This window comes from Azospirillum sp. HJ39, from assembly GCF_041507355.1.
Lineage (GTDB): Bacteria > Pseudomonadota > Alphaproteobacteria > Azospirillales > Azospirillaceae > Azospirillum > Azospirillum thiophilum.
Genome location: NZ_CP167909.1, coordinates 57,672 through 277,500, shown reverse-complemented (window position 1 = coordinate 277,500; position 219,829 = coordinate 57,672). Strand labels below are relative to the sequence as shown.

General features: G+C 68.4%; 196 protein-coding genes and 1 pseudogene (2 of these 197 only partly in view). 88 read left to right on the top strand and 109 right to left on the bottom strand.

The window, feature by feature from the left end; all coding sequences use genetic code 11:
• From ABMY26_RS08710 to ABMY26_RS08680, 7 genes are all read right to left on the bottom strand, one after another.
• A protein-coding gene (locus ABMY26_RS08710; protein WP_372395882.1) for a helix-turn-helix domain-containing protein crosses the window boundary here: on the bottom strand, positions 1-575 show its 5' portion. Its footprint begins 265 nt before the window's first position; only the first 575 of its 840 coding nucleotides appear in the window; it begins with the start codon at positions 573-575; its stop codon lies off the left edge, out of view.
• Between the two features lie 113 nt (positions 576-688).
• Complete coding sequence (locus tag ABMY26_RS08705) at positions 689-1,930, bottom strand: MFS transporter (protein WP_372395881.1); 1,242 nt, start codon at positions 1,928-1,930, stop codon at positions 689-691.
• A complete protein-coding gene (locus ABMY26_RS08700) occupies positions 1,930-4,101 on the bottom strand; it encodes a TonB-dependent receptor (RefSeq protein ID WP_372395880.1) in 2,172 nt (723 codons plus the stop codon). Before ABMY26_RS08700 ends, ABMY26_RS08705 begins: the two co-directional genes overlap by 1 nt.
• A gap of 39 nt (positions 4,102-4,140) precedes the next feature.
• The gene (locus tag ABMY26_RS08695) at positions 4,141-4,548 is read right to left on the bottom strand and encodes a hypothetical protein (RefSeq protein ID WP_372395879.1); all 408 of its coding nucleotides are present in this window, start codon (positions 4,546-4,548) and stop codon (positions 4,141-4,143) included.
• Between the two features lie 231 nt (positions 4,549-4,779).
• Positions 4,780-5,742: a helix-turn-helix transcriptional regulator gene (locus tag ABMY26_RS08690; protein WP_372395878.1), complete on the bottom strand. Its 963-nt coding sequence runs from the start codon at positions 5,740-5,742 to the stop codon at positions 4,780-4,782.
• 36 nt (positions 5,743-5,778) lie between these two features.
• On the bottom strand, positions 5,779-7,569 hold the full coding sequence (locus ABMY26_RS08685; protein WP_372395877.1) for an ABC transporter ATP-binding protein: 1,791 nt from the start codon (positions 7,567-7,569) through the stop codon (positions 5,779-5,781).
• Entirely contained in the window at positions 7,566-9,416 is a 1,851-nt protein-coding gene (locus ABMY26_RS08680) for an ABC transporter ATP-binding protein (protein ID WP_372395876.1), read from the bottom strand. The genes ABMY26_RS08685 and ABMY26_RS08680 overlap by 4 nt, the downstream gene beginning before the upstream one ends.
• 394 nt (positions 9,417-9,810) lie before the next feature.
• Between ABMY26_RS08680 and ABMY26_RS08675 the strand changes: the two genes are divergently transcribed.
• The 4 genes from ABMY26_RS08675 (at position 9,811) to ABMY26_RS08660 (ending at position 16,713) form a co-directional block, all read left to right on the top strand.
• On the top strand, positions 9,811-11,568 hold the full coding sequence (locus tag ABMY26_RS08675; RefSeq protein WP_372395875.1) for an ABC transporter ATP-binding protein: 1,758 nt from the start codon (positions 9,811-9,813) through the stop codon (positions 11,566-11,568).
• 4 nt (positions 11,569-11,572) lie between these two features.
• The gene (locus tag ABMY26_RS08670; protein ID WP_372395874.1) at positions 11,573-13,297 is read left to right on the top strand and encodes an ABC transporter ATP-binding protein; all 1,725 of its coding nucleotides are present in this window, start codon (positions 11,573-11,575) and stop codon (positions 13,295-13,297) included.
• 129 nt (positions 13,298-13,426) lie between these two features.
• The gene (locus ABMY26_RS08665) at positions 13,427-15,469 is read left to right on the top strand and encodes a TonB-dependent receptor (protein ID WP_372395873.1); all 2,043 of its coding nucleotides are present in this window, start codon (positions 13,427-13,429) and stop codon (positions 15,467-15,469) included.
• The gene (locus tag ABMY26_RS08660; protein WP_372395872.1) at positions 15,469-16,713 is read left to right on the top strand and encodes an MFS transporter; all 1,245 of its coding nucleotides are present in this window, start codon (positions 15,469-15,471) and stop codon (positions 16,711-16,713) included. The genes ABMY26_RS08665 and ABMY26_RS08660 overlap by 1 nt, the downstream gene beginning before the upstream one ends.
• On the opposite strand, the gene ABMY26_RS08655 is transcribed toward ABMY26_RS08660, so the two are convergent.
• A complete protein-coding gene (locus ABMY26_RS08655; RefSeq protein WP_372395871.1) occupies positions 16,677-17,699 on the bottom strand; it encodes a helix-turn-helix transcriptional regulator in 1,023 nt (340 codons plus the stop codon). The genes ABMY26_RS08660 and ABMY26_RS08655 overlap by 37 nt on opposite strands.
• Before the next feature lie 153 nt (positions 17,700-17,852).
• On the opposite strand from ABMY26_RS08655, the gene dmeF reads away from it, so the two are divergent.
• Complete coding sequence (gene dmeF / locus ABMY26_RS08650; protein WP_372395870.1) at positions 17,853-18,851, top strand: CDF family Co(II)/Ni(II) efflux transporter DmeF; 999 nt, start codon at positions 17,853-17,855, stop codon at positions 18,849-18,851.
• A 4-nt stretch (positions 18,852-18,855) separates the two neighbouring features.
• Here the strand turns inward: dmeF and ABMY26_RS08645 are convergent, their stop codons facing one another.
• The 10 genes and pseudogenes from ABMY26_RS08645 to hypA form a co-directional block, all read right to left on the bottom strand.
• A complete protein-coding gene (locus ABMY26_RS08645; RefSeq protein WP_372395869.1) occupies positions 18,856-19,860 on the bottom strand; it encodes a trans-aconitate 2-methyltransferase in 1,005 nt (334 codons plus the stop codon).
• Between the two features lie 5 nt (positions 19,861-19,865).
• Positions 19,866-21,971 (bottom strand): TonB-dependent receptor, encoded by a 2,106-nt coding sequence (locus ABMY26_RS08640; RefSeq protein WP_372395868.1) that lies wholly within the window; start codon positions 21,969-21,971, stop codon positions 19,866-19,868.
• A gap of 103 nt (positions 21,972-22,074) precedes the next feature.
• Complete coding sequence (locus tag ABMY26_RS08635) at positions 22,075-23,277, bottom strand: MFS transporter (RefSeq protein WP_372395867.1); 1,203 nt, start codon at positions 23,275-23,277, stop codon at positions 22,075-22,077.
• A gap of 121 nt (positions 23,278-23,398) precedes the next feature.
• A complete protein-coding gene (locus ABMY26_RS08630) occupies positions 23,399-24,367 on the bottom strand; it encodes a helix-turn-helix transcriptional regulator (protein WP_372395866.1) in 969 nt (322 codons plus the stop codon).
• A 478-nt stretch (positions 24,368-24,845) separates the two neighbouring features.
• Positions 24,846-25,145, bottom strand: a pseudogene (locus ABMY26_RS08625) (integrase core domain-containing protein); the annotation flags it as partial.
• Positions 25,146-25,298: 153 nt separating this feature from the next.
• Positions 25,299-25,982 carry a chemotaxis protein CheA gene (locus ABMY26_RS08620; protein WP_372395865.1) on the bottom strand — a complete coding sequence of 228 codons (684 nt, stop codon included), beginning with the start codon at positions 25,980-25,982 and terminating at the stop codon, positions 25,299-25,301.
• On the bottom strand, positions 25,900-26,919 hold the full coding sequence (locus ABMY26_RS08615; protein WP_372395954.1) for an Hpt domain-containing protein: 1,020 nt from the start codon (positions 26,917-26,919) through the stop codon (positions 25,900-25,902). The genes ABMY26_RS08620 and ABMY26_RS08615 overlap by 83 nt, the downstream gene beginning before the upstream one ends.
• A 67-nt stretch (positions 26,920-26,986) precedes the next feature.
• A complete protein-coding gene (locus ABMY26_RS08610; RefSeq protein ID WP_372395864.1) occupies positions 26,987-27,127 on the bottom strand; it encodes a hypothetical protein in 141 nt (46 codons plus the stop codon).
• A 50-nt stretch (positions 27,128-27,177) separates the two neighbouring features.
• A complete protein-coding gene (locus ABMY26_RS08605; RefSeq protein WP_372395863.1) occupies positions 27,178-27,459 on the bottom strand; it encodes a HypC/HybG/HupF family hydrogenase formation chaperone in 282 nt (93 codons plus the stop codon).
• 36 nt (positions 27,460-27,495) lie between these two features.
• Positions 27,496-27,837 carry a hydrogenase maturation nickel metallochaperone HypA gene (gene hypA / locus ABMY26_RS08600; RefSeq protein WP_372395862.1) on the bottom strand — a complete coding sequence of 114 codons (342 nt, stop codon included), beginning with the start codon at positions 27,835-27,837 and terminating at the stop codon, positions 27,496-27,498.
• Between the two features lie 432 nt (positions 27,838-28,269).
• On the opposite strand from hypA, the gene fdhD reads away from it, so the two are divergent.
• The gene (fdhD, locus tag ABMY26_RS08595) at positions 28,270-29,136 is read left to right on the top strand and encodes a formate dehydrogenase accessory sulfurtransferase FdhD (RefSeq protein WP_372395861.1); all 867 of its coding nucleotides are present in this window, start codon (positions 28,270-28,272) and stop codon (positions 29,134-29,136) included.
• Between the two features lie 75 nt (positions 29,137-29,211).
• Here fdhD and ABMY26_RS08590 read toward each other — a convergent pair whose 3' ends face one another.
• From ABMY26_RS08590 to ABMY26_RS08535, 12 genes are read right to left on the bottom strand one after another with little or no spacing between them, the layout of a single operon-like run.
• The gene (locus ABMY26_RS08590) at positions 29,212-30,120 is read right to left on the bottom strand and encodes a formate/nitrite transporter family protein (RefSeq protein WP_372395860.1); all 909 of its coding nucleotides are present in this window, start codon (positions 30,118-30,120) and stop codon (positions 29,212-29,214) included.
• A 53-nt stretch (positions 30,121-30,173) separates the two neighbouring features.
• The gene (gene hycI / locus ABMY26_RS08585; protein ID WP_372395859.1) at positions 30,174-30,632 is read right to left on the bottom strand and encodes a hydrogenase maturation peptidase HycI; all 459 of its coding nucleotides are present in this window, start codon (positions 30,630-30,632) and stop codon (positions 30,174-30,176) included.
• Complete coding sequence (locus ABMY26_RS08580; protein WP_372395858.1) at positions 30,629-31,096, bottom strand: formate hydrogenlyase maturation HycH family protein; 468 nt, start codon at positions 31,094-31,096, stop codon at positions 30,629-30,631. The genes hycI and ABMY26_RS08580 overlap by 4 nt, the downstream gene beginning before the upstream one ends.
• Complete coding sequence (locus ABMY26_RS08575; RefSeq protein ID WP_372395857.1) at positions 31,093-31,911, bottom strand: NADH-quinone oxidoreductase subunit B family protein; 819 nt, start codon at positions 31,909-31,911, stop codon at positions 31,093-31,095. Before ABMY26_RS08575 ends, ABMY26_RS08580 begins: the two co-directional genes overlap by 4 nt.
• Positions 31,908-32,480 (bottom strand): formate hydrogenlyase complex iron-sulfur subunit, encoded by a 573-nt coding sequence (locus ABMY26_RS08570; protein WP_372395856.1) that lies wholly within the window; start codon positions 32,478-32,480, stop codon positions 31,908-31,910. The genes ABMY26_RS08575 and ABMY26_RS08570 overlap by 4 nt, the downstream gene beginning before the upstream one ends.
• Positions 32,481-32,493: 13 nt before the next feature.
• Positions 32,494-34,209, bottom strand: a complete 1,716-nt coding sequence (locus ABMY26_RS08565) for an NADH-quinone oxidoreductase subunit C (RefSeq protein ID WP_372395855.1) — start codon at positions 34,207-34,209, stop codon at positions 32,494-32,496.
• A complete protein-coding gene (locus tag ABMY26_RS08560) occupies positions 34,206-35,843 on the bottom strand; it encodes a hydrogenase 4 subunit F (protein WP_372395854.1) in 1,638 nt (545 codons plus the stop codon). Before ABMY26_RS08560 ends, ABMY26_RS08565 begins: the two co-directional genes overlap by 4 nt.
• Before the next feature lie 5 nt (positions 35,844-35,848).
• A complete protein-coding gene (hyfE, locus tag ABMY26_RS08555; protein WP_045585798.1) occupies positions 35,849-36,502 on the bottom strand; it encodes a hydrogenase 4 membrane subunit in 654 nt (217 codons plus the stop codon).
• Positions 36,503-36,516: 14 nt separating this feature from the next.
• Positions 36,517-37,980, bottom strand: coding sequence for a hydrogenase 4 subunit D (locus ABMY26_RS08550; RefSeq protein ID WP_372395853.1), 1,464 nt, complete (start codon positions 37,978-37,980; stop codon positions 36,517-36,519).
• Between the two features lie 19 nt (positions 37,981-37,999).
• On the bottom strand, positions 38,000-38,938 hold the full coding sequence (locus ABMY26_RS08545; protein ID WP_372395852.1) for a respiratory chain complex I subunit 1 family protein: 939 nt from the start codon (positions 38,936-38,938) through the stop codon (positions 38,000-38,002).
• 12 nt (positions 38,939-38,950) lie between these two features.
• On the bottom strand, positions 38,951-40,993 hold the full coding sequence (gene hyfB, locus ABMY26_RS08540) for a hydrogenase 4 subunit B (RefSeq protein ID WP_372395851.1): 2,043 nt from the start codon (positions 40,991-40,993) through the stop codon (positions 38,951-38,953).
• Positions 40,990-41,583 carry a 4Fe-4S dicluster domain-containing protein gene (locus ABMY26_RS08535; protein WP_372395850.1) on the bottom strand — a complete coding sequence of 198 codons (594 nt, stop codon included), beginning with the start codon at positions 41,581-41,583 and terminating at the stop codon, positions 40,990-40,992. Before ABMY26_RS08535 ends, hyfB begins: the two co-directional genes overlap by 4 nt.
• A 580-nt stretch (positions 41,584-42,163) precedes the next feature.
• On the opposite strand from ABMY26_RS08535, the gene ABMY26_RS08530 reads away from it, so the two are divergent.
• The 6 genes from ABMY26_RS08530 (at position 42,164) to ABMY26_RS08505 (ending at position 47,893) form a co-directional block, all read left to right on the top strand.
• The gene (locus ABMY26_RS08530) at positions 42,164-42,706 is read left to right on the top strand and encodes a 4Fe-4S dicluster domain-containing protein (RefSeq protein WP_372395849.1); all 543 of its coding nucleotides are present in this window, start codon (positions 42,164-42,166) and stop codon (positions 42,704-42,706) included.
• Positions 42,707-42,783: 77 nt separating this feature from the next.
• On the top strand, positions 42,784-44,955 hold the full coding sequence (fdhF, locus tag ABMY26_RS08525; RefSeq protein ID WP_372395953.1) for a formate dehydrogenase subunit alpha: 2,172 nt from the start codon (positions 42,784-42,786) through the stop codon (positions 44,953-44,955).
• A 206-nt stretch (positions 44,956-45,161) separates the two neighbouring features.
• A complete protein-coding gene (locus ABMY26_RS08520; RefSeq protein ID WP_372395848.1) occupies positions 45,162-45,404 on the top strand; it encodes a hydrogenase maturation nickel metallochaperone HypA in 243 nt (80 codons plus the stop codon).
• 326 nt (positions 45,405-45,730) lie between these two features.
• Complete coding sequence (locus ABMY26_RS08515; protein WP_045585804.1) at positions 45,731-46,630, top strand: LysR family transcriptional regulator; 900 nt, start codon at positions 45,731-45,733, stop codon at positions 46,628-46,630.
• A gap of 165 nt (positions 46,631-46,795) precedes the next feature.
• Positions 46,796-47,215, top strand: coding sequence for a hypothetical protein (locus tag ABMY26_RS08510; protein ID WP_372395847.1), 420 nt, complete (start codon positions 46,796-46,798; stop codon positions 47,213-47,215).
• 123 nt (positions 47,216-47,338) lie between these two features.
• Entirely contained in the window at positions 47,339-47,893 is a 555-nt protein-coding gene (locus tag ABMY26_RS08505; protein WP_372395846.1) for an HD domain-containing protein, read from the top strand.
• A 64-nt stretch (positions 47,894-47,957) separates the two neighbouring features.
• On the opposite strand, the gene ABMY26_RS08500 is transcribed toward ABMY26_RS08505, so the two are convergent.
• Complete coding sequence (locus tag ABMY26_RS08500) at positions 47,958-48,161, bottom strand: hypothetical protein (RefSeq protein WP_372395845.1); 204 nt, start codon at positions 48,159-48,161, stop codon at positions 47,958-47,960.
• Between the two features lie 440 nt (positions 48,162-48,601).
• Here ABMY26_RS08500 and ABMY26_RS08495 point away from each other — a divergent pair, with 440 nt between their 5' ends.
• Both ABMY26_RS08495 and ABMY26_RS08490 read left to right on the top strand, forming a co-directional pair.
• The gene (locus ABMY26_RS08495; protein WP_372395844.1) at positions 48,602-49,462 is read left to right on the top strand and encodes a cell wall hydrolase; all 861 of its coding nucleotides are present in this window, start codon (positions 48,602-48,604) and stop codon (positions 49,460-49,462) included.
• A gap of 174 nt (positions 49,463-49,636) precedes the next feature.
• The gene (locus ABMY26_RS08490; protein WP_372395843.1) at positions 49,637-50,338 is read left to right on the top strand and encodes a CBS domain-containing protein; all 702 of its coding nucleotides are present in this window, start codon (positions 49,637-49,639) and stop codon (positions 50,336-50,338) included.
• A 113-nt stretch (positions 50,339-50,451) separates the two neighbouring features.
• Here ABMY26_RS08490 and ABMY26_RS08485 read toward each other — a convergent pair whose 3' ends face one another.
• A complete protein-coding gene (locus ABMY26_RS08485) occupies positions 50,452-51,216 on the bottom strand; it encodes an IclR family transcriptional regulator (RefSeq protein WP_372395842.1) in 765 nt (254 codons plus the stop codon).
• Between the two features lie 450 nt (positions 51,217-51,666).
• Between ABMY26_RS08485 and ABMY26_RS08480 the strand changes: the two genes are divergently transcribed.
• The 4 genes from ABMY26_RS08480 to ABMY26_RS08465 all read left to right on the top strand — a co-directional run bounded on the left by ABMY26_RS08480 (position 51,667) and on the right by ABMY26_RS08465 (position 56,475).
• Positions 51,667-52,890 carry an ABC transporter substrate-binding protein gene (locus tag ABMY26_RS08480; RefSeq protein WP_372395841.1) on the top strand — a complete coding sequence of 408 codons (1,224 nt, stop codon included), beginning with the start codon at positions 51,667-51,669 and terminating at the stop codon, positions 52,888-52,890.
• Positions 52,891-52,982: 92 nt separating this feature from the next.
• On the top strand, positions 52,983-54,515 hold the full coding sequence (locus ABMY26_RS08475) for an aldehyde dehydrogenase (RefSeq protein WP_372395840.1): 1,533 nt from the start codon (positions 52,983-52,985) through the stop codon (positions 54,513-54,515).
• Between the two features lie 31 nt (positions 54,516-54,546).
• A complete protein-coding gene (locus ABMY26_RS08470; RefSeq protein WP_372395839.1) occupies positions 54,547-55,317 on the top strand; it encodes an SDR family NAD(P)-dependent oxidoreductase in 771 nt (256 codons plus the stop codon).
• 33 nt (positions 55,318-55,350) lie between these two features.
• Entirely contained in the window at positions 55,351-56,475 is a 1,125-nt protein-coding gene (locus ABMY26_RS08465) for a CaiB/BaiF CoA transferase family protein (RefSeq protein ID WP_372395838.1), read from the top strand.
• 155 nt (positions 56,476-56,630) lie between these two features.
• Here the strand turns inward: ABMY26_RS08465 and ABMY26_RS08460 are convergent, their stop codons facing one another.
• The 6 genes from ABMY26_RS08460 to tauA all read right to left on the bottom strand — a co-directional run bounded on the left by ABMY26_RS08460 (position 56,631) and on the right by tauA (position 62,436).
• Positions 56,631-58,028, bottom strand: a complete 1,398-nt coding sequence (locus ABMY26_RS08460) for an aspartate aminotransferase family protein (protein ID WP_372395837.1) — start codon at positions 58,026-58,028, stop codon at positions 56,631-56,633.
• A 60-nt stretch (positions 58,029-58,088) separates the two neighbouring features.
• Positions 58,089-58,874 carry an SDR family NAD(P)-dependent oxidoreductase gene (locus ABMY26_RS08455; protein WP_372395836.1) on the bottom strand — a complete coding sequence of 262 codons (786 nt, stop codon included), beginning with the start codon at positions 58,872-58,874 and terminating at the stop codon, positions 58,089-58,091.
• A gap of 14 nt (positions 58,875-58,888) precedes the next feature.
• Positions 58,889-59,641: a TSUP family transporter gene (locus tag ABMY26_RS08450; protein WP_372395835.1), complete on the bottom strand. Its 753-nt coding sequence runs from the start codon at positions 59,639-59,641 to the stop codon at positions 58,889-58,891.
• A gap of 57 nt (positions 59,642-59,698) precedes the next feature.
• Positions 59,699-60,568, bottom strand: coding sequence for an ABC transporter permease subunit (locus tag ABMY26_RS08445; RefSeq protein WP_372395834.1), 870 nt, complete (start codon positions 60,566-60,568; stop codon positions 59,699-59,701).
• Positions 60,565-61,356, bottom strand: coding sequence for a taurine ABC transporter ATP-binding subunit (gene tauB / locus ABMY26_RS08440; protein WP_372395833.1), 792 nt, complete (start codon positions 61,354-61,356; stop codon positions 60,565-60,567). The genes ABMY26_RS08445 and tauB overlap by 4 nt, the downstream gene beginning before the upstream one ends.
• Before the next feature lie 72 nt (positions 61,357-61,428).
• Positions 61,429-62,436, bottom strand: a complete 1,008-nt coding sequence (gene tauA / locus ABMY26_RS08435) for a taurine ABC transporter substrate-binding protein (protein WP_372395832.1) — start codon at positions 62,434-62,436, stop codon at positions 61,429-61,431.
• Between the two features lie 289 nt (positions 62,437-62,725).
• Here tauA and ABMY26_RS08430 point away from each other — a divergent pair, with 289 nt between their 5' ends.
• Positions 62,726-64,198: a PLP-dependent aminotransferase family protein gene (locus ABMY26_RS08430; RefSeq protein WP_372395831.1), complete on the top strand. Its 1,473-nt coding sequence runs from the start codon at positions 62,726-62,728 to the stop codon at positions 64,196-64,198.
• Between the two features lie 36 nt (positions 64,199-64,234).
• Here ABMY26_RS08430 and ABMY26_RS08425 read toward each other — a convergent pair whose 3' ends face one another.
• Complete coding sequence (locus tag ABMY26_RS08425; RefSeq protein WP_372395830.1) at positions 64,235-65,128, bottom strand: DMT family transporter; 894 nt, start codon at positions 65,126-65,128, stop codon at positions 64,235-64,237.
• Between the two features lie 126 nt (positions 65,129-65,254).
• On the opposite strand from ABMY26_RS08425, the gene ABMY26_RS08420 reads away from it, so the two are divergent.
• Entirely contained in the window at positions 65,255-65,740 is a 486-nt protein-coding gene (locus ABMY26_RS08420) for an Lrp/AsnC family transcriptional regulator (RefSeq protein WP_372395829.1), read from the top strand.
• A gap of 28 nt (positions 65,741-65,768) precedes the next feature.
• Here ABMY26_RS08420 and ABMY26_RS08415 read toward each other — a convergent pair whose 3' ends face one another.
• The 9 genes from ABMY26_RS08415 to ABMY26_RS08375 form a co-directional block, all read right to left on the bottom strand.
• Positions 65,769-66,899 (bottom strand): hypothetical protein, encoded by a 1,131-nt coding sequence (locus ABMY26_RS08415; protein ID WP_372395828.1) that lies wholly within the window; start codon positions 66,897-66,899, stop codon positions 65,769-65,771.
• 90 nt (positions 66,900-66,989) lie between these two features.
• A complete protein-coding gene (mnhG, locus tag ABMY26_RS08410) occupies positions 66,990-67,340 on the bottom strand; it encodes a monovalent cation/H(+) antiporter subunit G (protein ID WP_045585821.1) in 351 nt (116 codons plus the stop codon).
• Positions 67,337-67,618 (bottom strand): K+/H+ antiporter subunit F, encoded by a 282-nt coding sequence (locus tag ABMY26_RS08405; protein ID WP_372395827.1) that lies wholly within the window; start codon positions 67,616-67,618, stop codon positions 67,337-67,339. The genes mnhG and ABMY26_RS08405 overlap by 4 nt, the downstream gene beginning before the upstream one ends.
• Entirely contained in the window at positions 67,615-68,103 is a 489-nt protein-coding gene (locus tag ABMY26_RS08400) for a Na+/H+ antiporter subunit E (RefSeq protein ID WP_372395826.1), read from the bottom strand. The genes ABMY26_RS08405 and ABMY26_RS08400 overlap by 4 nt, the downstream gene beginning before the upstream one ends.
• Entirely contained in the window at positions 68,100-69,713 is a 1,614-nt protein-coding gene (locus ABMY26_RS08395; RefSeq protein ID WP_372395825.1) for a monovalent cation/H+ antiporter subunit D, read from the bottom strand. The genes ABMY26_RS08400 and ABMY26_RS08395 overlap by 4 nt, the downstream gene beginning before the upstream one ends.
• Positions 69,710-70,054: a Na+/H+ antiporter subunit C gene (locus ABMY26_RS08390; protein WP_372395824.1), complete on the bottom strand. Its 345-nt coding sequence runs from the start codon at positions 70,052-70,054 to the stop codon at positions 69,710-69,712. The genes ABMY26_RS08395 and ABMY26_RS08390 overlap by 4 nt, the downstream gene beginning before the upstream one ends.
• Complete coding sequence (locus tag ABMY26_RS08385; protein WP_372395823.1) at positions 70,054-73,005, bottom strand: monovalent cation/H+ antiporter subunit A; 2,952 nt, start codon at positions 73,003-73,005, stop codon at positions 70,054-70,056. Before ABMY26_RS08385 ends, ABMY26_RS08390 begins: the two co-directional genes overlap by 1 nt.
• Positions 73,006-73,093: 88 nt before the next feature.
• Positions 73,094-73,576 (bottom strand): PTS sugar transporter subunit IIA, encoded by a 483-nt coding sequence (locus ABMY26_RS08380; protein WP_372395822.1) that lies wholly within the window; start codon positions 73,574-73,576, stop codon positions 73,094-73,096.
• Positions 73,577-73,690: 114 nt separating this feature from the next.
• A complete protein-coding gene (locus tag ABMY26_RS08375) occupies positions 73,691-74,572 on the bottom strand; it encodes a universal stress protein (protein WP_372395821.1) in 882 nt (293 codons plus the stop codon).
• A gap of 218 nt (positions 74,573-74,790) precedes the next feature.
• On the opposite strand from ABMY26_RS08375, the gene ABMY26_RS08370 reads away from it, so the two are divergent.
• The 3 genes from ABMY26_RS08370 to rpoH all read left to right on the top strand — a co-directional run bounded on the left by ABMY26_RS08370 (position 74,791) and on the right by rpoH (position 78,728).
• Positions 74,791-76,452 (top strand): ATP-binding protein, encoded by a 1,662-nt coding sequence (locus ABMY26_RS08370; protein WP_372395820.1) that lies wholly within the window; start codon positions 74,791-74,793, stop codon positions 76,450-76,452.
• Entirely contained in the window at positions 76,449-77,096 is a 648-nt protein-coding gene (locus tag ABMY26_RS08365) for a response regulator transcription factor (protein WP_372395819.1), read from the top strand. Before ABMY26_RS08370 ends, ABMY26_RS08365 begins: the two co-directional genes overlap by 4 nt.
• A gap of 771 nt (positions 77,097-77,867) precedes the next feature.
• Positions 77,868-78,728: an RNA polymerase sigma factor RpoH gene (rpoH, locus tag ABMY26_RS08360; RefSeq protein ID WP_372395952.1), complete on the top strand. Its 861-nt coding sequence runs from the start codon at positions 77,868-77,870 to the stop codon at positions 78,726-78,728.
• On the opposite strand, the gene ABMY26_RS08355 is transcribed toward rpoH, so the two are convergent.
• Both ABMY26_RS08355 and rocF read right to left on the bottom strand, forming a co-directional pair.
• Positions 78,715-79,776, bottom strand: coding sequence for an ornithine cyclodeaminase (locus tag ABMY26_RS08355; protein ID WP_372395818.1), 1,062 nt, complete (start codon positions 79,774-79,776; stop codon positions 78,715-78,717). The genes rpoH and ABMY26_RS08355 overlap by 14 nt on opposite strands.
• Before the next feature lie 15 nt (positions 79,777-79,791).
• Entirely contained in the window at positions 79,792-80,730 is a 939-nt protein-coding gene (gene rocF / locus ABMY26_RS08350; RefSeq protein ID WP_372395817.1) for an arginase, read from the bottom strand.
• A gap of 159 nt (positions 80,731-80,889) precedes the next feature.
• On the opposite strand from rocF, the gene ABMY26_RS08345 reads away from it, so the two are divergent.
• Positions 80,890-81,336 (top strand): Lrp/AsnC family transcriptional regulator, encoded by a 447-nt coding sequence (locus ABMY26_RS08345; protein ID WP_045585831.1) that lies wholly within the window; start codon positions 80,890-80,892, stop codon positions 81,334-81,336.
• Between the two features lie 98 nt (positions 81,337-81,434).
• Here ABMY26_RS08345 and ABMY26_RS08340 read toward each other — a convergent pair whose 3' ends face one another.
• Positions 81,435-82,955: a class I adenylate-forming enzyme family protein gene (locus ABMY26_RS08340; RefSeq protein WP_372395816.1), complete on the bottom strand. Its 1,521-nt coding sequence runs from the start codon at positions 82,953-82,955 to the stop codon at positions 81,435-81,437.
• Positions 82,952-84,118 (bottom strand): acyl-CoA dehydrogenase family protein, encoded by a 1,167-nt coding sequence (locus ABMY26_RS08335; RefSeq protein WP_372395815.1) that lies wholly within the window; start codon positions 84,116-84,118, stop codon positions 82,952-82,954. Before ABMY26_RS08335 ends, ABMY26_RS08340 begins: the two co-directional genes overlap by 4 nt.
• A gap of 181 nt (positions 84,119-84,299) precedes the next feature.
• Between ABMY26_RS08335 and ABMY26_RS08330 the strand changes: the two genes are divergently transcribed.
• From ABMY26_RS08330 to ABMY26_RS08280, 11 genes are all read left to right on the top strand, one after another.
• Entirely contained in the window at positions 84,300-85,121 is an 822-nt protein-coding gene (locus ABMY26_RS08330; RefSeq protein ID WP_372395814.1) for a phytanoyl-CoA dioxygenase family protein, read from the top strand.
• A gap of 5 nt (positions 85,122-85,126) precedes the next feature.
• Positions 85,127-86,248 (top strand): alcohol dehydrogenase catalytic domain-containing protein, encoded by a 1,122-nt coding sequence (locus ABMY26_RS08325; protein WP_372395813.1) that lies wholly within the window; start codon positions 85,127-85,129, stop codon positions 86,246-86,248.
• The gene (locus ABMY26_RS08320; RefSeq protein ID WP_372395812.1) at positions 86,241-87,062 is read left to right on the top strand and encodes an enoyl-CoA hydratase-related protein; all 822 of its coding nucleotides are present in this window, start codon (positions 86,241-86,243) and stop codon (positions 87,060-87,062) included. Before ABMY26_RS08325 ends, ABMY26_RS08320 begins: the two co-directional genes overlap by 8 nt.
• A 56-nt stretch (positions 87,063-87,118) precedes the next feature.
• The gene (locus ABMY26_RS08315; RefSeq protein WP_372395811.1) at positions 87,119-88,414 is read left to right on the top strand and encodes an ABC transporter substrate-binding protein; all 1,296 of its coding nucleotides are present in this window, start codon (positions 87,119-87,121) and stop codon (positions 88,412-88,414) included.
• 167 nt (positions 88,415-88,581) lie between these two features.
• Positions 88,582-89,331 carry a GntR family transcriptional regulator gene (locus ABMY26_RS08310; RefSeq protein WP_372395810.1) on the top strand — a complete coding sequence of 250 codons (750 nt, stop codon included), beginning with the start codon at positions 88,582-88,584 and terminating at the stop codon, positions 89,329-89,331.
• 15 nt (positions 89,332-89,346) lie between these two features.
• A complete protein-coding gene (locus ABMY26_RS08305; protein WP_372395809.1) occupies positions 89,347-90,237 on the top strand; it encodes a LysR family transcriptional regulator in 891 nt (296 codons plus the stop codon).
• A gap of 129 nt (positions 90,238-90,366) precedes the next feature.
• Positions 90,367-91,368, top strand: coding sequence for a 2-hydroxyacid dehydrogenase (locus tag ABMY26_RS08300; RefSeq protein WP_372395808.1), 1,002 nt, complete (start codon positions 90,367-90,369; stop codon positions 91,366-91,368).
• A complete protein-coding gene (locus ABMY26_RS08295) occupies positions 91,365-92,585 on the top strand; it encodes an enolase C-terminal domain-like protein (RefSeq protein WP_372395807.1) in 1,221 nt (406 codons plus the stop codon). The genes ABMY26_RS08300 and ABMY26_RS08295 overlap by 4 nt, the downstream gene beginning before the upstream one ends.
• 38 nt (positions 92,586-92,623) lie before the next feature.
• A complete protein-coding gene (locus ABMY26_RS08290; protein ID WP_045585839.1) occupies positions 92,624-93,712 on the top strand; it encodes a maleylacetate reductase in 1,089 nt (362 codons plus the stop codon).
• A 45-nt stretch (positions 93,713-93,757) separates the two neighbouring features.
• Positions 93,758-94,765 carry a TRAP transporter substrate-binding protein gene (locus ABMY26_RS08285; protein ID WP_372395806.1) on the top strand — a complete coding sequence of 336 codons (1,008 nt, stop codon included), beginning with the start codon at positions 93,758-93,760 and terminating at the stop codon, positions 94,763-94,765.
• An 8-nt stretch (positions 94,766-94,773) separates the two neighbouring features.
• Positions 94,774-96,636 (top strand): TRAP transporter large permease subunit, encoded by a 1,863-nt coding sequence (locus ABMY26_RS08280; protein ID WP_372395805.1) that lies wholly within the window; start codon positions 94,774-94,776, stop codon positions 96,634-96,636.
• Between the two features lie 73 nt (positions 96,637-96,709).
• Here ABMY26_RS08280 and ABMY26_RS08275 read toward each other — a convergent pair whose 3' ends face one another.
• Entirely contained in the window at positions 96,710-97,921 is a 1,212-nt protein-coding gene (locus tag ABMY26_RS08275) for an MFS transporter (protein WP_372395804.1), read from the bottom strand.
• Positions 97,922-98,049: 128 nt separating this feature from the next.
• Between ABMY26_RS08275 and ABMY26_RS08270 the strand changes: the two genes are divergently transcribed.
• Positions 98,050-98,826 (top strand): helix-turn-helix domain-containing protein, encoded by a 777-nt coding sequence (locus ABMY26_RS08270; protein WP_372395803.1) that lies wholly within the window; start codon positions 98,050-98,052, stop codon positions 98,824-98,826.
• 83 nt (positions 98,827-98,909) lie between these two features.
• Positions 98,910-99,884: an MBL fold metallo-hydrolase gene (locus ABMY26_RS08265; protein WP_372395802.1), complete on the top strand. Its 975-nt coding sequence runs from the start codon at positions 98,910-98,912 to the stop codon at positions 99,882-99,884.
• Positions 99,885-99,901: 17 nt separating this feature from the next.
• Here the strand turns inward: ABMY26_RS08265 and ABMY26_RS08260 are convergent, their stop codons facing one another.
• Complete coding sequence (locus tag ABMY26_RS08260; RefSeq protein WP_372395801.1) at positions 99,902-101,305, bottom strand: PLP-dependent aminotransferase family protein; 1,404 nt, start codon at positions 101,303-101,305, stop codon at positions 99,902-99,904.
• Between the two features lie 131 nt (positions 101,306-101,436).
• On the opposite strand from ABMY26_RS08260, the gene ABMY26_RS08255 reads away from it, so the two are divergent.
• Entirely contained in the window at positions 101,437-102,321 is an 885-nt protein-coding gene (locus ABMY26_RS08255) for a DMT family transporter (RefSeq protein WP_372395800.1), read from the top strand.
• 19 nt (positions 102,322-102,340) lie between these two features.
• On the opposite strand, the gene ABMY26_RS08250 is transcribed toward ABMY26_RS08255, so the two are convergent.
• Positions 102,341-103,561, bottom strand: a complete 1,221-nt coding sequence (locus tag ABMY26_RS08250) for an ATP-dependent RecD-like DNA helicase (protein ID WP_372395799.1) — start codon at positions 103,559-103,561, stop codon at positions 102,341-102,343.
• Positions 103,562-103,968: 407 nt separating this feature from the next.
• Here ABMY26_RS08250 and adhE point away from each other — a divergent pair, with 407 nt between their 5' ends.
• Positions 103,969-106,677 (top strand): bifunctional acetaldehyde-CoA/alcohol dehydrogenase, encoded by a 2,709-nt coding sequence (gene adhE / locus ABMY26_RS08245; RefSeq protein ID WP_372395798.1) that lies wholly within the window; start codon positions 103,969-103,971, stop codon positions 106,675-106,677.
• Between the two features lie 57 nt (positions 106,678-106,734).
• On the opposite strand, the gene ABMY26_RS08240 is transcribed toward adhE, so the two are convergent.
• The 4 genes from ABMY26_RS08240 to ABMY26_RS08225 all read right to left on the bottom strand — a co-directional run bounded on the left by ABMY26_RS08240 (position 106,735) and on the right by ABMY26_RS08225 (position 109,810).
• Positions 106,735-108,306, bottom strand: a complete 1,572-nt coding sequence (locus tag ABMY26_RS08240) for a GMC family oxidoreductase (protein ID WP_372395797.1) — start codon at positions 108,304-108,306, stop codon at positions 106,735-106,737.
• Between the two features lie 60 nt (positions 108,307-108,366).
• On the bottom strand, positions 108,367-108,921 hold the full coding sequence (locus tag ABMY26_RS08235; protein WP_372395796.1) for a twin-arginine translocation signal domain-containing protein: 555 nt from the start codon (positions 108,919-108,921) through the stop codon (positions 108,367-108,369).
• Positions 108,922-108,985: 64 nt separating this feature from the next.
• The gene (locus ABMY26_RS08230; RefSeq protein ID WP_372395795.1) at positions 108,986-109,381 is read right to left on the bottom strand and encodes a VOC family protein; all 396 of its coding nucleotides are present in this window, start codon (positions 109,379-109,381) and stop codon (positions 108,986-108,988) included.
• Positions 109,382-109,414: 33 nt separating this feature from the next.
• Complete coding sequence (locus ABMY26_RS08225; protein ID WP_372395794.1) at positions 109,415-109,810, bottom strand: cytochrome c family protein; 396 nt, start codon at positions 109,808-109,810, stop codon at positions 109,415-109,417.
• 465 nt (positions 109,811-110,275) lie between these two features.
• Between ABMY26_RS08225 and ABMY26_RS08220 the strand changes: the two genes are divergently transcribed.
• The 7 genes from ABMY26_RS08220 to ABMY26_RS08190 all read left to right on the top strand — a co-directional run bounded on the left by ABMY26_RS08220 (position 110,276) and on the right by ABMY26_RS08190 (position 119,266).
• Positions 110,276-111,940, top strand: a complete 1,665-nt coding sequence (locus ABMY26_RS08220) for an aromatic/alkene/methane monooxygenase hydroxylase/oxygenase subunit alpha (protein WP_372395793.1) — start codon at positions 110,276-110,278, stop codon at positions 111,938-111,940.
• Positions 111,941-112,030: 90 nt separating this feature from the next.
• Entirely contained in the window at positions 112,031-113,089 is a 1,059-nt protein-coding gene (locus tag ABMY26_RS08215) for an NADH:ubiquinone reductase (Na(+)-transporting) subunit F (RefSeq protein WP_372395792.1), read from the top strand.
• Positions 113,090-113,134: 45 nt separating this feature from the next.
• A complete protein-coding gene (locus ABMY26_RS08210) occupies positions 113,135-114,274 on the top strand; it encodes an aromatic/alkene monooxygenase hydroxylase subunit beta (protein WP_372395791.1) in 1,140 nt (379 codons plus the stop codon).
• Between the two features lie 48 nt (positions 114,275-114,322).
• On the top strand, positions 114,323-114,679 hold the full coding sequence (locus ABMY26_RS08205; protein WP_045585854.1) for an MmoB/DmpM family protein: 357 nt from the start codon (positions 114,323-114,325) through the stop codon (positions 114,677-114,679).
• Positions 114,680-114,765: 86 nt separating this feature from the next.
• Complete coding sequence (locus ABMY26_RS08200) at positions 114,766-116,418, top strand: molecular chaperone GroEL (protein ID WP_372395790.1); 1,653 nt, start codon at positions 114,766-114,768, stop codon at positions 116,416-116,418.
• A gap of 249 nt (positions 116,419-116,667) precedes the next feature.
• A complete protein-coding gene (locus tag ABMY26_RS08195; RefSeq protein WP_372395789.1) occupies positions 116,668-118,827 on the top strand; it encodes a sigma-54-dependent Fis family transcriptional regulator in 2,160 nt (719 codons plus the stop codon).
• A gap of 61 nt (positions 118,828-118,888) precedes the next feature.
• Positions 118,889-119,266, top strand: coding sequence for a ribbon-helix-helix domain-containing protein (locus ABMY26_RS08190; protein WP_372395788.1), 378 nt, complete (start codon positions 118,889-118,891; stop codon positions 119,264-119,266).
• Here the strand turns inward: ABMY26_RS08190 and ABMY26_RS08185 are convergent.
• From ABMY26_RS08185 to ABMY26_RS08160, 6 genes are read right to left on the bottom strand one after another with little or no spacing between them, the layout of a single operon-like run.
• Positions 119,223-119,984, bottom strand: coding sequence for a (5-formylfuran-3-yl)methyl phosphate synthase (locus tag ABMY26_RS08185; protein WP_372395787.1), 762 nt, complete (start codon positions 119,982-119,984; stop codon positions 119,223-119,225). The genes ABMY26_RS08190 and ABMY26_RS08185 overlap by 44 nt on opposite strands.
• Complete coding sequence (locus ABMY26_RS08180; protein WP_372395786.1) at positions 119,981-120,565, bottom strand: DUF447 domain-containing protein; 585 nt, start codon at positions 120,563-120,565, stop codon at positions 119,981-119,983. Before ABMY26_RS08180 ends, ABMY26_RS08185 begins: the two co-directional genes overlap by 4 nt.
• Positions 120,556-121,953 (bottom strand): DUF6513 domain-containing protein, encoded by a 1,398-nt coding sequence (locus ABMY26_RS08175; protein WP_372395785.1) that lies wholly within the window; start codon positions 121,951-121,953, stop codon positions 120,556-120,558. The genes ABMY26_RS08180 and ABMY26_RS08175 overlap by 10 nt, the downstream gene beginning before the upstream one ends.
• Complete coding sequence (locus ABMY26_RS08170) at positions 121,929-122,594, bottom strand: aspartate/glutamate/uridylate kinase (protein ID WP_372395784.1); 666 nt, start codon at positions 122,592-122,594, stop codon at positions 121,929-121,931. The genes ABMY26_RS08175 and ABMY26_RS08170 overlap by 25 nt, the downstream gene beginning before the upstream one ends.
• A complete protein-coding gene (locus ABMY26_RS08165; RefSeq protein WP_372395783.1) occupies positions 122,591-123,064 on the bottom strand; it encodes a dihydroneopterin aldolase in 474 nt (157 codons plus the stop codon). Before ABMY26_RS08165 ends, ABMY26_RS08170 begins: the two co-directional genes overlap by 4 nt.
• Before the next feature lie 50 nt (positions 123,065-123,114).
• The gene (locus ABMY26_RS08160) at positions 123,115-123,603 is read right to left on the bottom strand and encodes a DUF3280 domain-containing protein (RefSeq protein WP_372395782.1); all 489 of its coding nucleotides are present in this window, start codon (positions 123,601-123,603) and stop codon (positions 123,115-123,117) included.
• 99 nt (positions 123,604-123,702) lie between these two features.
• Between ABMY26_RS08160 and ABMY26_RS08155 the strand changes: the two genes are divergently transcribed.
• Positions 123,703-124,305 (top strand): hypothetical protein, encoded by a 603-nt coding sequence (locus ABMY26_RS08155; RefSeq protein WP_372395781.1) that lies wholly within the window; start codon positions 123,703-123,705, stop codon positions 124,303-124,305.
• 24 nt (positions 124,306-124,329) lie between these two features.
• Here the strand turns inward: ABMY26_RS08155 and ABMY26_RS08150 are convergent, their stop codons facing one another.
• From ABMY26_RS08150 to ABMY26_RS08130, 5 genes are all read right to left on the bottom strand, one after another.
• Positions 124,330-125,679, bottom strand: coding sequence for a quinoprotein dehydrogenase-associated putative ABC transporter substrate-binding protein (locus tag ABMY26_RS08150; RefSeq protein ID WP_372395780.1), 1,350 nt, complete (start codon positions 125,677-125,679; stop codon positions 124,330-124,332).
• Positions 125,676-126,218 (bottom strand): c-type cytochrome, encoded by a 543-nt coding sequence (locus tag ABMY26_RS08145; RefSeq protein WP_372395779.1) that lies wholly within the window; start codon positions 126,216-126,218, stop codon positions 125,676-125,678. The genes ABMY26_RS08150 and ABMY26_RS08145 overlap by 4 nt, the downstream gene beginning before the upstream one ends.
• Positions 126,219-126,313: 95 nt before the next feature.
• On the bottom strand, positions 126,314-128,146 hold the full coding sequence (locus ABMY26_RS08140) for a methanol/ethanol family PQQ-dependent dehydrogenase (protein ID WP_372395778.1): 1,833 nt from the start codon (positions 128,144-128,146) through the stop codon (positions 126,314-126,316).
• A 393-nt stretch (positions 128,147-128,539) separates the two neighbouring features.
• Positions 128,540-129,355, bottom strand: coding sequence for an ABC transporter permease (locus ABMY26_RS08135; protein ID WP_372395951.1), 816 nt, complete (start codon positions 129,353-129,355; stop codon positions 128,540-128,542).
• Positions 129,355-130,155, bottom strand: coding sequence for an ABC transporter ATP-binding protein (locus tag ABMY26_RS08130; RefSeq protein ID WP_372395777.1), 801 nt, complete (start codon positions 130,153-130,155; stop codon positions 129,355-129,357). Before ABMY26_RS08130 ends, ABMY26_RS08135 begins: the two co-directional genes overlap by 1 nt.
• A 217-nt stretch (positions 130,156-130,372) precedes the next feature.
• Between ABMY26_RS08130 and ABMY26_RS08125 the strand changes: the two genes are divergently transcribed.
• The 3 genes from ABMY26_RS08125 to ABMY26_RS08115 are packed head-to-tail and all read left to right on the top strand — an operon-like array spanning position 130,373 to position 133,262.
• Positions 130,373-131,491, top strand: coding sequence for an ATP-grasp domain-containing protein (locus ABMY26_RS08125; RefSeq protein WP_372395776.1), 1,119 nt, complete (start codon positions 130,373-130,375; stop codon positions 131,489-131,491).
• Positions 131,488-132,408, top strand: coding sequence for a RimK family alpha-L-glutamate ligase (locus ABMY26_RS08120; RefSeq protein WP_372395775.1), 921 nt, complete (start codon positions 131,488-131,490; stop codon positions 132,406-132,408). Before ABMY26_RS08125 ends, ABMY26_RS08120 begins: the two co-directional genes overlap by 4 nt.
• Positions 132,409-132,419: 11 nt before the next feature.
• On the top strand, positions 132,420-133,262 hold the full coding sequence (locus ABMY26_RS08115) for a RibD family protein (RefSeq protein WP_372395774.1): 843 nt from the start codon (positions 132,420-132,422) through the stop codon (positions 133,260-133,262).
• Between the two features lie 176 nt (positions 133,263-133,438).
• Here ABMY26_RS08115 and pqqA read toward each other — a convergent pair whose 3' ends face one another.
• From pqqA to ABMY26_RS08070, 9 genes are all read right to left on the bottom strand, one after another.
• Entirely contained in the window at positions 133,439-133,519 is an 81-nt protein-coding gene (pqqA, locus tag ABMY26_RS08110) for a pyrroloquinoline quinone precursor peptide PqqA (protein WP_372395950.1), read from the bottom strand.
• 432 nt (positions 133,520-133,951) lie between these two features.
• Entirely contained in the window at positions 133,952-134,479 is a 528-nt protein-coding gene (gene fae / locus ABMY26_RS08105; RefSeq protein ID WP_372395773.1) for a formaldehyde-activating enzyme, read from the bottom strand.
• A 338-nt stretch (positions 134,480-134,817) separates the two neighbouring features.
• Complete coding sequence (locus ABMY26_RS08100) at positions 134,818-135,195, bottom strand: hypothetical protein (RefSeq protein WP_372395772.1); 378 nt, start codon at positions 135,193-135,195, stop codon at positions 134,818-134,820.
• Between the two features lie 110 nt (positions 135,196-135,305).
• Positions 135,306-136,277: a PQQ-dependent catabolism-associated beta-propeller protein gene (locus tag ABMY26_RS08095; protein ID WP_372395771.1), complete on the bottom strand. Its 972-nt coding sequence runs from the start codon at positions 136,275-136,277 to the stop codon at positions 135,306-135,308.
• 20 nt (positions 136,278-136,297) lie between these two features.
• Positions 136,298-137,467 (bottom strand): ABC transporter substrate-binding protein, encoded by a 1,170-nt coding sequence (locus ABMY26_RS08090; RefSeq protein WP_372395770.1) that lies wholly within the window; start codon positions 137,465-137,467, stop codon positions 136,298-136,300.
• A 61-nt stretch (positions 137,468-137,528) separates the two neighbouring features.
• A complete protein-coding gene (locus ABMY26_RS08085) occupies positions 137,529-138,284 on the bottom strand; it encodes a formylmethanofuran dehydrogenase subunit C (protein WP_372395769.1) in 756 nt (251 codons plus the stop codon).
• A 10-nt stretch (positions 138,285-138,294) separates the two neighbouring features.
• Positions 138,295-139,221 carry a formylmethanofuran--tetrahydromethanopterin N-formyltransferase gene (gene fhcD / locus ABMY26_RS08080; protein ID WP_372395768.1) on the bottom strand — a complete coding sequence of 309 codons (927 nt, stop codon included), beginning with the start codon at positions 139,219-139,221 and terminating at the stop codon, positions 138,295-138,297.
• Entirely contained in the window at positions 139,221-140,897 is a 1,677-nt protein-coding gene (locus tag ABMY26_RS08075) for a formylmethanofuran dehydrogenase subunit A (protein ID WP_372395767.1), read from the bottom strand. Before ABMY26_RS08075 ends, fhcD begins: the two co-directional genes overlap by 1 nt.
• On the bottom strand, positions 140,891-142,180 hold the full coding sequence (locus ABMY26_RS08070) for a formylmethanofuran dehydrogenase (protein WP_372395766.1): 1,290 nt from the start codon (positions 142,178-142,180) through the stop codon (positions 140,891-140,893). The genes ABMY26_RS08075 and ABMY26_RS08070 overlap by 7 nt, the downstream gene beginning before the upstream one ends.
• A gap of 322 nt (positions 142,181-142,502) precedes the next feature.
• Between ABMY26_RS08070 and ABMY26_RS08065 the strand changes: the two genes are divergently transcribed.
• From ABMY26_RS08065 to ABMY26_RS08040, 6 genes are read left to right on the top strand one after another with little or no spacing between them, the layout of a single operon-like run.
• Complete coding sequence (locus tag ABMY26_RS08065) at positions 142,503-143,519, top strand: beta-ribofuranosylaminobenzene 5'-phosphate synthase family protein (protein WP_372395765.1); 1,017 nt, start codon at positions 142,503-142,505, stop codon at positions 143,517-143,519.
• A 28-nt stretch (positions 143,520-143,547) separates the two neighbouring features.
• Entirely contained in the window at positions 143,548-144,462 is a 915-nt protein-coding gene (locus tag ABMY26_RS08060; protein ID WP_372395764.1) for an NAD(P)-dependent methylenetetrahydromethanopterin dehydrogenase, read from the top strand.
• A gap of 2 nt (positions 144,463-144,464) precedes the next feature.
• Positions 144,465-145,427 carry a methenyltetrahydromethanopterin cyclohydrolase gene (gene mch / locus ABMY26_RS08055; protein WP_372395763.1) on the top strand — a complete coding sequence of 321 codons (963 nt, stop codon included), beginning with the start codon at positions 144,465-144,467 and terminating at the stop codon, positions 145,425-145,427.
• Between the two features lie 5 nt (positions 145,428-145,432).
• Complete coding sequence (locus ABMY26_RS08050) at positions 145,433-146,320, top strand: triphosphoribosyl-dephospho-CoA synthase (protein WP_372395762.1); 888 nt, start codon at positions 145,433-145,435, stop codon at positions 146,318-146,320.
• The gene (locus ABMY26_RS08045; protein ID WP_372395761.1) at positions 146,298-147,215 is read left to right on the top strand and encodes a quinoprotein relay system zinc metallohydrolase 2; all 918 of its coding nucleotides are present in this window, start codon (positions 146,298-146,300) and stop codon (positions 147,213-147,215) included. Before ABMY26_RS08050 ends, ABMY26_RS08045 begins: the two co-directional genes overlap by 23 nt.
• Positions 147,216-147,239: 24 nt before the next feature.
• On the top strand, positions 147,240-148,073 hold the full coding sequence (locus ABMY26_RS08040; protein ID WP_372395760.1) for a quinoprotein dehydrogenase-associated SoxYZ-like carrier: 834 nt from the start codon (positions 147,240-147,242) through the stop codon (positions 148,071-148,073).
• A gap of 18 nt (positions 148,074-148,091) precedes the next feature.
• Here ABMY26_RS08040 and ABMY26_RS08035 read toward each other — a convergent pair whose 3' ends face one another.
• Positions 148,092-148,451: a hypothetical protein gene (locus tag ABMY26_RS08035; RefSeq protein ID WP_372395759.1), complete on the bottom strand. Its 360-nt coding sequence runs from the start codon at positions 148,449-148,451 to the stop codon at positions 148,092-148,094.
• Positions 148,452-148,597: 146 nt separating this feature from the next.
• On the opposite strand from ABMY26_RS08035, the gene folP reads away from it, so the two are divergent.
• Positions 148,598-149,683: a dihydropteroate synthase gene (gene folP, locus ABMY26_RS08030; RefSeq protein ID WP_372395758.1), complete on the top strand. Its 1,086-nt coding sequence runs from the start codon at positions 148,598-148,600 to the stop codon at positions 149,681-149,683.
• A 53-nt stretch (positions 149,684-149,736) separates the two neighbouring features.
• On the opposite strand, the gene ABMY26_RS08025 is transcribed toward folP, so the two are convergent.
• From ABMY26_RS08025 to deoC, 9 genes are all read right to left on the bottom strand, one after another.
• Positions 149,737-149,931: a hypothetical protein gene (locus tag ABMY26_RS08025; protein ID WP_372395757.1), complete on the bottom strand. Its 195-nt coding sequence runs from the start codon at positions 149,929-149,931 to the stop codon at positions 149,737-149,739.
• A gap of 217 nt (positions 149,932-150,148) precedes the next feature.
• Positions 150,149-151,798 (bottom strand): FGGY-family carbohydrate kinase, encoded by a 1,650-nt coding sequence (locus ABMY26_RS08020; protein WP_372395756.1) that lies wholly within the window; start codon positions 151,796-151,798, stop codon positions 150,149-150,151.
• 24 nt (positions 151,799-151,822) lie between these two features.
• Positions 151,823-152,749, bottom strand: coding sequence for a ribokinase (gene rbsK, locus ABMY26_RS08015; RefSeq protein WP_372395755.1), 927 nt, complete (start codon positions 152,747-152,749; stop codon positions 151,823-151,825).
• A gap of 11 nt (positions 152,750-152,760) precedes the next feature.
• Complete coding sequence (locus tag ABMY26_RS08010) at positions 152,761-153,846, bottom strand: aldose 1-epimerase family protein (RefSeq protein ID WP_372395754.1); 1,086 nt, start codon at positions 153,844-153,846, stop codon at positions 152,761-152,763.
• Between the two features lie 24 nt (positions 153,847-153,870).
• Complete coding sequence (locus ABMY26_RS08005) at positions 153,871-154,863, bottom strand: ABC transporter permease (protein ID WP_372395753.1); 993 nt, start codon at positions 154,861-154,863, stop codon at positions 153,871-153,873.
• A gap of 11 nt (positions 154,864-154,874) precedes the next feature.
• Positions 154,875-155,852 carry an ABC transporter permease gene (locus tag ABMY26_RS08000; RefSeq protein ID WP_372395752.1) on the bottom strand — a complete coding sequence of 326 codons (978 nt, stop codon included), beginning with the start codon at positions 155,850-155,852 and terminating at the stop codon, positions 154,875-154,877.
• Between the two features lie 11 nt (positions 155,853-155,863).
• Complete coding sequence (locus ABMY26_RS07995) at positions 155,864-157,366, bottom strand: sugar ABC transporter ATP-binding protein (RefSeq protein ID WP_372395751.1); 1,503 nt, start codon at positions 157,364-157,366, stop codon at positions 155,864-155,866.
• Between the two features lie 90 nt (positions 157,367-157,456).
• Positions 157,457-158,503 (bottom strand): autoinducer 2 ABC transporter substrate-binding protein, encoded by a 1,047-nt coding sequence (locus ABMY26_RS07990; protein WP_372395750.1) that lies wholly within the window; start codon positions 158,501-158,503, stop codon positions 157,457-157,459.
• Positions 158,504-158,682: 179 nt separating this feature from the next.
• Positions 158,683-159,354 carry a deoxyribose-phosphate aldolase gene (gene deoC, locus ABMY26_RS07985; RefSeq protein ID WP_372395749.1) on the bottom strand — a complete coding sequence of 224 codons (672 nt, stop codon included), beginning with the start codon at positions 159,352-159,354 and terminating at the stop codon, positions 158,683-158,685.
• A 245-nt stretch (positions 159,355-159,599) separates the two neighbouring features.
• Here deoC and ABMY26_RS07980 point away from each other — a divergent pair, with 245 nt between their 5' ends.
• From ABMY26_RS07980 to ABMY26_RS07970, 3 genes are all read left to right on the top strand, one after another.
• Positions 159,600-160,367 (top strand): DeoR family transcriptional regulator, encoded by a 768-nt coding sequence (locus ABMY26_RS07980; RefSeq protein WP_372395748.1) that lies wholly within the window; start codon positions 159,600-159,602, stop codon positions 160,365-160,367.
• A 167-nt stretch (positions 160,368-160,534) separates the two neighbouring features.
• On the top strand, positions 160,535-161,338 hold the full coding sequence (locus tag ABMY26_RS07975; protein ID WP_372395747.1) for an enoyl-CoA hydratase/isomerase family protein: 804 nt from the start codon (positions 160,535-160,537) through the stop codon (positions 161,336-161,338).
• 33 nt (positions 161,339-161,371) lie between these two features.
• Entirely contained in the window at positions 161,372-162,553 is a 1,182-nt protein-coding gene (locus ABMY26_RS07970; RefSeq protein WP_372395746.1) for an acetyl-CoA C-acyltransferase family protein, read from the top strand.
• Positions 162,554-162,605: 52 nt separating this feature from the next.
• On the opposite strand, the gene mazG is transcribed toward ABMY26_RS07970, so the two are convergent.
• The 3 genes from mazG to ABMY26_RS07955 all read right to left on the bottom strand — a co-directional run bounded on the left by mazG (position 162,606) and on the right by ABMY26_RS07955 (position 166,694).
• Positions 162,606-163,391 (bottom strand): nucleoside triphosphate pyrophosphohydrolase, encoded by a 786-nt coding sequence (gene mazG, locus ABMY26_RS07965; protein WP_372395949.1) that lies wholly within the window; start codon positions 163,389-163,391, stop codon positions 162,606-162,608.
• Positions 163,288-163,695, bottom strand: a complete 408-nt coding sequence (locus ABMY26_RS07960) for a hypothetical protein (RefSeq protein ID WP_372395745.1) — start codon at positions 163,693-163,695, stop codon at positions 163,288-163,290. Before ABMY26_RS07960 ends, mazG begins: the two co-directional genes overlap by 104 nt.
• Positions 163,696-163,877: 182 nt before the next feature.
• Positions 163,878-166,694: a metallophosphoesterase gene (locus tag ABMY26_RS07955; RefSeq protein WP_372395744.1), complete on the bottom strand. Its 2,817-nt coding sequence runs from the start codon at positions 166,692-166,694 to the stop codon at positions 163,878-163,880.
• A gap of 149 nt (positions 166,695-166,843) precedes the next feature.
• Here ABMY26_RS07955 and ABMY26_RS07950 point away from each other — a divergent pair, with 149 nt between their 5' ends.
• The 3 genes from ABMY26_RS07950 (at position 166,844) to ABMY26_RS07940 (ending at position 176,417) form a co-directional block, all read left to right on the top strand.
• Positions 166,844-167,848, top strand: a complete 1,005-nt coding sequence (locus tag ABMY26_RS07950) for a sigma 54-interacting transcriptional regulator (RefSeq protein WP_372395743.1) — start codon at positions 166,844-166,846, stop codon at positions 167,846-167,848.
• A 161-nt stretch (positions 167,849-168,009) separates the two neighbouring features.
• Complete coding sequence (locus ABMY26_RS07945; RefSeq protein WP_372395742.1) at positions 168,010-171,756, top strand: hypothetical protein; 3,747 nt, start codon at positions 168,010-168,012, stop codon at positions 171,754-171,756.
• Positions 171,757-171,836: 80 nt separating this feature from the next.
• The gene (locus ABMY26_RS07940) at positions 171,837-176,417 is read left to right on the top strand and encodes a tubulin-like doman-containing protein (protein WP_372395741.1); all 4,581 of its coding nucleotides are present in this window, start codon (positions 171,837-171,839) and stop codon (positions 176,415-176,417) included.
• Here the strand turns inward: ABMY26_RS07940 and ABMY26_RS07935 are convergent.
• Both ABMY26_RS07935 and ABMY26_RS07930 read right to left on the bottom strand, forming a co-directional pair.
• Entirely contained in the window at positions 176,378-176,899 is a 522-nt protein-coding gene (locus ABMY26_RS07935) for a hypothetical protein (RefSeq protein ID WP_372395740.1), read from the bottom strand. The two genes, ABMY26_RS07940 and ABMY26_RS07935, sit on opposite strands and share 40 nt — an antisense overlap.
• Before the next feature lie 153 nt (positions 176,900-177,052).
• Positions 177,053-178,282 carry an MFS transporter gene (locus tag ABMY26_RS07930; RefSeq protein WP_372395739.1) on the bottom strand — a complete coding sequence of 410 codons (1,230 nt, stop codon included), beginning with the start codon at positions 178,280-178,282 and terminating at the stop codon, positions 177,053-177,055.
• A 98-nt stretch (positions 178,283-178,380) separates the two neighbouring features.
• Here ABMY26_RS07930 and ABMY26_RS07925 point away from each other — a divergent pair, with 98 nt between their 5' ends.
• The 17 genes from ABMY26_RS07925 to ABMY26_RS07845 all read left to right on the top strand — a co-directional run bounded on the left by ABMY26_RS07925 (position 178,381) and on the right by ABMY26_RS07845 (position 196,228).
• Complete coding sequence (locus ABMY26_RS07925) at positions 178,381-179,319, top strand: LysR family transcriptional regulator (RefSeq protein WP_372395738.1); 939 nt, start codon at positions 178,381-178,383, stop codon at positions 179,317-179,319.
• Positions 179,320-179,554: 235 nt separating this feature from the next.
• Positions 179,555-180,436 (top strand): formate/nitrite transporter family protein, encoded by an 882-nt coding sequence (locus tag ABMY26_RS07920; RefSeq protein WP_372395737.1) that lies wholly within the window; start codon positions 179,555-179,557, stop codon positions 180,434-180,436.
• 71 nt (positions 180,437-180,507) lie between these two features.
• Positions 180,508-181,785 (top strand): phosphopyruvate hydratase, encoded by a 1,278-nt coding sequence (eno, locus tag ABMY26_RS07915; RefSeq protein ID WP_372395736.1) that lies wholly within the window; start codon positions 180,508-180,510, stop codon positions 181,783-181,785.
• 456 nt (positions 181,786-182,241) lie between these two features.
• Positions 182,242-183,684 carry a bifunctional enoyl-CoA hydratase/phosphate acetyltransferase gene (locus ABMY26_RS07910; protein ID WP_372395735.1) on the top strand — a complete coding sequence of 481 codons (1,443 nt, stop codon included), beginning with the start codon at positions 182,242-182,244 and terminating at the stop codon, positions 183,682-183,684.
• An 11-nt stretch (positions 183,685-183,695) separates the two neighbouring features.
• The gene (locus tag ABMY26_RS07905; RefSeq protein ID WP_372395734.1) at positions 183,696-184,925 is read left to right on the top strand and encodes an acetate/propionate family kinase; all 1,230 of its coding nucleotides are present in this window, start codon (positions 183,696-183,698) and stop codon (positions 184,923-184,925) included.
• A gap of 64 nt (positions 184,926-184,989) precedes the next feature.
• Positions 184,990-185,946 carry a DMT family transporter gene (locus tag ABMY26_RS07900; RefSeq protein ID WP_372395733.1) on the top strand — a complete coding sequence of 319 codons (957 nt, stop codon included), beginning with the start codon at positions 184,990-184,992 and terminating at the stop codon, positions 185,944-185,946.
• 108 nt (positions 185,947-186,054) lie between these two features.
• On the top strand, positions 186,055-186,825 hold the full coding sequence (gene pgk, locus ABMY26_RS07895) for a phosphoglycerate kinase (RefSeq protein WP_372395732.1): 771 nt from the start codon (positions 186,055-186,057) through the stop codon (positions 186,823-186,825).
• A gap of 124 nt (positions 186,826-186,949) precedes the next feature.
• Positions 186,950-187,972 (top strand): type I glyceraldehyde-3-phosphate dehydrogenase, encoded by a 1,023-nt coding sequence (gene gap / locus ABMY26_RS07890; protein ID WP_372395731.1) that lies wholly within the window; start codon positions 186,950-186,952, stop codon positions 187,970-187,972.
• 51 nt (positions 187,973-188,023) lie between these two features.
• On the top strand, positions 188,024-188,269 hold the full coding sequence (locus ABMY26_RS07885; protein WP_372395730.1) for a hypothetical protein: 246 nt from the start codon (positions 188,024-188,026) through the stop codon (positions 188,267-188,269).
• 236 nt (positions 188,270-188,505) lie between these two features.
• Positions 188,506-188,883: a hypothetical protein gene (locus tag ABMY26_RS07880; RefSeq protein WP_372395729.1), complete on the top strand. Its 378-nt coding sequence runs from the start codon at positions 188,506-188,508 to the stop codon at positions 188,881-188,883.
• Between the two features lie 214 nt (positions 188,884-189,097).
• A complete protein-coding gene (locus tag ABMY26_RS07875) occupies positions 189,098-191,002 on the top strand; it encodes a bifunctional sugar phosphate isomerase/epimerase/4-hydroxyphenylpyruvate dioxygenase family protein (protein WP_372395728.1) in 1,905 nt (634 codons plus the stop codon).
• Positions 191,003-191,042: 40 nt separating this feature from the next.
• Complete coding sequence (gene aroQ, locus ABMY26_RS07870; RefSeq protein WP_372395727.1) at positions 191,043-191,492, top strand: type II 3-dehydroquinate dehydratase; 450 nt, start codon at positions 191,043-191,045, stop codon at positions 191,490-191,492.
• Complete coding sequence (locus ABMY26_RS07865) at positions 191,489-192,406, top strand: shikimate dehydrogenase (RefSeq protein WP_372395726.1); 918 nt, start codon at positions 191,489-191,491, stop codon at positions 192,404-192,406. The genes aroQ and ABMY26_RS07865 overlap by 4 nt, the downstream gene beginning before the upstream one ends.
• A 60-nt stretch (positions 192,407-192,466) precedes the next feature.
• Entirely contained in the window at positions 192,467-193,066 is a 600-nt protein-coding gene (locus ABMY26_RS07860) for a TRAP transporter small permease (RefSeq protein ID WP_372395725.1), read from the top strand.
• Positions 193,067-193,077: 11 nt separating this feature from the next.
• Positions 193,078-194,358: a TRAP transporter large permease subunit gene (locus tag ABMY26_RS07855; protein ID WP_372395724.1), complete on the top strand. Its 1,281-nt coding sequence runs from the start codon at positions 193,078-193,080 to the stop codon at positions 194,356-194,358.
• 51 nt (positions 194,359-194,409) lie between these two features.
• Positions 194,410-195,426, top strand: a complete 1,017-nt coding sequence (locus ABMY26_RS07850; RefSeq protein ID WP_372395723.1) for a TRAP transporter substrate-binding protein — start codon at positions 194,410-194,412, stop codon at positions 195,424-195,426.
• Positions 195,427-195,550: 124 nt separating this feature from the next.
• A complete protein-coding gene (locus tag ABMY26_RS07845; RefSeq protein ID WP_372395722.1) occupies positions 195,551-196,228 on the top strand; it encodes a TetR family transcriptional regulator in 678 nt (225 codons plus the stop codon).
• Between the two features lie 55 nt (positions 196,229-196,283).
• On the opposite strand, the gene ABMY26_RS07840 is transcribed toward ABMY26_RS07845, so the two are convergent.
• Positions 196,284-197,945, bottom strand: coding sequence for a caspase domain-containing protein (locus tag ABMY26_RS07840; RefSeq protein ID WP_372395948.1), 1,662 nt, complete (start codon positions 197,943-197,945; stop codon positions 196,284-196,286).
• Between the two features lie 114 nt (positions 197,946-198,059).
• Positions 198,060-198,989 carry a LysR family transcriptional regulator gene (locus ABMY26_RS07835; protein ID WP_372395721.1) on the bottom strand — a complete coding sequence of 310 codons (930 nt, stop codon included), beginning with the start codon at positions 198,987-198,989 and terminating at the stop codon, positions 198,060-198,062.
• A 107-nt stretch (positions 198,990-199,096) separates the two neighbouring features.
• Here ABMY26_RS07835 and ABMY26_RS07830 point away from each other — a divergent pair, with 107 nt between their 5' ends.
• A complete protein-coding gene (locus ABMY26_RS07830) occupies positions 199,097-199,927 on the top strand; it encodes an SDR family NAD(P)-dependent oxidoreductase (protein WP_372395720.1) in 831 nt (276 codons plus the stop codon).
• Here ABMY26_RS07830 and ABMY26_RS07825 read toward each other — a convergent pair.
• Positions 199,924-200,427: a hypothetical protein gene (locus ABMY26_RS07825; protein WP_372395719.1), complete on the bottom strand. Its 504-nt coding sequence runs from the start codon at positions 200,425-200,427 to the stop codon at positions 199,924-199,926. The two genes, ABMY26_RS07830 and ABMY26_RS07825, sit on opposite strands and share 4 nt — an antisense overlap.
• A complete protein-coding gene (locus ABMY26_RS07820; RefSeq protein WP_372395718.1) occupies positions 200,427-200,822 on the bottom strand; it encodes a DUF6152 family protein in 396 nt (131 codons plus the stop codon). Before ABMY26_RS07820 ends, ABMY26_RS07825 begins: the two co-directional genes overlap by 1 nt.
• Positions 200,823-200,933: 111 nt before the next feature.
• On the opposite strand from ABMY26_RS07820, the gene ABMY26_RS07815 reads away from it, so the two are divergent.
• Complete coding sequence (locus tag ABMY26_RS07815) at positions 200,934-201,506, top strand: histidine phosphatase family protein (protein ID WP_372395717.1); 573 nt, start codon at positions 200,934-200,936, stop codon at positions 201,504-201,506.
• Positions 201,507-201,515: 9 nt separating this feature from the next.
• Here ABMY26_RS07815 and hydA read toward each other — a convergent pair whose 3' ends face one another.
• From hydA to ABMY26_RS07785, 6 genes are all read right to left on the bottom strand, one after another.
• The gene (gene hydA / locus ABMY26_RS07810) at positions 201,516-202,952 is read right to left on the bottom strand and encodes a dihydropyrimidinase (protein WP_372395716.1); all 1,437 of its coding nucleotides are present in this window, start codon (positions 202,950-202,952) and stop codon (positions 201,516-201,518) included.
• A 23-nt stretch (positions 202,953-202,975) separates the two neighbouring features.
• Complete coding sequence (locus ABMY26_RS07805; protein WP_372395714.1) at positions 202,976-203,707, bottom strand: aspartate/glutamate racemase family protein; 732 nt, start codon at positions 203,705-203,707, stop codon at positions 202,976-202,978.
• Between the two features lie 49 nt (positions 203,708-203,756).
• The gene (locus tag ABMY26_RS07800) at positions 203,757-205,100 is read right to left on the bottom strand and encodes an amidohydrolase family protein (protein ID WP_372395713.1); all 1,344 of its coding nucleotides are present in this window, start codon (positions 205,098-205,100) and stop codon (positions 203,757-203,759) included.
• Complete coding sequence (locus tag ABMY26_RS07795) at positions 205,097-205,879, bottom strand: ABC transporter ATP-binding protein (RefSeq protein WP_372395712.1); 783 nt, start codon at positions 205,877-205,879, stop codon at positions 205,097-205,099. Before ABMY26_RS07795 ends, ABMY26_RS07800 begins: the two co-directional genes overlap by 4 nt.
• A gap of 4 nt (positions 205,880-205,883) precedes the next feature.
• Positions 205,884-206,690 carry an ABC transporter permease gene (locus tag ABMY26_RS07790; RefSeq protein ID WP_372395711.1) on the bottom strand — a complete coding sequence of 269 codons (807 nt, stop codon included), beginning with the start codon at positions 206,688-206,690 and terminating at the stop codon, positions 205,884-205,886.
• A 202-nt stretch (positions 206,691-206,892) separates the two neighbouring features.
• On the bottom strand, positions 206,893-207,933 hold the full coding sequence (locus ABMY26_RS07785; protein WP_372395710.1) for an ABC transporter substrate-binding protein: 1,041 nt from the start codon (positions 207,931-207,933) through the stop codon (positions 206,893-206,895).
• Between the two features lie 194 nt (positions 207,934-208,127).
• On the opposite strand from ABMY26_RS07785, the gene ABMY26_RS07780 reads away from it, so the two are divergent.
• On the top strand, positions 208,128-208,859 hold the full coding sequence (locus tag ABMY26_RS07780) for a GntR family transcriptional regulator (RefSeq protein WP_372395709.1): 732 nt from the start codon (positions 208,128-208,130) through the stop codon (positions 208,857-208,859).
• A gap of 435 nt (positions 208,860-209,294) precedes the next feature.
• Positions 209,295-210,821 (top strand): S41 family peptidase, encoded by a 1,527-nt coding sequence (locus ABMY26_RS07775; protein WP_372395708.1) that lies wholly within the window; start codon positions 209,295-209,297, stop codon positions 210,819-210,821.
• A gap of 5 nt (positions 210,822-210,826) precedes the next feature.
• On the opposite strand, the gene ABMY26_RS07770 is transcribed toward ABMY26_RS07775, so the two are convergent.
• The 5 genes from ABMY26_RS07770 to ABMY26_RS07750 all read right to left on the bottom strand — a co-directional run bounded on the left by ABMY26_RS07770 (position 210,827) and on the right by ABMY26_RS07750 (position 215,909).
• Positions 210,827-211,627 (bottom strand): ABC transporter permease, encoded by an 801-nt coding sequence (locus ABMY26_RS07770; protein ID WP_045585581.1) that lies wholly within the window; start codon positions 211,625-211,627, stop codon positions 210,827-210,829.
• Positions 211,624-212,514 carry an ABC transporter permease gene (locus tag ABMY26_RS07765; protein ID WP_372395707.1) on the bottom strand — a complete coding sequence of 297 codons (891 nt, stop codon included), beginning with the start codon at positions 212,512-212,514 and terminating at the stop codon, positions 211,624-211,626. Before ABMY26_RS07765 ends, ABMY26_RS07770 begins: the two co-directional genes overlap by 4 nt.
• 26 nt (positions 212,515-212,540) lie before the next feature.
• Positions 212,541-213,614 carry an ABC transporter ATP-binding protein gene (locus tag ABMY26_RS07760; protein WP_372395706.1) on the bottom strand — a complete coding sequence of 358 codons (1,074 nt, stop codon included), beginning with the start codon at positions 213,612-213,614 and terminating at the stop codon, positions 212,541-212,543.
• 71 nt (positions 213,615-213,685) lie between these two features.
• Positions 213,686-214,741 (bottom strand): ABC transporter substrate-binding protein, encoded by a 1,056-nt coding sequence (locus ABMY26_RS07755; RefSeq protein ID WP_372395705.1) that lies wholly within the window; start codon positions 214,739-214,741, stop codon positions 213,686-213,688.
• Positions 214,742-214,952: 211 nt separating this feature from the next.
• Positions 214,953-215,909, bottom strand: a complete 957-nt coding sequence (locus ABMY26_RS07750) for a LysR substrate-binding domain-containing protein (RefSeq protein ID WP_372395704.1) — start codon at positions 215,907-215,909, stop codon at positions 214,953-214,955.
• A gap of 360 nt (positions 215,910-216,269) precedes the next feature.
• Here ABMY26_RS07750 and ABMY26_RS07745 point away from each other — a divergent pair, with 360 nt between their 5' ends.
• The 4 genes in view from ABMY26_RS07745 to ABMY26_RS07730 are tightly spaced (at most 13 nt apart) and all read left to right on the top strand, a layout consistent with a single transcriptional unit that may run on beyond the window.
• Entirely contained in the window at positions 216,270-217,403 is a 1,134-nt protein-coding gene (locus ABMY26_RS07745; RefSeq protein WP_372395703.1) for an NAD(P)/FAD-dependent oxidoreductase, read from the top strand.
• The gene (locus ABMY26_RS07740) at positions 217,384-217,698 is read left to right on the top strand and encodes a (2Fe-2S)-binding protein (protein WP_372395702.1); all 315 of its coding nucleotides are present in this window, start codon (positions 217,384-217,386) and stop codon (positions 217,696-217,698) included. Before ABMY26_RS07745 ends, ABMY26_RS07740 begins: the two co-directional genes overlap by 20 nt.
• A complete protein-coding gene (locus ABMY26_RS07735; protein WP_372395701.1) occupies positions 217,695-219,146 on the top strand; it encodes an NAD(P)/FAD-dependent oxidoreductase in 1,452 nt (483 codons plus the stop codon). Before ABMY26_RS07740 ends, ABMY26_RS07735 begins: the two co-directional genes overlap by 4 nt.
• Positions 219,147-219,159: 13 nt before the next feature.
• On the top strand, positions 219,160-219,829 hold the 5' portion of the coding sequence (locus ABMY26_RS07730; RefSeq protein WP_372395700.1) for an NAD(P)/FAD-dependent oxidoreductase. The gene runs 500 nt beyond the window's last position; the window shows 670 of its 1,170 coding nt (coding positions 1-670); its start codon is at positions 219,160-219,162; its stop codon lies off the right edge, out of view.

The window sequence follows — 219,829 nt, the reverse complement described above, 5'->3', positions numbered from 1 at the left end:
AGTTCCCTCAGCACGGGAGGGCGGTCAAAGGAGGATTCCAGAATTCTCCGGGCAAGCCAAACCTGATGGTGATGAGGTTCCTGACTGGACCCTTGCAGGAACGGTTCGCACGATGAGGCTCTGAGCAATCCGAGCGCGGTCAGTTCCAACCCCTTGCCGGTCAAATAGTGATGCCGCGTCAAGCCGTCGAACGGACAGGCGAGAATCTGTGCGACGAGCCCCCGTAGACCGCTGTCGATGTCCTTGCACACCACGATGGACGTGGCGTCCGCGCCACCGCACGGGCGTGAGGCGTTATCACCGGGCATCGCCGCCGGCCCGATCTGGATCACGGCACAACGGGCTTCGATACCGGCACTGCACAGGTGATGCGTCATCGACAGGGACGGCGTATCGACGACGCACAGGGCCGCGGTGTTCAGGTCGAGTTCGGTCGCCCCATCGATCCGCCAGCAAAGCGGCCCATCCAGAACCTGGACGATGGTTCGCCAAGCGCCGACGCCGTGCAACGGCGTCGGTGGCGCAGCGCCCGTCAGGACGCCGGCGCTCAATTGAATGTCCGGGGCGAGCGGCATCGACCAGAACGACCCTGCGGCACCGTCTCGCTGCTGTGGCTCGGAAACGCGATGCCCGATGATGGGAAGAACGGACGTGGGGTGCGTCCCGCCACGGCGTCCTGACGCGTGCATCACGTTTCTCCTCCGGCCGTGGCCTGTTTCGCGATGACGGGCTGTCCGTGCTGAGCCGAACCGTCGCGCAGCCGGTGCAGGCACAGGGCGAACAGCGCGGCCAGAATGACGATGCCGCTCAGGAAGGGCAGGCTTCCGCCAAGCTGGTACAGGCTGGCGCCCACCAGCGGCCCCAGCATGAAGCCGCCGGCCTGCGCGGCGCCGATCAACCCTGCGGCGGCTCCCTGCTCGTGGTCCTCCATGGCAAGGGAAGCCGCGGCGGAAAGACCAGGCATGCACAGTCCCATGGCGCCGCCGATCCCCACCATTCCGAGAATGAAAAGGGGCAACCTGGACGACACGCACAGCGCGCACAGGCCGGCGATGCCCGCCGGCAGCCCGGCCAGCAGCAAGCGGCCGGGCCGCTCGACACGGAGGCGGGACAGCAGGAATTGAACGGCCACGGCGGTCAGGCCGCTGGCCAGGAGGCAGACGCCGACGCTGCGTCCCGTTTCCGACGGCGCCAGATGGAGGCGGTCCTGGACGACGAAGCCGAGGCTTTGCAGGACCATCGCCACGACCAGGAAATAGCCGAGCGCGATGCCGAGCCACAGGCGGAGGCGCGGGTCGTTCGGCTTCAGCATGGCCGCCGCTGCCGAGCGGTGCGGCGCGTGGCGCAGACCGCCGAGGACCGCGACGGCGGCCAGGGCTGCGGCTCCGGCCGCCGCGTAGAGCGGGAAGACCAGCCCCAGCCCGGCGAAGGCGGCGGCGAACAGCGGACCGGCGACCGTTCCCAGGCCATAGGCCGCCGACAGCCGGGCCAAGCCGGCGGTGCGCCGTTCGGGGGGCGTGATGTCGACGATGTGCGCCTGCGCGGCCGGCATGGCCGCCGCCACCGTCGTTCCGAAGCCGACGCGCACGGCCACCAGGGCCAGGAGGCTGGCCAACGGCGTCAGCGTGCCGGCCATCCCGAGATCGAGCACCCAGGCGAACAGCCCGGTGAACAGCGCGTAGCCGGTCAGGCCCAGCACGATCATGCCGCGCCGCCCCCGGCTGTCGCTGAGGCGCCCCCACACCGGACTGGCGGCGATGAAGGCGACACTGGACAGCGAGATGATCAGGCCGATCTGCCAGTCCGACAGGCCGATCGCGCGGCCGGCGGGGGGCAGGGTGGCGAACAGGATCGATTGGCCTGCGGAGACCAGCAGCATGCTGACCAGCAGGATGGCCTGGGGCAGGCGGGAGCGGGAGAGCGGTGCCATCAGAAGCGCACCCCCGCGCCGACGCCGATCACCCGCCCGCGTGCGGGCAGCACCGCGTCGACGTTCGGCCCCAGATGGTTGCCCTGCGTCGCGTATTTGCGGTCGAACAGGTTGTTGGCGAACAGGTAGAGGTCGGCGTTCTCCAGCTCGACGCCGACCCGCGCGTTGACCAGCTGGTAGCCTTTCAGGAGGGTCTGGCTGCCGACGTCGGCGTAACGGTGTCCCTGATGCTGCACCTCCAGCCGGCCCAGCGTGCCGAAGCGCGACGGCAACCCGATTGCGGCGCCGTCGCCCCGGTATTGCAGGGCGAGCGAGGCGTTCATCCGTGGCACGTTGGGCGTGGCGTTGCCGGAGGCGGCGCCGGTCGTAGCCGACAGCGAGGCCGCGACATTCTCCAGATCGGACACCGTGTAGCCGAAGCCGCCAAGCAGATCGAGGCCGGACGTCACGCGCAGGGCGCCCTCCGCTTCGAAACCGTAGCTGCGGACATCGACGTTGGCCGGCTGGAAGGTCGCCGTCCTCGGATTGTAGGCATAGAGCTGTTCGTTGCGCGCCTTGGTGAAGAAGCCGGCGAGAGTCAGGCGGGCCCGCCCGCCCAGGAATTCGTTCTTGCTGCCCAGCTCATAGGTCCAGTAGGTCGCCGACTTGTAGGGCGCGGTCGCTTGGCCGAAGGCGGCGTCGGTGGGGAAGCGCGGAAAGCCGCCGGCCTTGTAGCCGCGCGAAACGGTGGCGTAGATGTTGGAGGTGTCGGTGATGTCATAGGCGAGCGACGCCCGGCCGGTGACGTAATTGTAGGTCAGGTCGCCCGACTGGCGGAATCCCGCGACGGTGCCGGGAAAGCCGTTGCCGGTGAAGGTCGATGCGTATCGTTTCCAGTCGTGATTGAAGCGCAGGCCGCCGGTCGCCTTCAACCGCGCCATAACCGGCACCGTCACCTCGCCGAAGGCCGAGGCGCTGTTCGCGGTCAGATCGACGTCGCGCGTGCCGTTGGTCGAGGCGAAGAAGGCCGATTGGTTGGTGTAGCGCGTGTCGAGATGGCTGTGGGCGTAGTTCAGCCCGGCGACCCAGCTCACCATGCTGGAGGCGGCGGAATTGAGGCGGAATTCCTGGTTGAAGCTGGTCTCGGTCTCGGTCCAGTCACTGAAGTCGGTCTGCGGCTGGAAAAAGGCCACGGGCAGGCCGAACAGGGCGGAGAAGGCCTTGCCTTCATGGTCGTCGGTCAGCAGTTCATTGACCACCCGGTTGGCGCCGGTGGCGGAGGTGAGGGTTCCCCAGCCGAAATCATGGGCAACGGTCAGCGCCGCCCCGGCCGAGCGGCGGTCGACCTTGTTCACCGTCGATGCCTGCTCCGGGTAGTCGGCCTGCTGGCGCAGCACCCAGCCGACCGGGTTCTGCTTGTTGCTTTCCCCCGCCAGTCCCAGCGTGACCGTCGTCCGGTCGGAGGGCGTGAGGACGAGGGAGCCGCGTCCGGCGAAATTCCGATGGTCGCCGCGGTCGCTGCCGTAAAGGTTGGGGACATAGCCGTCGGCGCTCCATTGCTTGAGCGCGAGGCGCGCGGCCAGCCGGCCGGGAACCAGCGGCCCGGAGGCGACACCCTGGATCGAGCGCGTTCCATCGCCGCCGATCTCGCCGCGCAGCGAGAATTCCGGCTCCGTGCCGGGCTTGCGCGTGGTGATGTTGATGGCGCCGGCCGCGCTGTTGCGGCCGTAGAGCGTCCCCTGCGGGCCGCGCAGCACCTCCGCCCGGTCGATGTCCAGATAGATCAGGTCGGATCCGAAGAAGGGCTGCGGAATGCCGTCGACATAGGTGACGACGGAGCTGTCGTCCGGCCCGAGCGGCTGGGTGACCGGCCCGATGCCGCGGATCGTGTAATAGGTCGCCCGGCTGTCCCCGAGATCGTTCGACATCATGTTGGGGACGCTGCGGAACAGATCCTCGGAACTGTCGATGCGCGCGTCCTCCAGCGTCTGTCCGTCCACCACGGTGAGGGACAGGGGCACGTCGCGCGGATTTTCCTGACGCTTGCGGGCGGTCACCGAGATTTCCGGCAAGGCGATGGCGGCCGCTGCGGCCTCCTCGGCCCGCCCGGTGCCGGGCATGGCGCCGCAGGCCACGATGGTGGCGAGCAGGAGCGGGGTGGGGCGGTGCGCTTTCTTCTTCGGCGGACGCATGGAGGTATCCTGGCTGGAATGGAGGACGGAGGCTTGCGGTCAGGATCGGGGGGCGGTCCGCTCCAGGCGGCTGTGCGCCCACGCCATGGCCGTGTCGGTGTCGGGGATCACGGCCACGGGGTAGGGGTAGGCCGCCGCCGCTTTGGCGACCTGTCGAACGGCGTCGTCGTGGGCCGGGCCGGGTGGGATCACCATCGCCATGCCGCCGCACAGACGGGCCAGCCGGTCGCGGTCGCTCTTGAACCAGAGGGCGAAGGACCGTTCCGCCTCCCGCGGAAGGGCCGGCGACCCGCCTTCGCTGATGATGACGTACGGGCGTTCGCCATCCAGCAGACGGATCAGGCCGTCGATCAGTGCCTTCGCCTCCTCCGTGTCGAGCGGGCGGGCGGGCGGGCGCAGCCACACCAGCGGAAAGGACCGCGTGTCGAGAATCGGTGTCGTCGTCATGATCTTGATCCGGGGGAGCCGGCGGACCGGAATGGTCGGACCGGATTGGTCGGCGGCTTCAGTTGCGAACTATTATCAACTGAGGCCGACTATGAGGCGGAGCGGCTGCGATGGCAATCGACCAGGCTTATGCGCGCGGGCGGATTTCCTATGCGCAAAGCCGGTCGGCGTCCGGAGGAGTTCGCGTCAGGGTTCGGGCGCGCCAGGGGGCGTGGTGTGGCGGGTCGTCGGTCAGCGGCGGATGGTGCCGGGGGCGTGACCGAAGCGGCGGCGGAAGGCGGTGGTGAAGTTGCTGGGATGCCGGTATCCGACATAGGCGGCGGCCTGGGATACGCTCCATCCTCCTTCGATCAGGCTGCGTGCCCGGTCCAGCCGGATGTCGCGCAGCGTGTCGAAGACGGATCGGCCGAAGGCGGCACGGAACCGTTCCTTCAGCACCGTCACGCTGACGCCGGCATCGCAGGCCAGCTTGGCCAGCGTGTGATCGGCGTCGGGTTCGGCCAGCAGCCGGTCGCGCACCCGGACCATGCGGGCCAGATCCGCCGGGCGGAGCGGGGAGGCGGCGGCGGGTGTCGCGGCCATGGGGCGCAGGGCCTCGGTCATCAGTTCGAGCGTGACCATTTCCCGGTGCAGGCGGTCGAGCGCCGGGACCGGCGTCCGCCGGTCCATCGTGTGCAGCCGGGCCTTCAGCGCCGCCGACGGGATCCAATGGTGCAGCCGGGCCGGGCCGCCGCGCGGCGGCCGCATGTGCGCGACCTCGTTCTCCTCCAGCCAGTCCTGCCGGGCAAAGGCGGCGACGGTGGAGTAATGGACGCCGCGTGCCTGCTTGCCGGTGAACAGGAGGGGGCTGTCGATGTAGAGATTCAGCGCCGTGCCGGCTCGGGTGGCGATATCGCCGCAGCCTTCGACCCAGCCCTCCACCGGGCCGTCCAGCACCACGCTGACCAGCAGGCCGGGTTTCATCTCCGCTTCCGCCTCGAAATCATGGAGATGGATGATGTCGGAGCGGGTCAGGGTCAGGCCCGGCTGCAGCACGTCCACGCCGATCGACCCGGTCAGCAGGGCGCAGGAATTCCCGCTGCCGCGATCGAGGCCGGCCACCGACAGGCGGCGGTAGCGGTAGCCGAACCGCTCGGCCATCGCATGATGGTCGTCGGAGGAATAGTGGGTCGGCGTGCCGATGGTGTCGCTCATGAGCACAGCATAGGGGCCCAATTCTGCGACTGCAAATCATTCGCAAATTTCTGGCGCGGCGGACTCCGGTCCGGTCAGACGCCAGTCATGGGCGGCGCCCTGCACCGTCCAAAGCCGGCGGTAGAGCCCATCCGCCGCCAGCAAGGCCTCGTGGCTGCCCTGCTGGGCGATCCGTCCGCCGTCCAGCACAAGGATGTGGTCGACCTCCCGGACGGTCCACAGGCGGTGGGCGATCACGATCACCGTCCGGCCCCGGCACAGGGCGTTGATGGCCTGCTGGATCTGCGCCTCGTTGTCGAGGTCGAGGCTGGAGGTCGCCTCGTCCAGGATCAGCACCGGGGCGTCCTTCAACAGGGCGCGGGCGATGGCGATCCGCTGACGCTCCCCGCCGGACAGGGTGGCGCCGCCGTCCGACAGCCGCGTGGCGTAGCCACCGGGCAGGGCCCGGATGCGGTCGTGGATGCAGGCCGCGCGGGCCGCCGCCTCGACCTCGGCGTCGCCGGCGTCCGGCCGACCAAGACGGATGTTGTCGGCGACGGTCATGTCGAACAGGACCACCTCCTGGAGCACCATGCTGACCGTGCGGTTCAGCGTGTCGCCGTCCATGTCGCGCACATCGACGCCGCCGATGCGGACGCTGCCCCGCTCCACATCCCACAGCCGGGCGACCAGCCGGGCCAGCGTGCTCTTGCCCGATCCCGAGGGGCCGACCAGGGCCGTCACCGACCCGGCTGGAAGATGGACCCCGATGCCGTTCAGAGCCGGGGCGCCGTCCGGGATGTCGTCGTAGCGGAAGACGACGTCCTCCAGAGTCACCGAGGCGTCGATGGGGTGGCGGCCCGCCGCCGGTTCCGGCATGGCGGGCTCCCGTGCAAGCGCGCGGATCTCGGCCAGGACCGCGCGGGACAGCCGCAGCCCGGCCAGGAACACGCCCAGATCGGTCAGGGCCGCGCACAACCGGGCGGTGACCAGCAGGGCCAGCAGGAACGGCACGGCCTCCAGCCGCCCGGCGTCCCACAGCAGCCCGCCGGCCAGGGTGACGGACGCCAGCCCGAGTCCGACCATCAGGCCGTAGAGCGACAGGGCCGGCGCGGCTGCGGCCTCGGCGGCCCGCGAGTCCCGTTCCAGCGCGATCAGGTCGCGGTCCACGGCGGCGCGGCGCCGGCCGGCGCTGTCGAATCCGCGCAGGTCGCGGGCGCCCTGGGCCATCTCCACGACTCCCGTCACCGCCCGTTCCCTGGACGCCATCACCCGCGCCGCGGCCCGGTCCAGAATGGCATGACTCCACGGGATGGTGAGGGCGGCGAGCGGCAGCACCGCCAGCAGCAACAGCGCCAGCCGGCCGTCGATCCAGGCGAGCAGAAGCCACAGCAGCGCCGGCAGGGCGCTGTTGGTGACGACCAGCCCCCAGACATGGGTGATGATGTCCTGGTACTGGGAGAAGCGGCTGGTCAGCAGTTCGGCCAGGGCGGCGTCGCGATGGCGGAGCACGCGTCCGACCGGCAGCCGGGCCAGATGGTCGGCGACGTTCAGCCGGGCGTCCGCCACCAGACCGTAGCTGCCGGCGAAATTGTCGAGCAGGGCGTGGGCGCGCAGCCACACGCCGAGCGGCAGGGCCGCCGCGAGCAGGAGGGCGCCGAGCCAAGGGGATCGCCACGGCGCCGTTTCCCCGCCGTCCCCTCCGGCGGCCAGCGCCGGCAGGACGACGGCCAGCACCGCATAGGGCAGCGCATCCACCGCCGCCGCCAGGACGCCGGTCAGAAAGCCGCGGCGCAGCCGGGGCTCGGAGCGGCCGGCGAGATCGAAACCGAGGCGGGACAGGATCATGGCCGGACCTCCGTCGCTGCGGCGGCGTTGCCGCGCAGGCTCCAGCGCGCCGCGTCGTCCTGCGCCCGGCGCAGGGCGGCGTAGGTCGGCGACACGCGCAGCAGCGTGGCGTGCGATCCGCTGGCCTCGACACGGCCCCCGCACAGGACGACGATGCGGTCGGCCCGTTCGATGGTCGCGAGCCGGTGGGCGATGACCAGCACCGTGCGCCCACGCGCCAGCGTGGCCAGAGCGCGCTGGACCTCATGCTCGGTCTGCGGGTCGGCGTGGGCGGTCGCCTCGTCGAGGATCAGGATCGGGGCGTCCTTCAGGATGGCGCGGGCGATGGCGATGCGCTGGCGCTCGCCGCCGGACAGCCGGGCGCCACGGTCGCCGACCGGCGTGTCGTACCCCTGGGGAAGGGCGCGGATGAAGCCGTCGGCGCCGGCGGCCTTGGCGGCGGCCGTGACCTCCGCGTCGGTCGCGCCGGGGCGGGCGAGGCGGATGTTGTCGGCCAGACTGCCGTGGAACAGCACCGGATCCTGGAAGACGGTGGAGAGCCGTCCGGCGAGATCGGCCGGATCCATCCGCCGGATGTCGGCGCCGCCGATGGTGATCCGTCCCTCCGTGCAGTCCAGTGCCCGGCCCAGCAGGCGCGCCAGCGTGGTCTTTCCGGCGCCCGACGGGCCGACCAGCGCGGTGATGCGCCCCTCGGCCAGGGTGAGGGACGCACCGGCCAGCGCCACGGTGCCATCCGCGTGGGTGAAGCCGGCGGACTCGAAGCGCACCGTGTTGCCGTCCGGCCGTTCGGGAGTGTCGACGACGGGAAGACAGGGCTCGGCCAGGAGCGCGGCGATCCGGTCGAGACAGGCGGCGAGCTGTCGCAGGCCGTTGGCGGCGAGGACCACGCGCGTCAGCGGCAGCGTCAGCACCCCGCCGAGCGCCAGGAACAGCATCAGGTCGGCCAGCGTCAGCGAGCCCCCGGCGTGCAGCAGAAGGCCCGCCGGCAGGATGGCGGCGAGGTTGAAGGACAGGGCGAGGCCGAACAGGGCGTAGGGGTAGCGGGACCGGCGGGTGATCGACACGGCAAGGTCGCGGAGGTCGTGGACGGCCCGCCGCACGCCCTCCAGGCTGCGCGCCTGACGGTTGAAGGCTTTCAGCGTGGCGATCCCCTGCACATAGGCGAGCAGGCGCTCGTTGGCGGCGGCCTCGGTCCCGCTCCACCGCGTGAACAGTGCGGAGGAGCCGGCGGCCATGCGCGCCTGCGCCGCCACGGCGAGCGGCAGCAGAGCCAGCGACGCCAGGGCCATGCGCCAATCGAACCAGGCGAGCAGGCACCCGGCGACCAGCGGCAGCCCGAGCCCCGACACCAGATCGGGCAGCGTGTGGGCGAGCACGCCGTTGATCCGCCCGACATCGTCGATCAGCGTCTTCTTCAGCGCGCCGCCCTGCCCGTCGAGCCGGGCGAGCGGCATGCGGCCGATGTGATCGAGCAGCCGCTGGCGAAGCGTCCGTTCGACGCGAAAGGCGGCGGCGTGGCCGATGATGCCGCCGCCGGCCTGGGCGGCAAAGCGCAGCAGCGCTCCGGCCAGACCGGCCAGCGCCAGTTCTGGAATGCCGATCTGTTCTGCGCTTCCGGCGGTGGGGTCGATGAGGATCACCGCGATCCGCCAGATCACCAGATAGGGAACCAGTTCCAGCAGGGTTCCGGTCAGGGCCAGCGCCGCCGACAGGATGATCTGGCGGCGGACGGGACGCAGCGCGTCGAGCAGAACGGCCAGACCCGGACTTCCGCATCCGGAACCGTGGGGGTCGGGGCTGCGGGGCGCGGACCGGGATGGCTTGGGCGCGAGATCCGCCATGTCCATGGCTGCAGAACCTATCCAGTGACGGACAAACGCCGACGCCCTCACGCCACGGGGAGCGGGGTTCGACGGGTTGGGTGCGGTGGTTGTGGTGATCGATCGCGGAAAACTATCAGCCGGCGTTTCTGATGAGCAAGGCGACAGGCTTTCGATTCTGTCCGTATTTGTTTTGAAAATGGCGCTCGGCTCAGAAAGTCCCGATCGCGTCGGCGCCGGGCGGGATCGCGGCGGCGCGGTTCCGGAGCGGCCGCTATCACCACGCCATCCCGGCGGTCTTTGTCCGACCGCCGCATCGTGGACGAGGTGACGGATGGCGACGGGCCGGAATGCTGAGAAGAGGGGTGGCGGAACGGCGCACGGGCAAAACCGCCTGTTGCGCCTGGCGGATGGGCACGGGATGGCCCTGTCTGCCGCCTGCGGGCTGTCGGTGGCGGCGGCGCTGTGCGGGCTGGTGCCGTTCTGGGGAGTATACGAAATTCTCCAGGCGACGACGGATGGAGACAGCCCAGCCGATCCCCACGCGGTTCTCGGCTGGGCGGCGGCCGTCGCGGCGGCGCTGATCGGCCGGCATCTGTGCGCCGCCCTGTCCACCGGGCTGGCCCATCGCGTCGGTTTCGACATCCTGCACGCCGTCCGCGCGGCGCTGATCGCCAAGACGCAGCGCCTGCCGCTGGGCTTCTTCCTCGACCGGCCGGTGGGGCGGTTGAGCCATGTCTTCCAGGAGCAGGTCGAGATCCTGGAGCTGTTCTTCAGCCATCAGCTTCCCGACATGGTGGCGGCGCTGGCGGCGCCGCTGCTGTGCCTGACGGTGATGGCGCTGATCGACTGGCGGCTCGCCGTTGCGGCGCTGGGCATCCTGCCGCTGGCCTGGGCCGGCAACGCCTGGATGATGCGCGGCCACGGTCCCCGCATCGGCGCCTATTTCGGCCTGATCCGGACCATCAACGCCGAGGCGGTGCAGTTCATCCAGGGCATGGAGCTCGTGCGCTCCTTCACGGTCCGGGGCGGGGCCGGCAGCGGGTTGGGCGGGCGGCTGGTCGATGCCATCGAGGCGTTCCGCCGCTTCGCCCTGGAGTGGCAGACGCGCTGGCTGCCCGGCTGGTCGCTCTATGCGGTGGGGGCGGGGACGGCCCCGCTGTTCGTGGCGCCGCTCGGGCTGTGGCTGCATGGGCGGGGCGAGTTGGAGGCGCCGGCCTTCCTCGCGGCGCTGCTGCTGTCCGGCCTGCTCGGTCCTCCCCTGCAGAAGGTGACGATCTACGGCGAGCTGTACCAGAGGGTCCGCAAGGCGGAGGAGGCAATCGCCGCCATCCTCGACGCTCCCGAACCGCCGGTGTCGGTGACCGGTTCCGAGCCGGTGCGGGAGGGACGCGCCTTTGCCGTCGCGTTCGATGCCGTCAGCTTCGACCATGGCGGCAAGCCGGCGTTGAGGGAGGTGAGCTTCACCGCTCCGGCGGGCGGGATTACGGCGCTGGTCGGCCCGTCCGGCGCGGGCAAGAGCACGGCGGCGCACCTCGTCGGCCGTTTCTGGGACGTCGGGGAGGGCGCCATCCGCATCGGCGGCGCCGACATCCGGACGATCCCGCCCGAGCGGCTGAAGGCCATGGTCTCCTTCGTCTTCCAGGACAGCACCCTGTTCAACGGCAGCGTGCTCGACAATCTGCGCATGGGGAGGCCGGACGCCGACCGTGAGACGGTCGCCGCCGCCGCGCGGGCCGCGCGCTGCCACGATCTGATCGCGGCGCTGCCCGAGGGCTACGACACCCCGGTGGGGGAGGGCGGCGCGCGGTTCAGCGGCGGCGAGCGCCAGCGCATCGCCATCGCCCGCGCCATCCTGAAGGACGCGCCGATCCTGATCCTCGACGAGCCGACCGCCTTCGCCGACGCCGAGAACGAGGCGCTGATCCAGGAGGCACTGTCCGGCCTGATGGCCGGCCGCACGGCGATCGTCATCGCCCACAGGCTGGACAGCGTGCGCCATGCCGACCGCATCGTGGTGATGGAGGACGGCCGTGTCGCCGCCGCCGGCCGGCACGACGACCTGATGGCCGCCTGCCCGCTCTACCGCGACCTGACCGACCGGCAGGCCGAGGTTCTCCGCTGGCGCCTTCCCGGCACCCAGTCCGATGTCCGGTCCGGTTTCGAGCAGGAGGCGTGATCGCATGCTGATCGTGAAGCTTTTCCGGCTGGCCGTGCCGGAACGCGGCCTGCTGGCCGCCGCCGGCGCCGCCAAATTCGCCGAGATGCTGGCCGCCGCCGTGCCGCTGGGCGTGGTCTATTGGCTGGCGCGGGGCCTGCTGTCCGGTGGCGCCCTTCCATCGCCGGGCGTCGTCGCGCTGGTGCTGGCCGGCGCCTTCGCCGCGCAGGGGGTGCTGTTCTACGGTGCGACGCGGCTGGGGGCGGAGGCCGGGACGCGGCTGACCTGCCGGCTGCGGCTCGACCTCGCGCGGCAGCTGCGGCGTTTGCCGCTGGGCGAGGTCAAGCGGCGCGACAGCGGCGACCTGACCGCCCTGCTGATGCAGGACGTGACCACCATCGAGCAGGTTCCCTCGCTGATCTTCGGCCGCACCGTCGCCGGGCTGGCGATGACGGCGATCCTGCTGGCGGGCTGCGCCTGGGTGGACGCGCGGCTGGCCGGGTTGCTGGTGCTGGGAATTCCCGTCGCCGTCCTGGTCCAGCGCCGGTCGTCCCGCCGGCTGGCGCGCGAGGCGGCGCAGGGCGCGGCGTGGCGTGGCCGGATGGGCGGGGCCGTGCTGGAACTCCTCCAGGGGATGCGTGTCGTCAAGGGCTTCGACCCCGGCTTGCCGGTGGGACGGCTCGAACGGGCGACGGCGGGGCACCGCGATGCGGCGAAGGGGCTGACCGCCACCTATGTCCGCGCCTCGATGGGCTTCCCGGTGCTGCTCGACGCCGGGGCGCTGGCGGCCGGGGCCTGGGCGGTGCATGGGCTGCTGGGCGGCGGGCTCGACCCGGCGCAGTTCCTGCTGGTCTGGTTCGTCGCGCTCCGCGTCTTCGCCCCCGTTCACGAGTTCACCGAGTTCGCGGCCATGCTGGAGCTGATGGACGCGTCGCTGACCCGCATCCAGGCCGTCCTGACGGAACCCGTCCTGCCCGAACCCGCAAGCCCCCGGAGTCCCGAGCGGTTCGACATGGCCTTCGACCGCGTCGGCTTCCGGCAGGGCGGCGATGCCATCCTGACGGAGGTGTCCTTCGCCGTGCCGCAGGGCGGGGTGGTCGCGGTGGTCGGGCCGTCGGGCGCCGGGAAAAGCACGCTGCTGCGCCTGCTGACCCGCTCCTGGGACGTGACGGAGGGCGCCATCCGCATCGGCGGCGTCGATCTGCGCGACATGGACGAGGAGACGCGGGCCTCCTGCCTCGCCGTGGTGTCGCAGGAGGTGTTCCTGATCGCCGGCACGCTGCGCGAGAACATCCGGATCGGCCGCCCCGACGCGCCGGACGATGCGGTGACCGCCGCCGCCGAGGCGGCCCAGTGCCACGGCTTCATCACCGCCCTGCCGCAGGGCTACGACACGGTTCTGGGCGACCGTGGGCACACCCTGTCGGGCGGCGAGCGGCAGCGTGTCGCGCTCGCCCGCGCCATCCTGAAGGACGCGCCCATCGTCCTGCTGGACGAGGCGACGTCGGCGCTGGACCCGCGCAACGAGGCGCTGGCCCAGCGGGCGCTGGGCGCGCTGCTGCCCGGCAAGACGGTGCTGGTGGTGGCCCACCGCCTGCGCTCCGTCGCCGAGGCCGATTCCATCCTGGTGCTGGAGCGCGGCCGGATCGTCGAGCAGGGACCTCACGCCGCGCTGATCGGGCGGAACGGCGCCTATGCCCGGCTGTGGGCGCGTTATGAAAACATGCTGGGTTGGCGGGGCCTGCCGTGAGAGGCACATGCGAATGAATCGCAATTTGGTCCCGATCACGGTCTTCCCGGCCCCGTTCGCGTTAGCGCCGCCGCTCTCCCGCGCCTAGTCCTTGCGGCATCGAGCCGTCTTTCCGGAGTGCATATCGTCATGGCGACCCGTTCCTTCCTGCTGCGCGGCACGGCCGCCGCCGGCCTTCTGTTGTGGGCGCTGCCGGCCGCGGCCCAGACGGCCCCGGCGGGCGCGTCCGAACCGCTGCGCCTCGACTCCATATCGGTGACCGCGAACAAGCGGCCCCAGCGGCTGGCCGAGGTGGACGGCGCGGTCGCCGTCCGCACCGCCGAGGATCTGGAGCAGGCCCATGTCGCGAAGGTCGAGGATCTGGAGCGCGTGTTTCCCGGCCTGCTGATCCGCAGCCGGGGCAACGGCGCCTATGCCAATGTGACGGTGCGTGGCGTCTCGTCGCCCGACTATTACAACCCGGCGGTCCAGGTCTATGTCGACGGCGTGGCCCAGGACCAGGCCTATTTCACGCAGGAGCTGGTGGACGTCGAGCGGGTGGAGCTGTTGCGCGGCCCGCAGGGGACGATGTACGGCCGCGGCGCCCATGGCGGCGTGCTGAACATCGTCACCCGCAAGCCGGACGACCGGCCGGTCGCCGCCCTGTCCAGCACCCTGTCCAACCAGGATCGCACGGTGGAGGCCATCGCCGGTCTCGCCCTGGTGCCCGGCATGCTGTACGGCGATGTCGCCGTGCATCTGCGCGACCGGCTCGGCAGCATCGACGATACGGGCGGGCTGGGCTCCGACATCGACGACGGCACGACCTGGGTCGGGCGGGCGCGGCTGCGCTACGCGCCGGTCGGCGGACCGCTCGACGTGATGGCGACCGCCCAGCGCGAGCGGCTGCGCAGCCACGAGGAACTCTATGTCAAGGACTCCAGCCTGAAGGATCGCACCGTCAACAGCGTGACCGAGGGCGGGTTGCCGCTGCTCGACCGTACGGTGAACAGCTTCGGGCTGACCGGCAGCTATGATTTCGGCGGGGCGGTGCTGACCAGCGTGACCTCCCTCCAGAAGCGGACGATGACCCGCCGCATCTTCGGCAGCGACACGCCCGAGGATCAGCGGACGGTGTCCGAGGAGCTGCGTCTGGCCTGGGGCGGTTCCGGCCCGCTGTCCGGCGTGATCGGCGGCTTCGTTCAGGACACCGACTTCACGCGGCGCGAACCGGGCTATCCCGGCTACATGGGCGCCTCGGTCAACGACGTGGACAGCCGCTCCTACGCCGCCTTCGGCGAGATCACCTACAAGGTCACGCCGACGGTGGACGTCACCGGCGGCCTGCGCTGGTCGCGGGAGGAATCGTCGATCGACTACCGGCGCGGCGCGCCGGGCGGCTACGGCTTTTCCGCCGACGCCAGTTTCGGCAACGTCTCGCCCAAGCTGGCCTTCGGCTGGCAGGTGACGCCGGACCACCGGCTCTACGCGCTGGTCAGCCGGGGCTTCAAGCCGGGCGGCTTCAACCACACCGTTTCCAGCGTCGCCGACGCCGTGTCCTACAAATCCGAGACATCGATCAACATCGAGGCCGGCTGGCGCGGCGCCCTGCTGCCCGGCATCCTGGAAGGTGGCGCGGCGGTCTATTGGATCCGCTCCAACGACAAGCAGATCTATGTCGGGCCGGTCGGCATGCAGGTGCTGCGCAACGCCGGCGAGGCCGAGAGCAAGGGCATCGAGCTGGATCTGCGGGCCACGCCGCTGGACGGGCTGACGCTGGATGCCGGCGCGACCGTCGGCCGGTCGGAGTTCACCGATTCGCGCGATCCGCAGACGGGCGTCAGCTACGACGGCAAGCGGGTGCCCTACGCCCCCGACACCACGCTGCGGCTGTCGGCGCGCTACGTGATCCCGCAGACGGGAATTCCGGGCGAACTCAGCCTGCGCGGCGGCGGGCGCTATTATTCGCGCACCTATTTCGACGAGGCCAACAGCCTGCAACAGGCGGGCTACACGCTGTTCGACGCCTCGGTCGATCTGGCGCTCGACAACGGGATGTCGCTCAGCGTCTTCGGCGACAATCTGACGGACAAGGTCTACCGCACCTCCAGCTTCCGGTTCGGGGCCGGCGACGTGCGCAGCACGGTCGGGCAGGGGCGCATGATCGGCGTCAGCGGCCGGTACCGCTTCTGATGGGCGCCGCGCGGGTGCTGCTGACGGTCGCGGGGATCTACACGACCCAGAGCGCCATCGGCGGCATGAGCTTCCAGGCCCTGCCCGCCGTCCTGCGCAGCCATGGCGCCGGGCTGGAGCTGGTCGGTCTGGTGTCGCTGTTCATGCTGCCCTGGGCGTTGAAATTCCTGTGGGCGCCCGCCGTCGAGCGGTTTCGCCAACGGCCCGGCGGCGTCCGGCGGTCGCGGCCGATCATCCTGGCCGGGCAGGGGGTGGCGTTCGGGCTGCTCGTCCTGCTGGCGGCGCTGTCGCCGCGCGAGGCGCCGCTGGCCCTGTTCCTGCTGCTCGCCGCCGTCGCGGTGGTGGTGGCGACGGTGGACATCGCCTGCGACGGCTTCACGGTGGAGCGTCTGGCTCCCGCCACGCGCGGCTGGGGCGGCGCGGTGCAGGTGGGCGGCGGCTATGCCGGGATGATGCTGGGCGGCGGCCTGTTCCTGGTGCTGGTGGATCGGGCGGGCTGGACCTTGGCGGTGTGCGCCATGGTCGGGCTGCTGGTTCTGCTGACTCTGCCGGTCCTGCTGACGCCCGAGCCGCCGCTCGCCTCTCTCGGTGAAGACCGGAGCGAAAACCGGCACCGCCCGTCGCTGGCGGCGGCCTTCGCTCGGCCGGACGTGCGCTGGGGGCTGGTCGTCGTGCTGGTCTTCCAGCCGGGCTTGCGGATCGTGCAGGGGCTGATGGCGCCCTTCCTGATCGACCGGGGCTTCGACCTCGCCCTGCTGGGGATGCTGCACGGCGTCGCCGGCACGGCGGCCAGTCTGCTGGGGGCGCTGCTGGCCGGGCTGGCGGCGCGGCGTTGGGGCGCCGATGCGCTGTTGGGGCCGGCGGTGCTGGCCGAGGCGGCGGTCTTCCTCGCCCTGCTGGCGGCGGCGCTGGTGCCCGGCCTGCCCGTTGCGGCGTTGGTCGGGCTGCTGCTGGCGCTGGCCGCGGTGACCGGGGCGGCCTTCGTCGTCCTCTACACGGCGATGATGGGTTGGGCCTCGCTGCGGCAGGCCGGGGTGGATTTCACGCTGTTCCAATGCGCCGACGCGATGGTCGCGGCGTTGGCCGGCTATGGCGGGGCGCTGCTGGCGGGAACCCTGGGCTACAAGGCCGGCTTCGGCCTTGCCGCCGGGGCCGCCCTGGCGGCGGCGGCGCTGCTGCCGGCGCTGCGGGCGCGGATCGGCACCGTTCAGCCGGACGCCGCTCCGCCGGGCGTGGCGGTGTAGGCGCTGGGGGCGACGCCGTAATAGCGGCGGAACAGCTTGGCGAAGTGGCTGGGGTTGGCATAGCCGACCATCAGCGACACCTCGGTCACGCTGGCCGCCTGCCGCCCCAGCAGATCGCCCGCCCGCTTCATCCGCATGTCCTGGAGATACTGGTGGACCGACGCATCGTAGAGAGTCCGGAAACCGTGCTTCAGCTTCTTCTCGTTCACCCCGGCGACGCGGGCCAGTTCGGCGATGGTCCAGCCATGGGCGATGTCCTCGACCATCAGGTCGCGCGCCGCCTTCACCCGACGGCGGTCGAGCAGGCTCGGTTCGGGCGGACGGGGCGGGCGCCCCTGGGCGGTGGTCAGCCGGTCGAGCGCCAGGGCCAGCAGTTCCAGCGCCTTGCCCTCCACGAACAGCGCGTCGGCGCGTTCGGCCACCGTGCCCTGGAGCAGCCGCTCCGTCGCCAGGATCATCTCGCGCGGGGCGGGCGCGCAGCCCATCCACACCCCGTCGAGATCCTCCGCATACAGGTCCAGCGCACCGGCCATGGTGGAAGTGAAGGCACGGGGGTCGAGCATGCCGCACAGGACATCCCAGTCGATGCGCAGTTCCGCCATCGTCATGCGCTGGCCCGGCGGCAGATGGAACCGGCCCCAGGCGCTGCGGTTCGACAGGAACACGTAGAGATGGCCGTCGCGGTAGGGCATGACCGGCCCGTCCGGCGCCACCCCGGTGACGCCGCCGGCCTTCAGGAACACCGCGATGGACAGGCTGGCGTGGCCGTGGACGCTGCCCTCTACCGTGCTGGTGGTCGTGAAGTCGCAGGTGGTCACCGCCATGCCGTCGCGCACCAGCGTGCGCTTCATGTGCCCCTCGACGCCCGGCATCAGCGGTCCGGAATGGCGAACCACCGAACGCGGCTGGGCGGCGGTTGTCCAGCGCCGGCCGAGGCCCGCCGGACCGCGATCGACGACGATCTTCTGCATCAGGCCCGCTTTCATTCCCAACCTCCACTGCGACGCGCCACGCCTCCAGGCAGCGGGGCGGATGCAGCATAATGAGAATAATTATCATCCGCAATTCTGTTGCGGATCCATGACGCCGAAAGGCATTCTGGACCGATCCGGTCCTCATCGAGAAGGAAGCAGCCGCCGATGCACACGAAGACGATCGACGCCTGGACCCATGACCACGGCTTCGGCCAGGACCGTGTCCGGCCGGCGGAGTTCCGCACGCTGCTGGTGGTGGCGCTGACCGCCGTGACCATGGTTGCGGAGGTGACGGCGGGCATCGCCTTCGGATCCATCGCGCTGCTGACCGATGGCCTGCACATGGCCTCGCATGCGGCGGCGCTGGGCATTTCGCTGCTCGCCTACGTCTTTGCCCGCCGCCACGCCCGCAACCGGGCCTTCAGCTTCGGCACCGGCAAGGTGAACGCGCTGGCCGGTTTCGCCAGCGCGCTGCTGCTGGTCTTCGTCACCCTGCTGATGCTGTGGGAGAGCATGCACCGGCTGGTCGATCCGGTGGCGATCTCCTTCGACCAGGCGCTGGTGGTCACGCTGGTCGGTCTGGCCGTCAACATCGCGAGCGCGGCCATCCTGATACGCGGGCCGTCCGGCGACGACGCGGAGCATCACCAGCACGGCCATGATCACCGTCATGGCCACGGCCACGACCATGCGCACGGCCATGCGCACAGCCATGCGCATGAGGAGCACGACCACAATCTGCGGGGCGCCATCCTGCATGTGCTCGCCGACATCGCGACGTCGGTGCTGGCTGTGCTGGCGCTCCTCGGCGGCAAGCATCTCGGCGCGTCCTGGCTGGACCCGGCGATGGGCATCGTCGGTGCGGCGGTGATCGCCCGCTGGTCCTGGGGCCTGCTGCGCGACACCGGCCGGGTGCTGCTCGACCAGGAGGCACCTGCCGAGGTGCGCGAGGCGGTGCGCGGCGCCATCGAGGCGGACGGCGATTCCCGCATCGCCGACCTGCATGTCTGGTCGATCGGTCCGGGGCTGTTCACCACGGTGCTGTCGGTGGTCAGCCACGAACCGCACAGCCCGGAGCATTACAAGGCTCTGCTCCCCGCCGGGCTGGGGCTGGTCCATCCGGTCGTCGAGGTGCGGCGCTGTCCCGGCGAGGCGGGGTGCTGAACGCCTACCCCCGCCCGCAGTCCAGCCGGAACGGGCCGAAGGCGGTCGCGACGTCCCGGCTGTCCACACGGGCGAAGCCGGCCGCCGACAGCGCCGCCGCGATGGCGCCCCGATCGAAGGAACGGCCCTGCCCGCGCAGGGCCGCCGCCAGCCGCCCGACGACGTGGGTTTCCGGTTGGGTGCGCTCCGCCGTCAGCCCCTCGTGCAGGCTGACGAAGACGCCGCCCGGCGCCAGTGCCTGCCGGGCCTTGGCCAGCAGCGCCACGAGGTCGCGGGCGTAGTAGAGCGTCAGCGACGCCCAGATCACGTCGTACCCGCCGCCCCACTCCGTGTCGTTGAAGTCGCCCGCGATCACCGCGACGTGCCGGCCCGCCGCTCCGGCGGTGTCCAGCCGTCCGGCGATCCGGCTCGCCATCGGCGGCAGGTCGACCACCGTGGCGGTCATGTCCGGCCGCCGCTCCGCGACCGTCAGCGACAGCGTCTCCGATCCGGCGCCGACATCGAGGAACCGCTGGGCGGAGGGCCATTCCGGCAGGCTTTCCAGCACCGCCATCATGGCTGCCGCCCCCATGCCGCGATGGAAGGCGCGCAGGCTGAAGGCAGAGCGGTCCCAGAACTCCGGCGCGGTCATGTCGAGCGGCGCGTCGGCGGTCTCCCCGCGCAGCAATGCCGCCACGTCGCCGTGCCGCAGCCGGGGGAGGGTGGTCAGCAGGTCGCGCAGGGACCGCGGGCCGTCGGTGCGCAGATAGGGCGAGGCCTCGTCCGCGAGGCGGTAGCGGCCATCGGCCTTGACCAGCAGCTCCATGGCGGCCAGCGCGTCGAGGACGAAGCCGAGGCGTCCGGCGTCCAGCGCCAGATCGGCCGCCAGATCGGCTGCCGTCGCGGGCGTGGCCAGCCGGTCGAACAGGGCGAACTCCAGACCGGCCGCCACAAGCTGCCAGCGCAGCGGCGCCTGGATCAGGTCGAACAGCCGGGCGGGAACGCTGCTGTCGTCGGGGTGCGTCGTCATCGCCGTCACCACGCCGCCTTGACGCGCAGGCCGACCTCGCGCGCCGCGCCATCCTCCGCCAGCACGCCGAGCGGCGCCCGGACGGCGCGGGTGTAGACGTTCCGGTCGAACAGGTTGCTGCCCCACAGCGACAGCTCCACCGACGCGAAGCGGTAGCCGATCTCGGCGTCGGTCAGCACGAAGGCCGATTGCCGCACCGTGTTTTCCGAATCGAAATAATAGGGGCCGGAGCCGTTCACCCCCACCTGTCCGAACCACCCCCGCTCGCCTTCGTCATAGCGGATGCCCAGCGCATAGGTGGCGTGCGCCGCCATCGGCAGGCGGTTGCCCGACAGGTCGGTGGGCACCAGCGCGCCGTTGCGGTTGACGTTGACGGTGTAGGCGGTCGCCTTGGCCCGTTGCAGGCCGCCGCTTCCGAACAGGGTCCAACGCTCGCTCAGGCGTCCGTTCAGCGACAACTCGGCGCCCAGGTTTTCGGCCTCGGCGGCGTTGCTGACCTTCTGGGTGCCGCCGGGCACCAGATCGAGGATCTGCTTGTCGGTCGTGCGCGTGTGGAAGACCGAGAATTGCACGGAGCCGCGCCCGCCGGCGAAGCCGGCCTTCACCCCGGCCTCGGCGGTCCAGCTGTGTTCGGGCGCGTAGGTCAGCGTGTCGCGGCTGGTCGCCGTCCCGTAATTGTAGCCGCCCGGCAGATAGCCCCGCGCGTAGGAGGCGTAGAGCGTGGCGTCCGGCCCGGCCTCATAGGACAGGCTGACGCGCGGCAGCAGCGTGGTGTGGCTCAGATCCTGCTGGTAGCTCATGCGCCCGGCCGTGCTGGAGACGGTCTGGCGGCCGCTCTGGCCGATCCATTCGAGCCGTCCGCCCAGACCGAGCCGCAAGGCGTCGGTCAGGCCGACATCCGCCTGCCCGAAGCCGGCCAGCCCGGTCTGCTCGATGTCGGTCTTGCGCCGGACGCGCGGGGTGCCGATGCGAAAATCCAGCTCGGTCCATTCCCGGTAGGCGTAGAGTCCGGCCAGCCACCGCAGCCGCGCCTGCGGATCGGCGGAGGTCAGGCGGATTTCCTGCGACAGGGCGTCGTCGCGGTGGGCCGAGAGGGTCGGCAGGGTGGCGAGCGGTGCGCCGTCGAGATCCATCTGGAAATCGCGCGTGTAATGGGTCCAGCCGGTGACGCTGGTCAGGTCGAAGCCGTCGCCGCGACGGTCGACCCGCAGGGATTGCACCGCGCTGGTGGAATCGTCCCAGGAGGGGGTGTTGTAGTTGGTGGTGAAGCGGCCGGTGGCGTAGGGGCCGGAGAGGTAGCGCATCCGCGCCTTGCCCAGTTCGGCCCGTTCGACGACGCTCTTCAGGCGGATGTCGGTATCGTCGTCGGGCCGGGCTTCCAGGCCGCCCGACAGGGTCCAGCGGCCGGTTTCCGCGCCGTTCCTCGACCCGTCGTAGCGGTTCAGTCCGGCGCCCTTGGCGTCCTCCGCGCGGAAGGCCAGCGAACCGGCCAGCGTGTCGCCGGCGAGCGGACCCGACAGCCGCCCGGCCGCCGTGACGGCGGGGCGCCAGCCGTCGGGGCCGTCCTGGAAGCCGGTGGACAGGCTGGCCCAGCCCGATGGCGTCCAGGTCGGATCGGCGGAGGCGGCCTTGACGGCGCCGGCCTCGGTGTTGCGGCCGTAGAGGCTGCCTTGCGGCCCCTTCAGGATTTCCAGCATGGCGGGGTCGGGCAGCCGGGGCGCCTGGGCGGCACCGTGGGGCAGGGCGACGTCGTTCACGAAGAAACCCAGGGGATCCTGCAAGGCGGTGTTGGCGCTGGTCATGCCGCGCATGACGATCCGCGTCTGCACCGAAGACTGTTCGATCTGGACGTTCGGCGACCGCTTGGCGATGGCCGCCAGTCCGCCCGACAGCGGGCTGTCCAACGCCTCGGGCGTCAGGACCTCGACCGATCCGGGGATGCGCCGGACATCCTCCTTCCATTGCCGGGCCTCGACCGTCATCGGGGCCAGCTCCATGGCGGCGGCGTCCGGCGGGCCGTCGGCCAGCGCCGGTCCCGCCATCGCCAGAAGGAGCGGGGTCGAGGAAAGCAGCCGGGCGATCGGCGGTGTGGGGAACGGGCGGTGCGTCATTGGGGGCGGTTCTCCTCGCTGAAGTCCAGGGCGAGGCTAGGCGAAGCGCCGGGGGCGCGCGCCCAAACGCCGAACGCTCCCCATCATCGGGCGAACGCGGCGGTCAGCGCCGCCGGAACGCCAGGGCGCACACCACGCACAGGATCGCGGCGCCCGCCCAATAGGGCATGACCGGCGAGAGCTGGTGCAGCGACGCCCCCAGCAGCGGGCCGGCGGCCATGCCGACCCCCTGCCCGATGCCGTTGAGGCCGGCGGTCCGGGCCTGCATGTCCGGCGCCGTCCGCAGGCTCAGCGAGGCGAGATTTCCCGGCAGCAGCAGACCCAGCCCGCCACCCAGCCCGGCCATTGCCGCCATCAGCAGGGCGGGGGAGGGGGCCAGAGCCGCCGCCGGCATGGCGAGCGCCGCGACGACGGCCCCGACCCGCAGCAGGCGCGCGGGGGGCCAGCCCAGCCAGCGCACCGCCAGCCCCTGCGTCGCCACCATCACCGCCATGGTCACTGCCAGGATGGCGCCGCCGCGCTGCACCGAGTCCATCGGGGTCAGGCCGAAGGCGTCCTGGAGGCGCAGCGCCGTCACTTGCTGCAGCAGGCTGTAGGCGGCCAGCCCGCACAGCGTGATCGCCAGGAAGGGGCGGAGAACCGCCGGACGGAGCCACCCCGCCGCCGGGGCTGTCGCCGATGCGGCCGGCCGCACCGGCTCGCGGACACAGAGCCAGACCGCCGACGTTCCGGCGGCGATCAGCGCGGCGATGGCCAGCAGCGCGGTGCCGGGCTCCGTCCCTCCCATCCGCCAGGCGACGGCGCCGCCGAGGATGGCGCCCAGTCCGAAGGCGGCGCCCATCATCCCCATGCCGCCGGCCCGCTCGTCCGTGCTGGTCACGTCGGCGAGGAAGCCCTGGGCCGCAGGCATGATGCCGGCCGACAGGGCCGACTGGACCAGCCGGGCGGCCAGCAGCAGGGCGAAGGCCGCATCGGCCGACAGGCGTCCGTCGCCGTGCCCGGCCAGGATCGCGGCCATCGCCACGGGAAACAGGGCGGCGGCGGCGAGCCCGGTCAGCAGCACGCGGCGCCGGCCCCAGCGGTCGCAGACCTGCCCCCAGACCGGTCCGGCGACGACCAGCAGCAGGGCGGAAAGGCTGAGCAGCATACCGGTCCGCACATCCCCGAAGCCGATGCTCCGCCCGAGCGGGGGCAGGACGATCAGCAGGAAGGAATGGCCAGCGCCGTTCGCCAGCAGCCCGCCGAACAGGGCGGCCACGGCGGGTGTCTTCCGGTCGGTCGGCGTGGTGGTCATGGTGGTGGTCATGGCGGTTTCCGCGAGGTCGAGCGACAGCGACCGGAGACGCTACGCGCGAAACGCCGGTGGCGCCGTCATCGGCAGAACGGGACGGGACAGACGCCGAACGGCGGTGTCAGCGGTGTCGGTGTCAGCGGCGTTGGCGGAACTCGGCGGGGGTGCAGCCGTGGCGCTCGCGGAAGGCGGCGGCGAAATGGCTGGAGCTGCTGAAGCCGCAAAGAAAGGCGATCCCGGTGATGCTCTCGTCGCTGTTCTTCAGGCAATGTTCGGCGCGCTCCAGCCGCCGGTCGCGCAGCCAGGCGAAGACGGTCTGCCCGTAGACCTTGCGGAAGCAGCGGTTCAGCCGCGCGTGGCTCATGCCCGCCGCCTCGGCGAGACGCTCCAGCGAGGGCGGGTGGCACAGAGCGGACAGCAGCATGTCCGCCACCCGCGCCACCCCGCACCGCTCTGCGCGCCCCAGTGCGGCCCCTGGCGCGCCGTCCCCCATGGGGCCGGCGTCCACCAATGGCGCCAGCCAATGCGCCAGCAGCCCGAGCGCGGCGCTCTCCGCCATCAGCCGGTCGAGCGGCGACGCGAGGCCGTTGTTCAGCAGCAGGCGCAGCCGGTCGGCACCGGACTCCGAGCGCCCCAGCCGGACCGCGCGGGTTCCTCCCGGCATCCGGTTCAGGCCGGCACCGTCCAGCACCTCGCCGATGCGGTCCAGGTCGAACTTGACCGCCAGCATGCCGGCCAGTTCCTGCGCCGGCGTCAGCCGGGCGATGGGAGCGTCGTCAAGCCGGAACAGCCAGACATCCCCGGCGCGCACCGTGTGGCGCAACGCCGCGTCGCCGCAACCGAACAGGCTGGTGCCCGACAGGCCGAAGGCCAGCACCCCCACCGCCGCGCCATGGTCGATCCGCGACCGGTAGTCGCCGCCCAGGCGGCACTCGCTGCTGGTCAGGGTGATGCCCGGCCCGACCCGGCCGGTGCGGAAACGCACGGCCCCGTCGGCGCAGGGCAGCGCGTGATCGCGCCACCCGGACTCCGGTCCAGCGAGGCTCGCCAGCAGTCGCGGGCCGACCTGGAACACATCCGGCCCGGTCTTGCGGAGGATGTTCATGGCGGGTGGTCCTTTTGTCTTGGGAAGGAACGGACGGGCTGGAGTGCGCCATGGCATCCGTCGAAGAGGGTGAGGGGAGTGACGAAAAAATACCGGCCAGGGCAAAGGGCGCACCGTCACAGGCAGAAATGATAATAAGAATTATTATCATTAGATATCGATCGCTTCCAGCGTGGAGAGTGCTCCCATGCCTATTTCGCCGCCTATGTTCCGGCCCGCATCACAGTTGACGGCGCTGGCCGTCACCGCCTCCAGGCAGGGGACGACGACCTTCACCGGCCAGCGCGTCGGAGGTGGACGAACGCACGCTCGACGAGGAGGGCGGCTCCAGGGGCCGGGCGAGATCGCCCAGTGCCAGCCCAACGTCTATCTCACCGGGTTCGCCGGCAGTACGCCGCAGCTCACCATTCGCGGGCCGGGCTTTTCCGACAACGAGTCCGACAGTGTGAGCACCAGCGTCCTGGAGGACGGCGTGCTTGCCGATGGGTTCGAGGAGGCGTCGGTGTTTGAACCAGTCCACCCATTCCAGGGTGGCGAACTCGACAGCTTCCAGGGTGCGCCATGGTCCGCAGCGCCGGATCGCCTCGGTCTTGTAGAAACCGTTGATCGTCTCGGCCAAGGCGTTGTCGTAGCTGTCGCCGACGCTGCCCACGGAGGGTTCGACGCCGGCCTCGGTGAGGCGCTCGGTGTAGCGAATGGCAAGGTATTGCGACCCGCGGCCGGAATGGTGGATGAGGCCGGTGCCCTTAGCGGGCCGGCGGTCGTGGAGCGCCTGTTCCCTATTCAGCCGGCCACGGGGCAGAGGCACCCCAGCCGTTACACCGTTCTCCAAGGAATCGAGGGCGGCCGAAACGTCGGGCCCACCGACATGTCGACGCCGTGAAGGCCGTGGCACCGGCATCGGGTCTTTGATCCATCGCAACTGTAATGCTTAACGCCCGTCGCCCAGCAGCGCCGTACCCAGATAGCCCGGCATCCCGGCCAGCGGGCCATCCAGCGGCTTCACGATGACTTCCATCCCTTCACCGAAGGCTTCGATGGCGAGACCGACCGCCTGCTTGTCGATCCGCACCACCAGCACGGCGATCTCCTCCGCCTCGGCCTTTGGCGGCAAATCCAGCAAGCGGTCCAGATGCACCAGGGGAATGATGCGGTCGCGCAGCAGGAAGGCTTCCTTGTCCTTGATGGCCACCACGTCGGCCCGCGGGATACGGACCGTTTCGGCGATCTCGTCCATCGGAATGCCGAACTGCCGGCCCGATACCTCCAGCGTCATCACCCGCGTTACCGCCATGCTCAGCGGCAGATGCAGGCTGCCGGTGGTCCCGGTGCCTGGGATGCTGCTCAGTTCCACCCGCCCACCGGTCTTCTCGATGGCGGTGCGCACCGCGTCCATCCCAACCCCGCGCCCGCTGATATCCGTCACGGCGGCGGCGGTGGAGAAACCCGCTGCGAAGATCAGGTCCATCACCTCCCCGTCGCTCAGCCGCTGGGCGGTTTCGCGGTCCATCACCCCCTTCTCGACCGCCTTCTCACGCATCACGGCGGGATCGATGCCTCGCCCGTCGTCGGTGATGCGGATGATGACCTGATCGTTGTCCTGGCTGGCCCCCAATGTCAGCCGGGCGGTTTCCGGCTTGCCGGCGGCCGTACGGTCGGTCTCGATTCCACAGTGCCGCCGCGGCCGCGTCGCCGCCCGCCTCCTCTTCGGCCATGGTTCCGGCCGCCTCGGCCAAACCGGTCAGGTCGCCGCGTTCCAGCAGCAGCGCCAGCGGCTCGGCCAGCGCTGCCGCCGGACCGGCGGCCGGGGACAAGCCTGCCAGGGCCAGAGCCGCCGGCTCGACCTCCGTCACTTCGGACTGGCTGCCGACATAGCGCAGGAGATGCGCCACTTCCCCGAGGGGGGCGGTGGACAGGGCCTGGAAGGACAGCACGCAGGAAAAGGGGTCGTATTCGGCCAGCGGCGTCCAGCCGTCCGGGGGCACCGCCGCCAGATGAGCGCGTTCGGGCACCTGTGTCATCAGGGCCAGCGGGTCGTCACCCTTGAAAAAGCACTGGGACTCGGGACGGTAGGTGATGGCGAGGACCGGGGTTCCGCTCGCCGCCGCCCGTTCCACCGCCTCCATCAGCGCGTCTTCCGGCACGCCGGAGAGCCAGTGTGGCAGGGATTCCGTCCCCTCCACCGCGTCCTCCGGCCCGGAGGCCGGGGCGCGCTCCTCCGCCCTGTCCTCGGCGCCGCCGGTCAGCCAGGCGCGCAGCGCGGCGATGACCGGCTGCCCGCGTTCGACCGCGGTGCCCGGCAGCCTGCCGGTGTCCTCGATGTGGTCCAGCCACATCGATACGAGGTCCAGCGCCGCCAGGATCTGGTCCAGCATCGCGGGGTCCAGCGTCAGCTGCTGTTCGCGCAGGGCGACCAGCAGATCCTCGCCCGCGTGCAGCACGGCGGTCAGCGCCGGGATGTCGAAAAGACCCGACGATCCCTTCAGCGTGTGGACCGAGCGGAACACGGCGTTGAGACGCTGGCCGCTGCGGGGATCGCGCTCCAACCCCAGCAGGCCGTCGGTGGTCGCGGCGATCTGGTCGCGGGCTTCGACCAGAAACTGGGCGAGAAGGGGGGATTCATGGCTCGGTCGCTCCCGTCATGATGGCAGCGAACAGGCGCAGATCGTCCACGCTGATCGGCTTGACCAGATACAGGTTCACCCCCACCGCGCGGGCGGCGGCGATGTCCTTGTCCCGGTTCAGGGTGCTGGTCATCATCACCGGCAGGCAGGCGATCTCCTCCGTCGTGCGCAGGGTGCGGACGAAGGTCAGGCGAGCAGGGAGGCCTTCAGGTGCCCTCTGCCGCCCTCCGCCTCGTCGACCTCTCGAAGCAGGTCGAGAGTGACCCGTGCATCGGCCTCTTCGATGCGGGAGAGCGCGAAGCCGAGATGGACCAGGACCCAGTGTCCGATCCGCTCGGACAGTGCCTCTCCCGGATCGGCGATGCAGGAGAGATCGATTTCCCGCATTTCACCCAGGATCTCGGCGATGGCGAGCATCCGCCCGGCATCGGCGATGGCGACGATCCTTGCGGGGACTCCAAGGCACATGGCAGGGTTCCTTCACGGCGGTCATTATTGCGGCGGTCACGCCACTTCGAGTTCGACCAGCGTCAGATCGTCGCCACCGCGTGGGGCCAGGCGCAGGCCACCGCAGGCTGGGCAGGGGGCGATGCGGGTCGGCACCTCCCTTTCCCGCGCGCAATCCTCGCACCAGACCAGACCGGGCGGCTGATCGATGTCGACCGTCGCGCCCTCGGCCAGCGTGTCGCGCCGGACCACGTCGAAGGCGAACCGCAGGGCGTCCGGATCGACGCAGGCGAACCGTCCCACCGCCAACCGGATCCGAGTGACCCGATGGAAGGCATGGCGGCGCGATTCCTCCTCCAGCAAGTCCAGCAGCCGTTCGCACAGTGAAAGCTCATGCATCGTCCTTCTCCGCCGCGCAAGGCCAGAAGCCCGTTCCGGCGGAATGCCGGACCCGGTGGCCATTGTCGGGAGCAGGGGTGAATCGGTCGATTTTTCGGCAAGTCGATATGGCAAGGAATAGCACCGGAAATGAGGAATTGCAATTCACGAGTTGTTGAATTTCACGGAGCATCATATGCAATGACCTGAGCGATAAGAGATTTGTATGAGGCAATAACTTAAATTTATTCGGAATTTCCCCGATGAATATTCTAGGTGAGCCGGAATGTCGCATGTCGTTCCGTATCGGCGGCGTGCAGAATCCGGCCATGGGGGCCGGGCGATCCCGTCCGTCGGGACCGATGCTCCAGGCTTGGCGTTAAAGCGGTGCGCGGTGACGGACCGCTTGGCCGGCGCCCTTTCCTCCATCACAGCCAGGGTCACGGCCACATCATGGATCACGCAACCGCCTTTACGGCCCCGGCATCCCCGGCGCTTTCCCTGGCGCACCCGCTTTCCCACCGCGGCATGCGGCAGGTGCCGGCGACCGTCTGTACCGGATCGGGCATCGACCGCCGGGTGGAGACGATCGTCGACGAGTTGCCGGTCGGTCTGGTCTATGCCGGCGATCTCTTCGCGGTCATGCTGGCGACGCCGACCGACCTGGAGGATTTCGCAACCGGTTTTTCTCTCAGCGAGGGGATCGCAGGCACTCCCGACGAGCTCGCCATCACCGGCGTCGACGAACTGGCGGACGGTGTCCGCATCCGCATGGAACTGCCGGTGGAGCGGCTCGCCGCCCTGCTGCGCCGCAAGCGCAACCTGATGGGCGGATCGGGCTGCGGTCGCTGCGGCACCGACAGCTTCGCGGAGACCCTTCGGCCGCTCGATCCCGTGCGCTCGACCGCGCGCTTTGCGCCGGAATCGATCCGCCGCGCCATGGCGGCGCTGCCGTCGGGCCAGAGCCTGAACCGGCAGACCGGCGCCGTCCATGCCGCCGGTTTCGCCCGGCCGGACGGGGACCTGGTCGCCGTCCGCGAGGATGTCGGCCGCCACAACGCGCTCGACAAGCTGATCGGCGCGCTCGCCCGCGCCGGCATCGACCCGGCCGACGGCTTCGTCGTGGTGTCGAGCCGCTGTTCCTTCGAGATGGTTCACAAGACGGCTGCGGCCGGCATCCCGCTGATCGCCGCCATCTCGGCCCCGACTTCGCTGTGCGTGGGATTCGCCGCGACGGTGGGGGTAGGGGTCGTCGCCTATGTGCGCGAGGGCCGCTTCACCGTCTACGCCGTGCCGTCGCGGGTCCTGACGCCGGCTTGAAGCCTTGCCCCGGAATCCCGAAAATACCGGCGGGCCGGACAGTGCCGGCCCGCGGAGGTCATGCCGCCGTTCGCGTCAATGATTGGCTGCCGGCTGCCCCATCGCCGGCATCGCCTTGCGCGACGGCAGCGGGGTCAGGCCGCCCAGGCCCTTGCGGTAGATCAGCCAATAGATGCCGCCGACGAACACCGAGCCGCCGACGATGTTGCCCAGCGTGGCGAACAGCAGATTGTGCAGGATGCCGCCGGCCGTGATCATCGATACGTCCAGCCCGGCCGGCACATGCCCCGTCTCCTTCAGCACATAGGCCAGCGGCAGGAAATAGAGGTTGGCGATGCAGTGCTCGAAGCCGGCGGCCACGAAGGCCGCGACCGGCAGGGTCAGCGCCACGATCTTGTCGGTCACCGTGCGGCCGGCATAGGCAAGCCACACCGCCAGGCAGACCAGCAGGTTGCACAGGATGCCCTTGAAGAAGATGGTCACCGCGTCCGGTGCGATCTTGCCGATGGCGAGCTTCAGCACCGCGGCGCCGACGCCGCCGTTGTTCATCTCGGTGTGGTGCGACATGACGATCAGGAAGACGAGGCCTAGCGCGCCGACCGCGTTGCCGATCCAGATCGTCGCCCAGTTGCGCAACACCTGCGCCGTCGAGATCTGGCCGTTCGCCCGCGCCATCACGATCAGGCAGTTGCCGGTGAACAGCTCCGCCCCGCCGACCATGACGATGGCGAGGCCGAGCGAGAAGACCAGACCGCCCAGCACCCGCTGCACCGCGAAGCTGAGCGCCGGGTCGGCCAGCACGATGACGAAGAACATGCCGCCCAGCCCGATGCCGCCGCCGGCGACCACCGCCAGCATGAAGCTGGGCAGGAAGGGCATCGTCGCCTTCTTCACCCCCAGCTTTTCGACCTTGTCCTGGATCTCGGCCGGCGAATAGGCGTCCATGCCGAGTACCGGTGTGTCTTTCGATGCAGGATCCGCCATGGCGAATTCCTCCGCTTGTCTTGAGTTGTCCCCGAATGCATGAGAATGCTTGATCAGCCCACCGTCTCGTAAGCGTCGAAGCCCTCGCCGCGGACCAGCCGGTCGTGGACGGCCTCCACCGACAGGCGGACCGTGCTGGTGACCGGCGCGAAGAAGCTGGTGTCCTGCGGCTGGATGCCGAGGAACAGGATTTCCGGCACGGTTTCCCGCAGGCTGTCGATCAGGAAGTTCAGCGGGATGGCGTGGGTGGTCACCATGAACTGCTCTGCGACGCTGTCCTGCTCGATCAGGCGGACCTCGCCCGGCGCCAGTTCCATGTCGGCGGCGTCGACGATCAGCAAACGCTGCGGCGCCAGCGTCCGGATGTAATGGGTGTGGTTCTCCGGAACATCCTCGCCGTCCACCACCGTCCAGCCGGGCGCCGGCTGTTCGTCGAGCAACTGGGCCAGCAGCGGTCCGGCGCCGTCGTCGCCGCGCAGCACGTTTCCAACCGTGAATACGACATCGGTCATGTCAGTCGTCTCCCCATCAGATAGATCGCGGGTTCGCGCCGGATGGCGTCCAGGGCGCTGCGCAGGCGGTCGAGCCAGGCCGCCACGTCGGGCGGGGCGGTCGGCAGGACCGTCTCGATGGCCGCCATCAGCGGCCGGGCGTGGGTGATGTCCACGGTGATCTCACCGAAGCGCAGCAGGCCGGACAGCTTGCGGTGTGCCTCCTCGTCGCCCTTCAGCGTCTCCAGCACGCGGTCGAAGACCGCGGTGGTGCAGCGGAAGGCCGGCTTGAAGCAATCGAACACGCCGATGTGATGCCCGATGGCCAGCGAATAATAGACCACCTGCCTGGCGTCCTCCGGAATGTCCTCCTTCCGCTCCAGCATCTTGGCGTTCAGCTGGTAGAACACGACCTCGGGCGCGACGCCGCCGGCCTTGCGCAGGCCGGGGATGGAGCCGGGATCGGCATGTGCAAGGGTACTCATGCTGCATCCTCCCCGATGGGCCGTCCATGCACCGCCTGTTGGACGATGTCGGTCAGCCGGCCGACGATCTCGGCGCGGCGCGGGTCGCGTTCCCCGGCGATGGCGGAGAGCAGCCGCTCGGACAGGGTAAAGGAACCGGGCATGCGCGCCTGCCCCTCCAGCAGGGCCAGGAACTCCTCGACGATATCGCGGCCCTGGCGGTAGCCGGCCATGCGCCGGGCCTCGCGCTCCAACCGGACGCGCAGCGCATAGGGAACGTCCGGGTGGAGCAGGGCGGCGCACTCCCCCGCCGCCTCGACATGGGTCTCGGCCTTCAGCTTCTGGTCCAGCAGGCCGAGCGCCACGGCGAAGCCGTGGATGGTCGCGGCCGGTGTCGGCGGGCAGCCGGGGATGTAGACGTCCACCGGCACGATCTCGTCGGTGCCGCCCCAGACGCAATAGAGGTCGTGGAAGATGCCGCCGGTGCAGCCGCAGGCGCCGTAGGACACCACGATCTTCGGATCGGGCGCCGCCTCGAACGCCCGCAGCGCCGGCATCCGCATGGCGCGCGTCACCGCCCCGGTGAACAGCAGGATGTCGGCATGGCGGGGCGAGGCCACCACCTTGATGCCGAAGCGCTCCGCGTCGAACACCGGGGTGATGGACGAGAAGATCTCGATCTCGCAGCCGTTGCAGCCGCCGCAATCGACCCGGTAGACGTAGGCCGAGCGCTGGATGTTCTTCAGCAGCGCCGTCTTCATCGTGGCGATCTGCTCGGAGATGGAAACCTGCGGCAATTCGGCCGTCAGGCTGCCGGGGTTCACCGGGAGGTTCATGGCGTGGTCTCCAGCTCGCGGTCCAATTGGCGGTCCATCTGGCGATCGATTCCCATCAGGGCGATCTGGTGGACATCCTGTTTGCGCTTGCAGTCGGGGCAGGTGGAGACGGTCAGCCGCAGCCGGTCCGCCTCCTCGGCGTTGCGGGCCGACTGGCCCAGCAGCCGGGCGACATAGTCGACCTCCTTGGCCGGCGCGAAGCCCTTGCCGCAGCAGGCGCATTCGGCCAGCGTGAAGACGGCCTTGCGCGTCAGGTCGGCCTTGCTGCCCACCGCCAGCTCGAAATCGGGGGTGAGGCGGATGGCGCCGGTCGGGCAGGATTCCTCGCAGCGGCCGCAGAAGATGCAGCGACCGTAATTGATCGACCATGTCCGGGTGCCGGCCGCCGTGTCCGTCTCCATCCGGATGGCGTTCGGCGGGCAGGCGACGGTGCAGGCGGCACAGGCGATGCACGCCTCCGCCCGGTGTTCCGGCTTGCCGCGGAAGTCCTTGCAGACCTCCAGCGGGGCGAAGGGGTACTTGACCGTCGCCTCGCCGGTGCGGAAGATTTCCTTGAGTAGCTTGAGCATCGGTCGCCTCCCGTCACTTCAGCGGTGAATCCGTGCGTTCGCGGCAGTAGCGCTCCATCTCCTTGTAGGCGATGGTCTTCGAGCGCTTCTTGCGAACGTCGACCACGGTCACGCGGTCGGTGCAGGAATAGCAGGGGTCGATGCTGCCGACGATCAGCGGGGCATCCGACACCGTGTTGCCGCGCAGCATGTAGCGCAGCACCGGCCAGTTGTTGTAGGTCGAGGCGCGGCAGCGCCAGCGGTAGAGCTTCTGGTTGTCGCCGGTCATCGACCAGTGGATGTCCTCGCCGCGCGGCGCCTCGGTGAAGCCGAGCGCGAACTTGTGCGGGGTGTAGGTGAAGTCCTCGGTCAGCACCGGGCCGCCGGGCGCCTTGTCCAGCAGCTGCTCGATGATCCACAGGCTGTCGAAGAACTCGGCCACCCGCACCAGCGTGCGGGACAGCACGTCGCAGCCCTGCTCGACATGGACCGGCATGTCGAGCAGCTTGTAGCCGGCGAAGGCATGGTCGGCGCGGGTGTCGCGGCGGTGGCCGCTGCCGCGCACCACCGGCCCGACCGGGCTGTAGTCGCGGGCGATCTGCGGGTCGAGCCGGCCGACGCCCTTGACCCGGCCGCTGACGTTGGCGGTGGACAGCAGCACCTCGACCAGCCGGGTCACGTCGTCGCGCAGCTCGGCGACCAGCTCGCGGGTCTTCGCCTGCTGGTCGCCCAGGATGTCGCGGCGCACGCCGCCGATCAGGTTCAGCGCGTAGGTCTTGCGCGCGCCGGTCAGCAGCTCGGCCAGCGTCATCGCCTTCTCGCGCACGCGGAAGAACTGCATGAAGCCGGTGTCGAAGCCGATGAAATGGCAGACCAGCCCGAGGTTCAGCAGGTGGCTGTGCATCCGCTCGGTCTCCAGCAGGATGGAGCGGATGGCCTGCGCCCGCGGCGGCACCGTGATGCCCAGCGCGTTCTCTACCGAACTGGCATAGGCGACGCTGTGGGCGTAGCCGCAGATGCCGCAGACGCGGTCGGCCAGGAAGGTGACCTCGTTGTAGCCCATCCGCGTTTCGGCCACCTTCTCCATGCCGCGGTGGACGTAGAACATGCGGTAATCGGCGTCGATGATGTCCTCGCCATCGACGAACAGCCGGAAATGGCCGGGCTCGTCGGAGGTGATGTGCAGGGGCCCCAGCGGGACGACGCGCGTCTCCTGCTTGGCCTCGTTGATGAACTGGTAGGTCTCGTCGTCGGCGGTCGGTGCCGGCCGCAGCCGGTAGTCCATCGCATCCTTGCGCAGCGGGTACAGTTCGTCCGGCCAGTCGTCGGGCAGGACGAGGCGGCGCTCGTCGGGCAGGCCGACGGGGCGCAGGCCGAACATGTCGCGCACCTCGCGCTCGCCCCACACGCAGGCGGGAACCCGCGGCGTCACCGACGGGTATTCCAGCGTGTCGGCCGGCACCTCGCAGCGCACCACGACATGGCAGCGGGCGCCGGCCTCCATCGACAGCACATAATAGACGGCATAGGCGCCGTTCAGCGGCCGTTCGTCGTTGCCGACGATCACCGACAGCCAGCCGCCGTGACCGTAATAGAGGCTGGCGACCACGTCGGGCAGCGAGGAGGGCTTGACCGTGATGGTCACCTGGGCCCCGGTCTGCCAGGATTCGTCGAGGATCGCATGGGGCAGGCTGTCGCGCAGGGAGGCGATGTAGCCGATCCCGACCCGGTCCGGAGTGATGAGGTTCATTTCGAGATCTCCGTCTGCGCGAGGCTGCCGGCCAGGGCGGTGCCGGCCTTATGGGCGGTGTTTATGGTTTGCCAGGGCGCAGCCACCACCGGCCGGCTGTCGCCGTTCAGGACCACGGCGGTCGCCTGCTGGACGAGGTTGGACAGCGGTTGCGGCACGGCGAAGCCCAGGCTCAGCACCAGGATGGCCAGCACCGCCAGCGGCGCCAGCGCCCGCCAGCCGACATCGCCCTTGGCCATCGTCTCCGGGCTCTTGCCCAGCACGCTGTCGGCGACGATCTTCACCAGCCCGGCGATGGTGATGCACAGGAACAGGGCGCACAGCATCATCAGCCAGACATAGCCCTCGTTCAGCCCGGCCATGAACACCATGAACTCGCTGACGAAGATGTTGAAGGGCGGGAAGCCGGCCAGTGCCAGGGCGCAGCCCATCATCAGCAGGCCGGTCGCCGGCGCCACCCGCAGCACGCCCTTGACCGCCCGCAGGTCGCGGGTGCCGTACTTCATCAGCACGTTGCCGGCGCTGCAGAAGAACAGGGCCTTGGTGACGCTGTGGTTGATGGAGTGCAGCAGCGCCGCGGCGATGCCGAGCGGCCCGCCGATGCCGAGCGCCACGACGATCAGCCCGACATTCTCGATGCTCGAATAGGCCAGCTTGCGCTTCAGGTCCTGCTGCACGAAGAACAGCAGCGACGACACGCCGACCGACAGCACGCCCAGCCCCAGCAGCAGCATCTGCGGGAATTCGATGCCCACCGTGCCGACGGTGATCACGTAGAAGCGGATGACGATCAGCAGCGCGCATTTCAGCAGCACGCCCGACAGCAGCCCGGACACCGGGCTCGGTGCCTCGGAATGGGCGTCGGGCAGCCAGGCATGCATCGGGAAGATGCCGGCCTTGGTGCCGAAGCCGATCAGCGCGAAGATGAAGGCCAGCTTGACCAGCATCGGGTCCAGCTCGGCGGCATGGCCGACCAGCGCCGTCCACAGCACCGCCTGGTGCGGGTCGGCCAGCACGTCGGCGGCGTTGGAGAAGACCAGCACCGTGCCGTAGAGCCCGAAGGCGACGCCGACCGTGCAGATGACGACATATTTCCAGGCCGCTTCCAGCGAGGATTTCTGCCCGTACAGCCCGACCAGGAAGGCGGAGCCCAGCGTCGTCGCCTCGATCGCCGCCCACATCATGATGATGTTGTTGGCGGTGACGGCCAGCAGCATGGTGAACAGGAACAGGCTGAAGAAGCCGTAATAGACCCGCACCTTGCCGGCGTCGATCAGTCCGGCTTCCAGGTCGTGGCGGATGTAGCTGATCGAATAGAGCCCGGTCAGCAGCCCGACCACGCCGATCAGCATCATGAAGACGGCGCCCAGCGCGTCGACGAACAGCCAGTCGCCGAAGGCGCCCAGCGTGCTGCCCGCCATCACCCGCACCAGCGCCGCCATGCTCAGCAGGAAGACGTAGCCGATCGAACCAAGATGGATGCGCTCCAGCAGTTTCAGGCTGCCATGGTCGGACGCCATGGTCTCGGGCAGCGAGTCGCGGAACCAGGGCAGCGTCAGCAGGAACAGCGCGACGGCGAGCGGACCGAGCAGCAGCAGGGGGGGAAGTATGGACGGTGCGATTGAGGGTACCATGGCGGTCATCCCTTCAAGGTCGTGAGCTGGCGCGCGTCGAGCGTGTGCAGCGTGTCGAAGATGCGCGACCCCAGCACCGCCATCACCACCACCGCGAAGATCGCGTCGGTGGCGATGCCGATCTCGACCAGCTCGGGCGCGTTGGGGGCCAGCAGGGCGAGGGTCAGGTGCGACCCGTTCTCCATCAGGCAGTAGCCGAACACCTGCTTCAGGATGTTGCGCTGGGCGACGATGCAGCCCAGACCGACGAAGAACAGGGCGAGCGAGACGGCCAGCGCCGGCTTGATCGCGTCGGCCGCCGGCAGCGTCACCCGCGACACCACGCCGAAGCACAGGATGACCACGGCGGCGGCGGCGACGATGGACAACGCCGTCGGCATCACCGCGCCCGAGCCGATGGCCGGATCGTCCAGCTTGCGGAAGGTGCGGTACATGATGGCCGGGACCAGGATCACCTTGGTCAGCAGGGCGGTGAAGGACCAGAGATACAGCTCGCCCGATCCGGTGGCGCCGGCCAGTGCCACGAACAGCATCACCAGGATGAAGCTCTGCAGCGCGTAGAAGCGGGCCGAGTTGGCCGGCTTGGCGGCCAGCGTGACCAGCAGGGAGCTGACGATCAGCAGGCCGGACAGGCCGTTGACGATGAGAAATCCGTTCATGTGCGTGTCCTCCCTCAGCCGAGCCACGAGGCGGCGATGGAGCTGGAGACGATGGTCATCGCCACCAGCGCCACCAGCACGAACTTCATGCCGGCCGGCAGCGGCGCCGCCGCGGCCATGGTGGCCGACGGCTTGCCGGGCACCGAATGGCCGAGCCATTTCAGGAACCAGGCGAAGGAGCCGACCGATTCCGCCAGCGCGATCACCACCAGCAGCATCAGCGCCCAATGATGCGCCCCGACCTCGAAGCCGCCGGCGAAGATGGCGAACTTGCTGAAGAAGCCGTTGAAGGGCGGCACGCCGGTGATCGCCAGGGCGGCGCAGACGAAGGCGACGCCGAGCAGCGGCGACTTGGTGACGATGCCGCGCAGCGACGGCAGCAGGCGGGTGCCGGCGGTGTAGCTCAGCGCACCGGCGACCAGGAAGAACAGCGTCTTGGCGAAGGCATGGTTGAAGATGTGGGCGATGGCCCCCTTGAAGGCGAGGTCGGAGCCGAAGACCGACAGCGACAGCGCGAGCAGGATGTAGGCCAGCTGGGTGATGGTCGAATAGGCCAGCAGCCGTTTCAGGTCGACCTGCGGCAGATACATGAAGAAGCCGTAGACCAGCGTCAGCACCGCCATGATCGAGCCGACCCAGCCGACGATCTCCGGGGCGCCGCCGGCTGACATCAGCCCGCGGGCGAAGATGTAGACGCCGACCTTGACCATGGAGGCCGCGTGCAGGTAGGCGCTGACCGGGGTCGGTGCCTCCATGGCGTCGGGCAGCCACATGTGGAAGGGCAGCTGGGCCGACTTGCCCCAGGCGGCGACCAGGATCGCCAGCAGCACCGCCGCCTTCATCCCCGGCGCCAGGTCGGCGATGGCGGTCAGCACGAAGGTGCCGGTCGACAGGAACAGCAGCGCCGCCGCGACATAGAGGCCGAGCGAGGCGACATGGGTGACCAGCAGCGCCTTGGCCGCCGAGCGCAGCGCCTTGGGCGATTCGTAATAGCCGATCAGCGCCCAGGAGCAGGCGCCGGTCAGCTCGAAGAAGGCGAGCTGGCCGATGACGGTGGAGCTGAACACCAGCCCGGTCATCGCGCCGATGAACACCAGCAGGAAGGCGTAGTAGCGCCGCCGGCCGATGTCGGGATGCTCGCGGTTGCCGGCGTTCAGGTAGGCTGCGGAATAGATCGCGACCAGCAGGCCGATGGCGATCACCGCCAGCGCGATCAGCACGCTGACGCTGTCGACCACGAGGCCGAGGATCGAGACCGATCCCAGCGAGATCAGCTCGTAGGTGCCGCCGATCTTGCCGCCGCCGAGCAGTGACGCGGCAAGGATGCCGACCAGCGCGACGGTGGCCGCCGCGAAGCCCTGGCACAGCCATTTCGCCGATGCCCGCTCCGACGCCGCGATCAGCCCGGCGCCGGCGAAGGGGACCAGGATGGTCGCCAGCGCCAGGACACCGAGTGGTTCTGTGGGGAGTGTGATCATGATGCTGCCCCTCGCCGGCTCACAGGCCGACCAGATAGAAGACGAAGGCGAGCGAGGCGGCGCCGACCCCGATCCAGCTGTGCTGCGGGGTCAGGCAGAAGCGGACACGCGCGACGCTGTTCTCGACGATGCCGACGGCGACGAAGATCGCGGTCAGCTTGATGGCGAAGGCGACCAGCCCGAACAGCAGCCCGAAGAACGACATCTCGGGGGCGCTGCCGAAGGGCAGGAAGACGCCGATGAACCAGGCCACGACGACCGTCTGCTTCAGCGACATCGCCCATTTGATCAGGGCCAGCGACGGGCCGGAATATTCGGTCAGCGGGCCTTCCTGCAGTTCCTGCTCGGCTTCCGCCATGTCGTAGGGCAGCTTGCCCAGCTCGATGTAGATGGCGTAGGCGAAGGACAGGGCGGCGATGATCGTCGCGGTGACCGATTGCACATGGCCGTCGGCGATGGCGGTGCCGATGGCGCCGAGGTTGGTCGAGCCGGCCAGCAGCGCCGCGACGAACAGCGACAGCAGCATCACCGGCTCCACCAGCACGCCCATGGTCAGCTCGCGGCTGCCGCCGATGCCGGAGAAGGAGCTGCCGCTGTCGATGCCCGACAGCGAGAAGAAGAAGCGGGCGAGCGCGAACAGATAGATGACGGTGATCAGGTCGCCGATGGGGGCCACCGGCGTGAAGCGGGTCAGCATCGGGATGCCGGTGGCGATGACCAGCACCGTCGTCAGCATCACCGCCGGCATGATGCGGAAGGCGAAGCCGCTGTCCGGCGGGGTCAGGTCCTGCCGGGTCAGCAGCTTGGCAATGTCGCGGTAGTCCTGCAGCAGCCCCGGCCCGTGCCGGGTGTGCAGCTTGGCCCGGACCATGCGCGACAGGCCGGAGACGAGCGGAGCCGCCGCCAGCAGGAGCAGCGCCTGGAACAGCCCCACCATGAGGTGTGAGAAGGTGAGCATGGCGTCCTCCCGTCAGACGGCCAGCGCCAGCAGCGCGATCAGCGCCGCGACGATGTAGAGGCAGTAGATCCGGAAATCCCCCGCCTGGATGACCTGCAGCCGCTTGCCGCCGGCATCGACCGCGTCGGCGATGGGGCCGATCACGCTGCGGTCGGCGAAGGGCTCGGTCCGCCGCGCCAGCGTCACCACCCGCTCGAAGCCCAGCGCGATGCCGGTCCAGCGGCCGGAAATCGACCGGCGCATGGCATAGAGCGGGGCGAAGAACATGCGGATCGGCTGGGCGAAGCCGCCGGCCGAGGCCGGCATGTGATGGTCCGGCCGGTATCCCGCCGCCCAGGGGGCCGCGGTCCTGCGGTCGCCGCCACGCTTGGCCGCGAAGGCCGCCTTCAGCGCGATCGGCAGGAAGGCCATGGCGATCAGCAGGATGGCGATCAGCGGCGTCGACAGCGTCGCCTGCTGCGCGTCGCCCGGCAGCAGAGTCGTGCCGGTCGCCAGCACCACCGGCGCGTTGCCTGCGATGGCCGTGCCGATGGTGGCCGCGGCGATGCGGCCCATGACCGGCGCCACCAGCGGCGCCAGCAGGCCGAGCGCGACGCAGGCCACCGCCAGCACCGCCATGCCGGCGACCATCGCGGCCGGCGCCTCGCGCGCCTCCTCCGCATGGTGGCTGCGCGGCGCCCCGGCGAACATGATGCCATAGGCCTTGACGAAGCACATGACGGCGAGCGCGCCGGTCAGCGCCAGCATCACCGCGGCGATGGGGGTGGCGAACTTGACCAGCGGCGTGCCGTCCAGCGCCGCGGCGAACAGCGCCTGGTAGGTGTACCATTCCGACACGAAGCCGTTCAGCGGCGGGATCGCCGAGATGGCCAGCGCGCCGACCAGGAAGGACAGGGCGGTCCAGGGCATGGTACGGGCCAGCCCGCCCATCTCCTCCATGTCCTTGGTGTGGGTGCGGAAGATGACCGAGCCGGCGCCGAGGAACAGCAACCCCTTGAACACCGCATGGTTCAGCAGGTGGTACAGGCCGGCCATCAGCCCCAGCACCGCCAGCACCGGCTGGTGCAGCGCCATGCCGATCATGCCGGTGCCGACGCCCAGCAGGATGATCCCGATATTCTCGACCGAGTGGTAGGCCAGCAGCCGCTTGATGTCGTGCTCGGCGAGCGCATAGACCACGCCCAGCACCGAGGACACCGCGCCGAAGGCCAGCACCAGCAGGCCCCAGCCCAGCATCGACGGACCGGCGCTGGCGCCCAGCAGGTCGATGCCGACCTTGACGATGCCGAAGACGCCGATCTTGATCATCACGCCCGACATCAAGGCCGAGGCGTGCGACGGCGCCGCCGGATGGGCACGCGGCAGCCAGATGTGCAGCGGGATCATGCCGGCCTTGGCGCCGAAGCCGAGGAAGGCCAGCAGGAAGGCGACGCTGTCCAGTGGGGCCGGCAGCGGATGCGCGCGGAAGGCGGCGAAATCGAAGCTGCCGGCCTCGTTCGCCATCAGGAAGAAGGCGGCCATGATCAGCACCGAGCCGCCATGGGCGACCAGGAAATAGAGGAATCCGGCGCTGACCGCCTCGTCCTCCTGGTCGAAGATCACCAGGAAGTATGAGGCGAGCGACATCATCTCGAAGAAGATGAGGAACCAGAAGCCGTTGTCGGCCGCCACCACCAGCATCATCGAGGCGATGAAGGCGTTCATGAAGAAGCCCATCGCCCCGACGCCGCGCCCGGCATACTCGCGCACATAGGCGAAGCCGTAGATCCAGGCGACCAGCGACAGCAGCGAGATGACCGCGATCATCAGGCCGGCCAGCGGGTCGAGCCGCAGGACGAAATGGGCGAAGGGGTAGGGGCCGGCGGCCTCCAGCATGGCCGGCTGGTCCGCCGCGATGGCGGTCAGGCCGGAGCCGAGCCCGGCCAGCGCCGCGGCGATGCCGACACCGCTGCCGGCAAGACGGACATCCCCCTCCCGGGACTTCAGGAAGAGGCAGAGGATGGCGCCGCCGCAGGACAGCAGCAGCGACATGATGAGAAGGGAGAGTGGAATCATGGGGCCAGCCCCTCCAGCGAGGCGAGCGGCATTTCAAGGCTGACCGGTGCCGCGGCGGCCAGCGTGCGCTTGACGGCGGCGGCCTGTCCGGCCGCGGCGGCGTCGACCGCATAGAGGGCGGCGGTCGGGCACACGCGCACGCAGGCCGGCCCGTCGCCGGAGAAGGCGCAGAGATCGCATTTGACCGCGACGCTCTTGACGCCGATGTCCCAGGCCAGCAGCGGATCGAGCGCCGCCGAATGGGTCGGCGTGGCGGTGCCGGTGCCGGCGACCCCGGTGACGGCGGTGCCGCTCGGGGTGATGGCGCCGAACGGGCAGGCCAGCGCGCACATCTTGCAGCCGATGCAGGCCTGCTCGTCGAGCAGGATGCTGTCGGCGGCGTGGGTGATGGCATTGACCGGGCAGACCCGGGCACAGGGCGCGTCCTCGCACTGGTGGCAGAGGACGGGTCCGGTGTCGTCGGCGATCCGCATGACCGTCAGCCGGGGATGCGACTGCAGCCCCTGTTTCCTGTGTGCCTCGGTGCAGGCCGCCATGCAGGTGTTGCACCCGATGCACTTTCTCGGTTCCGCGATAACGAAGCGATTCATGTTCAGACCTCCGGCTTCCCGGGCGGGTGCGTCTAATCGGTCAAAGCAGGGCTGGTCGGTCAGGGTCTGTCCCGATAAAAAAACCTGATCGGCCAATAAGAAGTCAGTATTGACCCGCGCATTCCTCCAGCTCCGCCTGTCTTCACAGGCAGTTCGGCAGGATGAGAGTCATCTGTTGCGAATCATTGTCAGAATGGCGGCCTTAACCGGAAGCGCCATCGACTTGACTACGCTATTCTCTTGAATGACGTCATGTCAACTAGACACATAAAAAAAGTGGGTATAAGGTGCCCGCCATAAAACGAGGAAATCATGTGGCGCTTTGCTTTTGTCGCATGGATGGTGAGTACCGATAAGGAACGGATAATACTCGATAGGATCGGCTTATCGCCATCGATTACTTTTAAAGATCGGGCGATAAGCGATTTCAATCGGCCGTGAAGCCCCCGGTGCCCGGCATGGGAAGCCAATGAGGCAAACCGATGCGGCGAACCGGCGCGAAACGCCAGGGAACAGTGAAGCGACGCCGGGACGGACCCGTCACCCAACCCCGCTCCGGTTTCAACCAAGGACGACGGAAATGAACAGATTCGTCACTGCCAACCCGAGCAAGTGCATCGGTTGCCGCACATGCGAGATCGCCTGTGCGCTTGCCCATTCCGACAGCGCGGGCGTCGAGGGCCTGGCGCCCGAGACCTTCAAGCCGCGCATCCGCATGGTGAAGACCGCCAGCGTCAGCACCGCCGTGATGTGCCACCATTGCGAGGACGCGCCCTGCGTCAACGCCTGTCCCAACAACGCCATCGTCTACCGCCAGCACAGCGTGCAGGTGGAGCAGGAGCGCTGCCTGGGCTGCAAGAACTGCGTGCTGGCCTGCCCCTTCGGCGTCATGGACGTGGTGACGGTGCCGGCGGTGCGGCAGTTCGCCGGAATGACGCTCAGCCTGGGTGTCAAGGCGCAGGCCCACAAATGCGACCTGTGCGTCGGCCGCGACGCCGGTCCGGCCTGCGTCTCGGTCTGCCCGACCAACGCCCTCACCCTGATGGACCGGGCGTCGATGGACGAGACCCTGCGCCTGCGCCGCGAACGCGCGGCGATGGAAGCCGCCGAGGTCGCGGCCTGATCCCCCCGGCCGCGGCCGCGCTCCGGCCACGGCGTTCGAGCCAGAACAAGCATCGAGCCAGAGACATCGAGGTCATGATGGAAAAGCATATGGCGGTCTGCCCCTACTGCGGTACGGGCTGCAAACTCAATCTGCTGGTCGAGGGGGGGAAGGTCGTCGGTGCCGAACCCCTGAACGGCGTCACCAACGAAGGAGAGCTGTGCCTGAAGGGCTATTTCGGCTTCGACTTCATCAACGACACCAAGATCCTGACGCCGCGCCTGCGCAACCCGATGCTGCGCCGCAGCCGCGACGCCGCGTTCGAGGCGGTGTCGTGGGACGAGGCCATCAAGTACGCCGCGACGAAGCTGTCGGAGATCAAGGCCAAATACGGCCCCGACTCGATCATGACCACCGGCTCGTCGCGCGGAACCGGCAACGAGACCAACTATGTGATGCAGAAATTCACCCGCGCGGTCCTCGGCACCAACAATGTCGACAACTGTGCGCGCGTCTGCCACGGCCCGTCGGTCGCCGGTCTCCAGGTCACGCTCGGCAACGGCGCGATGAGCAACTCGATCCCGGAGATCGAGCACACCAACTGCGTCCTGGTCTTCGGCTACAACGTCGCCGACAGCCATCCGGTGATCGCCAAGCGCATCATCAAGGCCAAGGAGCGCGGCGCCAAGATCATCGTCTGCGACCCGCGCAAGATCGAGACGGCGCGGCTGGCCGACCTGTGGCTGCCGCTGAACAACGGCTCCAACATGGCGCTGGTCAATGCCTTCGCCAATGTCCTGATCAATGAGGGGCTCTACAACAAGGAGTATGTCGCCAACCACACGGAGGGCTTCGACGAATACAAGACGATCGTCGAGAAATACACCCCCGAATACGTCGAGTCGATCACGGGCCTCGCCGCCGCCGACATCCGCGAGGCGATGCGCATCTATGCCGCCGCCCCGTCGGCCACCATCCTGTGGGGCATGGGCGTTACCCAGTGGGGCCAGGGCGTCGACGTGGTGAAGGGGTTGTCGGGCCTCGCGCTGCTGACCGGCAATCTCGGCCGCCCGAATGTCGGCGTCGGTCCGGTGCGCGGCCAGAACAACGTCCAGGGCAGCTGCGACATGGGCGTGCTGCCGACCGAGTTTCCCGGCTACCAGAAGGTCACCGATCCGGAAATCAGGGCGAAGTTCGCCAAGGCCTGGGGGGTCGACTCGCTGCCCGGCGAGATCGGCTACCGCCTGACCGACGTGCCGCATCTGGCCGAGACCGGCAAGCTGAAGGCCATGTACGTCATGGGCGAGGATCCGGCCCAGACCGAACCGGACCTGACCCAGGTGCGCCGCGGCTTCGAGGCGATGGAGTTCGTCATCGTCCAGGACATCTTCATGACGAAGACGGCGATGTTCGCCGACCTGATCCTGCCGGCGACCTCCTGGGGCGAGCATGAGGGCGTGTTCAGCGCCGCCGACCGCAGTTTCCAGCGCTTCACCAAGGCGGTGGACGCCAAGGGCGACGTCAAGCACGACTGGGAGATCATCAGCCTGCTCGCCACCGCGATGGGCTACCCCATGCATTACAACAACACCAAGGAGATCTGGGACGAACTGCGCGGGCTGTGCCCGATCTTCTACGGCGTCACCTACGAGAAGATGGAGGGGCTGGGCGCCGTGCAGTGGCCCTGCCGCGAGCTCGACTCGGCCGGCTCCAAATATCTCTACGAGGGCAACGTCTTCCAGAGGCCGGGCGGCAAGGGCCTGCTGTTCGCCACCGAATGGCGTCCGCCGCAGGACCAGCTGACCGAGGAGTTCCCGCTGATCCTCTGCACCGTGCGCGAGGTCGGGCATTACTCCTGCCGTTCGATGACCGGCAACTGCGCCGCCCTGCAGACGCTGGCCGACGAACCCGGCTATGTCACCATCAACCCGAAGGACGCCAAGGCGTTGGGCATCCGCGACCAGGAGCTGGTCTGGGTCTCGTCGCGCCGCGGCAAGGTGATCAGCCGCGCCAGCGTCACCGACCGCACCAACAAGGGGGCCGTCTATATGACCTACCAGTGGTGGATCGGCGCCTGCAACGAGCTGACCATCCACGCCGTCGATCCCATCGCCAAGACGCCGGAATACAAGTACGCCGCCGTCCGGGTGGAGGCGATCGCCGACCAGGTCTGGGCCGAGAACCACGTCCAGCAGGAATACGCAAAGCTGAAGGGCGGCCTCAGCAACGCGGTGACCCGCGCGGCGAAGAAGGCTCCGGCCTACGCCTGATCCGGGAGCGATCGCATTTGCCTCCCTCTCCCGCCCCGGGAGAGGGAAGGGGTCCATGCGGAGCATGGGAAGGGTGAGGGGTGATCCAAGAAACCATACGGTCTGGGTTTCTCGTCTTGCCCCTCCCCCTCCCCACGCCTGCGGCGCGGGTCCCCTCCCTCTCCCGGGGCGGGAGAGGGCATGCTGCCGAAGGAGCCTGTTTCATCATGCATGAGATCGCCGTTTGCCAGTCCCTGCTCGAACAGGCGATGACGGCGCGCGACGCCCGGCCATTCGGCCGGGTGGTGCGCGTCAGCCTGTCGGTCGGCCGGCTCAGCCGGGTGGAGCCGGATGCGCTGCGCCATGCCTTCGACCTGCTCAGCCGCGACACCTTCCTGGAGGGGGCCGACCTGCGGATCGACCGCCCGCCGGGCGACGGCTGGCGCCTGATCGAGATGGAGGTCAAGTGACCGCCCCAATCCCGCATCCCGCGGCCCGCATCCGCATGGCGGCAATGCTTCGCAGTCCAACGATGCGTCGCTTTGCCGCTGCGCCGGCCAGCCGGTGACGGAAAATTGCTGATCCGAATCAATGACATTGACGAGGCTGGGATCGATAACTCCCCCCGCGCGGTCCCCCGGTTTCCGCGCCGGCCGCCCTTCCGTCCGGGACGGGCGACCGAAAGTCACATCCACCCGGCGGCATCCGGTCGTCATCATCGGCTGCTGGTCGGTACCCCGACGTGCGCTGTGTCATCGATGCGCAACGCGCCCGACATGGTGGGAGGAGCCCCGGCATGCAGGAAAAACTGGAATTTCTGATCGCGCTGGCCACGGAAAAGCATTTCGGCCGCGCGGCCCAGGTCTGCGGGGTGTCGCAACCGAACCTGTCGGCGGCGATCAAGCAGCTGGAAACGACCCTCGGCGTGCCGCTGGTCGACCGCGGGGCGCGCTTCATCGGCTTCACCGCCGAAGGGGAGCGGGTGCTGGACTGGGCGCGGCGGATCGTCGGCGACTACAAGGCGATGCGCGCCGACGTCGAGACGATGAAGCAGGGCCTGACCGGCACGCTGCGGCTGGTGGTGGTGCCGACGGCACTGCCCATGGTCCAGCGGCTGACCTCGACCGTCTGGTCGCTGCATCCCGGCATCAAGATCACCATCGCCTCGCACAGCTCGACCGAGATCCTGTCCCGGCTGGAGAATCTGGAGGCGGAGGCCGGGATCACCTATCTCGACAACGAACCGCTCGGCAATGTCGACGAGGTGCCGCTCTACCACGAGCGCTACCACCTGATCACCGCGGCGGACGGCCCGTTCGGCGCGCGCGACAGCGTCACCTGGGAGGAGGCGGCGACCCTGCCGCTCTGCCTGCTCAACGCCAACATGCAGAACAGGCGGATCATCGACCGGGCCTTTGCCGAGGCCGGGGTGCGCGCCGAGCCGATGCTGGAATCCAACTCCATCGTCGTGCTGACCAACCATCTGCGCACCGGCATGTGGTCGACGGTCATGCCGCGGATCATGGCGGATGCGCTGCAGCTTCCTCCCACCATCCGCGCCATTCCCATCGTTGCGCCGGAGCTGTCGACCCTGATCGGGCTGGTGGTCGCCCGGCGCTTTCCGCAGCCGCCCCTGACCGCGGCCCTGCTTGCCGACGCGCGTCGCCTTGCCCCGGAACTGGCCCAGGCAGCCTGATATCCGCCCGACGTCTGTTGGCATTGCGGCAGGGCTGCCCTGCCGAGTGGTCATACCACTTGACGAATTGTCGCGGACCCATGTTGCGGTGCAGCATGTTAAGAGAGGGCAAGGGAGACGCCTTGGGATCGTCCCGGACCGCCTCCCGCCAGGAGTGCTTTTTCCATGCATCGCGACAGTTCTTCCCACCGCTGGTCGGTGGCTCCGGCCCAGCGCGCCCTCGACCATGAACCGCTCGGTCCCGAAATCCATGCCGGCTTCGCCGCGGTGGTCGGCCGGCTGCGGGCCGAAGCGGAGGCGCTCGGCGCCCGCATGGCCGATGCCGGCACCATCGAGATCGTCGAGCGCGAGGGCGGGGCGCAGGTCCTCTATCGCCCGCACCACGGCGAGGGGCTGCATCGGCTCGTCGGCGATTTCGACCTGCATCTGACCCACGACGGCAAGGCGGCCATCCACATGCGCATCCGCGGCGTTGTGCCGCCGGCCGAGATCCTGGACTTCGGCCGGGCGACGGCGGACCATCTGCGTAGCCGGCTGCGCGCATTCGAGACCGATTGCCGCCGCCCCGACGCGCTGGCGGCCTGACCGGACCCGCTCGATCCGGGCGGTCGGGCCGAAGCAGCCGGGCTTGCGCTGACTGTAGCCGCCCAGGGCGGGTCATGGCGTCGGAGCCGGGAGCCCGCCCCGGCGGCACGGAGGAGAGAGCAGATGTCTGAAGACGATGGACTGATCACGGCGGCGCTGCGGCATGCCGCGGCCCTGCATGAAGGCACCTACCGCCCCGACCGGGCGCGCACCCCCTTCGTCTCGCATTTGTCGGAGACGGCGGAACTGGTCAGGCATGCCGGCGGGACGCCGGCCGAGGTGGCCGCCGCCTGGCTGCACGATGCGGTCGAGGACGGGCTGACCACCGTCGACGAACTGGCCGGACTGTTCGGCGAGGAGGTCGCCGGGCTGGTGGCGGCGGTGAGCGATGCGCCCGAGGATGTCGGCCGGGCGATCGGCGAGCGCAAGGCGCTCCAGGCGATACGCCTCGCGGCGGCACCGGACGGCGCCAAGCGCATCAAGCTGGCCGAACAGATCTCGATCCTGCAGGCGCTGGCGGTCGAACGCCCGCTGTCCTGGAGCGTCGAGCGCGCCGACGCCTATGTCGAGGGTTCCCGCCTCGTCGCCGCCGCATGCGCCGCGGCAAGCCCGCAGCTGGCGGAACGCTATGCGGCGGTGGCTGCGCTGGCCGGGGCGCCTGCCGGGGCGCCGGCCTGACCGCTGTCCCCTGTCCCGGCCAGCGGCACGGACCGGCTTGAGCCTGCCACGATAGGGTGGAGGCTCATCGCGGCGTCCATGGCAGCGTTCCGCCTTGCCAGAGCCAGACCAGGGCCGCCACCGCGCCGCCCAGGACGAGCACCAGCGCCAGCACGATTCCGACGGCGGTACGGCGGTCCTTCGCCGCGCGCAGTTCCGCCTCGCGCCGCTTCTTCAGGAGAAACTGCTGCTCGGGGCTGAGGAAGCGTCCGGCATTGGGATCGGACATGGCCGCGAAGCTCCCCCTGCGTCCCTTGGTTCCTGGCGTCGCACCCAGGCCGCGAAGCGGTGTCGTCAAACCGCCGGGCGCCGGCCGTGCCGTGCCGGCCGCATCCACGGCTGGGCCGCGGGCCCCCGTCGCCTGCCTGCCCTTGTTGCGTTTCCGCGGTATCTTGCGCCGTCTGCCCGCCATGTCGCTCCCTCGTCTTTCGCCGGGGCAGCATAGACGCGCGATGCGGGCTGCGCAGCCGATCACAAGACGATCTGCGGAAAAACATATGCGGAAAGTCATCGGGGCTTGCGCGGACCATCTGCGGTCCCATTCGAAACCCGGTTGGGTTGCTTCATCCGCATGCCGGCCTGCGCCATCGGAAAGATGGACAGGCGGGGGAACTCGGCGTCCGTCCTCCTGTCGAAGGAAGTCCCTTCCCCTCGGACGGAGTGACCGGGATGCGACTCCTTCTCCTTGTGCTGGCGCTTGCCGTCGTCACGGTCCCGGCCGCTGCGGGCGCGCAGGGGGCTGGTCCTGACCCTGGTCCGGGCATGGGCGCCACTCTCTGCCATCCCGGCGACGGCGGTTGCGCCGGCTTCGTCGGCGATGCGAAGCGCTCCCTGCCCAAGCGTGGCGGAGCACGCCAGCCGGTCGTCATCGGCGCCGCCGTCTTCATGCTGACCGCCTGGGAGGCCGAGCGCGAGCGCCGGTGCCTCGCCCTGGCCGGCTGGGCCGAGTCGCGCGGGGAGGGGGCCGATGCGATGGCCGCCGTCATGTGGGTGGTCGCCAACCGTGCCGCCTCGGCGGCGCAACCGTCGCTGCCCTGCCGCGTCGTCGTTGCTTCCGGCCAGTTCGAGCCCTTCGCGGCCGAACCCGTGGCGCCGAAGACGCGGCAGAAGCAGGCGAAGGCCGTGAAGGCGCGGGACAAGGTGCATGACAAGGCGCATGGGCCGCGGGACGACGCGGCCGGACGCCGTGCCGAGGCGCGCCGGCTGCTGGCCGACGTGCGCCGGCAGGCGGGCGTCATCCGGGCGGGCGGCATGCCATCCTGGCCGAAGCCTCGCCTTGCTCCCGACCGGGAGGCGCTGCGGGTCGCACGCGGCCTCGCCTGGAACCTGAACGACGACGAGATGCCGGACCCGACGGCGCGCGCCTCGCTGTTCTACAGCCCGTCGGCGCAGGCCCATCTCGGGAGGAAGAAGCCCGACTGGGCGGAGGCGCGGCTGCGCACGGCCTCCATCGGCGACCATGCCTTCTACCGCCACCCGCCGGCCAGGACGGTGGAGAGCGAGACGCAGGTGGCCCAGGCCGGCGACTGACCCGGCGACTGATATCGCGCGCCCAGGAAGTCCCGGCTTTGCGGGCACAAAGGAATTCCTGCCGGCATTTTCCACGATGCGAAAAGCCGGGCGCCGAATTGCTCCAGATCAATCGTCTTCATTTGCCGCTCTCCCAATATTCCAGCGGTGAACGACAACGAAGGGAGCGAAACCATGAAGGCTATCGATCTGATGACGCCGCGGGTCATCACCATCGGCGTCGACGAGACTGTGGCCGATGCGGCCAGGAAGATGCTGGAGAACCATATCAGCGGCATGCCGGTGGTGAACGCCGCGGGCGATGTGGTCGGCATCATCAGCGAGGGCGACCTGCTGCGCCGGGTCGAGCTGGGAACGCAGCGCCATCGCTCCTGGTGGCTCGGCATGATGTCCGGCGGCACCCTCCCGGCGGAGGATTTCATCAAGTCCCATGCCCGGAAGGTGGCGGACGTGATGACCAGCCATGTCACCAGCGTCGACGGGAACGCGTCGCCCGAGGAGGTGGTGCGCCTGATGGAGACGCACCGGATCAAGCGCGTGCCGGTGGTCGAGCGGGGCACCCTGGTCGGCATCATCAGCCGGGCGAACCTGCTGCGTGCGCTGGCCAGCGTCCTGCCGGAAACGACGGCGGCGGCGCCGGACGACCGGGCGCTGAAGGAGCGCGTGACTGCGGCGGTGAAGGAACTGGACTGGGAAGCGCGGTCGCACGACGCCATCGTCGTCCGCAACGGCGTGGTCCATCTCTGGGGCTTCGTCAGCAGCGGGTCCCAGCGTGACGCGGTGCGGGTCGCCGCCGAGGGTGTTCCCGGCGTGAAGGGGGTGGAAAACAACCTCCAGGTTGTCGACGCCGCCGAAAGCGGTGCCTGGGGTCTCTGATCCGGCGACCGCCTCAGTCCTGAATGATCCCTGAAACCGGCCGGCATGGCCGAACCGATCGTGGTTCGGCCATGCCGGCCGTCATTTTTGACGGCTCCGGGCGGCGGTGCCCGTCAGTCGCCCCGCACGGCCGGCACCGCCGGGGTCAGCGTGTCGTCGAAGCGGCGGATACCACGCCGGATGATGTCGGCCAGTTGCGGCCGGCGGCCGAGGCAGCGCGACACCGGACCGGCGACCACGATGGAAAGCCGGCGGGGGCCGACCGGCAACGGCAGCGACACGCCCGCCAGATCCGGCTGGAATTCGGCGTTGCTCTGGTGGTAGCCGCGCTCCGCCGCGCGGCGAAGCTCCGCTTCCAGCGCGTCGATGCTGGTGAGCGTCGTGTCCGAGAAGCGCTCGAACTGCATGCGGCGGTAGAGCGCCTGCCGTTCCTCCGCATCGTACTGGGCGAGGATGGCGCGGCCGACCGAACTGGCATAGAGCGGGATGCGGTCCCCGACCTGGGTGAAGTAGCGGATCGCGTGCTTGGACACCTCGACATGGATGAAGATCGCGTGGGCCCCCGCCGGAGCGGCGACCACGGTCGTCTCCCCGCTTTCCTCGGCGATCTCGGAGGCCAGGAGCAGGACCGCTTCCGGCAGCGGTTCCGCGTCGGCGACGGCCTGGGCCAGCGTCAGCCAGCGCGGCGTCGGATAATAGCCGCCACGGATGCGCGGTTCGTAGAGGAACCCCTTGTCGGCGAGCGTCCCGACCAGATTGAAGGTGCTCGACCGCGGCCAGCCGAGATCGTCGGAAATCTCGGCAAGCGTCGCCGGCCGTTTGCGCTGGGAAAAATACTCCAGCAGTTCCAAGACGTTGGCAGCCTGTTTGACGTGCATTCTATCCTGCGATGCCTGCGGATGTGGTCCGGTCGGGGCAACACGGCCCATGGCCGTTGAAAGGCCCGGAGCCGCTTTCTCGCCATCCCGATCCGCCGCATCCAAGATGAACCTCTGATTCCTATACGTGAATTGATCACTGCTTGCCATGGATTTCCAGCAGGCCGGCCGACGATGCCGGAACCCCCGTTTCCGGGCGGGGATGCTTGGCAGGGAACGGCCATAGCTGGCTGATTCCCGTAAATTTGATTGCTGCCGAAACACTCTGTCGGCCCACCAAGCAATCAGGCAAAATTCCTTTACAGGGATAAAAAATTCACATACAAGAATTTTATCGCCATCGGACAGCCTGAACCGCCGGCAGGAAGCGCCGGCCCCAACCGGCCAAAAGACCGGAAGCGTCCGAAGCCAACGAAGCGAATGGCAACAGCCGAAATGGGAGGAAAACCGATGTCGTCATCACGGCGCGGAGCCGCGCTGGCTCTCGCACTATCCGCATTCCTCGGTGCCGGTTCCTCGGCCGCCGCGCAGGTTCCCGTCAAGCTCGGCGTCCTCGCCGACATGTCCGGGATCTTCTCCGACATCGGCGGCAAGGGTGCGCTCGAAGCGACCCTGATGGCGGTGGAGGATTTCAGGAAGCTGCCGGGCAGCGACGCCCTCAAGATCGACGTCGTCTCGGCCGACGCGCAGAACAAGCCGGACATCTCCAGCGGCATCGCCCGCAAATGGTTCGATTCCGAAGGCGTCGACGTGCTGGTCGATCTGCCGACCAGCGCCATCTCGCTGGCGGTGGCGCCGCTGGTGAAGGAAAAGAACAAGGTCGCGCTGTTCACGGCCTCCGGCACCTCGGAGCTCACCGGCAAGGCCTGCACGCCCAATTCCGTGCATTGGACCTACGACACCTGGGCGCTCGCCCACGGCACCGCCGACGCCATCGCCAAGGCGGGCGGCAAGTCCTGGTTCTTCCTGACGGTCGATTTCGCGCTCGGCCATTCGCTGGAACGCGACGCCACCGCGGTCATTAACGCCGAAGGCGGCAAGGTCGTCGGCGCGGTCCGCCACCCGACCGACACCAAGGATTTCTCCTCCTACCTCCTGCAGGCGCAGGGGTCGGGCGCCAAGGTGGTCGCGCTCGCCAATGCGGGCGGCGACACCATCACCGCGATCAAGCAGGCCGCCGAGTTCGGTCTGGTCGACGGCGGCCAGTCGCTGGCGGGCATGCTGCTGTTCATTTCGGACATCCACTCGCTGGGCCTGCAGACCGCGCAGGGGCTCCAGCTCACCACCGGCTTCTACTGGGACCAGAACGAGCAGACCCGCGCCTTCGGCAAGCGCTTCGCCGAGCGCAACGGCGGCCGTTACCCGACCATGAACCAGGCCGGCGCCTATTCGGCCTCGCTGGCCTATCTGAAGGCGGTGGCCAAGGTGGGATCGCCCAAGGACGGGGCGGCGGTCGTCAAGGCGATGCGGGAGGCCGGCAGCTTCGACGATCCCCTGTTCGGCAAGACCTCCCTGCGCGAGGATGGCCGGGTCATCCACCCGATGATGCTGGTCCAGGTCAAGAAGCCGGCCGAGTCCAAGGGTCCGTACGACTATTACAAGATCCTGGCCACCATCCCGGCCGAGAATGCCTTCCGGCCGCTGAAGGGCAGCGAGTGCCCCCTGGTCAAGTGAGCCGGGGCCAGTGATCCGGAGATGACGCGAGCCCGGCCCGCTTCATCCATCCCAATCCCATTCATCGACATCACCATGAAGGAGGCGGAACCATGAGTTCCTCCGCCCACGGCACGGCTTTGCCGCAAGCCGGCACCCCCGCCGGCAGCATGGCCCGGTACGAGCGTCTCTTCATCGGCGGCGCCTGGGTCGCGCCGGAGGATGGCGGGCTGATGGAGAGCATCGACCCGTCCGTCGGCCGTCCCTGGGCCGTGGTCGCCTATGGCGGCAGGCGCGACATCGACAAGGCGGTCGCCGCCGCCCGCGATGCCCTCGACGGTCCCTGGGGCCGCATGCCGGGCCATGAGCGCGCCGCCCTGATGCGCCGTTTCGCCGATCTCTACAAGGAACGCGCGCGGACGCTCGCCACGCTGGAGACCCGCGATTCCGGCCGGGCGCTGCGCGAATCCCTGCTCGACGTCGGCGGCCATTCCAACGGCTACCATTGGTGGGCCTCGCTGGCCGACAAGGCATCCGGCCGCACCATCCCCTTCGACGACAGCGTGCATGCCTTCACCAGCCGCGTCCCGGTCGGGGTGGTGGGCGCCATCACGCCCTGGAACGTGCCGCTGATGGCCGCCGCCTGGAAGCTCGGCCCGGCGCTGGCCGCCGGCTGCACGGTGGTGCTGAAGCCGGCCGAACACACCCCGGTCACCTCGCTGGAACTGGGCCGGCTGTTCGAGGAGGCCGGCTTCCCGCCCGGCGTCGTCAACATCGTTCCCGGCTACGGCAAGGACGGGGCCGGCGAGTATCTCGTCGCCCATCCCGGCGTCGACAAGATCGCCTTCACCGGCGAGGGCGCCACCGCCAAGGCGATCCTGCGCACCGGCGCCGAGACGATGAAGCGCTTCACCTTCGAGCTTGGCGGCAAATCCCCGCACATCCTGTTCGCCGACGCCGACCTGGAGCAGGCGCTGAACGCCGCCACCAATTCGGCCTGGACTCTGTGCGGCCAGAGCTGCGCGCTGGGCTCCCGCGTGCTGGTGCAGCGGCCGGTCTATGACCGGGTGGTCGAGGAGTTCGCCCGGCGGGCGGCCCGGGTGCGGGTCGGGCAGCCGCTGGACGAGGCGACCCATATGGGGCCGCAGGCCCATGCCGAACAGCTCGCCAAGACCCTGTCCTACATCGACATCGGCCGCAACGAGGGTGCCGAGCTGGTGGCGGGCGGCAATCGCCTGGGCGGTGCGGGGCTCGACGGCGGCTATTTCGTCGAGCCGACCGTCTTCGCCGGGGTGTCGAATGCCATGCGCATCGCCCGCGAGGAGATCTTCGGCCCGGTGGCGGCGCTGATCCCCTTCGATGACGAGGAGGAGGCGGTGGCGATTGCCAACGACACCAGCTACGGCCTGACCGCCGGGCTGTGGACCGGCGACGTCGGCCGCGCCCACCGCGTGGCGAACCGCATCCGGGCCGGCATGGTGTGGGTGAACACCTACCGCTTCATCCGCTGGTCCACCCCCTATGGCGGCTTCAAGGCGAGCGGCTGGGGCCGGGAGAACGGGATCGAGGCGCTCGAGTCCTACCTGGAAACGCGGACCACGGTGATCAGCACCACCGGCCGCTTCGCCGACGCCTACGCCGTCTGATCCTCCATCGCCCGACAAGAGAGAACCGAACATGCGTCTTGCCAACAAGCTCGCCGTGGTGACGGCCGCCGCCTCCGGCATGGGCCGCGCCGGCGTGGAGCTGTTCCTGCGCGAAGGCGCGCGGGTCGCCGCCATCGACATCGATGCCGACGCGCTGGCCGCCCTCGCCGCCGAGATGCGGGCCAAGGGCCACGAGATCGAAACCGTCCAGGCCGACCTGTCCCGCGGCGACGAGGTCCGCCGCTCCATCGCCGAGGCGGTGGACCGGCTGGGCGGCGTCGACATCCTGTGGGCCCATGCCGGAACGCCCGGCCCGGCCGGGGTCGAGAATCTGGACATGGCGGCCTACGACCATGCGATCTCCCTCAACATCACCTCCGCCACCCTGGCCGCCGGCGAGATCATCGGCCACATGCGCAAGCGCGGCGGCGGCTCGGTCGTCTTCACCGCGTCGGTATCGGGCCTCGTCGGCTCGATGTTCAGCCCGGTCTATTCGGCGGCGAAATTCGCCGTGGTCGGGCTGACCAAGTCGCTGGCCCAGCGCTTCGCCGCCGACAATGTGCGGGTCAACGTGGTCTGTCCCGGCCTGGCCGACACGCCGATGAAGCTCGGCTTCACCGGCCGGTCGGGCGACCCGCGCGAGGCCGCCGCCAACCAGGAACGGATGCTCGCCGCCGTGCCGATGGGGCGGCTGTGCAAGGCGGAGGAAGCCGCCCATGCGGTGCTCTGGCTCGCGTCGGACGACGCCTCCTTCGTGACCGGCGTGGCGTTGCCGGTCGACGGCGGCTTCACCGCGCGCTGACGGCGACAATCGACGGGAAGAGGAAGGCGCAGCATGGCAGGGCCGCTCGACGGCATCACGGTGATCGACCTCAGCACCGTGATCGCCGGACCATATGCAAGCCAGATGCTGGGGGATTTCGGGGCGCGGGTCGTCAAGGTCGAGCCGCCGGCCGGCGACATCATGCGCGCGCCCGGACCCGCCCGGTCGCCGGGGATGGGGGCCGCCTTCCTCAACTGCAACCGCAACAAGGAAAGCCTCGTCCTTGACCTGAAGGACCAGCGGCAGCGCGGCGAACTCCTCGCCCTGCTCGACGGGGCGGACGTGCTGCTGCACAACATGCGGCCGGCCGCCATCGGGCGCCTCGGGCTCGATTACGAAACCGTCCGGGTGCGCAATCCGCGGCTGGTCCATTGCTCCATCGTCGGCTATGGGCAGGACGGCCCCTACCGCGACCGGCCGGCCTACGACGACGTCATCCAGGCGGAGGCGGGATGGGCCGAACTCGCCGCCAGGACGGGAGGCGAACCCGGCTACGCGCCGACCATCGTGGCCGACAAGGTCACCGGCCTGCATGCGGCGGCGGCGATCAATGCGGCGCTGCTGGCCCGCGCGGCATCGGGCGTCGGGCAGGCCGTCGAGGTTCCGATGTTCGAGGTGATGGTGTCCTTCCTGGCTGTGGAACATCTGGGCGGCCGGACCTTCCGTCCCCCGCTGGGGCCCAGCGGATACAACCGCGTCCTGGCGGAGCACCGGCGGCCCTACCGCACGAAGGACGGCCACGTCTGCGCCATGCCCTACACCGCCGCCCACTGGCGCGCCGTCTTCACGGCGGTCGGCCGGCAGGACTGGGCGTCCGACCCGGCGCTCGGGTCCGACGCCGCCCGTGCGGCGATGATCGGCACGCTCTACGAGCGGCTTGCGGACATCCTGCCGGCCGACAGCAGCGCCAACTGGCTGGCGCTGCTGCGCCGCCTCGACGTTCCCTGCGCGCCGGTCAATTCCATCGACGACCTGATGGAGGACGAACACCTGACGGCGGTGGGCTTCTTCCAGGCGATGCACCACCCGAGCGAGGGGGAGATCGTCGGCGTCCGCCCGCCGGTCGGCTTCTCGGGCACCCCCTGCGGCACGCCCACCCCCGCCCCGCGGCTGGGAACCCAACCTTCGGGGCGGTGACGGCCGGCGGGTGAAGCCGGACGGCGGCTCGACGGTAAGGGCCGCGACCGCGGCCCCGCAGGCACATGCCTGCGAAGGCAAGCGGCCGGACGGCCGCGCCCGCCGTTTGAGGGCGAGCATAAAGCCTGATCTGTCAGGCTTTATGCTCGATACTCTCAGTGGAAGACGCGGGTCAGCGCGCCGTCGATGGCCAGGACGATGCGGTCGATGTCGTCGGCGGTGGCGATCAGCGCCGGGCTGAGGCACAGCGTGTTGTTCAGCCCCGGCAGCGAGCGGTTGGTGGCGCCGATGATGACGCCGTTCGCCATGCAGTCGGCGACCACCGCCTGCACCAGCTTCTCGTCGGCCGCCTCCTTGCTGGCGCGGTCCTGCACCAGCTCCACGCCGCAGAACAGCCCCTTGCCGCGGACGTCGCCGACGGCGCGGTGACGCTCCGCCAGCTCCCACAGGCCGGAGAGCAGCCGCTCGCCCATCGCCCTGGTGTTGGCGAGCAGCCCCTCGTCCTCGATGATTCGGATGTTCTCCAGCCCGGCGGCCGGGCCGGCGGTGCAGCCGCCGAAGGTCGAGATGTCGCGGAAGAACGACATCGGGTCGGCCGGGTCGTCCTTGAACAGCTCGAAGATCCGCTCGGTCGTTGCGGTGCAGGAGATGGCGGCATAGCCCGACGCCACCCCCTTCGCCATGGTGACGAAGTCGGGCTGCACGCCGTAATGCTGGTAGCCGAACCACTCGCCGGTGCGCCCGACGCCGCAGACCACCTCGTCGATGTGCAGCAGCACCTCGTGGCGCCGGCAGATGTCCTGCACACGCTCCCAATAGCCCTTGGGCGGGGTGATGACGCCGCCGCCGGCGGTGATCGGCTCCAGGCACAGCGCGCCGACGCTGTCCGGCCCCTCGCGCAGGATGACCGCCTCGATCGCGTCGGCGGCCAGCTCGCCGTAATTCTCCACCGTGCCGTACTGGCTGCGGTATTCCAGGCAGTGCGGCACCTCGACGAAGCCGTCGGGGAAGGGGCCGAACTGGGCGCGGCGCTGCGCCTGCCCGGCCGCCGCCAGCGTGCCGAGCGTGGTGCCGTGATAATCGCGCTCGCGGTAGAGGATCTTGGACTTGGCGCCGCCATGGTGCCGGTGCGCGATCTGGCGCACCATCTTGAACACCTTCTCGTTCGCCTCGGATCCGGAGTTGGAATAATAGATGCGGCTCATCCCCGGCATCTTGGAGATCAGCTTCTCGGCGAAGCGGGCGCCGGCGACCGAACCGGCGGAGTTGGCGAAATAGTTCAGCTTGACCAGCTGGTCGCGCACCGCGTCGGCGATGCTGGTCCGGCCATAGCCGACATTGACCGTCCACACCCCGCCCGACACCGCGTCCAGATACTCCCGCCCGGCGGCGTCCCACACCCGCATCCCCTTGCCTTCGACGAAGATGCGGGGATCGCTGGTCTCGAAGCCCTTGTGCTGGGTCAGATGGTGCCAGACATGGGCGCGGTCGGCCTCGATGACGTGGCGGATGTCGTTGACGCGTGACAGGTCGTTCCGAAGGACGTCATCCATCGGTCATCTCCTCGGGTGGGGCCCGGGGCGGGGCCCCGGGTGGGAAGGGGGCCTGCCGCCTTAGGCAGGCGTTTCGCGGTGGATCCTGAACGGCGCCCAGGACTGGCTGACCGGCATGATCTCGACGCTGTTGATGTTGACGTGCGGCGGCAGCGACACCACCCAGCGCACCGTCTCGGCGATGTCCTCGGGCTGGAGCGGGTTGGCGCCGGCATAGAGCGCGTCATAGGCGGCCTTGTCGCCGCCGGTGCGCACCAGGGTGAATTCGCTTTCCGACAAACCCGGCTCGATCGAGGTCACGCGCACGCCCTGTGCCGAGAGGTCGCAGCGCAGCCCGAGCGAGAACTGCTGCACGAAGGCCTTGGTGCCGCCATAGACGTTGCCGCCCGGATAGGGCCAGTTGGAGGCGACCGAGGCGAGGTTGACGATCAGCCCGCGCTGCGCGATCAGCCGGTCCAGCAGAAGCCGGGTGATCGTCACCAGCCCGGTGACGTTGGTGTCGATCATCGCCCGCCACTGCTCCAGGTCGCAGTCCTGCGCCGGCCCGGTGCCCAGCGCCAGCCCGGCATTGTTGACCAGGACGGAGATGCCGCTGAACTTCTCCGGCAGCGAGGCCAGCGCGTCGCGCGTCGCCGCCTCGTCGCGGATGTCGAAGCAGAGCGGGTGGGCCACCGACGGCCCGCCCAGCGATTCGACCAGGGCGTCGAGCCGGTCGCGGCGCCGGCCGGTGGCGACGATGCGCCAGCCCTCCGCGGCCAGCCGCCGGGCGATGGCGTCGCCGAAGCCGGAGGTGGCGCCGGTGACGATAGCCGTCTTGGCGGCCGTCTTGGGGGCGATGTTCGACATGGTGTTCTCTTTCCTCACGACGGATTGAAGCTGCGGCCCAGCGTGTAGACGGTCTGGACGAGTCCCGCCACCGCGACGGCGACCAGGCCCCCGGACGCCAGCCGCCGCCAGCCGTCGAAGCTGAGCCGCGCGGCCAGCAGGCGGCCGGCAAGGAAGCCGGCGAGGGTGGGGGCCGTGAAGGCCGCCAAGAGGCCGACGACGCCGGGGTCGATGGCCCCGACCATAGCACGGCCGGCGAGGCTCAGCGCGTCGACCGCGCCGAAGAACACCGCCAGCGTGCCCTTGATGGTCCGCCGGTCGCGGCCGCCGGCCAGCAGCCATGCGGCGATCAGCGGCCCGCCGACGGCGAAGGCGGCCAGCAGGACGCCGACGACGAAGGCGATGCCCGCCCCGATGGCCCGGTGCCGCAGCCAGGGCGGCGGCTCCCGCACCAGGGCGACGCAGGCGGCGCCGAAGACCGTGACCGCGACCAGCACCCGCGAGGTGCCGTCGTCGAGGCTGGCGGCGACCACGCTGCCGCACAGCGCCCCGGCGAAGCCCATCGCCAGCAGGAGCCGCGCCACCGCCCAATCCACCGCCGCCTGTTCGCGGTCCAGCAGCAGGAAACAGGTCAGCAGCAGGTCGCTGACCAGGATGAAGGGGACACCGGCGGCGGGGGAGGGCAGGAACAGCAGCCCCAGCGCCGCGATCAGGGCGTAGCCGAACCCCGTCACCCCGCGGAAGGCCGCGGCGAGGAAGGTCACGCCCCCGAAGAGGAGCATCGACATGGCGGACATGACCTTCCTGGAGAAACCCTCAGACCTTGCCCTTCCAGGGCGACGATTTCAGACCTTGCCCTTCCAGGGCACCAGACGGCGTTCCAGCCAGCGCATGCCGAATTCGAACAGCGTGGCGAAGAAGCCGATCACGAAGATTCCCATCAGCACGATGTCGGTGCGCAGGAAGTTGGAGGCGTTCAGCACCATCTGGCCGATGCCGGTGGAGGCGGCGACCATCTCGGCGGCGACCAGCGTCGTCCAGCCCACCCCCATGCCGATGCGCAGGCCGACGAGGATGTCGGGCAGGGCCGCCGGCAGCACCACATGGACCACCACCTGCCAGCGGCTGGCGCCGAGCGCCCGGGCGGCGTTGACCTGATCGGCCGCCGCCGCCGACACGCCGGCCCGGGCGGCCAGCGCCACCGGTGCGAAGCAGGCGAAGAAGATCAGCAGCACCTTCGACGTCTCGCCGATGCCGAACCAGATGATGACCAGCGGCAGATAGGCCAGCGGCGGCAGCGGCCGGTAGAATTCGATGAAGGGATCGAGCGCTGCGCGCAGGCTGGTGCTGAGCCCCGTGGCGAGCCCGACCGGGATGCCGATCAGCGCGGCGAGCAGGAAGGCGCCGACGACGCGCAGCAGGCTCACGGCGATATGCTCGGTCAGCGGCGCGCCGTCGATCCGCCCGTCCACCGCGTCGAGGAAGGCCTGGAACACCGTGCCGATCTTGGGCAGGAACAGCGGCTTCACCACCCCTTGGCCGGTCAGCGCCGCCCACAGCGCCAGCGCCGCCAGGATGGCCGCGAGGCTGATCAGCGCCGGCTGCGACCGGAAGCCCTGCATGCGGCGGCGCAGCCGGCCGAGCGGCACCAGCCCGGTCGGAACCCCCGCGAGGCTGTCGGCCGTCTTGGCCCGTTCCGTGGCGGTCGGCTTCATGCGGCCTCTCCTGTAACGGCGTCGTTGCGGTCGTGGATGAAGCCCAGCACCCGTTCGCGCATGGCGATGAAGTCGGGGGAGGATTTGACCGACCGCGCATCCTGCCCGGCCAGGAAGCGCCGGCTGAAGTCCAGCGGGATTTCCTGGGCGATCCGGCCGGGGCGCGGGGTCATGATGATCAGCTTGGTGGCGAGGAAGATCGCCTCCTCGACCTCGTGGGTGATGAAGAAGGCCATCTTCCGCGTCTCGGCCCACACCCGCAGGATCAGCTCCTGGATCTGTTCGCGGGTGAAGGCGTCGAGCGCGCCCAGCGGTTCGTCCATCAGCAGCATGCGCGGGTCGGCGGCCAGCGCGCGGGCGATGCCGACGCGCTGCTGCATGCCGCCCGACAGCTCGTAGATCCTCTTGTCGGCGAAGGCGTCCAGCCCGACCAGCTCCAGCATGCTGCGGGCGCGCCGCGTCCGCTCGGCCTTGGCCATGCCCTGCATCTTCAGGCCGAAGGCGACATTGTCGGCCACGCTCAGCCAGGGCATCAGGGCGTGGCGCTGGAACACCACGCCGCGATCCGCCCCCGGCCCGGCGACCGGCTTGCCGTCGAGCAGGATGTCCCCGTCCGTCGGCGGCAGGAATCCGGCGATGCAGGACAGCAGGGTCGTCTTGCCGCAGCCCGACGCGCCGAGCGCCACCACGAATTCTCCCGGTTCGATGGTCAGGTTGACCCAGGAGAGGGCGACGGTGCCGCTTTCGCCGCCGCCATACTGGACGCTGACATTGCGGACTTCGAGCATGCCGGGCTTCCCGATGTGAGAGGATCCGAAGGGCGGGCCCGTCGGGGGGCCGCCCCCGTTGCTGGGCCGCCGTTACTTGGCCGCCGCCTTGACCACGTCGGCGGTCACGAACTGGCTGTAGTCGGGGGCCAGCTCGGTGACGCGGCCCTGGCTCTTCAGGAACTCGGCGGTCGATTTCAGCGCCTCGGCGGCACCGCCGCCCAGCCACTCCTTGGACGCCTGCTCCTCCAGCGTCGGGAAGCGGTAGGCCGCCAGCCCCTCCGGCACGTCGGCCGGGGCGGCGCCGGTCCATTTGGCGACGGCGGCCACCTGCGGCGACGCCGCGGTCCAGGAGGCGCCGGTCTTCGCGTAGTCGGCGTCGGCGGCGGCCAGCAGCTTGACGAAGCCGGTCATGAAGTCGGGGTTGGCGGCCATGAAGGACTTGGTCGCGACGATGCCGTCGAAGGTCGCCTTGCCCTTCTTGGCGAAATCGCCGGCGCTGGCGATGACGGTGCCGTTCTTCTTGGCGGCGGTCAGCACCGGCGCCCAGATGAAGGTCGCGTCGATGTCGCCGCGTTCCCAGGCGGCGGCGATCTCCGGCGGGCGCATGTTCAGCAGCTTGACGTCCTTGCCCGACAGCCCGGCCTCCTGCAGCGCGTACATCAGCTGGTAGTGCGAGGTCGAGACGAAGGGCACGGCGACCGTCTTGCCCTTCAGGTCGGCGATGGACTTGATGCCGCTGCCGTTGCGGACGACCAGCTGCTCGGCGTTGGCGATGTCGTCGAGGATCCAGAACAGCGAGATCGGCAGCCCCTGCGACGCGGCGGCGGCGATGGGGGAGGACCCGGCCTCGCCCACATCCACGTTGCCCGACGACATGGCGCGGATGACGTCGCCGCCGCCGCCGAACTTGACCCACTTCACCGTGTAGCCGGTCTTCTTCTCCAGCTCCCCGCTTTCCATCAGCACGCGGATGGGGGTCATCATGTCCTGATAGGCGAAGGTGACGGTCTTCTCCGCGGCCACGGCCGGGGCGGAGGCCCCGATCAGCGCGCCGAAAGCGATGAAAGCGGTGGCGAGCAAGCTCTTGCTGAAGGTCATGGCGGTGGGCTCCGTCGAGGCCGTTCGTTCCGATGCGGCCATTAGGACCCAGCGATCCCCCTGCCGAAAGGTCCAGATCCTCCCGCTTTGCGGAGCCGGCTGGTCCTGCGCCATTCCGGCGCCCAATCCGCTGCCATATCCTGCGCCATGTGCCGTCCGATTGGGCAAACGCCCGTCGGATGGACGCCGCAGCGGCGATGGCGGCCCGGATCCAGCCCTGCGCCGGCCGGCACCCTTCTTGCTTTCGCATACCCCGGCAGGAAGCCCATGATGAAGGACGGCTGGCACCATGCAGATCGACACCGCCTGGCGGCTCCTCTTCGGCGGCATGGAGCGCGACCACCAGGGGCTCAGCCTGCGGGTTCGCGGCATCATCGCCGAGGCCATCGAGACCGGCATGCTGGTCCCCGATACGCGGGTGCCGTCCAGCCGCAGCCTTTCCGAGGCGCTGGGCATCTCGCGCAACACCGTCAACGCGGCCTATCAGCTGCTGATCGACGACGGCTTCCTCGTCTCGCGCGAGCGCAGCGGCGTCTACGTGGCGTCGTCCCAGGACAGACCGGCGGAAAAGGCCAGGGACGGGAAGGCTTGCGGCTGGGCAGCGCGCTTCGCCATCCGCCCGTCGCTGATGCCGCAGATCACCAAGCCGCGCGACTGGATGGATTATCCCTATCCTTTCCTGTTCGGGCAGTTCGACCCCAGCCTGTTCCCGACCAACCCATGGCGGGAGAGCGTGAAGGCCGCCTCCAGCGTGCAGGAGATCACCCGCTGGGCGCGCGACATGATCGACGACGACGATCCCGACCTGCTGGAGCAGCTGCGCCACAAGGTCCTACCCCGGCGCGGCATCTTCGCCGGTCCGGGGGAGATCATCGTCACCATCGGCTCGCAGCATGCGCTGTCGATGCTGGTCCAGCTGCTGGTCGGGCGCGACACCCCGGTCGGCATCGAGAATCCGGGCTATCCCGACATGCGCCACATGGTCGGCATGGCGACCACGGACATGCGGGCGCTGACCTGCGACCGTCATGGCGTGGTGCCGGACGCGGTGTTCGCCGGCCGGCGGGTCGCCTTCGTCACGGTCGGCCACCAATGCCCGACCACCGCCGTCATGCCGATCGGCCGGCGGCGCGAGCTGCTGGAGGCCGCGTCCCGCCACGGCGTCGTGCTGGTCGAGGACGATTACGAATCAGACCTGTCGGTGGAGGGCGACGCCGACCTGCCCTGTCTGAAGAGCCTCGACCGGGCGGATTGCGTGATCTACACCGGCAGCTTCTCCAAGATCCTGGCGCCCGGCCTGCGCATCGGCTACGTCGTGGCGCCCAAGCCGGTGATCGACGAGCTGCGCGTCCTGCGTCGCCTGATGCTGCGCCACCCGCCGACCAACAACCAGCGCAGCCTCGCCACCTTCATCCAGCTGGGCCATTACCGCCAGCATCTGCGCCGCACCGCCACCGTCCTGCAGGAGCGGGCCGGGCTGATCGCCGACCTGCTGCCGGAGCTGCTGCCCGGCTGCCGGTTCCGCCGCGATTTCGGCGCCAAGAGCTTCTGGATCGAGGGGCCGCCCGGCCTCGACAGCCGCGAGCTCGTCCACGCCGCGCGTGCGCAGGGGGTGCTGGTCGAGGCCGGCGACATCTTCTTCCTCGACCCGGCCGAGGGGCAGCGCCACTTCCGTCTCGGCTTCACCTCGATCGCGACCCACCGGATCGAGCCGGGACTGCGGCGGCTTGCGGCGCTGGTGCAGGATGGCCGGGCCTGCTGAGGCGATGGTGGGAAGGTGCCGCCGCGGCCCGCCGCATCATGCCTTGCCGGCGCCGCCGGCCTTGCCCAGCGCGCTGCCTGCCGAGGCGCAGACGATGAGCCCGATGGCCGCCCACTGGACCCAGCCCAGCCGCTCGCCCAGCATGGCGAAGCCGATCAGCGCGGCGACGGCGGGCGAGGCGCTGACGGCGAGGCCGAACACATGGCCGGGCAGGCGGCGGAGCGCCACCATCTCCAGCGAATAGGGCAGCATGCTCGACAGGGCTGCGACCGCAAATCCGCTGAGCAGCACGCCGGTCGCCAGCAGCGCCCCGCCCGCATGCGCGACCCCCAGCGGGACCGTGAAGGTGGCGGCGACCAGCATGCCCCAGGCCACCGCCTGCCCGCCGGGCAGCGAGGAGGCGCGCTTCCCGAACACGATGTAGAGCGCCCAGCACAGCGCCGCCGCCCCGGCATACGCCACCCCCACCGGGTCGAGCGGCGCACCGGCGGCCTTCACCGGCAACAGCAGGGCCAGCCCGGCGGCGGCGCAGGCGATCCACAAAAAATCCTTCAGCCGGCGGGAGCCAAGCAGCGCCACCGCCAGCGGTCCCGTCACCTCGATGGCGATGGCGATCCCGATCGGAATCAGTTCCATTGCCCGGTAGATGGACAGGTTCATCGCCCCAAGCGTCGTGCCGTAGACCAGCAGGTTGCGCAGGTCCCCGCGTCCGGGCCGGTTGCGCCATGGCCGCCAGATCGCCGCCAGCATCAGGGCCGACAGGCCGACCCGCAGGGCCGTGACCCCCTCCGCCCCGATCAATGGGAACAGCGACTTCGCCGACGCCGCCCCGACATATTGCGACAACAGCGAGGCCAGCAGGAGCAGCAGCGGCAGCGCCGCGGACTCCGGCACGGCGGGGGAGGGGGGCTTGATGGATGTGTTCGCCACGCGCTGGCTCCGGCTTTGGGCCGTCCCGGCCCCTGGAAGCGTAGAGGCGCAAAGATAATGTGACCGGGCCGTGCGGAGCGCTTAAGTTTCGGTCATCCTTTGCACCATTCTTGCGTGAAAACGCCGATGCGATCAAGAACCGCTCCATCGCCGGACCAGCTCGACGACCAGGACCGCGCGATCCTGCGCCTCCTGCAGAAGGACAACGGCACGCCGCAGCGCGTCATCGGCGAGGCGGTCCATCTCTCCGCACCCGCCGTCCAGCGTCGCATCGCCAGGATGGAGGCGAACGGCGTCATCCGGCGGAACGTGGCGGTCATCGATCCGGTGGCCGTCGGCCAGGGCGTGACGGTGGTGGTGGAGGTCCAGACGGTCAACGACCGCTCCCCCGTCGTCGATGCGGCCAAGCGGATGTTCCGGGATGCGCCCGAAGTGCAGCAATGTTACTTCGTCACCGGCAGGGCCAGCTTCATCCTGATCCTGCTGGCGCCCGACATGGCGGGCTACGAGGCCCTGTCGCGCCGCCTGTTCGCCGACAACGAGCTGGTGAACAGCTTCCAGACGCTCGTCGTGCTCGATCCGGTGAAGGTCACGCTCGACGTCGACGTCTGACACCGGCGACCGGCGGCGGCGGGCGCCGTCATTCCCGCCAGTCGCCATACTCCCAATCCTCGGCGTCGGGATCGGCCGTGCCGAGAGGGGCGACCGTCGCCCCGGCATCGAGCGCGGCCGCCAGCCAGGGTTCGACGGCGACGACCGGCGACATGCGGCACCACCGGCGGCGGCGGGCATCCCACCGGCAGTGCCCCTGACGCTTCATCTCCTCGCGCAGCTCCCAGGACGGCGCCGCCGGGAAGCGGAGTTCCAGCCCGCGGTCGTTCTGCAGGATCTCCACCACCTCCCCGCCGGCCGTGACGTGGGTCAGGCCGTCCTCCAGCACCCGGCGGAGTGCCGAGGCACGCTCGTCGCGCACCCGCGCCTCGGCGTCCCGTTGCCGGCGTCGCTCGGCCATCGCCTTGGCGATCCAATCTGGCGGTTCTTCGAGCGTGCGGTAGCCGCTGCCGCCGCGGGGGCCGGGAGCCTCCTCGACGAGGCCGGCCTCGACAAGCTCGGCAAGCTGGCGTTTGAGGCGGTCCCGGTCGGTCCGGCCGCCGGGCGGGCGTTGCGCCGCGACGTCCGCCGCGGTGAACCGCTCGCCGGCCCCCCAGCTCTCGTAGAGGCCGGCGGCGAGCGCATGCAGGTCGGCGATGCGGTCCCGTTGGCCGGCCAGGCGCTCCCTGACGACCGGGTTGGGCGGCAGGTCGACCTGCCCGGCTAGCCCGCAGGTCTGGCACAGCCAGCCGCCGGGGGCGGACAGCGGGATCCGGGGGGAGCAGTTGCGGTGCCGGCAGTGGTCTTCGCTGCCCGGTTCCGGCAGGCCGCGCCCGCTGTCCAGCAGCAGGCGGATCGCGTCCGCGGGATGGTCGGCGACGGCCTTCAGCCGGTCGAGAAGATCGGCCGGCAGCCAGACCTCGGAGCCGCCGGACCCGTCGGGCACGGCGGGGCGGCCTTGCAGGGTGTGCCGGCGGGCCGGGGCGAGCATGCCGAGGATCCGTTCGGCGGTATAGGTTTCGTCGAAGCGGTCGGCGAGCGCGTCCGCCAGATCCGCCAGCGATGCCGACGGCGCCAGCGCGGCCTCGTCCCCGGCCGCGACGATGCGGCGGGCCTCCTCAAGGATCCCCTCGAGGGCGTCCCTGCTTTCCGCCTGTGCGTTCCGACGATTGCCCGCCATCTGCGTCCCGATGCCCGACCACCCCAGCGCACCGAACTGGTTGTGCCCGCGATGCTCTTCAAGCGGGGCCGGGGCCGTCAGTCGGAGTGGTCAGTCGGAGGGCGGCGGCGGCACCTCGTCGCTGCCCTCGGTGCGGTCGCGGTAGAGTGCGGCGCGCGCCAGCAGCATCAGGGTGATGGGTGTGGTGACGACCATCAGCGCGGTGATCAGCACCTCGTGCAGGATCGCCCGCGTCTCCAGGACCGAGAAGAACAGCATCGAGGCGAGCAGGACGCAGCCGATGCCCAGCGTCGAGCCAAGCGTCGGGGCGTGGACCCGCTGGTAGAAGCTGTCGAACCGCAGCAGCCCGACCGTCCCGATCAGGGTCAGCACCGCGCCGGTCAGCAGCAGCAGGGCGGTCAGGACCGCGGCCCACGCCGGGATTTCGGCCAGATGGGTCATTCGATCACCTCTCCACGCATGAGGAACTTCGCCAGCGCCGCCGTCGAGACGAAACCGAGCAATGCGATGATCAGCGCCGCCTCGAAATACAGCACGCTGCCGGTGCGGATGCCGAAGGTCAGCAGCAGCATGGTCGCCGTGACGTAGAGGGTGTCCAGCCCCAGCACCCGGTCCTGCGCGCGCGGGCCGCGCAGCACGCGCACCGCCGAGAAGGCCATGGCGAGCACCAGCAGGATCTGGGTCAGCAGGATCGTCCAGACCAGCAGCTTCACGATCATTCGAACAGCTCCATCAGCCGTTTTTCGTACCTGCCCTTGATGGTGTCGATCCACACCCGCTCGTCGACGAGGTCGAGGATGTGGAGAAGGATGGTGTTGCGGGTCCGGTCATGGGCGACCCACACCGTGCCGGGGGTGGCGGTGATGATGCAGGCCAGCGTCGCCAGCCCGTAGGGCGCCCTGAGGTCGAGCGGGATGCGCACGAAGCCGGAGACCCGCCCGCCCTGGCCCGGCCGCAGGATGATCCTGGTGACCGCGATGTTCGAGCGCACGATGTCGGCCAGAACCACCAGCAGCAGCGACACCGCCGCCTGCGGGCGCCGGAACCGGCCGCCCGGCAGGTCGAGCGTGCCCAGCGTCAACGCGGTGCCCAGCGACAGCACACCGCCCAGGATGACCGTGCCGGGCGCCACGCTCTCGTTCAGCAGCAGCCAGACGCCCAGCAGGGTCGCCGTCACCATCGGATAGGCCAGCCACCGCCTCATCGGACACCTCCCGCCGTTCCCGGCGCCCTGGACGTGGACAGAACGGCCCCGACATAGTCGCGCGGCGCATGCAGCGCATTCGCGGTGTCGGTCATGTAGCGCATCGCCGGTCCGGCCTGGATCGTGAGGGCGACGCCGAGGGCGAGCAGCAGCATGACCGGCGCGATCTCGGCCACCCGCACGCGCGGCACCTCGCCGGCCGGCGAGGCCCAGAAGGCGTCGATGCCGGCGCGCGTCATCGCCACGACCGTCGCCAGTCCGGACAGCACCAGCGCCGCCAGCAGCACCCAGGTGGTGACCGGGACGTCCTGTCCGGTCGCCAGCAGGGGGGACAGGATGGCGAATTTGCCGAGGAAGCCGGACAGCGGCGGCAGGCCCGCCAGCAGCAGCGCGCTGGCCATGAAGCCCATGCCGAGGATGGCCATCGTCGCCGGGATGGCGACGCCGACCTCGTCGTCTTCGGTGTCCTCGTCGTCGCCTTCGCCGAACGCCTCGCGCGTCACCGCCAGCACGTCGGCGCCGACGCCGCGGCCACGCTCCACCAGCTCGATCAGCAGGAAGAAGCCGGCGATCGCCAGGACCGAACTGGTCAGGTAGAACAGGGCGCCGCCGGTCACCGCCGCCTGTCCCGCCCCGACGGCGGCCAGCAGCGTGCCCGACGACACCAGGACGCTCGCCCCGGCCAGCCGCGGCAGGCTCTGCGTTGCCAGCACGGCGATGGAGCCGAAGCCGATGGTCAGCAGCCCGCCGACCAGCAGCAGGGTGCCGCCGAAGCCGGCCGACGCCCCGGCGGCATCGCCGAACACCAGCAGCCACAGCCGCAGCACGGCGTAGATGCCGACCTTGCTGAGGATCGAGACGATGGCGGCCGACGCGGCGCCGACGGTGGAATAGGTGTTGGGCAGCCAGAAGCCCAGCGGCCACATCCCCGCCTTGATCAGGAAGGCGAGGCCGAGGATCGCCGCCCCCGCCTCCAGCAGTGCCCGGTCCTCGGCGGCCACCCCGGCGACCCGCCCGGCCAGGTCGGCCATGTTGAGGGTGCCGGAGATGCCGTAGATCATGCTGACGCCGATCAGGAACAGCAGCGACGCCGACAGGTTGATGGCGATGTAGTGCAGCCCGGCGCGCACGCGGGCCAGCCCCGAGCCGTGCAGCGCCAGCCCGTAGGAGGCGGCCAGCATGATCTCGAAGAAGACGAACAGGTTGAACAGGTCGCCGGTCAGGAAGGCGCCGTTCAGCCCCATCAGCTGGAACTGGAACAGCGAATGGAAATGCGCCCCCGCCCCCTGCCAGCGCGGCAGCGCGAACAGCAGGGCCGCCACCCCCAGGATGCCGGTCAGCACCAGCATCAGCGCGGCGAAGCGGTCCAGCACCAGCACGATGCCGAAATTCGCCGGCCAGTCGCCCAGCCGGTAGACCCTGACCTCGGCCGGGCCGGCGTCGGCGACCGTCAGCGCCAGGATGGCGAGCCCGAGCAGAGCCACCGCCGACGCCATGCCGAGCGCCGCCTTCAGCGTGCGCCGCCGCTCGTCGATCAGCATCATCGCCGCGCCCGCCAGCAGCGGCAGGACGATGGGCGCGATCGTCAGATGGTCCATCCAGCCGCTCACCGCTGCTTCTCCTTGCCGTCGACATGGTCGGTCCCGGTCAGGCCGCGGGCTGCCAGCAGCAGAACGAGGAACAGCGCCGTGGTGGCGAAGCCGATGACGATGGCGGTCAGCACCAGCGCCTGCGGCACCGGGTCGGCATACATTGCAAGGTTGCCGGCCCGGCCGCCCTCCAGGATCGGCGCGGCGCCGGTCCGCAGTCCGCCGGTCGAGAAGATGAACAGGTTGACGGCATAGGACAGCAGCGAGAGGCCGACGATCACCTGGAAGGTGCGGGGCCGCAGCAGCAGCCAGACGCCGGATCCCGTCAGCACGCCGATCCCGAGCGAGAGAATCAGTTCCATCAATCGTCTCCTACGGCGGTCGGCACCGGATCGGGGATGGCCGGCATCTCGGCCGGACGGGGGGCGGCGGCGCGGTGACCGCGCACCGACTGGCGGGCCAGCGCGATCAGGATCAGGATGGTGGCGCCGACCACCAGCGCGAACACGCCGATGTCGAACAGGAGGGCGCTCGCCATCGGGAACTTGCCCAGCACCGGCAGCTCCGCATAGGCGAAATAGCTGGTCAGGAACGGGCGGCCGAAGAGCCAGGCGCCCAGCCCGGTGCCGGCGGCCAGCAGCAGCCCAATCCCCATCCAGCGCATCGGCAGCACGCGCAGCCGCGTCTCCACCCATTGGGTGCCGCCGAACATGTATTGCAGGATCATGGCGATCGCCACCGTCAGCCCGGCGGCGAAGCCGCCACCCGGCAGGTCGTGGCCGCGCAGCAGCAGGAACAGCGCCACCATCAGGATCACCGGGAACAGAAGCCGCGCGATCAGCGACGGGATGAACAGCCAGTCGGCCACGGTGTCGCCGTCCTTGCGGTTCGGCCGGGAGGCGTCGAAGGCGCTCTGGTCACGCTGCTGTTCGGTAACGTCGACGCTGTCGGTCGCCGGGCGGAAGCGGCGCAGCAGCGCATAGGCGGTCAGCGCCACCGCGGCCAGCACGGCGATCTCGCCCATCGTGTCGAAGCCGCGGAAATCCACCAGGATGACGTTGACGACGTTGGTGCCGCCGCCCTCGCTGTAGGCCAGCTCCAGGAAATGCTGGGCCAGCAGTTCGGGCGGAAAGCGCGTCATCACCCCGAAGGCCAGCCCGGCCATGCCGGCCCCGGCGGCGATCGAGATGCCGAGGTCGCGCAGGCGGCGGCCCAGCGTGACCGCCTCCGACCCGCGCGTGCCGGGGATGTCCAGCCGCTTGGGCAGCCAGCGCAGGCCCAGCAGCAGCAGGATGGTGGTGACGACCTCGACCAGCAGCTGGGTCAGCGCGAGGTCGGGCGCGGAGAACCAGACGAAGGTTACGCAGACGACCAGCCCGGTGGCGCCCAGCAGGATCAACGCCGCCAGCCGGTGGAACTTGGCCTGCCAGGCGGCGCCCAGCGCGCAGGCGGCGCCCAGCACCCAGACCATCGCCAGCACCGGATCGATGCCGGAGGGGACGAGGTTGCCCGGTCCCAGCCCGCGCAGCCACACCGCCCAGCCGGCCGCCAGCACCGCCGCGCACACCACCAGCCGCAGCTGCGGCTGCAGCCGGCGGGTGCCGAGCAGCCCCTCGGCCGTGCGGGCGAGGCGCCAGGACAGGAAGACCATGGTGCGCTCGAACATGCGGCGGCCTTCCAGGCTGCGGATCAGCGGCGGCCCCTCGATCCCCTTGACCAGATGGCGCTGGAGCAGCAGGTAGAGGGCGACCCCGGCGGCGAGCGCGGTCATGCTCATCACCAGCGGGCGGTTGACCCCGTGCCACACCGCGAGGCTGTATTCCGGCGGCGCCGTCCCCAGGGCGGCCCGCGCCGCCATGTCCAGGAAGGGGCCGACGGTGGCGGCCGGCAGGACGCCGATGATGATGCAGGCCAGCACCAGGATCTCGACCGGGAAGCGCATCCAGGCCGGCGGCTCGTGCGGCTTCTGCGGCAGGTCGACCGGGTCGGGCCCGAAGAAGGCGCCATGGATGAAGCGCAGCGAATAGGCGACGCTGAAGGCGCTCGCCACCGTCGCGGCGATCGGCAGGATGTCGAAGAAGACCGGTAGCGGCCCCTTGACCGACAGCGCCTCGGCGAAGAACATCTCCTTCGACAGGAAGCCGTTGAGCAGCGGCACGCCGGCCATCGCCGCCGCGGCGACCATGGCGAGTCTGGCGGTGAAGGGCATGAAGCGGTTCAGCCCAGACAGGCGCCGGATGTCGCGGGTCCCGGTCTCGTGGTCGATGATGCCGGCGGCCATGAACAGCGAGGCCTTGAAGGTCGCGTGGTTGATGATGTGGAAGATCGCCGCGACCATCGCCAGCTCGCTGTTCAGCCCGAGCAGCAGGGTGATCAGCCCCAGATGGCTGATGGTCGAATAGGCCAGCAACCCCTTCAGGTCGTGCTGGAAGATGGCGATGTAGGCGCCGAGCAGCAGCGTGGCGAGCCCGGCCGAGCCGACGATCCAGAACCACGCCTCGGTTCCCGCCAGCACCGGCCAGAGCCGCGCCATCAGGAAGACGCCGGCCTTCACCAGCGTCGCCGAATGCAGGTAGGCGGATACCGGGGTCGGCGCCGCCATCGCGTGCGGCAGCCAGAAATGGAACGGGAACTGCGCGCTCTTGGTCAGGGCGCCCAGCAGGATCAGCACCAGCGCCGGCAGGTAGAGCGGATGCGCCCGGATTTGGTCGCCCGCCGCCAGCACGATGTCGAGGTCGTAGCTGCCGGCGATGTGTCCCAGCACCAGCATGCCGGCGAACAGGCAGAGGCCGCCCGTCGCTGTGACGGTCAGGGCCATGCGGGCGCCGTCCCGCGCCGCCGCGGTGTGGTGCCAGTAGCCGATCAGCAGGAAGGAGAAGAGGCTGGTCAGCTCCCAGAAGAAGGCGAGCTGGATCAGGTTGCCGGAGAGCACCACCCCGGTCATCGACCCCATGAAGGCGAGCAGGAAGGCGAAGAAGCGCGGCACGGGATCTTCCGCCGCCATGTAATAGCGGGCATAGACCACCACCAGCGTTCCGACCCCCGACACCAGCCCGGCGAACAGCCAGGCGAAGCCGTCCATCCGCAACGCGAAATCCAGGCCCAGCGACGGCATCCAGGCGACGCTGTGGCGGACCACGCCGCCCGCCGCGACCGTCGGGTAGGCGGCCCAGACCATCGCCAGCCCGATGACGGCAATGCCGCCGGCCAGCCAGGCCGCCGCGTTGCGCGCATGCGTCGGCAACAACCCGGCGACGATCGCGCCGGCGAACGGGAGACCAACGGCTGTCAGGAGCAGGAGGGCGTCGGGCATGAAGTCCTACGGTTGATTTTCCAGGCCGGTTGATTTTCCAGGCCGAACTCCCGGTATCGTCGGGCGGGGCCGTCTTGGGGGGAGCCGTCTAGAGCGGGCCGTCGCACGGGCCGGTTTCGGACGCCATCGCCTTGAGCAGGATCTGGACCGCGTCCTCGGCCGTCTTGGCGGCGCGCAGCTTGCGGGGGGCCTGCGGGTCGCGCAGCGCCCTGCAGATCTCCGACATGGCGGACAGCAGCCCCTTGCGGTTCGATGCCGGCCACAGGGCCAGGAAGACGAGGTCGACCGGCTCGTCGTCGCGGGCGTCGAAATCGATGGGGCGCTGGAGCCTGGCGAACAGCACCAGCGGCGTGTCCATGTCCTGGAGCTCGGTGTGGGGAAGCGCCACGCCCTTGCCCAGCGCCGTTGAGCCGATCTGCTCGCGCGCCCGGAGGGCGTCCAGGATCTCCTGCCTGGACTGGCCGTTGCGGGCCGCCGCCTCCGACGCCAGCAGGTCGAGCAGGGTCGCCTTGTTGCCCGGGCCGGCGTCGAGGATGACGTCGGCCGCGGAGAAGTACTCAGAAATGGCCATGCCCGTCTCCATTGTGGCCAATGATCGATGCCGGCACCGGATACCGGCCACCGTCCCCGCCGTCCGGGGCGCCGGAGCGCTCACGATGGTACAGGAGGTTTCCGCCGGCCATGGCTACTTTCCTGGACAGCGGAACGGATCGAGTCCGGACGGTGTTCCGCCGATCAGCACGTCGCAGGGCAGGAGGTCGATCGCCTCCGACGCCGTGCTGCCCAGCAGGGCGCGGGAGAGGCCGCCGCGCCGGGCCGAGCCCATGGCGACCAGATCGTAACGCCCCTCGCGCGCCAGCCCGACGATCTGCCGGCCGGGCGGGCCGGCGCGCACGACCATCCCGACGGCCGGCTCGCCGATGACGGGGGGCGCACCGCCCGTCCCGGCGAGCAATTCGCCGAATTCCCCGGCGAAGTCCGCCGGGTCCAGCTCCGTCCCGTCCCGGACGGCGCTGGCCGGCACGTCGAGGACATGCAGGAGATGGATGTCGCCCTCCGGCACCAGCATCCGCACGCCGTCCAGCGACAGCCGCGAGCGGTCGGAGAAATCCACCGGCACCAGCGCGCGCAGATAGGGCTGCAGCGGCTTGTCGCGCACGATCAGCATCGGCGTGCCGTCGGCGACGGCGATGCGTTCGACGGTGGAGGACAGGAACAGGTCTGCCACCCGGTCGCGCTGGTGCAGCCCGACCACCAGCAGGTCGGGCCGCCACAGTCCGGCATAGCCGGCGACGCGATGCTCGACCGCCTCGCCGCGCACCGCGACGGCATGGGCGCGGATCCCGGCCCCGCCGGGCACGGCGAGGATGTGGCGGTGCAGCTCCGCCTCGACATGATGCAGCGGCAGGTGGCCGTAGGGGCCGCCCGCGGCGCCGGTCCTGTCGACGACATGCAGCGCCGTCAGTTCGGCCCCGAACCGGACGGCGAGCTGCACGGCGCGCTCCAGGGCGCGATCCGATTTCGGTTCGAGGTCGGTTGCCAGCAGAATGCGCCGCAGAGTTGCCATCGCCCCTTTCCCCTCCCCTTGTCTGCGTCCGGATCCGCCCGTCGGCGATCCCTGCCAATGATCTGAAGATGGGAGGCCTGCTGTCCATGCCGGGTAATACGGACCCTGAAAGCCGGGTGGGGAAGGCGGGAGCGGCGGTGCCATGGCCGATCCGTAGTAATACGGGGCTGCGTATTTCCCCTGATGCGCCCGGGGCCGGCCGGCGCTACGATCCATCCATGCCACAGACCGTCAGCCGCCGATGGATGTTCGTTCCGGCCTATCTCGCCGCGCATGTATCCCTCGACTGGATCAGCTTCATCCATACGGTCGCGCCGATCAACCTCACGCCGTGGAACCCGCCGGCCGGGCTGATGATGGGCTTGTCGGTCCTGCTCGGCCTCCGCGCGGTGCCGCTGGTCTGGCTTGGGCTGATCGTCGCCGACATCGTCGTCCGCGACCTGCCGGTCGCCCTGTGGACCACGGTCCTGGCGAACGGCGTCGTCGCCTGCGGCTACGGGCTGGCCGGCCACCTGCTGCGCCGGGGGCCGGTTCCGGGGCTCGATCCCGGCCTTGCCCGGCTGCGCGACATCGTCCTGCTGCTGGGCGGCGGCGCCGTCGCGGCCCTGGCCGTCGGGCTGGGCTATGTCGCCATCCACACCGCGGCCGGGCTGTTCGACTGGGCGCGCTTCCCCGAAATGCTGCTGCGCTATTGGACCGGCGAGATCATCGGCATCGCCGTCCTGACGCCGATGGTGCTGCTTGGCCGGAGGATGCCGGCGGTGCGCTGGTCCTGGACCGGCGCCGCCGAAATAGGGGCGCAGGGGGCGCTGATCGGCCTTGCGCTGTGGCTGGATTTCGGTCCGCTGGCCTCGGCCGAGTACGATTACTTCTATCTGCTCTTCCTGCCCGCCATCGGGATCGCCGTCCGGCACGGGCTGGCGGGGGCGGTGCTGGCCTCGGCCGCCACGCAGGCCGGCCTGATCGCCGCCATCCAGGCGGCCGGCGTCGACACGGCGCGCATGGCCCATTTCCAGCTCCTGATGCTGACGCTCGCCGTCACCATCCTGCTGCTGGGCGCCGTGGTCACCGAGCGCCGCCGGGTGGAGGCGTGGCTGCGGGTTCGGCAGTCCGACCTCGCCCATGCCTCCCGCCTGATCGAGGCGGGCGAGATGGCGGCGGCGCTGGCCCATGAGCTGAACCAGCCGCTGGCGGCGACGATGAGCTACGCCCGCGCCGCCCGCAAGATCGCGCGGATCGAGGATGCGTCACCGCGCCTGACGGAGATCCTCGACAAGACGGTCAGCCAGGCCGAGCGGGCCGACCGGGTCATCCGCAGCCTGCGCGACTTCGTGCGGAAGGGCGCGCGCGACCGGACGCCGCTGTCGGTCGCCACCCTGGTCGCCGACTGCCTGACGCTGGCTGGCCCGCTCGCCAGCCGCCATTCGGTCGAGATCGCCGCCGAGGTCGCTCCGGCGCTGCCCGCCATCGGCGGCGATGCGGTCCAGCTGCAGCAGGCGATCCTCAATCTGGTGCGCAACGCGGCCGAGGCGATGGCGGAGGCGATGGCCGATGCCGATCCGGCCGGGCGCCGCATCGTGGTCTTCGCCCGTCCAGCGCCCGAGCCCGGATTCGTCGCCATCGGCGTGCGCGACACCGGTCCCGGGCTGGCCGAGGTGGTCGAGCGGAACCTGTTCGCCCCCTTCGTCACCACCAAGCCGACCGGCATGGGGCTCGGGCTGTCCATCGTCCGCACCATCGTCGAGACCCACGGCGGCACCCTGTCCGTGCAGCGCGGGGGCGGTGGGGGAACGACATTCTGCTTCACCATTCCTGTGCATGGGATGCCAGAGCGTGGGATGCCCGGGCGTGGCACGGACGCCGAAGGAGGATCCGCATGATGACCGATACCCCCGCCGCGCCGGCAACTCCGGTCGTGCCGGTGGCCTTCGTGGTCGACGACGACGAGGCCGTCCGCGATGCCCTGGCCCTCCATCTGGAGCTTGCCGGGCTGGCGGTCCGCTGCTGCGGCTCGGCCGCCGAGTTCCTGGCGGCGGCGTCGCCCGAGCAGCCGGGCTGCGCCATCCTCGACATCCGCATGCCGGGCATGGACGGGCTCGACCTCCAGCAGGAGATGGTCCGGCGCGGCCTGACCTTGCCGGTGATCGTCATCACCGGCCATGGCGATGTCTCCGCCGCCGTGCGGGCCTTCCGGGCCGGGGCGGTTGATTTCCTGCAGAAGCCCTTCGACGAGGATCTGCTGATCGAACGGGTGCAGGAGGCCTTCGGCCGCGACCTCGCCGCCCGCCGCGCCGATGTCGAGACCGCCGAGATCCGCAGTCGCCTGACCCTGCTCAGCCCCCGCGAGCTGGAAGTGATGGATCTGGTCGCCCAGGGGCTTCCCAACAAGACCATCGCCCACCGGCTCGCCATCGGCATCCGCACGGTGGAGACCCACCGCGCCCGCGTCCTGGAGAAGATGGAAGCGCGCAACGCCCCGGAACTGGCGAGGATGCGGATGCTGCTGGGCGACCGTGGCGACTGATGCCAGAGCCGGAAAATTCTGACTCTCTGGAGAAGTGGACCGGCTCGCCACGCCGGAGCAGGACGGTTGACACCCTTGCTTGCCAGCGCCGATGCGACAGCGAGAAGGAGCACGCCCGTCCAGTGCGGTGGTTTCGCTCCGGTGCGGCCGCACGGATATCCCTTTATGTCGTGCCGGCCGACAGGAACGAAGCGGGGCGGGCTTGAAACGGCCGTCCCGGCATTCTATTTAAAACTTGCTTCGCGGTATCGAGGCCAAATTTGGAATCCTGAAATACGGTGCCAGGAAAATTCGCCTGGGCGCCCCTTTAATCCGTTGTGAAAATTCCCATATAGAGTCTGTTGCGCTGTTGGAAGCGCCGTCCACCTCCTCCAGGATGACATCTGCGCGTGTGAATTCCCTTTCGTTTCCGGCTCGGTTGCGCTGATTGGCGTTGCCCACCGGTTCCTCCCCGGTCCTGCGGCGTGTCGGCTGCCGCGACCTTTCCCCGGTCGTGGCGCCGCCCGCGGAGCCGGGGAGGATCCTCTTGCTTCCGATCCAGCACCCTCCCGCGGTGCACGCCTCCCGGCAGCGTCGAATGCCGGCCACGCATCGAACGACCGACCGAGCATCAACAGGCCCGATCCGGACAACGCCGAGGGGACATCTCCTGCGGCGCCGTTCCCGTCGGCTGGGAGAAACCGAGACACCATGCAGCGAAATGCTGAAACCCATACCGCTCAAATCCGCTCCACCGAACCCCGTTCCGCCGAACCCCGTTCCGCCGAACCGATGCAGCTCTACCTGCAGGATGCCCGCAAGTACCAGTACCTGACACCGGAACAGGAACTCGACCTTGCGGTCCGTTGGCATGAGCGGCAGGATCCGTCCGCACTCGACAAGCTGGTGGGCAGCCATCTCCGCCTCGTGGTCAAGCTGGCGCGCGGCTATCTCGGCTATGGTCTGCCGCTGTCGGATCTGGTGGCCGAGGGCAATGTCGGCGTGATGCAGGCGGCGCAGAAGTTCGACCCCGGCAGGGGATTCCGGTTCGCCACCTACGCCTCCTGGTGGGTGCGCGCGGCGATCCAGGAATATGTGCTGCACAACTGGTCGTTGGTGAAGATCGGCACCACCGCCGGGCAGAAGAAGCTGTTCTTCAGCCTGCGCCGCCTGAAGGCGCGGATGCAGGAGCTGGAGAGCGGCGACCTGTCGCCCGAGGCGGTGGAGGCCATCGCGACCGAACTGAACGTGTCGAAGGCCGAGGTGGTGGAGATGAACCGCCGCCTGGGCAACGACCGCTCGCTCAATGTCGGCCTGTCGGAAGACGGCGACGGCGAATGGCTGGACCTGCTTGCCGACGAGGGGCCGAACCAGGAAACCACGCTTGCCGATGCCGAGGAACGCCGGCGGCGCCAGCAATTCCTGAAGCTGGGGCTGGGCGTTCTGGACGACCGCGAGCGCCGAATCCTGGTCGCCCGCCGCCTGCGTGACGAACCGCTGACGCTCGAGGAGTTGAGCCAGCAGTTCCACGTCTCGCGCGAGCGGGTCCGCCAGCTGGAGGTCCGTGCCTTCGAAAAGCTCCAGAAGGCGGTCATCGCCAATGCCCGGACGGCACAGCTGCCGGCGCAGGGAAGCCTGGTCAGCCAGGGCTGAGGCTTCCCTCCCGTCCGGCACGCAGGATCATGCCGAACAGGTCGCGCGGTTCGTCGGGGTCTGCCAGCATGTCGAGATCCTGGTAGAGCCCGGTGCCGGCCAGCACGTCGCGGACATAGCGCAGGGCGGAGAAATCCTCGGTCGCGAAGCCGACGCTGTCGAACAGGGTGATTCTCCGGGCGTCTGCCCGGCCGGGTGCCGCACCGGTCATCACCTGCCACAGCTCGGTCACCGGGTGGTCGGCGGCCAACTGCTGGATCTCGCCTTCGATGCGGGTCTGCGGCGTGTATTCGACGAAGATGTCGGAGCGCAGCAGGATGTCGCGGTGCAGTTCCGTCTTGCCGGGGCAGTCGCCGCCGACGGCGTTGATGTGGATGCCGGCCCCGACCATGTTGTCGGTCAGGATGGTGGCATACTGCTTGTCGGCGGTCACCGTGGTGATGATGTGGGCCCCCTCCACCGCCTCCTCGGTCGAGCGGCAGGCGGCGATCTCGAAGCCCCGATCCCGGAGGTTGCGCACGCATTTCTGCGTGGCGGCGGGGTCGATGTCGTAGAGCCGGAGCCGGTCGACGCCCAGCAGGGCCTTGAAGGCGAGCGCCTGGAATTCGGCCTGGGCGCCGTTGCCGACGATCGCCATGCAGGAGGCGTCGCGCGGCGCCAGATGCTTCGCCGCGACGGCGGAGGTCGCGGCGGTTCGCAGAGCGGTCAGGATGGTCATCTCCGACATCAGCACGGGATAGCCGTTGGCGACGTCGGACAGCACGCCGAAGGCGGTGACGGTCTGGCGCCCCTCGCGCGTGTTCTTGGGGTGGCCGTTGACGTATTTGAAGCCATAGATGCGGCCGTCGCTGGTCGGCATCAGCTCGATCACGCCGTCGGCGCTGTGGGAGGCGACACGCGGGGTCTTGTCGAAGCTCTCCCAGCGGCGGAAATCCTCCTCGACATAGGCGGCCAGCTCCGACAGGAAGCGCTCCACGCCGATGCGCAGCACCAGCTTCATCATGTGGTCGACACTGACGAAGGGGACGAGGTTCAGGTTTGGGATCATGTGGGTGGCTCCGCTTCAGAAGCTGCGGGTGGGGTAGTCGAGGACGCGGCGGCCGAGCAGGCTGGCCAGCAGGTCCACCATCAGGATGGCGGTGCGCCCGCGCTCGTCCAGGAAGGGGTTCAGCTCGACCAGGTCGACGCTGCTGACCAGCCCGGTGTCGTGCAGCATCTCCATCACCAGATGGGCCTCCCGGAAGGTGGCGCCGCCGGGCACCGTCGTGCCGACGCCGGGGGCGATGCCGGGATCGAGGAAATCGACGTCCAGGCTGACATGGAGCAGGCCCTGCGCATCCTGGACCTTGCGCAGGAAGCCGCGCAGCAGCGGGGCGATGCCGTATTCGTCGATGGTCCGCATGTCGTGGATGGCGATGCCGGAGGATTCCAGCGCCAGCCGTTCGGCCGGATCGACGCTGCGGATGCCCATCATGCAGACGTTTTCCGGCTTGATGCGGCCGGCGGCGGGCGGGAAATAGCCGTCGAAGCCGCCGCGGCCGGTGGCATAGGCCATCGGCACGCCATGCAGGTTGCCGCTTTCCGAGCTGTCCAGGGTGTGGAAATCCGGGTGGGCGTCCAGCCACAGCACGAACAGCTCCCGTCCGCTCTTCTCCGCCCGCCGGGCGAGGCCGGTCAGCGTCCCGGCGGCGAGGCTGTGGTCGCCGCCCATGAAGACCGGCAGGGCGTCCGGCCCGGCGCTGGCCTCATAGGCCGCCGCCGCCAGGGCTGCGGTCCAGCCCGCCACCTCCGGCAGGAATTTCAGCGCGGCGTTGCCATGCGCCGGCGGCCGCAGCGCGACCGGCGCCACATTGCCGAGATCGGTGACGCCGTGGCCGAGTCCGGCGATCGCGCTCGCGATGTCGGCGGTGCGGAAGGCGCTCGGCCCCATCTCGCAGCCGCGCCGCCCGGCGCCGTCCTGCACCGGCACCCCGATCAGGCGGCACTGCTTCGGCTTCATCATACCCTGCCCCTTTCCTTGTCCCATGTCCGGGCTTTTCCGTCGCCCGCCCCGCAATCAGACCATGGAGCGGTGGCGGATCGGACAGGGCAAATTGACAGAACTGCCGCGATGGCTTAGCAAAATGGCTAGTTTGACTTAGCAGAACGGCAGGTGCCGGCCATGTCCACGCTCGACCCGCTCGACGAGAGGCTGATCACCCTGCTGCGCCATGACGGCCGCCGCAGCATTTCCGACCTCGCGCTGGAATTGGGGGTGTCGCGCGCCACGGTGCGGGCGCGGATGGAGCGGCTTGAGCGCGCCGGCATCATCATCGGCTACACCGTGATCCTGCGCGCCGATACGGTGGAGGCGCCCGTCCGCGGCATCATGCTGATCGATGTGGAAGGGCATGCGGCCGACCGGGTGGTGCGGGCGCTGAGCGGCTTTCCCGAGGTTCTGGAAATCCACACCACCAACGGCCGTTGGGATCTGATCGTGGAGCTGTCGGCGCCAAGCCTGCCCGACCTGGACGCGATCCTGCGGCGCATCCGCCTGATCCCCGGCATCACCGGCAGCGAGACGAACCTGCTGCTGAACACCCCGCGCAGCACCCGGGCGCGGTTGTGACCGGCGCAGACCGGCTTGGCGTCATGCGTGCCCTCGCCCGACGGAAGGAGGCCCGGCACCGCATCGAAACGCCGGGCCTGCGAGAAGGCCGGTAGGGATTACGCCTTTTCCGGCCTGAGATCGACGGTGGTCGGCAGCCGATCCGACAGGAGGTGACGCTGCACCTTCTGGGTCGCGGTCTTCGGTATCTCGGGGCGCGTTTCGACGAAACGGGGAATCATGAAGGCCGGAATGCGGCCTTGAAGGAAGCTCTCGACGTCCCGTGCCGCGAAACCGGGCCTTGGGACGACGACCGCCTTGATCTCCTCGCCCATGATGGCGTCCGGCACGCCGACCACGGCGCAGTCCTGGATGGCGGGATGCTTCAACAGGGCGAGTTCGATTTCCGCCGGGGCGATCATCTCGCCGCCCCGCCGGATCAGTTCCTTCATGCGGCCGTCGAAATGCAGGAATCCGTCCTCGTCGAAGGAGCCGCGGTCGCCGGTGTGCAGCCAGAGGTTCCGGGTCGCCGCGACGGTCGCCTCGGGCTTCCTCCAGTAGCCGTCGAACATCAGGCCGGGGCGGCCCGGCCGCACGACGATCTCGCCCTTCTTGCCGGGTGGGAGCGGGGTGTCGTCCCCGTCCACCACCCGCACCTCCATGTCGGGTCGCGGTGCGCCGACCGAACCGAAGCGCGAGGTGGCGGCGGTGTTCATCGTCACCCAGCCGCCGGTCTCGGTCATGCCGTACAGCTCGCGCACGGCGATGCCCAGCCGATCCTCGATCTCCCGCCAGACGCCCGGCGGGGCGCCGCCGCCGACCGCCCAGCGCAGGGCGTGGCCGCGGTCCGCTTCGGTCAGCCGCTTGGCCAGGATGCTCAGCACCGTGCCGACATAGGTGAAGCCGGTGGCACCGAAGCGGCGGGCATCGTCGAGCAGCCGCGAGGCCGAGAAGCGTGGCAGCAGGGCCAGCGTGGCCCCGGCGTGCAGGCAGGACATCACGCCGTACATCTGCGGGTTGGCGTGGAACAGCGGCAGGAAGACCAGGATGCGGTCGGCCTCGGTCAGTCCCAGCGCTTTCGTCATGTGTGCGCCGGCCAACTCGTAGCAGGCATTCGGAATGACCGCCCCCTTGGGCAGCCCCGTGGTTCCCGAGGTGTAGAGGATGGCGTTCGCGGTTCCGCCGGGCAGGGCCAGCCGCGGGCGCGGTGCGCGCTCCCCGCCGTCCGCCGTCTCGAAGCCCGCCGTCTCGAAGCCCACCCTCTCGAAGCTCTCGTCCATCGCGAGCTGCGGCGGGGTGGAGGCTGGCAGGCCCGCCCGGAACTCCTCCTCCAGGATCAGCAGCGAGGCGTCGCTCTGTTCCAGCAGATAGCGCAGGCCGTCGCCGACCAGGGCGGTGTTGAGCGGCACGGCGATGGCACCCAGCTCCGACAGGGCGAACCAGGCAACGAGGAAGCCGGGGCGGTTGCCGACCAGCATCGCTACCGTCTGCCCGGCGGTCACGCCCTGTCCGGCGAGCCGCTCGACCGCACACTCCACCAGGGCGGCCATGGTGCCGTAGGTGAAGGTCCGGTTACCGAACAGCAGGAAGGGGCGGTCGGGCGCAGCGGCGGCACGGGCATAGAGGGCGTCGGCGATCACCGGCCTGCCTCCCGGCCTTCGGCGATCCCTTCGGCCACATGGTGTTGCAGGCGTTTGGCGATGGTGTTCTTGAGGATCTCCGACGAGCCGCCGGCGATCTCGTAAGCCTTGGCATCGCGCAGGTAGCGCCCGAAGCGTGCCGATTCCATGACGCCGTAGGCGCCGCAGATCTGCACCGCGCGGGCGGCGGTTTCGGTGGCGACCCGGCTGGCCAGCAGCTTGGCCTCGCTGCCGAAGCGGGCGATGTCGGTATGGCTGTCGAGCGCCCGGGCGGCGGCGTAGGTCAGCAGCCGGGCGGCGTCGATTTCCGCCAGCATGTCGGCGAAGTACCATTGGATTCCCTGGAAATCCAGGATCCTCCGGTCGAAGGCGCTGCGCCCGGCGGCGAAGGACAGGGCGCCGTCGAAGGCGGCCCGCGCGATGCCCAGGCTGATGGCGGCGGCCATGGTGCGCGAATAGTCGAGCGTCGTCACCGCCTGCCGGACGCCCTTGCCCTCCACCCCGATCAGATGGTCGGCCGGCAGCGTCACGCGGTCCAGCACCAGATCGACATGCGGCCCGTTGCGCAGCCCGAAGGTCGCGGCGTTCGGCCCCTCCTCGGTCGAGACGCCGTCCATGCCGCGGCGCACGAAGAAGGCGGACACGCCGACCGGCGTCTCCGCCAGGATCACATAGGCTTCCGCCGCCGACCCGGAGGTGATGAAGGACTTGCGCCCGGTCAGGATCCAGGTGTCGCCGTCGCGCACCGCCTTGGTGTCGAGGCTGCGGATGTCGCTGCCGTGGTTGGCCTCGGTCAGGGCGTAGGAGGTGACGAGGCCGCGGCCGAACTCCGGCAGGACCGTGCGCTTCAGGCTGTCGGAGCCGAACAACCGGATGATGGTCTGGGCCTGGAGGATGGTGATCAGGCTGATGCCGACCGCGGCGCTGGCGTAGGACGCCTCCTCGAACAGGGCGGCGCAATGGGCGAAGCCCAGGCCGGCTCCGCCCTGGTCCGGCGACAGGGTCAGGCTGTTGTAGCCGTGGCTGGCCAGTGCCTTGATCGCCGCGACGGGATAGACGTCGTCGCGATCGATGGCGTCCGCCTGCGGTTCCACATGCTCGGCGACGATGCACCGCAGCGGTTCGAGAAATTCCGGTTCGACCAGATCGGTCCACAAAGCCATAGCCCCGTTTCCTCCCTTATCGACAGAGCCCGCGCCGGCTGTGCCGGGCTCGGACCGCATCTTTATCGTTCGTAATGCTGATCGTTGAGATTCTGATTGAACTCGTTCGCATGCGATAATATGGTACCGATATATCGGCTGTGCATCAACAATATCTTGAACTTGCTGCGAGGAGGAAGCCATGAGACTGACGGACGCCCAGATTGCCGAGTATGAGGAGCGCGGGTTCCTGGTGTTCCCCGGGCTGGTGTCGCATGAGGAGGTCGAGATTCTGCGCCGCGACCTGCAGCGGGTGGCGGGGTTCGAAGCCGAGGGCGTGATCCGCGAGAAGAGCGGCACGGTCCGTTCGGTGTTCCGCGTCCATGACGGGCGCAGCCCGACCGCTTCACCGCCCTTCCAGGCGCTGGCGGAGTTGCCCCGCGTGCTGGATCCGGCCCGTCAGGTGCTGGGCGACGAGCCGGTCTATGTCTACCACACCAAATGCAACCTGAAGGACGCGATCGACGGCGCCATCTGGCAATGGCACCAGGATTACGGCTATTGGAAGACCGACGGCGTCGCCCGCCCGGACATGACGACCTCGCTGCTGATGCTGGACGAGGCGACGGAGATCGGCGGCTGCCTTTATTTCATTCCCGGCAGCCACAAGCTGGGCCGTCTCGACCCGGAGATGGACGAGACGACGACCTCCTACAAGCTGTGGACGGTGCCCAAGCAGCAGGTCATCGACCTGATGACGCAATTCGGCGACCCGGTGGCGATCACCGGCAAGCCCGGAACCGTCGTGCTGTTCCACCCGAACCTCGTCCACGGTTCGGGCCACAACATGTCGCGCCATTCGCGCTGGCACATCTACACCGTCTACAACCAGGTTTCCAACCGGCCGCAGGGGGTTGAGAAGCCGCGCCCCGAATGGGTGGTCGCCCGCCGTTGCGAACCGCTGGACACCGGCAGCGACGACTCCATCCTGCGGCTGGGCGCCGCGGCGCAGGCGGCGGAGTAGGGGGGATGGCGGGAATGCCCTTCCGGGCGGCGGTGCTTCGCGAGATCGGAGCGCCGCTGTCCATCGAACCTTTGACCCTGGCTCCGCTCGAGCCGAACGACGTGCTGATCCGCATGCACGCCGCCGGCCTCTGCCACACCGACCGCGAGGCGATGACCGGCGCCTTCGCCGTCCCGGTGCCGGCGGTGCTCGGCCATGAGGGCGCAGGAGTGGTCGAGGCTGTCGGATCGGCGGTCCAGCGGGTGAAGCCCGGTCAGCGTGTCGTCTGCACCATCTACGCCGCCTGCGGCCAATGCTATTACTGCCGCCACGACCAGCCGATGCTGTGCGAGATGGTGGCGCCCAACCACCGGGCGGCCACGCTGTCGGCCGGGCGCAAGCTGCTGCGTGACGGCGACGGGCGGGAGGTCGGGCATTTCCTCAGCGTCTCCTCCTTCGCCGAATATGCGGTGGTGCCGGAGGCCGCGGCCATCCCGGTCCCGGACGAGATGCCGTTCGACCGGGCCTGCCTGCTGGGCTGCAGCGTCATCACCGGCGTCGGGGCGGCGCTTCGCGTGGCGAAGGTCGGGCTGGGCGACAGCGTCGTGGTGGTCGGCTGCGGGCCGGTCGGGCTGAATGTGGTGCAGGGCGCCCGGCTTGCCGGGGCCGGCGCGATCGTCGCCGTCGACCGCAGGCCGGACAAGCTGGAGCGTGCGAGCGCCTTCGGCTCCACTCACACCATGCTCGTGGAAAAAGGGGAGAGCGTGGCGGAGCAGGTCCGCGCCATCACCGGCGGGCGCGGTGCCGACCATGCCTTCGAGGCGGCCGGGGTCGTCGGCTCGTTGCAGGAAGCGGTGGATTGCACCCGGCCGGGCGGCAGCGTCACCATTCTCGGCAAGACCGATCCGAACCGGCTGGTCGAATTGCGCTTCGGCTCGATCTCCGGCGAGCGGCGCATCCTGCGCTCCAGCCTGGGCGGGGCCCGGGCGGCCGACGATTTCCCGGCCTATGCCCGCGCCTATCTGGATGGCCGGCTGTGCCTGGACGAACTGATCGACCGCCGGCTTCCGCTGGAGGACATCAACGATGCCTTCGAGGACGTGGAGCGCGGCGACGTGATCCGCGCCGTGGTGGTGATGCATGAGTGACGCGACCGAAACCGCCGGAACCGTCCGGCTGGAGCGCCGGGGTGCCGTCGCGCTGCTGACGCTCGACGCGCCGAAGACCCGCAACGCGGTGACCGACCCGCCGGTGCTCGCTGCGCTGATCGCCGCGCTGGAGGAGGTCGGGGCCGACCGCGGCATCCGGGTGCTGGTGGTGACCGGCGCCGGCAAGGCGTTCAGCGCCGGCGGCAACATCCACGACATCCGCAACCGGCGCGGCATGTTCGCCGGCCCGGCCGACCAGGTGCGCAATGCCTACCGCGACGGGGTGCAGCGCATTCCCCGGACCTTGGCAAATCTGGAAATTCCGGTGATCGCGGCGATCAACGGCCCGGCCTACGGCGCCGGCTGCGATCTGGCCTTCATGTGCGATCTGCGCATCGCCGGGGAGTCGGCGCGCATCAGCTCCAACTTCGTCAGGCTCGGGCTGATTTCGGGCGACGGCGGGCTGTGGTTCCTGTCGCGCGCCGCCGGCCCGGCGGTCGCCGCCGAACTGGCCTTCACCGGCCGGGCGGTGAGCGGCACCGAAGCGGCGGCGCTTGGCCTCGTCTCGCAGGTCGTTCCCGATGGGGAGTTGCTGCCCGCAGCCCTCGCCCTGGCCGGCGAGATCGCGGCCAACCCGCCGGAGGCGGTGCGGATGACCAAGCGCATGCTGCAGCAGGCCGGACGGGTCGACCTGTCCACCATGCTCGACATGGCGGCGGCCCTGCAGGGCATCTGCCATGTCGGGGAGGAATCCCGCGCCGCCATCGCGGCGGCCGCCGGGCCGGTGCCGCAACCGCCGGCATCGGAACAATAAGAACAACAAGCCGAAGGCAACACGCAAACCTGAAAAGAGAGAGGGAGGGACGATCCATGAAAAAGCCCGTGTCGAACCCCATCGCGCATGCGGTCCTGGCGGCGACGGCCGTTCTGGCGCTCTGCGCGTCCCCCTGGCCGGCCGCTTCGGCGGCGGCCCAGGGTGGCCAGCCTGCTCCTGCCGCTTCCCCCGCGTCCACCGGGCCGATCCGCATCGGCGTGCTGACCGACCTGTCCGGCTCGCTGGCCGACCTCAGCGGCCGCGGCAGCGTCGAGGCGGTCAAGATGGCGGTCGAGGATTTCGGTGCCTCGGTGCTCGGCCGTCCGGTCGAGGTGGTCGCCGCCGACCACCAGAACAAGGCCGACATCGGCTCGCAGATCGCCAACGACTGGTATGACAACAAGAATGTCGAGCTGATCATCGACCTGCCCAATTCGGCTGTGATGCTGGCGATCCAGGAGCTGGGCCGGCGCAAGAACAAGATCGTGATCGGCACCGCCGGGGGCTCGTCCGACTTCACCGGCAAGGCCTGCTCGCCGAACGGCATCCATTGGGTCTATGACACCTATGCGCTGGCCGCCGGAACCGGGCGGACCATGGTCAAGCAGGGCGGCGACAGCTGGTACTTCATCACGCTGGACTATTCCTTCGGCCTGTCGCTGGAGCGCGACACCGCCGCCTTCGTCACCGGGGCGGGGGGCAAGGTCCTGGGCTCCGCCCGCCATCCGCTGAACAGCGCCGACTTCTCGTCCTACCTGCTGCAGGCGCAGGCGAGCAAGGCGAAGGTCATCGGGCTGGCCAATGCCGGCGGCGACCTGATCAACACGGTCAAGCAGGCGGCCGAGTTCGGCATCACCCGGCAGGGCCAGAAGCTGGCCGGCCTGCTGATGTTCCTGTCCGACATCCATGCGCTGGGGCTGGAGACGGCGCAGGGTCTGGTGCTGACCGAATCCTTCTACTGGGACCAGAACGAGGCCACGCGGGCCTTCTCCAAGCGCTTCTTCGAGCGGACCGGGCGGATGCCGACGATGGTCCAGGCCGGCAACTACGGCGCCATCACCCACTACCTGAAGGCGGTCAAGGCCGCCGGGACGTCCGACACGGCGACGGTGATGAAGACGATGCGCGACACGCCGATCAACGACTTCATGACCAGGGACGGGCGCATCCGCGAGGATGGCCGGGTGCTGCGCGACATGTACCTGTTCGAGGTGAAGGCCCCGGCGGAGTCGAAGAGCCCCTGGGACTACTACAAGCAGCTCGGCGTGATCGCCGCGGCCGACGCCGCCCGCCCGCTGGCCGAAAGCGACTGCCCGCTGGTCCGCAGCAACGCCGCCGCCGCGAAGCCCTGAGACCGATCCTCCACCGTCAGTTCCCAAGTCTTGCATCCATGCCTTGCGTCCATGCCTTGCGTCCCGGGCGCGGGCGCGCTAAGCCAGCATCGGGACGTGAGACGCTCCGGCCAAAGGCCGGAGCGTGGCCGCAGCCAAGGGACGAGACAAGGGGCGAGGGCGGTGCCGTGACGGATCCGGGCAACCAGACTGAGATTGGGCCGGCCGAAACCGGGCCGGCCGAATTCGCGTCGATGGCCGACAAGGCCTATGCCGGGATCGAGGAGCTGATCGTGTCCGGCACCTTGCCGCCGCGCGGCTTCGTTTCCGAAAAGCAGCTCAGCGCCCAGCTCGGCATCGGCCGCACCCCGGTCCGCGAGGCGCTGAAGCGGCTGGAGCTGGATGGCATGGTCACCATCGTCCCCTCCCGCGGGATCATGGTGACCGAGGTGGACGTCAAGCTCCAGCTCTATGTCCTGGATGTCCGCCGTGAGCTGGAGCGGCTGATCGCCCGCCGCGCCGCCCGCTACGCCCTGCCGGCGGAGCGGGAGCGCTGCCGGGCGGTCGCCGCGGAGATGCTGGACGCCGCCAGGGCGGAGGACGGGATGCGCTTCATGCATCTCGACCAGGAGGTCAACCAGCTTCTCGACCAGTGCGCCCGCAATCCGGTGGCGACCCAGACGATCCGTCCGCTGCGGTCGCTGTCGCGGCGCTTCTGGTTCCAGAACTACCACGCCCATTCGGGCAGCCTGGAGGACGGCGCCCGGACCCACGCCGACCTGATGCTGGCGATCCACACGGGCGACGTGGAGGCGGCTGCGACCGCATCTGACCGGCTGATGGGCTATGTCGAGGCCTATGCGCGCGAGACCCTGCGCTACCCCTTCGGGGACGAGCTTTCCGGGAGCCGGCTTCCCGGAGGGCGGGCGGCACAGTAGCCGGTCTTCCGCGCCATGGATCGCCGCCGGCTCCAATTCTTCGTCGCGCTCTGCGAGGAGCTGCATTTCCACCGCGCCGCCGCGCGGTGCCACATCACGCAGCCTGCCCTCAGCCAGCAATTGCGGCAGTTGGAGGATGAGCTTCAGGTTCAGCTGATCCACCGCAACAAGCGGCGCGTGTCCCTGACGCGGGCGGGAGAGACCTTCCTGGCCGAGACCCGGAAGATTCTGCGGCAGATGGACCGGGCCTCGCAACTGGCGCGCCAGACGGACCGGGGCGAGATCGGGCAATTGTCGGTCGGCATGACGGCGCCGGCGCTCTACATCGTCTTTCCCGAGATCATGCACCGGTTCCGCACGGCGTTGCCCAATTTCGGCGTCAACGTCCATGTCATGACCACGGCGGAACAGGAAGAGGCGCTGCGGGCGGGAGCCATCGATGTCGGCATCTTCCATCCGCCGCTCGACGACCAGTCGCTGTCGTCGCACCCGATCGCGCGCATGCGGTTCAACGTCGTGCTGTCCGACCGCAATCCCCTGGCCGCCCTGCCGAGCCTGCGGCTGGAGGATCTGTCGAAACAGCGATTCATCATCTTCCCGCGGGTGATCGGGCCGCGGCTCTACGACGAGATCATCAGTTTGTGCCAGCAGGCCGGGTTCAGCCCGGAACTGATCCTCGAAGCCTCTCCGGCGCAATCGATCATCGCGCTGGCCGCCGCCGATTTCGGCATCGGCCTCATCGCCTCCGATCTCCAGCAGTTCGAGCGGCCGGGGGTGGTCTACCGCCAGTTGGAGGGGCCGGCCCCCTATCTGACGCTGGGGGTCGCCTATCAGAGCGACGATACCTCCCCCGCCATCCAGACTTTCCTGAACGTGGCGACCGCCGTCGGCGAGCAGGTTTCGTAAGTCTGCCGGTTCCCGGTTCTGGCCGGTGAAAACTTTTCCTTATCAAACGATCATTTTAAATCGTTGGACCTACTCAATTTGTTGGCCCTATCGTTCGTGCAACGGAGGACCCCGCCAATGAAAGTCTTCATGATTGGAGAAGCTGCCAATCACAAGGACAAGCTCGCCGCTTTCCTGACAACGTCCTGCGACATCGTTCCTCTTCCCCGCGAAGCCGCCCAATCGTCCGAGTTCGATTCCGCAATCTCCGCGGATGACGTGGTCGTGTCCTTGCGCTTCTCCCGGCGCGATGGCCCGGCCCCGGATTTTCGCCTTCTGCATGTGCCGGGGGCCGGGCTGGACGGGATCGACATGGCGTCCGTGCCGGCCGGGGCCGGCATCTGCAACGTCTTCGAGCATGAAATTCCCATCGCAGAGTTCGTCATGTCGGCGATGCTGAACTGGGTAATCCGTCCCGACGCGCTGCGCGCCTCGTTCGCCACCGATACATGGGCCGACGTCTACCGGTCACGGGTGCCCCATGGCGAGATTTGCGGCCTCACCCTCGGCCTGATCGGCTTCGGCCGCATCGGACGGACCATCGCCCGGCGGGCACGCGCCTTCGGCATGCGCATCGTCGCCGTCGACCAGTTCGCCGAGGACACCGACGGCCTGGCCGACGCCATCCTGCCGCCGGACCGGTTGCCCGAGATGCTCGCCGGGGCGGATTTCCTGGCGATCGCCTGTCCGCTGACCGACCGCACCCGCAACCTGATCGGGACCGCCGAACTCGCAGCCATGAAGCCGACCGGCGTGCTGGTGAACGTGTCGCGCGCGCCCATCGTCGACGAGGCGGCGCTGTACGACGCGCTGTCGCGCCGGACGATCGGCGGCGCGGTGCTCGACGTCTGGTACGGCTATCCGGCCGGGGCCGACGACCGGGTCGCGCCGTCGCGCTTCCGTTTCGAGGAACTGTCCAACGCGGTCTGCACGCCCCATTCGTCGGCCTGGACGACCCGGCTGCCCGAGCGCCGCTACGCCTTCATCGCCCGGAACATCGACCGGCTGGCCGCCGGCGAACCGCTGCTGAACCTGGTGCGGGAGCCCGTCCCGGCATCCCGCCCCGCCATCCAAGACACGAGCGTTCCATGATCCGAGACAACGAGGACCTCGCCCGCCGCAGCGCGGGCGTGCCGATCAAGATCACCGGCGTGAAGACCGTCGTGGTCAATGCCGAGATGCGCAACTGGATCTTCGTGAAGGTCCTGACCGACCAGCCCGGCCTCTATGGCTGGGGCGAGGCCAGCCTGAACTGGAAGACGCGGGCGGTCACCGGCGCGGTCGAGGATCTGGAGCCGACCGTGCTGGGCCGCGATCCGCGCGACATCGAGCAATGCGTCCGCGCGATGAACAAGTTCAGCTACTACAAGCTGGGCATGGTCGGCGCGACGGCGATCAGCGGCATCGAGCACGCGCTGTGGGACGTCTTCGGCAAGAGCGTCGGCCTGCCGGTGTGGCGCCTGCTGGGCGGCAAGGTGCGCGACCGCGTGCGCGTCTACACCCATCTCGGCCTCGGCGAGATGAAGTCGGTCTATGAGACCTTCGACATCGGTTCGCTGAAGGAGCGCGCCGCCGCGGTGACGGAGAAGGGCTACGACGCGCTCAAGGTGGTGTTCATCCCCTATGGCGCCCACAGCGCCCCGATCCCGGCCCAGCGCCATGTCGGCAAGATGATGCAGGCTCTGCGCGACACCGTGGGCGATGGGGTCGACATCATGATCGACTTCCACGGCCGTCCCGGTTCCATCGCCGCCGCCATGGGCTATATCCGCGAACTGGAGCCCTACCGGCCGATGTTCTGCGAGGAGCCGGTCCAGCCCGGCGACACCGAGGCGCTGCGCCGCATCGCCGAGCAGGCCGATTGCCCCATCGCGTCCGGCGAGCGGCTGGTCGGGCTGAAGGAGTTCCAGCCGGTCTTCGCGCAGAAGGCGGTCCACATCGCCCAGCCCGACCTGAACCACACCGGCGGCCTGCTGGAAGGCAAGCGGATCGCGGCGCTGGCCGAAGCCGAGCTGATCGGCATCGCCCCGCACAATCCCAACGGCCCGCTGGCCGGCGTCGCCGCCCTGCATTTCGACGTCTCGACGCCGAACTTCGTCATCCAGGAGGAGATGAGCGGCGCGGTGCCCTGGTACGACGACGTGGTCCAGACCCCGATCCGCCGCACCGGCAGCCATTGGGAGGTGCCCGACGCCCCCGGCTTCGGCATCGAGGTGAACGAGACGGAGGCGGCGAAGCACCCGTTCAAGCCGGAGGTGATGCACACGACCTCGGCCATCCTGGACGACGGCACCATCGTCGACTGGTAAGCGCCGCCTTCAAGCGATCCATCGGACGGATTTCCATCATGAGAGAATTCAGCACTCCCGGCGACGTGTTCAATGCGCTGCCGTCGCGGGTGGTCTTCGGGGCCGGCGCCGTCGACCGGATCGACGCGGAGGTGGAGCGGCTGGGCGCCGGACGCGCGCTCGTCGTGTCGACCCCCGGCCGCAGCGCCATGGGCGGGCGCGTCGCCGACCGTCTCGGCGGCCGCTGCATCGGCATCCTGCCGGAAGCCATTTCCCAGGTGCCGATCGAGTTGGCCATCCGCGGGCGGGCGAAGGCGCGGGAAATGGGCGCCGACTGCCTGGTCAGCGTCGGCGGCGGCGCCTCCATCGGGCTGGGCAAGGCCATCGCGCTGGAACTCGGGCTGCCGATCATCGCGGTGCCCACCACCTATTCCGGATCGGAGATGACCGGCTTCTGCGGCATCACCATCGACGGCGTGAAGCGGATGCACCAGAGCCTGCGCATGCTGGCCGGCACCGTCGTCTACGATCCGGCCCTGACGCTCGGGCTGCCGGTCGATGTCAGCATGGCCAGTGCCATGAACGCGCTCGCCCATTGCGTCGACGCCATCTACACTCCGACCATCAGCCCGGTGATCGTGCCGGCGGCGATGGAGGGCGCGCGGGCGATCATGGACGCGCTGCCGCGGGTGGCGGCCCGTCCGGACGATGCGGAGGCGCGCGCCGACCTGCTTTACGGCGCCCATCTTGCCGGCGCGGCTCTGGCCGGCGGCTTCGCCCTCCAGCATGGCGTCGCCCATGTGCTGGGCGGCACCTACGGGGTTTCGCACGGCCTGTCCCATGCGCTGGTGCTGCCCCATGTCGCCGCCTACAATGCGCCTTTCGCCCGCGGGGCGATGGACCGGCTGGCCGCCGCCATCGGCGTGGCGGATGTCGGTGCCGCCATCTTCGACGTGATGGAGACGGTCGGCCTCCCGACGCGCCTGACCGAGGTCGGCTTTTCCGCCGACCGGATCGAGGAGGCGGCCCGGATCACCGTCGAGACCGACAACGGCTACAACCCCGGCCCGGTGACCGAGGAGGCCGTGCGCGGCATTCTCGCCGCGGCGCTGGAAGGCCGTCGCCCGGATGTGCAGCAGGTCCGGTGAGGACGCCGAACCGGAACAGAGAAGACAAAAGGGGAGGAAACCAGGATGTTGATCAAGCGTAGACAGTTTCTGGCCGTCACCGCGGCGGGTGCATTGGCCGCACCCTTCATCTCCAAGGCGCACGCCGCGGAGTTCGCCTGGAAGTTCGGCCACGGCTTTCCGGCCACCCATCCGCTGCATGTCCGTGCCGTCGAGGCGGCCGAGCGCATCCGCAAGGAAACCGGCGGCAAGGTCGACATCGCCGTCTTCCCCAACAGCCAGCTCGGCGGCGACAGCGACCTGCTGGCGCAGGTCCGCTCCGGTGCCATCGAATTCTTCAGCACCGGCGGGCTGATCCTGTCCACCCTGGTTCCGGTGGCGTCGATCAACGGCATGGGCTTTGCCTTCAAGGACTACGACGCGGTCTGGAAGGCGATGGACGGCCCGGTCGGCTCCGTGGTGCGCAAGGGCTTCGACAAGGTCGGCCTGTTCGCCTTCGACCGCATCTGGGACAACGGCTTCCGCCAGATCACCACCAGCACCAAGCCGATCGCCGGGCCGGCCGATCTCGCCGCCTTCAAGATCCGCGTCCCGGTCAGCCCGGTCTATGTCTCGCTCTTCAAGGGGCTGGGCGCCTCGCCGACCAGCATCAACCTGGGCGAGGTCTATGCCGCGCTGCAGACCGGCGTGGTGGACGGGCAGGAGAATCCGCTGGTGGTGGCCGACACCGCCAAGTTCTACGAGGTGCAGAAATTCTGCTCCATCACCAACCATGTGTGGGATGGCTCCTGGATCGTCACCAACGGCCGCTCCTGGCGCGGGCTGCCCGACGATCTCCGCCAGATCGTCAGCCGCAACCTGAATGACGGCGCGCTGCAGCAGCGCCAGGACATCGCCGGCCTCAACGCCGCATTGCAGGAGTCGCTGTCGCAGAAGGGGCTGACCTTCAACAAGGTCGACCCGGCCCCCTTCCGGGAAATCCTGCGCAAGTCGGGCTTCTACGGCGAATGGAAGGCCAAATACGGTGAAGAGGCCTGGAGCGCGCTGGAAAGCTCGGTCGGGGCACTGACATGACGGCGGCGGTGGATCACAAATCCACCGCCGGCCCGTCCGACGGCGCCGGCTCCTGGCTGGCGCATGTCGACCGGCTTCTGGGATGGGTGTCGGAACTGCCTGTGGCGCTGCTGGTGGCGGCGGAGGTGGTGATTCTCTTCTCCGGGATCGTCGCCCGCTATGTGCTGCACACCCCGATCACCTGGTCGGACGAGCTGGCGTCGATCCTGTTCCTGTGGCTGGCGATGATGGGGGCGGTCGTCGCCTTCCGCCGCGGCGAGCATATGCGGATGACCGCCTTCGTCAGCTGGGCGTCGCCGCGCATGCAGGCGTTCCTCGACGTCTTCGCGGTGGCGGCGGCGCTGTGTTTCCTGCTGCTGGTCATCATGCCGGCCGGCGAATTCGCCTGGGAGGAGCTGGAGATCACAACGCCGGCGTTGGAGATTTCCAACATGTGGCGGGCGGCGGCCCTGCCGACCGGCCTCGGGCTGATGGTCGCGACCGCCCTGGTCCGGCTGGCTCGGGTGGGCGACCTCAAGCTGGTTGCGACGGCCCTGGCGGCGGTGGGCGCGGTCGTCGCTCTGTTCCTCCTTCTGCAGCCGGTTCTGGCCGATCTCGGCAAGCTCAACCTGCTGGTCTTCTTCGTGCTCGTGGTTGCCGGCGCCGTCTTCGCCGGCGTGCCGATCGCCTTCGCCTTCGGCCTGTCGAGCTTCGGCTATCTGGCATTGACCACGAGGGTGCCGCTGCTGGTGGTGGTCGGGCGGATGGACGAGGGGATGTCGCACCTGATCCTGCTGTCGGTGCCGCTGTTCGTCTTCCTCGGACTGCTGATCGAGATGACCGGCATGGCCCGCGCCATGGTCGCGGTGCTCGCCAACCTGCTGGGCCATGTGCGCGGCGGCCTGTCCTACGTCCTGGTCGGCGCCATGTATCTGGTGTCGGGCATCTCCGGCTCGAAGGCGGCGGACATGGCGGCGGTGGCGCCGGTGCTGTTTCCGGAGATGAAGGCGCGCGGCGCCAAGCCGGGCGACTTGGTGGCGTTGCTGGCGGCGACCGGCGCGCAGACGGAGACTATTCCGCCCAGCATCGTGCTGATCACCATCGGTTCGGTCACCGGCGTGTCGATCGCTGCCCTGTTCACCGGCGGGCTGCTGCCCGGCCTGCTGCTGGCGGTGATGCTGTGCATCGTCGTGCGCTACCGCTACCGCAACGAGAATTTGTCCGGGGTGCGGCGGCCGACCGGCCGCGAGTTGGGGCACAGCCTGGTGGTTGCGGTTCCGGCGTTGGCCTTGCCGTTCGTCATCCGCACCGCGGTGATCGAGGGCGTCGCCACGGCGACCGAGGTCTCGACCATCGGCATCGTCTATTCGGTTGCCGTCGGGTTGCTGGTCTATCGCCGCTTCGACTGGCGGCGGGTGGTTCCCATGCTGGTGGAGACGGCGGCGCTGTCGGGGGCGATCCTGTTCATCATCGGCACCGCGACCGCGATGGCCTGGTGCCTGACCCGGTCGGGTTTCTCGACCGATCTGGCGCAGTTCATGGCCGGTCTGCCGGGCGGCGCCTTCACCTTCATCGCCGTGTCCATCGTCGCCTTCATCGTCCTGGGCAGCGTGCTGGAGGGCATCCCCGCCATCGTGCTGTTCGGTCCGCTGCTGTTCCCCATCGCCCGCGAGATGGGCGTGCATGAGGTGCAATATGCGATGGTGGTGATCCTTGCCATGGGCATGGGCCTGTTCGCCCCGCCCTTCGGTGTCGGCTTCTACGTCGCCTCGGCCATCGGCCGGGTCAACCCGGACGAGGGCATGCGCCCGATCCTGGGCTATCTGGCGGCGTTGCTGGTCGGCCTGGCGCTGGTCGCGGCCATTCCCTGGATCTCGATCGGCTTCCTGTAGGAGCCGCCCGACGCAAGGAAGCCGGCCCCGGTGCGAACCGGGGCCGGCTTCTTCGCGTCGGCGTCGGGCTGCGTCACGCCGTCCGCAGCTTGCGGCGCTCCACGTCGGGCAGGAAGACGGTCAGCAGCCCGAGAAGCGGCAGGAACGAGCAGGCCGCATAGACGAAGCCGATGCCCTGCCAGTCTGCCAGAATGCCGAGCCCTGCCGCGCCGATCCCGGCCACGCCGAACGCCAGCCCGAAGAACAATCCCGACACCATGCCGACCCGGCCGGGAAGCAGTTCCTGCGCATAGACCACGATGGCCGGGAAGGCGGAGGCCAGCGCCAGCCCGATCACGGCGCTGAGAATGACCGTCGCCGTCAGGCCGACATAGGGCAGGGCTAGCGTGAAGGGCAAAATGCCGAGGATCGAAACCCAGATGACCGTCTTGCGGCCGATCCGGTCGCCGACCGGGCCGCCGATCACCGTTCCCGCTGCCACCGCCGCCAGGAAGACGAACAGGCAGAGCTGGGCATCCCCGGTGGACAGAGCGAAACGCTCCATCAGGTAGAAGGTGTAGTAGCTGGTGATGCTGGCCAGATAGACGTATTTGGAGACGATCAGGGCGATCAGGATGCCGACGGCCCGGGTGACCTGTCCGGCCGGCAGCCCGTCCTGCCTTGCGGTCGCGTGTCCGCTCCCCATGCGGGGTTTGACGTTCAGCCGCTGCCAGCTGCCCAGCCGGGCCAGCACGACCATGCCGGCGAGCGCGGTGATGGCGAACCAGCTGAGGCTGCCCTGGCCATGGGGCAGGATGATGAAGGCGGCCAGCAGCGGGCCGAGCGCGGAACCGAGGTTGCCGCCGACCTGGAACACGGACTGGGCCAGCCCATGGGCGCCGCCCGACGCCTGCCGCGCGATGCGCGACGCTTCCGGATGGAAGATGGACGAACCGAACCCCAGCAGCATTCCGCCGGCGAGCAGGGCCGGGAAGCCGGGCGCCCAGGCCAGGGTCAGAAGCCCGAGCAGGGTGGAGCCCATGCCGAAGACCAGCGAATAGGGCATCGGCTTGCGGTCGGTGAAAAGACCGACGAGCGGCTGCAGCAGCGATGCCGTCACCTGATAGGTGAAGGTGAGCAGGCCGAGCTGCGCGAAGCTGAGGCCGAACCCCTCCTTCAGGATCGGATAGATCGCCGGCAGCAGCGACTGGATCATGTCGTTGAGCAGATGGCAGGCGCTGATCGCGCCCAGGATGGAGAAAGCGGTCGTTCCGGTGCCCGGCCGGCTCAGGGTGGTCTCAGTCACGGGACTTGCCCTTTTGTATCCGTCGCGGGCACTTGGCCCGGCGGAGTTGCATCGAATGGACCGTAAGCCTACGGTCGTCGATGACGGCCCGCCACCGCGGTCAGGCCAGTTTCTTACGAGAATGGGCCATGGTCCTGAATCTCCGCATCGACGAGCTCGACTCCGTGCCGCGGCCGCTGATCGCCACCCGGCACGATTATCCGGACGGCGGCACCCTGCCGCTCCACCGCCACCGGCGGGGGCAGCTGATTTCCAGTGCCTGCGGCGTGCTGATCATGTCGACGCCGCAAGGGCGGTGGGTGGTGCCGCCCGATTTCGGCCTGTGGATCCCGCCCGGTGTCATGCATGAGGTGCGGATGATCGGGACGGTGACGACGCACAGCCTCTATCTGGAACCGGCATTTACGGACGGGATGCCGGATCGCTGCCAGGTGGTCGGCCTGTCCCCCTTCGTCCGCAGCCTGTTCTGCCGGGCGATGGAGGTTCCGGTGGACTATGATCCGGACAGCCATGGCGGTGCGGTGATGGCGCTGCTCCGGTACGAGATGCGGCATCTGCCGGCCCAGCCGCTGTCCGTTCCCTTCCCGACCAACCCGGCGCTGGCCGATCGGTGCAGACGCTTCCTGCGCGAGCCGGCGGTGCATGAGACGATCGAGCAATGGTGCGAGGGGCTGGGCGTCAGCCGGCGCGCCTTTACCCGGCTGTTCCGGCGCGAGACCGGGCTCAGTTTCCTCGAATGGCGCCAGCAGGCTTGCCTTGCCGCCGCCCTGCCGCGGCTGGTGGCCGGTGAGACCGTCACGACGGTCGCCATCGACCTCGGTTATGACAATCCGGCGGCCTTCACGGCGATGTTCAAGCGGGTGCTCGGCTCGTCGCCGCGGGCCTATTTCAAGGGTGGCGCCTGACCTCCGCTTTTGATGCGGCCACCGTTGATGTCGCCCTGGGGCAGCCCCATCTGGCACTGCACCAAACGGAAGGTTCGACAGGAATGCGCAATCCCTACTGGCAGGGTCCCCGGTCCCACAATTTCGATGGCGTGCGTTTCTTCAATCCCGGCGAACCGGAGACCGACCGTACGCTTGCCCAGGTCCTTCGATGGAAGTTCGCCCGGCAATCGGTCAAGTGGCCCGACAGGGTCGCGGTCGATCCGGTGGTGCCGGAACCCAGTGTCGAGGGGCTTCGCGTCACGGTGGTCGGGCATGCGACGGTCCTGATCCAGGCTGCGGGGCTCAACATCCTGACCGATCCGGTCTGGTCGACGCGCGCAAGCCCGTTGCGGTACGTCGGTCCGAAGCGGGTGACCGCGCCGGGAATCGAGTTCGACCATCTGCCGAGGATCGATGCGGTCCTTCTGTCGCACAACCACTACGACCATCTCGACCTGGATACCCTGCGGCGCCTCCATCACCGCGATGCGCCGCTGATCGTGACGCCGCTCGGCAACGACACGATCGTCCGGCGGCATCTGCGCGGGGCGAGGACCGTGGCGGGCGATTGGTGGGACAGCTTCGGGCTCGGGCAGGATGCGGAGGTCCATATCGTGCCCGCCGTCCATTGGTCGTCGCGGACGCTCCGCGACCGGCGGATGGCGCTGTGGGGCGGGTTCGTCCTGCGCACGCGCAGCGGGGTGCTATGCTTCACCGGCGACACCGGCTATGGCAGTGGAAGCGTCTTCAAGGCCATCCGGGACCGGCTGGGGCCCAGCGACCTCGCGCTCGTCCCCATCGGCGCCTATATGCCGCGCTGGTTCATGGCCGCGCAGCATTGCGATCCGGACGAGGCATTGCAGATCATGCTCGATCTCGACACGCGGAAGGCCGTCGGCATTCATTGGGGCACCTTCGACCTGACCGACGAGGGAAGGGAGGAGCCGCCCGAACGGCTTCGGGCCGCGCTGGCCCGGCATGGCATCGACCCGGGCCGGTTCGAGATCGGCTTTCCCGGTGCGGTCGTCAGCACCTGACCATCGCGAAGGCGGCCTCACTCGGCAGGATGGGAGGCCATCGCCTGCCGGAGGACCGTCACAATCCGTGGATCGTCCGATTGCGCGACGTTGAAGCGCAGGAAGGCCGCGGCGGTCTGCGAGACGCTGAACACGTTGCCGGGTGCCAGGACGACGTCCTGCTCGACGGCCTTGCGGGCAATCGCGGCGGAATCGAGGCCGTCGGGCAGCCGGCACCAGAGGTAGAAGCCGCCGCGCGGCATCAGCCAGGGCCGGATGCCGAGGGGCTCCAGTCGGGCCGCCGTTTCACGTCTTGCCCGGTCCAGGCGGCGGCGCAACTCGTCCATGTGCTTGCGGTAGCCGCCCTCCGCCAGAACGCCGGCGATCAGCTCCGCCGCGACCGGGCTCGGTCCGCCGAAGCTGGTCGCCACCTGGAGATCGAGCAGGCCTTCGATCCAATCCGCCCGTGCCGCGATGTAGCCGCAGCGGATCGAGGCGGACAGGGTCTTCGAGAAGCTGCCGATCCGGATGACGCGGTCGAGGCCGTCGAGCACGGCGAGACGCGGCGATGGCCCCGGCTCGAAATCGGCGAAGATGTCGTCCTCGACGATCGTCAGGTCATGGGCCGCAGCCGCGCGCAAAAGCCTGTGGGCGGTCTGCGGCGAGAGGCTGGCGCCGGTCGGGTTGTGGAGCGCCGAATTGGTGATGTAGAGGCGCGGCCGTTCCGTGGCCAGCGCCGTCTCGTAGGCCGCCATGTCGGGTCCGGAAGGCGTGTAGGGCACGCCGACGATCCGGACCCGATGCGCCCGGAGCAGCGCCTGGAAATTGAAGTAGCAGGGATCGTCGATCAGCACCGTGTCGCCGGGGCTCAGCAGGAAGCGGCAGACCAGATCGGTCGCCTGCGTTCCCGATCCGGTCAGCAACAGCTGTTCGGGCGATGCGTCGATGCCTTCCTCGGCGAACCGTCCGAGCAGGAGCCGGCGCAGGGCCGGCGAACCGCGCGTCCCGCCGTAATCGGTGAGCGTCGCATCCTCACCCCGCGCCAGCGTCCGGACGGCCCGGCGCAGCGGCGCGGTCGGCATCCAGTCCGCGGGCAGCCAGCCGCAGCCGGGCTTCAGGACCGCGGGATCGGCGTCGAGCGATTGCCGCGACACCCAGAAAGGATCGACGGCCCGGTCCTGCCGCTGTCCCGTCTGTGCCAGCGTCATCGGCGACGAGGCGGTGCCGGCGACATAGAAGCCGGAGCCGCGCCGGGCACGGATCAGCCCCTCGGCCGCGAGGCGGTCATAGGCCTCGACCACCGTGGACGGCGACACGCCCATCGTCGCGGCGAAGCTGCGGATCGACGGCAGCCGGTCGCCGGACGCCAGGGCGCGGTTCGACACCTTCATCCGGATGGCCGCCATCACCGCGCCCGTGCGCGTATCCCGTTCGTCCGACATTGGTTCACCGGAAATTGTATTGATTGTCGTAGGCATACAGTTCTGCAGAATTGTACTGTACTGTCTCTGTTTCCGCCAGCCATCGGTGCCTAGACTCGCTCTCCTGGAAACGAGGGCAACGGATCGGACGCATGGACGGGGCAGCGGGTGGATTGGGCAGGGGCTTCGGCAAGGGGCTGGGCAGCGGCCTGTTGGGGGTCATCATCTTCAGCGGCTCTCTGCCGGCGACGCGGGTCGCCGTCGGGGACTTTCCACCGCTGTTCCTGACCTCGGCCCGTGCCCTGATCGCGGCGCTTCTCGGGGCGGTCTTCCTCGCCGCGCTCCGTCAGGTGAAGCCGGCGCGCGCAGACCTCCGCTCGCTTGCGGTGGTCGCCGTTGGCGTCGTGGTCGGCTTTCCGCTGCTGACGGCGCTCGCACTCCGGCATGTCACCTCGGCCCACTCCCTCGTCTTCATCGGCCTGCTGCCGCTGTCGACCGCCCTCTTCGGCGTGCTGCGCGGCGGCGAACGGCCCAAGCCGGTGTTCTGGCTGTTCTCGGGCCTGGGTGCCGCGACAATCGCAGGCTTCGCCCTCCTCACCGGCGACGGAGGATCGCTCACCGGCGACCTGCTGATGGTGGCGGCGATCCTGCTGTGCGGGCTGGGATATGCGGAGGGGGCGACGCTTTCACGTCGGCTCGGCGGCTGGCAGGTCATCTCCTGGGCCCTGCTGCTGGCTCTGCCGGCCATGGCCGCCGTGGCGCTGGTGACCAGGCCGGACAGCTGGGCCGGGATCGGCGCTCCGGCCTGGCTCGGTCTCGCCTATGTGTCGATCTTCAGCATGCTGCTCGGCTTCGTCTTCTGGTATCGCGGGCTCGCGCTCGGCGGCATCGCCGGTGTCGGGCAATTGCAATTGCTTCAGCCCTTCTTCGGCCTGGCGCTGGCGGCCCTGCTGCTGCATGAGCCGGTCGCCTGGACGATGATCGCGGCGGCGGGGGTGGTCGTCCTCTGCGTCGCCGGAGCCAAGCGGTTCGCCTGAAAGCCCGCGCGGGGCCCGTTCAGCCGGTTGTGCCGCTTCCGGGCCGGAGACAATCGTCGAAGCCGGGAAGCTGCCACGGTCCGCCAAGATCGGCGTTGCGCAGGAGAAGCACCAGCTCGTCGCGCGACCGGGTGACGGCGGTGTAGAGCCAGCGCCATCTGTGTTCCCGGAACGCCGCCGAATCGTCGACGACGGTGACGGATGGGAACTCCGACCCCTGGGAGGCATGGCATGTGATCAGCCATGCCCAGTCATAGAGCTGGATATCCTTTCCCACCCGCGGTTGGGCCGTTCCCTCGGTGTAGTGGGCCTGGAACATCCAGGGATGCACGATCAGCTTGCTGCGCGGCCGGACTTCGTCCTCCATCTGCACGCCCAGCGACCACAGCCCGGCATCGCTGCCCCGGGCTTCGGTCGCCGGCCTCGTCAGCGAGCCGATCATCCCGTTGAAGAGCCCCTCGTCCTTCTGGTTGCGCCGGCAGATGACGCGTTCGCCGGCCTGGGGCATGACGGAGTCATGACCGAGCAGAGCGCGCATCCTCTTCGTATAGGTGGTGCGGACACGGTGCGTGCCGCAGATCGCCTGCGTCGAGGGCCGCATCACCAGGGCCTGCGTGCGGTGTTCCAGGGGGAGGACATGAACCTTGCCGACCGAGCCGAACCGGCGGGGCAACTGCTGGCGGCGCAACAGATGGGCGAGCCGGATGACCGGGCTTTCCCTGGCGGTGCGGTGAGGCTCGGTCAGGCGGAAATCGGGCTCCCCGGCGGTGAACAGGCCTTGACCGGACACCGGCGGCAACTGGTAGTCGTCGGCGATCACCAGGATCTTCTTGTCGGTCCGGAGAAGGTCGCGTGCCACGTCGTCACCCACCATCGACCCCTCGTCGCAGACGATGAGATCGGCGTCGGCCAGCGGCCCGTCATTCCGCCGGGCGAAATACAGGTCGCCGGTGTCGCCGTCCTTGCGCGGGGCGTAGAGAAGCGAGTGCAGCGTCGCCGCACCCTCGATGCCTTTCTGGCGCAACACCTGCGCAGCCTTTCCGGTCGGTGCGCCGATGGCGTAGTCCCTCAACCGCCGGCGCTCCTGCAGATGGTCGAGCACGAAGGCCGTGGTCTTGCTCTTCCCCGTTCCGGCCTCGCCGGCAAGCCAGAAGACCTGCGGGGCCTGGTCGTCCATATACCAGGCGTCGATCGCCTGGATGGCGCGATGCTGCTCGTCGGTCGGCGTATCGGAAGACATGGATCCAACTGGTATCGATTCATGGTTGGGGGCACCCTACTTTGGCAGCCTTTCTCCGGTCCATAGGCCGTGTGCCCGCTGGCTGCCAGATTCCGCGGTTCGGCGCCGGCGCCCCTTGGAAAAAATGTGGTTACGTTCCAACCAGATAAGGAACCACGCCGCATGTAGGAAAACTACATATCAGTTGTTCAGGCTTGGAATCTGGCATGTCTGAATGGCGGTGCTCTTCCCTGTGAGAAATCCGAAACCCTTGGTGCGTCGTCTGATCCAAATCAAATGTAAGGTCAAGTGGTATGACCAGCCTTGTCGTCCGACCGGGAAGTAGGTAGGTTTCCTACATACCGCAGGAGCCGCAATGGCGCGCCGCTGGCGCGTTGCATCGGGTTCCGGGCCAAGGCGCCGGCCATATGGCGACACCCGACGGGAGACGCCCGATCATGGTTACGACTGTCAATACCCTTGCCGACCTGAACGCCCTGATCGGCCGCGTGAAGGCGGCGCAGCGGCTCTTCGCCGAATTTCCGCAGGAGAAGGTCGATCTGATCTTCCGCAGCGCCGCGCTGGCCGCCGCGAATGCCCGCATCCCGCTCGCCAAGATGGCGGTGGAGGAGACCGGCATGGGCGTGATGGAAGACAAGGTCATCAAGAACCATTTCGCTGCCGAGTACATCTACAACAAGTACAAGGACGAGAAGACCTGCGGGGTGCTGTCGGAGGACCGCGACGCCGGCATCATGACTATCGCCGAGCCGGTCGGGCTGATCTGCGGCATCGTTCCCACCACCAACCCGACCTCCACCGCCATCTTCAAGGCGCTGATCGCGCTGAAGACCCGCAACGGCCTCGTCATTTCCCCCCATCCCCGCGCCCGCAAATCGACCTGCGAGGCGGCCCGACTGGTGCTGGCCGCCGCGGTCGAGGCCGGTGCGCCCGACGACATCATCGGCTGGATCGATACGCCGTCGCTGGAGCTGTCCAACGCGGTGATGCACCATCCCGACATCAACCTGATCCTGGCCACCGGCGGACCGGGCATGGTCAAGGCGGCCTATTCGTCGGGCAAGCCGGCCATCGGCGTCGGCGCCGGCAACACGCCGGCGGTGATCGACGAGCATGCCGACATCAAGCGCGCCGTCGCCTCCATCCTGATGTCCAAGACCTTCGACAACGGCGTGGTCTGTGCGTCCGAACAGTCGGCGGTGGTGGTCGACGCCGTCTATGACGCGGTGCGCGACCGTTTCGCCCACCATGGCGGCTACATCCTCTCGGCCAGTGAGGCGGAGGCGGTGCGCAAGGTGCTGCTGGTCGACGGCCATCTGAACGCCGACATCGTCGGCCAGCCCGCCCACGCCATCGCCGCGCTCGCCGGCCTCAGCGTTCCGGCATCGACCAAGGTGCTGATCGCCGAGGTCACCGACATCGACGAGGCGGAAGCCTTCGCCCATGAAAAGCTGTCGCCCACCCTGGCGCTCTACCGCGCCAAGGACTTCATGGAGGCCTGCGACAAGGCGGCGGCGCTGGTGGCGCTGGGCGGCATCGGCCACACTTCGGCGCTCTACACCGACCAGGACCAGCAGGGCGAGCGCATCCGCCATTTCGGCGACAAGATGAAGACCGCCCGCATCCTGATCAACACGCCGTCCTCGCATGGCGGCATCGGCGACCTCTACAATTTCCGGCTGGCGCCGTCGCTGACGCTGGGCTGCGGGTCGTGGGGCGGCAACTCGATCTCCGAGAATGTCGGGCCGCAGCATCTGATCAACAAGAAGACGGTGGCCAAGCGGGCGGAAAACATGCTGTGGCATAAACTTCCCAAGTCGATCTACTTCCGCCGCGGCTGCCTGCCCTTCGCCTTGGAGGAGTTGCGCGGCAAGAAGCGCTGCCTGATCGTCACCGACCGTTTCCTGTTCGAGAACGGTTATGTCAACGACAGCGTGCGCATGCTGAAGTCGCTGGGGCTGGAGGTCGAAACCTTCTTCGAGGTCAGTGCCGATCCGACGCTGGCGGTGGTGCGCAAGGGCGTGGCCTTGGCGAACGCCTTCCAGCCCGACGTCATCCTGGCGCTGGGCGGCGGCTCGCCGATGGATGCGGCCAAGATCATCTGGGTGATGTACGAGGCGCCCGAGGTGGCGTTCGAGGATCTGGCCCTGCGCTTCATGGACATCCGCAAGCGCATCTACACCTTCCCCAAGCTGGGGGTGAAGGCGCAACTGGTGGCGGTGCCGACCACGTCCGGCACGGGATCGGAGGTGACGCCCTTCGCGGTGGTCACCGACGAGCGCACCGGCACCAAATACCCGATCGCCGACTATGAGCTGACGCCGACGATGGCGATCGTCGACGCCAATCTGGTGATGGACATGCCCAAGGGGCTGACGGCGGCCGGCGGCATCGACGCGGTGACCCATGCGCTGGAGGCCTATGTCTCGGTCGTCGCCAACGAGTATTCGGACGGCCAGGCCCTGCAAGCGCTGAAGCTGCTGAAGGAGCATCTGCCGTCCGCCTACCGCAACGGCGCCCGCGATCCCAAGGCGCGCGAACTGGTGCACAATGCCGCGACGCTGGCCGGCATCGCCTTCGCCAACGCCTTCCTCGGGGTCTGCCATTCGATGGCACACAAGCTGGGGGCTGAGTTCCACCTGCCGCACGGCATCGCCAACGCGCTGCTGATCGCCAACGTGATCCGCTACAACGCGGCGGACATCCCGACCAAGCAGACGGCGTTCAGCCAGTATGACCGGCCGAAGGGGGTGGCGCGCTACGCCGAGATCGCCCGCCATCTGGAGCTGGGGGGCAGCCGCGACCATGAGCGGGTCGAGAAGCTGATCGGCTGGGTCGAGGAGATGAAGCGGGCGCTGGAGATTCCCGCATCGATCCAGGCGGCCGGCGTGCCGGAAGCGGCCTTCCTCGCCAGGGTCGACGCGATTGCCGAGGCCGCCTTCGACGATCAATGCACCGGCGCCAACCCGCGCTACCCGCTGGTCGCCGAGATCAGGCAACTGCTGCTCGACAGCTATTACGGGCGCGCCTATGTCGAGCCGTCGGGCCAGGCCCAGGCCCAGAACCCGGGCGTGACGAAGCCGGCCCCGCGCAAGGAACCGGCGCTCGCCAAATGACCCGACATGGAGAGGGGGCCGGTCATCCCGGTCCCCCTCTCCGCTGTCTTGCCCCGCTCAGATTTCCCGCCGGCTCATCTGCTCCGCGATGTGGTCGGCCTGGCGGATCGCCAGTGCGACGATGGTCAGGGTCGGGTTCTCCGACGCTCCGCTGGTGAACTGGCTGCCGTCGGACACGAACAGGTTCTTGATGTCGTGCGCCTGCCCCCATTTGTTGACGACGCCGTCCCGCGCATTGGCGCTCATGCGGTTGGTGCCGAGATTGTGGGTGGAGGGGTAGGGCGGCGTGTGGATGGTCCTGACCGCACCCACCGCGTCGTAGACGGCCGACCCGCGGCCATAGGCGTGCGTGCGCATGGCGATGTCGTTGGGATGATCGTCGAAATTTACGTTCGGAATGGGCAGGCCGAACTTGTCCTTTTCGGTGGCGTGCAGCGTGATCCGGTTGGTTTCGCGCGGCATGTCCTCCCCCACCAGCCACATGCCGGCGATATGGTCGTAGGCGTCGAGCGCCGAGCTGAAATCGCGGCCCCAGGCGCCGGGATCGAGGAAGGCGGCCATGAAGGGCACGCCGAGGGACAGCGTCTCCATCTCGTAGCCGCCGACGAAGCCGCGCGTCGGGTCGAAACGGGATTCGTCCTTGATGATTCCGGCCATGGTGGTGCCCCGGTACATGTGCACCGGCCGGTCGAACACTCCATAGACCGAGCCGGTCATGTGCCGCATGTAGTTGCGCCCGACCTGGCCGGACGAGTTCGCCAGCCCGTCCGGGAACATGGTGGATGCCGAGTTCAGCAGCAGGCGCGGGCTTTCGATGGAATTGCCGGCGACCGCGACGATGCGGGCCTTCTGCCGCTGCATGGCGCCGGTGCCGTCGGCATAGAGCACCGCGCTGACCCGGCCCTTGGCGTCATGCTCGATTTTCAGCACCTGGGAGTTCGGCCGGACCTCCAGGTTGCCGGTCGCCTCGCCCTTGGGGATCTCGGTGTAGAGGGTGGACCATTTCGCACCCGACTTGCAGCCCTGGAAACAGAAGCCGATCTGCTGGCAGGGGCCGCGGCCGTCGCGCGGCTTGCTGTTGATCGACATGTTGCCGGTGTGGAACTCGGAATAGCCCAGCTTCTTGGCGCCGGCCGCCAGCACCTTGTAATTGTTGTTGCCGGGCAGGCGCGGGATGCCGTTGGTGCCGGTCGTTCCCATCTTGGATTCGGCCTTGGCGTAATAGGGCTCCATCTCCGCCAGGGTCACAGGCCAGTCGAGCAGGTTGGCCCCCTCCACCGCGCCGTAGGTGGTGCGTGCCTTGAACTCGTGCTCCTGGAAGCGGAGCGAGGCGCCGGCCCAATGGACGGTGGAGCCGCCCACCGCCTTGACGATCCATGCCGGCAGGTTGGGGAAATCCTTCGCCACCCGCCAGCCGCCCGACGTGGTGCGCTTGTCGAGCCATGAGATCTGCGAGAAGCTCTTCCACTCGTCATTCACGAAGTCCTGGATCTCATGGCGTCCACCGGCCTCCAGGCAGACGACCTTGATGCCTTTCTGTGCCAACTCGTTCGCCAGCGTGCCGCCGCCGGCACCCGACCCGATCACCACCACCACGCCGTCGTCGTCCAGTCCGAATTTCGCAGCCATTCCTCGGTCCTCCCCTAGGGGCGTTCATTGCGCGTTCATTGAGGCAGATCGACGGGCCGCTCAGGCGTCCTTGATCCAGTCGAGATCGTCGAAGCCGCGGTGGATGTAGCCGCCATACTCGGCCGACGCGCCTTCGTAGCCGAGCTTCGCCCATACCTCCGGCTGGTTGTAGAGGGCGACCACCATGTCGCCGCGCACCTTGCGGAAGAACGGGGTGGCTTCGATGGATTTCAGCACCGCGACGCGGTCCGCCTCGGCCGGAATCGCGGCGTAAGGGGTTTTGCGGAGCTTGCGGGCGGCGGCGTCGAGTTCGGTGGCGCCCTGGTTCAACTGACCTGCCAGGGTTGCGTCCTTGGCCGCCGCCTGGTCCATGGAGGCCAGCGCCTTTTCGTAATAGGCGTCGCCGAGACGGTCGTGCGGATAGAGGTCGCGCACCATGACGAGCAGGGTCTTGGCCGCGTCGGGCTTGATGACGCTCAGTGCCTCGGCCCAGGCCGGGGGCGCCGCCATCGAGACCATGCCGCCCGAAACCGCGCCCGCCGCGGCAACCGACGCCGCGGAGCTTTTCAGGAAATTCCGTCTGTTGATCCGTGTCCGTTTGTCGAGAACGCGCATGATCGACGTCTCCTTCCCATGGTTTGTGGTTCTTGATGCCGTGTAGGCGGTCAGCGTTGGGGGGTCAGCGGTAGCGGCCGTGGCGCTGCAGGACCTCGGTCTTGTAACCGTCCGGATCCGTGACGAAGAAGAAGCGGGCCAGCAGCGCGCCGCCGGGCGCGAACTCCTTCACCGGTGTCACCGGAAAGCCCAGTGCCGAGAGCCGGGTGTGTTCGCGGTCGAGATCGTCCACCGCCACCGCCATGTGCCCGTAGCCGTCGCCGTGCGTGTAGGGGGCGGCTCGGTCATGGTTGACGGTCAGCTCGAGTTCGACGTCATTCTCGGCGTTGCGCAGGTAGATCAAGGTGAAGCCGTCGAAGGCCAGCCGGTCGGCCGGTTCCAGCCCGAAGGCCTTTGCATAGAAGTCCAGCGACCGCTGTTCGTCGAGGACGCGCACCATCATGTGGATGATCTTGGCCATGGTGATTCCTGCGATTGCGTTGACGGGGCGGCGTCACCGGGTGGCGCTGCTTTCCAGGAAATCGACGATGCTCCGGCGGACGCTGTCGTCGTCCTGGCGGTAGTTCATGTAGCTGCCGGGAACGAACGCGTTGGAGTTCGCCAGCCAACGCTCCAGATGGCCGGCATCCCAGGCGAATCCGGCCCCACGCAGCGCGTCCGAGTACTCGAAGCCGTCCGCCGTTCCGGCCTTGCGGCCGATGACCCCGTACAGTGGCGGGCCGGCGCGCGGCCCATCGTCCTTCTTCACCGAATGGCAGGTGCCGCATTGCTGCCGGAACAGCGTTTCGCCTTCCGCGGCCGCGGATTTCCGGGTGAGGGGCGAGAACGGTATCGACAAAAGGAGCAGCAGCATCGCCAGGCGGCGCGGCGACAGTCTCGCATGCCTCATCTTTTCAAATTCCTTCCGAAGCCTGTGTCGGCGCCTCCGCATCTCATCCGCAGACCGGCCGGGACGGCGCCGTCGAAAGGAAAAAGCAAGCGTCATGCCATCATTCGGGCCGAGGGCTGCGGTCATGATGGATGGCCCGTTTCACTGCACCGCACCGGCACCGGCCGTCTCGACTGTCTCGTTTCGAGACATCGTCCCGCGACATATCGTCCCATATCGAGACAGTAAGAGACGCAAACAATTTGCGAAATCCGAATGGCCGGCACCGCTTGGCGGATTGGCATGGACATTGCTTTACAGGATGGACGATGTGGCCGCCCCGGTTCGGCGGACGCAAGCGGACTGAAGTCGGCGGCTTTTAAAAGCGGCACTGCGCCGTCGGCGCCATTTCCGCCGATCCCGCCGACAAGACCCTTCAGGCCCGGTCACCGGATCAACTTCATCAAAATCATGGGGAGAGACGACATGCCGGATGGATTGACGCTGAACAAGATCACCAGCCAGAAAGGCATCGGCATCACGGAGGCGGCACGGCGTGTCGCCGATCTCGGCTGGACGCCGTCCTACGTCAAGGAGGCGATGGCCTTTCCGACCGACTACAAGATTTCCAAGGCACCGCGCGACCCGATGAAGCAGGTCTTGCGCTCCTACTTCCCGATGCAGGAGGAGAAGGACAACCGGGTCTACGGTGCGCTGGACGCAGCGCTGCGCGGGGACATGTTCCGCAATGTCGAGCCGCGCTGGATCGAATGGATGAAGCTGTTCCTGGCGATCATCCCCTTCCCGGAGATCTCGGCCGCGCGGTCGATGGCGACGCTGGGGCAACTGGCGCCCGGCGACGACCTGCGCACCGGCTTCACCATGCAGATGATCGACGAGTTCCGGCACTCGACGATCCAGATGAACCTCAAGAAATGGTACATGGAGAACTATATCGACCCGGCCGGGTTCGACATCACCGAGAAGGCGTTCGGCAAATGCTACGCCACCACCATCGGCCGGCAGTTCGGCGAGGCCTTCCTGACCGGTGACGCCATCACCGCGTCGAACATCTACCTGCAGGTCGTGGCCGAGACCGCCTTCACCAACACGCTGTTCGTCGCCATGCCGTCGGAGGCGGCGCGCAACGGCGACTATGCCCTGCCGACCGTCTTCCTGTCGGTGCAGAGCGACGAATCCCGCCACATCGGCAACGGCCATTCCATGCTGATGTCGGTGCTGAAGGAGCCCGACAACCATCTGCTGCTGGAACGCGACATCCGCTATTCCTTCTGGCAGAACCACATGATCGTCGATGCCGCCATCGGCACGATCATCGAATACGGCACCAAGCACCGCGACAAGAACAAGGAATCCTACGCCGAGCTGTGGCACCGCTGGATCTTCGAGGATTACTACCGCACCTACATGCTGCCGCTGGAGAAGTACGGCATCAAGATCCACCACGACGACGTTCACGAAGCCTTCGACAGCATCGTCAAGAAAAACTACGTCCACAAGATCGCGCAATTCTTCTCGGCCGGCTGGTGGGCCAATTTCTGGCGCATCGAAGCGATGACCGAACGCGACTTCGAGTGGTTCGAGAGCAAATATCCGGGCTGGTACGACGAGTTCGGCGTCTGGTGGGAGAACTACGCCAAGCTCAGCAAGCCCGGCAGCGTGCCGATCACCTTTGCCGACACAGGCTATGTCTATCCGCACCGCTGCTGGTCGAGCCTGGTTCCCTGCGTGATCCGCGAGGATTTCCAGGTCGACGAGGTGGACGGCGAGCTCTACACCTACGCCTCCGAGGTCGACCGCTGGACCCACAAGGAGGCCTTCGCGGCCGAATACCAGGGCCGCCCGACCCCGGCCATGGGCCGCTTCTCCGGCCGGCGCCAGTGGGAGGAGGTCTATGACGGCTGGGATCTCGCCGACGCGATCCAGGACATGGGCTTCGTCCGTCCCGACGGGAAGACGCTGGTCGCCCAGCCGCATCTGTCCTTCGAGGAGAAGGACATGTGGACGCTGGACCATGTGCGCGGCCACACGATCCGCAGCCCGCTGCTGGCTCTGCGCGAGATGAGCCCGGACCAGCGCAAGGCCCATGTGGACGAGTACCGCAAGGGCTTCAAAATCCGCCGGGTCTGATTCCCAGCCTCACCTCTGGGGCCACCCCCTTTCCCACCGGAAAGGGGGACGGGGATCCCATGCGGACATCACCGCGGAGATCGACAGACCATGACCGCACAAGCGCTGCAGAACAGCCCGGCCGTGCACACCGTCCGGCTGGAGCCGGTTGGCATCGAAATGGAGGTCGCGGAAGGGGAAACCATCCTCGACGCGGCCTTCCGCCAAGGCGTCTCGCTGATGCATGGCTGCAAGGAGGGGCAATGCTCCGCCTGCAAATGCCTGCTGATCGACGGCGACGTCGAGATGCTGAAATACTCCACCTTCGCGCTCTCCGATCCGGAGCGCGACAGCAACCACATCCTGCTGTGCCGCTCGCTGGCCTACAGCGACGTGTCGGTGGAACTGCTGAACTACGACGAGGATCTGCTGTCCCGCTCCATCCCGGTGAAGGACTTCATCGCCCGGCTGGCCGGGGTCGAGGCGCTGACCCACGACATCGTGGCGATCACGCTGGAGCTCGACCAGCCGATGAAGTTCTGGGCCGGCCAGTATGTCGACATCACGCTGCCCGGCGCCGGCATCACCCGGTCCTTCTCGATGGGCAACCCGCCGGAGGATGGCGGACTGCTGGAGTTCATCATCAAGAAATATCCGGACGGCGCCTTCTCGCGGCAGTTGGACAGCGGTCTTTCCCTTGGCGACCGGGTGGCCGTCCGCGGCCCCTACGGCAGCTGCTTCCGGCGCGAGGGGCGGGACGGGCCGATGATCCTGGTGGGCGGCGGGTCGGGCATGGCGCCGCTGCTGTCGATCCTGCGCGATCAGGCCGCCAGCGGCGAGACGCGGCCGGTGCGCTTCTTCTACGGCGCCCGCAGCCGCCGCGACCTGTTCCATCTCGATCTGTTCGAGGAGTTCGCCCGCCGGCTGCCCGATTTCGCCTTCATCCCCGCCTTGTCGCATGCCGAGGACGGCGATGGCTGGGCCGGGGAGGCCGGCTTCGTCCATGAGGTGCTGCGCCGGCACCTGTCCGCCATGCCGGACGTGGAAGAGGCCGATGTCTTCTCCTGCGGGCCGCCGCCGATGATCGATGCGGTCCTGCCGGTCCTGCAGATGGCCGGCGTCGATTCCGCACGCGTCTATTTCGACAAATTCACCCCCGCCACCCGCTGAGCCGGGCCGGAGAATCAAGGGCCGCAAACCAAGGGAGGAACGACGATGACCATGCAGGATACCGCATCCGCGTCCGCCGCCGCCGGAGCCAAGGTCTTTCCAGGCTCCGACAGCCGCCGCTACAACTACTTCGAGCCGAAGGGCCGCAAGGCGACCCATTACGAGGACGTGACGGTCGACGTCCAGCCCGATCCGGAGCGCTACCTGCTCCAGAACTGGATCATCTCCTTCGGCGACGGGACGCCGACCTATTCCAAGGACTGGACCGCGCTGAAATGCACGGACTGGCACGGCTTCCGCGCTCCCGACCAGGAATGGGAACGCACCCATTACCAGCGCCAGTCGACCATCGTCGGCATGATCCAGAACGTCGTCGAGAACGCTCGGCGTGCGGGCGCGCCCCAGCGCTTCGACAAGGCGTGGGTCACCGTGCTCCAGAACCATGTCGGCGCCTTCAAGCATGCCGAATACGGGCTGGGCACGGCGCTGATGCGGGCGCAGCGCTACGGCTACACCCAGATGGTCAACAACGCCATCCTGACCAACGCCTCCTACAAGCTGCGCTTCGCCCAGGATCTCACGCTCTATCTGGCGGAAGTCGGCAGCGATATCGGAGGGTTCGACCTGGATGCCGGCAAGGCGCACTGGCTGGACGACCCGATCTGGCAGCCCTGCCGCGAGGCGGTCGAGCATATCCGCGCCGCGACCGATTTCCTGGAGCAGTATTTCGCCGTCAACCTCGTCTTCGAACCGCTGGTCGGCGAGCTGTTCCGCAGCGGCTTCGTCATGCAGGTGGCCGCCGCCCAGAACGACTTCTCAACCCCGTCGGTCATCTCGGCGGCGGAAGCCGACTACGAGCGCAACCTCGCCAACGCGGTGGAGCTGTTCGCCCTGCTGCTGCGCGACCCGGCCCATGGCGAGGCGAACCGCGACATGCTGCAAAGCTGGTTCGCCCACCATGGCGGGCTGGCGATGAAGGCGGCGTTGCAACTGCAACCGCTGTGGTCGCTGCCGCGGGTCAAGGCGGCGGGCTTCGCCGACGCCTTCGAGCGGGCGCGCAACCGGGTGGCCGCCATCGGGCGCGAGGTCGGCATCGACGCCGACCTGCCGGCCCTGCCGCCGGTGGAGGCGGTGCAGGCGGCTGCTCAGGTCACCACTCCGGTTGCCGGGGCCGCGGCCGAGTGACCCTTCCCGTTCCACCCCGTCGGCTTCCGTCATGAGAGGACAAGAACCATGAGCGTGACCACCGTGCAGCAGCTGTTCAAGCCGCTGAAGGACATCACCCAGGACAGCACCATCTCCCACCAGTGCGGCGTGACCATGAACGACAGCGTCGAGGCGCGCTGCATCGCCGAGGTGATGGAGAGCAAGCCGGGGATCACCGTCACCTATCTGCCGGCGATGATCCGCATCGACGGCGAAGGCAAGATCGAGTTCAGGATGAGCGAGATCGGCGAGGCGCTGGGACGCGAGATGACCCCGCACATCTTCGAGATCTCCACCTCCACCCATTATGGCCGCATGGTGATGATCGACGAGGATACGGTCGTCCTCTTCGGCAACATGGACGACGCGCTCGCCTACGAATGAGCGCAGGGGCGGGGACCGCTCGGGTCCGGCGGACCCCGCCTCCTTTTTCCAGAATTGCAGAACCAGGAACGGGAGGAAACGACGCCATGCCGAAGATGATGCTGCACCATGCCGAGGCGCGGGCCGCGCTGGCGCGCGGGGTCGGGAAACTGGCGCTGGCGGTACGCGGCACCTTGGGGCCGAAGGGCACCAACGCGATCATCGACCGCCCCATCGGCACGCCGATGATCTCGCGCGACGGGGTCAGCATCGCCGCGGAGATCGAACTGCCCTGCCGCTTCGAGAACATGGGCGCTCAGGTGGTGCGCGAGGTGTCGAAGCAGACCAACGACGTGGCCGGCGACGGCACCACCACCGCGACGGTGCTGGCCGACGCGCTGATCCAGGACGGCGTCGCCGTGCTTGCCGATGGCGATGGTTCTGGCCATGGCTCGGTCGAGCTGATCGGCGGGATGGACCGCGCCTGCGGCTTCGTCGTCGACCGGCTCCGCGGCATGGCCCGGCCGCTGGAGAGCCACGCGGGGCTGGAACAGGTGGCGACCGTCGCCGCGACCGAGCCGGCGCTGGGGCAACTGGTGGCCGATGCGCTGCGCCGGGTCGGGACGGATGGGGTGATCGACATCGAGTACGGCCAGCCGGGCGCGCCGACGGCACTGCATGTGCTGGAGGGCATGGTGCTCGACCGCGGCTTCCTGTCCCATCACATGGCGACCGAGCCGACCGGCCAAACGGCGGTGCTGGAGCGGCCGTACATCCTGCTGACAGACCACAAGATCGCCGATCCGGACCCGGTCCTGCGCCTGATCGACCGCATCGCCGCCGCCCGGCGTCCGCTGCTGATCGTCGCCGACAGCGTGGCGCCGGAGGTGGTGGCGGTGCTGATGGCGCTGCGCCGCGACGGCCGCGCCACCGTGGTGGCGATCAACCCGCCGGAATTCGGGCACTGGCGTCAGGCGACGATGGACGACATCGCAATCCTGACCGGCGGTCGCGTGGTCGCCCGCGACCTGGGCGGACGCCTCGACAGCGTGACGGCGGAGGATCTGGGAAGCGCCGACCGGGTCGAGGTGTCCGCCGCCCGCACCTCCATCCTGCGCGGCCATGGCCGGGCCGATGCGTTGGCGGCCCGCCGGGCGCTGGTCCGGACCCAGTGGGAGGAGGCGCCGCCCAACATCGAACGGGACAAGCTGTCCCAGCGGCTGGCGAAGCTGACGCAGGGCACCGCCTTGATCGAGGTCGGCGGTGCGACGCCGGTGGAGCAGAAGCGGACCGCGCAGCTTCTGGAGGATTCGCTCGCCGCCGCCCGCGCCGCCCTGGCGGAAGGGGTGGTGCCCGGCGGCGGCACGGCGCTGGCCCGCATCGCTCCGCAGCTCGACCGGCTGGCCGAGGATGTCGGGGAGGGAGAACGCGCCGGGGTGCGGCTGGTGCAGCGGGCATTGCTGCACCCCCTGATGTGCATCGCCGGGAATGGCGGCGTCGACGGTCGCGGCGTCGCAACCCGTGTCGCGGAATTGCCCGATGGCGCGGGATTCGATGCCCGGACCGGCCGCTTCGGCGACCTGTTCGCCGCCGGGATCATCGACCCGGTGAAGGTCACCGCCCTGGCCTTGCAGAACGCGGTGTCGGTCGCCAAGCTGGTCCTGACCACCCATACCCTGATCGCCGACATCCCCGACGATACCGATCCCACCGCCGGTCCGGCCCGCGGCGGCGGAATGGAACGGTATGGGCGGACTTGAGCCGTCCGTCGCCGCCCCTCTTCGCCGCCCCTGCCGGCGCGAGCATCCCTCCACCTTCGGGGAAAGGAGCAAGGAAAAAGGCCATAGAGTATTCCGCTACTACCGCTCCCGCTTCTGTTCGGCTTATGATTTTCTATACGAACAATTCGGCATGCCGAGCATATGGGGCGAGCCTCTGCATCCGGACCAAAGCACAATCGGCGCACGGGGAAGCAACCGCGGAAGACGCCGGGTAGCAGGGAGGGGACTGTGTTGGCCAATGAAGAGGTCGGCATCGGCCGTCGGGCCGTTGCCTCGTCCGGTCCCGCCCTCCACGCGCTGGTGGAGGGTGAAACGGCGACGATGAAGGCGTGGGAGGATTTCCTGTCCGGATCCAGACGCGAGAACCTGCCGGTTCGCGACGTGGTGATCCGGTCCTGGGCACGGTGCCAGAGCTTCCTGGTCGATGCGCGGGCAGGGGCGGCCCCGGTTGTCGGCAGGGACCAGATCGAAGCCCTGCGCCGCGACAACCGCGATCTGCTCCAGGCGGCGGCCACGACGCTGGCGGAGGCGGCCGACCTGCTGGCCGGAACCCGGACGGTGATGCTGATCACCGATGCCGGCGGGGTGGTGCTGGAGGCCGCCGGCGACCGCACGACGCTGAATGCGGCGCGCGACATCAGCCTGGGCTGCGGCGGCCATTGGAGCGAGAGCTGTGCCGGCACCAACGGCATCGGCACGGCGCTTGCCTCCAAACAGCCGGTGATGGTCCAGGCGGCCGAGCATTACTGTGCCGGCATCAAGGGGTGGAGCTGTGCCGGCGCACCGATCCACGATCCGGTCGACGGATCGGTCGTCGGGCTGCTCGACATCTCCGGGCTGAAGCAGGGCTTCAGCGGGCAGGCGCTTGCACTGGCCGTGGTTGCCGCCCGGCAGGTCGAATGGAACCTCGCCCGCCAGACCGAGGCGGAGCATGTGCGCCTCCTGGAGGCCTGCCTGGAGGACAGCCAGAAATATGCGGGCGAGGGGCTGATCGCGCTGGATGCCCGTGGCCGCCTCCTCTATGCCAGCCGCAAGGCCGCGCATCTGCTGAAGGCCAGCCTCGGGTCGGAGCTGCCGCAGCTGAGCCGTGGGACGAGGCTGCCCATTGCCGGAAGCGGGGCGGGAGCCGGGGACGCGACGACCGGCCGGCTGCCGGTTCCGGCCGACTGGGTCAGGCCGCTGATGCTCGACGGCGAACGGCGGGGCACGCTGCTGGTCATTCCCGGAACGGCGTCCGCCCGGCCGACGCCCGGTCGCCGGCCGGCTGCCGATGAGTCCGACCAGGCGCGCTCGCGTTTTGCCGACATCGTCGGGGGCAGCGACAGCCTGCGCGCGGTGATCGGACAGGGGGAGCGGCTTGCGCCTCTGCCGGTTCCCATCCTGATCGAGGGTGAGACCGGGGTGGGCAAGGAACTGTTCGCGCGCGCCATCCACGGTCACAGCATGGTGGCCGGCGGTCCTTTCGTGCCGTTCAACTGCGGCGCCGTCTCCCGCGAGATGCTGGGCAGCGAGCTGTTCGGCTATGTGCGCGGCGCCTTCACCGGGGCGGCGGCCGAGGGGCGGGCGGGCCGCTTCGAGCTGGCGGATGGCGGGACCCTGTGCCTCGACGAAATCGGCGAACTGCCGCTGGACCTTCAGCCCTATCTGCTGCGGGTCCTGGAGGAGGGCGTGCTGTACCGGATCGGCGACGGCACGCCGCGCCGGGTCTCGGTCCGGCTGCTCGCCATGACCAACCGGAACTTGCGGCAGGAGGTGGCCGCCGGCCGGTTCCGGCGGGATCTGTACCACCGTCTTGCCGTGACCGCCCTGCGGGTGCCGCCGCTGCGGGAGCGTCAGGGCGACGTGCCGCGTCTGATCGCCCATTTCAACGGCCAGCTCGCCGCCCGCCATGGGCGCGGACCCGTCCGCTTCACGGCCGAGGCGTTCGAGCGGCTGCACCGGTATGATTGGCCCGGCAATGTGCGGGAACTGAGGAATCTGGTCGAGCGCGCGGTTCTGCTCTCCACCGGCGGCATTGTCGGCATCGACGATCTTCCCGAGGAGTTGCGCGACGCCTGCGGCACCGCGGCGGCCGACAGCTGGCCCTTGCGGAGCCCGGCGATGCCGCTCGGCATGTCCGGAGCGATTTCCGGCGCCATGCCGCCGTCGGTCGTGTCCCCCATATCTCCGTCCCCCATATCTCCCATGTCCTTGACGGTGACCGAGCAGCGCACCATCGAGGACGTGATCGCGGCGACCGGTGGCAATCTCTCCGACGCCGCGATGGTGCTCGGTATTTCCCGAAGCACGCTTTACCGGAAAATGAGCCAGCACGGCATCAGGCGAACGACGGCCGGCAAGACGCGGGACGACCGGACGGGGATGGGCGGCGTCGTCGGCCAAGCCTGACACCGGCCCCCGACACCGGCCTGGAGCATGAAGTAGACCTTGTTCGAAGGGGAGCCGAGGCATGTGCCGGATCTTCGTCAACACCGATCCGATCCTTTACGAGGCGCGATCCCGATCGGTGCGCATCCACGGCATGGTCACCAGCATCCGGCTGGAGAACTTGTTCTGGACTGTCCTGTCGGACATCGCCGCGGAACAGGGGACCACGACCAACCGCCTGATCGTCACCCTCCATGACGAGGTCGTGGAGGCCCATGGCGCCGTGCAGAATCTGGCATCCTTCCTGCGCGTCAGCTGCGCGCGCTATCTGAGCATGACGGCAGGCGAGCCGTTGCCCGACGAGGTGCGCACGAAGGCCGGCTCGACGGGTGAGGCGATGACAGGCGGCGCATCCGTCATCGCCCTGTGGCGGGACCGTTCTCCGTCGGACAGGGCGTGAGGGCTGCAATCGGCGGGTCCGGGATCGGTCGTCCCGCCATGCGGGCGGCGACGCGGGAGACCGCCTGCGGATTGATGTCCGCGGTCCGCTCCCCCCCGCACAGCGCGCCGCGGAAGCCGAGATAATCGGGCGACAGCGCCAGCAGGGCCGGGATATCCGCGACCCGCAGCGACCCTGCCAGCCCCGTCAGCAAGCCGAGCGAGCGTGTGCAGGTCACGAACGCCGCGAGCTGTGCATCCGGCCAATGGTGGCGGAGGCCATGGCGCTTTCCCGCCGTGTCGAGCATTGCTCCGGCAAAGCCGGCGGCCGCGATCCTGTCGATCGGCAGGCAGCCGGGGTCGGTCGGCCACAGGTCGGCAAAGAGCACGGCGATCAGCCGGCTTCCTGTCGCCGTCAGCGGCGCCAGCGCATCGATGCATCGATCCGGAGCCCCCTCGGGCGCGAAGCCGATCTTCACGAAATCGACCCCGGTCTCAGCGACGCGCCGCACTGCCGGCAGAACGATATCGGGCTTCATCGGATGGTCGCCGATGGTGGCGCTGAGCCTCGGGCGTCCGGGCAGGAGCGTCAGATCGCGCACCGTCGCGGCGATGTGCTCGACCGGCCAAGCCCCCAACGCTCCGGCGGCAGGGTCCTTCAGATCCAGGATGTCGGGTGCTGCCGGCAGGATCCGGGCGATTTCGACGTCGTTCGCGACGCTGGCAAGCCAACCTGTCATGGGTTCTCCCCTGCGCGATGTGCGGCGATGCGGTCCATCAGCCAGCCCCACGCCTCCAACTCGCGCGGGCCGGCGGTCTTGCCGATGGCGATGGACAGATAGCCGATCTCCTGACCGATCTTGTCGGCGGGCAGCATGTGCAGCCGGCTGGCCAGGATGGCCGCCTCGATCACCGCCGCCTGCGCCCGGTTGAAGCCGCGGAAACGGGCATGTGCCGCGACATGGACGGTGCGGCAGAGGAAGCGCGGGCGCAGCGGGTCGTCCAGAACCTCCACGACCGCGACCTCTTCATGGGCCAGACAGCCGGCGAGGCGCGGCGCATCGACCCGTTCGGCCGGGACGGTCGGCCAATCGCGGCGATGTCCGCTGATGCAACCGGCGAAGACCCGCACGTCGTCGGTATGGTTGACGACGGCACAGCGCCGGGCGAGCAGGTTGTCCAGCGTTCGCGATGGCCGGAACGGGGCAAGCACCATCCGTTCGCCGTCCTGGTCCGGCTCGATCGTCACCCCCATCGGCGCCACATGGGGCCGCCCATCGGCGTCGGCGGTCGTGACGATGGTTTCGCGGATCAGGGGCATCGTCTGGTCGGGCCCTCGGCTTGGAAACCGGCCTGATCGCCAGCCTCCTCGCGGGTCGGGGCGTCGGTCGCGACACCCCAGCGCAACGCGCTGTCCTGGGCATAGCGCTTGCCGAGCTGCCACGCGATCTGCGCCCGTGCCAACTCCACCCCCAGGTAGAAGGCGTGGCCGGCGTCGGTTCCCGGATCGAGCCGGGGGAACAGGTCGAACGGATCGGTGGCAAGGTGGTGGCCGGCGCGGTTGTAGAGATGGATGCCCTCCGCGCTGACTTCGATGCGGTAATTGGGGTCGCGGATCTGCGTGGCGGTTTCGGCGATCTGTTCGGCGCTGCGGACGAAGGGCCGGCGGTCGCGCAGGCACAGCAGCCCGCTGCCGAAGCCGCGCGGCATGCTCCGTGCCTCGCGGGCTGCGAAGAACTGGCGCCGTGCCGCGTCGAATTCGCGGATGGCGCGTCGGCAATGCGGGCTGACCTGCACCGCCAGGACGTTGGCGATGCGCAGCTCCGAGACCACGCCCATCAATACCGCGGTGACGCCCGGCGTATCGGCGTCGGTCAACTCGGTCACGTTGCCGATCCCCATCAGCATCTCGGCGTCCGGCCAGCGCTCCCGCACCGTCCGGTAGCGCAGCAGGGAGTCGGTGAAGCCGTGATGGATCGGCTCCAGGATCGGATCGACCAGGAAACGGCGCCCCCGGTGGCTCATGCGGTCGATGGCGCGGGCGAGGCTGTCGAGGTCCTGCGGTGTGGCCGGGATCAGCACCGGCACGGCATCGCCCTCTTCGGCGAGGTGGAGCGTCTCCTCGGTCAGGCTGAGCAGATAGTCGGCGCCGGCCCTGTTGGCCCGGCGCAACTCGCCCGCATCCAGGGAATCGAGGCTGACGGCGAAGCCGGCGCCATGCAGGGCGGTGACCGCCTCCTCCAGATGGGGAAAGGGAGTATCGGGCAGGCAGCCGAGATCGATGACGTCGGCCCCCTCGGCCCGCAGTTCGGCTGCCTTGGCGAGGATGGCGCCGGTATCGCGGGACGGCGCGTCGACGATCTCGGCGAAGATACGGGTGTCGTGGCGGCTGAGGTCGAGCGGGCGGGCCTGCCGTTGGAAGAACTGCGGCAGATCCTCGAGCTCGTCGGGGCCGCGCTCGAACCTCGTGCCGAAATGTGCGGCGAGGAGGTCGAGATCGCCGCGGAAACGACCCGGCAACAGAACCAGATCGGCACCGCGTACGGAGTCCAGCCGCCGCATGACGATCTCCGTGGTGGCGAGGGCGGCGACCTTGACACCGAGATTGACGATCCCCGCCTCGAAGGGCAGGGGATGGAGCGAGTCCAGGACCTGACGCAGCCGATCCTCCGCCAGGGAGCCGGTCAGGAAGAGAATGTGCCGGGCCATGCCGCCTCCGGTTCCCGCACCGCAGACTTCTTAACCGGTAGCAGCAGCGTGCCGGCCGGCGGACCGCCGCGCAGGTCCGCGGCGAACAAAGGCAGGTCGTCGCACCCGACGCAGCGGACCTCTGCCGACAGGCGTCCCATGCGCTTTGGCAGGACCGGGTCGATCACGCCGATCCGCGACAGCGCCAGCGCGTCTGCCGTTTCCGCCGGCAGCGGAACCGATTTCACCAGCACCAGCCGTTCCGCTCCCAGCCGCTCCGCCAGCCATGCCGCGAGCGTGTCGGAGGTGACGTCCCAGCTTTCCTCGACATCCGCCTCGGCTGCCAGCGTCGACGGCAGCCAGACCGCGGCACCCGGCGCCGCCTCCATGTCGGCGACCGTCCGCGCCGGGACCAGCCCCGGCTCCAGGTCGAGCAGTGCCAGCCCATATTGCTCCATGCCCAGGATCGCCATGCGATGCGCCGCCCGCGCGCCATAGCCGAGCACCGGTTGCGCGTGGCGGACGGCGTCGGCGAAGGGGCCGCCGCCGGGAACGATGACGATGCGCCGTGTCCGTTCGGCCGCAAGATGGGAAAGCCAGGGGCGGAGGGCGTCGCCGTTCCACAGGCTGCCGCCCAGCTTGACGATCCAGGGTCCGTTCATTGCGTCACCGCCCGCGTGCCGGTCAACACCACGCCGACACCGGTCGCCCGCGGGACGATTTCCAGCTTTTCCACCTGCACGCGGGCGGAAACCGCCTGTGGCGGCGACAGGCACAGCGCCAGCAGTTTCTCGGCCAGCACCTCCAGCAACTGGATGTGGGGGCTTCGCGCGAAGGCCTCGACACCGTGGATCAGGTATTCGTAGGAGACGACGGCGTCGAGATCGTCGACGAAGGGCCGGTTCGGCACCTCCACGGTGACGGCCAGGTTGACGCGCACGCGCTGGGTTCCGGTCTTCTCATGGTCCCAGACGCCGATGCGGAAGTCGCCGACATAATCGTGCAGTACCAGATCGTAGCGGCGCATTGCGGTATTGGTGGGGGCGGCATTGGTGGGGGCGGCGTTGGCGGGCGCCGCCGGCCGCAGGACGTTCATGATGGTGCGGTAGCCGCTCTGGGTATCGTCCGGCATGTCCCGATCCTCTTTGCCACCTGCCGCAGCATCCGCCGGGCCGCCGCCGCTCATCGCTTCACCGGCGCATGCTCTGCCAGCCGATGCTCCACCAGCCAGGCGACGCCGCGCGACCACGCGGCGGCATTGTCACCGCGGATGTCGCCGCGCGCCGTCGTCACCACCCGGCCGGTGCCGACATCCTCGACCACCAGGGCGATCCACAGGATCAGGCTGCTGACCTTGTGGACGACGCCGAAGACCACGAGGTCGGCGCCGGCGGCGCGCGCGATCCCGTTCTCGCAACCGTTGCAGGAGCGGATCTCCGTTCCCGGCGGCACCAGCCGCGCCGTCGCGTCGCCGTCGATCACCCCGTAGCCCCTGTCGTCCAGAAGGCGACGAAGCTCCGCGCTGACCTGCCTCAACCGTGCCGCATGGTCCGGTGCGGGTGGCTCGCCGCTGGTGTCCTCCAGCTCGATGTCCAGCACCAGGGTCCGCGCTGCGGCGGCGGTCGCGTGGGCGAACGATGCCGCCAAGCCGATCATTATCATGCAGATCATAGCGGCTCCGGTCCTCCTCTCCGCATGATCCATCGGGCTTCCCCTTTTGCGCACCGGTTCCGATTGAACCGGATCGTCGGTGTTGCCATCATTCCCGTCATGCACCGACATCCTCTCGCCCTCGCCGCGGTTCTGATCATCGGGTTGCCGGCCGCCGCCGCCGCGCAGGACCCGAAGAACCCCGACTGGCCCTGTCCGCAAATCCTGGTCCCGACCCTGTCGCCGGCCTCCGTCTGGGATGGCCCGTCGATCGATGGGCTGGGAGACGACTGGCAAGGCGATCCTGCGGTCGCCACCCTGGTCCGGCGCGCGGCCGACGGCAGCGTCGATGCCGCCACGCTGGAACCGGAGGCCGCGGCGCTGGCGGCGGCCGCGGGGGAGGGGAGGGACGGCAAGCTGGCACAGGTCTTCGCCGGAACCTTCCAGACCCTCGACCGCCAGCGCAGCGCGGCCATCGCCTCGATCGAGCGCTATGCCCAGCACCAGCGGGCCCTGCGCGAGCGCATCGCCGCCGCCCTGCGCGACCTCGACGCGGCTTCGGGCGATGCGCCCCGTGCCCAGGAGATCAAGGCAGCCATCGCCTGGGACCGCCGTATCCTCGACGACCGGCGGCGGGCGCAGACCGCGGTGTGCGAGCAGCCCGCCCGCATCGAGCAGAGGCTGGGCCAGATCGCGCGCCTGCTGTCGGCGCTGCTGTCCTGAACCGCTGTCCGGACGGGGCGGCACTCAGTTCGCCGCCCGGGGTTCCGGCCGGGGTTCCGGCTCGACGGTGACGAGTTCGCGGCCGGACGCCGTCCATCCGTCGGTGCCGGCGGGATACCAGTTGACCGCCCGATAGCCCATCGCCATCGCACGCTTGGCGGCGTTCCAGCTCATCCAGCAATCGGGCTGGCAGAACACCACCAGCGGGCGCTTGCGATCGCCGCCGGTCAGAGCCTCCAGGTTGATCCGGAAATAGGCCTCCTGCTCGGCCGAGAGGGCGCCGTAGCCGACATTCGGCAGCCAATGGGCACCGGGAACGCTGCGGTGCGGTGGCGGAACCCACTGGCTTTGCGCCGACAGCCCGTCGGGCTTCGGCGGTGTCGGCAGGACGTCGATCAGGACGGCGCCGGCCTTCGCCAGCCGCTCGACGTCGGCCGGTCCCACCGTCCCGGCGCCGCCCAGGGATGGTGGCGTCGGAGACCGGTAATCCGTCATCCGGTAGCCCTCGGGCTCCGGCACATCCGCCCGGATCGTTCCGTCGGCGTCGACGAGCGGGACATGGTATTCGGTCAGAATGCGGTCGATGTCGCCCTGACGGCGCACGATGAAGCCGTTCAGCCAGTGCCGCCAGTCCGGTTCGTCGGGACGGATGCCCATGGAGATCATGTATTGGAAGGGCGAGGTCCCCGGCTCGTCCCTCAGCGGCACCACCGCCATCGGCACCGGCTGCCGGGCGGCGAAATAGCCGGCGATGGGACCCCAGAGGATGGCAGCGTCGGTCCGGGCCGCGGCGACATCCTCGACCGCCTGCTGTGCCGGGTGATGGGCCCGCGTGTCGGTATCCAGCTGGTAGGGTTCCAGGTTCGTCAGCCCGTGGCGCAGCATCGCCTCCGATGGCGGCGTGCGCGCGACCACCCCGATGCGCGCACCCTGCAGCGACGGATCCGCCAGCGTCTTGGCCGTGATCCCGGAATCCTTGCGGTAGATCAGCGCGTAGGTGGAACGGTAATAGGGATTGGTGTTCTGCATCAGCTCTTCGCCGACCGCCGTCCCCATCACCAGGTCGCACTGGCGGGTGCGCAGCGTGTTGCGGACGAAGCCGATGGTCTGCGGCCACCAGGTGAAGGTCAGCGGCAGCTCCAGCTCGTCGGCGATGAGCCGGGCGATCCGGTTCTCGAAACCCTCGCCGCGGTCGTTGGAGAAGGGAAGCAGGCTGGCGTCGGCGCAGACGCGCAGCATCTCCGTCGGGATGCCCTCCGCCGCCCGGGCGGGGCTGCCGGCGGATGCGGCCGCTGCGCACAGCGCCGCGGCCACCACGCCGGCCATTCCTGTCGCGGGTCGTCGGATCACGCCGGACACACGACCCGGATTCATGACGGTGCCTTGAACCGCTCGGGCCGGCCGCGACCGACCTTGTCGTCGGAGCGCGCCTTGAGATAGCGGTAGATGTCGGCGAGATGGAGCATCACATTGGGATCGGAGCCGAAGGTCGGCATCACCTTGTCGCCGGTGGCGCCCATGTTGGTGCGGCCGTTGGTCACCACATCGGTGAATTTCCAATAATCCATCTGCTTGAGGGAATCGACCAGAGATGGCGCGAAGGACGATCCCAGCCCGTCCGGCCCGTGGCAGACATGGCAGGACGAGGCGTAGCGCCGGTAGCCGTTGTAGGTGCCCTGGTCCACCTTGCCATCCCGCACCGCATAGAGCGGCACGCCCTCGTCGTCCACCAGATCCTCGGGGTCGGCGGCCTTCGCCTCCTGCGGGGCGCTCTTCCCGTCCGGTGGAGTTTGCGCCGTCCGGTTCGGAGCGGACGGGTTCTGTGTCGCATCCTGCTGGCCGAATGCGCTGCCGAGGGTCAATGTCGCGGCGAACCCCAGCGCGGCGCACAGCCCGATCAGGTAATTGGGCATCTCGATATCTCTCCCCACTGCCTTTTCTCGTCGGTGCCGAATATCGGATAGGAGAGGGCACCGGCCCCCCAGGACCGGCGCCCTCCTGGGACACGTCACTGGTTGTCGGGCAGTGCGAAGACGCTCAGCGTGCCGCCGAGCTGGGTGTATTCGCCGAGCGACTTGTGGGCACCCACCGCACCGAGACCTTCCTGTTCGCCGGTCAATCCGGCGGCCAGCCCGATGCCGGCCCAGCCGCCGACGCCCGACAGGACGGCGATATACTGCTTGCCCTTGTGCATGTAGGTGTTGACGTTGCCGATGATGCCGGACGCGGTCTTGAAGCTGTACAGATCCTTGCCGTCACGCAGGTCGATCGCCTTCAGGAAGCCTTCCAGCGTCCCGTAGAAACCGACGCCGCCCTTGGTCGACAGGGCACCGCTCCACACCGCGAAACGTTCAGGCTTCGACCAGACGATCTTGCCGGCGGCCGGATCCCAGGCGATGAAATTGCCCATCCCGCCATGCGAGTTCGGGGCCGGATACATGCTGAGCGTCGCGCCGACATAGGGCTGGCCTGCCGAATACTCCACCTTGAACGGCTCGTAATCCATGCAGATGTGGTTGGTCGGCACATAGACCAGGCCGCTGTCAGGCGAATAGGAGGCCGGCTGCTGGTCCTTGGACCCCAGCGCCGCCGGGCAGACGCCGGTGGTGTTGTGGTCCTCGCCCTGGGCGAAGGTGCTGTACTTGTCGTTGACCTTGGGGCGGCCGGTCTTCATGTCGATCTCGCTCGCCCAGTTGACGGACGGATCGTATTTCTGCGCGACCAGCAATTCGCCGTTGGTGCGGTCGATGGTGTAGGCGAAGCCGTTGCGGTCGAAGTTGATCAGGGCCTTGCGCGGCTGCCCGCCGATGGTCACGTCGGCCAGGATGTTCTCGTTGACGCCGTCATAGTCCCATTCGTCGAACGGGGTCTTCTGGAACACCCATTTCGCCTGTCCGGTGTCGGCATCGCGGGCGAAGATGGTCATCGACCATTTGTTGTCGCTCTTGGCCCGGTCCTTGTCGACGGCGCGCTGGGCCGGGTTCCAGGTTCCGGGGTTGCCGGTGCCGTAATAGATCAGGTTCAGTTCGGGATCGTAGGTGTACCAGCCCCAGGTGGTTCCTCCGCCGATCTTCCATTGGTCGGCCGGCCAGGTCTTGATGCCCAGGTCGGGCTCGCCGATCGGCTTGCCGAGCATCATCGTCTTCTGCGGGTCGATCATCACGTCCTTGTCGGGACCGGTCGAATAGGCCCGCCATACCATCTTGCCGGTGTTGATGTCGTAGGCCGTCAAATGGCCGCGGACACCGAACTCGCCGCCGCTGATGCCGACATAGACCTTGTCCTTCACCACCATCGGGGCGGCGGTCAGCGTCTCGCCCTTGGTCGCGTCGCCGTTCTTGGCGGTCCACAGAACCTTGCCGGTGCCGGCGTCCAGCGCGACCAGCGTGTTGTCGGCCTGTCCCAGAAACAGCTTGTTGCCGGCCACCGCGACGCCGCGGGTGACGGTGTCGCAGCACATCACAGGAATGACGGTCGAATCCTGCTTGGGCTCGTACTTCCACTTGATGCGCCCGTTGTCGTTGAGGTCGAGCGCATAGACATTGTTGGGAAACGGAGTGGAGATGTACATCGTGTCGCCGATCACGACGGGACCGCCTTCGTGCCCGCGCAGCACGCCGGTGGAGAACTGCCACACCGGCCGCAGGTTCTTCACGTTGTCGCGGGTGATCTGGTCGAGCGGGCTGTAACGCTGGCCGGCATAGTTGCCGAGCTGCATCGCCCAGTTCGCCGGGTCCTTCTGGTTCTTCAGGGTATCGTCATTGGCATGGGCTGCGGGAGCGGCGAAAGCGACCGCCTGGATCGCGGCAGTGACGAGCAGACAGCGCACAAAAGGGTTCATTTGTTTCCTCCCATTTTTAAAGGGGTGGTCGGTTGTCCCGGTGGAGGTGCGGCGACGAGGGTCGGTTCTTCAGAGGGCGCGTTCCCTCCATGAGTAAGGCCCGACGCCGATCCGGTCGGCGTCGGGGCATCGGTTCCCGATAGTCCGAATCCAAACTTCTGCAGCATCGCAGGCACCCCGGTTATCGATGCCGGAGCCAGATCCTTGGCGAGGTTCTAAACAGACCCGCACTATGTTGGTGATGCTGACATTCAGTTTGATCAAATAAACATAAGCTGTGAAGATTATTTTCCGCTATCGTTCAAAAGTTTTCAAAAGAAGCGAAATAGCGGATATCGGAGACCGAATGGGGTAATCCGTACGGGTGAAAAGGCCACGCTTCCGGTCGGCATGTCAGGATTGTTCCGTCGGTCCGCCGCGCCGGGCCCAGAAACCGCGGCCGGGATCGTAGGCGAGCACCGCGGCACCGAGGAACACCGCCAGGCAACCGGCCACCGCAAGCAATGCCGTGCCGTCGACTCGGAGATAGAGGCTGAAGCGGATCAGCTCCACCGCCTGGGTGAAGGGGTTGAAGGCGGCGATCAGGTACAGCGACGGGCTGCCCTCCTTGATGCGCCACAGCGGGTAGAGGGCGGAGGAGGCGAAGAACATCGGGAAGATCACGAAGTTCATCACGCCGGCGAAATTCTCCAGCTGCTTGACGAAGGACGACAGCAGCAGCCCCAGTGCGCCCAGCATCAGCCCGCTGAGCAGCAGCGCCGGCAGCGCCGCGAGGTAGCCGAGCGGCGGCGGCTCCACCCCCCATAGCCAGGCGATGCCGAGGAACACATAGACCTGTGCGATCGACACCGCGACGCCGGCCAGCAGCTTGGCCATCAGCAAATACCAGCGCGGCAGCGGGCTGACCAGCAATGTCCGCATGCTGCCCATTTCGCGGTCGTAGACCATCGACAGCGAGTTCTGCATGCCGTTGAACAGCTGGATCATCGCGACCAGCCCGGGAACCACATATTCGTCGTAGAGGATGTAGGTCTCGTAGGGCGGGATGATCGACACGCCCAGCACCGCGCGGAAGCCGACGGCGAAGATCGCCAGCCAGACCAGCGGCCGTACCAGCGCCGCGAAGAAGCGCTCGCGCTGATGGACGAAGCGCAGGCCCTCGCGGACGATGATGCTGCGCAGGCAATACCAGTAGGCGGCGGCATCCATCATCGAACCTCCCGTGACGTCAGGGACGCGAAGGCGTCGGGCAGGGTCGCCGTGCCGGTCGCTGCACAGAGCGAGCGCATGGTACCGGACGCTTGCAGGCGGCCCTGGTGCAGCACGACGATGGTGTCGCCGGCGTCCGCCTCGTCCATCAGATGGGTGGCCCAGAGCACGGCCAGCCCCTCCTCCCGGCAAAGCGCGCGGACATGGTGCAGGATGTGCCGGCGTGCTTCGACGTCGAGGCCGACGGTCGGTTCGTCGAGCAGCAGCAGGCTCGGCCGGTGCAGCAGGGCACGGGCGATCTCCACCCGGCGGCGTTGCCCGCCGGACAAGGTGCGGACCTTCTCGTCGGCGCGGTCGGCCAAGCCGATGCGCTCCAGCTCCTCCATCGCGCGGGCTTCGCAATCGGACGGCCGCATCCCATGCAGGCCGCCGTGATAGCGCAGGTTCTGGCGCACGGAGAGATCGAGGTCGAGCGTCGGCTGCTGGAACACCACGCCGATGCGCGCCAATGCGCGGGTCGGATGGCGTCGCAGGTCGAAACCGAAGATGCGGATTGCACCGGTGCGGTTGGTGTAAAGCCGGGTGATCAGCGAGAACAGCGTCGTCTTGCCGGCGCCGTTGAGGCCGAGCAGCATGGTGAAGCCGGCCGGCGGAACCGCAAAGGACACGCGGTCCAGCGCCACGCGCTTGCCGAAGCCATGGCTGAGATCCTCCACTGCCAGGGCCGCCGGAACCGGCACTGCCGGGTCGTCGCTGCCGGGAATCGACGGAGGCTCCGCAGGCATTGCGGCTTCGTACATCCTGTCTTCCCCCACGCCGCGCCGAGGGCGCAGCCACGCCGTTGTCCGGAAGGGCCGTTGCAAAGATGGCCTCTTGGCGTGATTGTTGGCGGTGCGAATGAATATTCAAGCTGCTTTCGCAAGAGGGCGCGCAATCTTGACGCAGGCGGTAATCCCGAAAAGTGGCGATCCCGTTCCCGCCGTGGATCGTCCTCCAATGGTTCGTAGGGGCGAGGCCATGCCCGGCCCGGACTTGATGGTCGTGGCGCTGTCGGCACGGGCGCTGTCGGCCAGCGCCCGCCGCGGTGGGAGGCAGGTCGCTGCGGTGGATTTGTTTGCCGATGCGGACACTGCTGCGATGGCCGAGCGGTGCATCGCCCTGCCGTCGTGCCGGCTGCGGATGCCCGGTCCGGCGCTGCTGCGGGCCTTGGCGGCGCCTGACCTGCGCGGGGTGCCGCTTGTCTATGGCGCCGGGTTCGAGGACAGGCCGGACCTGCTGGCAGCACTGGCGCGCGGCCGTCCGCTGATCGGCAACCGGGCGGAGACGGTGGCCCGGCTGAAGGATCCGCTGGGCTTTGCGGCATTGCTCGCCCGGCTGGGCATACCGCATCCGGAGGTCGCCGCATCGTTCCCGCGTGTGTCCGGGGAATGGCTGGTCAAGCGTGCCGGCGCCAGCGGCGGCGCCCATATCCGGCCGGCGCGCAGACGGATGCCGGCCGGATGTTATGCCCAGCGCCGCATGCCGGGACGTCCGGTGTCCCTGCTGTTCCTTGCCGATGGCAGGCGGGCGGTGCCGGTCGGCTTCAGCCGGCAATGGTCGGATCCGGCACCAGGGCAGCCCTACCGCTATGGCGGGGCGGTCGGTCCGCTGCCGCCGTCGCCGGCCTTCGGCGGGATCGCCGCGGCCATGGTCGATGCGGCGGCGCGGATCGCCGGGGCGGTCGGGCTGGTCGGGCTCAACAGCGCCGACTTCCTGGCCGGTCCTGCCGGCTGGTGGCTGCTGGAAATCAACCCGCGGCCGGGGGCGACGCTCGACCTGTTCGACCGTCCGCCGATGCCCAGCCTGCTGGACCTGCACTTGGCCGCCTCAGCCGGGGAACTGCCGCACCGTCTGCCGCCCCTTGCCGGCTGCCGGGCCGCGGCCCTTGTCTACAGTCCCGTAGCGGTCGCCTTGGGGCATGAGGTCGGTTGGCCGGACTGGACCGCCGACCGCCCCCAGCTCCCGGCGCGGATCCCGGCGGGGGCTCCGCTCTGCACCGTGCTTGCCGATGCCACCGATGCGGTGGCGGCCCGGCGCCTCGCCGGCCGGCGCAGGCGGGAATTGCTCGCGGAGCATGTTGCGGAGGAGATGGCATGACCGGCCCGGTCGCCCTCTTCACCGATGGAGCGGACTGGCATGCGGCACGGCTGGAGCGTGCCATCGCGCGGCGGGGATATGAATGCCGCCGCGTTCCGTTGAGCGCCTGCGGTTTCGCCGTCGGACGGACTGAATCGGGGTTGCTGTTGCCTGGGTTCGGCGATGCGCTGCCGTCGGGTGCCTTCGTACGGGTGGTCGGGCAGGGCAGCTTCGAACAGGTGACGCTGCGGCTGGGGGTGCTCCACGCGCTCGGCCGGCTGGGGGTGCCGGTTTACAACAACGCCCGCGCCATCGAATGCTGTGTCGACAAGAGCACCACGAGTTTCCTGCTGGCCCGCGCAGGCATACCGACGCCTCCGGCCGTCGCCGTGCAATCGCCCGGGATGGCGCGTGCAGCCGTGGAGGCATGGCCGGATTGCGTGCTGAAGCCGCTGTTCGGCGCCCAGGGGCGCGGCCTGCGCCGCCTGTCGGCGCCGGCGGACGTGCCCGAGTCCGAGGCGGTGGCCGGCGTCTATTACCTGCAACCCTTCGTGCCGCCGCGCCGGGAAGGCGAATGGTGCGATTGCCGCGTCTTCGTGGTGGGAGGCCGCGCGGTGGCGGCGATGATCCGCCACGGCCGGAGCTGGATCACCAACATCCACCAGGGCGCCAGTTGCGAAGCGCTCGCTCCTGACGGTGCCGTGGCCGATCTGGCGGTGCGCGCTGCCGCGGCGGCAGGCGCGGACTATGCCGGCGTCGACCTGATCGCCTCCCCCGGCAACTCCGGGGGCAATTCCGGGCAGTGGCTGGTGCTGGAGGTCAATTCGATGCCGGCCTGGCAGGGGTTGCAGACCGTCAGCGACATCGACATCGCCGACGCGCTTGCCGGGGATTTCCTGCGCCTCGTCGACGCCGCGGCATCAGCGGGGCTGCGATGACCGGGGCAACGATGACCGCGCGCATGCTCCGGCTGTTTCCCGGGCCGCCGGAAGAGGTCGCGGTCACCGGGGCCTATCTCTCCCATCGCCTGCATGAGTTGGGGAGCGAAGCCAGTCCCTTCGTCTATGCCAGTTTCGTCAGCAGCCTGGATGGTCGCATCGCGCTGCGCGATCCCGCCACCGGAGAGAGCCGCTTGCCGGCCGGACTGGTCAGCGACACCGACTTCCGCCTGTTCCTCGAACTCCAGGCACAGGCGGATTGCCTGATCACCCATGGCGGCTATCTGCGCGACCTCGCGGCGGGGCGCCTGGACGATGTGCTGCAAGTCGGCATGCAGAAGGCTGCAAGCGGACTCGCACGCTGGCGGGCCGACAACGGCCTGCCGCCCCAGCCGGTCGTGGTGGTCGCCAGCGCCAGCCTGGAGTTTCCGATGCCGGACTCGCTGGCGCGTTACGGACAGCGCGTTTTCATCGCCACCGGCGGCGCCGCCCCGCCGGAGCGGGTCGCGCATTGGCGCGCTGCCGGTTACGAGGTTCTGATCGCCGGTGCCGGGCAGTCGGTGGAGGGGGCTGCGCTCTTGCGGGAATTGGGCATGCGGGGGCTGCGCCGCCTCTATCTGCTTGCCGGACCGCGCATGCTCGACACCATGCTGCGCGATGGCCGGCTGTCGCGGCTGTATCTTACCACTGCGCACCGGCTCCTCGGCGGAGAGAGCTTCCACAGCATGCTAGCCGGCTCCGAACTGGGGACGGCGGGCCGGCTGCGGCTGGGCGCGTTGCACTACGATTCCGGCACGCTGGACGGCACCGGCCAATTCTTCGCCCATTTCGAGCCATGGGCACATGAGCCTTGAGCAAATGGGCCTTGAAACGAGCGCATTCGATCGGCTCCGGCCGGCCGCACGGAACAGCACAGGCAGCGGCGGCATCCCGTGCGGTTCCGATCCCGCCGCGGGAAGCCGCCGTCAGGTGCCGCCGTCAAACATGGCAAGCGGCACGGTGTTTCACATTGCGGCTGCTGCCGCTGCGGTCACAAACCCGCACATGCATAGGCATTGATTTCAGTTCCGACCGAAATTTCGACGGTCGTCGGCTTGCGCCAGCTTTTCATGTCCGTGTCCTCCTCCGTTGAACTGGGCGGTCAGGCATCATCGCCGGGGTGGCCCATTAGGAAACTGTACCCGCGATACTCCAGCGCAGCCATCACCCGAATGGATAGGGAAGTGAGAATTATGGCTAGATCTTTGTGCGCTGCAAAACGATTTGCGGATTGGTTGTCGATTTGAATTAGAATAATTCAATCCATTAGGTATTGATTTTAGAGATTAGATGATCATCGAATATTTTATTACAAAATCAACTCGAGTGGCACGGCGTTGCCTGAAACTGTTTCGCCAGGAAGATGGGCCGAGACGATGGGTTGTTGGACGGAAGGTATTCCATCCTTTCCGATGTCCCGCACAGCTTTGTGAGACGGCTGGGAGCGAAGGCGGTGACGCCCCTGTCCGGTCGTGGGGCCGGGAAAGAGGCGCCACCCGTCCGGTCATGCAGCGAACGGATGCTTGGCAATGTCCTTTTGGTTCAGCAGATCCTTGGCGGTGGGATAGCCCGACACCGCGCGTTCGATGGCTTCCTTGGTGGCGCGATAGTTGTAGTCCTGGATCTTGGCGTTGTCCTTGGCCTCCCAATGGATGAAGACGCCGACGCAGATGAAGATGTTGTCGATCTCGTCCTGCGGGATGGTGCCCTCGGCGACGCAGTCGGCGACGGCCTTGGCGACGCCATGCTGGGCAGGCCCGAACATCTGCACCGCCTGTTCGGCACCCTTGATCGTGACCTTGTTGAACAGGATGGTTGACGGCTTGCATTGCAGGTTGGGGGCGATGACCGCCAGCAGACTGGTGAAGCCGTCCTTGTTGTTGGTCAGCGCAGTGCAGAAGGCGGTTTCCGCCGCACTTCCGCGAGGTCCCATGATCAGATCGATGTGGGCCACCTCGTTTCCGTCGCCGACGAGCGATTCGCCCACCAGCACGCGATTGATCTTCGGGGATGACCCCTGCCACATGCCCATTGCCGTATTCTCCCATATTTTTGAAATCAGTGGAGGACCGCCGCAGGGTGACCGCCGTGGTCCTTGCGGTCGTGCCGTCCATGTCGATCCAGAGAAAGCAGTGGTCTGGACAACCGCGGTCCGGCATCGGTCACGGCAGGCAGTATGCCAGTTTGTTTGTTGGTGCAACAAACTCGCAAAAGGGGTTCGGAGTAACTTGAAATCGCAGCCGCCGCCTTTCCTCTGAGCGAATACAGGCCGGGACGGCATGGCCGATCGGTCGGTATCACCCCATCTTCGGGCAATCTCTGTGCAGGACGGCGGCTGCGGTTGCGCCGCAGGACGAAGGCAAAGCGGCGTTACTGCTGACCCTGCTTGTCGGACGATCCACCCGAACCGCCCTGGGTGACCGGCTTCCCACCGATGGTGCCCTGCCGCTGCTGCTGCAAGGAGCTATCGGGCAGTTGCCCTGTCGGAGTCGCGGTTCCGTCGGTGGACGAACCGGAACTGCCCTGGGGCACCGGGGCGCCGCCGATGGCGCCCTGCCGCTTTCCAGGCAGGGAGTCGGGGGGCAATTGTCCGCTGGTCGCGGCCGGAGCGTTCTGGGTGCTGGGGCTGTTGGGCGAAGTCGCACCGGAATTGCCCGTGGTGGATTGGGCCGAAGCCGGCAGGGTCGCGGCAGCCATGGCGAGGATTCCGCCGGCGATTCCGATGGCGAGGATGAGTTTCGTCTTCATGATGTGGCCTCCCTGGCGACCGGGCTGCCGTCGGCGGTCGCCGGCGCGCCGGCCCGGTCACTTCCGTCAACCGGCGGTGCGGCTTGCCGGTTCCCTCTCCCCTTCTTGCGTCACTGCTTGACCACGACGCCCCACGGGGCGCCGCCGACCGGGATGCTCTTGATCACCTTGTTGCGTTCCAGGTCGATGACCGACAGGTCGTTGCTGATGCCGTTGGTGGTGTAGAGCCGCTTCTCGTCGGGCGAGAAGGCGAGGTTCCAGACACGCTGGCCGACCAGGAAGTAGCGCTTCACTTCGAGGCTCGCGGTGTCGATCTCGGCGATGCGGTTGGCCGGGCCCAGTGCCACGAAGGCGCGCGTGCCGTCGCGGGTCATCTGGATGCCCACCGCCTGGATGGCCTCGCGCCGGACGCCGGTGACCTCGAAGCGGATCTTCTTGATCGTCTTGCGTGTCGCCGCGTCGATGACGCTCACCGTGCCGCCGATCTCGCTGGATACCCAGACCTGCTTGCCGTCATCGGTGAAGCGGGCGACGCGCGGCCGGCTGTCGACCAGCACATTGCCGACGACGGCGCGCTTCTCGGTGTCGATGAAGTGCGCCATGTTGGTGGTTTCCGACGTGTTGACCAGGGTCTTGCCGTCGGGACTGATGCCCATCCCTTCCGGTTCGACGCCGACCTGGATGTTGCCGATCGCCTTCCGGCTCGGGATGTCGATGATCGTCACCATGTTGTCGTCCTCGTTCGCGACGTAGAGCCTGGTGCCGTCGGGGGAGAGGACGAACAGCTCCGGATCGGGGCCGGACGGCAGCGCATGGACCACCTTGCCGCTGGCGATGTCCACGACATCGACCCGGTTGTCGTCGCCGACGCACACGTAGAGCTGCGTTCCGTCGGCGCTCAGCGTGATGCCGCGGGGCCGGCGCCCGACCTTGATCTTGTTGGTGATCTGCAGGCTGTCGCCATCCACGACGGCGATCTGGTTGTCCTTCTCGTTGGAGACGAAGATGGTTTCGGATGCCGCCGGCTCGGCCATCAGGGCCGGTGCGGCGAGGATCAGGATGGCATAACGAAGCAGGTGCATGGGGCGCTCCACCTTTTTTGTTACCGGTTGGGACGGCATTTGGTTTCCGGCGCGTCGTCGCCGAGCGTGTCGAGGGGGGTCACGGGATGCAGGAAGCCCTCCTGCGGCGACACCGAGACCAGCATGCGGGGGCCGGCGATCAGGATGGGCTGGCGCATCTGGCCGTCCCATGCCCGGAAGGACAGGGCTTCGCCCTTGAATCCGGCCAACTCGAAGTCCGGGCTGCGCAGATAGGCGGCGAGATCGTCGAAGCCGGTGCCGCCGGTGCGGGCCGCCGCCTCGCCGATGCTGCGCACCGCCAGCCACGCGGCATAGTCGCGCGCCGTCATCCAGCGGCCGGCCAGCTTCTCGAACCGGCTCTGCAGCTGGGTGCCGCCCCATTGCTCGTTGACCCGCGACCAGCCGGTTGCGGTCAGCCCTTGGGTGCCGGCCACCGGGCGGGGACGCCAGGTGCGTCCGTCGAGGTAGTCGCCGAAATCGCCGATCTCGTCGGCGACGATCAGCACCTCGTAATCCGGCCCCTGGGTGGCGAGCGGAATGTCGGATTGGATGGTGGTGATGCCGGTGTCGGTGCGCCGGTTGCCGGTGTCGAAGGTCCAGGTCGTTTCCGCGACGATGCGACCGCCGAAGCGCTTGGCGGCACGGCGGATGGCCTCGGCATAGAGCGCGTCGCCGGGAGTGCGGCCGATCAGCAGGCTCCAGCCGGTCCATTTCTTCCAGGCGAGATACTGTGCCAGCGCGTCGGCCAGCATGCGCCGGCTGGCGGCGGTGTGCAGGATGTTGGGCCGGCACTGCTCGTTGCGCAGCGCGTCGTCGGGTGCGCGGGCGTTGAACAGCAGCATGGAGCGGGCTTCCGGCCGGTCGGCGGCGCTCAGCAGCGCGTCGGCCGGCAGATCGGCGACGACGAAGCGCACCCCCTCGTCGGCCAGCGCCTTCAGCCCGGCGCCGATGTCGCCGTCCGCAGGCAGGACCTGCTCGACCAGCCGGTAGCTCTGGTTCAGGAACATGCCGGTGGTGGTGTTGTCCGCCAGGGCCAGCCGGGCCCCCTGGAGCCCCTCGTCGGTGGCCACCGGTTCGAGGAAGCTCGCGGGCGTGCGCGGGTCCTCGTGGCGCGCAAGATAGCCGATCGCAACCGCCTGTGCGCCGCCATCCTGGGCGACGGCGGTGGACGCCGTTGCTGGCGCGAGCATCGCAGCCGACAGGACCGCCGCCGCAAGCCACCTGCCGGCATGCGATAAGTTCGATCTCCGATCAGGCAATCGCCAGAATCTCACCATGCCCTCCTTCCGCAAGATCGCCGATGAAACGATGGGCGCGGGTCGTGCCCGCGCGCTCGAACCAGCTGCCGGTCCCCTCCAGCGCACGCCGCAGGAGGTGCAGGAACAGCCAGTCGCGCGTGCCGCCGTCGGCAAAGCCCTCCGGAGGCGCGGCCTTCGGCCGGCCCAGCAACAGCGTGCCGCGCCGCATGCCGAATCCTGGATGCAGGCCGCAGCCTCCGCCGATGGCAAGCGTGCCGGCGACCATGAAGGCGGCGGTGTGGGCGCCCGCCCGGCCGTCGACGACGACGATCCCCCGCCGCATCCGCTCGCCCGCGCGGTCGCCGCTGTTTCCGCCGACGCTGATCAGCCCGCCCCGCATTCCCTGCGGCCGGCCGGGCAGGGCGCCGCCCAGCGCCTCCCCGGCATTTCCGGTTATGCGCAGCAGCCCGCCGCCCATCCCGGCGCCGGCATGGGCGGCGACATCGCCTTCGACCAGGAGTCGTCCCGATGCCATGCCGGCGCCGACCCTATGCAGGATGGCACCGCCCGGCCGGATCAGCAGACCGTCCGTCGCATCGCCCGCCGACACATCGAACAGGTCCCCCAGGGGAGCCGACCCGCCGCGGCAGGGCAGCGACAGCCGCGCGACTGTATCCGCCGGAAGCCCGGCCAAGCGGTCGGGCAGCACGGCGGACATGTCCACCGGCAGTCCGGCATCGCCGCGGAAGGTCAGGGTCAGGCCGGTCATGACATCACCCTCATGCCATCACCTCATGCAGATGAAAGTGATGCGGGCCGAGCTTGCCACCGTAGTTCCCGGCGGTGATCGCCAGTACGCCGGCCGCCGCCCCGCCGGCCGTGGCGGCGGCGATGCCGGCCCGCATGCCGGCGCGGATGGCCGCCTCGTCGGTTCCGTCGAGCACCAGTTCCAGCACCGCCTCGACATCGTCGGACAGCAGCGTCCTGGGTTCGACGGCCCGCAGGGTCGGGCAGAAAGAGGTGTTGGTGGAGGCGACCAGCCCACGGTACTTCGACCCCACCTTGGAGCCGGACCGCACCACCCCGCCGGGAAAGGGCAGGATGATGCCGGGAAGCGGCCGGATCGCCGCGACCGCCGCCTCCGCCGCGGCGAGGCACTGGCGATGGCTGGCGGCGAGGATCAGGAAATTGCCGCCGCCGATGCCCTTCGCCACGGCGACGCTGTCCTCGCAGACGAACTCCCCGTCCATCACCGGGATCCGCCAGAATCGGCGGGTGCCGAAGCGCTTGGAGATCTGATGGCCGTCGCCGAAATAGCGCAGGCCGTTGCCGAGCGGGATGCGCTTGGCGCCGTCGAGCAGACCGGCGTAGCAGGCCGAGCCCGGCGAGGTCATGACGCATTGCCCGACGCGGGCGACGACATGCTTGGCAAGATCGGCGGTCGACATGCCGAAGATCATCACCGCGGCCCCCGGGCGGCTGTCCGGCGTCTCCTCCGGCGTCAGCAGCCGTTCGACCGCCGCCTCGCAACCGCAGCCGATGACGGAGGTGGCGAAGCCGGTCAGGCTGGCGGTTGCCGCATCGACCCAGACGGGGGTGTCGGCGGTCACCAGTAGCCGCGTGTAGCTCATCGGAAAGGCTTCGGCGAAGGTGTCCTCGATGCGCACGCCGTTGATCCGCATCCCGTCGGTCGGCATCTCCGCCATCACGGCACCTCCCGACGCCGGCAGGGGTGGAGGAGGGGACCGGCGCCATGTCGGATCTCCTCGTCGCGGATGCGGAAATGCTTGATCGGCAGGCCCAGCCTCTCGTCGAAGTGGCGGGCGATGCGGCGCTCGATCAGATCGTCGTAGCCGGGCCGGACGACATGGGTCCGGCCCTGCGCCATCGCCACCAGCGTCCCGTCCCGCACCACCAGCCGCCCGCTCTTGAAGACCAGATCCGGCCGTTCGAACATGGCCCGGCGGTCGGGCCGGTCGGTGTAGACGGTGACGTCGGCCGAGGCGCCCGGCCCGAGATGGCCGCGGTCGGCGAGGCCGAGGATGCGGGCCGGAGCCGCGCGGGTCATGACGGCGATCTCGCCCAGCGTATATTCCCGGGCGATCGACCCCAGCGTGGTGTTGGCCGGCGCGTCCGGGTGGATCTCCGCGAGCTTCTCCAGCCGGTAGTCGCGGTCCATCAGAAGCCGGATCAGCTCCGGATAGAAGGTGAAGGGGGCGCCGTTCGGGTGGTCGGTCGTCAGGAACACCCGCCAGGGATCGTCGAGCAGCAGGAACAGCTCCAGCCCGATCGCCCATTGCAGTGCGTTGACATAGGATTTATCGCGGTAGCGGAAGGGCACCACGCCGCAGCCGGCATCGCATTCGATGTCCATCGCCAGCCATTTGCGTGGATGCGCCAGCGGGGCGGTGTGGCGCTGCGCCATGGTGTCGGCCGATGCGGTCACCGTCTGGCCGAACATCACCTGTCCGATGTCCACCGACAGTGTTGGCGTCCGGTTGATCGCCTCGGCCAACGCCACCGCGCCCGATGAGAATTTGCGGTCGCCCACCGTGTCGTAGCTGTGGAACTGGATATGCGTCATGTGCAGCGGCAGGCCGGATGCCGCCTGGATGGTGTCGAGCGTCGTCGCCACGTTGCCGGGAACGCCCAGGTTGCAGCCATGGACATGCAGCGGGTGGGGCAGTCCCAGCTCGTACACCGCGCGGGCCAGCACGGTCAGGACGGTGCGGGGCGTGACGCCGTAATGCGGCCCGGCCTCGTCCAGGTCGAGCTGGCGGGCGTTGAACTTGAAGGCGTTGATGCCGCCGGGGTTGACCACCTTGACCGCAAGGCTCTGGGTCGCCGTCAGCATCCAGGCGACATAGTCGTTGACCGCGGCCTGCCCCGCATTGGTGGCGATCAGGTCCAGCAGGAAATCGTCGTTTCCCAGGACCAGATAGCCGCCGGTGTCGATGTAGGGGATGTCGGCCATCTCCAGATGGGCATGCCGGGCGTTGGACCCCAGCATCGCCGGCTCGAAGGCGGCGGTGAATCCCATCTCGATGTAGCGGGCGCCGGTCGTGCGGGTGGAAGGGGTGGCGATGCCGCTGCCCCCGCCGCAACCGCCTCCGCCGCAGCTGCCGGCGGCGAAACGGTGGTGGTCATGCTCCTCGCCCATCAGCAGGCGGGCGAGGTTGACCTTGCCGCCGGCGATGTGGCTGTGGATATCGATGGCACCGGCCATCACCAGCTTGCCGGACAGATCATGCACGGTGTCGGGTGCGGCACCGGGGCCGGGATCCGGGGCGATGCGCTCGTCGCGCAGCCAGAGGTCGGCGACTTCGCCATGCCGGCCGTTGGCCGGGTCGAACACGCGCCCGCCGGACAGCTTCGTCAGCATCGGGAAGGCTCCGTGGAAGTGGACGTGTCTTCAAGTGCCGTCGCGATCTGCCGCAGGACAGTGGCGACGCTCGGCAGGCCGCGGTCGACCAGCGCTCCGGTCCGGAGCGCCACCACGCTGTCGGCGCGGAACACGTCGCCGGCATGGTCGATGCCCGGAGTCCCCACCGGAATGAAAAGGGCGGGCTCCGACGTGAAGGCGGTTTCGGGGGTGGCCAGCGCGATGACGGCGGTCCCGGTGCCGGCCATGGCGGCGATCTCCGGCATCTCCGGACGGAAGGCGGAAATCCATAGGATGACGTCCGCGTCGCGGGCGCGCTCGCGCCAGTCGAAGCGGTCGGGGTCATGCAGCGGCATTCCCCCGTCGAAGCCGGTGCGCAGCGGAAAGCCGGTGCGCCATGTGCAGGCCTGGTTGGCGCCGACCAGATTGTCGGCCCCCGACAGAGGGAGACCGGCGCAGCGTGTCGTGCCGTCCACCTTGCGGATCAGGCGGACCAGCCCCTCGACGATCAGGTCGGGCTGCGGTTCCGCGAACAGCCCTGCCGCCCAGACCACCACGGCATAGCGGGCGGCGCGAATCCGGGCCGCCAAGTCCGCCATCGGGCCGGTGGTCCCATGACCGGCCAGCCCATGACCGGCCAGCGCGGCACGCAATCCGGTGACGAGGCTGGCGAGGTCCGGTTGCGGACCGTCCGCCATCCCAACCTTTTCGATCCGGCCGCCGAGGCACTGCGCCGTTTCCGGCAACGGATCGCCTCCCAGGAACAGCACGCTGCGGCCGGTGCCGCCGGGGAAGGCCGGCTCGGGCGCCACCCACCGCTCCCACAGTCGCGGGAAGGCGGCGGCCGGATCCGGCCCGACGACCAGCACGAGGTCGCACCGGTTGCGCAGTTCGGCCAGTGTCGTCACCGACCAGCCGAGGCGGCGGAGCACCGCCAGATTGCGGAACAGGGCGTCGGAGCGTTCATGGTCCACCGTGGCCCCGATGCGTCCGGCCAGCGTCAGGGCGGCGAGCACGCCGTCCACATCGGTCGCCAGCCCGGCGATCAGCGGGGCGCGGCTGTCGCCCAGCAACCGGGCGGCCTCGGCCACGGCCTGGGTCATGGGAACGGCTGAGCCGCCGATGCGGGGGTCGGTCGGCACCGCCGTCGACCGGCGGAACAGCCGGTCCGCCTGCGGGCAGCCGCTGGGGCGGGGCGCGATCCCGGAATCGTCCTGCTCGATTCCGATATCGCCGCACCCCAGCCCGCAGAACGGACAGAGGGTATCGGGGTGGAAAGCCATGGCGCCCCAATCACCTGAGCTGGATTTCACCGGTGCGGAAAGTCACTGGAAGGCCGGCCGTGCCATGCGCGGCAGTCAGTGCGGGGAAATTCAAGTGTATGGCCGTCTTCGCCGGCCTCCGGACAAACGCCGTGCCAGGCACGGTTCGTAAAATGGCTGCGCGTCATCGGCCCCGGACATGCCGAGCGATCCGTTCATTGCCAGTTTCCTTCCGAAATGCCGCACCCCGTTCGGGCTAATACGCGTAGGTACTCGTTCGCGCTACGGACAATTTTGTTTGCAACGCTAACATTGTGTCCTGAGCCGCGCAAAGGGAATGCAGATGAGCGATCAGCGCAATCGGATAGGAGAGGTGAGAATCCAGGCACCCGCGCGCCTGCATGCCGGCTTCGTCGATCTCAATGGCGGGTTGGGACGCCGCTTCGGCAGCCTCGGCATCGCCATCGACCGCCCGGCCATCGTCCTGAGGGTCCGCCCGGCTGCCCGGCTGGCCGTCATCGGCCCGTCCGCCGACCGCGTCCGCCGCAGCGTCGAGCGCCTCGGCCGCGAAGCAGGTCTTTCCGACGCCGTTGCCGTGACGGTGGAGGAGGCGATCCCCGCCCATGTCGGGCTGGGATCCGGCACGCAGACCGACCTTGCCGTCGCCACGGCGCTGGTCTGTCTGGAAGGAGGGTGCACCGCTGCCCGCGATCTGGCCAGGGTGCTGGAACGGGGGGCGCGGTCCGGCATCGGGCTTGCGGCCTTCGAACAGGGCGGGGTGCTGCTGGACGGTGGCCGGGGCGGGCTGGATGCGGCCCCTCCGGTGATCGCGCGGGCCGAGTTTCCCGAGGACTGGCGCATCCTTCTCCTTCTCCATCGTGGCGGGCACGGGCTGCATGGTGCGCCGGAGGTCGAAGCCTTCCGGCGCCTGCCGCCCTTTCCACCCGACGCCGCCGCGCATCTCTGCCGGTTGATGCTGATGGTCGCCCTGCCGGCGCTGGCCGAGCACGATGCCGAGCGCTTCGGTCAGGCCATCGGCGAGTTGCAGCGCACGGTCGGTGACCATTTCGCTCCGGCCCAGGGCGGCCGTTTCACCAGCCCGCTGGTGGCCGGGGTGTTGGGATGGTTGGAGGCGCAGGGGATTCCCGGCGTCGGGCAAAGCTCCTGGGGCCCAACCTGCTTCGCCATCGTTGGCGAGTCCGGGCGGGCGGAGCGGCTCGCAGCAAGGATGCGCGAGCGCTGGGCCGGAACCCCGCTGGAGGTGCTGGTCTGCCGCGGACGGAATGTCGGTGCGAGCGTCGAGAACATCGCCGCCGAGTCCGGGCATGCACCTGCTGTCAGACGGGCGGTCGGCGGATGAACGGGAGAACGATGGGAGAGAGGCAGACATGAGCGCGCCCTATGTGCTGCACATGATCACACCGCTGGCGAATGTCAGCCCGTTCGACGTCAACATGGCGGTCGATGCCGGCATCGACACGGTCGTCCCCTATACCGGGGTCGGGACCGCTCAGGTCGAAGCCCTGACCCAGGACGCCATGTTCTCCCGCGATCCGAGGAATGCCGTGCGCACCGGCCTGTTCATCGGCGGGCGCGATGCCGCCATGGCGCTGGACATGCTCGACGCGGCGCGCAAGGCGATGTTCCCACCTTTCCAGATCTCGGTCTTCGCCGACCCCTCGGGCGCCTTCACGACCGCCGCCGCGATGGTCGCGGTGGTGGAGCGGGCATTGCAGCGTGCGGGCGTGCCCGGCCTCACCGGGCTCGACGTTCAGGTCTATGGCGCGACCGGGGTGGTCGGCGGCATCGCCGGCCTGATCGCGGCACAGGCCGGCGGCAAGGTCACCCTGGTCAGCCATCGCGGCGTGTCGGCCGTGCAGGGCAAGGCGGAGGAATTCGGACGACGCTACGCCGTCCAACTCGACTGCGCCGACACGTCGGCCGCCGGCAAGGCCGCACTGCTGGAGCGGGCGGAGGTCGTGCTGGCCTGCGGCAAGGCCGGCGTCATGGTGCTGTCCGCCGAGGATCTGCGCGCTGCCGGTCGCCTGCGGGTGGCGGCCGACATCAACGCGGTCCCGCCGGCAGGCGTCGAAGGGGTGGGCGTGCAGGATGATGGAGTCGCCTTGCCCACTGCGCCTGGAGCGGGGAATCTGGCGGTCGGCATCGGCGCGCTCGCCATCGGCAATGTCAAGTTCAAGGTCCAGCACCGGCTGCTGGAGCGCATGCGGAGCGGCGGGACCGCGGTCGCCTTCGATTTCAGGGACGCCATGGATGCGGCGCGCACCATCGCGGGAAAGGCATAGACATGCAGCGTCCGAGCTTGTCCGCTCTCGCCGCCCCGCTTGCCGTTGGCCTGGTGGCCGATGCGGTCCGATTGCGTCTCGGCATCGACCGGGTGGCCGGCGCGACCGTCGTCGATGCCGGCATCGCACATCCGGGCGGGCTGGAGGCGGGACGCCGCATCGCCGAGCTGTGCATGGGCGGGCTGGGCCGCGTCACGCTCCAGGCCGATGCGCAGGTGGAGCGCTGGCCCTTCCTGGTCGCGGTGCACAGCACCGATCCGGTGCTCGCCTGTCTCGGCAGCCAGTATGCCGGCTGGAGCCTGTCGCATCAGGACGATGCCGGATCCTTCTTCGCGCTCGGCTCCGGTCCCGGACGTGCGATGGCACGCAAGGAGACGCTGTTCGACGAGCTGGGCTATGGCGACACCGGCGATCACGCCGTCCTGGTCCTGGAAAGCGGCACCGTTCCGCCGGCTCCGCTGGTCGAACGGATCGCCGGGGACTGCGGGGTGGCGCCGGAACGGCTGACGCTGGTGCTGACGCCGACGGAAAGCCTTGCCGGCACGGTGCAGATCGTCGCCCGCTGTCTTGAGGTCGCGATGCACAAGGTGCATGCGCTGGGCTTCCCGCTGGATCGCGTGGTCGACGGCATCGGCAGTGCGCCTCTGCCGCCGCCCGGCAAGGGATTCGTCGCGGCGATGGGGCGGACCAACGACGCGATCCTGTTCGGCGGCACCGTCCAGCTGTTCGTCGCCGGTCCGGAGGAAGCCGCCGCCGACCTGGCGCACCGCCTGCCCAGCACGGGGTCGCGCGACTATGGGCGTCCCTTCGCCGAGGTGTTCGCCGCGGTGAACAAGGATTTCTATGCTATCGACCCGCTGCTGTTCGCGCCGGCGCGTGTCGTGGTGACGGCGCTCGACACCGGCCGCAGCTTTCACGGTGGGCACCTCGCTCCCGCCATGCTCGACCGGTCGTTCGGCGGGTGAGGGGAATGGTGCCCGACGTTGCCGGACTGTTCGTCGCGGCCTGCCGGGCGGAGATGATGGCGCTGAAGCCCGGCAACGTCCATGTGCATGCGGCCGGCCATGGCATGACCGTGGCGGATTTTCTCGCGTCGGCGGATGTCGCGGCGCCGGAGATCGCGCGTGCCGGTGCGCCGGTTGGCGAGCGCGTTTTCGGGGCGGTGCGGGCGACACGGGCGGCGGTGGGATGCAACACCAATCTCGGCATCCTGCTGCTGGCCGCCCCGCTGGCACGGGCCGCCGAGCTGACCGCATCGTGGCCGTTGCAGGATCGTGTATGCGCCGTGCTGGAGGAACTGACGGTGTGCGATGCCGAGGCGACCTATGCGGCGATCCGTCTGGCGGCGCCCGGCGGGCTCGGTCACGCCGCGGAACATGACGTCGCCGGCCCCGCCACGGTGGATTTGCGGACCGCGATGGCGGCGGCGCGGTCGCGCGACCGGATCGCGCTGCAATATGCGGACGGCTATCCCGACGTGTTCGGCATCGGCGTCGCCTGTGCGCGGGCGATGACCGGCGGCGGCTCGCTGTCGATGGCCGAGGCCGTCTATCTGGAGTTCCTGACCGCCTTTCCCGACAGCCATGTCCGCCGCAAGCAGGGCGAGGCCGGCGCGGCGGCATTGCTGGCGGAAGCGCGCGAGGTGCGGCGGCGGGTGGAGGCGGCACAGTCCGCTGCCGTCCGCCGCGAGCATTTGTTCGTCTTCGACGCGCGGCTGAAATGGCAAGGCGTCAATCCCGGCACCTCGGCCGACCTGACCGTTGCCAGCCTTTTCGCCCATGGACTCGAGGGGGATCGGAGTGGAAATGGAGGGCTGGAAGCAAAGGGTGAACGGTATGATGGCCGTCCTGTTCCTTGATCTGGCAGTGTGCCTCGTCGCGGCGGCCGTGCCCGCATCGGCCGAGCCGTTGGCGGTGACGGAGATCGCACCCGGCGTCTTCGTCCACCGCGGCGCCGTCGCCGAACCGGCAGCGGACAACCGCGGCGATACCGCCAACATGGGATTCATCGTCGGCGAAAGCGGCGTGGCGGTCATCGACACCGGCGGCACGCCGGAACTGGGGCATCGGCTTCGCGACGCCATCGCGGTGCGGACCGACAAGCAGCCGGTCATCGTCATCAACACCCACATGCACCCCGACCATGTGTTCGGGAATGCCGCCTTCCCCGGAGTTCCGGTCGCCGGTCACGCCAACCTTCAGGATGCGGCGGCCGCCCGTCAGGAGATCTATCGGCGGCGGCTCGCCGACGAACTCGGCGCGGAGGTTGCGGCCGGGATCCTGCCGCTGCGGGTGGACCGGCCGGTCACGGGTGAATTGCGGATCGACCTTGGCGGGCGTACGCTCGTGCTGGCCGCCCATCCGACGGCTCACACCGACAACGACCTGACGGTCTTCGATCCGCAGACCGGGACGCTGTTCACCGGCGATCTGCTGTTTGTCGACCATCTTCCGGTGGTGGACGGCAACGCGTTGGGCTGGTTGCGGGTGCTGGATGCGCTGTCCCGCATGCCGGCGGTGCGCGCGGTTCCCGGCCACGGGCCTTCGGTGGTCGCGTGGCCGGATGCACTCGCCGCCGAACGGCGGTATCTGACCGCGCTGGTGGACGGGGTCCGGCAGGTGCTGAAGGCCGGCGGCGGGATTCAGGATGCCGTGGCGTCCGTTGCGGCGGACGAACGGAGCCGCTGGCTGTTGTTCGATGCATACAACCCGCGCAACGTCACGGCGACCTTCGCCGAATTGGAATGGGAATAGCGGCGCAAATCCAGGGAGGATGCGATGGCCCGATATCCATCGATATGGCTGGCGATATGGCTGGCAGGGCTTCTGACGATCCTGTCCATACCCGCTTTTGCCGTCACCGGGACGGCGGACGATGCGGCGCGCTGGGATCTGCTGCACGATATGTATTTCAAGGATCGGGCGGTCGAGGAGGCCGGCGACCGGATGCGGATCGATGCCCCGGCCCGCGCCCATGACGCCGCCCTGGTGCCGGTGAAGGTCGAGGTCGCCCCGTCCCTTCGCCTGAAGACGCTGTCTCTGCTGGTCGACAAGAACCCGGTGCCGCTGGCGGCCATTTTCCGCTTCGGTCCGGCCAGCGCCGGCAGTTCCATCGAAACCCGCCTGCGTGTCAACGAGTACACGACTGTCCGCGCCATCGGCGAGACGGAGGACGGTCGGCTGTTGATGGCGCATGTCTTCGTCAAGGCGGCCGGCGGCTGCTCCGCCCCCGCGCTCAAGGACCCGCAGGAGGCAATGGCGCGTCTCGGCCGCATCAAGGTCAAGCTGGCGGACACCGTGACCGCCGGCAGCCCGGCTTCCGCACAGGTGATGATAGGCCACCCCAACAACAGCGGGTTGCAGTTCGATCAGGTGAGCCGCACCTATATTCCCGCCCATTACATCGAATCGATCGTCATCCGCTCCGGCGGCCGGCCGGTCCTGGAGGCGGACACCGACATCTCGATCAGCGAGGATCCGAACCTTCGTTTCAGCTTCATGCCCATGGAGGGCGAGAGCCTGGAGGTGGTCGCCCGCGACACCAAAGGCGCCACCTTCACCCGGAGCGTTCCGGAGACGCCGGAGCAGGCAAAGGATGATCCCGCCCTGTAAGCTCAGATGTCCGGGATCTCAGAAACACTGCCGGTCGGCTGCGACCTGGGCTTGGCGGAACCGGTCCATCAGATCCTTGGCCCATCCGGCGCTGCGGAACATCCCGGCCCGTTCGCCCGGCAACTCGGCCATCACCTTCACGGTCTCGATGGCGGTATAGTCGTCATAGGTGATGCGGTCGGCGATGGCGTCGATGCTGCAGGAGCATTTCTCCATGACGATGTGCGACTGCCCGTTGGCCGCCATGCAGCCGATCACGTAATCGGCCCGCGCCGCGGTGGGGTAATCGTTCACCGGACCGGCGGCGGCGGGAACCGTCGAAAGCCCGACGGCGGCCAACCCGGCGGCCGCGAAGAGACGCACGATGCGAACAGGCATTTTCCGGACTCCTCCCGTCATTTTCCACGGATCGCAGTCCGAAGGACCGCTTCCGCCTGTCTGCAACAGCTTCCCTATATAACAATCAAGGGCGCTGATGGGACTCGTCCATTCCGGGTGGGTGGACGCGTCCTTCGGAGGGTGCGATGGATGGTGAGGCTTGCCGGCTCTATCTGCGTCCGCTAGGGCTGACCGTGCCGGAACAGGCATTGCCCGGTGCCCGTCGGCTGGCAGGTGGCTGGCTGTGCTTCGACCGTTGCGAGGCGGTGCTGCGCACGGAGAACGCAGTGGAGCGCAGGGTGCTGTCACTTGCGGATCTCGATGGGTGGGCCGTTCGGCTGCCGGACCGGGTGCAGCCCTCCTGCCGCCTCTGGCTGGATCGGCTGACGGCGGAGCGGCGGCCGATTCTGGGGCTTTCCCTGGACAGGCCCCGCCTGATGGGCATCGTCAACCTCACTCCGGACAGCTTCTCCGATGGCGGGCGGTATCTCGATGCGGACCGGGCGGTCGCGCATGGGATGGAGTTGGCGAGGGCAGGGGCCGACATCGTCGATATCGGTGCGGAATCGACCCGCCCCGGTGCGATGGCCGTTGCGCCGGAGGCGCAGATCGCCCGCGTCGTGCCGGTGATCGCACGTTTGGCGGAGCGCGGCATCGTCGTCTCGATAGACACCCGCAGCGCGGCGGTGATGGCGGCGGCGCTGGCGGCAGGAGCGCGGCTGGTCAACGACGTTTCCGGTCTCGGCCACGATCCGCTGGCCTTGCCCGTGGTCCGGGAGGCGATGGGCCGAGATGCGGGCATCGCCGTCGTCCTCATGCACATGCGGGGAGAACCGGCGACCATGAATGAAGCGCCGGTCTACGACGACCCCGCACTCGATGTCTTCGACGAACTGGCGGAGCGTTTGCAACTGTGCATCGACAGCGGGCTCGACCGGAGCCGCATCCTGGTCGATCCGGGGATCGGCTTCGCCAAGAGGATGGAACATGGTGCCGCCGTCGCCCGGGCCTTGTCGCTGCTGCATGGGCTGGGCTGCGGCGTGCTCGCCGGCTTCTCACGCAAGGGGCTGGTCCGGCGATGGTCGGACCAGACGGAGCCGGGCGAGCGGCTGCCCGGCTCGCTCGCCGCCGCGCTGGCCGCCTTCGAACAGGGGGTTCAAGTCCTGCGCGTCCACGATGTGCGGGAAACGGCGCAGGCGCGCGACGTCTGGGAAGCCCTGCGGATGCGCTGAGCGTCCGGCCCGCGGCAGCCCTGGGGCAAACCGCTTGGATCAGACCATTCGGCTCAGACTTGGCGAGGCTCGCATTTCCAGCGGCGGACCGTGTATTTCGGGTGCTGCTCCGCCCATTCGGCTGCCCGGAACACACCGGTGCGCGAGCAGGCCATCACGTTGACGAAGGGCTCCTGGAACGACGGGCGCTCGACGGAGCAGCGGTCGGGTTGGGAGACGAGGCAGACCACGAAGATGAGTTCGATCATGACATCTCCACGCCGTCAGGAGTGTTCGATGGGTTCCAGCCGATGATAGCGGCCAGGGTGCATGCTCAAAGCGTCATGTTGCACTGCACACAAACAAAGCGCCCGAGTCAAGATATTTGCCCTGTGGCGGCCACGTTGGAACGAACATCGGGCAACGGCGTAAAGGCGCGATGAAATAAGGAATAAGGGATATCCCTTTGTTGCGGGGTGGCCGGCGTCAACCGGCGGCCAGGGCCGGCTCCATCAGCGTTCGGTAGGCCATCTGGTCCTCGTACATCCGCAGGAAAACCTGGTATTTGGCGTCGTGATAGGTGCGCAGCCGGCCGACGGCCGGCTCCATGGTCTGGCCGGCTCGGCTCATGCCGGCCATGCCGGCAGCGATGTCGGGGAAGGTGCCCGCCGCGACCGCTCCCAGGATGGCGGAACCGAGCAGAACCGCTTCCGGCTCCTCGGGCAGGATCAGGGTGCAGCCGGTGGCGTCGGCATGGGCCTGCAGGAACACCGGATTCTTCGTGCCGCCGCCGCAAGCGAGGATGGTGTCGATCCCATAGCCGCTGTGGTTCATCGTCGCGACGATGTGGCGGGTGCCATAGGCGATGGCCTGCACCGTCGCCAGATAGAGCCGCGCCAGATCCTCCACGCTGTCCGACAGGCGCAGGCCACTGACGCCACCGCGCAAGGTCGCATCGGCCCGCGGCGAACGGTTGCCGTGGAAATAGGGCAGCACATGGAGGTCGCGGGTCAGTTCGGCCACCGGTCCGCCGCCGTGCGCGGCGAGCGCCGCCAACTCCTCGTTGAGCAGCTGGTAGACGGTCGTTTGCCTGTGCCGGGCCTCGGCGTCGAGTTCGGCGCGGCGTGGATGGCCATTGATGACATGGTCGACAAGTGCGCCGGTCGCCGATTGCCCGCCTTCGTTCAACCACAGCCCCGGAAGCATCGCCGAATGGTAGGGGCCCCAGACACCGGGGATGAAGCGCGGCGAGCCTTCCGTCATCGCCATGTGGCAGCTCGACGTGCCGCCGATCAGGGCGAGCCGGCGATTGAAGTCCACGGGACCGGACGTGGCCAGCGGCACGCCGATGACGCCGATCCCGCCGGCATGGGCGTCGATCAGCGAGGTTCCGACCGCGATGCCCGGAGTCAGGCCGAGTTCGCGCGCCGCATCGTCGGTCAGGCCGCCGGCAATGGCGCTGCCGACGCTGCCGACGTCGGTGCCGATACGGGCGTGCCGCTCCTCCACCAGATCGCCCAAGCCGATGGCACGGAGATAGCCGTCGTCCCACCGCCCCTCATGGCCCAGATAGGTCCATTTGCACACCAACGAGCAGAGCGACCGCCGCGTCGCCCCGGTCGCCCGCCAGGTCAGGAAATCCGGCAGGTCGAAGAAATGGGCGGCACGGCCCCAGCTCGCAGGAAGGTTTTCCTTCAGCCACAAGAGCTTCGGCGTCTGCATCTCCGGAGACAGCCGCCCGCCGACATAGCGCAGCACCTCATGCCTGCCGGCATTGATCCGTCCGGTCTGGTCGAGCGCCCGGTGGTCCATCCAGACGATGATGTTGCGGGCGTCGTCGCCGTTCGGGCTGACCGTCACCGGCCGGCCCGCCGCGTCGAGCACCGCCAGCGAACAGGTGGCGTCGAAGCCGATGCCGACGATGTCCGGCCTTGTGGCGCAGCCTTCCACGGCTTCGCGCACCGCGGCGCAAACCGCGGTCCAGATGTCGTCGGAGGATTGCTCCGCCCATTCCGGGTCGGGGCGCCATGTCCGGATCGGCCGGGAGGCGATCGCCAGCCGGCGCCCGTCAAGACCGAAGATGCCGGCGCGGGCGCTGCCGGTTCCAACATCCACTCCGATCACGGCGCGCGTCATGGCATGCCCTCTCCTTGGGAACGGTCAGTGGTTGGCGCAGAAGGCTTCGAACGCCTCGCGGGTGGCATAGGATTTCTGGGTGCCCGGCCGGGTGATGCTGTCGGCGGCATAGCGCACCGCCATGTGGAGGGCGGCGTCGAGGTCGCGGTTCTCGACATAATAGCGGGCGAAGCTGCCGATGAAGGCGTCGCCGGCCCCGGTGGTATCGACCGGCGTGACCCGCACCGGATCGATGCGCCGCGTTTTCTCCCCCTTGGTCACCAGCAGCGCGCCGCGGGCGCCCAGCGTGACGATCACCGTGCGGATGCCGCGCTCGACCAGGGAGCGGGCCGCCGTCTCGGCCTCCGCCTCCGACGTCACGGGCAGGCCGGAGATGGTTGCGAGTTCCGTCTGGTTCGGCACCAGGAAGGTCACGTGCCCGATCCGCCCGGGATCGAGGTCGGCAGGGGCGGGGGCCGGGTTCAGCAGGGTTTCGATGCCGTGTCGGGCGCCGAACCCGATGGTGTGGTAGATCGTCTCCAGCGGGACTTCCAACTGCATGACGATCAGGTCGCAGTTTTTCAGATCCTCGGCGGCGCGGTCGACGTCGGCGGGGGACAGCAGGGCGTTGGCGCCCTTGATGATCAGGATGCTGTTCTCGCCCGACGGCTCGACGAAGATCGGGGCGACACCGCTGGAGGTGCCGGGCACCCGCTCGACATGGCGGGTGTCGATGCCCGACGCCTCGAAATTGCGGATGGTGTTGTCGGCGAAGATGTCGTCGCCGACCTTGGTGACCATCATCACCTCGGCTCCCAGCCGGGCGGCGGCGATGGCCTGGTTGGCGCCCTTGCCGCCGCAGCCCATCTCGAAGCGCGGCGCCTCGATCGTCTCGCCGGGGCCGGGCATGCGGGCGGTGTAGGTGATCAGGTCGACCATGTTGCTGCCGACCACGGCGATCTTGCCCATCATCGATTCTCCTCTCACAGCGCCCGGATGGCGCATTCCTCGGCTTCGGCCTCGTCGGCGGTCAGATAGCCCAGCCGCACCGAGAAGTGCCGCGTCCCGCCACCCGCCAGTTTCTGGACATTGCCCTTCGCGCTTTCCGCACCGTAACCCTCCGGCTCGCAGGTGGAGGGCAGGGCGAAGGCGCAGACCTTCTGGTCGCTGTTGACCAGCACCCAGCGCACCGTCCTGGGGAAGTCCCGCGTGCTGTAGGCGATGTGGAAGGCGTCGCCTTCGCGCCGCCGCATCATCACCGCGGTGCCGCCATCCTCGTCGGTGCGCAGGCCGCGGATGTAGAAGACCTGCTCCGGGTCGTAGCGTTGCGGTTCGTCGAGAACCTCCATCGCCGAAGGATCGCGGGCCAGGGTCTCCAGCAGCGCGTCATAGGCCGGGCTGCGCGGCACATGGGCCGGCACCGCCGTCCGCACCGCCGTCGCCTCCGGCGTGAAGGGGGCGGGCTGGACGATGCGCGCACCCTCGGCGAAGGCGAAATTGACGTGGCACATGTACATCAGGTCCATGGCCGCGCCCGACAGGTTCTCGACCTCCATCCGGATGTCGAACAGGGCGGAGCCGGGGCGCAGCACCACGCGCGGGCGTGCGGCGTAATGGGCGCCGAAGCCCATCACATACTCGCGCAGGCCGGTCACCGCCATATAGGGGCCTTCGTCGTCCTCCCCGACCTCCAGCCCGGCGGCGTCCATCGGCGCGCAGGGCATCTCGCCATGCAGCGGGTGGCTGTCCTGCGGACCGGGGCAGCCGTTGCGCAGCAGCCCGGAATGGAAGGCGAAGCAGCCATAGGTGCCGACGATCTCGGTGGCAGGACGCGGCATGTCGAACATGTTCGACATGGTCAGGTCGACGCCGTCGAACACGGCATCCCAAACCATCTGGCCGTAATAGGGCAGGACCACCAGATGCCCGCGGCGGTTGGACAGCCGGACCGCTTCGATCCCGCTGTCGTAGCGGAACAGGCTGGCCGTCATGCCGTGCGCCTCGGCCATCGGGCGTTCGGCCTCGCCGAAGAAGCTCTTGCGGAAATGGATCGCGGTTCGGACGCTCATCGGATGTCTCCCCCGACATTCGGGCTAGCGGGTGCGGTTCTTGTAGGCGTTGATCACGATGACCAGCAGCAGGAACGCGCCCCAGATGAAGTCGATCAGATGGTTGGAGAAACGCAGGATCTGGAAGCCGCTCGACAGCAGCATCAGCGCCACCACGGCGATGGTGATGCCCAGCACGGTCCCCTTGCCGCCGGCCGGGTTGGTGCCGCCCAGCACGGCGATCAGCACCGCCTGCAACAGATAGGAGTTGCCGTAGTCCGACTTCGCCGCATTGGTCCGCCCCGACAGGATGATCCCGGCGACGGATGCCAGCACGCCGGTCAGCATGTAGCTGTACAGCACCATCCGTTCCCGCTTCAGCCCGGCGAACAGCGCCGCCTTCGGGTTGGTGCCGATCAGCATCAGGTTGATGCCCAGCGCGGTGCGGGTCAGCAGGAAGGCGATCAGGGCGGCGATCAGGGCGAACAGCACGAAGGGTGTCGCCAGCCCCAGGATCTTGCCGTTGCCGAGGAAGGCCCAGGCGGTGGGAAAGCCGACGATGGCCGGCCCGCCGGTCAGCACGATGGCGAGCCCGGTGAAGACCTGTCCGGTGCCGAGCGTCGCCAGGATCGGCGTGATGCCCAGCCGGGTGATCAGCAGCCCGTTGGCCGCTCCCGCCACCAGCCCGGTGCCGAGCGCGACGACGGCCCCCAGCAGCACCGTCAGCATGCCGGCATCGGCGATGCCGGCGGCGCCCGCCAGCTTGTGGAACAGCACGCCGGCCAGGATGCCCGACAGGTTGGCGACCCCCACCACCGACAGGTCGATGCCGCCGGTCAGCATGGCGATCATCATTGCGATGGAAAGCAGCCCCAGTTCCGGAAAGATGTAGGTGATGGATTCGAAGTTGTAATAGCGCAGGAACTTGTCGGGGCTGAGCGCCGTCATCACGGCGAAGATCAGCACCGTCATGACCAGCAGCTGGACGATGTTGTTGTCGCGGTTGACCAGATTGCGGATGTTCATTTGTGCCTTCATGGTCCGCCTCCTCACGCCGTCCGGCGGCGGTCGCGCCAGGCCGACAGGGCGGTCGCGACGATGACGATCGTGCCCACGGCGACGAGCTGCCAGGTGGTGTCGACCTTCATGATGATCAGGCTGTTCTTGACCATCACCAGCATGAAGACGCCGAGCATGGTGCCGAGCACGCTGCCCCGCCCGCCGAAGATCGACGCCCCGCCCAGCACCACCGCGGCGATCACGTCCAGCTCCAGCCCGACGAAGTCGCGCGGGTTGGCCAGCCAGATCATGCCGCTGTGCAGCAGCCCGGCGAAGCCGGCCAGCGCACCGGCGACGCAATAGACGAAGAAGATGGTCTTGCGCAGATCGAAGCCGGCACGGCGTGCCGCCTCCGGATCGCCGCCCAGCGCGTAGGCGCTGCGGCCGATCATGGTGTGGCGCAGCACCAGGTGCATGGCGAGCGCCAGCCCGGCATAGATCAGCACCATCGCCGTCAGGCCGTAGGTGGTGCCGTCGGCCTTGGTCACGCTCACCACGTCGGTGCGGGCGAAATCGATCAGCGCGGTCGGCATCTTGTTGATGTTGATCATGCTGGTGCCGACGACGCCCAGCAGGAAGCCGCGCACCATGGCGCTGGTGCCCAGCGTCACGATCAGCGGGATCATGCGGAACTTGTAGACGAAGAAGCCGTTCACGGCGCCGAACAGCAACCCCATGACTGTGGCGGCCAGCAGCGGCAGGACGACGCCGTTGTATCCCAGCGCCAGCATGCCCTTGATCGTCAGATACATGGCGGCGACGGCGAAGGCCGGGAAGGACACGTCGATGCCGCCCGAAATCAGCACCAGCAGGACGCCCATCGCCATGATGCCGATGATGACGTTGCTGCGCATCAGGCTGAACAGGTTGTCGAGCTGCCAGAAGGCAGGGTTGATCGTGCCGATGAGGACCATGGCGAGCAAAAGGATGCCCGCGATGACCGTTTCCGACCGGCGGAGCAGGGCCATCGGTTCCTCCCCTAGGTAAACGTCTTGAGGCGGTCGCTGACCGTCTCTTCGGTGGCGTCGGCGCCGGGCAGATCCTCGACGAAGCGTCCGCGGTGCATCAGCACGATGCGGTTGCAGTTCTGCACCAGTTCCAGGACATCGTCGGAGATCATCAGGACGGCGAGGCCGTGGTGCTGCGCCAGTTCCCGGATCTTGGCGTGGATCTCGGCCTTCGATCCGACATCGACGCCGACCGTCGGGCCGTTGAGGATCAGCACGCGGGCATCGGTCAGCAGCCAGCGGGCCAGCACGACACGCTGCTGGTTGCCGCCCGACAGCTGGATCACCGGCTTCTCGGCGGTCGGCGTGGCGATCTGCATGGCGCGGATCATGCCCTGCGTCATCTCCTCCGCCTTTTCGCGGTCGATCACCAGCTTGCGAGCCAGCCGTTCGTAGGAGGTGGCCAGCATGTTGCGCTTGATGCTCTGCGGCAGGAACAGCCCTTCGGTCAGCCGGTCTTCCGGCACATAGGCGATGCCGGCGGCGATGGCGTCCTGGGTCGTGCGCAGCCGCACCGGCGTGCCATCGACCAGGATTTCCCCTTGGTACTGCGGTGTCATGCCGAACAGGGCGAGCGCCAGATCGGTGCGGCCGGAGCCCAGCAGTCCCGACAGGCCGACGATCTCGCCGGGCCGGATGATCAGGTCGAGGCCTTCGCATTTGCCGGGCACCGTGAGGCCGCGGACGACCAGGCGGGGCGGCGGTGGGGCGCCGGCCGGCGGCGTCCAGGCATAGGGCTCGTTGAGGATGTCGCTGCCGGTCATGTGGCGGGTGATCGACGCCTCGTCGAAATCGCCGGTCGGTCCCTCCGCCACCTTGCGGCCGTTGCGGATGACGGTGATGCGCTCGCTGATCTCCAGCATCTCGCGCATCTTGTGGCTGACGAACAGGATGGCGATGCCGCGGGACTGGATGTCGCGGACGATGCGGAACAGCGTCTCGACCTCCTTTCGGGTCAGCGCCGTGGTCGGCTCGTCCATGATGATCAGGCGGGCGTCGGACATCAGCGCGCGGGCGATGGCCACCAGCTGCTTGCCGGCGGTCGGCAGCGACCCGACCTCGGCGTCCAGGTCCAACTCGACGCCCAGCCGGGCGACCGCCTCGCGGGCGATGGCGCGGGTGCGGCCCCAGTTCATCAGGCGCCGCTTCTCGCGCAGATGGACGTTCATCGCCAGATTCTCGGCGACCGTCAGGTTCCCGAACAGGGAGAAATCCTGGTAGATGACCTGGATGCCGTGGGCGATGGCGCCGATCGGGGTCATCCCGCCCGCCGGCTTGCCATCGATCAGGATTTCACCGCCGTCCGGCTGGTAGACGCCGGACATGATCTTGATGACGGTGGATTTGCCGGACCCGTTCTCGCCTGCCAGGCAATGGATTTCGCCCGGCTTGATGACGAGGGACATGGCGTCCAGCGCGACGACACCGGAAAACTCCTTCCGGATGCCGCGGAGTTCGATGAAACCGTCCGACATGTCTTCCGCCCGGCGGTTTGAGGACAGGATGAGGTCACCGCGGCGGATGCGGGCGCCGTCGCCGGCTCGCCCGCACCCGCCGGAACGGCGTCAGAAATCGTAGGCGTTCATGTTTTCCTTGGTGACGCCGACCCAGCCCTGGCCGTACAGAAGATTGGCCTTGGCCCCCTGCGGCGTCGTCAGGGCGGTGTAGCCGGGCAGCCCCAGGTTCAGGCCGGCCTTGATCTGGTCCTTCTTCCCGTCCAGCGCCATCACCGCCATCATGTTCATGGCATAGCCGGCGACCGCCGGATCCCAGAACTGGATGTACTGGATGTCGCCCTGGGCCAGATACTGGCCGGCCACCGAGACGAGGCCGGTACCGGAGAAGTACAGCTTGTTCTTCAGCCCGCGTTCGGCCACCAGGCGGCCGGCACCGGCCGAGGTCGGCATCGGACCGCCGACGATCCCCTTCAGGTCGGGATAGGTGGTCAGGACTTCCTTCAGCTTGTTGTAGTCGGTGTTGGCGTCGTCATAGGTCTCCAGACGGTTCGTCACCATCTGCATCTTGGGGAAATTCTGCTTCTGGTAGGCAATGGCGCCGTCGATCCACTCGTTCTGCGACTTCGACGTCAGGCTGCCGACGGTGCAGACATACTTGCCTTCGCCGCCCATCGCCTTGCCCAGCACTTCCATCAGCTTTGCGCCGTAGGCGAAGTTGTCGAAGGCCTCCAGGACATAGTCGGCGTTCTGGATGTTCGATGCCTCATGCGCGATCACCACGATGCCGCGGTCGCGCGCCTTCTTCAGCACCGGCTCCACCGCCTCGACCGAGAAGGGGACGATGGCGATGGCGTCCACGCCCTGGGCGATCAGGTTTTCGACCAGCTGGACCTGTGCCGCCGCATCGGCCTGGCTCGGGCCGACCATCCAGGTGTCGTGGCCGGTGTCGGAAGCGAACTGCTTCACGCCGTCGCGCATGCGGTCGAACCAGGCGATGCCGTCCACCTTCACCACGGTTGCGATGGTGTATTTCTTCTTGGTGGCGTCGGACTTCAGCGTCTTGACGGTATCCGGGGTCGGGACCGGGTCGGCGGCCATCGCCGGCCCTGCGGCCAGCGATGCGGCGACGATGAGCGAAGACAGCAACTTCTTCATATTGGCGTGACTCCCATGGCAGGCGATGAGCGCCGCGCGGCGGCTGTCGGGCAGCCGGCGGTGCCGGGGTGTTTGCCACCCCACTCCGCGTCGTTCCGTTTTTTGGTGATGCTGCGCCGGGTGGAACGGACGGAACACCCGCCCGCCCGGCGCATGCGCCTCGGCATGTGCGGCCGGCGTCAGCCGCCGACGATCGCCACGCTGGCGCTGGCTCCGACCCGCGAGGCGCCGGCCGCGATCATGCGGCGGGCATCCTCGGTGGTCCGCACGCCGCCCGACGCCTTGACACCCATCGCGTCGCCGACGGTGCGGCGCATCAGCGCCACATCCCCGGCGGTGGCGCCGCCGCCGGCGAAGCCTGTGGAGGTCTTGACGAAGTCGGCCCCGGCCTCCTGCGACAGCCGGCAGGCCAGGACCTTCTCGTCGTCGGTCAGCAGGCTGGTCTCTATGATGACCTTCAGAAGCGCGTCGCCGCAGGCCCGCTTGACCGCAGCGATATCGTCGCGCACGGCAGCGGCCTCGCCGGCCTTCAGCAGGCCGATGGGGATCACCATGTCGACCTCGCGGGCGCCGTGACGGACCACCCATTCGGCGGCATGCGCCTTGATCGCGGTGGGATCGGCCCCGAACGGGAAGCAGATCACGGCGCAGGGGACGACTTTCGAGCCGGCCAGCCGCTCCGCCACCTGCGGAATGAAGATCGGATTGACGCAGACCGCCTTGAAGGCGTGCGCCCGTGCCTCGTCACACAGCCGCGCGACATCGGCGGGCGTTGCATCGGGTCGCAGCATGGTGTGGTCGATGAACGGAGCCAGATCGGCCGGCGCCGTCGGGACGCTGGACACGGGCATCTTTATCCTCCCGGGGAGACCCTCGCGGGGGCTCTCCTCATTTGCGTCTGGATGTTAACATCCTAACATTTTCTGATAGGATAGTTTCACCATGCTGCCCATTGTGTCAAGATGAATGCATGCCTGCGTGAGCGTAGCGACAACCACCGCAATCCGGGCAGCGAGCCATTGGGTTTGACCCGTCCGGATTGCTAGGGTGCGGCCGCGCGTGAACTGGGCGGATCGAAGTGGTGCGGGATGCGGACATGTCGATAAGAAGGGCCGACCGCCTGAACCGGTTGCAGACCGCGCTGGAAACCGGGGGCTATCTCCGGCTGAAGGATGCGGCGCAACTGCTGGGCGTCTCCGAGATGACCGTGCGGCGCGATGTCGCCTCATGCCACGGGCGCTTCACCTACCTTGGCGGCTATATCGCAGGCGGGTTGGAAGCGCCGGGCGGCATGGGGTACATCCTTGACCGCGAGCGGGACGCGCATATCGAGATGAAGCGTGCGGCCTGCGAGGCGGCGGCGACCTTGCTGAAGCCCGGCGAGACGGTCTTCATCGACTGCGGCACAACCACCCCCCATCTGGCCAGCCGCATCCCGCCCGACAGCCGGATCACCGTCGTCTGCTATGCGATGAACATCGCGGAGATCGTCTGCCGGAAGCCGGGCGTGCGCGTGGTCATGCTGGGCGGCCTCTACCATGCATCCTCGGCGTCCTTTTCCAGCCCGGAATCCCTGGAGATGCTGCGCGGAATCGGCATCAACACCGCCTTCATCTCGGCCGGCGGCGTGCATGAAGCGCTGGGGGTCAGCTGCTCCAACTTCCACGAGGTGGAGATCAAGCAGGCCGCCATCGCCAACGCCCTGACAAAGGCGCTGGTGATCGATTCGTCCAAGTTCGATCAGGTCAAGCCGGCTTTCTTTGCCAAGCTCGACGGCTTCGACCTCCTGTGCTGCGACCGCGGGATCGATGCTGCGCGGTCCGAGCGGCTGGCTGTGGCCGGCGTCCGGAGCGTGCTGGCCTGAACCGCGCGCACGTCGAGGGCGGTTACCCAGGAAGCCCTGCGGCCGCTTTCGCGATGCGCAATCCTGCGCAGGGCAGCCGGCTTACCTTTGGGGCAAGCGGACGGTTGACAGTCCGCACCGTCCGGTAACATACCTTCCCGATGATGGAATTCCAGGGAGACGCCACGATGACCGACACCGCCCCGCCGGTCCTGCTCATCCGCGAGGGTGCCGTGGCGTGGATCAGGTTCAACCGCCCCACCGTTCTCAATGCGCTGGACGAACCCACCGCCGCCGCCTTCCGCGATGCTTGCCGCAGCGTGGCGGAGGAGGGTGGACGGGGACCGACGCGCGTGCTGGCGATCGCCGGAAACGGCCGGGGCTTCATGGCCGGTGGCGATGTCGGCCGCTTCAACGACGATCCCGCCGCGGCACCCGAGGTGGCGGGCGCCATCATCGCCCATCTGCACGAGTCCCTGCGCATCCTCGACCGGCTCGATGTGCCTGTACTGGCTGCCGTGCATGGGCCGGTGGCCGGGGCGGGGATGAGCCTCGCCTGCGCGGCCGATCTCTGCATCGCCGCCGACGACGCCAGGTTCACCATGGCCTATGCCCGCATCGGTGCCACGCCGGACGGGTCGGGCAGCCACCATCTGCCGCGTCTGGTCGGCCTGCGCCGGGCCATGGAATTGGCGATGCTGTCCGACGTGATCGACGCCGCGGAGGCGCTGCGGATCGGCCTGGTCAACCGGGTCGTGCCGGCGGCGGCCCTGGCCGGGGAGGCCGCGGCGCTCGCCGCCCGTCTGGCCGCCGGTCCGACCGCCGCCTATGCCGGCATCCGCCACCTGTTGCGGCAATCCTTCGCCCGGACGCTGGACGGGCAGCTGGACGCCGAACGCGACCGCTTCCTGGCCACTGCCGAAACGGCCGATTTCCGCGAGGGCATCGCCGCCTTCGTCGCCAAGCGTAAGCCGGACTTCACCGGCCGCTGACCCTTCTCCTCCGCCCGACAAATGGATCGAACCATGCAGAACGACATCGTCATCGTCGGCGCCGCCCGTACCGCCATCGGCGGGTTCGGCGGCAGCCTGAAGGATGTGCCGCCGACCCGGCTCGCCACCGTCGCGGTGAAGGCCGCGCTGGAGCGCTCCGGTGCCGCGGCCGATGCGGTCGGCCATGTGGTGATGGGCAACGTCATCCCGACCGAGACCAACGATGCCTATCTCAGCCGGGTCGCGGCGATCGACGCCGGCATTCCCGTCGGCGTGCCGGCCTTCAACGTCAACCGGCTGTGCGGCTCCGGCCTGCAGGCCATCGTCTCGGCGGCGCAGTCCATCGCGCTCGGCGACTGCGACGTCGCCATCGGAGCCGGTGCCGAATCGATGAGCCGCGGTCCCTATTTCGTGCCGGGCGCCCGCTGGGGAACCCGGCTCGGCGACGGCGCGCTGGTCGACTACATGAACGGCATCCTGCACGACCCGTGGCAGAAGATTCACATGGGCGTCACCGCCGAGAATGTCGCCGCCCGCTACGGCATCGACCGCGAGGCGCAGGATGCCCTGGCGATCGAAAGCCAGCGCCGCGCCGCGCGCGCCATCGCCGAAGGGCGGTTCAAGGAGCAGATCGTCCCGGTGGAGATCGCGTCGCGCAAGGGCACCGTCGTCTTCGATACCGACGAGCATGTCCGTGGAGACGTCACGCCCGAAGGGCTGGCGAAGATGAAGCCGGTCTTCAGGAAGGACGGGTCGGTTACCGCCGGCAACGCATCCGGCCTGAACGACGGTGCCGCCGCGGTGGTGCTGGCCGACGCCCGCCGGGCCGAGGCGCTGGGGCTGAAGCCGCTGGCCCGCCTGGTCGGCTACGCCCATGCCGGCGTCGAGCCCGATTACATGGGCATCGGCCCGATTCCGGCGACCCGCAAGGTTCTGGAGCGTACCGGCCTGTCCGTGGCCGACCTCGACGTCATCGAATCGAACGAAGCCTTCGCGGCACAGGCCTGTGCGGTCATCCGCGAGCTGGATTTCGATCCGGCCAAGGTGAACCCCAACGGCTCCGGCATCTCGCTCGGCCATCCGGTGGGTGCGACCGGCGCCATCATCACGGTGAAGGCGATCCACGAACTGCACCGCACCGGCGGGCGCTATGCCCTGGTGACGATGTGCATCGGCGGCGGCCAGGGTATCGCCGCGATCTTCGAGCGGGTGTGACCGCAGCCGGCCGGAGCGCTGCCGGAGCGCAGATGGGAGGACGGGCGGACGCCTATCCCTCGCCGCGCTCCTCGCGCTTGGCCTGCTGCCAGAACGCCTCCATCTCGTCCAGCGTTGCGTCCTGCGGCTTGCGGCCCTGGGCCTGCAGCAAGGCTTCGATCCGGTGGAAGCGGCGTTCGAACTTGGCGTTGGTTCCGCGCAGCGCCGATTCCGGCTCGACCTTCAGCCGGCGGGCGAGGTTGACCAGGGCGAACAGCAGGTCGCCCATCTCGTCCGCGACCCGCTCCTGCGCCGATCCGGCGTCCATCTCGGCGCGCAATTCCCGCACCTCCTCCTCGATCTTGTCGAGGATGTCGCGGGCGTCGGTCCAGTCGAAGCCGACCCGCGCGGCCCGGTTCTGGAGCTTCAGCGCCCGGGTCAGCGCCGGCAATCCGGCGATGACGCCCTCCAGCGCCGACGGCGCCCGCCCCTCCTCGGCCGCCTTGGCCGCACGCTCGGCGGCCTTGTGGTCTTCCCAGCGCGAGGTCTGATGGTCGGCGGTCTTCACCTCGTCCGGTCCGAAGACGTGGGGGTGGCGGCGGATCATCTTGTCGGTGATGACGCCGGCAACCTCGTCGAAGTCGAACAGCCCTTCCTCGTGCGCCATCTGGCTGTAATAGACGACCTGGAACAGCAGATCGCCAAGCTCTTCGCGCAGGGCGGCCTTGTCATCCTTCTCGATGGCGTCGGCGACCTCATAGGCCTCCTCGATCGTATGCGGCGCGATGCTGCGGTAGGTCTGCTCCAGATCCCACGGACAGCCGCCGTCGGGATTCCGCAGCCGCGCCATCACCTCGATCAGCCGGTCGATGTTGTGGGTCATGTCGTGCCGTCTCCGGATACGGGGGGAAGGGGAGGGACCGCGACGATAACCGAGCGGGGCAGGCGGGGGAAGCGGGGAGGGCCATGGCAGATGGCACATCGTCACCCACGAAACGCCGGTATGACTTGGAAAAGCCAAGATTCCGGTTGCTCCGCAGAATCACCCCCAATTCAACATTCATGAAAATGCCACGCATCACCTTGGAGCAATGCCGGGTGATCAACAGGATATCGGGGGTGCTGTGCCGGTGCTCCGCGATCCATTCCGACACCCCGTGCACGGGCCTGCTCCGCCTGGCTGGACGGTTTCGATGGCCAACAGGGATTCCCGGGGGATCTGCGCAAGGGAGCGGCCGCTGCTGGCCAACAGCGCCACCGCCTCCTGCTTGAACTCGTCCGCAAAGCGGTGCGGTTCAGGACTCGATCGGCCGAAAAGCGCGCTGCCGGGAAATTCCCGATGGGGCTATTCGCCGATACTGTAGGGATTGGGAAATAGCCACCGAGAAGGAGGATCGAGCTGCGTCTGCCATAGGCAACTTCGGTTGGAACTGAAGCTTTGCGCCAGAGACCGAAGGGTCGCATATGGTTTGGTGCGGTCGCTACCGATACTGTCCAATATGCCCGGCTCCAGGTTCTGCAAATCGTCGATTGCGAAGTTCTGGCGGATTTCCGGCACCAGACGGGATAGAACTGCATAGCAATAGACATGCACACCCTTTTTGACCGCATAGGTGGCAGCCCTGGCCGTGCCCCGTGCGGACGGGACATCGCGAAGTGCGGCCAGGGCTGCCAAGACCGCGTCCGTCTTTTCCCGAGGAGTCCGGGCCGTTTGAGCCAGGAGCGTCGCCAGCATCGCGAACAGGCCTGGGCAATCCGTTCGATTGACATCTTCCGACAGAGCGGCCTGCAAAACCAGAATTCCAGTTTGAATGAGCTCCTTATTGCCGCTTTCCCGACAGCGCTCGCCAAACCGGATCGCCCAGGATGGAGGAAGACGCGGCCAGTCGCCGGCCTGTCCCAAAGATTGCAAGCGTCCCGCCTCGGCCGCCAAATCGATCCAGTCGCAGCCGAATGCCGGTTCCTTTCCCGCTTTCCACAAGGCCTCGATACTGTCGATCAGGACCTGCAAAGGCTGAAATCCTGGAATCAGTCCGGTGTACAGCTCCGCAATGGCACGATGCCGGGTCAGCCAGACATTCTCCGCTTCCGGTCCTTTCCCTGTATAGTCCGGTGGATCGTCCGATATCTGCCGTGATGGGCGACGGATTTCGGCGGCCAAGGCTGGCAGGATCTCCCCATCCAGTTTCGCCGGATCCATGCCAAGCGCCTGCACCAGAACCGGTGAAGTGACACAAGCTTTATTTTCGGCATGAGCGGCGGCAACCAACGTCAGCGCCTTCAATGCCTCCGGCTGCCGGGACAGCGTTTTGCGAACATGTTCGACGCAGAATGTCGGCCATCGCGAGTCGATGCCCCATCCCTGCACCCCGGCCTTGTCGAAGGCCAGCAAGCCTCCGAGCCAAGACCAGGCGGGCCGCATGACGGTGTCGCGGAAGAGACCTTCCACCTGCCGGGCGGCCTCGGGTTTCAATCCAGCCTCTATGACCTTTGCCGTCCACGATTCGATGGCCGGGCGGATGCTGTGATCCCATGTTGGCGGCTGCGGCGAGAAGGGGATTGCCGACCCGTAGTGTGAAGGCAGTTGCGCCCTTTCCAGAGGATCGCCACCGAAGAGAAAGGCGATGCGGTCTGGCGCCGACAGCAGGGCGGCGTCCTGCATCATTGCCACGATCTCCGCCGGATGGCGGGTGGCGTTGTCGACCACCACCAGAATCCGGCGCTTTCTCCCCTCGTCTTGCGTCAATTTTCCCAACGGCAACCGCGTCAGGGGCCGGTGCGGCCGGTGCCGGTAAATCACCCAGTCCGACATCCGGTGCATGACTTGAAGCCGTGCCGTGCCGCCGCCTTCCCCATGGGGCGCCTCGATCCAGGCCCACGCGCAGGGGTGGGTACACGAGGACCGGGTCGTCAGCCTCTCCAGGGCATCGCCAGCCATGTCCGTGGCTCCATCCATGCTCCCTCCGGCGGGTAAGGCCGCGGCCAGAACCCGGTCGGCATCGCCCCCCATCAGATAGCATCGCCAACGCGCCCGATCCGGCGATGCGGACGACGGAGCGGGATCGTACCGTTCCCAACTGTTGCGAAAGGGCTGCAGCCAGTCGATGAAGGCCTCGGTCGCCGGTAACGGAAAGACGAACGAACCGTCGGCTTCGGGTTGCAAGGCGAAATCATCCGCTGCATAGGCGCTGGAATCGGACCGCAGGCTGCCTCCGACAGCGATGCGGGGAAGAAGCCGGAATTGCTCGGCATTGGGGGTGAAAGTGAGAAGGGTATAGCCCCCGCAAGCATCCGTCCTCCCGGCAACCGCCCCCCGCCGGCCGGTGAGATTGGCCGCCCGTGCCTGCAACGCGATGAAGACGCCGCTTCTCTTCAGATCGAACTGGCCGTCACCGACGTGATAATGCCCGTGAAGATAGATCGCCTTGTATTTCTCCAATGCGGCCCGAACGCCCTTCTGTGCCGCAGGGGCGAGCCAGGACAGCGGATGATGACTCAGCACCAACCGGATGCCGATGTCATCATGGTCCAGTCGCTTCAACGCCGCTTCCAACAGGCTGCATCCGGGGTCGAGCGCGCCCTCGCCGCCGTCCGCGGACTTGCCGTCCAGCAGCCACCCGGTGTTCAGCCCGACAACCCCGATGGACAAGTCGCCCCGACGTAGAACGTCGCTGAATACCCCATTCTCCAACAGCCAATCCTGGCTTGGGCCGAACGGTCCTGGAAAAGCCATGCGGTATTGGCGCAGGCGGGCGCACAGCATCTCCCGGAGCGGGGTTTCCCCCGGCTGGTCGACGTCCTGGCCGAACCGCCTCTCGATCTCTTCGCGCGGGAGCGAGACCGACAGATCATGGTCATGGTTTCCCGGTACGATCCAGAAAGCGGGCCGGGACGGCAGCGCCGCCATCATCCGGTCGATCACAAGTTCCTTGAAGAGGGCATATCCTTCCGCCGTACCGCCCGTCGCGATATCGCCGGTGACGATCACTGCGTCGACCCCATCACGCACATCCTGCATCACCGCGTTCATCAGTTCCGTGATGGCGGCACGTTGCGCCGGACTCGTCGGGGTGCAGATGTGGAAATCCGTGAGATGCAGAATCCTAACCGGATCGACCGAAGCGAAGACCGCTGAATCTACAGGATTTCCTTGACCGTCCATGGTGTCCTCGCAAAGGAAATGCATACGTTGATATGTATTTGACCGCGGTATCGGAAGGTTGGCAGTTGACAGACATTTTAATAGACAATTTGATTATATCAAAAGATCATGATCTATGACCACCATATCTGCGATGACAGGGAAATCCGATGGCCCAGACCAATCCCCATCCCTTTCCAGTCAGCGATACCCACTGCGGCGCGGCTCCGCTCGATGGCCTGGTGGCGCTGTCCCCGGCTATGGCCCGTGTCCTTCATCATTTGCGCAAGATCGCACCGCTGGAAGGCCCGGTTCTCCTCACCGGGGAAACGGGAACCGGCAAGACGCGCCTGGCGGAACTGATCCATGCCCTTTCCCGCCGGCGGGACGCCATGCTCATCAAAAAGGGGTGCGGGGAGTTGGTGGACGAGATTCTGGGGTCGGAATTGTTCGGTCACCGCAAGGGGGCATTCACGTCCGCCCTGGCGGATCGACGCGGGATTCTCGCCACGGCGGACGGCGGCACCCTGCTTCTGGACGATATCGACACGCTGTCGCCGTCGTCGCAGGCGCGTTTGCTGCGGTTTCTGGACGACGGCATCGTGACGCGGCTGGGCGATGATGACAGCGGGCGGCAAGTGACGGTGCGAATCGTCGCCACCACGAATCGCGATCTGGAGGCCCGCGTCCGGGATGGGAGCTTTCGGGAGGATCTGTTCTATCGGCTGCGGCGGTGGCGCCTGCACATCCCGCCGCTTCGCGACCGGTCGGAAGATGTGGCCGAACTGGCCCGGCGCTTTCTCGACGCCTATCAGAACCAGTGCGGCAGTGGCGAGGCGCTGAGTTTCGACGACGAGGCCATCGCGATGCTGTGCCACTTGCCGTGGCGCGGCAACATCCGTGAACTGCAGGAGGTCGTGGAGAACATTGCCGCCTTCGGCGAGCCGCGCAACGGCCAGATCACGCAGGACACCGTGGCACGCGTGTTGTTCGTGCCCGGCAATACACCGTGCAGCATGCCCAGCGCCCTGCCGGAGGATCTGGACGATGCGGCCCGCATCCATCGCGCCCTGACCCTGGCCAATTGGGACATCAGCAAGGCCGCGCGCATCGCCCGCTGTTCGCGCGGAACCGTCTATGCCCGCATGAAGGAACGGGGATGGAAGCGGCCCTGACGGGGCAGCGCCTGTCCGCTTGAACATCCTGCCGGACAGGTTGAACACGATACGGAACGATCAATTGCAGGAAATCCCTTTCGGCTCCTTGTCCCTAAAAATGGCATGATGTTTGCGTTATCCATCGCGATGGTTGAGAGAATGTCGCGATGGAGGTTGGAATGGGCTGGTGTCTGCGCATGTTGGCCGGGCTGGTTCTGTATCTTCTGGCCATGACCGGGGCCATGGCGCAGGGAACGGCTCCCGCCGCGGGCGCCGTCAGCGATCAGGAATCCCTGCCGCCGCTGGATCTGCTGGTCTATGTGGATCGTTCGAAAACGATCTACACCGGCACCGGCTCCAGCGCCCCCAATGTCCGCCTTGCCGAGATGCTGGGCAAGATGTTCGACCTGAAGATCGACGGCGGCCGGCGAACCTTCATCACGACCAACGATCGCGTCTTTCTGTACAGCTTCGGCGACAGGGTCGCCGATGTGAAGCAGGTGGAGGATGCGGGCGACCGCCCGGCCCTGACGGCGGCAATCCAGGCGTTGAACGACGTGACGCCGGATACCAAGACCAATTTCAAAGCCCTGCTGGACGGCATCGATGCGAACGGCCTGCTGAAGGGAGGAGATCAGCGGCTGAAATTGATTCTCATTGCCAGCGATTTCATCGACGATCCCGGCGACAGCGCCAGCAACGCCGACGGGACGGGCGTGTGCGATCTGCTGGGACGCTATAAAGGCAATCCATCCTCTACCCGGATCGATTCCGAAATCCAGGCCCTGGCCACGACCCTGGGCGAAGAGGCCTTGAGAAGTTGGCAACCATTCGTCGGTCTGCTCGTCGTCGAACCGACGGCCCAGGATTTCGCCGGGGTCAAGAGCGCCGGCTACCGGGACTGCCTGAACCAAACGGTAGCGCTCGGGACCGTCCACAAGGCGATGACCCAGCAGCTTGGGGCCACCCCGATCCGTTACAGGGATGTCGCCAACGACACAGGTCGCTTCGCAAACCAATTTGTCGAGGCGGCCCTGCAATCGGTGAAGCTCGGCCTCTCCGTCGAGCCGAACGGAAGCTACTGCCGCGTGCTGGGGGCGGAGGGGAATTGCGTGATCAATCTGTTCAATCGGTCGCGGCTTCCCAACACCCTGTCGGCATTGCGCTTCCAGCTCTCCGAACAGGAGCGTGCGCCGCTCTTCACCATTCCAGCCGCCCTTGAAATGGCGGCCGGCCGTCGCATCCAGCAGACGGTCCGCCTCACCGCGGATCATGTGGCCAAGCTTCCCGCTCGCGTCGAGGCGCTGTATGTCGGTACCGAAGACGGCGGACGCCGGCCCCAGAAGCCCGTCAGAATCACCTTCCAGCGTCCCCTGCCCATCGAGGTGATATCGGCACAGGCGAGCCATGCGGAATCCGGCGACGGTGGCGCCGAGATCGCCCTGTCGCTTCGCAATCCCAACCCGGCGGAGGCCGGGGTCGCCGAACTGCGTTTCTTCAGCGACGACACCGCGACGCAGCCGCGCGCCCGCCTCCCCTTGGGCGATACCCGCTTGCCGGCCGGCGGAGGCGGCACCTCCTTGACCCGTCCATTGACGCCGCAGCTGATTCAGTTGCTGCCCAACGGGCTGTTCGTGGAGGCGGTGGATCGGAATGGCCTTCCGTCATCCCGTCAACGTGTGGCGCCACTGAAGGAGATCATGCCCCTGGTGTTGCAAAAGGCCGAGATCAAGCAGGCGGGCCAAGGGGTGTATCGGCTGGAGGTCAGCGTCAGAAATCCCGGTCCGATCGCGAGAGGGGTCGGGCAGCTGGTGTTTTCGTCCGTGAACAAGGGGGCATGGCGGCAACGCAAATCCATCGCCTCCCCGGAGGCGATCCCGGCGGACGGGGTGACCACCATATCGCTGGGCCTCACATTGGCGGATGACCAGGACATCGTGAAAGGGCGCGAGGTGGCGGTCTCGTGCCTGGATACCCGGGAACAGGCTTGCCGCGAGGCAATTCCCGTGACGGTGCCGCAGGCGGAATCCCTCTTCATCGACCGCTCGATGACCTGGACGGGCAGCGCCACGGCGGAGACTTTGAGCCTGAATTTTGCGGTTCGAAACCCCGGCCCGGTGCCTGTCCGGCTGGAGCGTGTCGCCGTCTGGCGCGGCGGGGACCGCGAAAATCTTCCCTTGGTGGAGAAGCCCACGGTTCCCGCCGGTGGCGAGATCCCCTTGACGGTTCCCTTCGATGGCGGGCCGGAATTCTGGCAGCGCTTTCACCCGAACAACGGAAGCGAACTGCGTTTGATCTGCGAGGACGGCGTGGATTGTGGCGGCGCGTCGGCGCGGGTGCCCGATCTGCCGAGCAACTCCCTGACCATCGACGGAACACGCCCGGCGTGGAACGACAAGGTGAGCAGTTCCGAACTCACGGTTCAGGTGGGCAACACCGCGGACTATGGAAACCGGATCAGGGCGGTGTTGTCCTCTGTCTCCGGGCGCACGGGAGGGCCGGTTTTCCCGGTCACCCTGGCAGAGAACAAGGTCGTTCCGCCGAAGGGCCCCCTGCCTGTTCCGCTCTCCTTCAAGGACGTGCCGCTGGATGTGCTGACCGGCTCCATCATCCAGCTCTGCGTGATCGGCCGCTACGATCCGGTGGTGCAGGACGGCGGCGCCCTGCAGTGCCCGCCCCAGGGACGTTGGTACGATATCCGGCTGCCCGACCGCAAGCCGTTGACCCTGACGGTGGATGACAACAAGGATGCGTTCGACCGGGCCAATGCCCAGGTGCAACTGATCGCCAGAAACACCAACCCCGTTCCCAGCCGCCTTTCCGGAGTGGTGCTTGCCGCCGCCGACAAAGGCGGGGCGCCCTTCCGTGTCGAGTTGCGGACACCCATCATCATCGCACCGAACAGCGCCGTGAGCTTTGCGGTGCCGTTGGATCCGGACCAGCTCAATCTTCTGGAGGGCGCCCTGCATGCCAAGGCGGCGCCGGTCGACACATCGAACGCCAATCAGTCGAACGAGACCATCCTCGGCAGCGGCACCCAATTCACCACCGAAAGCTACAAGCTGAAGATCGTCAAGGCGGTCGAGGAGGTTCGTTGGGAATTCTTCGACGCCGTGCCGTTCGTGCGCATGCGCACGCACATCTCCGCCAAGATCATGGAGACACGGTCTTCGCCCGCCTCGCAGGTTCCGCAGATGCTGGCGGTCCGGCTGACAGGGCCGGGAGCCGCCGCCTTGCCCGGCACCCTCCGTGAGGTCAAGGACATCGCATTCAGCAATGGTGAGGGCTTTGCGACAGTCAGCTGGGTTCTTCCCGTTGGGTACAGGATCGACGGATCGATCAGTGTCGAGGTCCGTCATCGTCCTCTGGAAAATGTATCCGATCAAAAAACTGTGGAGCGCGACAGTTTTGCATGGATTTTCGACCTGACCCCCCATCTTTTCCTCGCATTCACGGTGTGCCTTGTTCTGGCGTGGACAGGCAGCCGTGAAATAAAGTTGAGAAGATATAACGTTATAAAAAAAATAGAATCCGTCTCTGATTTTCTTATCGATTACCTGTCTGATTATGCGAATATGGCGCGGATTGTTTCAATATTGCTTACAATTTTCACGGCAGCTCAAATGATTCCTGGAAATGGTTTTATGGAACAGGCCGCAGTATTCTTAACGATATTTGCATTCATTGCCGCCATTGGCATATCTTCAGGGATATTGCATGCCTATAAATTGTACCGGCAACTCGATCATGCCGTGCGTTCAGGCAGCCCCATGATGGCGTACCCAATCTTGGTTGCCGCGACGGAAAGGAAAGCAAAGCGCTGGTTCTGGGTGCTTTTTGTTGTTGTGATCATCGCCGGACTTATTCTGTCTTATTTGACCATCCCCTTGCATAAGGCCCCGGATGCCAGATGGATTGACCTGTAGTGCGCAGCCGCGGCGCCGGCGGCTGCGTGCCGGCGCCTGAATTGACGAACGTAAAGACGGAATTCCTTTCAGGAGGCATCATGGCGAGCGACGACACCATCGGCACGGTCCGGCGCGTTCCCACTTTGCTGGTCGCCCTCGGCGGAACCGGCATGCGCACCGCCCGTTACGCTTTGTGGCTGGCCGGACGCAGCGGCGACGCCGGCTTGCGCGACATGGTGCAGACCGGGCAGCTCCAGGTCGTGGCGGTGGACACCGATTGGAAGGCCAACCGCGAGGATGTCTTTGTCGAGGATTATGTGGTTCCCACCGTATCCGCCCAGGATGGCCGGTCGCGGCAGGAGCATCGGCGTCTTCCCCGCGTGCCCCGCGTCGTTCTGGTCAAGACCGAGGACATCACCCGCGCGGTGCAGGCCATCCGGTCGCGGCACCGGGGGCGGACGAACGGGCATCATGCCGGAAAGGAGGAAGAGAACCTGACGGAAATGGCCAACCGCTGGGCGCGGCGCAACGGCATGGCCCTGGAGGATTGCCTGTCCTGGCTGCCCCAGGTCGATCCCCGCGCGGGGGAGGAGATCTCGCCCGGCCAGGCGCGTTACGAGGGCGCCGGCCAATGGCGGCCGCTGGGCCGCGTCGGCCTGTTCCTGGAGGCGCGGGCGATTTTGGACGAGCTGCGCGAAGGCTATCGCCGGGTCCGCGATTCCACCCCGTCCGGCCGTCCGGTGCGGGTGCACATCGTCTGCTCGCTGTCGGGCGGAACCGGCTCGGGCATGTTCTGGGACATCGCCTGCCTGCTGCGGCACATCGACGCCTCCTGCACCATCACCGGCAATTTCCTGCTGGCCGAACCCTTTCGCGGCGCCGACCGGGCCGAGCGGATCGAGGCCAATGCCTACGCCGCGCTGAAGGAACTGGCGGTCTACAAGAATCTGCAGCAATCCCGCCCGTTCGAGGTGCTCTACCCCATCGGCCCGAGCGGGCTGCGTTTCCGGCGCGAACCGAACGATCCCAGCCTGTTCGATTACGTCTATGTCTATCAGGGCTTCGCCCCGCGCATACAGACCTCGCAGGTCGGCGACGTCAACGAAGCCGCCATCGAAACCAGCTGTTTCCGCCTGGCGCAGAACATCATGGCGCAAATGCGGGACGATGTCCGGGCCCGCATCGACGAGGGCGCGAACAACGAGCGCAGCGATACCAACGCCGTCCCGGGGCATCCCGAACGCGGGTATGTCTTTTCGACGTCTGCCGTGGCCGATCTGGAGCTGATGGACGCCACACAGCTGGGCAACACGCTGGAATCAGCCTTTCTGCACAGCATCCGGGACCGGTTGATCGGGCGGGAGCGCCCGATGATGACGGACAATGAACTGGCGATGCTGATGTTCTCGCCGCTTTTGGAGGCGATCCGCCATATGGTGGCCGCCGATGGCAGCGTTTCCAGTCCGGCCGAAGGCGCCGATGCGACGATCACGCTGCCTGCGGATGTCGAGCGCAATCTGGAGGCTGGAACGGTATCGTTCCCGATGACGGTCAGCGAGGAGAATTTCAAGACCGCCCTGGAAACGACGCGACGTGTCGCCGAACACCGCGTCATCGCCGAATACAAATCCATCCGCCGGATGCTCGATGGGTTGACGGCGTTGGAACGCAAGGCCGACGACCTGGATCTGATCGGGGACGAGGTTCGCCGGCAGGTCATCGCGCTCTACAACGACAACAGCTATGTCGCTCCCAAGCTGCGCGAAGCCTGGAACGCCCGCATGCTCAGCCCGGAATGGAAGGATGGAAAGCCCCCGAAAGACAATGCCGATCCCGTGATCGCGACAATCGACATCGCCGACTTCCTGCACGACGATGCCATGGCGCTGTGGCGGTCGTTGGAACAGGGCATCGTCGATGCCAGAAACGCGATCAAGGATCGTGGGGCCAGCCTGTCGCAGGCGACCCGGCAGGTCATCAACGACTGGCGGCGGCAGATGGACCGGTCTTGGGAGCGGAAGGAGATTCCGACCGTGGAAATCGCGGCACCGGGATCTCTGGTGCAGCTCCGTCCTGCCCTGGATCTGCTGCGGCACCAGCAAGACCGGGAATTGATCGACCAGATCCGGAAGTCCGCCCATTACGGTCCGATGGGCCGGATGCTGAAGCAGTTCGCGGTGCGGCTCGGGCAGGAACTGAACGCCATCGCCAACAAGAGCGAAGTGCGCAACGGCATCGGCCCCGCCTTTGCCGGCTACATCGACAAGAACCGGGCAACGATCAAGGACACGCTGAAATGCCTGTTGGATCAGGCCGATGCCAGCGAAGCCCTGATGCGTGAGCGGGCAGACAGGGTGCTGTCCATAGGATACGGTCCGCTTGCCAGCGTGTTCCAGGAAGCGGAGGAATATTACGAGCGCTTCGAACACTCGACGGCGGGCACGCTGATCGACGCGCTCGGACGGCTGAAGAACGACGAAACCCAGCGGACAATCAACGACGCGGCGGAGCGGATCGCCCGCTTGGCGGAGAGCACGGCGCGCGAGGTGGACCGGAATCCGCAAGCGCTGCTTGCCCGCGATTTCCAGGCCACCGAAGAGCAGGTCAAGCTGTGGCGCACGCTGCTGGATACTCTTTCCGACAAGATCGCCGCCCTTGGCATGAAGACGGAGGAGCGGTTCATTCTGCGCCTGTCCCGTTGCCTGGAAGAGCATTTCTGCCTGCCCTGGTCGGCGGAGGATGCCAAGGATCCCGAGCGCTTCGAGCATCGCCTGACCCGGATGCGCATCGTGTTCAAGACCTTCGTCCGCTATTGGGCGGAGCAGGAGGATTTCATCCTGGCGAGGATGGGTGGCGAGGACGGGTTGCGCGGGCTGCTGGAGAATTGCCGTAGCCGGGTGTTCGGCAAAGGAAGCATCGCTCCGTCGATCCAACAGGACAAGCTCGTCATCGGCAAGCCACTGGTGACCGAAGGAGCGCTCGACCGGCGTGCGGCGTCCCGTAACCGCCTGGAACAGACCTTCCGGGATGCGGCGCAGGCCGTCATGAACCAGCCGCCCACCTTCTGCCGCGAACCCTCCTCCCGCCCCATCGTCTATCATGAACAGCTGTACCGGGCCGGAGCCGAGATCGTCGGCATCGAGCGCTACCATCAAAGCTACATCTCCGTCCCCGAAGAGCAGCGGGCATTGCATCATTTCATACCCGAAGCGGCCGGGCTGTCCGACTTGATGGACAGCAGCCTGCAGCCGCGCACGCAACAGGCCTCCTGGACCTGTCCGGACCTGGCCCACGAGCACACCCACATTCCCTGGAACCAGCCGATCTGCCCGGCCTGTCTGGAGGAATACAATTCGGGTGTCCGCCCGCTTCGCCTGGTGAACCGGCGCAATCCGCGGGAAACCCCGCTGCCGTGCCCGGGATGCGAGCCGGAGCATCCACGCATGATTCCGCCGTCGATGATCCGGTTCCTGTTCGATGGCGTGATGCCCAACGAGCTGCCCGCATTCGAAAAGTTGACCGAGCAACTGGATCTGGACGTGGCCTGCCGTCATGGCTCCAGCCTGCGCCACATGATTTTTCCCGTGCTGGAGGAGACCGTCAACGGAAAGCGCCGCCGCCATTACCTGTACCGGGAGCATGGCGGATTCCGTTCCACCAAGGACGCGACGCTCATCGAGCACAGCTGTTTCCATTGCGGCTACCCGATTACGGCCCGTCAGTTGGAAGCCATTCGTGACGGGCGGAAGGTCTGCTGCCCCCGGTGCCAGCGGGAGCTGCGCGAATGCCTTTACTGTTCGCACAGGGACAATGCCCTGTTCCAACCGACGGGTTCGAGCGGCGAGCCGGACCGTTGCCCCCGGTGCAGCAACCTGATGCACCGCCACACGCGCGACTACGATCCGAACCCGGAAGAAGGGCTGGCAATGCCGGGCTTCTGCCGCAACATTTTCGGATGCCCGGCGGGAGGACGCCCATGGAGCAGCGCCGCAGCCATGGATCGCGTCATCGTCGGCGATGGCAGCGCCGAATGGTGCGATGCCTGCCACGACCATGACGATCCCGGGCTTCTTCTGCCTTGGGAGGATTTGCGTTCCCATATAGAACGTTGTCCGATTTGCCTGACATTGATCGGCCTGCCCGACAATGGAATCGTCCACCGGCTGAAGCCGGATGAACTGGCGGCCCATCTGCGCAACCGACATGAGGACGAGCCTGACCGCCATTGCGTGCTGTGCGGAACCGAACCGGGAGCGGTTATCCAGTGGATGCTGTCATCCGACTATTTCGACCAGTCCGACACGCCGATCCCGACAGCTCATATAGGAGACCTCAAGGACCGCTACACCGGACGCTACACGATGCCGGAACTCGATGCGGTAACCGGATTTGAAATCCTCGAACAGATGTGGCGGTACCACGACGACCGCAAGCTGTTCGACGCCGTGCGGGCCATTTCGGGCATCATCGGGCCGAAACGGCGCTTCGCCGATCTGGAACGGGATCTGCGGCGCCTGTTCACCGACCGCAGCCTGACGCAACGGGTTGTCGGCCGTCGTCTTTCCGGGTTGACCCGGATCGAGGACGATATCCGCGCCCGCCAGGAGGGGCGGCCCGGGCAAACGCCGGGGTCCGCCGATCAGCACCGGGCCAGGATTGCCCATAGCCTCAAATCGTAAGAGGCCGGAATGGTCCAGTGCAACTTTCCATGGCCGATATCGGCGCCAGCCTCATCTGCCGGGAAATTCGTCCGGTGAACCGCGCCGAGTTTCCCGGCACCTGTATTCAGGTTGGTTTTGGTGGCGGGCAATCGGTGCCCATTGGACCATGGCGTCGAGGCTGACGGGGAGCTTCCGAGCGGTGGTGCAGATGTCGATGGGGGAGGGCGGATCGTGGCCGAAGGCCGCGTAAGCCGCCCGAACGACGTGGGGGGCGCTGAGGCAAGCTGAAGCGCGACAACATGGTTATGTCGATTGAGGGCCAGTTTTTTAGCCATCATGTCAGGAGAGGAGAACTCGTTCCGGTAGTCCACAGGCTCGATCCGCATCTCCATCGCGATGGCGGCTCGAGCCGGATTTTCCTGCGGATGGTCGAATGGGACGACCAAAAGCCCCGGCGATTGCCGCCATCGGCATCCCGGCATTGCGCAGTTGTATTTCATGGTGGTGCTTCCTGCATTTGTGTGTAATAAACGCATAATAATCATTATGGAAATAAATGGTCCTCCGGGACCATGCGACGTCGCATGGTCCCGGAGGACCGCTCCTATGGCGACGGCGATTTCAGCGGCGGCCCGGCCCTTGTCGCCTGATCCTTATCGGCCGTTCCGGGTGGCGAGCCGCAGGACAAGCGCACCGGCCGAGGCGGCGGTGGCGACGGCGACCACGCCGTTCCACCCCCAGATCGCCAAAGCATGGCTGCCCAGCGTGGCACCGGCAGCCATGCCGATGAACATACCCACCATCAGCACGGCGTTCAGGCGGCTGCGGGCGGCCGGGTCGATGCCGTAGACGATGGTCTGATGGGCGATCAGGGACGCCTGGACGCCGAGGTCGAAACCGACGGCGCTCGCCACCAACAGCCACAGGCGGCCACCCTCCGGCACCCACGGCGACAGCGCCATGACGGCGAACGACACAGCGGCCAGACCGGCACCCAGCCGGGTCATCAGCTCCGGCCCGCGGCTGTCGGCGATGCGGCCGGCGACCGGCGCCACCAGCGCACCCGCCGCGCCGGCAAGACCGAAGGCACCCGCCGTGGCGGCTCCCAGATGGAACGGCGCGCCATGCAACATCACGGCAAGCGTCGACCAGAAGGCGCTGAAGCCCAGCGACAGCAGGCCCTGCGCCAGCGCCGCCCGGCGCAAGGCGGCATGACGGGTCCACAGCACAGCCAGCGACGCCAGCAACTCACCATAGCGCAGGTCGGTCGTCGGCGTGAAACGCGGCAACCCGCGCCACAGCGCGACGGCCAGCAGTGCGATGCTGGCCGCCGCCGCCACGAACACCGCGCGCCAGCCGAAATGCTCGGCAACGGCGCCGCTGACGACGCGCGACAGCAGGATGCCCAGCAGAAGCCCGGTCATCACCGTGCCCACCGCCCGGCCGCGATGTTCGGCAGGCGCCAGTGCGGCAGCGGCCGGCACGATGTCCTGCGCCATCGTCGCCGACAGCCCGAGCACGAGGCTCGCCCCCAGCAGCGCGCCGATGGACGGCGCGAGCCCCGCCGCCAGCAGGCCCGCTGCCAGGACGGAGGCCTTGGCCAGGATGATCCGGCGCCGGTCGAACCGGTCGCCCAGCGGCGCCAGCAGCAGGATGCCGAAGGCGTAGCCGAGCTGCGTCATCGTCGGCACCCAGCCGACCGCACGGTCGTCGGCCTGGATGTCGGCGCCCAGAATGCCCAGCATCGGCTGGCTGTAATAGAGCGAGGCAGCGGCCAGACCGGCACCGGCCGCAAGCAGGAGGATCAGAGGCTGGCTCAGACCGGTTTCGCGCACCGCCGGCATGGCAACCGGGTTTTCATGCGCATCTTGAATGCTGGACATCGTGTCATCCCCTCAAGGGCTTGGTTGAGGGGGATAATGGCCCTGAAAATCCATGCATGGTAGCCGAACAGGGTGTAGATTTGCTATACACTGGGCGTATGAACAGCGATCTTCTTCCCATCGGCAGCGACCGCATCGCCCTGCTGGAAACCTTCATCCGCATCGTCGATTCCGGCAATCTTTCGGCGGCGGCGGTCCAGTTGGGCAGCACCCAGCCGACGATCAGCCGCCGGCTTCAACAGCTGGAGCGCATGCTGGGCGTCCGGCTGCTGCAACGATCGACCCACCGGATGAAGTTGACCGAGGATGGTGCGCGCTGTTACGAGCGGGCCAAGGATCTGCTCGCCGGCTGGCAGATGCTGGAAAGCGATGTGCGCGGGGCCGACGACCAGCCGTCCGGGCATCTGCGGGTGGTCGCGCCCCATGCCTTCGGACAGCAGCAACTGATCGGCCCGCTGGCCGATTATCTGCGGCGCTACCCGCGGATGACGGTGGAGTGGCTGCTGCACGACCGCATGCCGGACTTCATCGCCGAAGGCATCGACTGCGCCATCCGCGTGGGCGAGATCGGCGATCCGTCGGTCATCGCGCTCCGGCTGGCCGAAGTGCCGCGGATTGCTGTGGCTGCCCCTGCCCTGCTCGCCGGCCGGCCGGTGCCGTCCCACCCGTCCGAGCTGGCGGAACTGCCATGGCTGGCCTTACGCACCTTCTACCGGGACGAGGTGACGCTGACCCATGCCGGAACCGGCGAGATCGCACGCTTCCCGATCCGGCCGCGCCTGTCCACCGATGGGTTGCAGGCTGTGCGCAATGCGGCGATCGAGGGCTTGGGTGCCGCCATCGGGTCGCACTGGGCGATTGTCGAGGATCTGGCGGCAGGCCGGCTGGTGCATCTGGCACCGGACTGGCAGGCGGCGGCACTGCCGGTCAATCTGGTCTATCCGCCGGCCCGCTTCCAGCCGGTCCGCCTGCGCCGCTTCATCGAGGTGATGCGACATGCCGTTCCCATCGCCTTCGGCACGGTCCAGGCACCGTAGGCGGTTCGCGCCGCAGTGCAGCGGACCGGATGCGCACTGTCATGATGTAGCAACACTACAGAACCTCAACCGGCGCAGGCATCCGCTCATTTTCCCTGAAAAACCTTGCTTTTTCTCACTCCGGCCCGGTCCCCCCTGCGACCGAATTACCCAGGCGATGCGCTTGCCAGGGCTGGGCCGACGAGAGTATGTAGTAAAGCTACAAGGCAGGGCGCGGCAGTAAGGACATCGAGCGATGAACATGGACAGCAAGGACGTGGGCGGCTGGAGCCAGCCGACCTCTCAGACCCTCGACGCGCTGATGCCCGACGCCATCGCGCTCGCCGCAGAGAATCTCGGCGTGAAGAAGGCCCATTACGATACCCCCACCCTGTTCGCCCTGGCGGTCCTTGCCGGTGCCTTCATCGCGCTGGGCGGCCTGTTCGCCACCGTCACGATGTCGGGGGCCGAAGGCATGCTGCCCTACGGGCTGACCCGCCTGCTGGGCGGGCTGGTCTTCTCGATGGGGCTGATCCTGGTGATCGTCGGCGGGGCGCAGCTGTTCACCGGCGACGCGCTGATGGTGATGGCCTGGGCCAGCGGCCGGCTGCATGCCCGCGAGATGATGCGGGTGTGGACCACGGTGTGGATCGGCAATTTCGTCGGCGCCGCCGGCACCGCGCTGCTGGTGTTCCTGTCCGGGCAATACACCTTCGGCCATGGCGCGGTCGGTGCGTCGGCCCTCTACTTCGCCATGTCCAAGAGTTCGCTGCCGACCGGCCAGGCCTTCTTCCTGGGCATCCTCTGCAACGTGCTGGTCTGCCTCGCGGTGTGGCTGGCGCTGGGCGCCCGCAGCGTCGGCGACAAGATCCTGGCGATCACCTTCCCGGTCGCCGCCTTCGTCGCCGCCGGCTTCGAGCACTGCGTTGCCAACATGTATTTCGTCCCGCTCGGCCTGCTGATCGAATGGGGCGCCCCGGACAGCTTCTGGGCCGATATCGGCCGCGCCGCGCCCTCCATCCCGGTCGGCCATTATCTGGTCAACCTCGTTGCCGTCACCATCGGCAACTGGATCGGCGGGGCGGTCATGGTCGGCGCCGTCTACTGGTTCATCTACCGGCGCCCCAAGCTGCACTGAGCGGCCCCGACGCGGCACCGGCCCCGCCTCCTCCCCTCAAGACACATCCTAGATACGGGACATCCCTTCCCATGAGCGTCATCACCGAGATTCACGCCCGCGAAATCCTCGACAGCCGCGGCAACCCCACCGTCGAGGTCGACGTCTCCCTGGACAGCGGCGCCTTCGGCCGCGCCGCGGTGCCGTCGGGCGCCTCCACCGGCGCCCATGAGGCGGTCGAGCTGCGCGACGGCGACAAGGGCCGCTTCGGCGGCAAGGGCGTGCTGAAGGCCGTGCAGTCGGTCAACGGCGAACTGTCCAAGGCCCTGGTCGGCATGGACGCCGCCGACCAGCGTGTGCTCGACATGACCATGATCGAGATCGACGGCACCGAGAACAAGGGCCGCCTGGGCGCCAACGCCATCCTGGGCGTGTCGCTGGCGGTTGCGCGCGCCGCCGCCGAGGATGCCGGCCTGCCGCTCTACCGCTATGTCGGCGGCGCCTTCTCGTCGCTGCTGCCGGTGCCGATGATGAACATCATCAACGGCGGCGCCCATGCCGACAACCCGATCGACATCCAGGAATTCATGATCATGCCGGTGGGCGCCGAGACCGGCGCCGACGCCATCCGCATGGGCTCGGAAATCTTCCAGTCGCTGAAGAAGAAGCTGAAGGACGCCGGCCACAACACCAATGTCGGCGACGAGGGCGGCTTCGCCCCCAACCTCGCCTCGACCGAGGATGCGCTCGGCTTCGTCATGAAGGCGATCGAGGCCGCCGGCTACCGGCCGGGCGACGACGTCATGCTCGCCATCGACGCCGCCTCGACCGAGTTCTTCAAGAACGGCAAGTATGAGCTGGCCGGCGAGGGCAAGTCGCTGTCGCCCGAGCAGATGGTGTCCTACTGGGCCGATCTGGTCGGCCGCTACCCGATCGTCTCGGTCGAGGACGGCATGGCCGAGGACGATTGGGAGGGCTGGAAGGCGCTGACCGACGCCATCGGCTCCAAGGTGCAGCTGGTCGGCGACGACCTGTTCGTCACCAACCCCAAGCGCCTGGCCGACGGCATCAAGCGCGGCGTCGCCAACTCGATCCTGGTCAAGGTCAACCAGATCGGCACCCTGTCGGAGACGCTGGAGGCCGTCGACATGGCGCACAAGGCCGGCTACACCGCCGTCCTGTCGCACCGCTCGGGCGAGACCGAGGACAGCACCATCGCCGACCTCGCCGTCGCCACCAACTGCGGCCAGATCAAGACCGGCTCGCTCAGCCGTTCCGACCGCCTCGCCAAGTACAACCAGCTGATCCGTATCGAGGAGCAGCTCGGCGTCGCAGCCCGCTTCGCCGGACGCGGCATCCTCAAGGCCTGATCCGTCAAGGGATTTCGCCAAAGAGTTTCAGAGCTCCAGGGATCCCGACGCCCGGCAGCCGCCCCTCCCCGCCCTCTCCCGCCCCCGGAGAGGCGGAAAAGGGCGGGGCGGTTGCCCCAAAGGGATTTCATGGACGGGCGGCGAGCGTCGTGATCGCTGAGACGTCTCGCCCTTGGCCCCCTCCTCCCGTCTCTCCCCGGGGGGAGGGGGAAGCCCCGCCGGCTCCCGCTTCGATACGTCTTCCGCCGCACCTGCGGCATAGTGTCAAGGCCGCCGGTTTTACTTCGTTTCGTGTTGCAATGCACACTTGATATATTAATATATTTATGGTTCCCGCGCGGCGTTGAAAGCCGGCGCACACATGGCGGCGGAACGTCCCCGATTTTTGAGACGCCGCCCCATCGGACCGCACAGACGGGCCGTTCGCTCGACCCGGTCAACCGGAGTGTTCAAACAATGCGTGCCAGTGGTGAAGCTTTCGGCAACGGCGCCAGCGCCGCGGTCGAGAATGTGACCTTCGACGAAATCCAGATCGGCCAGTCGGCCAGCCTGTCGCGCCAGTTGACGCTGACGGATGTCGAGCTGTTCGCCACCGTGTCGGGCAACATCAACCCGGCCCACCTGGACCCGAAATTCGCGGCGGACAGCCGCTTCCAGAAGGTGATCGGCCCGGGCATGTGGTCCGGCTCGCTGATCTCCGGCGTGCTGGGCACGACCCTGCCGGGCGCCGGTTCGCTCTATGCCGGCCAGAGCCTGCAGTTCCGCCGCCCGGTGGGCCTGGGCGACGTCGTCACCGCCACCGTCACGGTGATCGAGAAGCGGCCGGCCAAGAACATCGTCGTCTTCGACTGCGTCTGCACCAACCAGGACGGCGAGGTTGTGGTGCTGGGCACCGCCGAGGTGATCGCCCCGACCCAGAAGGTCATCCGTCCGGCGCATGAGCTGCCGCAGATCCAGATGATCCGCCACGACAAGCACGACGCGCTCCTGCGCAAATGCGACGAGCTGCCGCCGGTGCTGACCGCCGTCGCCCATCCCTGCGACGAGAGCTCGCTGCGCGGCGCCGTCGAGGCGGCCGAAGCCGGGCTGATCGACCCGATCCTGGTCGGCCCGGCGGAGAAGCTGAAGGCACTGGCCGCGTCCAAGGGGCTCGACATCGCCCGCTTCCGCATCGTCGACGTGCCGCACAGCCACGCCGCCGCTCAGACCGCCGTAGCGCTCGCCCGTGCCGGCGAGGCCGAGGCGGTGATGAAGGGCAGCCTGCACACCGACGAGCTGATGAGCGAGGTCGTCCGCAAGGAAACCGGCCTGCGCACCAACCGCCGGCTCAGCCACGTCTTCGTGATGAACGTGCCGACATACCCGCGGGCACTGCTGATCACCGATGCGGCGATCAACATCTATCCGACGCTGGAAGACAAGGTCAGCATCACCCAGAACGCCATCGACCTCGCCAAGGTGCTGGGCGTCGAGGTTCCGCGCGTCGCCATCCTCTCGGCGGTCGAGACGCTGAACCCGAAGATCGCCACCACGCTGGAAGCGGCGGCGCTGTGCAAGATGGCCGACCGCGGCCAGATCACCGGCGGCATCCTCGACGGCCCGCTGGCCTTCGACAACGCCATCTCCGCCGAGGCCGCGCGCACCAAGGGCATCAACTCCCCGGTCGCCGGCCAGGCCGACATCCTGCTGGTGCCGGACCTGGAAGCCGGCAACATGCTGGCCAAGCAGCTGTCCTTCCTCGCCAACGCCGACGCCGCCGGCATCGTGCTGGGCGCGCGGGTTCCGATCATCCTGACCAGCCGTGCCGACAATGTGCGCACCCGCCTCGCCTCCTGCGCGGTCGCATCGCTGCTCGCCGCCTCGCAACGCCGGCCGACGCTGTCGCTGGCCGCCGAATAGGACCCCTCGTCATGGTCGCATCCTCCTCCAAATCCGGCAGCGACGCCTGCCTGGTCGTCAATGCCGGCTCCTCCAGCCTGAAATTCTCCGTCTTCCAAGGTGGCAGCGCCGCCGAGCTGGAAGCGGTCGTCACAGGTCAGATCTCCGGCATCGGCACCGCTCCGCGCTTCGAGGCGAAGGACGCCGCCCGCCACAAGCTGGCCGACCACAGCTGGCCGGCGGGCGAGAATCCGGGCCGGCCGGAGCTTCTCCACCATCTGCTCGACTGGATCGGCGACACGCTGAAGGGGGCCACGCTGGTGGCCGCCGGCCATCGCGTCGTCCATGGCGGCACCCGCTTCTCCCAGCCGGTGCGGGTGACGGCGACGGTGCTCGACCAGCTGGAGGAGCTGATCCCGCTCGCTCCGCTGCATGAGCCGCACAACATCGCCGCCATGCGGGCGCTGGCCCAGGTCTACCCGTCGCTGCCGCAGGTCGCCTGCTTCGACACCGCCTTCCACCAGACCCAGCCCTGGCAGTCGCAGACCTTCGCCATCCCGCGCGAGCTGACGGCCGAAGGCATCCGCCGCTACGGCTTCCACGGCCTGAGCTACGAGTACATCGCGCACCGCCTGCCCCAGGTGGCGCCGGAGCTGGCCGACGCGCATGTCGTGGTCTGCCATCTCGGCAGCGGCGCCAGCCTGTGCGCCATGCGCGCCGGCCACAGCGTCGACACCACCATGGGCTTCACCGCGCTGGACGGCGTGCCGATGGGCACCCGGCCCGGCGCCATCGACCCCGGCGTGCTGATCTACCTGATGCGCGAGAAGGGCTACGGCGCCGACGAGCTGGAAAAGCTGCTCTACCACAAGTCGGGCATGCTGGGCGTGTCGGGCATCTCCAACGACATGCGCGACCTGGAGAATTCCGACCAGCCGGCCGCGGCCGAGGCCGTCGAGCTGTTCTGCCACAATGTCGCCAAGCAGGTCGCGGCGCTGGCCGGCTCGATGGGCGGGCTGGACGCGGTGGTCTTCACCGCCGGCGTCGGCGAGAACTCGACCCTGGTCCGCTCGCGGGTGGTGGAGAAGCTGTCCTGGCTCGGCCTCGCCCTCGACCCGGCGGCCAACCGGGCCAAGGCGACGCGCATCTCCGCCCAGGAAAGCCGGGTGCCGGTCTTCATCATCCCGACCGACGAGGAACGGATGATCGCCCGCCACACCCTGGGCGTCATCGCCGCCGAGGCGCTGAGCCGGGCGGCCTGACCGCGGCGGTCCCCTTTGCCCCCCGGCAATGGTGCTGGGGGGCCGTCCTTCAGCGAAGGGCATCATGGAACAGGTTCCCACCCAACCCACCGCGCAGCCGCCGGAGAATGTCCGGCTCGGCATCCTGTCGATGCTGCTGGCGATGGTGTTGATGACCATCATGAACGCCCTCGCCAAGATCCTGGCCGAACGCTATTCGCTGGGCGAAGTCACCTTCTTCCGCAACCTGTTCGCCCTGCTGCCGGCCGTCGCCATGGTCGTCGCGGGCGGCGGGCGGCGCTGCCTGCACACCGACCATTGGCAGGGCCATCTGTGGCGGGCCGTCGTCGGGCTGGCCTCGATGGTTCTGCTGTTCTGGGCCTACCACCTGATGCCGCTGGCGAATGCCGTGGCGATCTCCTATTCCGCCCCGCTGTTCCTCACCGCCCTGTCGGTGCCGCTGCTGGGGGAGCGGGTCGGCCCCTTCCGCTGGGGCGCCGTGGTGGTCGGCTTCGCCGGCGTGCTGATCATGGTGCAGCCCGGTCCCGACATGGTCGACCGCGGCGCGCTGGTCGCCCTGACCGCCGCCGTCTGCTACGCCCTGGCGATGATCGCCATGCGGCAGCTCGGCCGCACCGAAAAGCCGGTGACCACCGTCTTCTACTTCACCGTGATCTCGACCCTGCTCAGCGCGCTCGCCCTACCCTTCGGCTGGACCACGCCGGATGGGTGGTCGCTCGTGCTGATGGCGGCGATGGGGATCGCCGGCGGCGGCGCCCAGTATTTCAGCACCCGCGCCTATTCGCTGGCCCGGGCGGTGGTGGTCGGCCCCTTCAGCTATGCCAGCCTGATCTATGCGACGATCCTCGGCTGGCTGGTCTGGGGCGACGTGCCCGCCCCCCATGTGATGATCGGCGCGGCTGTCGTCATCGGCAGCGGCCTGCTGATCCTGTACCGGGAAACCCGCCGGGCCGCCGCTCCCCGGCCGGAGGCGGACTTATGCCCAAAGCAGCAGCCCACCGCGCCGGCCAGGACGGCATGAGCCGCGTTCTGCGGCATTTTGGCAGGCCCCGGCCGAAGGGAGCGGAACGCTCTTGCGCCGACTGCTGATATATTAATATACTTCCTGATGAAGGAAAGGACAGGCATCATGGCTAGGTTCGATGTCGACAGCACTCCGGTTCCCCGCCTGGCCGGCCGGATGCGACTGATCCAGGGCGGACGGGACGCGGACGCCCCATCCGGCCCGGCACCGTTCTCCCCGGCCCGGATGGCCGTACGGCCGGATCTTCCGGCGGGCACCACGCTCTGCGCCATCGTCGGCGGGACCGGCCTGTCCGGCAAGCTCGACCTGCTGGCCCGGCTGGTGACGCGTGTCGACGTGCTGGCGCTGGGCGGCAGCATCGCCAACAGCTTCCTGGCGGCGACGGGCACCGAGATGGGAGCCTCGCTGTGCGACCATGACCTGATCGGCCGGGCCCGCACCCTGCTGGACAAGGCGAAGGCTTGCGGCTGCGAGTTGCTGCTGCCGGTCGACGTGGTGGTGGCGAGCGAGGCCCGGGAGGGGGCGGAGGACCGCATCGTCCCCTGTGCCGCCATCGGGCCGGAGGACATGGTCCTCGACATCGGCCCGGCGACGGTGACGCGCTTCACCGCCCGCATCGAGGCGGCCCGCACCGTCCTGTGGACCGGGCCGCTCGGCGTCTACGAGATCGCCCCCTTCGACGGCGGCACCAACGCGCTGGCCTGGTTCATCGCCCGCCGCACCCGCGACGCCGGCCTGGTGTCGGTCGCCGCCGGGGCGGACACCCTCGCCGCGCTGGCCGCGGCAGGGGTGACGGACCGGTTCAGCGAACTCACCAGCCGGGAGTCCCTGGCGGCCCGGCTGGACGGCCCTGCGCCGCAGGCCGTCCCCGCCTGAGGCTCCGCCTGAAACCGCCTTCAAAAAACGAATCCCCGGCGGGTCGAATCCCCGCCACCTCGGTTGAAACGGGTCTCCGCCCCCTGCCGGCTCGAGACCACAATGGAATGACTGGAGCACGATCATGGCTGTACGGGTAGCGATCAACGGTTTTGGCCGCATCGGCCGTCTGGTTCTGCGCGCCATCTACGAGAGCGGCCGCAAGGACGTCGAGGTGGTGGCGATCAACGACCTCGCCGACCTGAAGGCCAACGCGCACCTGCTGAAGTACGACAGCGTCCACGGCCGCTTCCCCGGCACCATCGAGACCGGTGTCGATGGAAACGGAGGGGGCGTCCTGATCGTCAACGGCCACTCCATCAAGGTCGTGCAGGAGCGTGACCCGGCCAAGCTGCCGTGGAAGGATCTGGGAATCGAGATCGCCATGGAATGCTCGGGCATCTTCACCAAGCGCGCCGACGCCGCCAAGCACCTGGAAGCCGGCGCCGGGAAGGTGCTGATCTCCGCCCCGGCGACCGACGAGGACATCACCGTCGTCTACGGCGTCAACCACGACAAGCTGACGGCCGAGCACAAGATCGTCTCCAACGCCTCCTGCACCACCAACTGCCTGGCCCCGGTGGCCTTCGTGCTGAACAATCTGGTCGGCATCGAGAAGGGCTTCATGACGACGATCCACTCCTACACGGGTGACCAGCGGATCGTCGACACCAACCACAAGGACCTGCACCGCGCCCGCGCCGCGGCCCTGAACATGATCCCGACCTCGACCGGCGCGGCCAAGGCGGTCGGCAAGGTCCTGCCGGAGCTGAAGGGCAAGCTGGACGGCACCGCCATGCGCGTGCCGACCCCGAACGTGTCGGTCGTCGACTTCAAGTTCACCGCCGGCCGCGCCACCTCGGTCGAGGAGATCAACAACGCGATCTCCGACGCCGCCAACGGCGCGCTGAAGGGCGTGCTGGGCGCCTACAGCGAAGAGCTGGTTTCGTCGGACTTCAACCACGACCCGCACAGCTCGACCTTCGCGTTGAACGAGACCAAGGTCGTCGACGGCAATTTCGTGCGCGTCATGGCTTGGTATGATAACGAGTGGGGCTTCTCCAACCGCATGGCCGACACCGCCATCGCGATGGCGAACGCCAAATAGGACAACCACCGCCGACCAAGGGCGCCGACCCAGAACCAAAGGAGCCGGACGATGAGCAAGACGATCATGTGGGCCGAAACCGACGCCAAGGGCTTCGAGTCCGAGTGCCTGTTCAACGAGGACAGCCGCCACTATGAAGTGATGGTCTGCGCATCCGGCCGCCGGCTCTGCCGGTCGGAGTCCTTCCCGGCGCAATCCGACCCCATGCAGGGCATGACCGAGGAGGACCGCCGGCAGGCCCTGCATTGTGCCGAGCGTCTGGTCACCGAGATCGAACACGACCTGGGCGACCGCTGACACCGCCTGTGCAGAAGCGGCCAAGCCAGGGCGCGCAACCCGGATGCCGCAGCGCGTCGATGGCTCAGGATAGGGACGGGGGTATGGCGGACGTCGGCGGATGCACGGCCCCTGCCATACCCCCTGATTTTTTGTACAAGCCATGCTGGCCGGACCTGTGTCTGCCAGCGCCCCGCCTTCTGCACAGCGGCGAAGTAGGCGGGGTCGGACGACGAGGATTCATGCGGATTGCGGGTATGGTCATGAACGAGGGTCGCGCCCGCCTCGAAGGCCGCGCGGGTGGTTCGACCACCTCGTCCGGAGTGATCGGAACCGCCGGATTGCCCTTCTTGCGCGGAACGGACCCGTTCACCGCGACGGCGATGACGGTGCTTCGCATGGTTTCATCCCTGAACCGCACGCTCCTGCGCGGCGGAGTTGAACAATCGGGGCTGCGCAATGGGGCCCGCCGGCATGCGGTGCGCATCGTTCCCGGATATGGTTGCAACCGAACACCGCAGCGCTGCCCGCCAATGGACGACAGTCACCGTTACAGGCCGGACGTCCTCGACGAGGTGAAAATCGTCGGACGAAGAGACTCGAGCATGTCTGGCACTTATAAAATAGAGCGATAATCGCACTTAATATCGTTTTCCGAACAAATTGAGGCGGCCCCGGTATACGTGTCAAGGGCGATTTTCGCGATATAAGTTCGATAAACGCCCAAAATGCGAGAAATAGCGTGTTTCCAGGCATTTATCGTCAGTGAAACAAATTATTTGCAGGCAAATGTACGAACTGGTACGTTTGTTGTAGCAAACGAATCATGCCGCTGTCGAAGGGGCCGCCATGCCGTCCAGCGCTTTTACCTTCAAGAAATCGATCGCCACCGTCTCGCTCAGCGGCACCCTGCCGGAGAAGCTCGAGGCGGCGGCCGCCATCGGCTTCGACGGGGTCGAGATTTTCGAGAACGACCTGCTGACTTTCGACGGATCGCCTGCCGATGTCCGCCGCATCGCCGAGGGGCTGGGGCTGGAGATCGCCATCTTCCAGCCCTTCCGCGACTTCGAGGCCATGCCCGACCCGATCCGCGCCCGCAATCTCGATCGTGCGGAACGCAAGTTCGACGTCATGCAGGAACTCGGCACCGATCTGGTGCTGGTCTGTTCCAACGTGCAGCCGGCCGCCATCGACGACCCGGCGCGCGCCGCCGCCGATCTCGCCGGAATGGCGGAGCGGGCGCAATTGCGCGGCCTGCGCGTCGGCTACGAGGCGCTGGCCTGGGGCCGCCACGTCAACCGCTGGCGCCAGGCCTGGGACATCGTGCGGCAAGCCGGCCATCCGGCGCTGGGGCTGATCGTCGACAGCTTCCACACGCTGGCGCTGGGCGACGATCCGTCCGGTATCGCCGACGTTCCGGGCAACCGCATCTTCTTCGTGCAGCTGGCCGATGCGCCGAAACTGTCGATGGATGTGCTGTCCTGGAGCCGGCATTTCCGCAATTTCCCCGGCCAGGGCCAGTTGCCGGTCCGGCATTTCCTGGAATCGGTCCTGGCGTCCGGCTATCGCGGCCCGCTGTCGCTGGAGATCTTCAACGACGAGTTCCGCGCCGCTCCCGCCCGCCTGACCGCGCTCGACGGGTTGCGCTCCCTCATCCATGCGGAGGCGGATGCCGGCTACGGCCCCGGACTGCCCGCCCCGCCGCTCTGCCACGGGGTGGAGTTCCTGGAGTTCGCCGTCGACGCGGCGGCGCGTGAGCAGCTGGCCGGCCTGCTCGGCACGCTGGGCTTCCGCCACGCCGGGCGCCATCGCTCCAAGGATGTCGACCTCTACCGCCAGGGCGGTGTCAACCTCGTGCTCAACAGCGAAGAGGACTCCGCGGCGTCGGAGCATTTCCAGATGCATGGCCCGTCGGTCTGCGCCATGGCCTTCAAGGTCGACGATGCGGCCCGTGCCACCGCCCGCGCCGAGGCGCTGCGTTGCGTGCTGTGGCGCGAGCGGATCGGCGACGGCGAACGCAGCATCCCGGCGCTGCGCGCGCCCGATGGAACGCTGATCTATCTGGTCGACGACAAGGACGCCCGACGCAGCATCTGGGAGGACGACTTCACCCTCTTCCCGGAGGAGCCGTCCGGCCCCCCCATCCTGACCGGCATCGACCATGTCGCCCAGGCACTGCCCTTCGGCCGGATGGACAGCTTCGTCCTGTTCTACCGCGCGGTCTTCGGCTTCGTGCCGGAAAGCCTGTGGGAACTGCCCGACCCCTACGGCCTGATCCGCAGCCGCGCCCTGGTCAGCCCGGATGCGGAGACCGGCCATGGCGTGCGCCTGCCGCTGAACATCTCGGAAAGCCGGCGCACCGCCACCGGCCGCTTCGTCAGCGCCACGTCGGGTGCCGGCGTCCATCACGTCGCCTTCTCCGCGGACGACGCCGCGGCGCTGGTGGAGGACCGTCTGGCGGCGGGCGCGCCCTTCCTGCCGATCCCCGCCAATTACTACGACGACCTCGCGGTCAGGCACCCTCTGGACGACGCGGCGCTGGAGGCGCTGAAGCGGCGCGATCTGCTCTACGACCGCGAAGGCGAGGGCGAGTTCCTGCACGCCTATACCGACAGCTTCGCCGACCGCTTCTTCTTCGAGGTGGTTGAGCGGCGCCGCGGCTACCGCCAGTTCGGTGCCGTCAACGCCTCGGTGCGCATGGCGGTGCAGGCCCAGCTGCGCGAGGGCGCCCGGCCCGAGCTCTATCTCGACTGAAAATGAACGAAACAGTGCGTTTGTTCGGAGACCTCCCATCATGAGCCGCCCCATCCTGGTCCTGAACGGACCCAACCTGAACCTGCTGGGCAAGCGCGAGCCGCACATCTACGGCCACGAAACCCTGGCCGACGTCGAGGCCGACTGCCGCCGCACCGGCGAGACGCTGGGCCTCGGGATCGACTTCCGCCAGTCCAACGCCGAACATGTCCTGATCGACTGGATCCACGAGGCGCGCGAGACGGTGGATGGGCTGGTCATCAATCCGGCCGGCCTGACCCACACCTCGGTAGCGCTGATGGACGCGCTGTCGGCCTGCGCCTTCCCGATCCTGGAAGTCCACATCTCCAACATCCACAGGCGCGAGGAATTCCGCCATTTCTCCTACGTGTCGCGGGTTGCGGCGGGGGTGATCTGCGGCTTCGGCACCCAGGGCTACACGCTGGCGCTCCAGCGGATGGCCCGCCTGCTGGAGACCGCCGCGCGATGAACGCCGTCTCCCGCCCCGCCCCCTCCGCCGCCGCTCCCGCCGCCGGAAACTCCACGCTCGTCGGGCTGATCGGCGCCGGGATCCAAGCCTCGCGAACCCCGGCGATGCACGAACGCGAGGCCGACGCGCTCGGCCTGCGCTGCATCTACCGGCTGATCGACCTCGACCGCCTCGGCCTCGGCATCGACGCCCTGCCGGAGCTGCTGTCAGGGGCGGAGCGCATGGGCTACACCGGCCTGAACGTCACCTACCCGTGCAAGCAGGCGATCATCCCGTTGCTCGACGAGCTGTCGGACGATGCCCGCGCCATCGGGGCGGTCAACACGGTGGTGCTCAGGGACGGCAGGCGGATCGGCCACAACACCGACTGTTCCGGCTTCGCCGAGGGCTTCCGCCGCGGCCTCGGCGCGGTTCGGATGGAGCGCGTGCTGCTGCTCGGGGCCGGCGGCGCCGGTGCCGCGGTCGGCCATGCCGCCTTCCATCTCGGCGCCGGCCGGCTGGACATCTTCGATGCCGAGCCTGCGCGCGCCGCAACCCTGGCGGGCCAGCTCGACGCCCGCTTCGGCGCCGGCAGGGCCGTGCCCGTTGCCGGCCCCGAGGCGCTCGCCGAGGCCGTGGCCGCGGCGGACGGGCTGATCCACGCCACGCCGACGGGCATGGCGAAGTTCCCCGGCTTGCCGCTGCCGGCCGGCATGCTGCACCCGCGGCTGTGGGTGTCGGAGATCGTCTATTTCCCGCTGGAGACCGAGCTGCTGCGCGCTGCGCGCGCCATCGGCTGCCGGACCGTCGACGGCGGCGGCATGGCGGTGTTCCAGGCGGCGGACGCCTTCCGCCTGTTCACCGGGGTTTCCCCCGATGCCGAACGCATCCGTGCGCATTTCGCGTCGATGGACGGCGGGGTAAGCGGCGCCTGATACTCGATGCAAATCCAACACCAAGAAGCCGGCCCCGAGGCCGGCCCCGGGAGGGACCGCATGAGACCGCTGGTCGAGGCCTATTTCACCCTTATCAAGATCCTGATGGCGCTGTGCATGGCCGGCATGGTCGTGCTGGTGTTCGGCAACGTCGTGCTGCGCTACGCCTTCAACAGCGGCATCACGGTGTCGGAGGAGCTGTCGCGCCTGTTCTTCGTCTGGATGTGCTTCCTCGGCGCCATCCTGGGGCTGCGCGAACGGGCGCATCTGGGCGTCGACACGCTGGTGGCGCGGTTGCCGCGCTCCGGCAAGTTGGCCTGCGGGGTCGCCAGCTGCGGCCTGATGCTGTGGGTCACCTGGCTGGTGCTGCAGGGAAGCTGGGCGCAGACCGTCATCAACTGGGGATCGCAGGCCCCGGCGACCGGGCTGTCGATGGGGCTGCTGTACGGCATCGGCGTGGTGTTCGGCCTGTCGACCGGCGCCATCCTGCTGCATGAGCTGTACCGCCTGCTGACCGGCAGGGCCAGCGACGCCGACCTCGTCATGGTCTCGGAATCGGAGGATCTGCCGGAGGCGGCCGCGCACGGCATCCACACCGGCGGCCACCGCACCCACCGCGAAGCGGCGCCCCTCCCCGCCCGCCCCGCCTCCAGCCGCTGAGGACGCCGGCCATGACCATCACCATCTTCCTCGGTTCCCTGCTGGGAGCCATGGCCATCGGCATGCCGATCGCCTACGCCCTGCTGCTGTGCGGCGTGGCGCTGATGATCCACCTCGACCTGTTCGACGCGCAGATCGTGGCGCAGAACCTGATCAACGGCGCCGACAGCTTCCCGCTGATGGCCGTGCCCTTCTTCATGCTGGCCGGCGAGATCATGAACACCGGCGGGCTCGCCAAGCGCATCGTCAACCTCGCCATGGCGATGGTCGGCCACATCCGCGGCGGGCTCGGCTATGTCGCCATCCTGGCGGCGACGGTGATGGCGAGCCTCTCCGGCTCGGCGGTGGCCGACGCCGCGGCGCTGGCCACCCTGCTGGTGCCGATGATGGTGGCGGCCGGCCACGACCGCAACCAGTCGGCCGGGCTGATCTCCGCCAGCGCCATCATCGCGCCGATCATCCCGCCCTCCATCGGCTTCGTCCTCTACGGCGTCGCCGGCAATGTCTCCGTGACCAAGCTGTTCCTGGCCGGCATCTTCCCCGGCATCCTGCTCGCCATCGGCCTGTGCGGCGCCTGGTGGTACGTCTCGCGCAAGGAGAACCTGGTTCCGCCGCCGCGCCGGTCGCTGCGCGAGGTGCTGGCCATCCTGCGCGAAGGCGTGTGGGCGCTGATGCTGCCGGTCATCATCATCGTCGGGCTGAAGTTCGGCGTCTTCACGCCGACCGAGGCCGCTGTGGTGGCCGCCGTCTATTCCCTGTTCGTCGCCGTCTGCGTCTACCGCGAGATGTCCGTCGCCGACATCTACCCGGCGCTGCTGGGGGCGGCGAAAACGACCAGCGTCGTCATGTTCCTGGTCGCGGCGGCGCTGGTGTCGTCCTGGCTGATCACGGTCGCCAACCTGCCGGCCATGGTCGGCGACCTGCTTGAACCGCTGATGGACAACCGGACCCTGCTGCTGCTGGCGATGATGGCGCTGGTGGTGGCGATCGGCACCGCGATGGACATGACGCCGACCATCCTGATCCTGACACCGATCCTGGTCCCGGTGTGCAGGCAGGCCGGCATCGACCCCGTCTATTTCGGCGTGCTCTTCATCATCAACAACGCGATCGGCCTGATCACGCCGCCGGTCGGCACCGTGCTCAACGTGGTCTGCGGCGTCTCGAAGGTCAGCATGGAGGGCGTCGTCAAAGGCGTCTGGCCCTTCATGCTGGTGCAGCTCTTCGTCCTGCTGCTGCTGACGCTGTTCCCCTCGCTGGTGATGGTCCCGGCCGCCTGGCTCAGCCGCTGACCCTGCTTTTCCACCCTGCCTTTCCAAGAACAAACCTGGAGGAAACCCAAGATGTCGCTCATGAAGTCCCTGCTCGCCGGCCTGATCCTGCCCGGCCTGATGGTCGCCGGCGTTGCCACCGCCGCGGAGTACAAGGACCGTTCGGTCAAGTTCGCCTTCCAGAACGTCAAGGAGCACCCGCAGGGCCAGGGCGCCCAGAAGTTCGCCGACATCGTCGAGGCCAAGAGCGGCGGCAAGATCAAGGTGAAGCTGTTCCCCGGCGGCACGCTGGGCGGCGACGTGCAGACGGTGTCGGCGCTGCAGGGCGGCATCGTCGAGATGTCGGTGATGAATGCCGGCATCCTGGTCAGCCAGGCCAAGGAGTTCGCCCTGGTCGACCTGCCCTTCCTGTTCAACAGCGCGGCAGAGGCCGACACCCTGCTCGACGGACCGGTGGGCGAACAGCTGATGGCGAAGCTGCCGGAGAAGGGAATCGTCGGGCTGGGCTTCTGGGATCTGGGATTCCGCAACCTGACCAACAACCGCCATCCGGTGAAGGCCGCGGCCGACATCGCCGGGCTGAAGATCCGCGTGATCCAGACGCCGATCTATATCGACATCTTCAAGTCGCTGGGTGCCAACCCGGTGCCGATGGCCTTCCCCGAACTCTACGGCGCGCTGGAGACCGGCACGGTCGACGGCCAGGAGAACCCGGCCAAGACCATCGAGCTGACCAAGTTCAACGAAGTCCAGAAATACATGACGATCACCCGGCACATCTACAATCCGCAGTCCCTGATCGTCTCCAAGAAGTTCTGGGATACGCTGAACGCCGATGAGAAGTCGCTGTTCCAGAGTGCCGCCGCCGAAGCGACCGTCTTCCAACGCAAGCTGTCGCGCGAGCAGGAGGCCGATGCGCTCGCCTCGCTGAAGGCCAAGGGCATGACCATCGACGAGCTGCCGGCCGACGAACTCGCCAAGATCCGCGACAAGGTCAAGCCGGTGGTGGACAAGTACAAGGCGGAGATCGGCGAGGCGCTGGTCGCCCAGACCTATGCGACGCTGGAAAAGAAGCGCGCGTCCAACTGACGCCGGTCCGGGGCGGAGCGGGCCGACCCGCTCCGCCTCTCCATTCCGGCATTGAGCTTTGGGCGGCCTTCGTTCATTACCTCCGGCGGGGGCGCGGACGCGCCGCACCAGCATGGAACAGGGCATGACCGCGGACGACGCCACCGATACGGGCCGCAAGACCAAACCGAGCCGCAAGAACGATCCCGAAGGCACCCGCCAGGACATCCTGGACGTGGCGACGGAGGAGTTCGCCTCGCTGGGCTTCAGCGGCGGCCGGGTCGACGCCATCGCCGCGCGCACCCGCACCACCAAGCGCATGATTTATTATTACTTCGGCGGCAAGGAAGAGCTGTACCTTGCGGTGCTGGAGAAAGTCTATGGCGACATCCGCGCCATCGAGAACAGGCTCAACCTACAGGATCTGCCTCCCGAAGCAGCGATCCGCGCCCTGGTCGACTTCACCTTCGACTATCAGGAACAGCACGAGGACTTCATCCGGCTGGTGAGCATCGAGAACATCCACCGGGCCGAGAACATGAAGAAGTCGAAGGCGATCCGCAACCTGAACGTCACCGTCATCGACACGCTGGCCCGCATCCTGGACCGCGGCCGGACCGGCGGTGTGTTCAAGACCGACGTCCAGCCCATCGACCTGCACCTGATGATCAGCGCCTTCTGCTTCTTCCGGGTGTCGAACCGCCACACCTTCAACCTGATCTTCCACCAGGACCTGGCGGCCGCCGACACCCGCGCCCGCCACAAGCGGATGATCGCCGACGCCATCGTCAGCCTGCTGAAGGCCGAACCGGCGGCCGGCTGAGGGGCGGCCGGAACCGCCTCCGAGCCCATCCCGTCGGCGGGCCCGCCGTAGCGGATCAGTTCTCCTCGTCTTCGGCCGGTTCGTCCAGGACGACCTCGTCATCGACGGCATAGAGCATGCAGTCCTCCTTGCCGGCGACCTGCCCGCACTTCTCCACCGCCGCCTCGCCGGCCTCCTCGGCGCTGTCGCGGTCCCACACCGACCCCCAGCGGCCGGTCAGCGTCACCGCAACCGCCTTGTGCCCGTTGTTGCGCTGGTAGTTCACCATGCCGACCCTGCGCGTGTGGTCGCTGACGAAGGGGACGCGGGCCGGATCGAATTTTCCGGCCCCGACGATCTCCACCGGCATCGGCACGAAGGTCTTGGCCTCCATCACCACGGCATCGCCGACCGCGTAGAGGGTGCAGGGCTCGTCGGCCCTGTACTGGCAATATTGCAGGGCGCTGCGCCTGACGTCGTCCTCGGTCCGGCTGTTCGACTTGTTCGAGAAATAGGCGTAGTTCCCCTTCGCCGAGATCGCCAGGGCCTTGGGCGACGGCAGGTCGGGATAGGAGGCGAGCGCGGCGCGCGACTTGGGCGTGAGATAGGGGATCGCCGCCACATCGACCCGCTTGGCCGGGGGAGCCTGCTGCGCCAACGCCGCCAGGGCTGCGGGAAGCGGCGGCGCCGCCAACGCCGCGACCGCCAACGCCGCGACCGTCGCCGGCGCGCGTTCCGGCGAGGTCGCCTCCGCGTTTGCCGTCGCCGAAGCCAGGGGCGCGCCCAGCTCCGCGATCCTCGCCTCGGCGATGGCGGTGAAGGTGCCCTGGGGGAACTGCTTCAGATAGGCTTCGAACAGGCTGCGGTTGGAACTGCCCTTGATGCTGTCCCAGAACAGCGCCTCCTTGTCGGCGCCCGCCGGCACGGGTGCGGCGGCGGCCGGCGCCTGCGTCACCACCGTCGTCGGTCCCAGGAAATAGAAGCGCCCCTCGATCGGCGAGGCCGATACCCAGGGCTGCTGGACCCCGCCGGTGTTGCGCTTCACGGCGAGGCCGACATCGTTGAAGATGTCGAACACCGTCTCTCCCGGCTTCAGCAAGGCCTTCGACAGCGCCTCGGTGTAGGGGCTGTTGGCGCCGCTGCCGTCGGCGGCAACGGCGCCCGGCTGGGTCGCATAGGCGATGATCGTCCCGGCCGGCGCCTGCATCTGCGCCAGCCCCGGCGATACCGCCCGCAGCCCGCGCCCGCCGAACGGATTGTTGCGGCAGGCGTCCAGGATGACGATGTTCAGCCGGCTTTCCGCCAGCGCCATCTCGTCCAGCACCATGGCGACGTCGATCAGTTCGTAGCGGACATCCGATTCCCTGGTCAGGTTGGCCGAGACCGGCAGCAGGAAGTTCGTGCCCCGCGTCTGCAACCCGTGTCCGGCATAGTAGAACAACCCGACATCCGCCCCGGCCAGCTTGGCCCCGAAGCTGCGGATCGCCTGCTCCGTCCCCGCCTTGTCGAGGTCGAGCTGGGCCGCCCCGCCGATCAGCTCGAACCCGGCATCGCGCAGGGAGTCCGCCATCGCCTTCGCGTCGTTGACCGGGTTGGGCAGCCGCGGCGCATACCGGTAGTCGCTGTTGCCGAGCACCAGCGCCACCCGCCGCTCCGGCCCGCCCGTTGCTCCCCAGGACGGGCCCGACACCCAGACGAACAGGGCCAGAGCCAACGCTGCGGTGCGTGCCAGGGTCATCACGGCGTCTTTTTCCTTCGAATCGAAAGCATTGCAGTCACTCTGCCAAGGCAACGGCTCCGGTTTCAAGGCCGGCGACGATCCCCCTGTGCCCCCTCCGGCCGGGCCACCGGTTCAGCCGTTGCCGTCGCCCATCTCCGCGTCCACCGCGCGGACGGCATCGATGAAGGCCCGCAGGGCCGGCGCCATCTGCCGTTGGCGCGGATAGCACAGGAATCGGCCGGGAAAGGCGGCAGACCAGCGCTCCAGCAGCGGAACCAGCATTCCAGTTGTAATATGGTCCCTCACCGTATCCTCGACGCAGAAGCCGATGCCAATTCCCCGCAGGGTCGCGCGCAACGCCATGTCCTTGTCGTTGAAGATCAGCGGTCCGTCGACTGCGACCTCGAACCAGGATCCGTTCTCGAAGAATTCCCAGGCATAGGGCATCACATGGCCCGGCCAGCGCCAGCGGATGCACCGGTGATCGACCAGATCGCGGGGGTGCTCCGGCCGGCCGTGACTCTCCAGGTAGGCCGGCGCCGCCACGGCGACCTGCCGCAGGTCCGGACCGAGACGCACCGCGACCATGTCGCGGTCGATCACCTCGCCGATCCGGATGGCCGCATCGAAGCCGCCGGCCACCACATCCACCACCGCGTCATCCAGCGTGATGTCCAGCACGACATCCGGGTAGCGCTGGGTGAAGGACACCAGCATCGGCTCGATATACCGCTCGGCCGCCGCATGGAAGCTGTGGATTTTCACGGTCCCGGCCGGGCGTTCCCGATACTGCCGTACCTGCCCGACGGCATCGCCCAGTTCCGAGACGGCCGGCTGTACACGCCGGTACAGATTCTCGCCGGCCTCCGTCAGCGCGACGCTGCGCGTGGTGCGGTTGAGCAGCCGCACCCCGACCCGCTCCTCGAAGCCGCGGACCAGTTGGCTCAGCGCCGACGGGGAGACGCCCAGCCGCTCCGCCGCCCGGCTGAAGCTCAACGTCTCGCCGACAGCGAGAAAGGCGCGCAGCTGGTTGTAGTCGCTGCCGGAGAGCATGGGATCCATCGACCGAGATAACCATTATTCAGCTCAGCTTACAAGTCTCGTCAGAAATCCCGGCATTCTGCGCCGGCTGGCCGGGGTGTATCTCCAGGTGCGAAAGGAGACCTTCCATGACCACTTGGTTCATCACCGGCATCTCGCGCGGCCTCGGGCTGGCGCTCGCCAGGGCGGCGCTGGCGGAGGGCGACACCGTCATCGGCACCGTCCGCACCGGCAAGCCCGATCTTACTGCCGCTGCCGGCACCCTGCATGTCCTCACCCTCGACCTCGCCGACGGCGATGCGGCCGAGGCAGCCGTCGGCCAGGCCTTCGCCTTGGCCGGCCGCATCGACGTGATCGTCAACAATGCCGGCTACGGCCTGCTGGGGGCGATCGAACAGGCGACCGACGAGGAGGTTGCCCGCCTGTTCGCGGTCGATGTGTTCGCCCCCTTCCGCATCGTCCGAGCGGCCCTTCCCCGCCTGCGTGCCCAGGGGTCCGGCCATATCGTCAACATCACCTCCATCGCCGGACGGGCGCCGGGAGCCGGCGCCGGCCTCTACGCCGCGGCGAAGCATGCGCTGGAGGGGCTGTCCGCCGGCCTCGCGCAGGAGGTAGCACCGCTCGGCATCAAGGTGACCGCGGTGGCTCCCGGCGCCTTCCGCACCGACTTCCTGTCCAGCCATTCGATCCGCAAGAGCGCCACCGAGGATGCGGCCTATGCCGACAGCGTCGGGCGGATGTCCGCCGCCTTCGACGGCATGGCGGGCCGCCAGCTCGGCGATCCGGACCGCGCGGCGCAGGCCATCCTGGCCGCTGTCCGCGCCGACGACCCGCCGCTTCATCTGCTGCTGGGAACCGACGCCCTCGCCCGCGCCCGTACGAAGCTCGGCAGCGTGATCGCGGAGATCGACGCCTGGGAAACGGTGACCCGCGGCACCGACTTCACCGGCCCTGCCTAGAGATAGGCGATCAACCGTCCCGAGGCCAGGACCGCGATCCATAGCAGAAGGGAGGCCGCTCCGGCCGCGCGCGCGGCCGGCGGCGGCTTTCCTCCCCCGCCCCACCCGGCAATCAGTCGCCCTGCCCCGCGGTGGAACAGGGCGATGTTGGCGAGCGCCAGCACCAGAAGCCCCATCTTCACCAGAAAGGCCGGGTTGCCGGCAAGCGCCGTCGCTTCGCTGACGAACAGCAGCAGGCCGGTCGGCACCACCATCGCGAAGCCGGCCACTGCCACCGGCAGCAGCAGGCGGGACAGCGCCTGGGCCGGCAAACCCGCATGCAGGCCGATCAGCCGCAGATCGAAGGCCGCGATCGACCCGACCAGCAGCGCCAATCCCAGGATATGCAGCACCTCGACCAGCGGGTAGAGCCAGAGCGACTGCCGCAGCGTCTCGCCCAGGCCGGACGTCTCCAGCGCCACCAGCCAGCCGGGACCGAGCGGGCCTTGGCTGTGGTCCATCAGCGCAGCTCGACCGTCTGTCCGTCCGCCGTGATGCGCTCCGCCCGCAACTCGGCGGGATCCGACTTGGCGGCATAGCCGACGACCGTCACCGTCTGCCCGACCTTGATCGCACCGTCCGGCAGGCCGCGAGCGGTCATCCGGCCGGGCGGGGCCAGCACCACATGCCACAGCGTGCCGTCAGACCGCAGGTTCAGCATCGCGTGCGGGTTGCTAAAGGCGAGCTGCTCGACCGTGCCGGTCAGGGTCAGCGTCTTGCCGGACTCGTAGCCGCCCCACCCGTGATGGGCGAGGGCGGGCACGGCGACCATCGCCGTGGCGGCGCAGGCGGCGGCAACAAGCGCCCGGATCCGGGCGTTGCGGATTCGGGCGTCGATCGGATGGGCATTGACCATGGCGACACTCTCCCTCGAATCAGGCATCCTCGGCTCACATGGGGTGTGCCGAAGCCCCGGCAAGAGGAGGCGAGGCACTGCCCTCCGGCCGCACCACCAACGGAGATGCCGATGCCCCGGATGCCCACCCCGTCCCGCCGCTTCGCGATGACCGTTCTGCTTGCCGGCCTGGTCGCCATGCTGCTGCCCGCCGACCCGGCCCGGTCGATGGAGACGGCCGGCCTCGTCGTGCTGATGCGCCATGCGCAAGCGCCGGGCACCGGCGATCCGCCCGGTTTCCGGCTGGAGGATTGCGCGACGCAACGCAACCTCAGCGACGGCGGGCGCGCCCAGGCCGGGCGGATCGGCGACCGGCTGCGGCAGCTCGGCATCCGCGAAGCCCGCCTGCTGTCCAGCCGGTGGTGCCGCTGCCTGGACACCGCCCGGCTGCTGGATCTCGGCCCGGTCGCGGGGCTTCCCGCCCTCGACTCCTTCTTCGGCCAGGCGGAGGACGCCAAGGGCCAGACGGCCGGGCTGCGGCAATTCCTGGCCGACCTGCCGCGCGACGGAGCGCCGGTCATATTGGTGACGCATCAGGTCAACATCACCGCCCTGACCGGCATATTCCCGGCATCCGGCGAGGCGATCCTGCTGCGGGCGAACGGCACGCCCACGCCCGACCTCCTCGACCGGCTGGCAGATTAGAACGGCCGGCTAGAAGGGCAGCGCCGGGGCCGGCGCGCCCTTGGGCCGGGCGGGGGCCGGCAGGCCGCAGGGCAGGAAACTGCCGCGGCCGGGGGCCGCCAGCAACGCGCCGTCGCGGCACACCACCTCTCCGCGCGACAGCGTGACCACCGGCCAGCCGGTGACCTCGATCCCCTCATAGGGGGTGTAGTCGACGTCATGATGCAGGATGGCGTTGCTGATCGTCACCTTGCGGGCGGGATCCCAGAGGGCGATGTCGGCGTCCGAGCCGACGGCGATGGTGCCCTTGCGCGGGTGCAGGCCATACATGCGGGCCGGATTGGTGGCGGTCAGCTCGACGAACTTCGTCAGCTCCATCCTGCCCGTCATCACCCCTGCGGAGAACAGCAGAGGCAGCCGCGTCTCCACCCCCGGAATACCGTTGGGCACGCAGCGGAAGGGAGCCTTCTCGCCATTCACCTTCTTGCCGCCCGGCCCGTCGAAGCGGAACGGCGCATGGTCGGAGGAGAAGACCTGGAAGGTGCCGCCGGTCAGCCCGTCCCAGATCACCTGCTGGTTGGCGGCGTCGCGCGGCGGCGGCGAGCAGATGCATTTCGCCCCCTCGAATCCCTCCCCGCCCAGATCGTCGGCAGTCAGGAACAGGTATTGCGGGCAGGTCTCGGCATAGATGCGCAAGCCCCTGCCCTGCGCCCACCTGATCTGCTCCACCGCGTCGGCGCCGGAGACATGGACGATCAGGATCGGCACATCCACCAGCTCGGCCAGCGAGATGGCGCGGTGGGTCGCCTCGCGCTCGGCCACGCGGGGGCGGGAAACGCCATGGAAGAAGGGGGCGGTCTGGCCGGCGCGCTCCAGCCTCTCGGTCAGCCAGGCGATGCAGTCGGCATTCTCCGCATGCATCATCACCATCGCGCCCTCGCTTCGGGCGATGTCCAGCACCTCCAGGATCTGGCGGTCGTTCAGCTTCAGCGCGTCATAGGTCATGTAGATCTTGAAGGAGGTGTAGCCGTCGCGGATCAGTGCCGGCAGCTCCTGCCCCAGGACCTGTTCGGTCGGGTCGGTGACGATCAGGTGGAAGGCATAGTCGATCACCGGCTTGCCCGCCGCCCGGCGGTGATAGTCCTCCACCGCGGCGCGCAGCGACTGGCCCTTCTGCTGGCAGGCGAAGGGCAGCACCGTGGTGGTGCCGCCGAACGCCGCCGAACGGGTGCCCGACAGGAAATCGTCGGCCATCACCGACGCATCGCCAGTCGGCTGGTCGAAATGGACATGGCCGTCGACCCCGCCCGGCAGCACCAGCAGCCCGTCGGCGTCGATCTCCTGCCGCCCGGCGGCGAGCCCGCTGCCGAGCGCCGCCACCATGCCGTTCCGCACGCCGACATCGGCCTTGAACACGTCCGACGCGGTGGCGACCGTGCCGTTGCGGATGACCAGATCGAAGTCCATGCTGCCCTCCCCTCTTTCCGCTCTTACCCGTGCAGTTCCTGGAACAGGCTGCCCCAGCCCTGGACCCGGCGGGTGTCGACGCCGGTCATGCGCAGCGCCTTCCACAGCACGGTGGACACCGTGTCGTAGACGGGGATGCCCAGCGCCTTCTCCACCCGCTCGGCCACCGGGGCGCCGCGCATGTTGGTGCAGATGATGGCGATGGCCTCGGGCTTGGCCTCCGCCACCTCCATGCACATGCGCTCGATCCGTTCCTCGGAGATCTCGGAGAAGGAGAAGTTGCCGCGGTCGTTCAGGTGCCGCTCGGCCACCACCTCGAAGCCGGCGGCGTTGTAGTTGGCGACCATCGTCTCCTGGATCTCGTCCAGATAGGGGCTGACGATGGCGAAGCGCTTGCGGCCGGTCGTCTCCAGGATCTCGTTCAGCGCCAGCATGGAGGTGCAGGCCGGAATCCCGGTCTCGTCCTCGATCGCCTTGCACAGCTTCACGTCGGCGTCGAAGCCGAGCCAGCCGGCCGAGGTGCCGTTCCAGCCGATCGCGTCCAGCCGGGCGTCGGCCAGAAGCCGGGCGGCATCCAGGAAGGGCGCGTCGGTGAACTGGTCGAGCGCCGCTGCGCGCAACGAGATCTCCTTGACGGTGAAGCGGCCGAAATGGGCGCTCACCTCCGGCAGGCCGCTCAGCATCGCGGCGGTCACCGGTTCCAGCACCGTGTTGGAGGACGGGGTCAGCATGCCCAGAAGAACGCGCTTGGTCATCTCGGGGAACTCGTCTTTCTTTGAAGAAGGTTGGCTTCGAAGGGGTGGGTCAGGCCCGTGCCCACAGGGCGCGGGCGGCCTTGTCGGCCTCGGTGCAGATCTCGTCCAGGTCGGCGCGGACGGGGCGGCCGTCCTCGACCAGGGTTTCGCCGTCCACCAGCACCATCTCGACGTCGCCGCCGCGGCCGGTGTGGACCAGCGTGCCCAGCGGGTTGATCAGCGGGCGCAGGTGCGGCCGGCGGGCATCGAAGACGACGAGATCCGCCGCCTTGCCGACTGCCAGCGTGCCGATCTCGTCGGCCATGCCGACCGAGCGGGCGCCGCCCAGCGTCGCCATGCGGAAGACGTCGGCCGGCTGCCAGTCGGCGGTGACGCCGCCCTGGCCGATGCGCCCGGTGGCGAGCGCCCAGCGCATCGCCTCCACCATGTCGCCATGCTGGGTGTCGGTGCAGAGCGCCAGATTGACGCCCGCCGCCTTCAGCGCCGGGGTCGGCGCCAGCCGGCCCGACGCGGCGTTGCATTTCGGCACATGGACGGCATGGGCCCCGGCCCGCGCCAGCCGGGCGATGTCGTCCTCGTCGACATAGAGGCAGTGGGTGGCGAGCAGCCGGTCGTTCAGCAGCCCGGTCTCCTCCAGCAGCGCCGCCGGGGTCAGGCCGGTGGCGGCCTTCACCCGCTCGACTTCCACCCGGCTCTGCGCCAGATGGGTGTTGACGCGCATGCCGCGCGCCGCGGCCTCCGCCGCCAGCGTGCGCAGGAAGCCGGGGGAGCAGGTGTCGGGCGCGTGCGCCGCCATCTGCACCCGGATGCGCCCGCCGAGCGCACCGTCCCAGCGGTCATGCAGGTCGAGCGTCCGGCGCAGCAGATCCTCGCCGAGCGCCGGGTCGAAGCGCCACTCGCCCTTCGGCACCCGCGAGAAATCGACGTCGTGCACCCGCCAGCCGGCATGGATGCGCAGCCCCAGTTCGGCCATCGCCTCCAGCGTCGCGTCGGCATGGACGAAATGGTCGCAGACCAGGGTGGAGCCGGCGAGCAGCGCTTCCACGGCGCCCAGCCGGGCCAGGGCGCGCGCCTCCTCCGGCGTGGCGTCGGTGCCCTTCGGCACGCCCGGCGTGTAGGACGGCGCGAAGCCGAGGTCGGCGGCGACGCCGCGCACCATCACCAGCACGGCATGCAGATGGGCGTTGACGAAGCCCGGCGTCACCAGCCGGCCCGGCAGCGCCACCGTCCGCCTGGACGGCGGAGCCGGCTGCGTCGCCGGGGCCAGATGGACGATCCGCCCGTCGCGGATGCCGAGCGCCGCGTTCTCCATCGCGCCTGCGTCATCGCCCGTAATGACGGTGGCGCCGGTCAACAGCAGGTCCAGAGGCTCCGGGAATGGAGCCCCGGTCATGCCGCCGCGACCTGCCGCTGTTGCAGGCCCTCCTCGCGGATCAGGTTCAGGATGTGGCGCTTGTGGTCGTTGAAGCGCGGGCTGGTGATGTCGCGCGGGCGCGGCAGGTCCAGCTCGATGCGTTCGCGCAGGCGCCCCGGCCGGCTGGTCAGCACCGCGACCTGGGTGCCCAGCACCAGCGCCTCGTCGACGCTGTGGGTGACGAAGACGATGGTGCAGCGCTGCTTCTGCCAGATGGCGACCAGCTCCTCCTGCATGTCCATCTTGGTCTGGGCGTCGAGCGCGGCGAAGGGCTCGTCCATCAGGATGACCTGCGGGTTCAGCAGCAGGGCGCGGGCGATGCCGACGCGCTGGCTCATGCCGCCCGACAGTTCGGCCGGGTAATGGTTCTCGAAGCCCTTCAGCCCGACGAGGTCGATGTATTCCTGGGCGGCGGCGCGGCGGTCGGTCTTGCGCCAGCCCTTGAGGCGCAGGTGGAAGGCGATGTTCTCCCACACCGGCAGCCAGGGCATCAGGGTCGCCTGCTGGAACACCATGCCGCGGTCGGCACCGGGGCCGTCCACCGGCTTGCCGCCGACGGTGACGGTGCCCTTGGTCGGCTTCTCGAACCCGGCGATCATGTTCAGCAGGGTGGATTTGCCGCAGCCCGACGAGCCCAGCAGGCAGAGGAACTCGTTGCGCTCGACCGTCAGGCTGACGTCGTCGATGGCCAGCAGGTCGCGCTTGCGCTTGGTGTCGCTGTAGATCTTGGTGATGTTCTGCAGTTCGATGGAGGCCATGGGGTCAGCCCTCCCGGCTCTGGAGCGTGGAGGCGTGCTGCCAGTGCAGCGCCGCGGACATCAGCAGCTTGATCAGCGCGTCGGTGGCATAGCCCAGCAGCCCGATGCTGGCCATCGCCGCAAGGACGAGGTCGTAGCGCAGGAAATAGTAGCTGTCCCACAGCACGTACCCCAGCCCGCTCTTGACCGCGACCATCTCCGCCGTGACGGTCAGCATCCAGGCGGCGCCGATGCCGATGCGCAGGCCGGCGAAGATGCTGGGCAGCGCCGCCGGGAACACCACATGGCGCAGCAGCTGCTGCTCGGTGGCTCCCATCATCGAGGCGGCGCGGATCAGGTTGCGGTCGGCCGTCTTCACGCCATGGATGGTGTTCATCAGGATCGGGAAGAAGGCGCCGAGGAAGACCAGGAAGATCGCCGGCTTGTTGGCGATGCCGAACCAGATGATCGCCACCGGGATCCAGGACACCGGCGGCACCGGGCGCAGCATCTGGATGGTCGGCTCGATGGCGCGTTCCACCCAGCTCCACCAGCCGATGGCGATGCCCAGCAGCACGCCGCCGGCCACCGCGATGCCGTAGCCGGCGGCGACGCGCACCGCGCTGGACAACGCGTCGGCCAGCCAGCGCCCGCTGTTGGCCTGCGACGTCTCGTCGAAGCCGAAGACCCAGTCGGCCCAGCTGTGCAGCACGACCGACGGGGCCGGCAGCAGCGCCGCCGGCAGCAGGCCGGACCGCGACACGATCTCCCAGGCCACGAGGATCAGGACGGGAACGACCGCGCGCTCCCAGGATTTCGACAATGCGGTCATGGACCGGCTCCTTAAACGCCGTCGGTGGCGGAAAATCTCCGAATGCCCCCTCCCCAACCCTCCCCCGCCCTCGGCCGGCCGAAGGCCGGTCCGATCGCGGGAGAGGGGGTAAGTGCGAGAGCGGCGGAGTTCCCTCTCCCGCGAAGCGGGGGAGGGTTAGGGAGGGGGAAGAACTTGGAGAGGCTGGACCTTCAGCCTGCCCTCAGCCCCCCAGCTCGCTCTTCGGCTTCTTCGTCACCGCCTCCAGGAAGCGGTAGTCGATGTTCTTGACCACCGCGTCGGACACGTCATGGCTGATGTATTTCAGGTCCCGCATCATCGTGGCGATGGCGACTGTGCTGTCCTTGTGGATGGCATAGTCGGGGAAGGCGTTCTTCAGCGATTCCGCGGCGATGTCCTTGTTTAGGCCGGTGTATTTGTTGATGGTGTCGACCCACACCGTCCGGTCGCCCTTCAGCTTGTCGACCAGCGCCACCACCGAGGCGACGGTGGCCTCCACCGCCTTCGGATGCTCCTTGATCACGTCCGACCGCGTGACGATCAGGTTGGTCAGGTTGCCGGCCGCCTGGTCGTAGGGCAGCGCGAAATGCGCGCCGACGCCGGTGCCGCGGATCTGCGAGGCGAAGGGCTCCACCGTGCAGATCACATCGACCTCGCCGCGCTGCAGGGCGGCGGCATGGTCGGACGGGTTGGGGATGTTGATGAACTGGACGTCCTTGTTGACGTCGATGCCGTGCTTCTGGAAGGCGCCGCGCATGTGGATGTCCTGCGCGTTCCCGCGCGAGGCGGCGACGCGCAGCGGCTCGCCCTTGGCCTTGCGGGATGCCGCCAGCGCCTTCAGCCCGTCCCAGTCCCCGGCCTTCAGGTCGATGCCCTTGGCGGTGACGATCTCCGACCCGCCATTCACCTGGCCGGAGATGGCGACGACGTCGAAGCCCTTGTCCAGCGCGGTGACGTAGTGGAGGTAGGTGACCTGCGCCACGTCGATGCTCTTGGACACCAGCGCCGTCAGCACGTCGTTGCCGGAGTTGAAGTTGATCGCCTCGATCGACACGCCCTTGGCCAGATCGGGCGTCAGCGCCATCGGCAGGCAGTGGGCGCATTTGGCGAAGCCGAGTTTCACTGCCTCCGCTTCGGCGGCCTGCGCGGCCGGGACGGCGCCCGTCACCACAGGCAGGGCCAGCGCGGAAAGACCCAGCGTGGCGGCGGTGACGGCGTTCAGGGAGAAGGACCGGATCGACATTGGGCTTCGGCTCCAGGGGCTGTTGCGTTTCCATGGCGGTCGCAAAGGCCGTGCCAGATTGTATACAAAATCTCTATTTTCATTTTTCATATTTATATCAATATGATAGGCTGGTTTCTATTCAGCGTGTGACTCTTGACGATTCTTGCCTTATTTTTAAGCGCATGGCATCGTTTGAGCATGAATGCCCAAGTATGATGCAGAACAGACTCCGCCGGATCGACATGGACAGCCTCAAGACCGCGAGACCCGCCAGCGGCCCCCTGCGCCGCGAAACGCTGCATCATTCCGCCGTGGCGGAGTTGCGGGCGATGATCCTGGACGGGGAGCTGCCGCCCGGCCGCCGCGTGCCGGAGATGCAGCTGTGCGAACAGCTGGGCGTCTCCCGCACCCCCCTGCGCGAGGCGTTGCGCGTGCTGGCGGCCGAAGGGCTGGTGGAGTTGCGGCCGCACCGGGGCGCGGTAGTGACGCCCATCGACCCCAGGGAGATCGCGGCGATCTTCCAGGTGATGGAGGCGTTGGAAAGCCTTGCCGGCCGCCTTGCCTGCACCAACGGATCGGACGCCGCCTTCGGTGAGCTGAACCGCCTGCACGACGACCTCGCCGCCCAGTTCCGCGCCGGGGAACGTGCGGCCTACTCGACCACCAACCGCCGCATCCATGCCTGGATCGTCGCCATGGCCGGCAATCCGGTGCTGGAGGCCACCCACAAGGGCTTCGCCGCCCAGCTCGCCCGCGCCCGCTCCCTGGCGAATTACGACGCCGACCGCTGGCAGGAGTCGCTGACCGAGCATGAGGCGATCATGGCGGCGCTGCGCCGCCGCGACGCCGATGGCGCCGCCGGCCTGCTGGCAGGCCACAGCCGCCGCACCGCCGACGCCGTGCTGCGGACGCTGCGGCAGGGCGTGGAGAACGGAGACCGCTGAGCGCGTGCACGCGTGGATTTTCTCGCTGCCCTCCCCGCAGGCCCGTGACCGTGATAGGAATGGACAGGCTGTCTCCATGCGGGGAGCGTTCCCGATGTTCCACCGGTTCCCCTCTGCCGGTTCTGTTCGGCAAAGGATTGTTTCAGCAAAGGAATCCGGAAACAGGCTCGACCTTCCCGCGTCGGCCGCTGGCTGCCGGCGAGGCGGATGGAACAATGGAACAGGCCTGGATTCCTGTTTCATCCTGTTTCAAACGTTCCATTCCCCTCCCCGCCGCAGGACACGGGAGGCTCGGACGGCCCCTTTGCGCGGCACCCGGTCACCGGCATTTCTGGCCGGTTGTATTCGCCTCCCATTTGCCTTACCAAAAGGATCGAAGCCATCGGGAAGCCGTGCCGGACCGTCCGGCATGGAGCGGCAAAAGGGAGCGTCGCCATGCTGAACTATCTTGCCACGCCCCTGCTGGCGGCCACCCGCGGCACGGTCATGGAGCCGGACGCCGGCACCCGCAACGCCCTGTGCGACGTCCTGCGCTTCGCGCTTGAAAACTACTACGTCCATCTGCCGCAGAAGCGGGCCGGCTTCGCCATCGATCCGGTGCAGGCCCTGCAATTGCTGAAGGAATCCGACGGCAACCGCTTCAGCCGGCGGCTGCTGTCCATCGTCTCCTCCCTGCACGACCGCCACACCACGTTCCGGCTCGCGCCGCCCTGGTCCGGCCTCGTCGCCTATGTGCCCTTCCTGCTGGAGCAGTATTTCGAGAACGGCCGTCCCCGCTACATCGTCACCAAGCGCTTCTTCGGGTTCGAGGAAATCCCGCTGGGGGTCGAGGTCACCCACTGGAACGGCGTGCCCATCCATCTGTATCTGGAGAATCTGGCGGCCGAAACCCAGGGCGCCCATTGGGCGGCACAGATGCGGCTCGCCCTGTCCAACCTGACCATCCGGCCGCTCGCCTTCATGCTGCGGCCGAGCGAGGATTGGGTTGCACTGACCTATGCCGACCCATGGGGCAAGCCGTACACCGCCACCACGCCGTGGCGCTGCTACGCCTCCCAGCCGGAAGGGCCGTCAGGTTCGGCGTCCGGGGCCTACGCGATGGCGCAGGGCGTCGACCACAAGCTGCTGGCGACCGGCGCCTTCCTGCGCGATGCCGGCCGCACCACGCAGCCCTCGCCCACCGGCCTCACCTCGCAGGGGGCGTTCCGCCATGGCCGGGTTCCGACCGCGGCGGGCGAGGCGGGCTATCTGCGCATCTTCACCTTCCAGTCGGACGACCCGGCGCAATTCGCCGCGTCGGCAGCCGGCATCCTGGCGTCGCTGCCGCAGGAACGCCTGATCGTCGACATCCGCGGCAACCCCGGCGGCAACATCCTGGCTGGGCAGAAGCTGGTGGCGCTGCTTGCCGGCGGCCGGATCCCCGGCATGGCCCCCATCGCCTTCCGCAACACCAGCCAGACCCTGGCGCTGACGAGCCTGCCGCCGCTCGCCCCCTGGAACCCGTCGATCCGGCTGCAGACCTCCACCGGGCTCGGCTTCTCGCAAGCCTTCAGCATCACGCCGCTGGACGACCTGCCGCCCTACCGCTATCCGGGACGAATCCTGCTGATCGTCGACGCGCTGTCCTACAGCACCAGCGATTTCTTCGCCGCCGACTTCGTCGACAACGGGCTGGGACCGGTCCTCGGCGTCGATCCGCTGACCGGCGCCGGCGGCGCCAACGTGTGGGAATGGGGGGCGCTGATGGAGCTGGCCGGCCCGGCCGGCGGAACCGTCGCCCCGCTGCCCCCCGGCTACGGCCTGAACCTGTCCGTGCGCCGCGCCCTGCGGACGGGGGCCAGCGCCGGAATCCCGATCGAGGATGTCGGCGTGGCCGCGACCGTCGTCCACCACCTGACCAGGACCGACATCCTCGACGAGAACCGCGACCTGATCGCGTTCGCTGCGCGGGTGCTGGGCTGAGAGCCTCAGTCCCGGCCCTTGCCGACCAGCAGCCGCTCCAGCCCATAGACGCGGTCGAGGACCAGCATGGCGGCGACCGTCACGAAGATCAGCGCCGCCGACACCGCGGCGACCAGCGGGTCGATGTTGTCCTGGATATAGAGGAACAGGCGCACCGGCAGGGTGGTGGTCTCCGGCGAGGCGATGAAGACGGTCATCGTCACCTCGTCGAAGCTGTTGATGAAGGCCAGCACCCAGCCGCTGGCGACGCCCGGCAGGATCAAGGGCAGCGTCACCCGGCGGAAGCAGGTCCAGGAGGAGGCGCCGAGCGAGGATGCCGCGTTCTCTACCGCCCGGTCCATGCCGGTCGAGGCCGCCAGGATCAGCCGCAGGGCGAAGGGCAGGATGATGATGACATGGCTCAGCACCAGCCCGACGAAGGTGCCGCCCAGCCCGATCATGGTGAAGAAGCGCAGGAAGGCGATGCCGAGCACGATGTGCGGCACCATCAGCGGCGACAGGAACAGCGCCTGGATCGCCTCGCGCCCGAAGAACTGGTGGCGTGCGATGGCGAGCGCCGCCGGCACCGCCACCAGGATCGCCAGGGTGGAGGACACCGCCCCCAGCAGCAGGCTGTCCTTGAAGGCGCGGATGAATTCGGGGTTGTCGCCGATGGCGCGGAACCAGCGCAGCGACAGCCCGTTGGTCGGCAGCGACAGATAGCCTTCCGAGGTGAAGGCCACCGCGCAGACGATCAGGATCGGCGCCAGCAGGAAACCCAGGAACAGGACGTGGAAGATCAGGGCGACCGGACCGTTGCGGTTCATTCGAACACCTGTTTGTAGCGACGTTCGACCAGCCGGTTGCAGCCGACGATGATGACGACGTTGGCGACCAGCAGCAGCACCGCCACCGTGGCGCCCAGCGGCCAGTTCAGCGTGTTCAGGAACTCGTCGTAGGCAAGCGTCGCCGCCACCTTCAGCCGCCGCCCGCCGATGATCGCCGGGGTGGCGAAGGCGCTGGCCGCCAGCGCGAAGACGATGATGGAGCCGGACAGGATGCCGGGGACGATCTGCGGCAGCACCACGCGGCGCATCACCGTCAGCGGGCCGGCGCCCAGCGACAAAGCGGCATTCTCCACCTGGGGATCCAGCCGTTGCAGCGACGCCCAGACCGACAGCACCATGAAGGGCACCAGCACATGGGTCAGCGCAATGACCACGCCGGTCTCGGTGTACATGAACTCGATCGGCGTCGCGATCAGCCCCAGCCCCATCAGCCCCTGGTTGACCAGTCCGGTCGAACCGAACAGCAGCGCCCAGCCCAGCGTGCGCGAGACCACCGAGATCAGCAGCGGCCCCAGCACGATCAGCAGGCACAGGCCGCGCCAGGGCGACTTCATCCGGCGCAGGATATAGGCCTCCGGCGCGCCGAACAGGGCGCACAGCAGCGTCACCACCGCGGCGATGCGGAATGTGCGCAGGAAAACCTCGTGGAAATAATCGTCGGCGATGATGTCGGCATAGTTGCCGAGCTGCCAGACATCCTGGATGCCACCATAGAAGCTGAAGCTGTTCAGCGACAACAGGAAGGTCATGACCAGCGGCACCAGCAGCAGCACCGCGAACAATGCAAGGCCGGGGGCGCTCAGCAGATAGGGCACCAGGGGCCAGTTCCGCCGCCGGGGGGCCGCCGGCGGCTGGGTAGCGGCCATTTGGGGATCGCCTGAAGCCGCCATGCTCATGCCGCCTCCCGGACGGCGGAGGCCGCCTCCGGATCGGCGGGCATCACCGCCATGTCGTCCGGGCGCCAGCCGACCATGACCCGGTCGCGCTCGGCCGGCAGGGCCGAGCCGTCATGCTGGCGGATCACCATCATGCGGCCGGCTGCCGTCTCGATCTCGAACAGCCACTGGGTGCCCTGGAAGACGCGGGCGAGCACGGTCCCGCTGAGGCCGCCCTCGCCGACGAAACCGACCTTCTCCGGCCGGACGGCAAGCGCCCCCGGACCGGGCGGCACCGGCTGCGACACCGGCCAGACGCTGTCGGCGATGGTGATGACCGTGCCGGCAGCGCCGCTGCCGACCATGCCGGGCAGCAGGTTGGTTCGACCGAGGAAATTGGCGACGAAGGCGTTGGCCGGACGGTCGTAGGCCTCCTGCGGGGTGGCGACCTGCTGGATGCGGCCCTTGTTCAAGACGACGACGCGGTCGGACAGCGCCATCGCCTCCGACTGGTCGTGGGTGACCAGGATCATGGTGGTGCCGACGGTGCGCTGGATGCGGCGCAGCTCGATCTGCATCTCCTCGCGCATCTTGGCGTCCAGGTTCGACAGCGGCTCGTCCAGCAGCAGCAGGCTCGGCTTGATCACCAACGCACGGGCCAGCGCCACGCGCTGCTGCTGGCCGCCCGACATGCGGCGGGGATGGCGGTCGCCATATTGTTCCAGCCCGACCAGCTTCAGCGCGTCGGCGACCATGCGGTCGCGGTCGGCCCGGCCGACCTTGCGCATCTCCAACCCGAAGCCGACATTCTCCGCCGCGGTCATGTGCGGGAACAGCGCATAGCTTTGGAACACGATGCCGAGCCCGCGCTCGTTCGGCTTCTTGGCCAGCAGATCCTGGCCGTCCAGCGTCACCCGGCCGCCGTCGGCGTCGAGAAAGCCGGCGATCATCTGCAAGGTGGTGGTCTTGCCGCAGCCCGACGGCCCCAGCAGCGAAACCAGTTCGCCCTTCTCCACCGTCAGCGAGACATGATCGACCGCCGTCCAGGTGCCGAAACGCTTGGTCAGTTGGTCGAGAACCAGATAAGCCATACCGTCGTTCCCCTCTCCCTTTTCAGGGGCCGCCCACTCCCCACCATGGGGGAGCGGGCGGCGTCAGCCGATCAGCGCTCGATCTCGCGGGTCCAGCGCTTGTTCCACACTTCACGGTTCTTGTTGATGGTGTCCCAGTCCACCACCAGCAGCTTGCCGACCTGCTCCGGACCATAGGGAATGCCGGCCTGTTTCTCGACGGGCAATTCCACCGTCTTGTTCACCGGACCGAAGCCGGCGCTGACGGCCAGCGCGGTCTGCGCCTCGGCGCCCAGCATATGCTGGATGAACTTCTGCGCCTCGGGCGCGTTCTTGCTGCCGGCGATCTGGCAGGCGGCGGAGCCGAGCACGATGCCGCCTTCCTTCGGATAGACGAAGGTGGCGGGGAAGCCGGTGTCGGCCAATGCCTTGGCGCGGCCCGACCCCCAGACCGCGATCACCGCCTGGTTGCTCTGGAACAGCTCGGTCATCTTGCCGGGCGACGGCTCGTAGGCCAGCACGTTCGGGTTGATCTTGTCCTTGAATTCCTTGAAGCCCGGATCGATGTCGGTTTCGCCGCCGCCGTTCAGGCGGGCCATCATCACCAGCGCGTGCAGGCCATAGCTGTTGTTGATCGGCGGAATCGCCAGCTTCTTCTTGAAACGCGGATCCTCGATGTCCTTCCAGGAGGTCGGGGCGGGAATCTTGTTCTCGTCGAAATACGCCTTGTTGTAGAGGATGCCGGTGCCGACCGCGCCGAAGTTGATCGCCTTGCCCGACGGCATCTTCGCCAGATCGTAGAGCTGGTCGTAGACCGGCGCCTTCTCCAGGTCGGCGCAGAAGTTCAGCGCCACCGCCTGGTACATCGGCCCGTCGTCGAGGATGACGACGTCGATCTGCTGGTTGCCCTTCTGGGCCTGCAGCTTGGCGAGATTGTCGGTGGAGTTGCCGGCGACATACTCGACCTTCACCCCCGCCGCCTTCTCGAAGGCCGGGATGATGTCCTTGCGCATGGTCTGCTCGAAGGAGCCGCCGTAAGCAGCGACGTAGAGCGTCTTTTCCTGGGCCTCGGCCGTCTGGACCGCGGCCATGCCGCACCACAGGGCCGCCGTCGCCATCAACCCGCAAGTCACGGAGCGCATCGTCATTCTCCTCTCCACATGTCCCTGTTCATGATCCTGAGCTTCATTGAACCTGATCTTCGGTCCATGCCGTCGGGCAGGTCCGGATCGCCGCCTTGCCGGCCGCCGTCGCGGCGGGCCGTTGTTCCGGGAAGGTCATGCTCAGGACATGGATCAGGGTGATGGTGCAGTCACATAACCGTCAAATCGAATTCCCGCCATCATTCATCCGATAATGTTATAATTCCGTGCTCCGAACCACTTGTAGGCCGGTCCGGCCGTCACCGGCCGGTCCCCCCAGCGTTTCACGGAAGCGTGTCGTCTCCTCCAGGAAGCCGGCCAGGAAATCCTCGGCGATCATCGACAGCGGCACCTGGGCGGAGCGCAGGATGGCGATGTCGAAGCCGATGCGCGGCGCGAACGGACGGACGACCAGCCCGTGCGGGACATAGTCCTGGGCGGTGAAGGGATCGACGATCGACATGCCGTGGCCGGCCGCCACCATGGCGCAGGCGTTCATGGTCAGCTGGGTCTCGACCCGCATCAACCGCGTCACGTCGTGGTCGGCGAAGATGGTGTCGATGCGGTAGCGCAGCAGCGTCGGCGGGGTGGTCGAAATGAAGCTCTCGCCTTCGAAATCCTTCGGTACCAGCACATCCTTGGCCGCCAGCGGATGGCCGGGCGGCAGGATGGCGACGGCGGGAAGCCCGTGGATCTTCTCGGTCAGCACGGCGGCATGCTCGATGGGCGTATGGGCGAATCCCAGCTCGCACTGGCCGGTCGCCACCCAGTCCAGGATGATGGGCGAGGTGCTGCCGCGCAGCGCGATGTCCACCCGCGGCCGTTCGGTCAGGAAGCGCGCGACGTAGCGCGGCAGGAACCCGACACCCAGCGCCGGCATCGCCGCCACCCGCAGGGTTCCGCTGCGCCGGGAGGTCAGGTCGCGCGCCGTCTGCTCGATCAGGTCCAGCCCGACGAAGGCACGGTCGACCACCTGGTAGAGCGAGATCGCCTCGCTGGTCGGGGCGATGCGGGGACCGCGCCTCTCGAACAGCGTCAGCTTCAACGCGTATTGCAGGTCGCTGATCAGACGGCTGACCGCCGGCTGCGAAATGTTCAGCAACTCCGCCGCCGCGGTGATGCCGCCGGTCAGCATGACGGCACGGAAGGCTTCGATCTGGCGCGGGTTGATCATGCCGCCCAATCCATGCCGGCAGCAACAACATAACATTCGATCATGAAACACCCCTTCGAACTGATTTGACAGTTATAAGTTGGCTGCCGATGCTGTCGCAAGGATCGAAGAGCGGCCACGCGGCGCCGGGCAGCATTCTGCGGCGCCCAGCCAAAGAAAGCCCTGCGGACCGCAAGCCTTCATACGGGAGTCCGGGGTGCGATGCCGGACCGTCCCGGCATTTGGAAAAGACCACGCGCTGCATTGCCAGGCATTCGGCACCGCATGCGGGAGCCGGATAAGGCGATGCGCGCCTCACGATAACGGCGGCGGCCGGTGCGCAAGGGACATTGTGCGAAACTGGCCGCGGGAGTGGAGACGATGACTGAGCCCAGTCGGGGCGGAGAGTATGACGTCGCCGTGATCGGCGGCGGGCTGGTCGGATCGGCGCTGGCCTGGGGTCTCGCCCGGTCGGGCCAGAAGGTCGCGATGCTGGACGAGGGCGACATCGCCGTGCGGCCGTCGCGCGGCAACTTCGCCCTGGTCTGGGTGCAGGGCAAGGGGCTGGGAATGCCGGAATATGCCGGTTGGACCAAACAATCCTCCGACCTGTGGGGCGGCTTCGCCGACCTGCTGCGCGAGCAGACCGGCATCGACGTCGCCTTCCGGCGGCCCGGCGGCTTCATGCCGATGCTGTCGGAAGAGGATCTGCAGGCCCGCGCCAACACCCTGATGCGGCTGCACAACCAGCCCGACATGATCCGCTACCCCTACGAGGTGATGGACCGCGAGACGTTGCGCAAGGAATTGCCCTTCATCGGCCCCGACGTGGTCGGCGGCACCTATTGCCCGCTGGACGGCCATTGCAACTCGCTCCGGCTGCTGCGGACGCTGCACAAGGGCATCGGCATGCTGGGCGTGGCGTATCTCCCGAACCATCGGGTGGAGCGCATCGACCACCGCGACGGCGGTTTCCGCATGGCGACCGCCGGCGGAGAAATCCGTGCCGGCAAGGTGGTTCTGGCCGCCGGCCACGACAGCTTGCGGCTGGCACCGATGGTCGGGCTGTCGGCCCCCGTCCGCCCGCAGCGCGGCCATGTCATCGTGACCGAGAAGACAGCCCCCTTCCTGCACCACCCCACAGGCTATGTCCGCCAGACCGACGAGGGCGGGGTGATGATCGGCGACAGCTTCGAGGAGGTCGGCCTCGACACGACGCTGCAACCCGGCGTGTCGTCCGCCATCGCAGAGCGCGCCATCCGCTTCTTCCCGCTGCTGGGCAAGCTGAACGTGGTGCGGAGTTGGGCGGCGCTGCGCGTCCTGACGCCGGACGGCTTCCCGATCTACGAGGAATCTGCGACGGCACCCGGCGCCTTCGTCGTGACCTGCCACAGCGGCGTAACCCTCGCCGCCAACCATGCGCTGACGCTGGCGTCGCTGATCGCGGCCGGCGACCTCGGCGACCGTTTTGCGCCCTTCAGCGCCCGGAGGTTCCATGTTCCGCAGGCTGCATGAGATCGAGACCGCCGCCAAGACCGCTGCCGAGACGGTCGCCTTCACCATCGACGGCCGAGCCGCCAGCGCACGGGCAGGCGACAGCGTCGCCGCCGCCCTGCTGGCCAACGGCGTCGTCACCTGCCGCAACACCCCGGTCAGCGGCGCGGCACGCGGCCCGTACTGCATGATGGGCGTGTGCTTCGACTGCCTCGTCACCATCGACGGCACCGGCAACCGCCAGGGCTGCCAGGTGCGGGTATCCCCCGGCATGGCGGTCGAGACCCAGAACGGCAAGCGCGAGGTGGAGCGATGAGCGCCCAGGGAGCAGAGTTCGACTTCGACATCGCCGTGATCGGTGCCGGCCCGGCCGGTCTGGCCGCGGCGGCGCTGGCGGCGTCCAGGGGCGCGTCGGTGGTCCTGCTCGACGAACAGGCGGAACCCGGCGGCCAGATCTACCGCGCCGTCACCGAAACGCCTGTCCGCGACCGCAAGATTCTGGGACCGGACTATTGGCATGGGGCGGAGCTGTTGGGCCCGCTGCGCGACAGCGGCGCCACCCATTGGCCGGGCACCACCGTGTGGAGCGTCGCCCGTCCGCGGGATGACGCCGCCGACGGACAGCGCCGCATCCAGATCGGCCTGTCTCGCAACGGCGCCGCGGCAATGCTGACGGTGCGCCATGTCATCATGGCGACCGGCGCGCTGGAACGTCCCTTCCCGATCCCCGGCTGGACGCTGCCCGGCGTGCTGGGGGCCGGTGCGGCGCAGGTTCTGCTGAAGACCTCCGGCCTCGTGCCGTCGGGTGCCACGGTGATGGCGGGCAGCGGACCGCTGCTGTGGCTGCTGGCCTGGCAGTATCTCCAGGCCGGCGCGCGGATCGACGCGATCCTCGACACCACGCCGAAGGAGAATTGGCGCGCCGCCCTGCCGTTGCTGCCGGGATTCCTGCGCTCCCCCTATCTCGGCAAGGGCATGAAGCTGATGCTCGAGGTTCGACGCAAGCTGACCGTCATCGGCAACGTCACCGCCCTACGCGCAGAGGGAGATGGCGCGCTGAAGAGCGTCACCTACACCCGCAACGGCACGGAGCACCGGCTGCCGGCCGACACGCTGCTGCTCCACCAGGGCGTGATCCCGAACCTGAATCTTGCCAACGCCACCGGCTGCGCCCAGCGCTGGGACGAGGTGCAGCGCTGCTGGCGGCCGACCGCCGACGAGTGGGGCGCCACCTCGGTCGAAGGCGTGTCGCTGGCCGGCGACGGTGCCGGCATCGGCGGTGCCCGTGCGGCGGAAGAGGCCGGACGGCTGGCCGCGCTCGATGCGCTGCACCGGCTGGGCCGCATCGACCGGGCCCGGCGCGACGAGGAGGCTGCCCCCTTCCGCGCCGCGCTGGACCGTTCGCTGACCGGACGCAAGTTCCTGGACGTCCTCTACAGCCCGGCGCAAGCCTTCCGAGCGCCGTCCGACGACACCATCGTCTGCCGCTGCGAGGAGATCACCGCCGGCGCGGTGCGCGAGGCGGTACGGCTCGGCTGCTCCGGCCCCAATCAGGCCAAGAGCTTCCTACGCTGCGGCATGGGGCCGTGCCAGGGCCGGCTGTGCGGCCCGACGGTGACGGAGGTCATCGCGGCAGAGCGTGGCGTCTCCCCGGCCGAGGTCGGCTACTACCGCCTCCGCCCCCCGGTGAAGCCGATCACGCTTGCCGAACTGGCCGCCCTGCCGAAGACCGACGCCGACATCGACGCCGTGTTCAAGCATTGACGGAAGGCGCCCGATGACCGCAACCGCCTCCCCCAGCCCGGCCTTCCCCCAGCCGGCCATCCAGCGTCCGGACGTCATCGTCATCGGCGGCGGCCTGCATGGCTGCTCGGCCGCCCTGCATCTGTCGATGCGCGGTGTCCGGGTGCTGGTGCTGGAAAAGGACCATGTCGGCCGCCACGCCTCCGGCGTCAATGCCGGCGGCGTGCGCCAACTCGGCCGCCATGTGGCGGAGGTGCCGCTGTCCGTCGCCTCCATGGCGCTGTGGCACCGCATCGGCGAGCTGGTGGACGACGATTGCGGCTTCGAGAGCCACGGGCAGGTCAAGGTGGCGGAGACCGGGGCCGAGCTGGCGACGCTGGAGGCCCGCGTCGCGGAGCTGCGGGCGCTGGGATTCATCCACGAGGAGGTGGTCGGACGGGACGAGCTGCGGGCGCTGGTCCCCGCCATCGCCGATCATTGCGTCGGCGCGCTGGTTTCGCGCGGCGACGGGGCGGCGATCCCCTTCCGCACCACCTTCGCCTTCCGGCGCAAGGCGATCTCGCTCGGCGCCCGCTTCCAGGAGGGCGGGGTCGTGACCCGGCTGGTCCGCCAGGGCGGACTGTGGAGCGTGGAGACCGCCGAAGGCAATGGACAGAGGAACCGGTTCGAGGCGCCGGTGGTGGTGAACTGCGCCGGTGCCTGGG

Bases quoted from the DNA above. Each gene is read 5' to 3' on its own strand.
- ABMY26_RS08705 (WP_372395881.1), bottom strand. From the start codon at position 1,930: ATGGCACCGCTCTCCCGCTCCCGCCTGCCCCAGGCCATCCTGCTGGTC.
- ABMY26_RS08700 (WP_372395880.1), bottom strand. From the start codon at position 4,101: ATGCGTCCGCCGAAGAAGAAAGCGCACCGCCCCACCCCGCTCCTGCTC.
- ABMY26_RS08695 (WP_372395879.1), bottom strand. From the start codon at position 4,548: ATGACGACGACACCGATTCTCGACACGCGGTCCTTTCCGCTGGTGTGG.
- ABMY26_RS08690 (WP_372395878.1), bottom strand. From the start codon at position 5,742: ATGAGCGACACCATCGGCACGCCGACCCACTATTCCTCCGACGACCAT.
- ABMY26_RS08685 (WP_372395877.1), bottom strand. From the start codon at position 7,569: ATGATCCTGTCCCGCCTCGGTTTCGATCTCGCCGGCCGCTCCGAGCCC.
- ABMY26_RS08680 (WP_372395876.1), bottom strand. From the start codon at position 9,416: ATGGACATGGCGGATCTCGCGCCCAAGCCATCCCGGTCCGCGCCCCGC.
- ABMY26_RS08675 (WP_372395875.1), top strand. From the start codon at position 9,811: ATGGCCCTGTCTGCCGCCTGCGGGCTGTCGGTGGCGGCGGCGCTGTGC.
- ABMY26_RS08670 (WP_372395874.1), top strand. From the start codon at position 11,573: ATGCTGATCGTGAAGCTTTTCCGGCTGGCCGTGCCGGAACGCGGCCTG.
- ABMY26_RS08665 (WP_372395873.1), top strand. From the start codon at position 13,427: ATGGCGACCCGTTCCTTCCTGCTGCGCGGCACGGCCGCCGCCGGCCTT.
- ABMY26_RS08660 (WP_372395872.1), top strand. From the start codon at position 15,469: ATGGGCGCCGCGCGGGTGCTGCTGACGGTCGCGGGGATCTACACGACC.
- ABMY26_RS08655 (WP_372395871.1), bottom strand. From the start codon at position 17,699: ATGAAAGCGGGCCTGATGCAGAAGATCGTCGTCGATCGCGGTCCGGCG.
- dmeF (WP_372395870.1), top strand. From the start codon at position 17,853: ATGCACACGAAGACGATCGACGCCTGGACCCATGACCACGGCTTCGGC.
- ABMY26_RS08645 (WP_372395869.1), bottom strand. From the start codon at position 19,860: ATGACGACGCACCCCGACGACAGCAGCGTTCCCGCCCGGCTGTTCGAC.
- ABMY26_RS08640 (WP_372395868.1), bottom strand. From the start codon at position 21,971: ATGACGCACCGCCCGTTCCCCACACCGCCGATCGCCCGGCTGCTTTCC.
- ABMY26_RS08635 (WP_372395867.1), bottom strand. From the start codon at position 23,277: ATGACCACCACCATGACCACCACGCCGACCGACCGGAAGACACCCGCC.
- ABMY26_RS08630 (WP_372395866.1), bottom strand. From the start codon at position 24,367: ATGAACATCCTCCGCAAGACCGGGCCGGATGTGTTCCAGGTCGGCCCG.
- ABMY26_RS08610 (WP_372395864.1), bottom strand. From the start codon at position 27,127: ATGATGACCAGCACCCTGAACCGGGACAAGGACATCGCCGCCGCCCGC.
- ABMY26_RS08605 (WP_372395863.1), bottom strand. From the start codon at position 27,459: ATGTGCCTTGGAGTCCCCGCAAGGATCGTCGCCATCGCCGATGCCGGG.
- hypA (WP_372395862.1), bottom strand. From the start codon at position 27,837: ATGCATGAGCTTTCACTGTGCGAACGGCTGCTGGACTTGCTGGAGGAG.
- fdhD (WP_372395861.1), top strand. From the start codon at position 28,270: ATGGATCACGCAACCGCCTTTACGGCCCCGGCATCCCCGGCGCTTTCC.
- ABMY26_RS08590 (WP_372395860.1), bottom strand. From the start codon at position 30,120: ATGGCGGATCCTGCATCGAAAGACACACCGGTACTCGGCATGGACGCC.
- hycI (WP_372395859.1), bottom strand. From the start codon at position 30,632: ATGACCGATGTCGTATTCACGGTTGGAAACGTGCTGCGCGGCGACGAC.
- ABMY26_RS08580 (WP_372395858.1), bottom strand. From the start codon at position 31,096: ATGAGTACCCTTGCACATGCCGATCCCGGCTCCATCCCCGGCCTGCGC.
- ABMY26_RS08575 (WP_372395857.1), bottom strand. From the start codon at position 31,911: ATGAACCTCCCGGTGAACCCCGGCAGCCTGACGGCCGAATTGCCGCAG.
- ABMY26_RS08570 (WP_372395856.1), bottom strand. From the start codon at position 32,480: ATGCTCAAGCTACTCAAGGAAATCTTCCGCACCGGCGAGGCGACGGTC.
- ABMY26_RS08565 (WP_372395855.1), bottom strand. From the start codon at position 34,209: ATGAACCTCATCACTCCGGACCGGGTCGGGATCGGCTACATCGCCTCC.
- ABMY26_RS08560 (WP_372395854.1), bottom strand. From the start codon at position 35,843: ATGGTACCCTCAATCGCACCGTCCATACTTCCCCCCCTGCTGCTGCTC.
- hyfE (WP_045585798.1), bottom strand. From the start codon at position 36,502: ATGAACGGATTTCTCATCGTCAACGGCCTGTCCGGCCTGCTGATCGTC.
- ABMY26_RS08550 (WP_372395853.1), bottom strand. From the start codon at position 37,980: ATGATCACACTCCCCACAGAACCACTCGGTGTCCTGGCGCTGGCGACC.
- ABMY26_RS08545 (WP_372395852.1), bottom strand. From the start codon at position 38,938: ATGCTCACCTTCTCACACCTCATGGTGGGGCTGTTCCAGGCGCTGCTC.
- hyfB (WP_372395851.1), bottom strand. From the start codon at position 40,993: ATGATTCCACTCTCCCTTCTCATCATGTCGCTGCTGCTGTCCTGCGGC.
- ABMY26_RS08535 (WP_372395850.1), bottom strand. From the start codon at position 41,583: ATGAATCGCTTCGTTATCGCGGAACCGAGAAAGTGCATCGGGTGCAAC.
- ABMY26_RS08530 (WP_372395849.1), top strand. From the start codon at position 42,164: ATGAACAGATTCGTCACTGCCAACCCGAGCAAGTGCATCGGTTGCCGC.
- fdhF (WP_372395953.1), top strand. From the start codon at position 42,784: ATGGAAAAGCATATGGCGGTCTGCCCCTACTGCGGTACGGGCTGCAAA.
- ABMY26_RS08520 (WP_372395848.1), top strand. From the start codon at position 45,162: ATGCATGAGATCGCCGTTTGCCAGTCCCTGCTCGAACAGGCGATGACG.
- ABMY26_RS08515 (WP_045585804.1), top strand. From the start codon at position 45,731: ATGCAGGAAAAACTGGAATTTCTGATCGCGCTGGCCACGGAAAAGCAT.
- ABMY26_RS08510 (WP_372395847.1), top strand. From the start codon at position 46,796: ATGCATCGCGACAGTTCTTCCCACCGCTGGTCGGTGGCTCCGGCCCAG.
- ABMY26_RS08505 (WP_372395846.1), top strand. From the start codon at position 47,339: ATGTCTGAAGACGATGGACTGATCACGGCGGCGCTGCGGCATGCCGCG.
- ABMY26_RS08500 (WP_372395845.1), bottom strand. From the start codon at position 48,161: ATGTCCGATCCCAATGCCGGACGCTTCCTCAGCCCCGAGCAGCAGTTT.
- ABMY26_RS08495 (WP_372395844.1), top strand. From the start codon at position 48,602: ATGCGACTCCTTCTCCTTGTGCTGGCGCTTGCCGTCGTCACGGTCCCG.
- ABMY26_RS08490 (WP_372395843.1), top strand. From the start codon at position 49,637: ATGAAGGCTATCGATCTGATGACGCCGCGGGTCATCACCATCGGCGTC.
- ABMY26_RS08485 (WP_372395842.1), bottom strand. From the start codon at position 51,216: ATGCACGTCAAACAGGCTGCCAACGTCTTGGAACTGCTGGAGTATTTT.
- ABMY26_RS08480 (WP_372395841.1), top strand. From the start codon at position 51,667: ATGTCGTCATCACGGCGCGGAGCCGCGCTGGCTCTCGCACTATCCGCA.
- ABMY26_RS08475 (WP_372395840.1), top strand. From the start codon at position 52,983: ATGAGTTCCTCCGCCCACGGCACGGCTTTGCCGCAAGCCGGCACCCCC.
- ABMY26_RS08470 (WP_372395839.1), top strand. From the start codon at position 54,547: ATGCGTCTTGCCAACAAGCTCGCCGTGGTGACGGCCGCCGCCTCCGGC.
- ABMY26_RS08465 (WP_372395838.1), top strand. From the start codon at position 55,351: ATGGCAGGGCCGCTCGACGGCATCACGGTGATCGACCTCAGCACCGTG.
- ABMY26_RS08460 (WP_372395837.1), bottom strand. From the start codon at position 58,028: ATGGATGACGTCCTTCGGAACGACCTGTCACGCGTCAACGACATCCGC.
- ABMY26_RS08455 (WP_372395836.1), bottom strand. From the start codon at position 58,874: ATGTCGAACATCGCCCCCAAGACGGCCGCCAAGACGGCTATCGTCACC.
- ABMY26_RS08450 (WP_372395835.1), bottom strand. From the start codon at position 59,641: ATGTCGATGCTCCTCTTCGGGGGCGTGACCTTCCTCGCCGCGGCCTTC.
- ABMY26_RS08445 (WP_372395834.1), bottom strand. From the start codon at position 60,568: ATGAAGCCGACCGCCACGGAACGGGCCAAGACGGCCGACAGCCTCGCG.
- tauB (WP_372395833.1), bottom strand. From the start codon at position 61,356: ATGCTCGAAGTCCGCAATGTCAGCGTCCAGTATGGCGGCGGCGAAAGC.
- tauA (WP_372395832.1), bottom strand. From the start codon at position 62,436: ATGACCTTCAGCAAGAGCTTGCTCGCCACCGCTTTCATCGCTTTCGGC.
- ABMY26_RS08430 (WP_372395831.1), top strand. From the start codon at position 62,726: ATGCAGATCGACACCGCCTGGCGGCTCCTCTTCGGCGGCATGGAGCGC.
- ABMY26_RS08420 (WP_372395829.1), top strand. From the start codon at position 65,255: ATGCGATCAAGAACCGCTCCATCGCCGGACCAGCTCGACGACCAGGAC.
- ABMY26_RS08415 (WP_372395828.1), bottom strand. From the start codon at position 66,899: ATGGCGGGCAATCGTCGGAACGCACAGGCGGAAAGCAGGGACGCCCTC.
- mnhG (WP_045585821.1), bottom strand. From the start codon at position 67,340: ATGACCCATCTGGCCGAAATCCCGGCGTGGGCCGCGGTCCTGACCGCC.
- ABMY26_RS08405 (WP_372395827.1), bottom strand. From the start codon at position 67,618: ATGATCGTGAAGCTGCTGGTCTGGACGATCCTGCTGACCCAGATCCTG.
- ABMY26_RS08400 (WP_372395826.1), bottom strand. From the start codon at position 68,103: ATGAGGCGGTGGCTGGCCTATCCGATGGTGACGGCGACCCTGCTGGGC.
- ABMY26_RS08390 (WP_372395824.1), bottom strand. From the start codon at position 70,054: ATGGAACTGATTCTCTCGCTCGGGATCGGCGTGCTGACGGGATCCGGC.
- ABMY26_RS08385 (WP_372395823.1), bottom strand. From the start codon at position 73,005: ATGCCCGACGCCCTCCTGCTCCTGACAGCCGTTGGTCTCCCGTTCGCC.
- ABMY26_RS08380 (WP_372395822.1), bottom strand. From the start codon at position 73,576: ATGGCCATTTCTGAGTACTTCTCCGCGGCCGACGTCATCCTCGACGCC.
- ABMY26_RS08375 (WP_372395821.1), bottom strand. From the start codon at position 74,572: ATGGCAACTCTGCGGCGCATTCTGCTGGCAACCGACCTCGAACCGAAA.
- ABMY26_RS08370 (WP_372395820.1), top strand. From the start codon at position 74,791: ATGCCACAGACCGTCAGCCGCCGATGGATGTTCGTTCCGGCCTATCTC.
- ABMY26_RS08365 (WP_372395819.1), top strand. From the start codon at position 76,449: ATGATGACCGATACCCCCGCCGCGCCGGCAACTCCGGTCGTGCCGGTG.
- rpoH (WP_372395952.1), top strand. From the start codon at position 77,868: ATGCAGCTCTACCTGCAGGATGCCCGCAAGTACCAGTACCTGACACCG.
- ABMY26_RS08355 (WP_372395818.1), bottom strand. From the start codon at position 79,776: ATGATCCCAAACCTGAACCTCGTCCCCTTCGTCAGTGTCGACCACATG.
- rocF (WP_372395817.1), bottom strand. From the start codon at position 80,730: ATGATGAAGCCGAAGCAGTGCCGCCTGATCGGGGTGCCGGTGCAGGAC.
- ABMY26_RS08345 (WP_045585831.1), top strand. From the start codon at position 80,890: ATGTCCACGCTCGACCCGCTCGACGAGAGGCTGATCACCCTGCTGCGC.
- ABMY26_RS08335 (WP_372395815.1), bottom strand. From the start codon at position 84,118: ATGGCTTTGTGGACCGATCTGGTCGAACCGGAATTTCTCGAACCGCTG.
- ABMY26_RS08330 (WP_372395814.1), top strand. From the start codon at position 84,300: ATGAGACTGACGGACGCCCAGATTGCCGAGTATGAGGAGCGCGGGTTC.
- ABMY26_RS08325 (WP_372395813.1), top strand. From the start codon at position 85,127: ATGGCGGGAATGCCCTTCCGGGCGGCGGTGCTTCGCGAGATCGGAGCG.
- ABMY26_RS08320 (WP_372395812.1), top strand. From the start codon at position 86,241: ATGAGTGACGCGACCGAAACCGCCGGAACCGTCCGGCTGGAGCGCCGG.
- ABMY26_RS08315 (WP_372395811.1), top strand. From the start codon at position 87,119: ATGAAAAAGCCCGTGTCGAACCCCATCGCGCATGCGGTCCTGGCGGCG.
- ABMY26_RS08305 (WP_372395809.1), top strand. From the start codon at position 89,347: ATGGATCGCCGCCGGCTCCAATTCTTCGTCGCGCTCTGCGAGGAGCTG.
- ABMY26_RS08300 (WP_372395808.1), top strand. From the start codon at position 90,367: ATGATTGGAGAAGCTGCCAATCACAAGGACAAGCTCGCCGCTTTCCTG.
- ABMY26_RS08295 (WP_372395807.1), top strand. From the start codon at position 91,365: ATGATCCGAGACAACGAGGACCTCGCCCGCCGCAGCGCGGGCGTGCCG.
- ABMY26_RS08290 (WP_045585839.1), top strand. From the start codon at position 92,624: ATGAGAGAATTCAGCACTCCCGGCGACGTGTTCAATGCGCTGCCGTCG.
- ABMY26_RS08285 (WP_372395806.1), top strand. From the start codon at position 93,758: ATGTTGATCAAGCGTAGACAGTTTCTGGCCGTCACCGCGGCGGGTGCA.
- ABMY26_RS08270 (WP_372395803.1), top strand. From the start codon at position 98,050: ATGGTCCTGAATCTCCGCATCGACGAGCTCGACTCCGTGCCGCGGCCG.
- ABMY26_RS08265 (WP_372395802.1), top strand. From the start codon at position 98,910: ATGCGCAATCCCTACTGGCAGGGTCCCCGGTCCCACAATTTCGATGGC.
- ABMY26_RS08260 (WP_372395801.1), bottom strand. From the start codon at position 101,305: ATGTCGGACGAACGGGATACGCGCACGGGCGCGGTGATGGCGGCCATC.
- ABMY26_RS08255 (WP_372395800.1), top strand. From the start codon at position 101,437: ATGGACGGGGCAGCGGGTGGATTGGGCAGGGGCTTCGGCAAGGGGCTG.
- ABMY26_RS08250 (WP_372395799.1), bottom strand. From the start codon at position 103,561: ATGTCTTCCGATACGCCGACCGACGAGCAGCATCGCGCCATCCAGGCG.
- adhE (WP_372395798.1), top strand. From the start codon at position 103,969: ATGGCGACACCCGACGGGAGACGCCCGATCATGGTTACGACTGTCAAT.
- ABMY26_RS08240 (WP_372395797.1), bottom strand. From the start codon at position 108,306: ATGGCTGCGAAATTCGGACTGGACGACGACGGCGTGGTGGTGGTGATC.
- ABMY26_RS08235 (WP_372395796.1), bottom strand. From the start codon at position 108,921: ATGCGCGTTCTCGACAAACGGACACGGATCAACAGACGGAATTTCCTG.
- ABMY26_RS08230 (WP_372395795.1), bottom strand. From the start codon at position 109,381: ATGGCCAAGATCATCCACATGATGGTGCGCGTCCTCGACGAACAGCGG.
- ABMY26_RS08225 (WP_372395794.1), bottom strand. From the start codon at position 109,810: ATGAGGCATGCGAGACTGTCGCCGCGCCGCCTGGCGATGCTGCTGCTC.
- ABMY26_RS08220 (WP_372395793.1), top strand. From the start codon at position 110,276: ATGCCGGATGGATTGACGCTGAACAAGATCACCAGCCAGAAAGGCATC.
- ABMY26_RS08215 (WP_372395792.1), top strand. From the start codon at position 112,031: ATGACCGCACAAGCGCTGCAGAACAGCCCGGCCGTGCACACCGTCCGG.
- ABMY26_RS08210 (WP_372395791.1), top strand. From the start codon at position 113,135: ATGACCATGCAGGATACCGCATCCGCGTCCGCCGCCGCCGGAGCCAAG.
- ABMY26_RS08205 (WP_045585854.1), top strand. From the start codon at position 114,323: ATGAGCGTGACCACCGTGCAGCAGCTGTTCAAGCCGCTGAAGGACATC.
- ABMY26_RS08200 (WP_372395790.1), top strand. From the start codon at position 114,766: ATGCCGAAGATGATGCTGCACCATGCCGAGGCGCGGGCCGCGCTGGCG.
- ABMY26_RS08190 (WP_372395788.1), top strand. From the start codon at position 118,889: ATGTGCCGGATCTTCGTCAACACCGATCCGATCCTTTACGAGGCGCGA.
- ABMY26_RS08185 (WP_372395787.1), bottom strand. From the start codon at position 119,984: ATGACAGGTTGGCTTGCCAGCGTCGCGAACGACGTCGAAATCGCCCGG.
- ABMY26_RS08180 (WP_372395786.1), bottom strand. From the start codon at position 120,565: ATGCCCCTGATCCGCGAAACCATCGTCACGACCGCCGACGCCGATGGG.
- ABMY26_RS08175 (WP_372395785.1), bottom strand. From the start codon at position 121,953: ATGGCCCGGCACATTCTCTTCCTGACCGGCTCCCTGGCGGAGGATCGG.
- ABMY26_RS08170 (WP_372395784.1), bottom strand. From the start codon at position 122,594: ATGAACGGACCCTGGATCGTCAAGCTGGGCGGCAGCCTGTGGAACGGC.
- ABMY26_RS08165 (WP_372395783.1), bottom strand. From the start codon at position 123,064: ATGCCGGACGATACCCAGAGCGGCTACCGCACCATCATGAACGTCCTG.
- ABMY26_RS08160 (WP_372395782.1), bottom strand. From the start codon at position 123,603: ATGATCTGCATGATAATGATCGGCTTGGCGGCATCGTTCGCCCACGCG.
- ABMY26_RS08155 (WP_372395781.1), top strand. From the start codon at position 123,703: ATGCACCGACATCCTCTCGCCCTCGCCGCGGTTCTGATCATCGGGTTG.
- ABMY26_RS08150 (WP_372395780.1), bottom strand. From the start codon at position 125,679: ATGAATCCGGGTCGTGTGTCCGGCGTGATCCGACGACCCGCGACAGGA.
- ABMY26_RS08145 (WP_372395779.1), bottom strand. From the start codon at position 126,218: ATGCCCAATTACCTGATCGGGCTGTGCGCCGCGCTGGGGTTCGCCGCG.
- ABMY26_RS08140 (WP_372395778.1), bottom strand. From the start codon at position 128,146: ATGAACCCTTTTGTGCGCTGTCTGCTCGTCACTGCCGCGATCCAGGCG.
- ABMY26_RS08135 (WP_372395951.1), bottom strand. From the start codon at position 129,355: ATGGATGCCGCCGCCTACTGGTATTGCCTGCGCAGCATCATCGTCCGC.
- ABMY26_RS08130 (WP_372395777.1), bottom strand. From the start codon at position 130,155: ATGTACGAAGCCGCAATGCCTGCGGAGCCTCCGTCGATTCCCGGCAGC.
- ABMY26_RS08125 (WP_372395776.1), top strand. From the start codon at position 130,373: ATGCCCGGCCCGGACTTGATGGTCGTGGCGCTGTCGGCACGGGCGCTG.
- ABMY26_RS08120 (WP_372395775.1), top strand. From the start codon at position 131,488: ATGACCGGCCCGGTCGCCCTCTTCACCGATGGAGCGGACTGGCATGCG.
- ABMY26_RS08115 (WP_372395774.1), top strand. From the start codon at position 132,420: ATGACCGCGCGCATGCTCCGGCTGTTTCCCGGGCCGCCGGAAGAGGTC.
- pqqA (WP_372395950.1), bottom strand. From the start codon at position 133,519: ATGAAAAGCTGGCGCAAGCCGACGACCGTCGAAATTTCGGTCGGAACT.
- fae (WP_372395773.1), bottom strand. From the start codon at position 134,479: ATGGGCATGTGGCAGGGGTCATCCCCGAAGATCAATCGCGTGCTGGTG.
- ABMY26_RS08100 (WP_372395772.1), bottom strand. From the start codon at position 135,195: ATGAAGACGAAACTCATCCTCGCCATCGGAATCGCCGGCGGAATCCTC.
- ABMY26_RS08095 (WP_372395771.1), bottom strand. From the start codon at position 136,277: ATGCACCTGCTTCGTTATGCCATCCTGATCCTCGCCGCACCGGCCCTG.
- ABMY26_RS08090 (WP_372395770.1), bottom strand. From the start codon at position 137,467: ATGCTCGCGCCAGCAACGGCGTCCACCGCCGTCGCCCAGGATGGCGGC.
- ABMY26_RS08085 (WP_372395769.1), bottom strand. From the start codon at position 138,284: ATGACCGGCCTGACCCTGACCTTCCGCGGCGATGCCGGACTGCCGGTG.
- fhcD (WP_372395768.1), bottom strand. From the start codon at position 139,221: ATGGCGGAGATGCCGACCGACGGGATGCGGATCAACGGCGTGCGCATC.
- ABMY26_RS08075 (WP_372395767.1), bottom strand. From the start codon at position 140,897: ATGCTGACGAAGCTGTCCGGCGGGCGCGTGTTCGACCCGGCCAACGGC.
- ABMY26_RS08070 (WP_372395766.1), bottom strand. From the start codon at position 142,180: ATGGCTTTCCACCCCGATACCCTCTGTCCGTTCTGCGGGCTGGGGTGC.
- ABMY26_RS08065 (WP_372395765.1), top strand. From the start codon at position 142,503: ATGAGCGATCAGCGCAATCGGATAGGAGAGGTGAGAATCCAGGCACCC.
- ABMY26_RS08060 (WP_372395764.1), top strand. From the start codon at position 143,548: ATGAGCGCGCCCTATGTGCTGCACATGATCACACCGCTGGCGAATGTC.
- mch (WP_372395763.1), top strand. From the start codon at position 144,465: ATGCAGCGTCCGAGCTTGTCCGCTCTCGCCGCCCCGCTTGCCGTTGGC.
- ABMY26_RS08050 (WP_372395762.1), top strand. From the start codon at position 145,433: ATGGTGCCCGACGTTGCCGGACTGTTCGTCGCGGCCTGCCGGGCGGAG.
- ABMY26_RS08045 (WP_372395761.1), top strand. From the start codon at position 146,298: ATGATGGCCGTCCTGTTCCTTGATCTGGCAGTGTGCCTCGTCGCGGCG.
- ABMY26_RS08040 (WP_372395760.1), top strand. From the start codon at position 147,240: ATGGCCCGATATCCATCGATATGGCTGGCGATATGGCTGGCAGGGCTT.
- ABMY26_RS08035 (WP_372395759.1), bottom strand. From the start codon at position 148,451: ATGCCTGTTCGCATCGTGCGTCTCTTCGCGGCCGCCGGGTTGGCCGCC.
- folP (WP_372395758.1), top strand. From the start codon at position 148,598: ATGGATGGTGAGGCTTGCCGGCTCTATCTGCGTCCGCTAGGGCTGACC.
- ABMY26_RS08025 (WP_372395757.1), bottom strand. From the start codon at position 149,931: ATGATCGAACTCATCTTCGTGGTCTGCCTCGTCTCCCAACCCGACCGC.
- ABMY26_RS08020 (WP_372395756.1), bottom strand. From the start codon at position 151,798: ATGACGCGCGCCGTGATCGGAGTGGATGTTGGAACCGGCAGCGCCCGC.
- rbsK (WP_372395755.1), bottom strand. From the start codon at position 152,749: ATGATGGGCAAGATCGCCGTGGTCGGCAGCAACATGGTCGACCTGATC.
- ABMY26_RS08010 (WP_372395754.1), bottom strand. From the start codon at position 153,846: ATGAGCGTCCGAACCGCGATCCATTTCCGCAAGAGCTTCTTCGGCGAG.
- ABMY26_RS08005 (WP_372395753.1), bottom strand. From the start codon at position 154,863: ATGAAGGCACAAATGAACATCCGCAATCTGGTCAACCGCGACAACAAC.
- ABMY26_RS08000 (WP_372395752.1), bottom strand. From the start codon at position 155,852: ATGGCCCTGCTCCGCCGGTCGGAAACGGTCATCGCGGGCATCCTTTTG.
- ABMY26_RS07995 (WP_372395751.1), bottom strand. From the start codon at position 157,366: ATGTCGGACGGTTTCATCGAACTCCGCGGCATCCGGAAGGAGTTTTCC.
- ABMY26_RS07990 (WP_372395750.1), bottom strand. From the start codon at position 158,503: ATGAAGAAGTTGCTGTCTTCGCTCATCGTCGCCGCATCGCTGGCCGCA.
- deoC (WP_372395749.1), bottom strand. From the start codon at position 159,354: ATGCCCGTGTCCAGCGTCCCGACGGCGCCGGCCGATCTGGCTCCGTTC.
- ABMY26_RS07980 (WP_372395748.1), top strand. From the start codon at position 159,600: ATGTCGATAAGAAGGGCCGACCGCCTGAACCGGTTGCAGACCGCGCTG.
- ABMY26_RS07975 (WP_372395747.1), top strand. From the start codon at position 160,535: ATGACCGACACCGCCCCGCCGGTCCTGCTCATCCGCGAGGGTGCCGTG.
- ABMY26_RS07970 (WP_372395746.1), top strand. From the start codon at position 161,372: ATGCAGAACGACATCGTCATCGTCGGCGCCGCCCGTACCGCCATCGGC.
- ABMY26_RS07955 (WP_372395744.1), bottom strand. From the start codon at position 166,694: ATGGACGGTCAAGGAAATCCTGTAGATTCAGCGGTCTTCGCTTCGGTC.
- ABMY26_RS07950 (WP_372395743.1), top strand. From the start codon at position 166,844: ATGGCCCAGACCAATCCCCATCCCTTTCCAGTCAGCGATACCCACTGC.
- ABMY26_RS07945 (WP_372395742.1), top strand. From the start codon at position 168,010: ATGGGCTGGTGTCTGCGCATGTTGGCCGGGCTGGTTCTGTATCTTCTG.
- ABMY26_RS07940 (WP_372395741.1), top strand. From the start codon at position 171,837: ATGGCGAGCGACGACACCATCGGCACGGTCCGGCGCGTTCCCACTTTG.
- ABMY26_RS07935 (WP_372395740.1), bottom strand. From the start codon at position 176,899: ATGAAATACAACTGCGCAATGCCGGGATGCCGATGGCGGCAATCGCCG.
- ABMY26_RS07930 (WP_372395739.1), bottom strand. From the start codon at position 178,282: ATGTCCAGCATTCAAGATGCGCATGAAAACCCGGTTGCCATGCCGGCG.
- ABMY26_RS07925 (WP_372395738.1), top strand. From the start codon at position 178,381: ATGAACAGCGATCTTCTTCCCATCGGCAGCGACCGCATCGCCCTGCTG.
- ABMY26_RS07920 (WP_372395737.1), top strand. From the start codon at position 179,555: ATGAACATGGACAGCAAGGACGTGGGCGGCTGGAGCCAGCCGACCTCT.
- eno (WP_372395736.1), top strand. From the start codon at position 180,508: ATGAGCGTCATCACCGAGATTCACGCCCGCGAAATCCTCGACAGCCGC.
- ABMY26_RS07910 (WP_372395735.1), top strand. From the start codon at position 182,242: ATGCGTGCCAGTGGTGAAGCTTTCGGCAACGGCGCCAGCGCCGCGGTC.
- ABMY26_RS07905 (WP_372395734.1), top strand. From the start codon at position 183,696: ATGGTCGCATCCTCCTCCAAATCCGGCAGCGACGCCTGCCTGGTCGTC.
- ABMY26_RS07900 (WP_372395733.1), top strand. From the start codon at position 184,990: ATGGAACAGGTTCCCACCCAACCCACCGCGCAGCCGCCGGAGAATGTC.
- pgk (WP_372395732.1), top strand. From the start codon at position 186,055: ATGGCTAGGTTCGATGTCGACAGCACTCCGGTTCCCCGCCTGGCCGGC.
- gap (WP_372395731.1), top strand. From the start codon at position 186,950: ATGGCTGTACGGGTAGCGATCAACGGTTTTGGCCGCATCGGCCGTCTG.
- ABMY26_RS07885 (WP_372395730.1), top strand. From the start codon at position 188,024: ATGAGCAAGACGATCATGTGGGCCGAAACCGACGCCAAGGGCTTCGAG.
- ABMY26_RS07880 (WP_372395729.1), top strand. From the start codon at position 188,506: ATGGTCATGAACGAGGGTCGCGCCCGCCTCGAAGGCCGCGCGGGTGGT.
- ABMY26_RS07875 (WP_372395728.1), top strand. From the start codon at position 189,098: ATGCCGTCCAGCGCTTTTACCTTCAAGAAATCGATCGCCACCGTCTCG.
- aroQ (WP_372395727.1), top strand. From the start codon at position 191,043: ATGAGCCGCCCCATCCTGGTCCTGAACGGACCCAACCTGAACCTGCTG.
- ABMY26_RS07865 (WP_372395726.1), top strand. From the start codon at position 191,489: ATGAACGCCGTCTCCCGCCCCGCCCCCTCCGCCGCCGCTCCCGCCGCC.
- ABMY26_RS07860 (WP_372395725.1), top strand. From the start codon at position 192,467: ATGAGACCGCTGGTCGAGGCCTATTTCACCCTTATCAAGATCCTGATG.
- ABMY26_RS07855 (WP_372395724.1), top strand. From the start codon at position 193,078: ATGACCATCACCATCTTCCTCGGTTCCCTGCTGGGAGCCATGGCCATC.
- ABMY26_RS07850 (WP_372395723.1), top strand. From the start codon at position 194,410: ATGTCGCTCATGAAGTCCCTGCTCGCCGGCCTGATCCTGCCCGGCCTG.
- ABMY26_RS07845 (WP_372395722.1), top strand. From the start codon at position 195,551: ATGACCGCGGACGACGCCACCGATACGGGCCGCAAGACCAAACCGAGC.
- ABMY26_RS07840 (WP_372395948.1), bottom strand. From the start codon at position 197,945: ATGACCCTGGCACGCACCGCAGCGTTGGCTCTGGCCCTGTTCGTCTGG.
- ABMY26_RS07835 (WP_372395721.1), bottom strand. From the start codon at position 198,989: ATGGATCCCATGCTCTCCGGCAGCGACTACAACCAGCTGCGCGCCTTT.
- ABMY26_RS07830 (WP_372395720.1), top strand. From the start codon at position 199,097: ATGACCACTTGGTTCATCACCGGCATCTCGCGCGGCCTCGGGCTGGCG.
- ABMY26_RS07825 (WP_372395719.1), bottom strand. From the start codon at position 200,427: ATGGACCACAGCCAAGGCCCGCTCGGTCCCGGCTGGCTGGTGGCGCTG.
- ABMY26_RS07820 (WP_372395718.1), bottom strand. From the start codon at position 200,822: ATGGTCAATGCCCATCCGATCGACGCCCGAATCCGCAACGCCCGGATC.
- ABMY26_RS07815 (WP_372395717.1), top strand. From the start codon at position 200,934: ATGCCCCGGATGCCCACCCCGTCCCGCCGCTTCGCGATGACCGTTCTG.
- hydA (WP_372395716.1), bottom strand. From the start codon at position 202,952: ATGGACTTCGATCTGGTCATCCGCAACGGCACGGTCGCCACCGCGTCG.
- ABMY26_RS07805 (WP_372395714.1), bottom strand. From the start codon at position 203,707: ATGACCAAGCGCGTTCTTCTGGGCATGCTGACCCCGTCCTCCAACACG.
- ABMY26_RS07800 (WP_372395713.1), bottom strand. From the start codon at position 205,100: ATGACCGGGGCTCCATTCCCGGAGCCTCTGGACCTGCTGTTGACCGGC.
- ABMY26_RS07795 (WP_372395712.1), bottom strand. From the start codon at position 205,879: ATGGCCTCCATCGAACTGCAGAACATCACCAAGATCTACAGCGACACC.
- ABMY26_RS07790 (WP_372395711.1), bottom strand. From the start codon at position 206,690: ATGACCGCATTGTCGAAATCCTGGGAGCGCGCGGTCGTTCCCGTCCTG.
- ABMY26_RS07785 (WP_372395710.1), bottom strand. From the start codon at position 207,933: ATGTCGATCCGGTCCTTCTCCCTGAACGCCGTCACCGCCGCCACGCTG.
- ABMY26_RS07780 (WP_372395709.1), top strand. From the start codon at position 208,128: ATGATGCAGAACAGACTCCGCCGGATCGACATGGACAGCCTCAAGACC.
- ABMY26_RS07775 (WP_372395708.1), top strand. From the start codon at position 209,295: ATGCTGAACTATCTTGCCACGCCCCTGCTGGCGGCCACCCGCGGCACG.
- ABMY26_RS07770 (WP_045585581.1), bottom strand. From the start codon at position 211,627: ATGAACCGCAACGGTCCGGTCGCCCTGATCTTCCACGTCCTGTTCCTG.
- ABMY26_RS07765 (WP_372395707.1), bottom strand. From the start codon at position 212,514: ATGGCCGCTACCCAGCCGCCGGCGGCCCCCCGGCGGCGGAACTGGCCC.
- ABMY26_RS07760 (WP_372395706.1), bottom strand. From the start codon at position 213,614: ATGGCTTATCTGGTTCTCGACCAACTGACCAAGCGTTTCGGCACCTGG.
- ABMY26_RS07755 (WP_372395705.1), bottom strand. From the start codon at position 214,741: ATGACGATGCGCTCCGTGACTTGCGGGTTGATGGCGACGGCGGCCCTG.
- ABMY26_RS07750 (WP_372395704.1), bottom strand. From the start codon at position 215,909: ATGATCAACCCGCGCCAGATCGAAGCCTTCCGTGCCGTCATGCTGACC.
- ABMY26_RS07745 (WP_372395703.1), top strand. From the start codon at position 216,270: ATGACTGAGCCCAGTCGGGGCGGAGAGTATGACGTCGCCGTGATCGGC.
- ABMY26_RS07740 (WP_372395702.1), top strand. From the start codon at position 217,384: ATGTTCCGCAGGCTGCATGAGATCGAGACCGCCGCCAAGACCGCTGCC.
- ABMY26_RS07735 (WP_372395701.1), top strand. From the start codon at position 217,695: ATGAGCGCCCAGGGAGCAGAGTTCGACTTCGACATCGCCGTGATCGGT.